This window comes from Collinsella sp. AF25-2LB, from assembly GCF_003458415.1.
Taxonomy (GTDB): domain Bacteria; phylum Actinomycetota; class Coriobacteriia; order Coriobacteriales; family Coriobacteriaceae; genus Collinsella.
In genome coordinates, this window is record NZ_QRUF01000003.1 from 1 (window position 1) to 170386 (window position 170386).

The following is a 170386-nucleotide window of genomic DNA, read 5'->3' on the forward strand; positions in this document are numbered from 1 at the left end:
GGGCCGCGCGGCAAGGAGATATATTGCCAGACCGGAGGGGCGCCGTGGGCGGGAATCGCGCACTCCATATTTTGTTCACAAATGAATAGGTCCCTCAGTCGCATCACTGAGGCTAAAACTGAAGCATTGGCTTCTGATATTGGCGATGACCAGCTGGTTTATAGGTGTTAAGGCATCGGTCATCTCTGGAGCGCCACTTTACTCCAAAAGCATCAGCTATTTGTTTCCCGTCGGAAAAAGGCAGGTTTTGTTCGCCAAGCGTTCTTATATATAGAGAAGTTCGGGTTCGAACCCGTGCACCGGCAACAAAAAAGCGACCAGCCGGAGCCGATCGCTTTCTATTCTATGCTGGATCATCCAGAGGGCGCTTCCGAACTCATTTTCTCGCTGCCATTCATGCTTTCGAGGCATCGTTCGACCTCCACAGCCTCATGTTTTGAGGATCTGCCGTGTTTATCACTGTTATTAATGAGTGTGTGGAAGTGATCCTCATACAGATACGTGCGATCCGCCAGAGAACTGAGAAGCATCTCTCTGCAACCCTCGTTGCCTATCCTCGCATCTCTCAGGTCTTCCGGAAATTCACAAGCAGTCTTAGAGTCAGTTTGTTTCCGTTTTCAGAGACTTGTTTGAGAGTTTTTAAAGACAGTTCAAAACAATAAGTGAGACACCATAAAGCAGAGCAAGATGTGCCGGATAGAAAATGTAGAAGAAATATTTGAGCTTCAGCCCTCGCTTACCATTATAAAGATTGATAAGCAGCAACGAAACGACCGCGGCAGCAACATCAGGATTAAATACATTAGCTGTAGCAAACTCAAATCCGCCGCCAACTATATGGCATGACGAAAGGAGCACTGCACATACTGCAGCAAAGAACATCTTGGCCTTGCTGTCGTGGAATAAATAGAATGCAGCCACAAGCATAATGCCATACACACCGCCATCTAGTTTAGTGTATTCAGCTGCCAGTGCTGTCAAAACAATCAGAGCAGTTTCTGCGATGTATCTTTTCCGTTTTGAAAGACTTTGTATCTTTTCCAGAACAATCAAAAAGACCAAGGAAAGCAGGAGCTCACACATAACATTTTGTTGCCGAAGGTCAAATAGTTGTCCGGTTTGGACGAAATCGTATATGGGCTCCGCAATGATTGCGAAGACAAGCATATTTCGCAGGTACTTCTTTAAGTCATGAGTATGCAAAAATCCCTCAACTATCAAAAAGCAAAATAAGGGAAATGCAATTCTGCCAAGAACATGAAGCATATCCGAAGCCTCGCTTAGAATCGCCCACTGTTCGTCTGATATCTGACTGTACGATGCGTGAGTCATGATTCCATTGGTCAGGACGATCCTGCTTACATGATCGAGAACCATCGAAATGGCTGCTATTATCTTTAATGTGCTGCCGCTAATTCCGTATCTATTTGTTTTCATTTCGTATTCCTTACTTTGGGTGGGCCGTCAGGGGTTCAGCCTGCTCCGCAGGCGGCCGCTGCGGCGCTTCGCGCCTTGCGCGCTGCGCTGGCAAACGCTCACGCGTTTACTCAGCTCCGCGCCCTTTCGGGTTCGAACCCGCGTCGCGGCAACAAAAAAGCGGCCGGCATCCGCCAGTCGCTTTTCCATTCTATGGTGGGCCGTCAGGGGTTCGAACCCTGGACCTTGGGATTAAAAGTCCCCTGCTCTGCCAGCTGAGCTAACGGCCCGCGGGTGGCATTGTACCACGGTCTGGGACTATTCCCAACTCCATTGGCCGTTCTGGAAAATCACAACTTCACGTCCATCAGGCGTAATGCCCGTAATATCGATGTCGTCCGTGCCAATCATAAAATCGACGTGCGTGCTCGAGACGTTAACGCCATGCTCCAGGAGCTCTTCCTTGGACATGTCATACCCACCCTCGATGCATTCGGGGAAACCGACACCTAGCGCGAGATGGCAGCTAGCGTTCTCGTCATAGAGCGTATCGTAGAACAGTACGCCACTTTCGCGGATCGGAGTGTTCTTGGAAATGAGCGCGGCCTCACCCAGATGAGCGGCACCTTCATCGGTGTCAATAATGCTCGCAAGCGTCGCCTTGCCCACACGGGCGTCGTAATCCACCACGCGACCGTTCTCGAACTTAATCCAAAAATCGTCAACCTTGTTACCGTGGTGAATGAGCGGCATAGCCGAATACACGATACCGTCGGCACGCATACGATCAGGCGAGGTGAAGACCTCCTCGGTGGGGATGTTGGGGAAGAAGGGATGTCCATCGGGCGTCTTACCCTTGCCGCCGGCCCACTCGTGACCCTTCGTCATGCCAATCGTCAGATCGGTTCCATTTGCCGCGGTGTAATGCAGCCGGTCAAAACGATTGTCGTTCAGGAAGCGCAAGTTCTTTTCGAACGCCGCGTCATGAAGCTCCCAGTCGCTCTCCGGGTCCTGGCCATCGGCGCGAGCGGTGTGCAGAATCGCATTCCACAGCTTATAGATTGCAACCTCATCGGCGTCTCCCGGGAACACCTCGCGCGCCCAAGCCACGACCGGAGCGCCGGCGATGCACCACGGATTGATGTTGTAATCCAGTCCACGGCGGAAAACTTTGCACTGCGTATTCCTCGCCTTGGATGCCGCGGCGGGCTTGGCGGGATCGATACCCTTGAGGGCTGCAGGATCGGCACCCTCGATAAAGATAAAGCAGGCACCGTCCTGGGCCAACGAATCCAACTGCATGCGCTTCCACTCGGGCGTCTGCTCAAAGTAACTTTTCTCGACATGCTCGTACGTAAGCCTCGTCACGGCGTCGTCGGCCCAGATGACCGTCACGTGACCGGCACCAGCGTCATAAGCCTCCGCAACCACCACGCGCGCAAATGACGCGCACTCGACGGGAGACTGAACGACGACCTCCTGGCCGGGCTTAACGTTTACGCCCTTGCGGACAACGAGACGTGCATAATTTTTGATCTTGGGCTCCAGGGCCTTCATGCCCTCCAGAGCCTCTTCGACCGTCAGGGCAGCTCGAATCATGTGCCACTCCATCTATCTATAGGACAGTAAAAAGGCGCGCCGCAAAAAACGACGCGCCTTATATCTTAGCGATATCTATAGGTTGTAACGCTACTACTTCTTCTTGGAGGCCTTCTTGTCCTCCTCGGCAGCCGCACGCTCAATAAGAGCGTTGAGCTTGTTCTCGGACATGCCCTCGGCCTGCGTGCGATACCTGTTGCGCAGAGGACGAATACGAACGAAGTCGTAGATAAAGTCACCCAGAATGATGACATAGGACAAAATGATGCCGACCATCTGGACGGGACTGGACACCGTGCCGCCGGGAGCGAAGTAGAGCGAGGCCCCAATTGCCACGACGAGCACCATGCCGATAGCGAGCACAGCCCACCAAATACGGCGGCGCTTGGTGTAGTCCTCATCCTGCTTGAGAAGAATATTCGACACCGTGTAGATACGATCCTCGCGAGCACGCTGCTTGGCCTTGCGGGCGCGCTTCTCCTCCTTGGAAAGGCCGTCCAGGTTTTCACCCTTCTCGAGCTCTTTGCGGCGTGCCTTGGATGATGCTGGCACGACGCGGACAGAGCTCGCTGCCTGACGGGCGGGCTTAGCAGATGCGGCGGACTTGCGCGCAACCCCGGTAACCTCGTGGGATTGCGTGCGCTTGTTCGTGGCGCTACGGGTACTCACTTATGCGTTCTCCTTCATGCTTGTGAACTGGGAGCCCGTGATGATCTGGAAGGCCTCGCGATAGCGCTCGGACGTGCCATCGATGACCTCGGCGGGCAGGTGCGGGGTCTCCCCCGTCATATCCCAGTTGGCCTTGAGCCAATTGCGGACGAATTGCTTATCGTAGCTAGGCTGGATCTTGCCCTCCTCGTAGCTGGCAGCAGGCCAGAAACGGCTGGAGTCGGGCGTGAGGCACTCGTCGATCAGCGTGACCTTGCCATCAATAACACCAAACTCGAACTTGGTGTCGGCAATGATGATGCCACGAGTCGCTGCATACTCGGCAGCAGCCTTGTAGATCTTGAGGGACAGATCGCGAATCTGCGTGGCGATGTCCTCGCCAACGATCTCGCAACAACGCTCAAACGAGATATTCTCGTCGTGATCACCGATCTCGGCCTTCGTGGACGGGGTGAACAGCGGCTCGGGAAGCTTGGAGGCCTCGGTCAGGCCCTCAGGCAGCTGGATGCCGCAGACGGTGCCGTTCTCGTCGTAGGTCTTCTTGCCCGAACCGGTCAGATAGCCGCGGACGATGCACTCGATAGGAATCGTCTGGGCCTTCTTAACCAGCATGGCGCGGCCGGCGAGGTAGTCACGATACTCAGCAAACTCCTCAGGGAAATCCGCCGGGTCGATGGAAACGAGGTGGTTGGGAACGATGTCGGCAAACTTATCGAACCAGAATGCCGAGATGCGGTTGAGCACCTCTCCCTTAAACGGAATCTCGTCGGGAAGAATGAAGTCGAACGCAGAAATGCGGTCGGTGGCGACCATCAGCAGGTTTTCACCGGCATCGTAGATATCACGAACCTTGCCACGGGAATCCGGACGACGCTCCATCGTTGTCACGTGAGTCACTCCTTACCAAAATACGACAGTAATGCGGGTTCTTTCCCGCGCGTTTTCGCAAACTCGGAGCGGCAGGGACGAAACCCCTCCTTCACCGAATAGCGAAAAGCTAGTGCTCCATTGTAGTAGATGCCGCGTCCGCCGTGTGCTCGCGAGGCAGATGAATTGTAAAAGTCGTACCCTTTCCAAGCTCCGACTCCACGGAAATGTAGCCATGATGGCGCTCGACGATTTGTTTAGTCACGGCGAGGCCCACGCCCAGGCCACCCGCCTCGCGGGCGCGACTGGCGTCGGCACGCCAAAAACGACCAAAGATGCGCGACAGATCGTCCTTGGCAATACCGATGCCGGTATCCGAAACGGCAATACTGACATGCTTGCGGTCACTGAGCACCGACACCACGACCCAACCGCCCTCGGGGGTGTAGCGCATGGCGTTGCTCATGAGATTGATGACACACTGCGTGATCATGTCGGGATCGGCCTCGACGACATCGTCGTGACCCTGGGTTTCATCTGCAAAGCGCAAGCGCAGATCGCGGTCAACAAACAGGCGCTCCTGAGCGTTGACGATGGAACGCACGAAGGGAACCATGTCCACCGGCTCAAGGTTGAGCGGCGCTGTGCTGTTTTCCATGCGCGATAGATCGAGCATCTGCTGCACCAGACGGGCCAGGCGACGTGTCTCGGATGCAACGGTTTCCAGATGCTCGTCGTCGGTGGGATACACCCCATCCTGCATGGCTTCGACTGTCGCGAGCATGGCCATAAGCGGAGTACGAAGTTCGTGAGCCACGTCTGAGGTCAGGCGCTTCTCGTGTTTCATATCCTTCTCGAGCGAAGTGGCCATCTCATCGAAGGTCTCACCCAGCTGATCAATCTCGTCATCGCCGCGCAAGCCCGTACGAGCAGACAGATCGCCATCGCGAATTTGCTTGGCCGTGCTGGTAATACGGTGAATCGGCTTGGTGAGCATGCGCGACACGAGTGATCCGATAACGACCGAAATGCAAACTGCAACAACCGCAGCAAGGGCCATGGCGTTAAAGGTCTTCTCCCTAAACGCAGAATCTGCCTTGGTGAGCAAGGCATCGGAGCCGATGGCCCACAGCTTTACCTGTCCGACATGCTCGCCGGAAGACGTTATGATTTCGACGTTTGCAACGCTATCGGAGCCGGTGGGAGCCGACGAGACCGGACTATGCGATGCTTTTTTCCCGCTCGAGCTGCTCGACGGCGATTCGTTCTCGCGCACATCGGCGGTCGCGCTTGCCGAAGGCCATGAGTCGTCATAAACGACAACGCCTTTCTTGTTGACGACCTGCATACCCAAATCGTCGGACACCAAACTCGATGTCGCGACCGTACGTAGCTCGCCCGCAGTCCAATTGCCGTTTTCCTCATACGACGTCGCAAGCTTTTCGGCAGCGGAATTTGCGATTTCGACGATATTAGAGCGCGTGTAATCCGAAAAGACCGTGCCCCACACAACAGAGACCACGCCCACCAGCACCAATACCGTCATGAGCGATGTCAGAGCAAAAGCAAGTGCCATGCGCGAGGGATAGCTCATCGTTGGCCGTGAATCGGAACGAGGCGTGTTCCAACTAGCCTTGGAACCCGCCTCGCTCTCCTGCTTGTGCTTTTGTCCGATTTCAAAGCGCGCAGGTGTCATATGTGATTTCCCTATTTCTCGTCCGACTTATCGGTCTTGGCCGGAGCCTCGAAACGATAGCCGACACCATGGACGGTGTAGAGCCACTTGGGCTTCTTGGGATCATCGCCCAGCTTGGCGCGAAGGTTCTTCACGTGGCTATCGATGGTGCGCTCATAGCCCTCAAAGTCGTACCCAAGCACCTTCTCGACCAGCTCCATACGGTTGTAAACACGGCCGGGATGACGAGCAAGCGTGGTGAGCAGCTTGAACTCGGAAGCCGTCAGATCGACTTCCTTGCCCTCGACCAAGATCTTGTGGCCCGAGATATCGATGACCAGATCGCCGAAGTCGAGTACCTCGACGGCGGGCTCGTCGGCCTGATGGGCACGGCGGAACAGAGCGCGAACGCGGGCGACGAGCTCGCGCGGCGAGAACGGCTTAATCAGATAGTCGTCGGCGCCGAGCTCAAGACCGATAATACGGTCCTCGATCTCGCCCTTAGCCGTCAGCATGATGATGGGGACATCCGAGGTATCGCGAATGGTGCGGCAAACACGCTCGCCGGGGATCTTGGGGAGCATAAGGTCGAGCACGACCAGGTCAAACTGATGCTTCTCGAACTCCTCGATCGCGGACTGGCCGTCGCCGACGCCCACAACCCAGTAGCCTTCGCGCTCGAGATAGGCAGCGACGGCGTCACGGATTGCCTTCTCATCCTCGACCAGCAGAATCTTTTTTGCATCTGAAGCCATAACACGGCCCCCCCTGTCTCAATTAGCTAAGAACAAGCCCATTTTAACGCACCTGAGCCCGCCGGATGCCGCTATGACGCGGCAGCTCGGCGGGCGGTACTCACAATTACAACGCGCTTATTCCCCTGTTGGCGCCTTTTTAACCCCTCTAAGCTTAAAGAGAGAATAGGCGTGCGGTGACCGTCTCTGGTATACCCTGGCTGTTGCGCACCGTGGCGTACGTAAGGAATGAGTCCGATTTTCCCGCCGTAGCTGGATAATCGCCATACTCCAGGGCTCGGTCGGGCGACAGAAGCGAGCCGTAGGTCTTAGCCGAAGTGTCAATCAAAAAATGCGACGCCTGGACTTTAACCAGGTATTTATTTTTCCTTCCCGCAACGCACGCGAGCGGCTCACGCGAAAGGAAGAGGTACGGCCCGCCCTCGTTACCGATATAGGTGCCCATATTGCCCAGGCTACCCACACCGTTATACGTCGCCTCAATGGAGAACACGAAGGTGTCGCCCATATACACGGCCTCGAAAGGCGAAACCGACGAAGGAAGCACCAGCTGAGCTCGCTTCGTGTTGTTGCCGTCAGTCAGGTCGATCGCCGTCATACCGTAATAGACGCCCTCATCATTGTGCACGCGGGGCGAGATGGTCAGGATGCCGTCGCTCACACGCGGGGCGGATGCGAAGCGCCCCGTCGACTTCCAAATAGTCTCAGGCTTGGACTCGCTGGGCGACTGACGGTAGCAGTACGAATCGTTACTCGTCTTGCTGCCGCCGGACGAGGGCATCTTATACCAGATGACCGACGACCCATACGCTGTGAAGAGCGGCGGATCATAGTCCTTGCCACCCCGATCGAGCTCAACCACGTCGCCAGAGAGCGAAGCGCCCGACAGATTTTGAGCGTAGAGCTTCCACGATGAATTGGCAAAGTTCATCTCAACCCACGCAAACACGCCATCGCCGGCACGGACATCGTAAAATGCATATCCCGTGCCCTCGATAGGATCCTCGATTAATGTGGTAAGCGAGCCGTCGCCCAAGTTGAGCACGCCAAGCGTGTTGGCATGTAACGCAGACGCCGGGGCCATCATCGCCGCGGCGTAATCGCCGTCGCAGTAGTACAGCAGCGTACCCAAGGGCAATGTCCATGTCGCCATGGGCTCAAGATCGATATCGACGGCCTCATACTCATCCGTGATCGAGACAATCTTTGAGTCGTCTTTGATAACCTGCGGCTCGCCGGCGGCGTCGTCGCTGGTACCCGTTTTCTTTGAGCATCCGGCAAGCACCGTGGCAGCGCCCGCGGCAGCCCCTCCGAGCACAAAGCCGCGGCGCGATATTCCGTTCTTGATCTGGTCGGCGATACTCATTAGGCGATCTCGGCGCGAGCGGCCTCGATAGCGCGCGTGAGCTGATCGGCGCAAGAAGTCTTCTTCATACCGCAGGTGTTACCAGCGAGAACCTCGATGACGCGATCGGCAGGAGCGCCCTCGACCAGCTTAGAGATAGCCTTGAGATTGCCGTTGCAGCCACCGGTAAACTCGACGCCCACCACCTTGTTGCCGTCATCAGAAAGATCAAGGTGGATATTGCGAGCGCATACGCCCTGAGGCTTGTAATCAAAACTAATCATTGCGTTCCCCTCTCGTAAAGCAATTTCAGACGTCTATTATCCCCGCCTGGGCCGACTTATTATCGCAAGCACCGATTCAACATCCTACGATGCATGGACTCGCGGGGGCAAGATTAGCAGTCCGCACCCTGTGCGTGGACCGTGCGCTTCTCCCGATACATATTGTGGTCGGCGACACGATATACATCGGCCAGCGTATTTCCAGCCGTCTCGACGGTCGCCACGCCAATCGATGCGCTGACCGTCAGGGCCTCATCGCTTACCGCGGCAAGACCGAGACGAAGATCCTGTTCCAGCCCGAGCGCAGACTCGTTGTCAGTATGGGGGCAAACCAGCAAAAACTCGTCGCCGCCAAGGCGCATCGGCAGATAATCCGCACCAGCCACCCGCCGCAGCACGGACGCCGTCCGTCGCAGCAGTTCATCCCCCATCTCGTGACCATAGATGTCGTTGGTCCGCTTGAGATAATTGCAGTCCAACATAATCACGCTCACGGGCAAGTCCTCGTTTACCAGGCTATCTCCGCGCGATTCAAGATAGTTGCGGTTGCGAAGCCCCGTCAGTTTGTCTTGATATGACAGCTCCTCGGCATGCTTGACCATCGATATGTTGTGCGTCGCCACGACGACCGACTCCAGCCGGCCTTGCTCATCGCGATGCTGGGGGACAACCTGTAGCGAGTACCAAGCGCCTCGACAATCTCGCACCTCGGCAGCCAAGTACGGTACGCCCTCCATACGTTCACGAAGCGAACTTACATCTACGAGGCCCACAACCGCTTCGCGGCTTTCGGGGCTCACGATATCCCGGCAGACCGTGTCCATAAAGTCATATGCCTCGCTGTGCTCGGCAAATATTTTCGCTATCGCCGGCGACATATTGATCCCCTCGATCTCGAGGGTGTCGAGATGCAAAAGGAAGGTCGAATCGTAGATGGCGCTTATGGCATTGATAATGCCGAGCTGTTTATCCTTTTCGACCAAATTGCGGTGGTCAACGATATTTCGAGCCAACAGCACCACGACCCAAAACGCAAGACACACCAAGACGCCGACGGCGACAAATGAAATCCTGTCAGACATGACCTCAGATTTGGGATATAGCGCAAACAGGCGGTAGTCCTTATATTCCGCACGCACGGCATACCATTCGTCTCCTCGATATTCGATGCGCGTCAGGCCGTCGTCTTTCCACTCAACTCCTACGCTGGTGAGGAGTCGGGCGAGCGACACGTCAGCATCGGCACTGTTGGATGAGACAATCTCCGCATCCTCCATAACAAGCACCGTGGGACCCTGGTGGAAGGTACTGTTCGAAAGCACGTCGGCTATGGCATATGAATAGTCGTCCGCCGTATCGGAAACAAGTGAGCGGTATGCCAGGGCAACGCCGTCGCCATACGGAACAGCACAGACGGCAAAAACGACACCACGGCGCTCATCGACAGTTGAGTAGGTCACTTTGGAACCTTGATACATCGATGCGACCGGCGAACAGGCCAACTCATCTCGCCACAACATGAGCGGATCGCGACCATCGATGTCGTAGTGGGCAGCCATATGGCCATCGGAGTCCATGACCATCAGCCCCGAAAGGTTCTCGGCATGGACAAATTGCTCGATAAGATCGTCGTTAACCTCAACGCGATCAGAGGACAGGAACGTCGCAAACGATTCGACCGCGGCGAGCAAATCGTGCGTCGCCTCGGTTTTTCTCCCCTGTTCGTAGCGGTCATATTTTTCGCAAGCGTTCTCCAAAAACACCATGGTTTCTTGGCCAAACCCAAGCGTTTTTTCGAGGCAGCGATGGGTTCCAACCGTATACAACAGGCCTAACAAGACGGCGCTGACAATAACGCTGGCAGCTATGACGTTCAGAGTCTTTCGACTCAAGCGGTGCTCATCAGTTGTCATGAATTTCCTCCTTGCCCGCCCGTCGTCGCTCCTGTCTTGTAATTGCCCACAATACGGTCAATCGTGCCATCTCGATCCATGTCGAACAGCGCGGTATTGAGATCCTTTACGACCGATCCTTCATAGCTGTCATCAAACGCGACGCCCAGGTCAACCGTCATAACATTGTCGGCAAACACACGGTAAACGCCGGGATACTGAGCAACGAGTCGGTCAAGCGACTGGACATCCGCCATCCAGCAGTCAACGTACCCTTTGACTAGAGCGGCTTTGCAGAGTTCGGCAGAGCCATATGATTTGATTTGAACGTCCGACGAGACCCCCAGATCCCCCGCAAGCAATCGGCGTTCACTCACCGAACCCGCAATCACCGCAATGGTCTTACTTCCATCGAGATGTGCCAAGGACTTGATGCCACTCGTTTTCTTGGCGGCAACCGAGACCGTCACGGTTAGATACGGCTCGGTCCAGTAATACTTATCCTCGCGATAACAGGGAGAATAGTCACACCACAGGCAATCGATATCACCGTTTTTGAGCAGCCGGTCGCGATCGTTCCAGTCAATATCGACAAACTGTGGCTTGAGCCCCGCACGCTTGCAGGCCTCGCGGGCGATGTCGATATCGATACCGGCGTAATCGCCCGTGGTATCGACATACACATAGGGGTCGTTATCCGTAACGCCGATTTTGAGCACCGGGAGATCTCTATCGGCTTCATTCGAGGAGGAAGAACTGCTTCGAACGGTATACGTCAGGGAGCCCGCACAGACGGCAACAAGGAGTATGAGCGTAAACGAGACGATGGTGGCCCGCTTGATGCGTCTGGGCACGTGCCCCCTTTCATCGAAACAGCAGTCGGAGTTCATTTTATTACCCGGGCGCATATGCGACAGTAAAAAAGCGCCTCGCCCAAGACGGGCAAGGCGCCAAAGGTTGAAATGCATCCGCAAGCGGTCGAATTAGGTTAACCCTACTCGAAGCTCAGCTGCTCCAGGCGATCGAAGACCGTATCGATGCGGGTGAGGAAGTCCCACGGATCAAAAATCTCGTCGAGCTTCTCCTGGCTGACGGTGCAGCGCGGATCGGCCTCGAGACGCTCCTTAAAGGTGGGGCCAGAGACACAATCCTGCACCTCGTGCCAGGTGGCCATGGCGTTCTCCTGCACAATGGCGTACGCATCCTCGCGGGTGATACCCGTATCGACGAGGGCAAGCAGGACCTTGGAGGAGAAGATGAGGCCGCGGGTCTTGTTGAGATTGGCCATCATGCGGGCCGGATACAGCTGCAGGCCGTCGATAACGCGAATGAGGCACTGGAACATATGGTCAAGCGCGATGAAGCTATCGGCCTGGGCGACACGCTCGGCGGAAGAGTGCGAAATGTCGCGCTCGTGCCACAGGGCGACGTTGTCGAAGGCGACCTGGGCGTTGGACTTCACGACGCGCGACAGACCGCAGACCTTCTCCATGGTGATGGGGTTGCGCTTGTGCGGCATGGCGGAGCTGCCCTTTTGGCCCTTGCGGAAGGGCTCCTCGGCCTCGAGTGTATCGGTCTTCTGCAGGTTGCGGACCTCGGTCGCGATGCGCTCGCAGGTGGCCGCTGTAGTGGCAAGCACGCCGGCAAGATAGGCGTGGTGATCGCGGCTGATGACCTGCGTGGACAGCGGGTCGTGAACCAGACCCAGGTGCTCACAGACGTACTCCTCGACGAACGGCTCGATGGAGCTGTAGGTGCCGACGGCACCGGAGATGGCACCGAAGGCAACGTTCTTGCGAGCATCCTCAAGACGATCAAGGTCGCGCTTGAGTTCCCATGCCCAAGAGCCAAACTTCATGCCGAAGGTCATCGGCTCAGCATGGATGCCATGGGTGCGTCCGGCGCAGAGCGTATTGCGCTCCTCGAAGGCGCGGCGCTTGCAGATCACGCCGAGCTTCTTGACGTCCTCGATAATCAGGTCACACGCCTGAGTAAGCTGATAGCACAGAGCAGTATCACCCAGGTCGGAGCTGGTCATACCGTAGTGAACCCAGCGACTAGGCTTGGGCTCGCCCTCGGGAACATCGGCGTCGATATATTCCTTCATGTTGGTCAGGAAGGCGATGACATCGTGGCGCGTGACTTCCTCGATCTCATCGACCTTCGCCTTCTCAAAGTTGGCATGGTCGCGGATCCACTGGGCTTCGTCTTTAGAAATGCCGATCTTGCCGAGCTCCGCCTGGGCCTCGCAGGCCAGAACCTCGATCTCCTGCCAAATGGCATACTTGTTCTCGAGGGAGAAGATATGTCCCATCTCCGGGCGGGTATAGCGATCGATCATAGCGGCTCCTTTTTGGTTATTGGCACGTTGGTCGTAACTTAACCATTGTACCGTGCGCGGGTGCGAGTATGGGCAGCAGGCATTAACCTAACATTTTGGAATTGGAGCGGGCATGGGGACATCCGCGCATTTGCTTCGCAAATCCGCACCGGCTGCGGTCGATCTCCTCGGATTCACGGAGACGATGGGGAAGACTTTGTTGAATTGGCCGTCCCAAGGTCTCCCGCGCTCGATGGAGCGGGCAACGGGACGTCCGCGTATTTGCTTCGCAAATCCGCACCGGCTGCGGTCGCCTATCGGCGACCTTGCCTGCTCGCTATAAACGCTTCGCGTTTATTTAACGCTCGCACCCTGTCGGGTTCGAGTCCCGGCACTTTATTGAAAAAGGCACAGTAACGAAACGTTACCGTGCCTGAAATTCGAATGGAGCGGGCAACGGGACTCGAACCCGCGAGTGTCAGCTTGGGAAGCTGATGCCTTACCACTTGGCGATGCCCGCTTGTGTGTTGGCTAGTATAACGCGGTTGTCTTGTTCGATACAAGGGTGGCGATACTTGTTTTAGCTGTGGAGATTCGTTTGAAAATCGCGTCAATTGTGGAGACGAGGACCTTTGACTTCCTGTTCACCTTATCTTCTACCTGCGCTTTTGCTTGATTGTTGTATTTGAGCTCAATTTGTCAGGAATTGGGCAAGCTTTTGGTCAGGCTCCGGTACTTACCCGCATGAACCTCGGGGGTAGCCTCATCCTACGCGTCGCAACGTCCCCATGCGGCGCACGAGGGATAAGGAGCAGCCATGTCCAACGCACCCACGCACTCTGTCCACAGCGCAATCGCAACAGGTCCGCTGCTCCTGCTCCTCTTCCTGCTGTTCGGCTACCTGGCACCGGGAGCCGCATTTGCCGTCGATGGCTACGACCAGCTCGGCTTCCGCACTATCAGCGATGATTGTGGGCCGTTCTTCATCGGCAAGTATGAAGCTCAAGACGCCTCGATTGCCTACTGCATGAACCAGGAACGCCCCGGGCCCACCAAGCCGGGCGGCCCATGGCTCAACTTTGATCAAGGCTGGGTGTGGCTCGACGACGAGTTCGCGGCAATCGTTTGTCACGGATATCCTACCGCCACGTCGTTTGGCGGTTACCATCTTTCACCCGATCGCGCCCGCGCCGCCACCCAACTCGCCGTATGGATGCTCAACGGCACTACCCATGTCGACGGCACCTACTCCTACACGACCGCTCAGGGCAAAACCAAGAGCGGGCACTTTACCGCCGACGATGAAGTCGTGGCGGCTGCGCGGTGGCTCCACGACAGCGCAAAATCAGGAAGCATCAAAGCCGCTCCGCACCGCGCGCGACGCTATCTAGGAACCGTATCGGGCGGCAGCAGACGTCAAGACATGCTCTATGTACTGCCGGCGGTCTCTGTTTCCTTCCAAAAGCAGTCTGCGAACACTGTTATTACCAGCGGAAACAATACCTATCAGTTTACCGGGGCAACATTCGATGTTTTTGAGAGCGCCGGCGACGCACATGTCGGCACCATCAAGATGGACGGCAACGGTCGAGCACAGGCAACACTTCTGCCCAATACGGCATACTACCTAGTTGAAACGAAGGCGCCGGCCGGCTATGTCCCCCGTCGTGATCGCATCGCCTTTACCACGGGGAATGACGGTGGACAGGTCGCCATTGATGAACAGCCCGGCACCATCAACCTGTGTATCGTAAAACTCGATGCCGCGACGAATGCCGGCCCCCAGGTGGGATCTTCACTCGCAGGAGCAGAGTTCACGTGTGTGTCGCAATCAACCCCTGGATGGGCGCAAATCCTCACGACCGACGAAAGCGGTCGAGCCACCCTCACCGATGTCCCCCTAGGAACCTTTACCATCTATGAACCAAAAGCCCCCGAGGGCTACCTGCCATCCAACGATAGCTGGTCCTATACCGTTAGAGCCGACCAGCTCGGTGATTCAGGCGTGGTCGAGATCGAATCGCGCGTTTCCGATATCCCCATTGCGTTTGACCTTGAGATTTCCAAATTCAAGGACTACGGCAATAGCGATCAATCCGGCCTGGAGCAGCCGGCAGGAGGTGTTGTCTTTGAGGTTGTCAGCAACAGCTCTCAGCAGGTTGTTGGCACACTGACCACAAACATCTATGGCTTTGCCTCCACCAAAGATCAGCCCGAAGCATGGTTTGGCGCAGGCAAGCGACCCGCCGGTGTCCACGGAGCCATCCCATACGACCGCGCCGGCTACACCGTTCGTGAGGTTCCGGAAACCGTCCCAGAGGGTTTTAAACGTGCAGGGGAATGGACCGTCGAGGCCAATCAGATTTCCGACGGCGCCGAGCTTCAATATATCGTGGACAACCACGCTCTGTCGACGCATCTCCAGATTGTAAAACGCGATGCCCAAACAGGCGCTTCTGTTCCCCTAGCCGGATTCGCCTTCCAACTCCTCGACAGCAATCACGAACCTGTCTCACAAACTTGCTGGTATCCAGCACATAACGTAATGGATACCTTTACGACTGACGCGACCGGGACCGTCACACTGCCCGAATCGCTCGTGCCGGGCACCTATTATGTACGCGAAACCTCGGCCAAAGAGCCCTATCTTGTCGGCAAAGAGATCGAGGTAAACATACCCGCCGACATGAACCTAACGCCCGTTGCAATCGCCTCGTATTATGACCACGCCGCGACCGGAAACATCAGGATCGTTAAAACCGATGTCGTAGACGGCAGCAGCCTCGCGGGCGCCATCTTTGAGATCCGTGCCTCGGGTGATATCGTGCGCCCCGACGGTAGCATTGCCGCGCTCGACGGTGAGACTGTCGCTACCGTCACAACGGATGAAACTGGAGAAGCACGCGCGGACGACCTCCCGCTGGGATCTGGCACCGCACGCTACGAGGTTGTCGAGACTCAAGCGCCGGCAGGCTTCTTACTCGACCGGACGCCCCATATCGTAGACCTCGCTTATGCCGACCAGAAAACACCCGTTGTAGAAGCACGGCTTAACGTATCCGACGATTACACCAAGGTTGATATCTCCAAGGTCGATGCAAGCGGAGAGCAGGAAGTGAAAGGCGCACAACTCACCTTATATGGTCCCGATAAAACCGAAATAGACTCCTGGACCTCATCCGACAAGCCGCACCGCGTCGAACATCTTGCACCCGGCACCTACTCGTTGCGCGAAATGATGTCTCCGCGGACCTATGACCTTGCCGAGGAGATAACGTTTGAAATAAAGGATACGGGAGAAGTCCAATCCGTCGCGATGAAGGATGCGCCCATCGAGATCAAAGGACAGGTCGACAAGCGTCAGGAGCTTGTCCAACCTATCGGGAAGGGTCTGCTGGCCAACGGCGATGGTAAAAATCGCGCCGCAACGCAAACCAATACGGACGGTCTTTTCTCCTATACCATCGACGCTCGAAACGATTCAGCTACCTGGGTTGATGAGTTCACAATTACCGATGATCTTGAGTGCGCCGAGGACGATACGGCGAGATTCGTCTCAATCGAAACCCCCGTCGCCATCGGCGACCTCAACGGTCTGTGCAACGTGTGGTATCGCACGACGCCGTTGGACTCGACAGACGTCGATGAGCCGGCAAACGCGACGCTTGACGATGGGCACGAAAATCCTTGGCTTGAGTCCGACGAAGTAAAAGAGAGTCTGGGTGAAGATTGCCGCCTCGTCGATTACGACGGCTGGCACCTCTGGAAGGCGGATGTCTCGACCACGGAATCCGCCACACTCGAGGCGAAAGAACTCGACCTTGCATCCAATACCGTCGTAACGGGCATTCGCATTGAATACGGTGCGGTAGCCGCCCACTTTACGACTCGAAGCGATACGGATTCTTGGACCCGCGATGATCTCAAAGATGAGCACGACGACCTTGACGATGCCAAAGCAATCCTTGGCACAGATGCTCGGAGCGCAGTCGTGCACATGCAGGCAACGTCGGCTTACACACCCCAAACTGCACTCACCAACAGCGCACGCGTCGATCTTTGCCGCAACGGCGGCGGCGATAAACTTGAGTCACATGACGAGGACCGTGTCATTCAACGCTGTACCCTACCGCAGGACCTACCGGCAACAGGATCAGCCCCCATCGCCGCTAGCATCACCGCGCTCCTGACCTCGGGTGCCGCAGCCCTATGGTTCGCTCGCCTTAGGTCAATCCCAAAGAAGCGCTAGCGCGATGAAAAAGCGGGCGAGCCAGTCCCCCGGCTCGCCCGCTTTCAATCATTTAAATCGCCGCATCTACTCTGCAGACGAAGATCCACCATCAACGATTGCCTGCTCGGACTCAGGAATCCCATCGGCGCCCGTGCTCTGTTCTTGCTCCACCTCTTCGCTGATTGCGGAGGCGGGGGTCGAGCCCTTCGCGCCCACGATGTAGGCAGCTCCAAACCCTAACGCAATGGCAATCAAGGTCAAAATCACGTAGACAGGCCAATGGCGCTTAATATACGAAAACACGTTGACTCCTTAGAGCTCCGTCTACGAACGGCGGATAACCTCGGTCACGACCTCGGATACCGTGGCAATGTTCGTCGGGTTGACATTGTGGGGCAGGTCGTCCTCGGTACGAGCACAAGCCAGGCGCGTGCCGTCCACGCCGGCGATGGTGAGGGCTCGGCGGCTCGCCTCGAGCGCGGCATAGGCATCGGTCTTGGCATAGGGCATCTCGAGCGCGCCACAATCGACATGGAACGACTTGCACACCTTGCTGACCAGGTTCATGATGCGGCGATCGCCCTTGAGCAGCTGCTGTTCGCCCTCAACATTCACCACCGAAAGCCTACCGGCGCCGACGGATTCAAGATTGATGAAGAATACGCCGCGGAGCTTATCGCGATGCGAAGCCAAGAAGGCCTTCATACCGGCGCCATCACAATCCGAGGCGCCCGTTGCCACAAACCAGATATCGTGACCGAGCAGCTCATCGTCACCCATAGAGGCGACAGCCGAGAGCATATCTTCGGAAGAAGCGCCGTCGGAAGACGTAGCGCCGCCCTTCCAGCCATCGTTATCGTCCTCGAAATTATCCCACGAACCGATGCCGCGACCGGACTTCTTGGCATCGTAATCGTCTTCGACGCCCAGCCAGTCACTCATGCTGTCCTGTTCGTTTTTCTTTTTACGACCGAACAGGCCGCCCAGGCCGCGCTTGCGAGACTTGGGTGCCGCAGGGGCGGGAGCCGAAATGGTCTCGATCGGCTGTGCGCCCGACGCAACGGGCATAGGAGGCGCAACGGGTGCCGATGTGGGTTCGGGACCCTGGGCGGTAGCAAAGGGGTCGTTGACCTGTGCGGAGGGATCGGGAAGGTCGAACAGCGACGTGCGAGACGCAACGTTTGTCTGCTTCATCGACGGCAGCGACGGATCGGGGACCGAAGCCAGCGGAGACGAGGAGGGTGCAGGCGACGGTGCCGACGCCGGATCGGGAACATTCATCTGCGGACGCGGCGATGCTTGGGAGGAAATCTGGGCCATAAGGGAATCGACCGTTTCGTCCTGAGTGGGAGCGACATTGGCAACCGTGGCACCGGAACCACTCGGGGTCGGCATGGTGAAAATCTGCGTGGAGTAAGGCCTCGACTCATCCGTCTCGGGAGTCTCGGAAACCGCAGGCACTTCCTCCTGCTCGACCTCGGTTGAATCACCTTGATCGGCTGCCGCGTATTGCTCTTCGTCAGAGTTGGCCTCGACGGACTCGTCCTTGGCAGCATCCTGAATTTCGGCAGCATCAATGGGCTCGTCATCGTCTGCCGCGTCGCCCTGCTCATCGGAAACAGGAAGGGGCTCGGCAATCGCGGTGCCTTGCTTTTCAAACGTTATCGTGGAATCGAACTGCGCGGCATCAAACGACATGGTGCTATCGACATGCTGCTGAGCCTCGAAAGACGTCGTCGCCTCAGCAACATCCGCGGACGCCGGTTGCTGGGACTCAAAGGACGTCGTAGCTTCGGCAGCGTCGACGGGCACGGACTGCATAGCCTCGTTCTGCTCGAACTCTTGCGCCGCGCGCTCACGTGCCGCCTCGGCTGCCTGCTGCTGAGCGATAGCCTCCTGCTCGGCAGCCTCGCGTGCGGCAGCGCGCTTCCCCTCGAAATCGTCGACAAATTTCCTGCCCTTTGCAAGCGCACCCTTAAAGAAGTTGGAAGCGCTGGCGCCAATCGAAGAGAACGTGGATGCAATATCGGCATGGGGCGTTGCCGCGGGAATCTCGGCCGAGAAATCAGTATCGCTCTCGTAAGACACGCGCCTCGGCTGTTCAGCGTAATCGTCGTCAGGCTCGTCCGTAACGTCTTGCGCCGGCGCGGCGGGAGCCAAAATGTCCAGTCCTGCCGCGGGATCGATCGCGGACACCGCCTCGGGCTCGGCAACGGCAGCGGCAACCGCGGCAGACTTATCATCCACGGCGACAACGGGCGCAGATGCAGTCACGACGGGGGCAGGCTCGGGCTCAAACGTCGGCTCCTCGCCTTCCTCGTAATCGAGCGTGCAGGACTCGGGAAGCATTCCGAGCGCACGGATGGCATCCGAACCAAAGCGGATGTTGCCGGCGGCATTGCGATAGAGCTTGGGCTCGGGCTCGGCCGCGACAGGCTCCTCCGCCGGCTCGGCAGCGGGAACCTCGTCATTGAACTCTTCGGCCTGGACAGCCTGATTCTGATCCTCGGGCACGATGGCGCCAATCAGCGTCTCGTCGGCAGACGCACCCTCAAAGCCCTCGATCTGCTCGTCGAAAGCCTCGCCCTGTTCGGGCTCGGTCTGAGCGTCGGAAGCAATCGGCTGGCCGAACTCGTCCTCGGCGTAGGTAGGCTCTTCATACTCGATGGTGTTGCCGTAGTCGTTTTGCTGTTGGGCCGCGGCATACTCCGCCGCTGCGCGCGCCATTTCCTCGGCACGACGCTTCTGCTCCCCAAAATAGGTATCGAACGGAACATCGTCGGGAAACTCGTTTTCGCCCTGGAAGGGAGCAACGTTGTCCATAACGCCGAGCATAGCGGCGACAGAAGACTTGTTGCACACTGCGCCGGACGTATAGGGAAGCACAAAACGGTTAGAAATGATGTTTGCCGCGTTGGCGAGCGCAACGAGGGAAGCGAGGATCGCGACAATCCACAGCAGAACCTTGAGCGCGCCGGGGAGCGGCAGGATACGCAAGATGGCAACGGCAGCAGGGGCAACCGTGGCAACGGGCAACAGCTTGGCGATGAGCGCACGATAAGAAGCATAGGGCTCGCGGGCGAGCAGCTCAGCACGGGGAGAGTCGTAGTGTGCGACAACGACCACCGGGCGGTTGCGCGGAGACGCGAGCGGGCCCGAGGCCTTGTGGTAGGCGATGACATTTTGGCTCACGCCCGTCTTGCCCAGGCGCGAAACCACGGGGTGGCCCGTGCGTTCGAGCACGTAAAGAACGGCGCCGGCAATGGCCAGCAAGGTGCCGACCAAGCCGATGCCGCCGCCGATGCCCATCAGTAGGGCGCCGGCAAACGCAAGAATACCGGTAACGGCAAATGCCAACCTACTGGGCGCCGGGGCATTGAACTCCTGAACCTCGGGATCAAAGCCGTGGTTGCGGAAGATCTGAGCGATATCCTCGGCAGCCAAGCACTCTTCTTCGCTGCATGCCGGCGTAATGCCGGTGTTCTGCAGCAGGTGGTTAATATAGTTCTGGGTGTTCGCCATGTGCGCTCCACATCCATAATCCGACAAATAGGCCCAATGCATGCACATTAGAACCGTATATAGTCGAAAGTATACCCCGAGCGAGCGCAAACGACCGAATTCGGGCCATCTTAACGCCCCGAGCGGACAAGGATATAGCCTAATCTCCATATCGGACTAAAATCATGGCAGCAAACCACCTTCTCATGCGAGGACTCTATGACGGCAAGCGACACGACCGCGACAATTAAAAAGGAAAATTCGGAGCCCAGTTTCGATAAAACGGCTCAGCGCATCCTCAATCTTTTCTTTGTGCTCAACAGCTCCCCCGAACCGCTGACGACCGAGCAGATCGTCTTGGATTCTGACCTGGGATATGGCTCGGGCAACATCGACTCTGATAAGCGCAAGTTTCGGCGCGATCGTGACAAACTGCTCGAACGCGGCATCCTAATCAAGGAGGTTCGCCCTGCCGGCGCGCAGGAGACCGAGGAAAGCTCGTGGACAATCGACCGCGAGCACACGTTTGCAGCAGGTGGCCTCATCACCGCAGACGACGCCGACATCCTACTCAACGCCATCGACCAAACGCTTGCAAGCGGCTCTTCCACCTTTGCCGCACCACTTGCCGATATTCGCTCCAAGATTGCCTACCTCACCGGCAGGACGACGGCGGACGAGGCGACGATCAGCCGCTCTCCCACCGTCGATGCGGTTTGGAGCGCCTTTGCCGAGCGATGCGCGCTGCGATTTTTATATCAGAACGGACGCGGTGAGCAAAAAGAGCGTACCGTCTGCGTCTACGGCATGTTCGAGCGCGAGGGCGTGGCGTACTTCTGCGGCCTCGACAATGCCACCGACGACATCAGGACATTCCGCTGCGACCGTATCGTTCGCGCTTGGCGTCCTTCGAAGGCCTACACCATCCCTGCGGACTTCAACCTCAACGACTACCTGTTCTTTGAATTCGATTTTGCCGACCGACCGCCCGTTGCAGCTACGTTCTCATTCGCCCCTCAGACGCAGATCGATATGATCAACGGTCTCACGCGCGGGCGAGGTAAGCTCGCACACACCGATGCGGGATGGATCTGGACCGTTGACGTGCGCGACCTTGAAGCCGCCGCCTCATTTTGCATGGCCCACGCCATGGACGGCATGAGGCCCATGGCCCCCAAATCGCTCAAACAGGCGTGGAACCACCTCATCGAAAGGACGGTGCACGAGCATGCCCGTGCGTAAACTCACCAGCGAGCAGAGGCTCTCGCGCGCCATCGACATCATGGAGGCCCTCTACGCCGCCGGCGAGAACGGCATGACTCGAAACGAGATTTGCAGTCGCTTTGACATCACGGGGGCGTCGCTCGACGAGATTCTCGAGATCGTCTCGACGCTCGCGGACCGAGAATCGGGCGCGCGCATCATCTGCGAATGCCACGGCGAGCGTGTGGTCCTCACCGGTGACGCCGGTCGTGTGCTACCGCTGCGCCTGAGTGCCGCCGAGGGCGCCGTGCTCAACCACGAGCTTGAATCGTTGGGGATCGAGCCGCAGACGGCGGCTCGGATTCGATTTGCTCTTCTACCCGAAGAGCTCGGCTATAACCAGCGCGTCTTTGACACCGTCAACCACGGGTCGCACTGGCAGCAGCTGAGCTGCGCCATTCAGGACGGCGTTCGCTGCCGTATCTCGTATCGCTCGATGGACGATGCACGGCCACGCGAGCGTCTGGTCGACCCCTTGCGCATTACGGCAAACGGCGACCAAACATACCTGATTGCCTGGGACATCGCAGTCGATGAGCAGCGCACCTATCGCATGGATAAAATCGAGGGACTCGCCTTGACGGAAGACTCCGTCGTGCCTCACGCACCGGACGTCGCATCCCTCCACGATTCCCTTGCCCGGACGCAGCGTAGCGCAAAGCTCTTGATGCCATTCGATATGGCGGAGCATCTGGACTGGGCCGGCATCACCCTCATCGAGCGCAGCGGGGCAGACATGGCAACGGTAACCGTGCATTACGGCTCCGAGCGTTGGCTACTGAGCCAGATAATCGCAGCGGGCGGAGCCATCCGCATCTTGGATGACCCCACCCTGTCAAAGCGTCTGTGCGATATGGCAAAAACTCTCGTCTGTCCGCTTTAGCGCCGCCGCTCGTGGCGTGCGCGCCACAGCTGTAGATAGTGCCCGATCTGCGCCGATTCGATGCGCTGGTAAGAGCTCGTGGGCAGCGACGTTAAGAACTTCTTGCCATAGCCCTTCGTCACCAGGCGAGGATCCGCCAAGATCAGCACGCCGCTATCGGTCGACGAGCGAATCAAACGCCCCGCGGCCTGCTTAACCTCGAGCACCGCCTCGGGCAGCGAATAGCGCGCCCATGCGCGGTCTTCGCGCAGGTTGCGCTCGCACGAGAGCGGGTCCGTGGGGCTCGAGAACGGCAACTTGGGAATGATGACGCAGCGCAGCGTCTCGCCGCTGGCATCAAACCCCTCCCAGAAGGCCTTGAGCGCAAAAAGCGACGAGGTCGGTTCGTTGATAAACCGGTCGCGCAGGCGACGAGGAGATGAGTTGCGCTGCTGGCAGTTGAGCTCCAGACCCGCACGGGCCATCTTGGGCTCAACGCGGGCGTATAGGTCCTCCATGTCGCGCCGATTGGTGAACAACGTGAGCACCGATCCGCCCATGGCAAGATGGGCGTCGACCAGTACGCGCTCGAGCGCCGTAAGATAGCTCTCACGATCGCGCGGATCGGGGATATCGCCCGCAACGACTACAGCCATGTTCGAATCGAAGTCGTAGCTCGAATCCAAGTGCAGCGATGACGACGTTGAAGCACCGATGCGATCAAGGCCGACCGCATGGTTAAAGTGCTCAAAGCTTTTGGACACCGTCATGGTCGCCGAGGCAAAGATAGCCGTGTGAACCTCGGGCAGCCACTCGGTTGCCAAGGCCTCGCCAATGTCGATGCGCTCTGCGGTCATTGACTCTCCGCCGGCACGCAGCCTGCGATTGACCTGCAGCGAATACACGTAGTGTTCATCGGTACCATCAATGATGAGTTTTAGGTTCTCGGCCAGCTCGTGCAGGCGGCGCGAGATATCACCCAGGTCGACAACAACCTCTGGCTTGTCGGCGGCGACGGCTTGCACCAGCGCGTCGACGCTCTTGTCAGCTTGTTCCAATGCGTCGATGCCAGTGTAGGCCGACTGTAAGAAATCATGCCAGTCGTCAGATTCGCGCAGCTCGGGGCCAATCCATAGATTGGCATTGTCATAACCCCCACGCGCACGGCGGCCGAGCTCGCGAACGCCATCGAACACGCCGGCGATCGCCATGCTCGCGCGCGCAACCGTCGACGTCGCCTTGGCAGTAAGGCCCAGATAGAGCGTAGAGCCCTCGGAGGTTGCCAAATCACGGGAAACCTGGCTTAGCGCGCCGGTGCTCGAGCCACCCAGACGCTCAAACAGAACGCGCGATTCGTCCGCCGACACCACACGCGCCCACTGACGGCGCGCCTCGCGCTCGATGGAATGGGCCTCGTCGATTACCCAATGACGAATCGGAGGCAAAATCCTGCCCTCGGCCGCGACGTTGCGGAACAGCAGGGAATGGTTGGTGACCACCACATCGGCATGCGCCGCACGACGGCGAGCGCCGTGGACCAAACATTTATCAGGGAAAAACGGGCAGAGGCGACGAGCACACTCGCGCGAGGCCGTCGTAAAGTCGGGACGGTTGACGCTGCGCCACCGAATGCCGAGCGAGTCGAGGTCGCCATCGGCTGATTGGCAGACGTACGCCATAATGACCGCGACCGCCGTGAGCGTGTCCGCCGGATCGCGCTTGGTGGTAATCTCGACCTGGCCGCGGCTCATGCGCTCGAGCTTGCGCAGGCACGGATAGTGGTCATACCCCTTGAGAGCGCAAAATGACAGACCACCGTCCAGTTGCTCGGCAAGTTTTGGCAGCTCATGGTACATGAGCTGGTCGGCAAGATTGTTCGATTTGGTCGCAATACCTACCGTGATGTTGTTACGGCGTGCTGCCTCGGCAAAAGGCACCAGATAGGCCATCGATTTGCCGACGCCTGTGCCTGCCTCAATTACTCGATGAGTGCCCGTGACCAGCGCATCGCGGACCTCGAGTGCCATCGCGATCTGCTCATCACGCGGCTCGTAGGTGGGATACATGCGATTGACCAGGCCACCTGGCGCATAGTCTGCCTCGATCTCCTCACGACTCGGCATCTTGAGAACCGGCAGCTCATCGGCGTCCACCCGATCGTCGGCGCGATCGGCCTTGAGAACGTCAGCACGAGCGGCGCTGAGAGAGAAGATAGAACCAGGGTTCTGCCTTGCCAAGAATGAGAAGATAGGACGATAGGACCAAGGCACGTCCGGATGCATGTCGGCTAGGCGCGCCATGAGGCCCTGGGGCAAGTCGGTGAGCGCCACGAGCAACACGCGCCATACGCCACACAGGGCGTCGACGTCGGCATTGGCACGGTGTGATACCGAGTCGCAGCCAAACAGATCGGCCATAAAAGACAGCTTGTGAGAGGCCAGGCGCGGAAGCGCGATGCGCGACAGCGCCAGCGAATCGATCCAAATATCGCTCACGTTGACGCCGCCTTTGACCGACTCGATAAACGAGCGGTCGAACGTGGCGTTATGTGCGATCACCGGGCAGCCACCGACAAAATCGGCGAGAGCGGCGACGGCCTCAACCGCCGACGGGGCATCTGCCACATCGGCATTTGTAATGCTCGTGAGCTCGGTAATCTCGGCGGGAATCAGCTGCCTGGGATGCACGAAGGTATCGAAGCGGTCGATGACCTCGCGGCCCGAAAGACGGGCCGCCGAGATCTCGATCAGCTCGTTGTCCTGCACCGAAAGACCCGTGGTCTCGGTATCGAGGACGATAACATCTTCCTCGATGAGACCAAACGCTTGGGTTTTGGCGCGCTCGGCAAGCGTGGCATAGGAATCGATGACAAACTGCGGCGTTCCTGACGAAACCGCGTCCTCGATTAGCATGCAATGCCCGCTCGACGAAGGCCCATACGGATCAGGCTGTCACAGACCTGCGGGAACGTCATGTCGTCGGTGTGGCGGATCTCATCCGGATACAGCGACGTATCGGTCATGCCGGGAATGGTATTGGTCTCGAGGATAACGGGGCCGTCCTCGCTCACAATAAAGTCGCTGCGCGAGATACCCAGGCAACCGAGGGCCTTGTGAGCGGCACAGGCAAGTTCCTGAGCGCGAGCGTAATTCTCGGGTGAAATCTGCGCCGGAATGCGATGGATATCCGTAGGGTCGACATACTTCACGTCCAGATCGTAGAACTCGCAGTCCTCGGGCTTACGAATCTCGACAATCGGCAGGGCGCGTACGTCATCTTCGCCGTATACGCCGACGGTGATCTCGGTACCCTCGATGCACTTCTCGACCAGCACTTTGTCGCCGTACTCAAACGCCTTGGCGATTGCCGCGGGCAGCTCGGAGGGCTCATGGACCAGGGAAATGCCATAGCTGGAACCGTTGACGGCCGGCTTCACAAAGCAGCGCTCGCCACAAACCTCGACGATATGATCGATATCGACTTCATCGCCCACCTCGAGCGCAAGGCCGGGGGCAATGGGAATGCCCGCCTTGGCGTATAGGAGCTTAGAGACCTCCTTGTCGGCACCGCAGGCGCTGGCAAGTACGCCCGAGGCCGTGTAGGGGATACCCAGGGTCTCCATGGCACCCTGCATGGCGCCATCCTCACCGCCGGCGCCGTGCATGGCGATAAATGCCACATCGAATCCGCCGGTCGCCATGGTTACCATAAAGTCATCAGCGGCCGTGTCAAGCAGCTCCACCGAGGTGTAGCCGGCTTCCTTCAGTGCCACCACAACGTTCTTTCCCGAATCGAGCGAGATCTCGCGCTCGGCGGAATGACCGCCCGCCAAGACCGCTACGTGCATGTTCTCTAGGCTTTTACCCGGCATGGGCAGACTCCTCCTCTATAATTTCTGCAGCTGATACCATATTGTAGCGATACCCTCTACGTTTCCCCAAAATCGAAAGGCTTCCATGAATCCCAGGACTAAATCTCAGGACATTCGCGACTTGAGCCAAAACGATATTCGCGAGCTCGTGGCCGAACTTGGCCAGCCCGCCTTCCGCGCGAAGCAGCTCATCGAATGGGTCTTTGAGAAGAACGTTTGTTCGTTTGACGATATGACCAACCTTCCCAAGGCTTTCCGTGAGCAGCTTAAAGAGGCTTTTGCCTTTGATACGCCGACTGAACTCACCAAGCAGGTTTCCAAAGATGGCTCGCGCAAGTATCTGCTCGAGTACCACGATGGCATTTCCGTCGAGACTGTCGGCATGCCCCGTCGTAACAAACTTTCCGTCTGCGTTTCCACCCAGGCAGGCTGCGGCATGGGCTGCGCCTTTTGCGCTACCGGTCTCAACGGCCTCAAGCGCTCTCTGACCGCTCAAGAGATCGTCGACCAGGTGCTTCATGTATCCAACGACTTTGGCGAGCGTGCCACGAGCGTTGTCTTCATGGGCCAGGGCGAGCCGTTTGCCAACTACGACGAGGTTCTCAAGGCACTGCGTATCCTCAACGACCCCGATGGTATCGGTATCGGCGCTCGTCACCTCACCGTCTCTACCAGCGGCGTTATTCCCGGTATTCGCAAATTTGCCGATATCCCCGAGCAGTTCACTCTTGCCGTGTCGCTGCATTCCGCCATCCAGTCGACGCGCAATAAGCTCATGCCCGGTGTTAAGAAATACACGCTGCTTCGCCTTCACGAAGCGCTTCAGCTCTACACCGAGAAGACTGGCCGCCGCCCGACCTATGAGTATGCCATGATCGAAGGCGTCAACGATACGAATCCCGAGATGCAGGCACTCTGCGACTTCTGCGAGGGAACGCTGTGCCACGTTAACCTGATTCAACTTAACGACATCGAGGGCAGCCCGCTCAAGCCGTCGCCGATTCATAAGGTTGAGGATCTTCAGCGTCGTCTTGAGTCCCGTGGCATCGAGACCACGATTCGTAACTCCCGTGGTAACGATATTGACGCCGCTTGCGGACAGCTGAAACAGCGTTTCAAAGTTCAGAAGAACGCATAGGGGAGTCACACTCCAAAACGTTTCATGTGAAACATCGAACGGCCCCTGTTGCAGGATATGCAACCGGGGTCGTTTCATTTATTGACCTTAATTTTGAATCAGCTGCTACCTGTCCCATTTTTACGGCCAAAATAAGGGGTCCTTGTCTCATGAATCAGACAAGGACCCCTCAAAATTTGCTGAGTAATTGTTAGGTACCTAATAGCCTACATTTTCCCATTGGTTGCTGACCCAACCTTGATTAATCTTGGGATTCTTCGTTACCTGAGCAGTACGCATGGCAACATCTTCTGTCATAACATCCATTTTCTTTTTGGAAGTATCGACGATATCTTGCGCGCTACGAAGCAAACGACCTCGAAGTTCATCGTCTGTCGCGATCCTATAGCCAGCAAAGGCACCAGCCGCGACAGTCGTCACCAATGCAATCGCTGTTAAAATCTTATTCCTCATCTTGGCCTCCTTGATCAAACTGAATCATTTCGCCAAGAATACGAGAGAGCTCTTCCTCGTCTTTAAACTCAATCTCAATCTTATTCTTTCCACGCGAGCTCTTCACACGCACGTTGGTATTAAAAACCTGACGAAGCACGCGGGCAGCCTTTTTAAAAGACTGAGGCGTTGCAGGCCTCGGCGTCTTAGGTGTCTCTCCGGCAGAAAACAACGGAGCAAGATTTTCTGTCGCTCTTACGGAAAGGCCCTCTGTAACAACTTTCTCTGCAAGTCGAATACGCGCGTCCTCATAGGGAACTGCAAGAATCGCACGTGCGTGACCAGCAGTAAGTTTACCCTCAAAAATCATCTGCTGAACTACTTCGGGGAGATCGAGAAGGCGCAGCGAGTTTGTAATTGCAGAGCGTGACTTGCTTACGGCCTTCGACAACGCCTCCTGGGTCATACCGCTAGCATCGATGAGCTGGCGATAGCCCTTAGCCTCTTCGACGGGATTCAGATCAGAACGCTGAAGATTTTCGATAAGAGCAAGAGCCAGCATCTCTTCATCATTAGCATCTTTAATGATGACAGGCAGTTCCTCAAGACCAGCAAGCTTTGACGCCTGATAACGACGCTCACCAGCGATGATCTCATAGCCGTTTCCATGCTTGCGAACCAAGAGCGGCTGCAAAACGCCATGTTCTTGGATTGACTCGCTCAACTCGCGAAGTTCAGTTTCATTAAAGTGAACTCGCGGTTGATTAGGGTTGGGAACGATATCCTCAATAGGTAGTTTTGTTTCAGATGCGGCATTTGAAGCCGATGCAGCAGAACCACCGGTCTCATACTCAGCCTCTGAGACCAAAGCATTGAGTCCGCGTCCCAATCCACCACGTTTCTTTGCACTAGGCACGCTTGATCACCTCTTTTGCAAGGTTCATATACGCTTTTGCACCCTTATTTTGAGGTGCATAGGTAATTACCGGTTCTCCAAAAGACGGAGCTTCAGAGATTTTAACCGTACGGGGAATCAGCGTCTTAAACGCCTTATCACCAAAGTACGATTGAACTTCCTCAACAACCTGATTCGACAAAGAAGTACGTGAGTCATACATGGTCATAAGCACGCCATAGGTGTCTAAGCCCTTGTTCAGACGTGATTTGACCATCTTCATTGACTCAAGCAGCTTCGTAACGCCCTCGAGTGCGTAATACTCACACTGGATCGGAATCAAAACGCTATCTGCTGCGGTCAAGGCATTGATAGTAAGCAGGCCGAGCGAAGGAGGACAGTCAATGAAAATAAAATCGAACTCGTCCTGAATCGGCTCAAGCAAATCTTTGAGGCGGGTTTCACGAGCAATTGCGCTTACGAGCTCAATTTCGGCACCTGCAAGCTGAATCGTAGCTGGAATTACGAATACCTTTTTGCAATTTGTATCAAGAACAAGCGATTCTGCCGGCACATCATTCAACAATGCATCATAGATGCAGTGATCAAGGTCTTCTTTTTCAATTCCAAATCCACTGGTACTGTTTCCCTGCGGATCAAAATCGACAATCAGTGTCTTACGACCCTGCTCACCCAGTGCTGCTGCAAGGTTTACAGCCGTCGTTGACTTACCGACGCCGCCTTTTTGATTGATGATTGCAATGATACGCGTGTCTTTTGCGTTCTTAGAACGCTTAACGTCGCGAAATCCCACGGTCCCTCCTGGTGTATATTAAAGCTGTCAAACGGAGGATGTTTCACGTGAAACATTCCGATTCGATATCAACCGCCATGCTTCACGTGAAACACTGCAAGTTGTTAGTATCCATTATGTTTCACGTGAAACATCTAGGCAAGCGGATTCTTCTTAGCCATGCCATTTGCACGAGGCAATGAAACGGATGCTGGATGACTCTTCTTGAGAACAATGAACTCCCTGTGGCCCAAGCCCTCAGGCAAATCGATTGCGTCATTAAGAAGCAAAGTGAAGCCGCAAATCTTAGCTGCCGACATGCCGGAAACTAGCTCCTCATCCGAAGGATTACCCTTGGTGATAACAAATAGACCTCCATCCTTGAGGAACGGAGCCGCATACTCAACAAGAATCGGTAGAGGGGCAAGTGCGCGGGCGGTTACGACAGAAAACTGCTTCTTATGGCTTCGAGCATATTCTTCAAGGCGATCATGAACCGCATGAGCATGTTTCAATCCAAGAACATCAACAAAAGAATTGACAGCATCAACCTTCTTACCAACAGAGTCAATATAAGTAGCTTTACGATGCATGGTTATGGTTAACGGAATACCAGGGAAGCCCGCACCTGTTCCCATATCGAGCAAAGCTCCCTCAGGAGCCTTATTGATATAGGGGAGCAAAACAAGTGAGTCGAGGATATGAAGTACCGCAGCATCTTCTATGTTAAGAATACGGGTGAGATTGGTTGTCTTATTTGTTTCCAGAACCAAATCCAAATGTTGAATACATTTCCTCAGCTCAGTATCAGTTACGCTCAAGGAATACTCTTTGCAATAGGAAGTTAGACGACTCAACATCTCGTCAGCCTGCTGATCAGTAAGTACTAACAACGAAAGCTCCTTTCTGACAAAAATCAGTGTATCGAGAACTTTTGACAAAAAAAGGGGACGTGGAAACCACGTCCCCTTAGCATAAGCTCGAGTAGATTATCGAGCAACAATCACCACATGGCGATCGGGGTCAGAACCCTCAGAATGAGTATCGACGGCGTCATTGCCACGAAGTGCAATGTGAACCAGTCGGCGCTCGTAGGCATTCATGGGCGGAAGCGAAACACTCTTATGAGTGCGGATGGCACGCTCGGCAGCAGACTGAGCCATGGAGGCAACCTTGTCCTGACGGCGGCTCTTGTATCCCTCGACGTCCACTACAACCGGATACCTAAAGCCGAGCTTGCGGCTCACCAGCAATGAGAACATAACCTGAAGGGCATCAAGGGTGCGACCATGACGGCCAATGAGAACAGCAAGGTCGGGAGCCGTTACATCCAGAATCAGCTCACCCTCGTCGCCCTCATACTCATCGATAGGAGAGTTGGCGGCATCGAAGTGCGAAAGGATGGAACGCAGGATGGAAATCGCGACATCGGCAATGGTGTCGAGCTCCTCGTCGGTCAGCTCTTCACCAGCCTTGTAGCGCTGTGCAATCTCGGGATAATCGCCCGCGACCTGCGGGGCAACCTCCTCAAGCATATCCTCGATGATCTCTTCAGACATAACGTACTCCAAAAGTTAGGTACCTAAATAAGATTGATGTCCCACTACTTCTTCTTGTGCGGGCGCGGCTTCTTCTCGCGACGAGTAACCTCAACCTGCAGCGGCGCGTTCTTAAGGCGCTCCTCCTCATCGGCCTTCGCCTTGTCGATGACCTTCTGCGTCACAAAAATCTGCTGGATAACCTGCCAAGCAGACGAGACGTCGTAGTACAGCAGAACACCAACGGGAAGGCTCCAGCCCATCCAAAGCATCATGACCGTCATGACAACGGCCATCATACGCATGCTCTGAGCCTGCTGGCCGGTCTGGTTGCGCGACATATAGAGCTGCGGAATCAGGGTCAGGACAGCGAACAGGATCAGGCAGACCAGCGCAGGCAGCGCGACCATAAAGCCATCGGCAAAGGAGGCACTCGGCGTGGTGGTCAGGTCGGGCAGAATATTAAAGAACGAGAACGTGCCGTCGTTAAAGTAGTCCGGCAGGTTACGCAGCAGCGTAAACAGGGCGAACAGGACAGGCATCTGGATCAACAGCGGCAGACAACCAGCCATGGGGTTGAACTTGTTCTCGCTGTAGAACTTCTGCATCTCCTCGGCCTGCCGCTGGGGATCGTCGGCATAGCGCTCCTGGATCTCGAGCATCTTAGGCTGCAGCACCTGCATGCGAGCCGTCGACTTGGTCGACTTGAGCATAAGCGGCGTCAGCAGCAGACGGATGATGACCACCAGGATGATGATGGACAGGCCCCAGTCGACCGCAAAGGTCTGGATGAGCTTGAGCAGCTCGAAAAGGATGTTAACGATCCAATCCCACATGTAAGTTTTCCTCCGATAGCGAGTGCCCGCTAGGGCACAGGGTCATAACCGCCGACGTGCAGGGGATTGCAGCGAGCGATGCGCCTCACGGCAAGCCAGCAGCCTCTCAAAACACCGTACTTCTCAATCGCCTGGACGGCGTATTGCGAGCACGTTGGGTAATAAATGCAGGCGTCAGGCAATAAGGGCGAAATAACCTGTTGATATATGCGAATAGGAGCGATGGCAACACGTCGCAAAACGTGATTGCTCATCGCTCCTCCCCGGCAACGCCGGCGCGTTTCATAAGCGAACGCAATGCATTGTCCATCTCCTGCGGCGAGGAAACCCTCGTCTTGGGAGTTGCGAACAAGATGATGTCATAACCCGCAACGGGAAATCCGCAGCTGCGGGCGGCCTCGCGCATCACACGCTTAGAACGGTTGCGCACGACAGCACAACCGAGCCGTTTAGCACCAACGAAGGCGACCCTTCCGGAGTCGCCTTCGCCAACCGATTCACATATGGTCATTCGAATCAGAGGGTGATTAAAACGACGCCCCTGACTGAACACATGCTCGAAATCTTGCCGAGACTTAATAGTCTTCATGCGAGATGTGTGTATCGCTGCTAGACAGTGAGACGCTTGCGGCCCTTGGCGCGACGACGGGCGAGCACGGCACGACCACCCTTAGTGGCCATACGGGCACGGAAGCCATGGGTCTTGGCACGCTTACGCTTATTAGGCTGATACGTACGCTTCATCTTAAGTTCCTCCTGCTGCATTTCGAGTGTCCGCGGGGGCGCGGACGCAGATATAGACACGTGAGCTTGAAGATTGTAGGGAAATCAATGTTCAAATGTCAAGAAATCAAAGGTAAAAGGTTGCGCAGTTCACACGGTTCCCCCATAAGCCGAGCTCGTTTTAGCGGTGCATGGCAACTTTTCACGATATTTCATCGAGTTTTCAACAGGTCATGTTGGCAATGTTGAGAACTTTTCGTCCGTTTTCCAAAGTTTTCAACAGGTTTTGAAAAGTTGTCAAAAGATGAGAAACATTGCACGGTGAGCTACTATTTGTTCGAAACCTTTTGAAAGATTGCGAGCGGCATGTCTGACGACTTTTACACCATGGTCGATTCCGGAGACCCGGCACCCGACAACGAGCACATCACCGGCGTGCGCGAAGAGCGTGACGAAGGCGAGCAGACGACCACGCAGACGCCAAAAGCCACGTACGCCGCACGTATCGCCGTCTATGACGACATGCTGTCGACACCGCGTGTGATCGTCATTGAGCCGCAAGATGTCCGCACGTATTTGGAAGAGACGACCAACACCGTCTACCAGTGCATGAAAGAACAAGGTGGCCGCATCTCGCTCATGGTCATCCGCGAGATTGTCGAAAACTTTATCCACGCGCACTTTGCCGAGCCCATCATCTCGATTCTGGACGGCGGAGACACCATCCGCTTTGCTGATCAAGGACCCGGCATCGACGACAAGGAACGCGCTTTCGACTTTGGCGTCACCAGCGCAAACAGCAAGATGAAGCGCTATATCCGTGGAACCGGAGCAGGGTTTCCCATGGTGCAGGAGTATTTGGAAAACGCCGGCGGGGCCGTGTCCATCGAGGACAACATGGGCAACGGCACCGTGGTTACGGTAAGCCTGGACCCTAAACGCGTGCAGGAAATCGAACGCGCCGGCGGACGCGGTGCTGCCGTGCGGCCCGAGACGGAGCAGCCCACATATCCCCTGCCGGGAGCTTTTGCGCAGCAGCCCATGGCAACGCAACAGATGCAGCCCCCCGTGGGACAGATGCAGCAGCCCGGAATGATTCCTACACAAGAGCCCCAGGCGGCATCGATGTCGATGCCGCCAAACGCGCCAGAGGCCATGCCGCTGGCGGATCAGGATGCAGCAGCAATGCAGCAGGCGACGGGGGCACCGGGTGGCCAGCAAATGGGCTATCAGCCGTACCAACAGGGATATCCATATCAGCAGATGCCGCCACTGGGGTATGGCCAGCAGTTCCCGCAGCAGTACCAGCAGGGATATCAGCAGCCGTACCAGCAGATGCCGCAGCAGCAGTACAACCCCTGGGCCCAGCAGATGCCTCCGCAGCCTTACCAACAGTGGCCTCAAAGTTTTCAACAGCAAATGGCGCCGATGCAGAGTTCTCAACAACCACCAGCTCAAATGATGTATCCTAATGCAGCAAATCAGTATGCGCAGCCACAACCGGACGTGTTCGTAAGCGATCGCGGCAACGCCGCGCTGGGCTATCTGGCGCAAAATCAAGCGTGCGGTGCAACCGATCTGGCGAGGGCGTTTGGAAACTCGGCCCCCACTTGGTCACGCACGCTCAATGACTTGGCGCAGGCCGGCTTGGTCATCAAGCATGGCCAGAAATACCATCTGACCGAACTCGGCGCCGCTCGCGTGCGAGCTCAGAGCTAAAGAACGGGAGAGACAGTGGACGAGGAAGCAAGCATCATCCTGGGGGATGCCATCGCCTTTTGCCAGCGCGACGGCCAAGATGCACGCCTCATCAACATGCTGGGGCAATCGCGCGCCATAAGCCTGACCGAAGATACGCTCACGATCGAGGCCCCCTCGCGCTTTGCCATCGCGCAGCTCAAAAAGCATCAGCCGACCATTGAGGCCTATCTGGAAGAAATCGCCTTTGCACCGATTGCGCTCGACATCGTGGCACCGCAAGGCGCCGCGACGGAATCCGCTGCCGCGACGGCGCCCGGCGCTGCTCCCGCTGCTTCCCCGGCGGCGCCGGCCTCCGCAGGCGACGTGCCGACAATCGAGCACCAGCACAGCGATGTTTCCCGTGAAACCATGGCACCGTTGCCGACCGCCGCTGCGACGTCAACGAACGTACCCGTCACGCACATGCCCATCGCTCACGACGCAGCGGCGGGCGCGGATTCGGGCATTGCAATCAAGAACACGCTCTCGGCCGATGATTTTCGTCGCATGATGAACCAGATGAAGGGCGGAGCGCCGACTAAGTCCACGCAAGCTGCGACCCCCGCTTCACCCATGCCAGCACCGACCGTACCGGCCGAGCAGAATACGGATGGAGCCCCGCTCGCCGCGAACTCAAAATTTACCTTTGAGAACTTTGTCTACGGCCCCGAGAACAGCCATGCCTATCGCTCGGCACTCAAGTTTGCCGCCCTCGCGGACGAGCGCGGCACGTGCACATCACTGTTCATCTACGGCAAATCGGGCCTGGGCAAGACGCACCTGCTGCTTGCCATCAAAAACGAGCTCGCCGAGAAGTCGCCCGAGATCAAGGTCAAGTATGCCAACTCCCAGGCATATCTGGACGACCTGATGACCGAGTTCGACCGCCAAAAGAAGAGCAACGCCCCTATCATGCAGGCATACCACGGCGTGGACGTGCTCATCATCGATGACATCCAAAACATCATCGGCAAGCGCGCGAGCGTGGACTATTTTTTCCAGCTCATGGACGAGTTCATCCGCAACAACAAGAAGGTCGTCATCGCGGCAGACCGTGCCCCCAAGGACCTGAGCATGGACGAGCGTCTGACCAGCCGCTTCAACGCCGGCATGCTCTGCCTGGTCGCAGAGCCCAGCTACGAGATGAAATACAAGATCTTGCAGCGCTATTACGAGAACACCATCGTCGCCGCTCCCGAGGCAGGCGACGACTCGCTGCTGGCGGCCTATGGGGGCGACGGCGGACACCTGACCGACGAGCACTTTAAACACATGGCCGAGGTCTCGGGCACCAACATCCGCGAACTCGAGAGCTTTTGCGAGCGCTGCGCCGGCGAGGCGGGCGACCGCGAGCGCGAGGGCGGGGAGCTCACCTTTGACGATATCGACGCCATCGCCAGCCAGTACTTCGACACATCGGCCAAAAAGATCAACGTCCAGACGGTTCAGTCCGTCATCGAAGAGCAGTACGGCGTGACGCACGAGGAGCTCATCGGCCCGCGTCGCAACGCCAATATCGCCAAAGCACGCCATATCGCTATCTACCTGGCCATCGAGATGTGCGAGATGACGACCACGGCGGTGGGCGCCGAATTTGGCAACCGCAACCACTCGACCGTCAGCACGAGCTACAAAAAGGTCCAGAAGATGATCCAGGAAGACCGTACCGTCACCGAAGACCTCAAATCGCTGCGCGATAAAATTACACTGCGCTCGTAGGGAAATAGAGACACCTGTTGAAAACTTGTCGAAACCATGGGCATAAGGTGTCTAAAACCCAACCCGCGGTGGTGAAAAGTTTTGCGCAGGTTTTGAACGTGGAAAACCACCCCCGTTGCACACAGGTTGCTGTCGATTCTCTTTCTGGGTCTGACCTGCGTCTTTGGGAGTAATCAACAGTTTCGTCAGTGCTATTACTATTATTAAGATATTTATATCTAAAGAAAGGTATTAAAAGATGAAGTTCACCGTCAGCCAGAGCTCGCTTACACAAGCCATCGGCGTCGTTATGAAGGGTGTCGCTTCGGCGTCCACCCTTCCCATCCTGTCGGGCGTGCTCGTCAAGGCGCAAGACGGCATCTTGGAATTCCAGACCTCTAACTACACCATCTCGATCCGTCATCGCATCGCGGCGCATGTCGAAGAAGAGGGTGAGATGGTTATCCCCTGTAAGATGCTCTCCAATATCACCAAGACCCTCCCCGATGCCCCGGTCACCTTTGAGCTGTCCGAGCGCCAGGTGCTGATTAGTTGCGAGAAGAGCTCTTTCCGCCTGAACACGCTCGACGCCAATGACTTCCCCGAGTTTCCGGCCTATGCCATCGAGAGTGCCGTGGAGCTGCCGACCGATATCTTGTCCGAAATGGTCGGCCGCGTGTGGCGCGTCACCTCGACCGACAAGGCCCGCCCCATCCTGGGTGGTGTGCACATGAAGGTCGAGAACAACACCGTGCGCCTGGTGGCGACCGATTCCTTCCGCTTGGCCGTGTGCGATACGCAGGTCGAGACCTCGACCCTCGAGGGCTCCTTTGAGCTCAACGTTCCGGCTGACGCCTTTAACGACGCACTGAGCATCATGGCCAGCCAGGCGACCATCATGATCGGGGCTACCGACACCCAGGTCGTCTTCGAGGCCGGCAACACCACCTACGTGTCGCGCCGCATCGAGGGCGTGTACCCCAACTACAAGCAGCTCATCCCCGATTCGTGCGTGACGAGCGTCAAGATCGACGTCGCCGCCTTTAACGCCGCCCTCAAGCGCGTGGCCGTTATCGCGAGCGCCAATCCCGCCGTCAAGTTCGAGATCGATGTCGAGAACGGACAGATGGGCCTGTCCTCCATTTCCAATGACCAGGACCTTGCGCAGGAGACGATCGATGTCGAGGCCGAGGGCGAGTCGGGTACTATCGCCTTCAACTACCACTACATCTTCGGCTGCCTCAATGCCCTGTCCAAGGAGAAGGAGATCACGCTGGAGCTCAAGAGCTACTCGCAGGCGGGCATCTTCAAGTCCTACGACAAGATCAACTACCTGTACCTGGTTATGCCGGTCCGCATCTAGCGCTGCGCTATGACCATGTTCGCCCGCGATCTTTCCGTCGCGCACTACCGCAGCTTCGATAGTTATCGCCTTGCCCTGGACGAGGGCGTGACGATACTTGCGGGACCCAACGCGGCGGGAAAGACCAATCTCATAGAGGCGCTGCAGCTGCTGACGAGCGGCGCCTCGTTTAGACATCCGACCGCAGCCGAGCTCGTCCATGATGGCGTGGGCTCGTGCAAGGTCGAGCTGAGGCTCGAGGGCGACGGCCGCGTGCTTGATATGGGATTGAGCGTGGAGGACGGTAAGCGCTCGTTTAGCCGCAACGGCAAGAGGTGCTCTGCCGCCGGTGTGCGCGGGGCTCTGCCGAGCGTGCTGTTTTGCCCCGACCATCTGGACATGGTTAAGCGAGGCGCCAGTGTGCGCCGCGCCGCCCTCGATGACTTTGGCATGCAGCTGAGCGCACGTTATGCCGATCTTGCGAGCACCTATGGACGCTGCGTGACCCAGCGTAACGCCCTGCTCAAGGAGACCTGGTGCTGTCGCGAGATGCTCGGCGCGTGGAACGATTCGATTGCCCGCGCGGGCTCGGCCCTGCTTGTGCACCGGTTGGCCCTGCTCGACCGGCTGGCGGGCCATGTGCGCGCTGCCTACGGGCAAGTGGCATCCGGTGAGGCCGCCAACGTGACCTATACGTCCACGCTGGGGGATTTGCCCCAGGTCGATGATCGCGAAGAGCTGAAGGGCTGGGCGTACGAGCGCATGCTGGCTGCCCTCGATGAGCATGCCGACGAGGAAATTCGCCGCGGCGTGACGTTGGTGGGACCGCATCGCGACGAGATTGAGTTTACCGTGGCGGGTCGCTCCGCCCGTTCATTTGCCAGCCAAGGACAGCAGCGCACGCTGGTGCTGTCCTGGAAGGTGGCCGAGGTTGCCGTGGCTCGCGATGTCCTGGGCACCGCCCCACTGCTGCTTTTGGACGACGTGATGAGCGAACTCGACGGCGAACGCCGCGGTGCTTTTCTGCGGCTGATCGGCGATGATATCCAGACGGTCATAACCACGACCAACCTGGGGTATTTTACCGATGACCTGCTTGATCGAGCCAAGGTGGTGAGCATGGGTGAGACGTGCTAATTACGAGCGCGAGAGCGAAACGGTTGCCTTCAGTGGATTTTTGAACGCAGAGCGTCAGCGCATCCTGGCGGCCGCGACACCTGAGCGCCGCGCGCAGATGGAGGCTGCCGAGGAGTCGCGCGCGGTCTATCGCGCGTGGAACGCGGTGTGCTCGGGCACGCGCGAGGGGCGGCATGTGACGGGCTTGCGCTACCTGCCCGAGTCCAATGAGCTGCTGGTATATCTCGATTCGCCCTCGTGGACGCAGGAAATGACGCTGTTGCGCGAGATCATCCGCGCGCGCATGGAGCGCGCCGGTGCGCATGTGGACGGCCTGGTGTTCAAAACCACCGCGCCCGGTCACACGCCGCCCGCCGCCAAGCAGCGCCTGCGCCCGGCGACGACCGAGCGCCCGCCGGCCCCGCACGCCGACCTAAGTGAGGCCGAGCGCACCGAGATTGAGCGCCAAGTGGCGCCCATCGAAGACCAAAAACTGCGCGAGGCCCTCGAGAATGCCATGAGAGCCAGTGCCGAGTGGGCCAAGGGCGTAGAAAGCAAAAAAGAGCCTTAAATCGCATCTGGTGGCCTTGTAGAGCCAAATACCCTCGTTCCCGAGGGTATTTTTTTACGATAAACTAGTAAGGCTGTACACATTTTCTTGACTGAAGGAGGACGTGTGGCAAACGAAAACGATTACGATGGCGGCGAGATTAAGATTCTCGAAGGTCTCGAGGCCGTTCGTAAGCGCCCGGGCATGTATATCGGCTCGACGAGCGCCAGCGGTCTGCATCACCTGGTGTGGGAGATCGTTGACAACTCCGTCGACGAGGCCATGGCCGGTTTCTGCACCGAGATCCAGGTGACGGTCCACGCCGACAACTCCATCACGGTCGTCGACAACGGGCGCGGCATCCCCGTCGACGAGCACCCTGTTAAAAAGATCCCGACGCTCGAGGTCGTCATGACGATCTTGCACGCCGGCGGTAAGTTCGATAACTCGGCCTATAAGGTTTCGGGCGGCCTGCACGGCGTTGGCATCTCCGTCGTCAACGCACTGTCCAAGCGCGTGGTCGTTCAGGTTCGTCGCGACGGCAACACCTACGAGATGGAGTTCTCGCGCGGCAAGACCGTTAAGAAGATGGAGGTCGTGGGCACCTCGGATTCGACGGGCACCACCGTCACCTTCTGGCCCGACGACGAGATCTTCGAGACCTGCATCTACGATTTCGATACGCTGCACAACCGTCTGCAGGAGACGGCGTTCCTCAATAAGAACCTCAAAATCGTGCTGACCGACGAGCGCGAGGCGACTCCCCACGTGGAGGAGTTTTGCTACGAGGGCGGCATCATCGACTTCGTCAAGTTCCTCAATGAGGGCAAGGACGTCCCCGAGGCCTTTAAGGAGCCTATCTACATCGAGGGCAAATCGGACCCGGACGCACCTGTGGCCAAGATGGGCGAGGTCGAGGTTTCCCTGCAGTGGAATAGCGGTTACGGCGAGAACGTCATGTCGTTTGCCAACGACATCTACACCCCCGAGGGCGGCATGCACCTTGAGGGCTTCCGCACCGCGCTCACCCGCGTGATCAACGACTACGCGCGCAAGCAGAACCTGCTCAAGGAAAAAGACGCCAACCTGACCGGCGACGATGTACGCGAGGGCCTTTCGGCCGTTATCTCGGTCAAGCTGCCCGACCCGCAGTTTGAGGGCCAGACCAAGGCCAAGCTCGGTAGCTCCTATATGCGCGCGCTCACGCTCAAGATCGTGACCGACGGCCTCGCCGATTACTTGGAGGAGCATCCCAAGCCCGCTCGCGAGATCGTCAAGAAGGCGCAACAGGCCTGCAAGGCGCGCAACGCCGCCCGCAAGGCGCGCGAGGCGACCCGCCGCAAGAGCCTGCTCGAGACGGCGTCCCTGCCCGGTAAGCTCGCCGACTGCTCGGTGCGCGATGCCGAGCTGACCGAGCTCTTCATTGTAGAGGGCGACTCGGCAGGCGGTTCGGCCAAGGACGGCCGCCGCCGAGACATCCAGGCGATTCTGCCCCTGCGCGGCAAGATTTTGAACGTCGAACGCGTTGGTGACCATCGCGCGTTCTCGAGTGACACCATCCAGTCGCTGATTACCGCGATCGGTTGCGGCGTCACGACGAGTGCCGGCGACGGCGGCGATTTCGATATCACCAAGGCGCGCTACCACAAGATCATCATCATGACCGATGCAGACGTCGACGGCGCGCATATCCGCATCCTGCTGCTGACGTTCTTCTACAAGTACATGCGTCCGCTGATCGATGCCGGCTACGTCTATGTTGCCTGCCCGCCCATCTTTGGCATTAAGGTGCGCAACAAGATCCACTACGTGTATCCCAACGGCCGCCAGCCCGAAGACGAGATCCTGCGCGACACCATCCAGAGCCTGGGCCTGAACCCCGACGATAACGACGAGGACGGCAAGGCCAAGGACGGCAAGATCACCAAAAAGCGCAAGGGCTATACCGTCCAGCGCTACAAGGGCCTGGGCGAGATGGACCCCAAGCAGCTTGCCTCGACGACGATGGACCCCAAGACCCGCATCCTGCAGCGCGTGTCGATCGAGGACGCCGTGGTGGCAGACCGCGCCGTGCGCGAGCTGATGGGTTCCGAGGTCGGCTATCGCCGCGAGTACATTGAAAAACATGCGCATGACGCGCGTTTCCTTGACGCTTAAGAGGAGGTAACGTGGCAGACGATATCAACAATAACGAGGGTATGGACGAGGCCGGCGATGCCGGTATGCCCGATGATCTGAAGCGCCTGCTTGCCCGTGCTGAGCAGGGCGAGGACGGCGATCCGGACGCCTATAACCCCGATGCCGATGATGATGAGGAAGAAGACGACGCCGAGCTCGAGGAGAGCTTTGGCGAAGTCGACCGTGGCGCCTCGGCCGGCGAGGATATCAACGGCGGTCAGCTCCAGATTTCGGAGTTCGGCCGCGAGATGAAGCAGTCGTTCATCGAGTACTCGATGTCGGTCATCACGGCGCGCGCCCTGCCGGACGTGCGCGACGGCTTAAAGCCGGTGCACCGCCGCATCCTGTACGCCATGAACGAGAGCGGCATCTACCCCAACCGTCCGCACAAGAAGTCGGCCTGGACGGTCGGCGAAGTTATCGGTAAGTACCATCCGCACGGCGACTACGCGGTCTATGAGGCCATGGTTCGCCTGGCGCAGTGGTTCTCCATGCGCACACCGCTCATCGATGGCCACGGTAACTTCGGCAACATCGATGGCGACGGCGCGGCGGCCATGCGTTATACCGAGAGCCGCCTGGCAAAGCCCGCCATGGAGCTGCTGCGCGACCTGCAAAAGGATACCGTCGACTGGCAGCCCAACTACGACGAGTCGCTCGCCGAGCCCGTGGCGCTGCCCGCGCGCTTCCCCAACCTGCTGGTCAACGGCAGCCAGGGCATCGCCGTCGGCATGGCCACCAATATCGCCCCGCATAACCTCACCGAGGCGATCGAGGCCACCTGCTACCTGATCGACAATCCCGATGCCACCGTCGACGAGCTTATGCAGATCATGCCCGGTCCGGACTTCCCCACCGGTGCCATCATCATGGGCAGCGCCGGCATTAAGCAGAGCTACGAGACCGGCCGCGGCTCCATTACCGTGCGCGCCAAGGCTCACGTGGAGTCCACCAAGACCGGCCGCAGCCGCCTGGTCTTTACCGAGATTCCCTACATGGTCAACAAAGGCACCCTGCAGGAGAAGATTGCCCAGCTCGTCAACGACAAACGCATCGAGGGCATCTCGGATATGCGCGATGAGTCCAACCAGAAGGGCATCCGTCTGGTCATCGAGCTCAAGAAGGGCGTCATTCCGCAGGTCGTGCTCAACAACCTGTATAAGTACACCTCGCTGCAGACGACCTTTGGCGCCAACAACCTGGCGCTCGTCAACGGCGTTCCCAAATGCCTGAGCCTGCGCGAGATGCTGCAGCACTACATCGACCACCAGGTCGACGTCGTCACCCGCCGCACCCGCTTCGACCTTAAGAAGGCCCAGGCCCGCGCGCATATCCTTGAGGGCTACTTGATGGCTCTCGACCATATCGACGAGGTCATTAGCATCATCCGCTCCTCGCAGACCGACTCCGAGGCCAGCAGCCGCTTGATCGAGCGCTTTGGCTTTACGCCCGAGCAGACCACGGCCATCCTCGAGATGAAGCTGCGCCGCCTGACCGGCCTGGAGCGCGACAAGATCCAGGAAGAGTTGGACGGCCTGCGCCGCGCCATCGCCTACTACGAGGACCTGCTGGCGCATGAGGAGAAGATCCTGGGCGTCATCAAGGAAGAGATGCGCGAGATCTCCAAGAAGTTTGGCGATAAGCGCCGCACCGAGATCAGCCAGGTTGAGAAGGACCTGGATGTCGAGGACCTCATCGCCGACGAGGATATGGTCGTGACCATTACCCACACCGGCTATGTCAAGCGCATTCCGGTGGCCGCCTACCGTGCCCAGAAGCGCGGTGGCAAGGGCGTGTCGGGCGTCAACCTCAAAGAGGACGATGTCATCGATGAGATGTTCATCGCGTCCACGCACGAGTACGTGCTGTTCTTCTCGAGCAAGGGCAAGGTCTATCGCCTGAAGGTGCACGAGCTGCCGGTGGGTACGCGCCAGGCACGCGGTACCGCGATCGTCAACTTGCTGCCTTTCGAGGAGGGCGAGAAGATCGCGAGCGTCATCAGCTGCCGCGAGTTCCCCGCTAACGAGTACCTGATGTTTGCCACCAAGAGCGGCATGGTCAAGAAGACCGTGATGAGCGCATATGACCGCAGCCGTCGCGACGGCCTGATCGCTATCAACCTGCGTGACGACGACGCGCTGCTGAACGTGCGCCGCGTGCGCGAGGGCGACAAGATTATCCTGGCCACCACCGCGGGCAAGGCGATCATGTTCTCCGAGGAGCAGGTGCGCGCCACCGGCCGCGATACCAGCGGTGTTCGCGGTATCGGCATGAAGGACGGCGTGAGCGTTCTGGGCATGGAAGTCACTAACGGCAACGGCGATCTGTTCGTCATCACCGAGCGCGGCTACGGCAAGCGCACGCCGGTTGCGGACTACCCGGAGCAGAATCGCGGCGGCCAGGGTGTCTACACCATCCAAATGACCGAGCGTAAGGGTAACCTCGCGGCCATGAAGACGGTGGGCCCGCAGCACGAGCTGTTCATCGTGACAGAGGGCGCGACGGTCATTCGCGTCAAGACCGACGAGATCAGCCAGACCGGCCGCGCCACCCAGGGCGTCAAGATGATGACCGTCGACGACAACGACCGCATCTGCGCCGTGGCCCGCATGACAGCCGCCAAAGAGAAGCCCGAAGGCGAAGGTGTCGAGGCCGCAGCCGATACCGAAGAGGCCCCAGTCGACCTAGGCGACGGCAACGACATGCCAGAGGATCTCCTCGACGAGTAAGAGGCCCTAGCTGGTAGAAAATATCAGACCCCATATATCGGCGGTCGGCGCACCTGCGCGCCGACCGCTTTTTTGAAAACCTTGGGATCCCATGGTCGCTGGGCCGGCGAGATGGTTTTGGTTTGTCGCGAGTTCCGCACGCAAAGAAGGCCACTTAATGTGGCCTTCGTCTTGCGCAGGACTGTCCGAGCAGCAAACCAAAACCATCTCGCCGGCCCAGCGACCATCCCTCCCAAAGATTTTCAAAAAAGTTGTTGACGCGCGCGTAACGACTCGTCTAATATATCCCTTGCGCGATGGACCTGTAGCTCAGTTGGTTAGAGCGTCCGGCTGATAACCGGGAGGTCACAAGTTCGAATCTTGTCAGGTCCACCACTTTCTTTCGCAATAAACACCCCAGCGAGAGCCGAGTCGCCGCTGGGGTGTTTATTACTGTCTCCGTGGGGGTTTAGCTCAGCTGGGAGAGCGCGGGCTTTGCAAGCCTGAGGTCAGGGGTTCGATCCCCCTAACCTCCACCATGATGGACCTGTAGCTCAGTTGGTTAGAGCGTCCGGCTGATAACCGGGAGGTCACAAGTTCGAATCTTGTCAGGTCCACCATCAAAACTGTGAAGAGCCCTGGGGCGTTGCCTCGGGGCTTTTTTCTTGTCTGTGATAAATCTCATTTTGGTTTTGTGTTCTGTGCGAAAGATTGGGTAGTATAGCTATTCAATGCGGCGACCCTGCCGCGTGTTAACCGCTACATACCGGAGGTGTTCCATGGTTCGCGTCGACATAGAGACCATCGTCATGGCCGCCGGTCCCGTGCCATCGCTTATTGTGCTTCGCGAGCGCTGCGGCAAGTCGGATTCGACGGCGCCCCTGCGTTCGCTTTCCATTCAGACCGGCTCGTTTGAGGCCGCGGCCATTAGCCGTGGCATCGATAGCGGTCGCGCCGAGCGCCCGATAACGCATGACCTGCTGCTTGACACCGTCGATGCCCTGGGCGCCAAGCTCGAGCGCATCGAGATCGTTCGTGCCGAGCCGCCGGTGTTCTATGCGACGATTGTTGTGCTGGTCGATGGTGACGAGCGCAAGATTGACGCCCGCCCCAGCGACGCCATTGCCCTTGCCGTGCGCAGCAATGCCCCCATGTTTGTGGAGGACGACATCATGAATCGCCTGGGTACCGTTTCTGCCCATGCCGAGGAAGTTGACGACGAGCAGGAGTTCGAGAAGTTCGACGAGTTCGTCCATACGCTCTCCCCCGATGATTTCTAAATGTCTGGCACGCGAGCGGAGAGGTCGCTGATGGGTACCCGCGTATCGGCTGAGGCGGCGGCCATTGCGCGCGAGGCCCAGATGCGCTCGGAGGCTTCTGAGGCGGCTCGCATTGCCTATGTGACGCAGGCCCGCACGCTTCGCGAGCGCCGCGGCTCGTTTATCAAGATGGTTGTCGTCTCCGCCCTTGTCGCGGTAATCTGCTCGCGCCTTCGTGGTACAGTTGGTGCGCTTGGGTTTTCGATTTCAACAGGCTTGGTAATCTGGGGTGTGGTCGATGCGGTCATGCTGACCAACCAGATCAAGGTACTCGACAAGCGCGCGATGGATATGATGCGCGCCCGCGACGCTGCCGCCAAGATCGCTGCCGAGGCACAGGAACTGTAACGACGCCAGACTCGATGGGAAGGTCTAAAGATGGCACAGGATATGCAGGACGCCGGTAACGTCTCCGCCGAGCTCGACGCCATGGTGTGCGATCTGATCGGCGCGTTCTTGGACGACCTTGCCGCCGGCGAGAATCCGGGCGTAGTTGTGGCGATCGAGGACGCTGCTTCCAACCGATATCTGGCGGCGCTCGACGAAGATGGCGAGGAGGCATGCCTCGAGGCTGCCACCAACTTTATCTCCGAGCACAAGATGGGTCTTAAGGACGAGGGGCTGGGCCGCATCGCCCGCTATGCCATCGGCTACACCGGTTGTGTCGAAATTGACGGCGGCTATCACGACGCCCTGCTCGTGAGCTTCTTCGAAACCACGCTCGAGAGCGGTTTTTCGGCATACGTGCTGTATGAGGGCATGGGTGCCGGCGATGGTTTTATGTGGAGCGACCCTGAACCTGCAGGTGAGGAAACCCCTCTCATCTAAAATCGCTAAAATAAACGAGTTTTCGGTAAAAGGCTCAATATTCCCGCTGAGCGTTGTGTCGCTGGGCGGGCCGCATACGCGTGCCGTTTGTATATGGATAGAAGATAGGGGAACTACATGCGCGTAGACAATCTGAGGAACATCGCCATCATCGCCCACGTCGACCACGGCAAGACGACGATGGTCGACAAGCTCCTGCGTGCCACGGACGCCTTCCGTGCCAACCAGCAGGTCGAGGACCGCGTCCTGGACTCTAACGACCAGGAGCGCGAGCGCGGCATCACGATTCTCGCCAAGAACATCTCTATCGAGTACAAGGACGTCAAGATCAACGTCATCGACACCCCGGGCCACGCCGACTTTGGCGGCGAGGTCGAGCGCGTGCTGCGTATGGCCGACGGCGCCCTGCTGCTGGTCGACGCTTTTGAGGGCCCCATGCCCCAGACCCGTTTCGTGCTGCGTCACGCTATCGACACCGGCCTCAAGATCATGATCGTCATCAACAAGATCGATCGTCCGGGCGCCAACCCCGAGAAGGCCTACAACGACTGCCTGGACCTCATGGCCGACTTGGGTGCCACCGACGACCAGCTCGAGTTCGCCATGGAGCACGTGGTCTACGCCAGCGCCATGAATGGCTTTGCCCGCCTTGACCCCAACGACGGCAACATGGACATATACCCGCTGCTCGACATGATCATCGACGACATGCCCGCACCCGAGGTTGACGAGAACGCCCCGCTCGCCATGCAGTGCGTGACCATCGACCACTCCAACTTCGTCGGCCGTATCGGCATCGGCCGCGTGTACTCCGGCACCATCCACCAGGGCGACCAGATTCTGGTTGTCAAGAACGACGGCTCCAGCGCCACCGCTACCGTCAAACAGCTCTTTACCTTCGACTACCTGGGCCGCACCGAGTGCCAGGAAGTCGGCGCCGGCGACATCGCTGCCGTCGTGGGCATCGACCGCACCGATATCGGCGATGTCTACACCGATCCCGAGAACCCCGTTGAGCTCGAGCCCATCGAGATCGACCCGCCGACCCTGTCCATCGTCTTTGAGGCTTCGACCTCCCCGCTCGTCGGTCGCGACGGCGACATCGTTGGTGCCCGTCAGCTCAAGGAACGCCTGTTCAACGAGGCCGAGAACAACGTGACCATGAAGATCGAGGAGCTCGAGGACAAGAGCGGCGTCGAGGTCTCGGGTCGCGGCATCCTGCACCTGTCCGTTCTGATGGAGTCCATGCGTCGCGAGGGCTTTGAGTTCCAGGTTGGCCGTCCCCGCGTTCTGTTTAAGAAGGACGAGAACGGCAACAAGATGGAGCCCGTCGAGCAGGCCGTCGTCGAGTGCCCGGACGAGTACTCGGGCAAGGTCGTTGAGGTCTTCGGTACCTCCGGCGGCATCATGACGAGCATGGATACCTCGGGCATCGTGACGCACCTCGAGTTTAAGATCCCGACCCGCGGCATCATGGGCCTTAAGAACCGCATCATGAACGTCACCCACGGCGAGGGCGTGTTCTACCACACCTTCTTGGAGTATGGCCCCTACGCCGGCGAGATCGGCAACCGTCAGAACGGCGCTATGATCTCCATGACCACCGAGAAGGCCGTTGCCTACGCCCTGGGCACGCTGCAGGAGCGCGGCCAGCTGTTTGTTGAGCCGGGCACCGAGTGCTACGAGGGCATGATCGTGGGCGAGCGCAGCAAGGCCGGCGACATGGTCGTCAACATCGCCCGCACCAAGAACCTGGGCAACCAGCGTTCTTCGACCTCCGATATCTCCGTCCAGCTGGTGCCGCCCCGCACCTTCTCGCTGGAGGAGGCGCTGGAGTACATCGCCGACGACGAGCTGGTCGAGATTACCCCCAAGAACATCCGCCTGCGCAAGCGTCTGCTCAACGCCACCGACCGCAAGAAGGCTGCCGTCCGCGCCGGTCAGGTCAACAAATAAGCGCTGGGGCTTATAACCGCCAATAAGAAAGGGCGTCGACCGCGATGGTCGGCGCCCTTTTTGGTGCAAGGGGGACGGGTCCGTTTGCACCACGGTGGAGGAGGTTATCCCCCCCCCGGCTGTTTTTCAGGCAAAGTTAAGTTGTTTAAACATATACACGAATCATTGAAATACAACCGCTTTGATACAAAACTGTCACAGGTAAATATCAACTGGTATTAAATTAAAAGACCTCTTTACCTGCGGTTTACATGACTGGTATCTATATTGTATTTTATGCATTGTGGCATAGACGAACCGTCTTAGAAGTTGCTCCCCAATGGGTTCTTGCAATGCGCTAGGTAGGTTCTCGTTGATGTTGGGGTTTGTGTTCGATCCGACGATTCGCCGTATTCCACAACGTGTTGTAGGAATTAGGGGACAACTATGGACACACACCGCTCACGGTCGCTGGGTATGGCGGCCCTGATCTTCATTTTAATTAGCCTCACCGTCGCAGTTTTCCACGGCGCAGCCCCCGTGCGCGCCGATGACGTGACGACGCCGACGCCGATTGAGATCAACGGTGATACGGCAACGGTTGAGGTCAAGCTGTATACCGATGAGAACCATACTCAAGAGCTCAATGGCGCCGTAACGTCTACTTCGAAGCTCTATGGAGCTTTTTCGGCACAATTCAAAAGCGGCGAGGCGCCTTCGCCCGAGAACTATATCGCTGTCTATGAGCTTCCCGGCACCATCGTCGTTGACGATAACGCCGGTGGCAACCTCATGGAGGGCCCGGAGGCGACCGCTGACAAGGCTGGCACGTGGAAAATCGAGGACAATAAGATCATCTTTACGTTTGATAAGAGCTGGCTTGACAAAAACCCTGCGGAAATTTTTGTCGGAGCCAATTTTTCATTTGAGTTAGCAAATAAGAACGCTGGCTCGGACAGCAGTACACCTATCAAGTTCCCCGGTGCGGGATCAATCAATATTCCAACTACGGATGGCGCCGTCAAAGGGGAGAAATCGGGAGCCTTCTCCCAGGGAGCCGACGGCGTGGCCAAGGTCACCTGGTCTGTTAAGCTCACCGTCGAGTCGTACGCTACGAACGTCAAGTTTACTGACAGCCTAGGCGACAACTTTGAGTTTGTGGACGGCAGCTTCACGCTCGATGGCAAGAAGCTCGGCCCGCAGCCAACGATCAACGGTCAGATTGCGACTCTCGACACCTTAGGCAACGTTTCCCAGGGGGAGCACACGATTGCCTATGAGACGAAACTGAAGAGAAGCGTTTCGGTTAACAATGGCGAGTTCATCGATGAGCAGGAAGCGTCTAAGAACACGGCAACGTGGGAGTGGGGCGGCTTGAGCAATCGCCAGAGCGGCTCCGTGACTGCTGCTCCCAGCAAGTTTCGTTACGACATGATCAACAAGTCCAACGGCTCGGGTACACCGTCCGACATCACGTGGACGGTCACGCTCAACCAAGGCGAGATCAAGGCCGACATGAGCGGCTACAAGTTCACCGATACGCTTGACGATAAGCAGGCCTATATGGGGAGCTACACGGTTTACAAGGGCAGCTCGGGGTCGGAGGTTCTTCCGGGCGGCGTGCTTGACTCGTCGCAGAGCTCGTTTACCTACACATTCCCGACCGATCTTGTCGACAAGTACGCCACCTACCGCATCGTCTATCACACAAAGATGAACGATACGAGCTCGTACGATACCGTGCATAACGACGCGGCCATCGAGCGCGAAGGCTCCGTTTCCGGTACCGATGAAGGCAGTTTCACGCCGCAGCTGACGGGTGTTGTGCCGATCACCAAGAGGCTCGTGAGATCCGATGAGGCGGCGACGACGGGCAGGGCGACATGGGAGACGAAGGTCGCGCTGAAGGCGATCGTCAATGCGGTCCATCCAGGCGAGGTGACGGTGAAGGACACGTTTCAGTCGGCATGGTCGCAGAAACTCGGTGTCGACGAAAGCTCCATTACCATTAAAATCGGCAATACCGAGCTGGTTCCGGGCACCGACTGGAGACCAACGACCAGCTATCCGGGTAATGAAACAAAGAAAAACTACGACCTCAAAATCATCGTTACCGACAAAGTGAAAGCCGCTCTCGAGAACGAGGACTACGCCGTTATCACCTACAACACCACATCAGAAGCGCTGTCGGGCTGGTACTCAAACTTTGCGTCGGTCAGCGCGCCGGGCCTGAAATTACAGCGGTCGTTCACCGAACCCGTCAAGTACGTTGTCAACCAAGAAACGAAGCCTGCGGTCGAGAAGCCGAAAGCGGAGTCGAAGGTGTCTTGGGTTGAGAACTTCGATTGGCATACCGTTAACGGCTCGGATGAGAAGGGCGCCTGGATCGTCGACTGGACGGTGTATGCAAACCGCCAAAAGGGTAATAAGGGCGCAAATGGCGAGTTCGAATGCTTTGGAGCTGGAAAGCTGGGCGGGAAACCGCTGAATATCGTTGATAGCCTTCCGGATGGTATGAGCTATGTCGCGAATTCCGCAAAGTTCACGCTCGTGCAGAATCCCTACGAAGAGCATACGGGGCTTGGTCGCGGAAGTGAGGCCAAGACGGTCGTTGATAATCAACAGCTTGCCACCGACAACGTCAGCAGCGCCGGCAATACGGTCACTTTCTCCATCCCCACAACTGGGCTTGGCGACTATGCCGGCTATGCGAAGCTCACATACAAAACAGCGGTCAAGCGCAGCGAGCTCGATGTCTCTAAGAATGAGGTGAAGTTCACCAACTCGGCAAGCGCCGAGTCGGGAGACAAGAAATTCGATACCGGTAGCGGCACCGTCACCATCAAGAACAACGTCATCAAAAAGACTGGTGAGCAAGTCAGTAATAGCAACCGTATTAAGTACACCATTCTTGTTAACGAGTCTGGCGTTGCCCTTAAGAATGGCACTGACTTCCTCGAGCTCGTGGACACCATGGATGCCGAGTGCACGCTGGTGCCGTCGACGCTTAAGGTCTATGAGTGCGTGAACGGTGCCTGGTCACCGCTGACTGATAAGGACTATTCGTCGAAGATGGAACAAGTCAAGGATGAATCTGGCTCGCGTACGAAGTTGACTCTTGAGGTGCCCGACGAGAAATACCTCAAGGTCGAGTACGAAGTTATCCCGACCGGAAACCCCGGTGAAGAGGTGTCTCTTTCCAATACCGCCGAGCTTACGGGTGTGACGGAAGGCTCGGCGATCGACGAGCAAAAATGGACCATCCAGAGCGCTTCTGCCAGTGCGGGCGGCAACGGCTACGATATCACGATGACCAAATACGATGCGCAGCAGGTCGGTGCTACGCTCAAAGGGGCGGAGTTCACGCTCTACAGCGTGAATATGGACCAGGTTGCGGATGACGGAAATGTAGAGAACGCCAGAACGCCGTTTTACGAGGCCGCGACCGACGACAACGGCAAAATCTCGTTCGGCACAAGCGACAAGAAGATGAGTAATTGCGTGCTCTACCAGCTCGTGGAGACCAAGGCGCCTGTTGGCTATGCCAAGGCCGATCCCACGTGGATCATGCTCAAGGGCAGCGCGAGCGAAGAGGATTATCAGGCTGCGCTAACTAAGGCAAAGGACATCGTCGACGGTGCGGAGATCATCGACGATACAAAGAAGGACGAGATCTGGGTCTACGACAACCGCATGACGGGCAAGGCGGTCATTAACGCAAAGAAGGTGCTCAAAGGTGGAACGTTCAAGGAGGGGCAGTTCTCGTTTGCGCTTAAGGATGGCGACGACAGGGTGCTCCAGACGGTGACCAATGATGCCGCGGGCAACGTCTCCTTCAACGTCGACTACAACAAGGCCGGCACCTATACTTACACCATCTCCGAGGTTGTTCCCGAGGGCGCCGACGAGAACAACGTCAAGGACCACATCACCTACGACACAGTCGGGCACAATGTCACGGTTAATGTGACTATCGACAATAAAAATGAGCAGCTCGACACCGTCGTCAAGTATGATGATGACTCCCAGGTGCCGCCGACTTTTATCAACAAGTATTCGACCACGCTTCCTGAGGCGGGCGGGGCTGGCTTGACTATGACGTATCTGGCTGGTGCATCGCTGCTGTGTTTTGCTGCGACATGGATGCATGCTCGTCGCCATCGCGATCGGGATCGAGGTGGTAGCCGTGAGTAGGCTTAACCGCCGCTTGTTAGCTGCCGCGACGATAATCATGGTCGCTATTCTGTCTTTCGCGATTGCCCCTGGGACGGTTCATGCTGCCGATACTGGTGCCATTACGGTGGACGGTACGGTTGCGACGCGGTATGACGCGTACCGGCTCTTTTTGGCGACCGTTGCCGACGATGACGATGCTGGCCAAAAAATTGCAACTGACGTAACGTGGGCGAATGACACGGTTCGTCAAACTGCTCTTTCGGTGCTACATGATGCGGGGCTCGATAGCTCGACATCGACGGCGCAAGAGGCTGCCGAATGGATGAATGCCGACGGGCACATGACGACCACGCTGACAGCAAAACTTGCCAGAGCAATTTGCAAAGTCGGCGTCCCTTCTGTGACCCTTAACGCGGGCACGACGGCCGAGCTGCCCTGCGGCTACTGGCTCATCGTCGCCGACGACGAGGCCATTTCCCAGAACGAGGCCGGCACCGCGCCGATCATGGCCCTGGTCGGCGGCGCCGCCGTCACCGTCAAGCCCAAGGCGGCGACGCCCAAGGTCCAAAAGCACGTGCTGGAGGACAGCACCGCCGCCTGGGGCAAGGCCGCCGACGCCACGGTCGGCGACGACCTGTACTGGCGCCTCTCGGCCACGGTCCCGGCGGGGCTCACCGCCTACGACACCTACACGGTGCAGTTCGTCGACACCATGGGCGCGGGGCTCGACCCCTCCAAGGTGGCCGCGAGCATGCGCGTGTACGCGGCGGCGGGCACGGACGGCGGCTTCGACGCCGTCTCGGCCGGTAAGGACGACCGTGTCGGCACCGAGCCCGCGAAGGGCTGGACCGATATCACGGCCCAGTGCGCCACCAAGGTAGCGGCGGACGGTAAGACCTTCACCGTGCGCACCGGCGACCTGATCGCCGCGCTCGGCGGGGCCGACGCCTTCACCGCGGGCGCCCGCGTGGTTGCTGTCTACAATGCGCCGTTGGGGGCCAACTGCAATCGAGGCGCCACCAAGGGCAACCCCAACGAGGTCTACCTGCGCTACCCGCGCTCTCCCCTCGCCGACCAGTCCGGCGACGTCGGATTCACCCGCACGCCGAGCGATGACGCGTGCGCCTACACCTGGGGTCTCAGTCTGATCAAGCGCTCAAGCTCGGACGATAAACCGATCGCGGGCGCCAAGCTGCGCATCATCGATGACCGCGGGCGCATCCTAACGACTGACGGCTCGTGGTCGACGGATGCCGACGCTTGTGTCACCACGGGCGCGGACGGCCATGTGGAATTGACCGGTGCGGACGCGGACGTCTACACCGTCGAGGAAATCGCGGCACCCAAGGGCTACACCGCCTTTGGGGGCAAGCGTACGGTGACGGTTACGGCCGAGGGTCTGGACGTTAAACAGGTGGCGGCCGCGAAGCCCAAGGTGACTGTATCGGTCGAAAGCCCTCTGCGGGTTGATGCAGCCGATGCCGGGACGGGTTCGATTGAACTGTCAGTGCTCAACACCCCAAGCAAAGAAGTAAGTCGAGGCTTTATGCCCTCGACGGGAGATAGAACGTTGGTGCTGGTGGCGGCTTTGGCTGCCATCGGAGTGGCGGCTATTGTCGCCGCGTTCGTCATCAAGCGAGGAGGAGGTCGCCGTTAAAAATAATTGCCCCCCTTGCTCAATGGCGTACTGCCTCCGTAACGAGTGACGCGCAGGCCTACCGACCCGATGATCATTGGTTTTGAAAAAGTTACTAGAGAACCCTCCATGAAAAAGCGGGGCACCCGGTCGATGCGATCGGGTGCCCCGCCTCGTTTGTTGGTGCAAAGTAACCTGACCCCTTTGCACCACCACAAAGGTGCCTGTCCCCTTTGTGGTGGTTGGCGGCTAAGCGGCGGGGAGTTCCGGCGTATTAGCCGGCTGTTGCGACTTGAGGTGGGCGTTGCGCCAGATGATTTGGATGATGTAGCCGAGTGTAAAGACGAAGGCCACGCCGCTGATGAAGTCGCCTACGAGGGGGATTGCCGTAAGCACGCCCGCGGCGATACCGCCCACGGCTGCCATGGCGTAGCGGTTCTGGTTGTGTCCGACCATGCGGGCGATTGCGCACCCAGCAAAGGCACTCGACACCAACGCGATGCCGATAACGCCGCACAAGAGGGCTCCGGCAAGCGACAGACCTGCGATAGAGATAATCAGCAGTAGGACGGCGGGGGCGATAGCGATCGCACCCAGAAGACCGCTCACCCACAGAGGCATGGGACGCTGGTGGAGCATGCCGGCGGCGCCGGCGGTCGCGCGCGGAAAGACGAGCTCGAGCAGCAGAGCGACAAAGCAGGTCGAGAGGGCAGCGGCGACGATACCGCCGATGACATCGTTGGCGGTGGAAGTATCTTCGTTTTCGGTGCGGTCGATCTTGAGCGCGCCGACCTCGGCTCCCGCGGCGCGCTCGGGGTCCTCGGAGACGTGTGCATTCACGGTGCCGGTGATGTGGGCGTTCTTGCCCAGGATGAGCTTGTCGGCCCAGACCTCGACATCGCCCTCGACGGTGCCATCGATGGTCACCGTATCGCCCGCAAGCGCTGCCGACTTGGTAGAGCCGCGCAGGGCAACCGTCTCGCCTATCGCATAGAAACAGTTGGCGGTGCTGTCGGAATTGAGCACGACATGCTGACCGACGACCGTGACGCTGCCATCAACCGTGGTCTTGGCAATGTCGATGGTGCGCCCCGCAAGACGAATGGCGCCGCCCACCGTGCAGTCGCGGATCGAGAGAGTATCGCCCGCGGCGATGATATCGCGGTCGATGGAGGTGTCGTCCAGGTTGAGGCTCTGACCTGCCCAGTACAGGTCACCTTCGACGCCGGACGGATTGGCGTCATTGTCGGTCGCAAGTACGTTGCCTGCGGTGTCCGTGCCGGCAAGGGCCGTAGCGGGAAGTGCGGTGAGCGCCAGAGCGATGAGCGCGAATAGGATGGTGATGCGGCCCCACGCTTTACTGCGTTGGGTCGACGGGAATTGATTGTGGGGCATAGTGAATCCTTCGTCAGATGCTCGATATGCACCTAACAGGGTACCCAACGCGTGGGCGCTCTAAAAGAACCTCTCGGTTGCATTTCGAAGGATGAGCCCGCGCAATCTACTTTTTGTGGTGCAAAAAGCGCGCTATGTCCTCTTCGGTGGGGCTTTTGATGTCAAAACGCAGCGACAGCCAGCGCAGCCCCATGGTTACCGCAACGCATACGATCAACGCGGTGATGTTGCTGACGACGCCGCTCATGACAAGGCATACATAGCTCGCCGAGCCGGCGATGGCTGCGATGGCATAGAAGTTGGTGCGCTGGAAAATTCCCGGTACCACGCCCATAAAACTGTCGCGCAGCATGCCGCCGCCCACCGCGGTGAAAAAGCCCATCATGATGCACACCGCCGGCGCAAAGCCGTAGACCAGCGCCTTGTCTGCTCCAGTGGCGGCATAGATGCCGACCGAGATGATGTCGAGCAGGGGAATGAGTTTTTCGGGTTTGTCGACGATTGCCGGGAAAATATAGATGATGGCTGCCGTGGCAATGGAAAGCGGGAGCGCCATCGGCTGGTTGAGGATGTAGACGTTGCCCACCTGCAGCGTCATATCGCGTAAAAGACCGCCGCCCAAGCCACAGACCACGGCGAGCGCGACCGCGCCCACCAAGTCGAGCTTGTGCTCGCGTGCGACCAACACGCCCGAGATCGATGCAGCGACAACAGCGAACATCTCGAGCCAAAATGGGATAGCGACCATGGCATCCGTGGCGTGTGAGGTAACAGTCATAGCGGCGACGACGGGCAAGATGGGATCCTTTTGGTTGCGGGTTTAGACAATGCCCGTACATAGTACATGGTTGGCGGGCGTGGTGACCCTATTGCTCGGTAAACGGTCGGGACTGGGAACGGTCATGGGTACCAAACATATACATCAGCCTTCAAAGATGTCGAAAAATGTCGGTTTTGGAGGGTGACGTACATGTTTGAGATTCAAGGCGAAATCGAAAGCAATGGGGGGCGTGGCTGAATAGGAGGGATGTCCAAATTTTGAGCGGAGCTCAAAATTTATGCGGTCGGCTTGCACCGACCGCACTGCGCTAAAAACGCGCCACTGGCGCGTTTTCTTTACGCTCCGCGTCCTGACGGGTTCGAATCCCTCCTCCTCCGCCGTATTTGCTTGTAAGGGACTCTAAACAAAAAAAGCCCCCGTTTTCGGGAGCTTTCTCAACCAAAATGGCGGAGGAGGAGGGATTCGAACCCTCGTGACCTTATACAGGCCAAACGGTTTTCGAGACCGCCGCATTCAACCACTCTGCCACCCCTCCGCGTGGGGTAAAAACAAAGCAGGCTCGAAGGCCTGCTTTGGAATTAACTGGCGGAGAGTCAGGGATTTGAACCCTGGAGACGCTTTTGACGCCTACACGATTTCCAATCGTGCTCCTTCGGCCACTCGGACAACTCTCCGTTAAATGCGAAAGTCAGTATACACGAGGAATCGCAAAGTGCAAACAGAAAAGTTGGCATTTTTTAAAACGCTTGGCCGTGCTTGGCGCTGCAGTGGGGCTTGAGGTGCCAAAAAACGGCTTCCGACCAGCGTGGTTGATCAACTCAATTGTTCAAAAAAGGGTATTCATAAGCGACTTGGCAATGAATTTAAAAATCTTTGGGTGGTGCTGTGGGCCACTGGTATGCATTTTGCGACCACAGCCTTGTGCCCGTTGACCTGCGGCTTGGCTCAGCTTGTCCCCACGGCACCGTATCTTGTCAACAGATCCGTCAAGCTTTTGGTCAGCATTTGGTTGGAATGCGCATGAAACGTCGTGTGAGTATGGGCATATGTGGAGGTCATGAGGTTGTAGCTGCATATTCTTGCAGCCTAGGAGGTTGAAAGATATTATTACCAAGTCTTTTCCTGCTTCAGGCGCACCTTCACGACCTGAAGCCACATTTGCCCAGAGGAGGTGACAATATGAAGGCTTATGAACTGCTGTTCTTTGTTGACCCGTCGCTCGACCCCGAGACTCGTCTCGCTGTTATGAAGCGTATCGATACCACGATCGCTGAGGGCGCTGGCAAGGTCGACTCAGTTGACGAGTGGGGCAAGCGCAAGCTCGCCTACGAGATCAACGACCTCACCGATGGTGACTACACCCTCATCAACTTCCACGCAGATCCTACCCAGATCGCCGAGCTTGATCGCGTCCTGCGCATCACCGACGCTGTGGTCCGCCACATGATCGTCCGTCGCGACGACCAGGAGTAAGACTGTCGTTTTGGACTGGGCTTGTGCCCCAAGAGGAAGTAGTGAGTTATGAGCATCAATCGAGTGAACATCACCGGTAACCTCACCCGCGATCCCGAGCTGCGCGCCACCGCCGGCGGAACCCAGGTTCTGTCCTTTGGCGTCGCCGTGAACGATCGTCGCCGTAACGCGCAGACTGGCGAGTGGGAGGACTATCCCAACTTTGTCGACTGCACTATGTTCGGCACCCGCGCCGAGGCCGTGAGCCGTTTCCTGGCAAAGGGAAACAAGGTCGCGATCGAGGGCAAGCTGCGCTACAGCTCTTGGGAGCGCGACGGTCAGCGCAGGAGCAAGCTTGAGGTCATCGTCGATGAGATCGAGTTTATGAGCTCCCGTGGTGGCCAGGGTGGCTACGATCAGGGCGGTTACGCCCCCGCAGCTCCCGCGCCCGCAGCACGTCCTGCCGCACCGGTGGCTACGCCGCCCGCGGTCGACGTCTACGATGAGGACATCCCGTTCTAAGGGTTGTTCACCTATTTTTGAGTGAGAGGCTGCTTCGGTTCGCCGAAGTTGCCAAATGAAAGGTATTTTGACATGGCTAATGATTTTTCTGCACGTCAGCCGCGTCGTAAGTACTGCCAGTTCTGCAAGGAGAACACTGAGTTCATCGACTATAAGGACACTCAGCTTCTCCGTAAGTACATGACCGATCGTGGCAAGATCAAGCCCCGTCGCGTCACTGGCGCTTGCACGCAGCATCAGCATGACATCGCCAACGCCATCAAGCGCGCCCGCGAGATGGCTCTCCTGCCGTACACCGTCCCCGTGGTTTCCTCTCGTGGCAACCGCGACCGCGGCTAAGAAGGGAGACGCATCATGAAGGTTATTCTTCTCGATGAGATCAAGGGCAAGGGCGGCGAGGGTGACGTCGTAGAGGTCGCTCAGGGTTACGCTGAGAACTTCCTGTTCCCCAAGAAGCTCGCTGTTGCCGCCACCAAGGGCAACCTCAAGCAGCTTGACGAGCGTCGCAACAACATCGCCAAGCGCGAGGCCGTCCGTCTGGCTACCGCCAACGAGACCAAGGCTGCCTTCGAGGGCAAGACGGTCACCGTTGACGTCAAGGTCGGCGACGAGGGCATCCTCTTTGGCTCCGTTACCGCCGCTATGATCGCTGACGCCATCAAGGCTCAGCTCGGTATGGACATCGACCGCAAGCGCGTCGAGCTCGGTAAGCCCATCAAGGTTGCCGGTGCCCACACCGTTGCCATCTCGCTGTACCGCGAGATCAAGGCCGAGGTTGTCGTTCTCGTCGGCGTTACCGCCGAGGAGCTCGCTGCCGAGGCTGAGGTCGAGGAGGCCGCTGAGGTCGCCGAGGCCGAGACCGCCGAGGTCGAGACTGAGGCTGCTGCCGAGTAGCATTTGCTGCAACGCAACAATCTTGTTCTAAGAAGGGCGCTCTGGGAAACCAGGGCGCCCTTTTGTTTTATTTGCGCTGAGTGAGTGTCATGGCGAACGTTGCGTCGAAGTCCTATACACAGGACCGTTCATCCGTTTGGTTCGGTGATGATTGGCGGCGCGCGGCGCGTTTTGGGACCGTGGCTGATACTATGGATGCTCGCAAGCGATATGAATGAGGATGCTCATGGCATACGACGATAGGGAGACCGGGCTGACGGTTGAGGACCGCGGCTCAAAGTTGGGTCTTCCCCAAAACCAAGATGCAGAGGCCAATGTACTGGCCGCTATGCTGCTATCGCCCGAGGTGGTCGAAGAAGCCCAGGTCGAGCTGCAGCCCGATGACTTCTACCGGCCCATTCACAAGACCATCTATACCGCGATGGTCGATATGTACAACAGCCGCATTCCCATCGACTCCATCTCGCTGATCGATTACCTGCGAAGCATCAATAAGCTCGATGCCGTGGGCGGCGAAGCGTACATTTTGGAGTTGATGGGTCAGACCCTGTCGCTCGTCAACTGGCAGCATCATGCCGCCATCGTTCGCCGCGATTCGATGCTGCGTGAGCTGATCGGCGCCACCAACGAGATCAACGCGCTGGCATATAACGCCCCCACCGATACCAAAGAGGTTGTCGAGCTGGCCGAGAGTAAGCTGCTCAAGGTCACGGCACGCGAGGTCAAGTCGAGCTACAAGACGCTGACCGAGTTTATGGTCGAGGCCTATAACGAGGCCGAGGAAGTGTGCCAGGCCGGTGGCCAGGCTGCGGGCGTGCCCACGGGCTTCCCGTCGCTCGACCGCATGCTCATGGGTTTTCGCGAGGGCCAGCTCATCATCATCGGCGCCCGCCCTGCTGTGGGTAAGACGTCGTTCGCTCTAAATCTGGCGCTCAACGCTGCCGCTGCCGGTTATACCGTCGGCTTCTTCTCGCTGGAGATGTCGGGCAAGGAAATTGCCCAGCGCCTGATTTGCGCCTACGCCATGATCTCGATCAGTGACTTCCGCATGGGCCGCATTAGCCCCGAGCAGTGGGCCAATATCAACGAGGCCACGCAGACCTTGTCCAAGCTCGATATTCTGATTGACGATACGCCTGGCACCACAGTGACCGAGATTCGCGCCAAGAGCCGCCGCATGCTCCACAACAAGGAGAAGGCCATCATCATCCTGGACTACCTGCAGCTGGTGAGTCCTCCGCCGGGACGCCGCTCCGAGAGCCGTACCGTCGAGGTCTCCGAGATGTCGCGTGGTCTGAAGATCATGGCCAAGGAGCTCAAGATCCCGCTCATTGCGCTGTCGCAGCTCTCGCGTCAGGTCGAATCCCGTACCGGCAAGCGCCCGCAGCTTTCCGACCTTCGTGAATCGGGCTCCATCGAGCAGGACGCCGATATCGTTATGTTCTTGGACCGCTCCGCCGACGAGGCCGAAGCCTCGCGCGACGATCGACCCGACGAGGGCGTTACGCGTATCGTCGTGGCCAAGAACCGTTCGGGCCCGATCGGCGACGTCGACCTGATGTTCCTGCCGGCATCCACCAAGTTCTATGAGCTTGATGGGGCACATGCCGAGGAGTAGGACAGGCGCCCGTTGCACGGGTATACTGGGAATGTTTTGTGCTTCTGCGTGCCGGCGTGGCGCGTAGACAGTCCATGAATGTAAGGAGTAAACATGCCGTCAACCGTTTTGGTCGGTGCCCAGTGGGGCGATGAGGGCAAGGGTAAGATCTGCGACCTGGTCGCCGGCGACTTCGATGCCGTCGTGCGCTACTCGGGCGGCAACAACGCCGGCCACACCATCGTCGTCAACGGCAAGAAGTACGGCCTGCACCAGGTGCCCTCCGGCATCATGTATTCCGACCATGTGTCGGTGATCGGTAACGGCTGCGTCGTCAACCCCAAGGTTGTCCTTGAGGAGATCGACATGTTTGAGGCCGACGGCATCACCACCAAGAACCTCAAGATTAGCGGCAACGCGCATGTCATCATGCCGTACCACATCGACCTGGATGGCGCCTTTGAGCAGAAGCTCGGCAAGAAGAACATCGGTACCACCAAGCGCGGTATCGGTCCGTGCTATCAGGACAAGATGGCCCGCATTGGCCTGCGCATGCAGGATATGCTGGACGAGGCGCTGTTCCGCGACAAGCTGGAGACCGCTCTCGCCCGCGTGAACCCCGAGCTTGAGCTCATCTACAACCTGCCCACCTACACCGTGGACCAGATTTGCGACGAGTACCTGCCCATGGCCGAGCACCTGCGTCCCTACATCACCGAGACGAGCCTGCTGCTCAACAACATGATCGATGAGGGCAAGGACCTGCTGTTTGAGGGCGCCCAGGCGACGTTGCTCGACATCGACCACGGCACCTATCCGTACGTGACGTCTTCCAACTGCACCGCCGGCGGCGCCATCACCGGCTCCGGCGTGGGCATGAAGAACGTCGACCGCGTGCTGGGCGTCATGAAGGCCTATATCACCCGCGTCGGTTCGGGCCCCATGCCCACCGAGCTTTCCTATGAGTCCGAGGCCGGTCACACGCTGACCGAGGAGGGCTATGAGTACGGTGTGACCACCGGTCGCCGTCGTCGCTGCGGCTGGTTCGACGGCCCCATCGCCAACTACGCCTCACGCGTCAACGGCCTCACCGATATCGCCCTGACTAAGCTCGACGTGCTTTCGGCCTTCGACACCATCAAGGTGTGCGTGGCCTACGACGTCGATGGCGAGCGCTACACCAGCGTGCCCGAGCATCAGGTGCGCTTTGAGCATGCCAAGCCCATCTACGAGGAGCTCCCCGGCTGGAAGTGCGACATCACCGGTTGCCGCAGCTTTGATGAGCTGCCGCAGGAGGCTCAGGACTACGTGGCGTTTATCGAGGATCTGGCACACACCCGCGTGACGTTCATTGGCGTTGGCGCCGGTCGCGAGCAGATTATCAACCGATTCTGGAAGTAATCGGGACTATTTGGTTATTGCGATATACCCCTTTGCAGCCCAAGCGGGCGGCCGAGGGGTATATTTGCTTGCAAAGGGCTCGCGCGGAGCGAGCCATTCATCCATAGAGGAGGCACCCTTGAAGGCGGACACTCAAACCATCGACATCCTGTTGTTGGGCAGCGGCGGCCGCGAGCATGCTTTGGCAGCTAAGCTCGCAGCATCACCGCGCGCCGGCAAGCTCTACATTGCGCCGGGTAACGGCGGCACCGCGAGCTGCGGCGAGAACGTTGTTCTCGACGACTGCGATCCTGCGGCCGTGGCGGCGTTTGCGCAGAGCCACGGATGCGGACTCGTGGTAATTGGCCCCGAGGCTCCGCTCGTGGCGGGCGTGGCCGACGCCGTGCGCGCGGCAGGTATTCCCTGCTTTGGCCCGGGTGCCGAGGGTGCCCAGATGGAGGGTTCCAAGCTGTTCTCCAAGCAGCTCATGGAGCGTGCGGGCATTCCGACGGCAGCCTATGGTTCGTTTACCGACGAGGCTTCGGCTCTCGCCTACGTGCGCGAGCAGGGCGCTCCGCTGGTCGTGAAGGCCGACGGCCTTGCCGCGGGCAAGGGCGTTATCGTGGCGACCGAACTTGAGCAGGCCGAGGAGGCCGTGCGCGAGTGCTTTGGCGGCACCTTTGGCGATGCCGGCAACACCGTGGTTATCGAGGAGATGCTCGTTGGTCCCGAGTGCTCGCTGCTCGCCTTTACCGACGGCAAGACCGTGCGCCCCATGGCCACCTCGCAGGACCACAAGCGCGCCCTCGAGGGCGACAAGGGCCCCAACACCGGCGGCATGGGCGTCTACAGCCCGGTGCCCATCGTGACCGACGAGGAGCACGCCACCATGGTGGCGGTCATGGAGCAGACCGTGGCCGAGCTCGCTGCCGAGGGCATCGACTACCGCGGCTGCCTGTATGGCGGCTTTATGCTCACGCCTGCCGGCCCCAAGGTGCTGGAGTTCAATGCCCGCTTTGGCGACCCCGAGACGCAGGTCGTGCTGCCGCGCCTTAAGAACGACCTGGTCGAGGTCATGCTCGCCTGCGCCAACTGCGAGCTCGATCAGATTGAGCTCGACTGGCGTGACGAGTGGGCTGTGGCCGTTGTCCTGACGAGCGCGGGCTATCCCGGCAGCTACGAGAAGGGCAAGGTCATCACCGGTATCGCCGACGCCGAGGCCATGGAGAACGTGACCGTGTACCACGCGGGCACCGCCGTGGTGGACGGCCAGCTCGTGACCAATGGTGGCCGCGTGCTTGCCGTGACCGCTCTGGGCGACACGTTCGAGAACGCTCGCAACCTTGCCTACGAGGCCTGCGAGAAGATTGATTTTGAAGGCAAGACCCTGCGCCACGACATCGGCCTGCGCGCGCTGCGCGGCCGCGACGCCTGGGATGCCTAAAATCCGAGAGGAATGAGACGGATGGACGAGAAGAACGAAGAGCTCGTGGATGCGCAGATCGTTGAAGAGGGCAGCCGCATGTATGGGCACGCTGAGGGCGAGCCTGGCGGCGAGGTCGCTGACGAGCCGGCGCTGGTGCTGGGCGACGACGACCCGCACGATGCCGAGCTGCACGAGAAGATTCTTTCGGAGGAGTGCGCCTGGAAGGGCAAGATCCTCGACGTCCACCGTCTTGAGGTTGAGCTGCCCAACGGTCGCCGCAGCGCCCGCGATATCGTTCGCCATCCGGGTGCGGCGGCCGTTGTGGCGCTGACCGAGAGTGGCAAGATCGTACTGGTGCGTCAGTACCGCACCGCCATCGACCGCGTGACGGTCGAGATTCCCGCCGGCAAGCTCGATCCAGGCGAGGACCCGCTCGATTGCGCCAAGCGCGAACTGCATGAGGAGACGGGCTTTAGGGCTGGTCGTATTCGCTTTTTGACGTCGATTGTCACGTCCTGTGGTTTTTGCGATGAGATCATCCACATCTACTTGGCTACCAAGCTCGAGTTTGATGCGCCCAACCCCGATGATGACGAGTTTGTCAACGTGGACCTGGTGCCGCTGCACGAGCTGATCGACGCCGTACTCGACGGCAAGATCGAAGACGCCAAGACCGTCGTGGGCGCCTTGGCCTGCGATAGCATCGCGCATCGCCTTGGGGGTGCGGAGCTCTAGGTTACGCGGTTTTACCAAACCGCGTAACGAGTCGACGCTGCAAACGCCCCTAAGCGGCAATCTGCCTTTCAATCGTCGCTCGCGTACCGAAGTACGCGTCGCTCCTCTTTCAAGGCACCTTGCTCGCTTAGGGACGTTTTCGCTGACGCTGCCAGAACATCGGCGTTATGCTTGTTGGGACGCTTTGTTTTCAGCCTGACCGGTTCAACCGGATTTCTCACGCTATTTATTTCTCTTCGAGGATTGCATGTTTAAAAGGTTTCTCTCGTATTACGAGCCCCAGATGGGGCTTTTTGTTGCCGATACTGTTTGTGCTCTGGTGCTTGCTGCCATTGACCTGGCGTTTCCTATTATCCTGCGCAATCTGACCGGCGGGTTGTTTACCCAGGGTCAGGCTGCCATTATGCAGGCGCTCGGTATGATCGCGGTGGGTTTGGTGCTGATGTATGTCATCCGCTGCGCCTGCCGCTATTTTGTGAGCTATTGGGGTCACGTGATGGGTGCGCGCATGGAGTCCAAGATGCGCGAGGACCTGTTCGACCAGTATGAGCGCTTTAGCTTTGCGTACTTCGACCGTAACAGCTCGGGCGACATGATGAGCCGCGTGGTCAACGACCTGTTCGATATCTGCGAGGCGGCGCACCACGTGCCCGAGTGGATCATCATCTGCGGCATCGAGATTATCGGCTCGTTTGTGATCCTCTTTACCATCGCCCCGGTGCTGGCGCTTGCCATGGCTGCGGTGACAGCAGCGTTTTCGGTCATCATGTTTTGGCAGAACATGCGCATGCGCGAGGTCTTTAGCGACAACCGCAAAAAGATCAGCGGCATCAATGCGCAGCTGCAGGATTCGCTGGCGGGCATGCGCGTGGTCAAGAGCTTTGCCAATGAGGAGACCGAGCGCTCTAGGTTCCGCGCCTCCAACAATCGCTATCTTTCGTCCAAGGAGAACATGTATCACGCCATGGGCGTCTATACTGCGACGTATGGCCTGCTCTCGGGTGTGCTCTATGTGATCGTGGTACTGCTGGGCGGCTGGCTGGTCGCCCAGGGACAGCTGCAGGCGGTCGATATGGCGACCTTTGCACTCTATATTTCGCTGTTCTGCACGCCGCTCGAGACACTCGTCAATTCGGCCGAAACGTATCAGAAGGCCATCGCCGGCTTTAAGCGCATGGACGAGGTGCTCTCGACCGCGCCGGATATCCAGGACAAGCCGGGCGCTACGGATCTGCAGGTGACTGCCGGCGCCGTGGAGTATCACGACGTGTGCTTTAACTACGAGGATGTTGAGCTGGGCGAGGGCGATGCCGACGAGCGTCCCGTTATCGACCATATGGACCTGTCCATCAAGCCCGGGCAGACCATCGCTTTGGTTGGCCCTTCGGGCGGTGGCAAGTCCACGACCTGTTCGCTGCTGCCGCGCTTTTATGACGTGGCCGCCGGATCCATTAGCATCGACGGCCAGGACGTGCGCGATGTGACGCAGCAGAGCCTGCGTCGCGCCATCGGCCTGGTGCAGCAGGATGTCTATCTGTTTGACGGCACGATTGGCGAGAACATCGCCTACGGCAAGCCGGGCGCTACGGCAGGAGAGATCGCCGAGGCCGCCCGTCGCGCCAACATCGATGCCTTTATCGAGTCGCTTCCACAGGGCTATGACACGGTCGTGGGCGAGCGCGGCAGCCGTCTTTCGGGCGGACAGAAACAGCGCGTTGCCATCGCGCGTGTGTTTCTCAAGAAACCCAAAATCTTGATCTTGGACGAGGCGACGAGTGCTTTGGATAACGAGAGCGAGGAGGCGGTCCAGGAGTCGCTCGAAGAGCTGGCACGCGGCCGTACCACAATCATCATCGCCCACCGTCTCTCGACCATTAAACACGCCGATGAGATTGCGACCGTTGAGCATGGTCGCGTTGTGGAACGTGGCACGCATGAACAGCTTCTCGCCCGTGGCGGCACCTATGCCCGTTACTATCGAATGCAGTTCGAAGGTGCGCGTGCGCACGAGCTCGACTGATTGATATGACAGGAAGTTTATGGCTGACAAGAACCCTTTGACTCCGGAAGAAGTGACGGAGTTATTCTCCGAAATCGATGCATCCGGTGTCTTGGATCCCACGCTTGCCAAAAAGCGAACCGAGCGCATGCGTGAGAAGGAGGCTGCGGCCAAGCGCGGTGACAAAGCGGCGCTAGCGCAGCTGCGCAGCGAGGACCGCGCGAGCCATGCAAAACATATCGACCCGCTGTCCGAGGATGATCCTTCGGGTTCGCAGGTGAGTCATACCATTACGAAGACCGCGATGGCCGTGGTCATTGGTATTTTGGTGCTGATCGTGGGCATGCAGATTGGCTACGGCGTGATGCGTCGCCTGAACACCGCCAACCTGTCCGAGAGCGTTTCGGTCGATACCGTTTCGACGGCGCTGAAGGGCGGCCTTGAGTGGGGCAACGGCTTTACGCAGTTCCCGCTCGACTTTACCGTCGATGAAGCCGATGAGCGTACGGGCACGGTCGAGGTGACGGTGTTGGACACATCGTCTGCCAACGAGCTCGAGCTGCTGTCCAACGGGCAGATCCAGGCCGCGGCGCTTGCGACCAACGCCCTGCTCAACGACAAGATCGACCGCGTGGTGTATAACGTTCACGCCTATATCGACGAGGATAGCAACATTCAGCACGATTCCTTCTTTGGCATGTTTCCCGCCCAGGGCCACCAGAGCGCCATCCTGACGTTCGTGTGGACCAAGAGCTCATCCAACGCTACGAGTATCGACTGGAAGATGCGCATCGTGAGTATGGATGACACCATCGCCGAGCGCATTCAGAAGCAGGTGAACTCGGTGTCGTCGTTGATTGAGGACCCGGTGGTGAGCCAGACCAAGATTGACGAGGAAAAGGCCGAACGTGACCTGGAGCATCGTCTGCATGGCCGCGAGATTTTCCGCGGCGGCAAGCCCGATCGCACACCGTCCGAACTGCTGGAGCAGGACAAGATAAAATAAGACGCCATCATCCCGCGTGAGCCACAAGCCCCGCGGGATGATTTTTCCGGGACGGGGATTAAAAAATCATTATGCATAGAAAGTCATAATTATCATTTCGTAAACATTTCGATGAAATTAACGCCATGAGGCATGCTTGCGGTTACAATACCGCGAGGCCTAACTGCACACCTTTAAGCCGGTCCTGTGAGACCGGGAAGGAGAACTATGGCGAACAACCATATTGCGGGCGCTGCCGCCCGCACCATCGCGCCCAGCGAGCTGTGCCAGCGTATGCTGGCCAAAACCAGCAAGGGCGCTTGCGGTCCCTGCACCCTGTATCTTGAGGATGGGACCATTTTTTATGGACGCGCATGCGGCGCCGAGGGCACCGCGACCGGCGAAGTCTGCTTCAACACCTCGCTCGAGGGCTACTTTGAGGTCATGACCGACCCGAGCTATGCCGGCCAAATCGTAACCATGACCTATCCGCAGATCGGCAACTACGGTATCGACGAGACCGATGTCCAGTCGGCCTTCCCCGGCGGCGCCGTGCGCCCTGCGAGCGCTCCGGCCATGCGTGGCATGATCGTTCGCGACATGTGCGCCACGCCTTCTAACTGGCGCTCGGCCGTCAGCGTGCCGGAGTACCTGCGCGCTCACGGCATCGTCGCTATCGAGGGCGTCGACACCCGCGCTCTGGTGCGTCACCTGCGCGACAACGGCTCCAAGATGGGCATTATCTCGACCGAGATCTTCGACGTCGACGAGCTTGCCGAGCGTCTGGCCGCAGCGCCCACGCTGGTAGGCGAGAACCTGGTCAAGACCGTAAGTTGCCCCGCGCCTCACGAGTTTGTGGCCGCCGACCTGCCTGCCACGCATGACTTTGCGCTGGCTCCTGCTGCTCCCGCCCGCCACAACGTGGTCGCGTACGACTGCGGTGTGAAGCGCGGTATTCTGGAGGGCCTCGTCCGCGCCGGCTGCGGCCTTACCGTCGTGCCGTGGGATATGCCCGCGAGTGAGGTGCTCGACATGAATTCCGACGGCGTCTTTTTGTCCAACGGCCCCGGCGACCCCGACGCCGTGGTGGAGACCTACGAGCAGGTGCAGCAGCTGATCGGCAAGGTGCCGGTCTTTGGCATTTGCCTTGGTCACCAGATGATCAGCCTGGCCTGCGGCGCCCAAATGGAAAAGCTTAAATTCGGTCACCGTGGCGGTAACCAGCCGGTTATGAATCTGGTGAGCCGTCGCGTGGAGATCACCGCGCAAAACCACGGCTTTGGCCTGCTGTTCCCCAGTCTGGGCAAACTGATTCCGGAGCTTTCCGGCGGCGAAACCGAGCATGCGGCCGATGGCGACCTGCGCGCCTGGGTGCGTCGCGGCATCGCGCCGGTCGTGATGAACGAGCGCTTTGGTCGCATTCGCCTGACACATGTGAACCTCAACGACGGCACCGCCGAGGGCATCCAGCTGCTCGACGCCCCGTGTTTCTCGGTCCAGTACCACCCCGAGGCCTCGCCCGGCCCCACCGATGCCCACTATCTCTTTACCGCCTTTACGCGACTCATGGACGGCGAGGAGAACTACCTGGACATCGACACCGCGAAGGACCGCCTCGCCGGCTGGAATTTCGCCGAGTCCGAGAACGCTGCGACCGAGGAGAACTAACATGCCGAAACGTACTGACATCAAGCGCATCCTCGTTATTGGTTCGGGCCCCATCGTTATCGGTCAGGCCTGCGAGTTCGACTACTCCGGCGCCCAGGCCTGCAAGGTGCTCAAGGAGGATGGCTTTGAGGTTATCTTGGTCAATTCCAACCCGGCGACCATCATGACCGACCCGGGCTTGGCCGACCGCACCTATGTTGAGCCTATCACCGCCGAGTTTATCGAGCGCGTGATCAAAAAGGAGCGCCCGGACGCGCTGCTGCCCACGCTGGGCGGCCAGACCGGTCTGAACGCCGCCGTCGAGCTGGCAAAGGACGGCACGCTCGACAAGTACGGCGTCGAGATGATCGGCTGCGACCTGGCCGCTATCGAGCGCGGCGAGGACCGCAAACTCTTTAACGAGGCCATGGCCGAGATCGGCCTGGAGGTCGCGCGCTCGGGCTATGCCTACAGCGTGGCCGACGCCGAGGCTATCGCCGAGCGCGTGGGATATCCCTGCGTACTGCGCCCGAGCTTTACCCTCGGTGGCGCCGGCGGCGGCATCGCGCATACCCACGAGGAGCTCGTCTCCATCGTGAGCCAGGGCCTTGAGCTCTCGCCTGCCCATGAGGTGCTGGTCGAGGAGTCCATCGAGGGTTGGAAAGAGTATGAGATGGAGGTCATGCGTGACCACGCCGGCAACGGCATCATCGTGTGCTCCATCGAGAATCTCGACCCCATGGGCGTGCACACCGGCGACTCCATCACCGTGGCGCCGGCGCAGACACTAAGTGACCTTGAGTACCAGCGCATGCGTGTCGCGTCGCTCGCCATTCTGGAGAAGATTGGCGTCGAGACCGGCGGCTCCAACGTGCAGTTTGCCGTGAACCCCCAGACCGGCCGCCTAATCGTCATCGAGATGAACCCGCGCGTGAGCCGTTCGTCCGCACTGGCCTCCAAGGCCACGGGCTTCCCCATCGCCAAGGCCGCCGCTCGCCTGGCCGTGGGCTACACGCTCGACGAGATCGTCAACGACATCACCAAGGCAACGCCCGCCTGCTTTGAGCCCACGATCGACTACTGCGTGGTCAAGGTGCCGCGCTTTGCCTTCGAGAAGTTTAAGGGTACCGACCCCACGCTCACCACGCGCATGAAGGCCGTGGGCGAGATTATGGCGATCGGCCGCACCTTTGAGGAGGCCTTCGGCAAGGCCATGCGCTCACTGGAGGACGGTCACCAGGGCATCTGCGCCGGTGGCAAGGAGGGTGCCGACAAGCTGAGCGACGATGAGCTCGCTCAGGCCGTGGCAACCCCGACCGAGCACCGCATCTTCTTTGTGGTCGAGGCCCTGCGCCGTGGCTGGGACATCGCCCACATCCATGCCATCTGCGGTATCGATCCGTGGTACCTCAACCGTATCAACGACATGGTGCAGGTCCAGGAGAGCATCCGCGGCCTGCGCGTGGAGGATATCGACGCCGACGCGATGCGCCTGCTCAAGCAGTACGGCACGAGCGACGCCGAGATTGCCGCGCTGACCGGCTCGGACGAGCGCTTTGTGCGCGCCTATCGCAAGGGTCTGGGCGTGGTTCCCAGCATGAAGACGGTCGATACCTGCGCGGCCGAGTTCTCGAGCGCCACGGAGTACCACTACAAGACGTACGAGAACATCTACCGCACGAGCCCGGATGCCAAGAAGTGCGTGGCTCCCGACGAGACCACGCCGGCGGACAAGCCCAAGGCGATGATCCTGGGCGCCGGCCCCAACCGCATTGGCCAGGGTATCGAGTTCGATTACTGCTGCGTGCACGCGAGCTACGCGCTGGCGGCCCGCGGCTTCGAGACCATCATGGTCAACTGCAATCCCGAGACCGTCTCGACCGACTATGACACGTCCGACCGTCTGTACTTTGAGCCGCTCACCTACGAGGACGTCATGGACGTTATCGATGTCGAGCGCCCCGACGGCGTCGTGGTGACGCTCGGCGGCCAGACTCCGCTTAAGCTGGCGCGCATGCTCGAGGAGAGCGGCGTGAACATTATGGGCACCAAGCCCGACGCCATCGATTTTGCCGAGGACCGCGAGCGCTTCGCCGCTCTGCTCGACAAGCTGGGCATCATGTACCCGCCGGCGGGCCAGGCCACCTCGTTTGAGGAGGCCGAGGCCGTGGCCGCGCACATCGGCTATCCGCTTCTGGTGCGTCCGAGCTATGTGTTGGGCGGCCGCGGCATGATGATCGCCTACGATGCCGAGCATCTGCGCGATTACATGGCCGAGGCCGCGCGCATTAGCCCCGACTACCCGGTGTACCTCGATCGCTTCCTGGAGGGTGCGATTGAGTCCGATGTCGATGTCCTGTGCGACGGCGAAGAGGTCTACATCGGCGGCATCCTGGAGCATATTGAGGAGGCCGGTATTCACTCCGGCGACTCTGCGACCTGCATCCCTCCGTTTAGCTTTAGCGAGAGCCTGCAGGCGAAGCTCCGCGAGACCACGCGCCGCATCGCGATGGCGCTGGGCGTACGCGGCCTGGTCAACGTGCAGTATGCCATCAAGGGCGAGACCGTCTACGTGATCGAGGCCAACCCGCGTGCCAGCCGTACCGTGCCGTTTATCTCCAAGGCCACCGGCGTGCCGCTGGCCAAGTGCGCGGCGCGTATCATGGCGGGCGATTCCATCGCGAGCTTGGGCCTGCCGAGCGATGAGCGTCAGCTGGACTGGTTCTGCATGAAGGAAGCCGTTATGCCCTGGGGCCGTTTCCCGGGCGCCGACGTTATCCTGGGGCCCGAGATGAAGTCGACGGGCGAGGTCATGGGTATCGCCAAGAGCTATCCCGAGGCATACGCCAAGACGCAGCTGGCGATCGACTACAAGCTGCCCGACCCGAGCGCCGGCAAGGTGTTCATTAGCGTGTGCGACCGCGACAAGCGTCATATCCTTTCGGTCGCGCGTATCCTGCGCTACCTGGGCTTTGATATCTGCTCCACCGAGGGCACGGCGCGCGTGCTGCGCGGCGGCAACGTGACGTGCGAGATCGTGGAGAAGATTAGCGGCCCGCACGACGGCGAGCGCCCCAACATCGGCGACCTCATCGCCGATGGCAAGATCGCGGTGATCATCAACACGCCGTACGGTCCGGGCTCGCGTGGCGACGGCTATCTGCTGCGCACCGAGGCGGTGCGCCGCGGTGTGACCTGCGTGACCGCGATGTCTGCCGCCAACACGTATGTGAGTGCCATCGAGGCGGTGCGCGAGGACCAGCAGGGTCACGGCAGCGCCAACGACATGGGCATGGACGTCATCGCCCTGCAGGACCTGCCGCAGCACACGGTGTAGCGTGACCTGTCCGGCCGGGGCGGGAGGGGCCGAGATTTCCCCCTTTCGCTCCGGCTGCAAGCAGAGTCGCTCAGGAGGAAACTCGGCCCCTCCCGCCCCGGCCTGCGGTGACTTGGCCGCACCGTGTGCTGCCGAAGGGGCTTTGCGCGATGACTAGGGCTGAAAAAGAAAGTGAGTGTGGGATCCGCCGTTCGTTCGAACGGCGGATCCCACGTTTTGGATTTATTGGGCTGTGGCGGTGAAGGTTGTTTTGTCGGCGGCGATGTGCACGCGCAGCTTTGCCTGACCGTCGCAGCTGATGAGCACGCCTACCTCGAACGGGGTCCCCGTCTTGTCGTAGGTCGAACGCACGATGCGCATCGCCGCCTTACCGGTGTTCTGTCCCAAAAGGCGCGCCTCATGCTTGTCGAGGTTGACCGTCTCGTAGACGGCATCGACGCTTGCGGGCAGGATGCCGGTCTTTTCCGCGATGTAGGCGTAGAGCGAGCCATCCACGTCTTTGCGTGTGAGCTCGGGGCAAAGTGACACGGGGATATAGACGTAGTTGAGCTCCATGGGTTTGTCGTTGGCGAGACGCAGGCGGCGAATCTCCCAGACGGGTGTCCCTTCGGACACTTTGAGCCCAGAGGCGATGCCGCGGACGGCCGGTATGCTTGAAAAGGCGAGAATCTGTGAGCTCGGAACCCGTCCCGCTTCGCGCATCCGCGCGCTGAAATTCAGGGCCAGGTCGATGCCGGGCGCTGAGGTTTGGGGCTTGATGAACGTGCCCTGCCCGCGTTTGCGCACCACGCGCCCCTCGATGACGAGATCTTGGAAGCAACGGCGCACGGTCGCGCGCGATAACTCCAGCCGCTCACAGATTTCGAGCTCGCGTGGCAGCGGCGTCTTGGTGTCGAACGCCTGGCTGGCGATAAGCAGGGCGATTCGATGTTTAAGTTGGACATAGAGCGGCGTATCACCGCTGCGATCGAAGGGTTCGGAGGCGAGAAACGAGATCATGTCCATGGGGTACCTCCATGTCGTGAGCATACGTGACATGGTCTGACACTGCGGGACAAACCGGTGATGTCAGGCCCGATTCTTGTCGGTATGTATGGTACATAAGGAACATAAAACATTTACCAGGCAATCTACCTGCTATTTTAAAAATAATTGGAAGAAAAAATAATTTAGGCACAAAAATAGTCGCTACCGTTAACCGATGAATAGTTGCCGTTCGCAACTATTTTCTTGTACCGAACATGCCCCGGCGCAACAATAATCTCGGCAAAAAGCAAAGCCGTGCGACACACGGCAGGTCGAGAGGAGACCGCATGCGGTATCTGGTAATGGTCAGTCACGGAACGCTCGCTCCCGGACTGCACAGTGTCCTCAAGATGCTCGGCAATGACGCCCCGAACATCTTGTCGACGAGTCTCGTGGACGGCATGGGCGCTGACGAATATGTCGAGAACGTCAAGGCGATGGTCGCTCCCGTTACCGCCGATGACGAGGTTGTCCTGCTCGGTGACATCCTGGGCGGATCGCCGCTCACCAATGCTATGAACACGATGGCCGAGAAGGGCTTGCTCGCCCACACCATTGCCTTCGGCGGTATGAATCTGCCCATGGCTATGACCGCCATGATGGGGCTTGCCACCATGGACCTGGATTCTCTCAAGCAGATGATGCTGCAGGAGGGCAAGAACGGTATGTCCGAGCTCGTTGTCCCGACCGATGACGCCGACGACGAGGACGACGACATCTAGGCAGCGCATCCGCCCAAATTTTCGTGATGGAGCGGGGGTTAAGAGGAAAGACCCCCGGTGATAAAGAAAGGGAGAACGCATGATTTCGTTCATCCGTATTGACGACCGTATGATCCATGGGCAGACCGTTACCCGTTGGGCCCTCGAGTATCCCTGCGACGGTCTTATCGCCGTCAACGACGCTGCAGCGTCCAACCCCGTGCTCAAGGAGGCCTACAAGAGTGCCTCGGGCAAGAAGACGTTCGTGTGGACCAAGGAGCACTTCAAGGAGGTCTCCGAGAAGGTTCTCAAGTCCGACACCAAGTACTTCCTGATCACCAAGAACCCGCTCGACATGAAGGAACTTCTCGTCGATTTTGGCTTTAAGCCCGGCATGGACCGCATCATCGTCGGTCCCTGCAACGATCGTCCCGGCACCACCAAGCTCGGCAACAACCAGTCGATCACGCAGGAAGAGGCCCAGGCGCTCGAGGATCTCACCAACGCCGGCTACACGGTCGAGTTCGCCCTTATCAAGGAGAAGTCCATCGGTGAGTGGCCCAAGTTCCGCGGTCAGTTTGGCTTCTAGTTAGGCGCCAGCCGCATTTTGGTGCCTACAGCCCTGGGGGAAAGGGCTGAGGAATAAAGAAAGGGGAAAGCATGGCAATCAATGCATTCCAAGCCGCGCTGTTCGGCCTGTTCGCCTGCCTGGCATCACTGCCTGGCATGGGTGGCACGACGATCGGCAACTACACTCTGGGTCGTCCTCTGGTCGCCGGCCTCATCGTCGGCATCATCATGGGCGATATGCAGACGGGCATCCTCGTCGGCGCTGCCATCCAGGTTGTCTACATCGCTCTCGTGACCCCCGGCGGAACCGTCTCCGCCGACGTCCGCGCCGTGTCCTATATCGGCATCCCGCTGGCGATCCTCGCCATCAAGAACTCGGGCATCGATCCCGCCTCCGCTGAGGCTGCCGGCATGGCCGCATCCCTCGGTGCCGCCGTCGGCACGCTCGGCACTGTGCTCTTCTATGGCACCGCCACCATTAACCTGGTATGGCAGGGCATGGGCTGGAAGTGGCTCGAGAAGGGCGACCTCCACAAGCTCTACCTGGTCAACAACGTTCTGCCTTGGATCGGTCACATCGTCTGCTCGTTCCTCCCGACGTTCATCATCACCATGGGCGGCACCGCCATGGTCGACCTCATGAAGACCTACATGCCCATGGACGGCATCGCGATGAAGACGCTGTTCACCGTCGGCTCGCTGCTGCCTACCGTCGGTATCGCCATCCTGCTCAAGCAGGTCATCTCCAAGCCGACGGACTTCCTCACGTTCTTCTTCGGCTTCACCCTGTCCGCTGTCATGGGATGCAACCTGATTGCCGCCGCCGGCATCGGCTGCTTCTTCGCCCTGATCAACTATGAGATCGCTTCGCTCAAGATCGACCTCGCAAACGCTCCCAAGGCAGCTATCGCCTCGGGCTCCGATGATGAGGAAGAGGAGGACATCTAATGGCAGAGAAGAAGAAACTCTCTAAGAAAACGCTTGCCAAGTCGTTCCGCAACTGGTCCTATGGCAACCTGACTTGCTTCTCGCAGGAGCACATGCAGACCTTCGGTTACCTGTGCGCCATGCTTCCGATCGTCGAGGAGCTCTACGACACGCCCGAGGAGCAGAAGCAGGCCCTCCAGACCTACTCCGCGTTCTTCAACACCGAGCCGCAGATCGGCACCATGATTGTCGGCGTCACCGCCGGCCTCGAGGAGGCTCGCGCAAACGGCGAGGCCATCGACGACGACGCCATCAACGGCATCCGCGCCGGCCTCATGGGCCCGCTCGCCGGCCTTGGCGACTCGCTGATCGTCGGTACCCTGATCCCGATCCTGCTCGGTATCGCCCTCGGTCTCTCGACCGGCGGCTCTCCGCTCGGTGCCATCTTCTATATTGTCGTGTGGAACCTGCTCATGTTCCTTGGCATGCGCTTTGCCTACAACCAGGGCTATGAGCTCGGCGGCAAGGCGGTCGAGGCCCTCGTCGGCCCCAAGGCCAAGGCTCTGCGTGATTCCATCGTGATGGTCGGTACCATGGTCATCGGTGCAGTCGGTGCTACCTGGGTCTCCATCACCTGCAGCCCCAATCTGGTGCTGCCCGGCGGCGGTAAGTTCCAGGACACGCTCGACGGAATCTATCCGCACCTGCTGCCCATGGTCTTCATCATCTTCTGCTGGTACATGATGACCAAGAAGAAGGTCAACCCCATCGTTATGATGCTGATCCTCGTTGTGATCGCATTTGTGGGCGTTCTCATTGGCTTCTTCGACCCGGCACTGAGCTACTAGTCATCATCCCCTGGCCCCCTGTAAGGCCGTGCGGCCTCAACCGCACGGCCTTCTGATTTTGCGCCGCCCTTCAAGGGCAATATGGCCAGCGACCTCCATCGCCTACACGACACCCGCTATATTGCTCTTGAAAGATGACGTATTCGACAAACGATGCACTTGCGCATGATGCACACTTTGCACGAGGAGGACCATATGCACGAGAAACATGGACACGACCTTTCGCGCGACGACTTGATTCGCGAGGCAAAGATGCAGACCGATGCTATTCAGCGGCTCAATGTTTGGCTGCGCCTGGGCTATTCGCTCGTGGCGATTGGCTTTTTGATGGGGATGTGGGGTATGCAGGGCGGCCCCGGCTGGGGTGTCCCCGTGGGCATCGTGTGCCTGGTGGTGGGCACTCCGCTTTCGATCGTGCTTAAGGTCGGCACGACCAACGCCAAAAAGAATGTCGAGCGCATGCTCGAGGCCGCTGGTGTCGACGTTGAGGAGCTTATGCGACGCAAGAAGGACGAGCAATAGACTTCCGCGTTGGGGTATCATAAATAATTGTTGCGAAGGTTAACTAATGTACGGCAAATGACGGTTTTATGGCCCTTCTAGAGTTGCAAAGGACAATATCCCCAGTGGATTACGATGACGTCGCTCGAAAACTGATTGTGTACTCACGTTCCCTTGCCAAGGGATCCTTGAGTGCTGCCGGCGGCGCCAGTGTGGGCGAGGCACCGGTTTTACAGTATCTATCGGGTATTGACGGTGATGTCATTCCCTCCGAGATTGCCAAGAAGCTGAAATTCTCCCGTGCGCGCATGTCGCATATCTTGGATTCACTCGAGAGTAAGGGTTACGTTCAGCGCAGGACTGATCCAAACGATCGTCGGCGTGTGCTGGTGAGCATTACCAAGGAAGGCCGTGATTTCGCGGCGAAAAAAAATGCCGAGAGTGTGGCATCGCTCTCGAAACAACTCTCAGCGCTCGGCGAGCACGATGCCCAGGAGCTCGTGCGCATCCTGAATAAAGCTTACAGCCTTACCTATGATGCCGACGACTACCTGGACAATCTATAAGGATAAAGACAGACATTTAGGTGCATCTTGAAATGCACCCGGGACAGTTGTGCCCATCAGCCACCGTCAACATCTCATTCCAAACCAAATCAGCCAACGTACGTCATGGCAATCCCCGGTAGGTTGCAGGATGGCGGCTGAGCCTTTCCCTCGGGAAACTTCGCGAAGCCCAGTTCCCGAGGGAAAGGTATGGTCTGTGTAATACCAGATAAACAGTACATTTTTGCTAGATTGGTATTTGACTGAAGAACCAATTGGTATGGCTTATTAAGCCCACCTTGCCGTTGACGCTTATTTTGCTGCCGCTGGGAGAATTCCGAACTTGGGTGCGCAAGTGCTCCCATATGTTGATATGACCTAGTAGGTGGCTATCTGGTTACTACCAGTTGGCCCCTTGGTAACGGGTGGCCCCCATTGTGCGGAATGTACCGAACATCTCCGTTTGATACGTTTTCCCATGCTGCCGGGGGGGGGGGCGTCCTCGGCACCTCAGCATGTCGGAAGAAAGGAGACCAGATGCGCAGGAATTCCATTTTTACGAAACGGTGGGTGAAGGGAAGCGCGGTCCTCGTTGCCACTGCAGCGACGCTCGTGTTTGCCAATCCCCAGCAGGCGATTGCCACGCCACTCAAGGGCGTCGACTCGGCGACCGTGTCCCAGTCTGCCTCGAATGTCGTCGACATCGATTTCGCTGACGGCATCAAGGGCCGTATTACGTTCCTCGAGGACGGTATTTTCCGTTATAACGTCGACCCCAAGGGTGAGTTTTCCGAGTACGCCACGCCGCGCAGTAAGTCCCACACGGCTAAGATCCAGGCTCAGCCCGATACCTCGGACACCTACAGCAAGCCGAGTGCGACGGTTGCCGACAAGGGCGACACTATCGAGATCACCGGCGGAAAGGCGACCGTGATCCTGGACAAGGCGACTGGCAAGATGAGTATCAAGTCAGGCGACCGTGTCGTGGTTTCCGAGTCCGCGTCCCTCGACCTTGATAAGAAGGGTACCGTCCAGACGCTCGCCAAGGAGAAGTCCGAGAACTTCTTTGGCGGCGGCACCCAGAACGGACGCTTCCTGCACACCAACCAGACCATCGCCATCTCCAACACGAACAACTGGACCGATGGCGGCGTTGCCTCGCCCAACCCGTTTTATTGGACGAGTGACGGCTACGGCGTGCTCCGAAACACGTTTGCAGAGGGTTCCTACGACTTCGGTTCCACGGACTCATCGACGGTCACGACTTTGCACAGCGAGAATGAGTTTGATGCCTACTACTTCGTGGCGACCAACGAGGGAGCTTCGAACGTGGCAACTGAGATGCTGCAGGACTACTACAAGGTGACCGGTAACCCGGTACTGCTGCCCGAGTACGGGTTCTACCTTGGTCATCTTAATGCCTATAACCGTGATGGCTGGTCAACGACCTCGGGTCAAAAGAAGTGGGAGACCAAGGGCAGCAAGTCCTCGAGCGAGAAGGGCGACGTTAAGTACGAGTCTGGCATGTCGACGGGCTACAAGCTCGACGGCACACTTGCGGCCGAGACGCTCAACGGTGAGGGCCCTACGGTTGATACCGAGAACATGAAAGCGACCGATTTCGACCGCCAGTTCTCTGCTCGGCAGGTTATCGATGACTACGAGGACAGCGACATGCCGCTCGGCTGGTTCCTGCCGAACGACGGCTACGGCGCCGGCTATGGCCAGAACGGTTACTACAAGACCGGCGGCGTCAACTCCGACGGAGCGAGCTCGGCCGACCGTCTTAACGCTGTGCGTGCCAACGTCGACAACCTTAAGAAGTTCACCGAGTATGCCAACTCAAAGGGTGTGAGCACGGGCTTGTGGACCCAGTCCAACCTTGAGCCCGACAGCAACCCTGAGACCCCGTGGCATCTGCTTCGCGACTTCGACGCCGAGGTCAAGACGGGAGGCATCACTACCCTTAAGACCGACGTTGCCTGGGTTGGATCTGGCTACTCCTTTGGTCTTAATGGCATCAAGACAGCTTATGACACGGTGACGACCGGCGCTAACAAGCGCCCCAACATCATCACGCTCGATGGTTGGGCCGGCACGCAGCGCTTTGGTGGCATTTGGACCGGCGACCAGTATGGCGGTAACTGGGAGTACATTCGCTTCCATATCCCCACGTATATCGGTCAGAGTCTTTCGGGCAACCCCAACATCGGCTCCGACATGGATGGCATTTTTGGCGGCGACCCCATCATCTCTGCGCGTGACTACCAGTGGAAGACGTTCACGCCCTCTATGCTCGACATGGACGGTTGGGGCACCTACCGTAAATCGCCCATGACGCACGGCGATCCCTACACAGGCATCTCGCGCTTCTACCTCAAGCTCAAGGCGCAGCTCATGCCCTATATCTACACGAGCGCGGCCTCGGCGGCCAACATCGACACGGGTAACGGCGATGCCGGCCTGCCCATGATCCGCGCCATGCTGCTTTCCGATAACTCCGAGTACGCCGCAAGCACCTCGACGCAGTACCAGTATATGTTCGGTGAGAACTTCCTAGTGGCACCGGTGTATCAGGATACCCAGGCAGACGAGAACGGCAACGACATTCGCAATGGGATTTACCTCCCCAACTACGGCACCGACGAGAATCCCACCATCTGGATCGATTACTTCTCGGGTAAGCAGTATCGCGGCGGCCAGGTTCTCAACAACTACGAGGCTCCGCTTTGGAAGCTGCCGCTGTTTGTGAAGGCCAACGCTATCGTGCCGATGTACGCCGAGAACAACAACCCCGAGGCCGTGAGCGACACCAACACCAAGGGTACCGACCGCAGCCAGCGTATCGTCGAGTTCTTCGCCACCGAGGGCGACGGCACCTTTACGCAGTACGAGGACGACGGCTCCTCCATCGAGAACAACACGACTGAGGACGATTCCTACGGTACGATCGACAATATCTCCTACGGTGAGCATGTGAGCACCGTCTACAGATCCAAGGCCGCAGGCGGCACCGCGACCTTTACCGCCGAAGCCTCGCAGGGTGGCTACAACGGCTACGACTCCAATCGCACCACGACCTTCGTGGCCAACGTGTCCGCCAAGCCCATGAGCGTCGTCGCCAAGAACGGCGGATCCGCGCTCAACGTGGTTGAGGTCGACTCGCAGGAGACCTTTGACACCGCGACCCCCGAGGCCGGCCAGGCGGTCTACTTCTACAGCGAGACCCCTAACCTCAACCACTACGGCAGCGATGTGGACGGCACCGAGGCCGAGCGGGGCGAGAGCTTTAACAACACCAAGATCACCACGAACCCCAAGGTCTACGTCAAGTTCGCGAAGACCGATGTTGCTGCGGCGGCGCAGACGCTCGAGCTGGGCGGTTTCGTGAACGCCGACGCCACGCTCACAGCCGATCGCCTCAACGAGAGCCTCTCCGCACCCACGAACCTTGCTGCCCCCGAGGACGTCACGACCCCAACGAGCATCAAGCTCACCTGGGGAAAGGTCGATGGTGCTACCTCCTACGACCTTAAGGTCGACGGCACCGTGTTCGCCGTGGGTGATGCGGCCGAGTTCACGCACACCGACCTCGCCTACAATAGCAAGCACACCTACCAGATTCGTTCGCGCAACGCCGAGGGCTACTCCGCCTGGAGCGATGTGCTCGAGGCGAACTCCGCACTCGATCCGTGGCGGAACGTCCCCGACGCCGAGCAAATCACCTGGGAGGGCTCACTTTACGGCAGCCATAAGGCCGAGCTCGCCTTCGACCATGAGTTCCAGTCGGGCGACGGCGGTTTCCACTCCGGTGGCAACGATCTGGGCAAGGCGCTTACCGTTGACTATGGACGCGCTTACAAGCTCGATAAGCTCGAGTACTATCCGCGCGATGACGCCGGCAACGGCACTGTGACCAAGATGCGTGTTGAGACGAGTCTCGATGGCGTCCACTGGACGAGCCAGGAGGTCGATTGGGCACGTTCCGCTGATTGTAAGACGGTAGCGTTTGACGGCACCGTGGCCGCCCGTTACGTGCGCATGACACCGCTCGCCTCGGTCGGCAATTTCTTCTCCGCGTCCGAGATTGCCATCTACAAGACCGACGGCACGGATGGCTTCGCCGTGGGCTCCAACCTCAACAAGGCCACGATCTCCGACGGAGACTACTCCAACATGAAGAACTATCTGGGCCTCGAGAATCGCGAGCCCGATACCCCGACGTTCGGTTCGCAGATCCGCGACCACTTCGCCGACCTCAACGATAACGGCGTTTACGACGTCTACGATTACTCGTTCACCATGGCGGGTCTTGACGGCGGCACTAAACAAAAGGGAAAGGTCGCAGGTTCGCTCGCGGTGATTCCGAGCAAGACCGAGGTCGAGGCCGGTGATGAGATCACCGTTGATGTCTATGCGGCCGACGCCAAGAACGTCAACGCCCTGGGCGCTCTCGTCAACTTCAAGAGCGACCAGTTCGAGTTTGTGTCCGAGAGCATCGCGCAGGACGGCTCGACTGCCGGCATGGAGAACCTGTCTCGCGAGAAGGTCCAGTTCGCGGACAGAACGCAGACTATCAATCTCGCCTTTGCCAACCGCGGCGATGGCAAGCTCTACAACGGTACCGGCGCGGTGGCGAGTTTCAAGCTCAAGGCCAAGACCGCCGGCAAGGTCGAACTGCCCTCGACATCTTGGCTCATCGGTCCGGCATGCGACGCACTTGAGTTTGCGAGCGACGGCACGGTGACGATGCCGGATGTTCCTCAGCCAACGGTCGCCGAGTACGGTCAGGACGCCTTCAACATCACGATGACCAACGATGAGCTCACGACCGACGACGGGACCAACGTCGAGAAACTTATCCAGCAGAAGAGCTATAACGCGCTGTTCGATAATAACGAGGGCGACAACGGCTTTGAGTTCCTATGGAACTGGAGCGGCAACTGGGACAGCGAGGGTAAGCTTCCGAGTTACGTGAAGCTTCCCACCACGATGACATTCGCATTTAAGACGCCGTCGAAACTCGATAGTGTCGAGGTCGTTAACCGCAACGGTGGCAACGGAACCGTGCAGAAGATCAAGGCTGTCGTGACGTTCGAGGATGGCTCGACCCAAGAGTTCGCGGGCGGGGAGTACGATTCCTTCCTTGCTCGCTACGCCTTTGACCTCTCTGCCGAGAACAAGGGCAAGAAGGCGACCAAGGTCGAGGTCACGCCGCTTGAGGCATCGGGTGACCAGATGCTCACACTGCGTGAGGTCAACTTCAACTACACGCAGGGTGTCGAGGCCATCGAGGGTGTCGAGCTAGGCAAGAACCAGACCGAGTTCTTTGAAGGCGACATTACGCCCGTCGACGCCAAGGCTACGCCTGAGAGCGCTGGCTACCCCTATGTGACGGTCGAGAGCTCCGACCCCTCTGTGGTAAGCGTCTCCGCTGTTCAGGCTGGCGATAGCGTGAGCTACTACCTGCGTGCCAACAAGGCCGGCAAGGCAAAGATCACGGTGGCGTCGGTACTCGACCCCTCCAAGACCGCATCCTATGAGGTCGAGGTCAAGGCTGGTGTCGATACCTCTGCGCTCGTAGCAGCGCTTTCCAAGGCCGCGGGCTACAGCGAGTCCGTCTACACCAAGGATTCCTATGCAGCTCTCACCACTGCGGTCGAGGCGGCTCAGAAGCTCCTCGACAGCGGCCAGGGCAGCTATAGCAAGAAGGATGTCGCAGACGCCACAGCCAAGATCGAGAAGGCAATCGACGGCCTCAAGATGCGCCCTGTTGATGAGAAGATTCTCATCAACACGCCCGAGAACCGCAAGAACGTCAAGGTGGCCGGCTTCTCGAGTGAGGCCGACTACGAGGGCAGCAACGCCGTCAACGCTCTCGACGGCGACGAGCGGACGCTTTGGCACAGCGACTGGGCCCATGGGACCGGTATGCCCCAGTATCTGAGTGTCGACCTGGGCCGCGACTACGATCTCACCGACGTTACATTCCTGCCGCGCCAGGACGGCGGCACTAACGGCGATATCTTCGAGGCCGAGATACTGGTCTCCGACACTGCCGACGGTTATGAGAAGGGCACCGCCGCGTCGATGGGTACGTTCGCCTTCGACAACGATGGCCGCGTGCTCACCGACCGTGGCGACTGGAAACAGATGAGCTTTGGCGCCGCGCGCGGTCGCTACGTGACCGTCAAGGTGATTCACGCCGGCGGGGGCGACGTTGATGCCTACTGCAGCATGGCGGAGCTCAAGTTCTACGGTACGGCCGTCCCCGATCCGGTGGCGAAGGATGATCTCACTGCCGCGATCGAAAAGGTTGATGCCGAGCTTGCCGCCGGCGACCTCAAGGCCGGCGACTACACCGAGGCCTCCTGGACGGCGCTCGAGAACGCCCTGGCGAGCGCCCGCGCCATCTTGAGCGACGAGGATGCCACGCAGGACGAGGTCGACCAGGCGCTCAGGGCGCTCGAGAGCGCCCGCGACGCGCTCGAGAAGACCCCGGTGGTCCCGGTCGAGAATCCGACTAAGAAGCAGCTCAAGGCCCTGGTCAAGCAGGCGAAGGAGACTGACACCAGGGGCAAGACGGCCGAGTCTGTCAAGGCCCTGACGGATGCCATTACCTACGCCGAGGACGTCTTGGGTGATGAGAATGCTTCCGACACCCAGATCCAGGCGGCCTATAGCCAGCTCAAGCTGGCCATTGAGAGCCTCAAGGATGCCGATTCCGGCAACCAGGGCGGCTCGGGCAACCAGGGTTCCGGCAATGGCTCGAACGGCGGCAACCAGGCGGGCAAGCCCGCAGGCGACAAGGCCCAGGGCAGCAAGAAGAACGGTTCGGCGATTCCCAATACCGGAGACCAGACGGCGGCGACCGTCGCGACCGTCGGTGGTCTTGGCGCCATCATCGCCGCGATCGGCGCTTTCTTCCATCGTCGCAGCAAGGCTAAGTAGCCCCAGCAACAGCTAAGCAAGCGTGCCCGCCGTCCCACCCAAGGACGGTGGGCACGCTTTTTGAATGTAGGCAGAAAGCTCCGACCCTTCGGCCTTAATCTCGCAAAGCGTTCCGTCTCCCGCCGAACACATCAGCATCGGCGGCTATACTTGAATTATTTGCAGTTAAGGGTCGCGGATTGGCCGCGTCACCGCTCTCAACAGGAGGTCTTTGTTTATGGCAGATCAAAAGCCGGTTGTCGGGATCATCATGGGCTCCAAGTCCGATCTGGGTGTTATGGAAGGCTGCACCGCCGAGCTCGAGGCGCTCGGTGTGCCCTATGAGCTCGTCATTGCGAGCGCACACCGCACACCGGCGAAGGTCCACGAGTGGGCTTCGACTGCTGCCGATCGCGGTATCAAAGTGATTATCGCCGCCGCCGGCAAGGCCGCTCACCTGGGTGGTGTCGTGGCCGCCTTTACGCCGCTGCCGGTTATCGGCGTACCTATGAAGACGAGTGACCTGGGCGGTATGGATTCGCTGCTGTCGATGGTGCAGATGCCTTCGGGCGTGCCCGTGGCCTGCGTTGCCATCAACGGTGCCAAGAACGCCGCCATCTATGCCACACAGATTCTGGGTGCTTGCGACCCCGAGTACCGCAAGGTTATCGAGAAGATGAAGCAGGAGATGGCTGACGCCTAAGCGTTCCGCCGTTTCACCGCAGTATAAGGAGAGCCATGTCCGATTATCAGGGAAAACGATTCAAGGCTTCTCAGATTCCCGATCCGTCGAAGCCGGGTGCTGCCCGTGCGGCACAGCAGGGTCGGACATCCTCTCCTCAGCAGCCGCGCGCGCCGCGTTCCGTAACGCCGACGTCCCATCGCCGCCAGGATACGCCGGCTGCGTATCGCCCTTCATCATATGGCACGGCAAAGAAGCAGGCTCAGACGACGAGGCAGCTGAGTGACGCGCCGTCCAACTATGCCGAGCAGCCGCGTAAGAAACGCCGATCCATCATTCCCATCTTGCTCATCATCGTGGGCATCGGCCTGATTGTCGCCGCCGCCGCTATCTTTATTAATGCCCAGATTGGCTATAAGCAGGCGAGCGATTCGTATCAGAAAATCGAGAAGCAATATGTAAGCGATAAGGACGCCAGTGGCGTGCCGATTATCGACTTTGATGCGCTTGCTCAGACGAACCCCGAGATTGTGGGTTGGATTTACGTGCCGGGAACCAACATCAACTATCCCGTGGTACAGACCAACAACAACTCCAAATACCTCAACACGCTGTTTGACGGTACATCTAACGCGTCCGGTGCCATCTTCTTGGATAGTGATGACACCGCGCCGGGAATGGTCGACCAGCAGACCACGATTTACGGCCACCATATGAACGACGGATCGATGTTCAATGTGATTTCGGACACCACCGACCAGGCGACGTTCGATAGCATCGAGTTTGTGTATTACATCACACGGGATGCTACGTATAAGCTGCGACCACTGGCGACCAAGGTGGTCGAGGACACGTATGCCAAGGCGCGCACGCCCAATTTTGAGGGCGATGACGGACTGAAGAATTACCTGTCCGAGATGCTCGACGGTGCCTCTGCCGTGGCGAGCGATGCCACCGATCGTGCTGCTTCGGCAACCAAGGTTGTAACGCTTGTGACCTGCCGTTCACTGTCGCTGAGCAACACGCGCGCTGTCATGGTGCTCACGCCCGTTGATGAATAAATTGCCCGAGAGTAGCTAATTTGGGACGGTAAGGGAGAAACGATGCTTGAGAGTGGCAAATTGATGCCTTCGATTGATGCTTGGCTGCGCGAGGCCAAGGCCGATGCTTCGGCGGCAGGCTGCGGGATGTATCTGACGCATAACGGTGTGGTGCGTGCGACGCCCAAGGCCGAGGTGCGCGGAGTCGAGACCGATGGCGTGGCACCAGGCCACAGGGTGGGCGGCATGGTCTTTGACTACGACGCCGAAAAGGTACGGTCTGCTATCGGGGCCACGCGCGCGATGCCGGGTATCGGCTATGTGCGCGTGTGGCTGGCAAGCGGCGAGCTTTCCGTAGGTGACGACATCATGCTCGTGCTTATCGGCGGGGACATTCGCCCACACGTGGTCGATGCACTGCAGGCGCTCGTTGGCACCATCAAGAACGAATGCGTGAGTGAGGTCGAGCGCGAGGCATAGAGGATTGCGTCGATAGAAGGATCGTTTATAAAAATGCCCACCGGTACGTGTGATACCGGCGGGCATTTTGCGTTTTGGGCGCGGTGAGCGCTATACGCGTGTCGCATCCTTGGGGCTCATGGTCATGCTCTGGAAGCGGTTTTCCATGTACTCGTTATCGAAGTGCTCTCCGTAGAACTGTGCGACGGGAATGTCCGGCTCCGTGCCGTTAACGCGCTGGTACCAGTAGTCGAGCGACTGCAGCGTCATGACGCCGTCGACCAGCATGATAACGGTAAAGATGACGGTGGCCGAGTAGCGGCTCTTCCAGGGGATCTTGTTGATAAGCTTAAGCAGCCTCGGCAGCAGCAGCTTGATCCAGATGAGGCCGCCCAGGCCCCACAGGCAGGCGAAGCCCGTGCAGGTGCGTCCGCCCGTGAGGACCACGAGCGGATCGGGCAAACCGAACAGCGTTATGTGCGAGTAGCTCCACGAGACCACGCCAAACGCGGTCTGCATAGACCAGCCCACGAACACCTCAAAGCTGGCGCCGAGCAGGGCGCTCACCAGGAAAATGATGATGGGGTTCTTTTTGTAGAAGCGGTTAAGCACCATGGTAATGAGCACGGCGCCAAATCCGTAGATGGGACTGAAGGGACCAAACAGCATGCCGGCGCGGTTCTGGTAGACGCCCGGGTCGTCGACCGTCATGTGCCAGATGTCCTCGGCGATCAGGCCGAGCACGCAGCAGACAAAGAATACCCAGAACAGGTTGAAGTAGTTGAGCTTGATGTAGCCTTCGCCGGTTTCATCGCGCCCGAGCATGCCCTCGGCGGCGGCGTCGCGGTCGAGCATCTCCTGCAGGCGGCGCTGCAGTTCGCGCTCCTGACGAAGCGTGGGGTCGACGGTTGCCGAAAGTGCGACGAGGATGCCGAGCTGGATCGCGGGACGCAGCAGGAAGGGCCCGATGCCCTGGAGCATCACGTCGACCAAAAGCTCGACGACGGTGAATGCAATAAGGATGTAGGACAGGCGGGCGGCGTTGCGGCGCTGGTTTTTGATAAGGTCCAGGCCAAAGATGATTAGGATGACGGCGCTTGCCGCAGAGAGCATGATGCCGGCGACGATAAGGCCGACTGCGACGAGCGTGTTGTCGCCGAGCTTTTCGGTGGCGTTGCCGTTAACAAGTGCCGTGATGACCTGCCACATAAAGGCAGCGACCGACGGGAGCGTGCCCACGCCGGAAAGGATGCACAGGACGGCGTACACCTTAATGATGAGGGGAATCTTCTTGACCTCCGTGGCGCTGGGGACGCTGGGGTCGAGTTCGTTTCGATCCATACAGAACCTTTCTCGCTTTGTTGTAGGTTATAAGGATACGCCGCCGACCTGCCAAAAGACAGGACGAACGTCCCAATTGCAACAATGTAAGCCCTAACGGCGGGCGAGACGCGCCGCAACGGAAGCGTGCGGGATCGTCGGTCCCGAGGCGATTGCCCAATAAAATGTTTGGCTGCAAAACGGATTATAAGCTCGGTGGGCTTTTAAAAAGCGCTGCTCATGCGCTGAGGAGCACGTCGCGCCGTGCGTATAATAAGGCGGGTAACGCCAAAAAAACGAGGCTCTGAGGGGATACCATGTCTCAAGAAACCATCCGCGCGGCCGAGCGTGCCGCGGGACAGGTGAACACCATGTCGACGTATGATCCGGACTCCGACCAGCTGCATGAGGAATGTGGCATTTTCGGCGTATGGGCGCCCGATCGCGACGTGGCTCGACTGACGTACTTTGGCCTGCGTGCACTGCAGCACCGTGGCCAGGAATCGGCGGGAATCGCCGTGGGTGACGGCGGCACGGTTATGGTCCGCAAGGATCTGGGCCTGCTCGACCGCGTGTTCTCCAATGCCGACCTGTCGACGCTCTCCGGCCAGCTGGCCGTGGGTCATGTGCGCTACGGCACCGCCGGCGCCAAGAGCTGGGAAGCCTCTCAGCCGCACCTCTCTACCATCAACAGCGTCATTATCGCGCTTGCTCACAACGGCACCCTCGTCAACACCGACGAGCTGCGCCGCCAGCTGATCGAGCTGGGCGTGCCATTCCTCTCCAATTCGGATTCCGAGGTCGCGACCAAACTCATCGGCTACTTTACCCAGCGTACGGGCCATCTGCGCGAGGGCATTCGCAAGACCATGGAGCTCGTGCGCGGCGGCTACGCCATGACGCTCATCAACGAGCAAGCGCTCTATGCATTCCGCGATCCGCACGGCATTCGCCCGCTCGTGCTGGGCAAGCTGGTGGACGAGGGTCTTGATCAGGCCGACGCCGCAGCCGTTTCGCAGCTGCCGTCGCAGGACGGCGCCGCGACGGTCGACTCCGCCGTCCGTGTCACGCGCGCCGGCGGCTGGGTCGTTGCTTCCGAGACCTGCGCACTCGACATCGTGGGTGCCGAGTACGTCCGTGACGTCCGTCCCGGCGAGATCTTGCGCATCAGCGCCGAGGGTCTGGTATCCGAGCAGGGCGTGCCTGCAGCCGAAGAGCCCGCCAACTGCATCTTTGAGCAGGTCTACTTTGCCCGCCCCGACTCCATCATGAACGGCAAGAGCGTCTATGCCTGCCGTTACGACATGGGTCGTCAGCTGGCACATGAGGAGCCTGTCGAGGCCGACCTGGTCATCGGCGTGCCCGACTCCGGCCTGCCGCCTGCGGAGGGGTATTCGCACGAGAGCGGTATTCCCTTTGGCGAGGGCCTTATCAAGAACCGCTACGTGGGCCGTACGTTTATCGAGCCTACGCAGGAGTTGCGCGCCATGGGCGTGCGTATGAAACTCAACCCGCTGCGCGACAACATCGAGGGCAAGCGCCTGGTCGTCATCGACGACTCCATCGTGCGCGGCACCACCATGGTGCAGCTCGTCAAGATGCTGCGCAACGCCGGCGCCAAGGAGATTCATATCCGCATCAACTCGCCCGAGGTCATCTGGCCGTGCTTCTACGGTATCGATACCGACGTGCAGTCGCAGCTTATCAGCGCCAACAAGACGGTCGACGAGATTTGCGAGTATATCGGCGCCGATTCGCTGGCCTTCCTTTCGGTCGAGGGCCTGCTTAAGGTCATGCCCAAGGGCGGTTACTGCGATGCGTGCTTTACCGGCCGCTACCCCGTGGCGATTCCCGAGAGCTTTGGCCGCGACAAGTTTATGGAGGGCTTTAAGCCCCGCAACCTGGACAAGCCGCTGCACTTTGACGACGACGCCGTGATCGAGAAATACGACGACCGCAGCTGGGAAGAGGAGCACGGCGAGGCATAAAACCTGCCATATGGGGACAGGTTTATTTTGGTAGGTTTTACCTGCTGTTTTGTTGATATGACGGCGCGTGCTGTTATGGCGCGCGCCGAAATGAACGCAACTATGAGCACCGTTTGGCGCCCGTGCGGCGCCACGGTAGTGGGAGAGGAAGGCTCAGATGGGCGACAGCAAGCATGTGACGTACGAGGACGCCGGCGTCGATACCGCCGAGGGCGGCCGCGCCGTCGACGCGATTAAGCAGATGGTCAAGGACACTAACCGTTCCGAGGTTATCGGTGGCATCGGCGGCTTTGGCGGCCTGTTCTCGGCCGCCGCGCTCAAGGATATGGAAGACCCGATCCTGATTAGCGGTACCGACGGCGTGGGCACCAAGCTCGTGCTCGCCCAGATCATGGACCGTCACGAGACGGTTGGCCAGGACCTGGTCGCTATGTGCGTCAACGATATTCTGGCTTCGGGCGCCGAGCCGCTGTTCTTCCTGGACTACGTTGCCATCGGTCACATCGAGGCCGAGCACATGGCAAAGATTATCAAGGGTGTGGCCGACGGCTGCAAGCTCGCGGGCTGCGCGCTCGTGGGCGGCGAGATGGCCGAGCACCCCGGCGTCATGGCTCCCGCCGACTACGACCTCGCCGGCTTTACCGTGGGTGTTGTCGATCGTCCCAAGATGCTTGACCCCGCGAACGTTCGCCCCGGCGATGTGATCCTGGGTCTGCCTTCCACCGGCGTGCACTCCAACGGCTACTCACTCGTGCGTAAGGTCATCGGTGTCGACGGCATCAAGCCGGGCACGCCCGAGGCCGCCGCTAAGGCCGAGGAACTGAGCCGTCCGCTCGAGGAGCTCGGCGGCGCTTCGCTGGCCGACGCTCTGCTGGCTCCCACGCGCATTTATGTGAAGCCGATTCTGGAGCTGCTCCGCGGTGGCGCCAACGTTCATGCCATTGCCCACATCACCGGTGGCGGTATTACCGAAAACCTCAACCGCGCGCTTGCCGACGACGTCGACGCTGTGGTCACCCGCAACGGCGCCGAGATGGGCTGGGATGTTCCGCCCGTCATCACCTACGTGTCGCGTCAGGCCGAGCTCGCGCCCAACGAGGCATGCAAGACCTTCAACATGGGCGTTGGCCTGTGCCTGATCGCCGCTCCCGAGGACGAAGCCGCGGTTACCGAGGCCCTGGTCGCGCTGGGCGAGAAGCCGTTCCGCGTGGGTGAGTGCGTCGAGGGTTCCGGTAAGGTCGTGTACTCCGATGAGCGCTAACGAGCAGACGGCTGCCGCCGAGGTCCTGGCTTGGGACCCGTATACCCGTCCGACCGGCACCGATACGGTCGAGCCGCTCAAGATTGGCGTGCTTATCAGCGGCTCGGGTACCAACCTGCAGGCGCTGATCGACCTGATCGCCGCCGGCAAGCTCAACGCCTCGATTGAACTTGTGGTGTCGAGCCGTCCTTCGGCCAAGGGCTTGCAGCGCGCCGAGCGTGCAGGTATCCAGACGCTTACGCTGTCCAAGGATGTCTATGCCGACCCCATCGCGGCTGACGAGATTATCGCGCACGAGCTGCTCGAGCGTGGCTGCGAGTATGTGGTCATGGCTGGCTACATGCGCATGGTGCACACGCCGCTGCTGGCGGCGTTCCCCAATCGTGTGGTCAACCTACACCCGGCGCTGCTGCCGAGCTTTACCGGCGCCCACGCGATTGACGATGCCTTTGCGCGCGGCGTCAAGGTGACCGGCGTGACCGTGCATTTTGCCAACGAGGTCTACGACAACGGTCCCATCATCGCCCAGCGTGCGCTGGCTGTCGAGGAGGGCTGGGATGTCGACACGCTCGAGGAGCACATCCACGCGATTGAGCACGTGCTGTATCCCGAGGTCGTGCAAATGCTCGCCGACGGCCGCGTCCACGTGCTGGAGAGCGGCAAGGTCGCAATTGACGCGCCTCGCGGCTAGCGGTGCACAGTACAATTTAGTTGAGTGGTCAGGGTGGTCATTGGCGCCAAGGCGCGCGTGGCCACCTTTTGTTTTGGGTAGTCACCTGCGACGTTCTTGAATGACTAGTCGTTTAAGAACGTCGCAGGTGACTAGGTGAGAGAGGTGAGCACATGGCGGATAACGAAGCGCTGTTTACGCCTGAGCTGGTGTTTTTTGATTGGGAGTGTGCGACGCCGGGTGAGGTGTTTGCGCAACTCGAGAGTGAGCTTGCTCCGCGCGGCTACATTGCCGACGGTTGGCTCGACGCCGTTCGCACGCGCGAGGATGCCTATCCCACGGGTCTTGCCATGCCGGCGGCAAACATTGCCATTCCGCATACCGATCCGGGGTTTGTGGCCAAGCCCTATATCGCGGTGGTAAAGCCCGCCACGTCCGTGACATTTAACGCTATGGCTGGCATGGGTGCTCCGGTGCCGGCGCAGATCGTCATCAATCTGGGCATCGCCGAGCCGGGCGGCCAGGTCGAGGCCCTGCAAGCGCTCATGAATATCTTTATGGACGCGGACGTCGCAGCCGATGTGCTCGGCCAGACCACGCCCCAAGGCATGGTCGACGCCATCCGCCGCCACTTTTAAAGCCGGCACTTGGGGACCGTCCCTAACTGCCGGCAGAAAAGGAACGTCCCCAAGTGCCAGGGTTGCCCCTTTGTCGCGGGGGCTGCGTTGTGACACAATGGCGTTTGTTCGATTCGTGATGCGAAAGGCCAACTATGGCAAACAAGAAAAAGAACTCCGAGGCCGCACCGACGCCCGAGCAGCAGGCCCGCGCCGCGTCGAGCTCTCGTAAGAAGCAGCGCAAGACGTACGTGTCTAAGACCGTCAAGATCGTTCTGGTGGTCATCGGCGTGCTGGCGATGCTGCTTTCCGTCTCGGCCATGGCGTGCTCCGGTCTCATGTCGCAGGCAGAGGATACCTCGGGCTACAAGCTTACCGGCGGTGTGGCTGCTACTATCAACGGCACCAACCTCACCGAGGACACCGTGACCAAGCAGATCATGAGCATGCGCACGTCCTACGGTTACACCAAGGACAAGGACTGGGCGCAGTATCTGGTCGACAACGACCTCACGCCCAAGAAGTACCGCAAGCAACTCATCGACTCCTACACGCAGCAGATTCTGCTTCAACAGGCACAGAAGGAGAACGGCATGACGGTGTCGGACGAGGAGGTCGAGAAGGCTTGGAAGGACGCGTGCAAGAGCGCGGGCGGTGCCAAGGCCTTTAAGAAGACCCTCAAGACCTACGGCTACACCGAGGACACCTATAAGAGCTCGCTCAAGGAGAGCCTGGCGCAGCAAAAGCTCAAAGATGCCGTGGCGCCCACCAGCAAGCCCAAGGACAGCGAGATCGTCGATTACATCAACGAGAGCCTGTCGAAGTATAACGATGCCCGCCGCTCGTCGAACATCCTGATCAAGGTTGATTCCGATGCGTCCGATGAGGACAAGGCTGCCGCCAAGGCTAAGGCGCAGGAGTGCCTGAACAAGATCAACTCCGGCGAGCTGAGCTTTGAAGACGCCGTGAAGCGGTATTCCGACGACACCGGCTCCAAGGAGAAGAAGGGTGACGTGGGCTGGGACAAGCTCACCACCTTTGTCGACAGCTACCAGACGGCACTCGAGGGGCTCAACAAGGGCGATGTGAGCGACGTGGTCGAGTCGACGTACGGCTATCACATCATCAAGTGCACCGACTACTTCCATGTCGATAATCAGGTTGATGACATCAACCAGGTGCCCAAGGCCATCAAAATGTACGTCTCCAACGTGGTGAAGACGCAGGCGGCCAGCACCGCGTACAGCGAGTGGCTGGAGCAGTACAAAAAGGACGCCGACATCACCGTCAACCCCATGCCCAAGGACGTACCCTATAACGTGAGCCTGAAGGGCGTCACCAAGAGTTCGACCGACGATTCGTCGACGACTGAGTAATCATGGGGCGGTGCTCGCGCGAGTGCCGCCCACGCTATTAGAGAGGATTTGCAGATGACCAATGAAGAGCTGCAGAAGGAAATGATCGCGGCCATGAAGGCCAAGGACAAGGTTCGCCTGTCCATCATTCGCCAGGTCAAGGCCGAGGTGAAGAACATCGAGGTCAATGAGCGCCGCGATGTGACCGAGGAAGACGTCAACAACATGATCAAGCGTCTGATCAAGCAGACGAGCGAGACGCTGGAGATGTCCATCAAGGCCGGCACCGACCAGGAGCGTACCGACAACCTGACCGAGCAGGTCAAGATTCTGGAGAGCCTTCTGCCCGCGCAGGTTTCGGGCGAGGAGCTCGAGGCCCTGATCGAGCAGGTCATCGCCGAGCTGGGCGCCACGTCCAAGAAGCAGATGGGCCAGGTCATGGGAGCACTCGGCAAGGCCACCGGCGGCAACTTCGACAAGCCGGCAGCGGCAAAGATCGTCGGCGCAAAATTGGCGTAATTTGTTACGCGGTTTTACCAAACCGCGTAACGGCTCGACGCTGCAAACCCGTACACACGGCAATCTGACGTTCAATTTCAAGGGCGCGACCATAAGGTCTGCGCCCTTTCATTTCACGTCACCTTGCTCGCGTGTACGGGTTTTCGCTGACTTATGCTCAACAAGGGCGGTTGTATTATTTTCGGTGCTCATTGGGGACAGACTTAAATGAGTACCCACGGGGGGTACTCATTTAAGTCTGTGCCCAATGAGTGGGCGGAAGGTTGCGGGTTCTTTACGGGGATGTAGCGTGGGCTGCGGAAACGTGGTTCTTTCCGTACAATAGTTCAACTCGTGTAAACGCAGGGAAGGGACATTCATGGCAGACATGATCGAGATCAAGCATCTCAACAAGTACTTTGGCGACCTGCATGTGCTCAAAGATATCAACCTCACCGTCAAGCGCGGCGAGAAGCTCGTAATGATCGGGCCTTCTGGTTCGGGTAAGTCGACGCTCATCCGTTGCGTCGATTATCTGGAGGAGCCTACGTCGGGCGAGGTCGTCATCGACGGTACGCCGCTCACCAAAAAGAATCACCTGGAGATGGCTCGCAAGTACAGCTCCATGGTGTTTCAGCAGTTCAACCTGTATCCCAACATGACGGTGCTCGGCAATCTGACGCTCGCGCCCATCAAGCTGCAAAAGAAGAGCAAGGAGGAGGCGACCGAGATCGCCATCGCCGCACTCAAGCGCGTCGGCATGGCGCATAAGGCCGGCGAGTATCCGCAGAATCTCTCGGGTGGTCAGCAGCAGCGCATCGCCATCGCCCGTGCCCTGTGTACCAAGCAGCCCATCATCCTGTTTGACGAGCCGACCTCGGCGCTCGACCCCGAGATGGTCCAGGAGGTTCTGGACGTTATGATTGAGCTTGCGCAGGAGGACATCACCATGATCTGCGTGACGCATGAGATGGGCTTTGCGCGCCAGGTGGCCGACCGCGTCATCTTTATGGAGGACGGCCGCATCCTGGAGGAGGGCACGCCCGAGCACTTCTTCGATAACCCCGAGAACCCGCGCTGCCGCGAGTTCCTGTCCAAGATTCTGCACTAGGCGCGGTGATGGACATGACGGATATGACGAGGGCGGCCGTGTCGCGCCGTCACTTTTTGCAGCTGGCGGGCGCCGGCATGCTCGCGCTGACGGGGACCGCGCTCACCGGTTGCGGCAACTCCACCAGCGGCGAGGGTTCCGACAAGGGATCCAAGCTTGCGGCCATCAAGTCGCGCGGCCATCTGAATGCCGGTGTCAAGAAAGATGTTCCCGGCTACGGCTATTACGACACCGCCAAAGGCCGCTTTGAGGGCATGGAAGTCGATTTGTGCTACCAGATCGCCGCCGCTGTCTTTGGCGTGAGCTACAAGGAAGCCCGTGCCCAGGAGCTTGTCGAGTTTACCGACGTAACGCCCAAGACACGCGGCCCGCTGATCGATAACGGCCAACTCGACGTGGTCGCGGCGACCTACACCATCACCGACGAGCGCAAGAAGAGCTGGGATTTCTCGACGCCGTACCGCACCGACTACGTGGGACTCATGGTCAAGAAGCGTTCGGGCTTTACCTCGATTGAGGACCTGGACGGCAAGGTCATCGGCGTGAGCCAGGGTGCCACCACGCAGGGCCTGATCGAGCAGATGATCAAGGACAACGGCTTTAGCTGTAAGCCCGAGTTTAGGGCTTTTAGTGGCTATCCCATCATCAAGAGTTCGCTCGACGCCGGCAATATCGACGTCTTTGCCATGGACCGCTCCACGCTGGCCGGTTACATGAACGAGACCGTTGAGCTGTTGCAGCCCGAGGTCAAGTTTGGCGAGCAGGGCTACGGCGTGGCGACCAAGAAGGGCTGCGACCTTTCGGCCGTGGTCGATCAGGTGATTTGCGATCGTCTGGCCGACGGCTGGCTCGACCAAGAGGTCAAGACCTGGGGTCTTGTATAGGCGCATCGTCCAAGGAAGGAATCAAATGCTCGAAGGATTATTTGACGCCGACCGTTGGTCGACGACATTTCAAAACATGGGGCCCTTCTGGGAGGGCTTTGGCGTGACGCTACAGGTGGTCGTTGCCGGTCTGCTGCTGTCGCTGGTGCTGGGCACGCTGCTGGGTGTGTTCTCTACCACCCGTTCGCGCGTGCTGCGCGCCATAAGCCGCGTGTACGTGGAGTTTTACCAGAACACCCCGTTGCCCGTGCAGGTGCTCTTTATGTACATGGCTGGTCCGCAGTTTTTGCAGGCCATAACCGGTGCCGACCAGCCGGTGCGCATCGCGCCGTTCGTGCTGGGCTTTTTGGGTGTGGGCCTGTATCACGCGGCCTACATCTCGGAGGTTATCCGCACCGGTATCGAGGCGGTTCCGCGCGGTCAGATGGAGGCGGCGCAGAGCCAGGGCTTCACCCGTGCGCAGGCGTATTGGTACATCGTGCTGCCCCAGACATTCAAGATCATTCTGCCGCCGCTGTGTAACCAGGCACTCAACCTAGTCAAGAACACGTCGGTGCTGGCGCTTGTGGCCGGCGGCGACCTTATGTACCGTTCAGACAACTTTGTGAGCCTGTACGGTTACCTGCAGGGATACATCGTCTGCTGCCTTATGTACTTCATCATCTGCTTTCCGCTCGCCATGCTGGTGCAGTGGCTCGAGCGCCGCTCCAAGGAGCGTCCGCGCGGCGTGAGCCTCGCCGAGCTGGGGCTCGACAACGTAGAGGAGGCCTAGCGCATGGAAATCTTCAACGCGACCAACCTGCTCTACATTTGGGGCGGCTTTGTTAAGACGATCGAGATCTCGGCGCTGTCGATTTTTTTCTCGCTCATCTTTGGCACGGTGCTGGCGCTCGTTAAAAGCTATGCGCCCCGCCCGTTTCGTATTTTGGTGAGTGCCTACATCGAGCTGTTCCGTTGCACGCCGAACCTGCTGTGGATCCTGTTTATCTACTTTACGGTGCAGGGTTTGGACATTGTGATTTCGACCATCGCCTTTACGCTGTTTACCAGCGCTGTTATGGCCGAGATTGTGCGCGGCGGCCTCAACTCGATTCCGCGCGGCCAGTTTGAGGCAGCGCAGAGCCAGGGCTTTGGCTTCTTTGCCACCATGCGCTACATCATTCTGCCGCAGACATTTAAGACGATCATTCCGGCGCTGTTTAGCCAGTGCACGACCGTCATCAAGGACAGCTCGTATCTTTCGGGCATTAACGTGGCCGAGCTCATGTACACGGCAAACGTCGTGATGGCCCACGCGATCGACCTGTCGCAGGTGCTTATGCTCTACGGTCTGGTGTTTGCGATGTACTTCGTGCTCAACTTTGGTATCTCGCTGCTGGTCCGAGCATATCAACGCCGTATTGTGGCAGCGTAGTCCTGCTTCCCCAAGCACGGCATCTTGCCCCTCAATCGTCGCTTGCGTACATTTAGTACGCGGCGCTCCTCTTTCGGGGCAATCTGCCGCACTTGGGAAACCAGGACGGTCGTAAGTGACAAAATGAGAATCAGGAATCGCCTATTTCTCATTTGTTAGAAAGGAATCGCGATGAGCGATCTGGAGAACAAAAAGAGCCCCGTGGTCATTACCATCGCGCGCGACTTTGGTGCCGAGGGCCACGAGATCGGACGCATCCTCGCCAACGAGTTGGGGATTCCGCTGTACGATAACGAGCTGCTGGTGCGTGCTTCGCTGCGCGCGGGCGAGTCGCTCGACAAGATGGCCGCTTACGACGAGCGCCTGGCCGTGGAGAACATGGCTTTTCTGCCCGACCGTTACGATGCGCGTTCGTACTCGGACAAGTTGTTCCAAAAGATGAGCCAGGTGATTTTGGATCTGGGTGAGACCGAGAGCTGCATTATCGAAGGCCGCCTGTCCGATTACCTGCTGCGTAACAACCCCAACCACATTGCCGTATTGGTGACCGCTCCCTTTGAGGACCGCGTCGAGATCGTGCGCAAAAAGCGCGGCCTCAACAAAAAGAAGGGCGCCAAGCTAGTTAAACAGCAGCAGAAGGCGCGCGAGGCATTCTACAAGCGCTACAGCGCCGGCAAGTGGAAGATGACGAGCGGCAAGGACATCGTCGTCAACCGCGCCAAGCTGGGCCGCGAGGGTTGTAAAGACGTCATCGCCGCCGCCTACCGCTACAAAGTGGCGCAGCTCGAAGGCTAATCGATCAAAAACCACCACAAAGGGGACAGGCACCTTTGTGGTGGTTTTTGTTTTAGGCGGAGAAAGTCAACTGGTTCTGCGGGGGCCGATCACTCAAAGAACTCAAAGATGCTCAAAAAACTCAAAGATGCTCAAAATACTTAAAGATTGTAGGGGCATAATTAAGTTGTATGAGTTCAAGGGAGGCTTTATGGCGGCACCGACGGCGTACAGGCAGGCAAATCCATTCACGCCGATGTTCGGACGTGTACCGGCGTATATGGCCGGCCGTGAGCAAATCATCGATGATATGGTGCTGGCGTTTGAAAATGACGACTCCGATCCCAATCTTTGCTCGGTTTTCTATGGTGCACGTGGTACAGGTAAAACGGCGCTTTTGGCATATCTGTCGTACCGCGCCCAGCAAGAGGGCTGGATTACAGCGAATGTGACGGCCTCGGAGGGGATGCTCGAAGACATTTTGCAGCGCCTCAACGAATCAGCCGCCCATCTGATCGAAAAGCCCGCTTCTAGGCGTGTGAACAGTGTCGGCATTGCCCACGTAGGAAGCATGAGCTGGGAAAACATCGATGTTGAATTTGAGGGCGCTAACTGGCGTACTAAGATGAACGCTTTGTTTGCTCAGCTTGAAGCGACTGACACCGGGGTGCTTATCGCCGTTGACGAAGTGGATGTATCGTTTGCGCAAATGACGGAGCTTGTTACTACCTACCAGCACTTTGTAAGCGAGAATAAAAAGGTAGCTTTGCTTATGGCGGGGCTGCCGTTTCGCGTGCTGGCGCTGCTGACGGGGAAATCGACATCGTTTCTTCGTCGCGCGGCTCAACATTCGCTGGGATCAATTTCACCGACTGAGGTAAAAGAAGCGTTTCGACTAACGATTGAGGACGGCGGCAAGACGATTTCTGATGAGGCGATTGACCTCGCTGCCAAGGCGATCGATGGCTTTCCATTTATGTTCCAGTTGGTGGGGTATCGGGCATGGAATGCTTCGCGCCAAGCCTCCGAGGTTTCTATTGAGGATGTCGAACGAGGCGCGAAACTTGCGCAAGAGGAGCTGGAATCGCGAGTTTTCGCTTCAACAGCGGCGGAACTTTCACGAGGGGACCTTGAATTTCTTCGTGCAATGAATCCGGTTGGGACGACGACCAGGCAAGAGCTGGCAGCGAGGCTTAAGAAGAGTTCCGGTTCGATTTCAACGTATAAAAAGCGTCTGGTAGAGGCTGGGGTAATTGAAGAGCCTCTACAAGGACGTTTTGAGTTTGCATTGCCAGGCTTTGGCCGATATGTCGCATCGCTTTACTAGAGGGTCGTTGCTGCGAAGGATCGCTTCGTGTCCCTTTACTGTCTCGATCTGTAACAATAAGCCTGCTTTTAGGGGCCTATCTGTTACAGACTGAGACAAACTGGCAGAGTGGCCTTCTGCTCCGCTCAAACCACCGCAAAGGGGGCCTTTGTGGTGGTTTTTGTTTTAGGCAGAGGGGAAGGCTTTGGCGAGACCGGCGCGCGTCTGCGTGTCGGTCTTTTGGTAGATAGAGCTCAGGTGGCGCTGTACCATGCGCATCGAGATGCCGAGTTCCTCGGCGACCTGCTTGAGCGGGCGTTCATCCTGGGTCACGGCTATGAGCACGTCGACTTCGCGCGGGGTGAGAGCGTGGTCGGCGATGAAGGCCTGGCGTTGCTCTTCGATGGTGGGGGCGGTGAGTGCTTCTTTTGCCAGTTGCTCGCGCTCGCGCTCCTGCTCGGTTTGGGGCAGGCGAAACAGGCCGGCTGCCACGAATGCCGCGCAGGCGGCGACGAGCAAAACGAGCGCGCCGATCATAATGAGGGCAACGTTGTCCGAGGTTACGAGCGCCAGCGAGAGGCCCGATGTAGTGAATGCGCATACATTGTTGGCGGCGCGTCCCATGCCGGCCCAGAGGGCGGGCGCATGCATGCGCGGTGCCAGCTGTGTAAAGGTGGCGGTAAAGAACGTGACAAAAAAGCCCGAACTCAGATAAAAGACGACAAGGCCCAGGTTGGGATCGGCGCCGGCCTCCACGGCCAGGATGGAAATGGTCGAGAGCACGGCGATGCCGAGCATGACAAGTCCCATGTAGCGGCGCTCGGCAAGGTCAAAGATAAGACCGGCGGCAAGGCCGCTTGCCGCCAAAAAGAGGCGCGGCCAGGTTTGCACGGCAATGGTGCCGTGGGCGTTGGAGAGTGTGACCACGTTGTCGAGGGTCGAGAACAAGCAGGCAAGAATCATGACGAGCGCGATGCTCCAGCATGACTGTTTGGCGAGGGCATGAGAGGGCTCAATAAAGGGATTGATGGCGGAGTTGGAGCTCTCGGCGGCCTTTTGGGGAACGACGCTGAGGGCGGAGATGGCGATAGTCGCTGCGCCAAGGACGATGAGCTCGACGATGCCACCGCAATTGAGCAGGTTGACGGCGAACTGCATCAGGATGCCCGCGGCATAGGCCGCTCCCGCACCGGTGGCGAGCTTGGGATCATCTTGGAATGCCAACGAAAAGGCGTGGTGCGCTGCGGCGCCTAACAGGCCGAGTCCGAGGAATGCGAGGCAGCCCAGAATCTCGAGGGCAAGCGGGGCCGTGGGGGACTGGATCTGAATCAGCCCCAAGATGGCGATAGGGACGGCGGCACTGACAACTGCCTGAGGCTGGCCTTTGCGCTGCGCATGATCAAGCAACGGAGCGTATCCGATAAAGCCGATCACGCTGGCGCCAAGGATAAGGCCCTGTGCGAGCACAACGCGCTCGGCGCCGGCGAGTAGCCCGATATTGATATCGAAGCGAAACTCGGCGGCAAGGAAGACGAAGGTAAAGAGCGCGAGTGCCAAAAGCGCGTTAATTTTAGGCTTGCTCAGGTTCAAGGACAGTCCTTTGGGTGGACGAATGATCGTGTCCTCGATTGTAGCGTTCCCGGGACGAGTGTGGCGATGGTGAAATCATATTGAATTAAACCGCAGGTAGAGGCCTAGGTTCACATCTACGAACCTAGGCATACGGAGTCATTTGACACATCTTGGTGGTACAGGACCACCACAAAGGGGACAGGCACCTTTGTGGTGGTGTCCCTACGACCAAGGAGGGCGTTATGTGCGGAAGCCACTTTGATAAGCAAACTCAGCGTGAGCGCACCTGCTCGCTGGTTCACGGTACCCGGTGTTGTGTGGGTGCCAAAATAGCTTGCGCCGGCGCGTGTGCGCTTATGGTCGGCCAGCTGCTGCTGCCGAGCGTGGCGCTGGCGACGGAATGCGCCGATCCCGCCGCTGGGACGGATGAAGTTGCCGCGGCTCCGGTGACGCCGACGGTTGCGGAGGATACGGCCGCAACGACCGCACCAGCCGCTTCGACCGTGCCTGCAGCCGATGCTGCTCCGGCGGCGCAAGCCACCGCTGAGCCTCAGCAGACGGCCCCGACTGGCGCCACCGATGAATCCAACGATGCGGCACCCGCTGAACAAAATACTCCCAGCGACAACGCCGCCACGCCGGCGAATGACGCCATCATGCCCTGCGGTGTGACCGATGTTGTTGGCGGCAGCGGCGTTAGGGTCAATATTACGGTGCGGAACAATTACACCGACATCAAGAAAGAAGAAACGATTGAGTATGTGAAGGGGATTGCCCTTGTAGATGGAGACCAGTCTGCTCTCGATGGTAGCGCTTTGACTTTTATCGGCCTGGGGGACTTGATCGTCCATGCGGCGTATGACAGTGCGAGCAATAAAACAACGCTTACCCTGGATATCAGCAAGATTCAGAGACAGAAGGAGGAGCAGAAGTACTTTACGGAGTACAAGGAGAATAAGTCCAAGATGACGACCACCTATGATGGATCCAAGCTTACGTATACGGGTACAGAGCCCGGGAATATCATCATCGGTGATCCGGACGACGCCTTTAAAGGAGATACCGAGGCGACCGGGAAACCCACTATTAACGAGATCCGGGATGACTACTACACCCGCACCCATGTCTACGAGAGGGCGTGCCTTGTTATCCCGGCAGCGGAATCAGAATCGGAATCCATCTCCTTTGCCAATGTTCAGAATACGAACTTCAATTGGCAGCTGGATACTGGTCCGCAGGCGACGGCAGGTGTCCCTAACTACGATGCAGATAAATACGAAATCGCTTATGAATGCTGGCAGGAATTTGAAAACAACGAACCCGTTGCTGCCTGGTATTCCGATAACGGCTCACATGGTTCCCTGCCGACTATTACAAAGTTTAAAAGCGGGAAAGAGTACGTGTATTCTCTTATGCTGAAGCCAAAAGACGGATATTCCTTCAGCGATGAAACCGTTGTTACCGTAAACGGGGAAACCGTAAAGTCGAGTCTAAGCGGAGAATTCCTGTATGTCCCTGCTATTAAAACAATTACGATGCCTGCTTCGTCGGAAAACGAAGCTCTTGAGAATCTAAACGTCAACGATGTGAAAACCGACTATGCGCCCGGCGAGGCGCCGCGTGCGACCGCGACGATTCCTGCCGCCGATGCCGATAAGTATGAGATCGCCTATGAGTGCTGGGAAGAGATGGATGGCAGCGACCCTGCGGAGCTCAAGCCCGTTGCCTTCTGGTATTCCGATCCCGCAATGTACACGCCGGGCATGAAGAAGATCGACCACTTCGAAGAGGGCAAGTTCTACATGTATTCCGTTGAGCTGAGGCTCAAGGGCGACAATACCGTGGCTGATGACTGCGAAATGAACGTCAACGGTCATTGGGCGCACCACATCAAGACCGCCAACGGCGTCTTCGCGCCACACACTGACAATATGCTGTGCGAGCAGCCGATTGATGAATGGCGGGCAATCGACGTTATCGAGATCAACGGCGCCACGACTATCTTTAAGGCGGGCGACAAGCCGGTCTTTACGGCGAATGTTCCGACGGCCTCCAACTCCCTTCCTCAGTGTGAGTTCTGGACGGGCAGCGATGGCAGCGAAGTGAACTCTCAGAAGTTCTGGGATCAGAACATTACGAATCACATCGACGCCTTTAAGCCTGGCGTGACCTATCGCTACGGCATCTACCTCAAGTCCGCGCGCGGCTTCTACTTCACGCCCGACACCAAGCTGATGATCAACGGCCAGGAGTGCGGCTACCAGGTCGCGGATAGCGTATCCGATGAGGACAGCGGCTGGATCTACACCCTGTGGCTCAACACCGATCTGACCTTTACGCCTGAAGCCACGCCGACTCCCGATCCGCAACCTACGCCGGATCCCAAGCCGACACCGCAGCCTGAGGTTAAGCCCGAGACCAAGCCCGAAGTGAAGCCCGAGACCAAACCCGCGGCCAAGCCGGCTACGACCACCACGGTGAGCAAGACGGTTGAGAAAGCCACGCCGGCCAAAAAGTCCGCCGCCGTCCTGGCCGCCACGGGCGACACCACCGCGATGACGGTCACCGCCCTGGGCATCGCCGGCGCAACCGTTGCCGCCGCAGGCATCGCCGCGACCAAGCGCCGCAAGCGCTAGGTTTTGGTGACGGCGCCTATCCTCGGCTTCAGCAAAATCTCGATCTGTAACACCAAACTGCCCAAAACGGCTCTAGATGTTACAGATTGAGATGAACCGAATGGCCGCCAATCTAATGTCTCGATCTGTAACACCAAGCGGGGAATTTGACCTCTAGCTGTTACAGATCGAGACAAACCGACCGGCCGAGTCCAGAACCACCGTAAAGGTGCCTGTCCCCTTTGTGGTGGTTTGCGCAGGTAGAACGGTAGGTTCGTATATATGAACCTACCGTTCGCTTTGTTTTTGGACAACGATTACGCTGGATGACTTTTGGTTTGCAGGAAAGGAACGACCATGAGGTGGACTACTGCTCGAGCGCTTTGCCGACGGCTGACGGTTGCCACGGTGACCCTCGCGATGGTGACGGGTTCGTTTCCCGCGGGCGCGTTTGCTGAGGCCCTCAACACCGACGGCACTTTTGTGCAGACGGATAACGGCCAAGCAGCCGACGCCGCTCCCGCCGATTCGGCTGACGCCCAAACGTCAGACTCTGCTTCCGCCGACCCCGCGCCCGATGCCGGCGCCGCCGACCCCACAGTGCTCGATAGCGGTGATACCCCTACGCCCCCGCCCTCCGAGATTGCATCGGCGGCGGGCCTAACGGGCGCCGGGCAGACCGAGAGCACACCTGCGGGTACGCTCGCCACTGATCTTGTCGAGGGCAAGGAACTCGCCGAGCAGCAGAAGCAGGAGGAGACCGCCGAAGCCGAAGCAACCTGGAATGAGGATCTTGGGCTCTGGATGACCTCGAAGGGCGCTACGGGCGTAAAAGGCGAATACGATGATGGCTACGTGGCCGGCGAGCAGACTCCCGCGCAGTACTACTTCTCGATCGATAGCCTCACCAACGAAATTTCTATCGAGTATGGCGACGCGGGCATTACCACGTTGGAGGTGCCCTCGACCATCGACGGCAAAAATGTCGTGAGTCTTAAGGGCATGGGAAACGTTGCGCTCACATCAATTACGTTTGCCCCCGATTCGCATATCCGCTCTGTGGGCGGTTTGGGCGGCAGCAGCATCAAGGAAATCGCACTGCCCGATTCGGTTGAGGAACTGGGCTGGAATGCGTTTACTGGAAGCAAGACACTTCACACGGTGACCTGGCCCAACAACGCGGCCTTTACCACGATTCCCGAGCAGGCCTTTGAGGGCTGCGAACAGCTTGACGACAATGTGGTGGCAACGCTGCCACCTTCGGTTAAGACTATCGACTATCGCGCCTTCGCCAATTGCGGCGTACCGCAGTTCTATGTCTCGGACACAACGGTACTCACCTTTACGCAGATCAACGTGCCGGGCACGGTGGAGCGGATTGAGCGCTATGCCTTTGACGGGTGCTCGCACGTGTCATCGGTGACGATCGGCGATGGTGTCAAATCTATCGGGGCGCTCGCGTTCGCCTCTCTTGATCCTGCGATTGCCGGCAAAGAGATTGTGCTACCCAAAAGCGTGGAAATGATAGAGTGGGGAGCTTTTGAGAACACGAGATACGGAAACGAGACGAACCATAATGCCGTTGCCCTGCGCGTGATGAACCCCGATCTTCAGTTTGGTGAGGCGGGCTATCCGGGCGACTATAATGAGCGCGTGACAATCGATGGCGTAACGTATACGATTCCCTTTGGTGAAGGCCAGACCATCTATGCCTATGCGACCGATTCGGCTGGCAACCCCTCGATGGTCAAAAAGCTTGCCGATGCCGTGGCCGATCGCAAGGACTCCGTCGATTCCTCGAAGCCTGCCTACACGTTTGAGTGGATGGGCGAGGCGGCCCAGGTGACGGGCAAACTTCCCCAGAGCGCGGCGGCCGTGCTCTTGCAGGCGGGGCAGTCCACGCCGTTGACGGTTGGCGACGACGGCTCCGTTGCTGCCAACGTCCTCTCCAAGACGGCAGCAACGCTGCGCATTTCGCTCAGCGGTTACTATGACATGGTGCTGGCGCGCCCGGGCGACCAGATGACGGGCACATGGAATATCGGAGAGATTAAGGCGGAGGACTTTACCAAGATTCCGGCTTCGCGCGCGATTGAGCTCAACGTGGGCTATCTTGAACCGATTATGGGCCAGGATAAGACCGAACGCATTGAGCTCGATAGTCTCGATAACATCGATCTGACGGTGAAGAACGGCGGCAAGACGCTTAAGCCTGCCAAGGGTGACAAGGAAAACGACTTCCGTATCCAGGGCACAGCGCTCGTGGTGTCGCAGGCCATTGCCGACGCGGACCAGGATCTGGAGATAACGCTCGAGCCCAAAGACAGCCTCAAGCTGGGTGGGACGACGGCGACGGTGAAGCCCTCGGCCGGCAAGGTCGATATCGACTTGAAGCCCTGGGGCACGGCGACGGTCGCGACCAAGGGCGACTACCAGGGCGCTAACCGCGTGCTGGTGTTCCGTACGTCCGACGGCAAGCTGGTCGCCGACGGCGTCACCTATCTGATGGGTTACGAAGACGATGGCACCACGCCTATCATGAAGGCCGAGACGCCGCGCCTTAAGGCCGGTTCGTACACCATCGTCGCCTTTAACAAGACGAGCTACGACATCCAAGCGACGAGCTATTCCACGTTTAGCCGCCTAGGGCTGACCGTGGGTAAGCATATCGCGCAAAAGCAGGTGAAGATTGAGGACGGCAAACAGCTCGACGTGACGCTCGACGTCCCCACGTTTGACGTGGAGACGTATCGTGCCGAGCGCGGGCTGACGGCGGGCTCGGTTATCGCTGATTCGTCCGCGGTCGTTGGCGTGGAGACCGAGCTGCGCATTCATTACGAGCTCAAGGACAGCCAGGCTGCCAAGATTGAGATTCCGCTGGCCAAGGATGCCGTCGGGGATGTGTCCGCAGGCTCTCGCGAAGCCGGCGCCAGCTCCGAGGCCATGTGGGCTGACACAACTTGGGAGGGCGACAACCTCGTTCTCAATATGAATAAGGGCATGGGCGCCGATGTGTTTGTGCGCTTTAAGCCTAAGGCCGCGGGCATCTATGCCATCTCGCCGCTTATTACGCTGGGCGAGGTGACGTTGCCGCTGGGAAGCACCACACTCGAGGTTAGCGGATCGCGCATCGAGGTCGACAGCACCGACGTTCACAGCCTACTGGGCAATGTGGCCTACGTATACGCAGCGCCCGGAAAAAGCGTGCAGCTTACCGTGGGCGTGGGCGCCTCGGCCGCAAAGTACACCGGCAAGACCAATAAACTCGGCCGTGCCAAGATTGAATACGACCTGCCGCAGGATACGCTTGCCGCCGAGCGTGTGACGCTCGAAGCGCGCGTGGGCTCGACCGCTGCTGCCGCCGCTGCTGCCGAGGTAACGGCTCGCAATTATGTGCGCTATGTTCCGGGCGCTTCGGTCTGGAACTTTGATGTGACGTATCGTGGCGGTACGCAAAGCCTGGTCAAGGACGGCAAGGACACCGGCAAGAGTCTGTGGACCTTCCACCATCTGCCGCAAAAGAAGAACGCCTACTGGACGTTCGATATCACGCTCGAGGTGGGAAACGAAGAGGCCGCCGACACGCTCGACCTGTACGTGGACTGCGTGGATGGCAAGACGGTGACGATTCCTCTGACTCAAAAGTCGCGCGAGGGCACCCATGTGCGCTATGTGGCGGAGTATGTGGACGAGGGTTACCTTAAGCTGCTCGACGAGTTTAACAAGGCGAATGACTCGACCTATGTGAACTGCGGCAACTTTGAGCAGATCTTTATGCCGCAGACCTACCGCATCTCCAATGCTCAGCTTATGACCATGCTGAGTTTTGACGCCAACGCTTCGGCCAAAAAGCATTCCGCCGCGGCCGAGGAGCGCCAGCAGGAGTTCTCGAATGCCGTGCAGCAGTGGCACGAGTATATGATGGATAACTCGTTTAATGATGTCGACGAGGCCTTTAACGACGCGATTGACCAGATGGTCGCTGATGCGTTTGCCGAGGAGGACGAGAACGGTAAAGAGGACGAAGCCCAAGGTGGAGCTGCCCGTAAGGCTCGTCGCGCCCCTGCCGCCAGCGACGGCGAGGGTGATGGTGCTGGCAACGACGAGGCCGCGCAGTTTGCGGCTGAGCTCAAGGCCGCGGTCGGCGGGTCGGCGGCGCTGCTGACCCAGCAGGGCGACAGCTATGGCGTCAATGTGGACAAGATGATCTTTGAGGATGCTTACGGCACCAGCGAGGATTGGTATCAGGAACTCGCGGCGGCCCAGGGCGCGAACGCTGCGGATGCGGCCGCCATCAAGGAGCTCGTCGACCATGCATCGCGAGCGGAGTTTATTGCCCAGCAGGCCGAGGATCTGGTGGGCCAGTCGATGGGTATCGGCCAGCTCAACCAATACGGAAGCTGGAATGACGCAACCGCTGCGGCGCTCAACAAGTGTGCGGGCATTAAGGCCAGCGAGTACAACGGCCAGTCGACGAGCGGGTTTAACGATTTGGGCCAGGCGCTCGGCAGCTCGCTGAGCTACAAGGCGGCTGACGACGATACCGTCAAGGGCTTTAAGGTCGCCGCGCCCGATGGCGAGCAGACGGCCTATATCGAGTCGGAATTTATCGAGAACTCCAATAACAACAAGAACCAGGCGCTTCTGTTTAACTCGATCGCCATGCAGTGCGACATTCTGGACGACCTGTACGACAACTGGAATGTGGTCCATAGCCTCAACAACTCCAAGGTGCGCGGATGGCTCATGGCCTGGAAGCTCAACGGCGACGTGAGCGCCCATATGAAGCTCATCCGCACGATCCGTTCGCTCAAGAGCTATAAGATCGAGTGCGAGATGTTCGGACAGGTCTTTAAGACCGATGCGTGGAAGGCGGCCGGCCAGGCGTTTCCCGCGGCGACCCAGGGTATCGGCATCTTTACCGGCATTTACGGCGTGAACGATGCCAGCAAGAACTGGGAGAACGTGAACGTCCGTATGCAGAAGGTGAAGGGCGAGCGCGAGGGCTATGAGCTTCAGCATACGCGCTTGCTTGCCAAGCCCGAGAAGACCGAGGACGACTGGAAGTGCATTTACGCGCTGCGTGACGCCATGGAGAAGGCGCGTGCGTTTGAGGATCTGCTGTATCGCCAGCTCTGCCACGACAGCACCGATGTGGCGGTGGGCTCCATTATGACAATCGCCGGCGTGCTGACGGCCGGTTCGGCGGGTACCGTGGTGGGCGCCGCCTATGATGCAGCTTCGACCAGCGTAGGTTCGGAGCGCGCGATTAAGCTGACCAATGCCGAATGCGCCTACGATGTTGCCTGCGAGCAGGTGGAGCGCGCGTGCCAGAATCGCATTACGGTCAACTGGGGCGAGCTGACCGATGCCGAGGTCTACAAGGCCAACAAGGACGGCTTGATCTCGGACGAGAAGATGCAGTCGATCTTCGAGGCGCGTTATCGCAATGTGCCTGCCAAGGCAGCACCCGACCCTGCGGGCGTGGTGTACGAGGGCCTGCTGTCCAATACGGTTGAAGGCGCGGCGGTTGAGCTGTGGAGCGCCGACGATGCGGCCGGTACCAATGCGGTGCGTTGGGATGCCGAGGGGTATGAGCAGGACAATCCGCTTGCAACGGGTGCGGACGGTGCGTACAACTGGAATACGCCGACCGGCTGGTATCAAGTGCGCGTGACCAAGGACGGGTATGAGGAGGCGCGTTCGGCTTGGCTGCGCGTGCCGCCGATTCAGACTGAGGTGAACATTGGCTTGGTGTCGACGGCGGCGCCCGAGGTAGCTTCGGCCCATGCCTATACCGATTGCATCGAGGTTGAGTTTGCGCAGTATATGGATGCGAGCGACGATGCCCTGGTCGCATTGTGCGCGCAGGGCTTGGGCGACGTGACGTATACGTGGCTCGACAAGCAGGACGATCCCAATGGCAAGCCGCTGTCACGCGTGCTGCGTATTCGCTATGCCGATGCGCGTGAGGCGGGCTCGACGGTGGCGTTTGAGCTCGACGGTGCTCGCAACTACGCCGGCACGGCCATGGCGCGCTGGGCAAGTGGCGAGCTTGTCGTGGGCGTTCGTGCCGACAAACTCAAACTCAACGTGGAGCAGGCCGTGACCATGCTTGATGGCAGTGACTTTGAGCTGGTGGCGCACGTGACCGATAAGGCGGGCAAGCCGTTTGCGGGCGCCAAGGTTAGTGTTGGGCTGGAGTCCTCGGCTATCTGCTCTGTCGATGCCACCCAGGCCGTGACGGGCGAGGACGGTGCGGCGACGTTTGTGCTGCATGGTGCTCTGCCCGGTTTGACGACGTTGACGGCGGCGGTGGGCGGCACGGCGCTGTCCAAGCAGGTCGACGTTCGCGTGTCTGCCGAGGCAGTGCGACCGGCGCGACCGGTGGCGACGATTGGTGCGACGACGTTTGGTGCATGGTCGCCCAAGGAGAACTACATTACGGTGCCCAAGGGCACGAAGCTGGAGCTTTCTGCCGAGGATGGCGCGACGATTTGGTACACCACCAACGACACCTGCCCCTGCCGTGACGAAGGCCGTGTAAAGTACACCGAGCCCATTGCGCTCGATAGCAACATGTATGTGCGCATTGCGGCACAGCGCCCTGGCATGTCGTACAGCGAGTATTCCGAGCGTCTGAACATTACGATTACGGTGACCGATGAGGCGGCGCCTGATCCGACGCCCGATCCGGACCCGACGCCTGGCGACGGCGAGCAGGGCGGCGGTGCGGATGGCTCTGGCGGCACCGGGGTACCTGCGGGCGGTTCGACTTCGACGACGACCACGGTGACGACGAACAAGTCCAAGGGTAAGGGCGAGAACGACAAGAAGTCCGGCGGCACGGAGCTCGCCAGCACGGGTGACTCCACCGCGATGACGGTCGCCGCCTTGGGCATCGCCGGCGCAACCGTTGCCGCGGCCGGCATCGCCGCGACCAAGCGTCGCAAGCGTTAGGTTTTGGCGACAACGCCCATTCTCGGCTTTTGCAAGATCTCAATCTGTAACACCAAGCCAGATATTTGGGTTCCAGGTGTTACAGATTGAGACAAACTGTTCGGCCGCCAACCTAACGTCTCGATCTGTAACACGTAGCGAGGAATTTGGCCTCCAACTGTTACAGATTGAGACAAAGCGGGGGGCGGCTGGAGAAATATCTCGATCTGTAACAACTACAAGGCTCAACAGGGCCTAACTGTTACAGATTGAGACAAAACGACCGGGCAAGTCCCCAACCACCACAAAGGTGCCTGTCCCCATCGTGGTGATCGGGCGGCCGGCATAAAAAAAGTCCCCGCCGGGCGTGTGCTCGACGGGGACTTTGCCGTTTGGTGGCTAGCGCCGCAGGTGATTACTCGCCCAGCAGGCTCTTGGTGATCGAAGCGGCGGCCTTCTTGCCGGCGCCCATCGCCAGAATGACCGTAGCGGCACCGGTGACGATGTCACCGCCGGCCCAGATGCGGGGATCGGTGGTCTGGCCGGTCTCCTCGTCGGCAACGATGTAGCCCCACTTGTTGAGCTCCATCTTGCCGCCGATCTTGGCAGCGAAGGGGTTGGCGTTGGTGCCGATAGCCGAGATCGCGACGTCGCAGGGGATCTCCTCGATGGCGCCCTCGATGGGCACCGGGCGACGACGGCCGGACTCGTCGGGCTCGCCGAGCTCCATCTTCTGGACCTTGACGGCGCACACGGAGCCGTCTTCGCCAGCGACAAACTCGAGCGGGGAGACAAGCGGCAGAACCTCGACGCCCTCGGCCTTGGCATGGTGCAGCTCGGCGCGACGGCAGGGCATCTCGTCCTCGGTACGGCGGTAAGCGATGATGGCGTGCTCGGCGCCCAGACGCTTGGCGGTACGGACGGCGTCCATAGCCACGTTGCCGCCGCCAAAGACAACGACGTTCTTGCCGTGCTTGGTGGGGGTGTCGTACTCGGGGAACTTGTTGGCCTTCATCAGGTTCACGCGGGTGAGGTACTCGTTTGCGAAGAAGACGTTGGGCAGGTTCTCGCCGGGGACGTTGAGGAACTTGGGCAGGCCAGCGCCGGTCGCCACGTAGATGGCGTCGAAGCCCTGCTCGAACAGCTCCTCGGCCGTGGCCATATTGCCCACGACGGAGTTGTACTCAAACTTGACGCCCATGTCCTCCAGGCCGTCAATCTCGCGCTTGACGACCGCCTTGGGCAGACGGAACTCGGGGATGCCGTAGACCAGCACGCCGCCGCCGGTGAAGAAGGCCTCGAAGACGGTAACGTCAAAGCCGTTACGGGCGAGCTCGCCGGCGCAGGTGATGCCGGACGGGCCGGAGCCGACGACGGCGACCTTCTTGCCGTTCTTGGGGGCCATCTTGGGCGTGGAGGCGAGCTCGGGGCGATCACCCAGGAAGCGCTCGAGCTGGCCGATGGCCACGGGCTCGGACTTCTTACCACGGATGCACTTGCCCTCGCACTGGTTCTCCTGCGGGCAGACGCGGCCGCAGATGGCGGGAAGCATGGAGTCCTCGCGGATGGTATCGAGAGCGCCGCCGAAGTCCTTCGCGCGGATCTGCTCGATAAAGCGGGGAATGTTGATGTTGACGGGGCAGCCCTCAACACAGAACGGCTTCTTGCAGTTGAGGCAGCGCTCGGCCTCGGCCAGCGCCATCTCCTCGGTGAAGCCCTTGTCGACGGGGCGGAAGTCGCAGGCGCGCTCGGCAGCCGGCTCCTCGTTATCGGGGGTGCGGGGCGACTTCATATCGGCAACGAAACGACCGTTAACTAGTGGCATGCGCAGCTCTTTTCCTCATAGGCCTTGAGGGACTCGCCCTCTTCGGAACGGTAAGCGGCCTGGCGGGCACGAAGGTCATCCCAGTCGACCAGGGTGGCATCGAAGTCGGGGCCGTCGACGCAAGCGAACTTGGTCACGCCGCCCACCTCGACGCGGCAGCAGCCGCACATACCGGTGCCGTCAACCATGATGGGGTTGAGGGACGCGGTGATGGGGGTGTCGTACTTCTGGGCGGTGAGGGTCGAGAACTTCATCATCGGAACGGGGCCGACACAGAAGACCTGGCTCACGGCCTTGTCCTGCAGTAGGCGCTCCAGCGGAGCGGTAACAACGCCCTGCTCGCCGTAGGAACCGTCGTCAGTGGTGATGTGGATGTGGTCCTCGTCGAGGAGCTCGCGGAACTGGTCCTCCATGAGCAGGAGGTCCTTGGTGCGGGCGCCCATGATGGCGTGCACCTCGTGACCGGTCTCGACCAGGTGCTTGGCGACCGGGAAGGCAATTGCCAGGCCGACGCCGCCGCCAATGACGGCGCAGGGGCCCTCGGCCATCTCGGTGGGAACGCCCAGCGGGCCCACGACGTCGCGCAGCGACTCGCCGGCCTCGTAGGTGGAAAGCAGTTCGGTGGTCTTGCCGATCACCATGAAGATGAACTCGACCCAGCCCTCGTCACCGTTCCAGCCGGCCAGGGTAAACGGGACGCGCTCGCCCGTCTCGTTGGCGCGAACCATGAGGAACTGTCCAGCGTGCGCATGCTTGGCGATTGCAGGCGCCTCGATGCGGAACTTGAACACCTTCTCCGAGAACTGCGTCTTCTCCAGGATCTTATACATAGAACCCCTCTCTTGTTAGGGCCGCCGAACCGTGCCTCCACGGAAATGGACGGTAGCCCGAATAAAACCGTACGCGCACAGGCGTTGTGCAGACATACGGTGCAAATTATACCCTCATGGACATGTCACTTACGTGTGTCTTCGGCTGTTGGGAGCAGGGTTTATCCACTTTGGCCTACCAAAGGGGAGAGGTTTATTTTGGTCAGTTTTATCAGGTAAAACGGCAAATGGGGCCGGCCTCGGGTTGTGATGAGGCCGGCCCCCTTTGGGGTGCTATGCATGTATGTCGGCGCGCGGTTGATTGCGATGCCGCAACTGGGGCGTTTCCGCAGGTAAAACCTGCCAAAATAAACCTGTTCCTAAATGATAGGTTTTAGTGCTTGCCGTTGGCGGAGGCGGCGCCGTTGACATGGTCGCGGGCATAGACCACGCCGTGCACGATCGCCAGGCCGGCGGCGTCGGCCGCGCGGGCGCAGGTGTCCTGGAAATCCTCGGCCTCGCGGGCGCGCAGCTGCTTAAGAACGTAGTCGGCGACGGCCATCTTGCCGGGAGGGTTGCCGATGCCGGTGCGGATGCGGCTGAAGTCGCGGCTGCCCATCTTGTCGATGATGGAGCGCAGGCCGTTGTGACCGGCGTGGCCGCCGCCCACCTTAACGCGGACGTCGCCGGCGGGAATATCGAGCTCGTCGTGGATTACGAGCAGCTCCTCGGCCTTGATCTTGTACTCGCGGCAGAGCTTGGAGATGGGGCCACCCGAGGTATTCATATACGACTGCGGCTTGACCAGTACAATCTGGCGCTTACCGCCCTCTTCCTCGGGATCGTTGATGTTGATGAGCGCGACCTCGGCGCCTGCTTGGTTTTTCCAGTACGTGACGCCGGCCTGACGGGCCAGCTCGTCGATTGCTTTGAAACCAGCGTTGTGACGGGTCTCGGCATATTCCTCGCCAGGGTTGCCAAGTCCGGCAACCATGCGAATCTTAAGCGGCTGTGCAGCTGCCATGTTTATCCTTTCGTTGATTTGTCGCCTGCTATGGTGAGCGACCCTGTTGCCGCTGTCAAATGGAGGGTAATTGAGGGCGTTTAGGGGCGTTTGGACGGCCGTCGAAATCAGAGGTGGACAGTTAGTTCAGATACGTATAAGTTCTGAGGACTCGAAGTGCTCAATTCAATGCCGATACGTTGTTTCGGAGCTTTAGTTAGTCCATATGGCGCTGTTTTGAAGTCTACCCTGCCTTCAAATAGGGCGAATGGTATAGAGATAGCTGCAAAACAGCCTAATTCAATGTGTCCATCTATACGTATCTGAACTAACTGTCCAGTCCTGTTCGGCGGCGCGCGGGTGATTCGCCGTTTAGACCGCCGCAAGGCCGATTCCAGCCCGCAGAGCGTTGAGCCAAGCGGCCTGACGCTTGCGATAGCCCTTGATACGGTATCGGAATCGGACTCCCGCGAGTCGATGCATCGTTTGGGCGAAGGCTTCGAGTGCAACAAGGTCTTTCATTTGGTCGCGATTGATAACCAGGACGTGGATGCCCATTGCCTTGAGGCCATTATTTCGATTGCCATCGTGGATGCGAGCGTTTTGAAGCTCATGCCCAATTCCGTTGTATTCGTTGTCGACTCCGGCTGCCGGGCAATATAGGTCGCAGATGGCATAGGGGATGCCCGAGGACATGTTGACCGCAAGAGTGTCGAAGTCGATTCGATAGTTGAGTAGCAGGCCTCCCATGGGCAGACTGCAACATCCGAATCCTCCAAAGCGCATGGGCGCTCCGAGAACGGCAAACATTAGGGATTCGGCTGGGGATGCAGATCCGGGTCGGGCAAGTTTGACTGCCGTGCGAAACGATGTGTATGAGCTACTTTTGGCAAGCTGTGCAACAGCCTCGAGATCTTCGATGGTCGTGGCGGGCTCGCATTTGTAGTGTGCCTGTTCGTAGCGGGTTTCGTTCTGCTGTTCGGTCGCCGACTGGTCGCCCCGGCAATCGAGGTCGTCCATCGCTTCGTAGTCATCGCCCTCGGGCCAGATGCCGTCATAGGCAATGGGGTATGTTGCCCCGGGAGGAAGGGAGTAGGTTCCGAGCAGTTCCATGAGAAGCATCAGGGTTTTGGCGACTGATTCATTTTTGGAACAAAGCATGGCTGTCATGGCGGGAGACGTTGCGTAGATGTCGGCCTCGACGTGCATAATTGCACCTTCAGGAAGAGGAGCGGAGAGAATATGCTGAAGAAGTCGCCTGTCGCGGCGTCTGTTGTCTTCGTTTGAAACGAGAAGATCGAGCAGTTCGGAATCATCTTCATTCCAGGCGTCGAGTATCGAAAGTGCACCAAAGTCTATCGCGTCATTGTTGGGAATACAGCTAGCCAAGGCATGTGCTTGCTGTTCGCTATCAACGAAGTCCCAGGGTAGGGCAGAGTACGCCCGTCGTGCGCGACGAATTGCGCGGAGGGCGGAGAGATGTGAAATCACGGTCGTCATAGCTATAACGTACTAAGTTGGCGGCAGAATGCGACCGCCATACCGTTCTTTTCGCTCAGCGGGGCGCTGCGCGCCATGAACGGCTGGGTGTTATGAATTCGGTGGAATCGGTTGAGGGGATTGCAGGAAATTGAGCTCTGCCGCGAAGGTTGACGATAGCTGCTGGACAGTTAGTTCAGATACGTATAAGGCAGCGGCGTTCGAGGCGTTTCTAAGGGCCTTTGAGGGCGATTTGAGGATAAATATGCAGCGGTTGTACTCGAAAACGATGAGCTTTGGACGGCATGGCATGCGCCGGGGAGGTCAGAAGGCTCCGAACGGTCCTTTGGAGCTTTAGAAAAATACGTATCTGAACTAATTGTCCAGGGCGGGTTGACGAGGGATAGAAAAAGGGTCGGAAGCGAGCTTCCGACCCTTTAAAAGCATCAAAGATGATGCGATGCGCGTTGGATTACAGCGCGAAGTCGCCGCCGACGAGCGTGGAGACGGGCTCCTCGTGGTAAACGGCGGAGATGGCCTGAGCGAACTCCTCGGCGACCGAGATGGTCTTGATCTTGCCGCCGACCTCGACGGGAATGGCGTCGGTGACGACGCACTCGACGATCGGGGCGTCGTTCAGACGCTCGATGGCCGGACCGGAGAAGATACCGTGGGTGGCGCAGACGTAGATATCGCCAGCGCCCATAGCCTTGAGCTCCTTGACGTTGGCGCACAGGGTGCCAGCGGTGTCGATCATGTCGTCGTTGATGATGCAGGTCTTGCCCTTGATGTCACCGATGATGCCCATGACCTCGGCGGCGTTGTGGCGCGGACGGCCCTTGTGGGCGATGGCCAGGTCGCAGCCGAGCATGTCGGACAGCTTCTTGGCGGCCTTGGCGCGGCCCACATCGGGGGAGACGACAACCAGGTTGTCGGTGTCGAAGTTCATGGCGTTGTAGTACTGGCCAAACAGCGGCAGTGCGGACAGGTGGTTGACCGGGATATCGAAGAAGCCCTGGATCTGACCCTGGTGCAGGTCGAGGGTGATGATGCGGTCGACGCCGGCGCGCTCGAGCAGGTTGGCGACGAGGCGGGCGGTGATGGGCTCGCGCGGGCCGGCCTTGCGGTCCTGGCGGGCATAGCCGTAGTGGGTGATGACGGCGGTGATGGAGCGGGCGGATGCGCGCTTGGCAGCGTCGGTGGCGATGAGCAGCTCCATGAGCATGTCGTTGACGTTGCCGCCGGCCACGGACTGAATCAGGAAGACGTCGGCGCCGCGGACGGTCTCGTCGTAGCGGGCGTAAATCTCACCGTTGGCGAACTGCTTTAGCGTAAGGCCCGAAAGCTCGACCCCAAGGTACTCAGCGATCTTCTGAGCGAGGGGACGGTTGGAGGAACCGGAATACACGCGGATGGACTTGCGCATATTCTCCGACTTCTCGGGATCATTAATCGGCATTACCCTTCTCCTTTATATCGAATGCCATATAGATGCCTTTTTGCATTGTAACCGTGCGGCGGGGTTAATCGGGTCTTGATAACGTCTTTACCGTCAACGGACACGAACCGACCACTCATCCGGTCGCGCAGGTCACGATAGAAAAAGGAGCCGTCCCCATGGAACAGCTCCTTTTGTGCTTGGCGAAACGTTATGCCTCGTCGTCCTCGTGCAGACGGCGGCGATAATCGGCGGCCCAGCCCTCAATATTTACCTGACGGGCGCGGCCCAGACCGAGTGCGTCGGCCGGGACCGGCTCGGTGATGACGGAGCCGGCGGCCACGAGTGCGCCGTCGCCAATCTGGGCGGGCGCGACCATCATGGTGTCGGAACCGATGAAGGCATCTTTGCCGATGACGGTCTTGTGCTTGTGGACGCCGTCGTAGTTGCAGGTGATAGAGCCCGCGCCCACGTTGACGCCGGAGCCCATGGTGGTGTCGCCGATGTAGGACAGGTGCGGCACCTTGGAGCCCTCGCCGATCGTGGACTTCTTAATCTCCACATGCGTGCCGGCCTTGGAGCCGTCGAGCATATGGGTGCCCGGGCGCAGGTAGGCGCGCGGACCGCAGTCGACGCCGTTCTCGATGACGGCCTCGATGGCGATGGTCTCATCGATGGTGCAGCCGCTGCCGACAGTGGTGTCGGTGAGGCGGCTGTTGGGGCCGAGCTGGCACTCCTCGCCCACGGTGACGTGGCCGATCAGGTGCGTCTGCGGCCACACGATGGTGTCGCGGCCGATGACGGCATCGGGGCCGATCCAAGCCTGCGTGGGGTCGATGAAGGTGACGCCCTCGGCCATCCAGTGCTCGTTGATGCGGTCGCGCGCGATGGCGGTGAGCTGCGCGAGCTGGATGCGGCTGTTGACGCCCAGGCCGTCGCGGTAGTCGTCGCAGTGGAAGATGGAGACTGCCTGGCCGTGACCCTTGAGGATTTCGAGCATGTCGGGCAGGTAGTACTCGGACTGCGCGTTGTCGTTGCCGATCTCGTTAATGTGGGCGGCAAGCTGCGCGCCGTCGAAGGCGTAGCAGCCGGCGTTGCACTCCAGCAGCGTGGCGGCCTGCTCGGGCGTGCAGTCCTTCTGCTCGATGATGCGCTCGATCTGGCCGTCGGCGCCCAGCTTGATGCGGCCGTAGCCGAAGGGGTCGGGCGGGGTCATGGTCATGACGGTGCAGGCGAGCTCGCCGGTGGCGACGGTCTGCGCGAACTTGGCGACGGTGTCGGCGGTGATGAGCGGCAGGTCGCCGTTAAGCACGACGACGGGGCCTTGCGTGATGCCGCAGGCCTCGAGCGCGACCTTTACGGCGTGGCCGGTGCCCAGGCGTTCGGTCTGCTCGACGCACTCGACCTTGGTGGCGCCGTTGGCGTAGGCGCCATCGATGAGGGCGCGCATCTCGTCGGCGTGGCTGCCGATGACGACCACGACGCGGCTGCAGCCGGCCTTGATGGTGGCGTCGACGATCCACTGGACCATGGGCTTACCCAGGATCTTGTGCGAAACCTTGCAGTGGTTCGACTTCATGCGGGTGCCCTCGCCGGCGGCGAGGATAATTGCGGTTGCGTCCATGTGATCTCCTGTTACGTTATAGAGACGTGTGTTTGGAAACGATACACGGCGCAATATGATACCGCAGGCATATGATGAGCGCGTAACGATTGGCGCGCGGCAGCTGAGGTTTGGGCCGGCGGTGTGGCGTTTGCGCTGGTTGCGGGTGGTGCCGGCAGTGCTTCGGCGTCGGTGATTTGGCGGGAGGGCGGGGATGCCTATGGACAACATGCGAGAGGGTTCGGGCGCCGAGTCCGTGGGGGCATTTTCGATGTCGCATCCGGCGGTGCCGGCGCTCTACATGGTGCTGACGTTGGGGCTCACCATGTTCTCGATGCAGCCGGTGCTGATCGCGCTGTCGCTTGCGGGCGGGCTGGCGTACGGGCTTGCGACGCGCGGTGCTGCGCGCACGTTGGGGGCGCTTCGCTGGCAGCTGCCGGTGATTTTGATTATCGCGGTGCTCAATCCGCTGTTTAGTGCATCGGGCTCGACGGAGCTGTTCCGTATTGGCATGCGCGCGGTGTATCTGGAGAGCATGGTTTACGGCCTGTGCATGGGCGGGCTGTTTGTGGCGAGCGTGCTGTGGTTTGAGGCCGCGGCGTCGATGCTCGAATACGACAAGGTACTTGCGCTTTTTGGCAACGCCGCGCCGGTGGTCGCGCTCATGATCTCGATGTGCATGCGGCTTATCCCACAGTTTTTGCGTCGCGGCCGCACGGTGCTGGCGGTGCAGGACGCGATCGATGTACCGGGGCGTGCGCCCACCGATCCCGTGCGATCGCGCCTGCGGGCATCGAGTGTGTTGATGGGCTGGGGCATGGAAGATTCGCTGGAGCGCGCGGACGCGATGCGCTCGCGCGGGTGGGGTGCCGCGACGCGTCGTACGACGTATGCGCGGTATCGGCTGGGGCGCGGCGATGTTGCCGCGCTGGTTGGGCTTGCACTGTTTGGCGTGGTCACGGTGACAGTGGCGTGGACCGCGACGACGCAGTATTCGTTTTATCCTCAGCTCTTGGTGCCGGCGCCGTGGCCGGGCTATGTTGTGTACGCTGCCTGGATGGTGCTGCCTTGCGCGTTGCACGCGAGTGATGAGAAGAGGTTTGGCTGATGGCTCGGTTGGATAGGGGCCCGGTGTCGGGCGCGGCGTGCGGCCCGGATATGCCGGCGATTGAGGTGCGGAGCCTGAGCTTTGCCTACCCCGATGCTGATGCTGCGGTGCTCGAGGGGCTCGACTGGTCTGTTTCCCAAGGTGCATTTGCGCTGCTTGTTGGCGGTACCGGATCGGGTAAGTCGACGCTGCTGTCTCTGCTCAAACCCGAGATCGCTCCGGCGGGCGAGCGCACTGGCGAACTGCGCGTGCTGGGCGAGAACGTCGCCGACATGGATGTGCGGGCATCGGCGGAGCGCGTGGGCTATGTGTTCCAGGATCCCGAGAACCAGATTGTGTGCGAGACCGTGTGGCATGAGATGGCGTTTGGCCTAGAGAATCTGGGTGTGTCGCGCGACGAGATGCGCCGCCGTGTTGCCGAGACCAGCTATTTCTTTGGTCTGGAGGACTGGCTTCATCGTGATACCGATACGCTTTCGGGTGGCCGCAAGCAGCTGCTGTCGCTTGCCGCCGTCCTGGCGCTGCGTCCGCGTGTGCTGCTACTCGACGAGCCCACGTCTCAGCTTGATCCGGTTGCGGAGAAGAATTTCCTGCACGCGCTGTTTCGTGTAAATCGCGAGCTGGGCTGCACGGTTGTTGTGGCGACGCATCAGCCGCGCCCAATGCTCGAATACGCGACGTGTGCGTACCGGATTGAGGATGGCCGCGTGCGCGAGGCGGCGGATATGGCATCTTTGGGACGCCGAGAATCGCTGTTTTCCGATGACACGTTGGGGTGGGGTGCCATCCGATGTGCAAAAAACGGAGTATTCAGCAGGCGTGAGGACAATTTGGGCTCTCTGGAGCCGCCCGGGGACGTATCGAGCGCGAAAAAAAGTTCAGAATTGGACAAATCGTCCGAATTTGTGGCGCAAACGTCGCTCGAGAACGGCTTGGAAGCCTTCTCGCGCACGGATGGAAGTAGAATACTCCAAAAAATGCACGCTGGGTCGGCTACCATCCTGTCGGAAGGTTGGTTTCGCTACGATCGAGCGTCCGGCTGGGTGTTGCGTGGGCTCGATGCGTCGTTTTCGGCCGGTGCGGTGCATGCGGTTGTTGGCGGTAACGGCTGCGGCAAGTCGACGATGCTCTCGGTGCTGGCGAAGACCGCCAAGCTGCAGCGCGGCCGCATGGTGCGCGGAGCGGCCTCGGCGGCGCTGCTGCCTCAGAATCCCAAAGCATTGCTGGTTGCCGAGACGGTTCGCGATGAGCTGATGGAATGGGCCTCGACCTGCGGATATGACGAGAACTTGGCGCGGGAGCGTGCGGCGAGCTTGGGGTTGTCGGGTCTGGATGGACGCCATCCGTACGATCTTTCGGGCGGGCAGCGTCAACTGCTTGCATTGGCAAAACTGCTGCTAATCGGCCCCGAACTGCTATTGCTCGATGAGCCCACCAAGGGTCTAGACCTGTTCAGCCGCCGCATCATCGCCCGCGCCCTGCGTGACCATGCGAAGGCTGGCGGCACCGTCATCATGGCTACGCACGATTTGGACTTTGCCGAGCAGGTAGCCGACGACGTCGCCATGATGTTTGACGGCGAGATTGCCTGCATGGAGCCGCCGGCCGACTTCTTTGCCGACAACGTGTTCTATAGGGCGTGATGGGATGACGGACTGTCGTTTCTCGCGTTTGCTTGCAAAACTGGAGATCCCGCTGTTGTTGGCGGTGCCGGCGGTGATGGCTGCCGCGTTGCTGGCGGGTGTTGAGCAGGCAGCGTTGGCCATGCTGGTTGTGGTGGCGTTGGTGCTTGCGCTGTTCTTTGCGGGTTACGAGGCATCTCGTCCGGGTTTGCGCCAGATTATGCCCACGCTGGTGCTGGCGGTGCTGGCGGCGGCGGGGCGCATCCTGTTTGGGCCCATTCCCGACTTTAAACCGGTGAGCGCCATCGCCATTATCGCGGGGGCGACGCTTGGTCGCCGCAATGGTTTTATGGTTGGCGCGCTGGCTGCGCTGACCAGCAATTTCTTTTTTGGACAGGGCATGTGGACGCCGTGGCAGATGTATGCTTGGGGGCTCGTGGGATACGTTGGCGGTGCGCTGACGTATGCGGGTGCGTTCGACCGCGCCGACGGCACCGTGCGCATGCCAGCACTGCTGGCGTACGGCTTTGCGTCGGGCCTGCTCTATGGCGTCGTGATCAACGCGTATGACATCATTGGTTTTGTGCAGCCGCTTACCTGGGCGGGTGCCGTGGCGCGTCTTGCCACGGCGGTGCCGTTCGATATCACACACGGCCTCGCGACCTGCGTGTTCTTGGTCGCCCTGTACAAGCCCTGGTGTCGCCGCATTAACCGTGTCGTCGTGAAATACGGGCTGTAAGGCTGGTTGCGTCGGAGCGGGAATCAATACTGCCGAAGTGCCATTTTAAAACTATGCCGGTTTACGGGGCTAGATTGGCGCAGGCCGACCATACCGGCTTTTTTCAAAATAGAGCAAGCCGTTTACCTGCGGTTTTATTATTACGGAATTGCGCATGGCTGGGGGTTCGCGATTCAGCCCCGTAAACCGGCATAGTTTTAAAATGGCCGGCTGATACGACGGGCATCGTGGCCCCCAGAGAGCCAAATTGATCCATTTTCTTCCGTCTCCAGATGTCCCCAGGAAATCAGTTGACGGCGCTTGCCACGAAACTGGCCCATCTACTACGTTTAGCTTGATACCCCCGACCATGACCGCGTTTTATGAAAAACCGCAGGCTTTCTACCTGCGGTTTTCTTTTTGCGTTGTTCGCTGTGGTTGAGGGTAGTGGCTTAAACGTAGTAGATGGGCTGGTTTCGTGGCGGACGGGGTCACGCGGGCGCCCCTTGCGCGGGCAAAAGTGATCTGTATTCCTTCGTCCCCGGGGGATCATTTGGGGGCTAGAGCTCTAGCGTGAGGGTGACGGGGCAGTGGTCGCTGCCGAAGATGTCGCCGCGGATGCCGGTGTCGCGTACGTTGTCGGTGATTGCGTCGCTTACCAGGAAGTAGTCGATGCGCCAGCCGGCGTTGTTCTTGCGGGCATTAAAGCGATAGCTCCACCAGCTGTAGACGCCCTCGACGTCGGGGTTTGCCGCGCGCCAGGTATCGGTAAAGCCGGCGTTGAGCAGCTCGGTAAACTTGCCGCGCTCCTCGTCCGAAAAGCCTGCGTTGCCGCGGTTGGACTTGGGGTTCTTAAGATCGATCTCCTCGTGTGCCACGTTAAAGTCGCCGCAGGTCACCACGGGCTTGCCGGTCTCGCGCTCTAGTGCGCTCAAAAAGCCACGATAGGCATCGTCCCAGGCCATGCGTACATCGATGCGCGCGAGCTCATTTTGGGCGTTGGGCGTATAGACGTCGACAAACCAAAACTTGTCGAACTCGAGCGCGCAGACGCGGCCCTCGGTTGCGGCCTGGGCGACGAGCTCGGCCTCATCGCCCTCGCTAGCGTAGGGTAGCAGTGCGTCGGCGCGCAGCACGCGCAGCGGTTCCTGGCGGCTAAAGACCGCAGTGCCCGAATAACCTTTACGCTCGGCGTAGCTCCAAGTTTGGTGATAGCCGGGCAGGTCGATATCGACCTGGCCCTCCTGCAGCTTGGTCTCCTGCAGCGCCAGGATATCGACGTCGAGTTCTTGCGCGATCTGGATAAAGCTTGGGTCCTTTTTGAGCACGGCGCGCAGGCCGTTGACGTTCCACGAGGCGAAAGTGTAAGTCTGAGGCATGGTGTCCTTTCGACGGGGTTTGCAGGCTTAAGATTAGCGCAACAGGGGCGGGGTGGGCTCCGCGCGTGCTGACTCAAAGGCCGCATGCCGGGATGTCGCCCGACGCTGCCCGACCAACAAGGACGGAGGACTCATATGACGCAGGCAATATCGGACCCCAAGCAGGCCTCCGCCGCACTGGCGGAGCTGTTCGGTACCCACAAGCGTGTGGTGTTCTTTGGCGGCGCCGGTGTTTCCACGGCGAGCGGCATCCCCGATTTCCGCAGTGTGGACGGCCTGTATCACCAGCAGTTTGCCTATCCGCCCGAGACCATGCTGTCGCATAGCTTTTACGAGGCGCATCCTGCCGAGTTCTTCGACTTTTACCGCACCAAGATGATCGCGCTTAACGCTAAGCCCAACCGCTGCCACACCAAGCTAGCCGAGCTGGAGCGCGCCGGCAAGCTCGACGCCGTAGTGACGCAAAATATCGACGGCCTGCATCAGATGGCCGGCTCACAGCGCGTGTTCGAGCTGCACGGATCGGTCCATCGCAACATTTGCCAGTCGTGCGGCGCGGTCTATAGCGCCGAGTGGATTTGCTCGCGCGAGCACGAGGATGCCGCGGGCGTGCCTGCGTGCCCCGCGTGCGGCGGCCGCATCAAGCCCGATGTAGTGCTCTACGAAGAGCCGCTCGACGAGCATGTGTTGACCGGTGCCGTTGCCGCCATCGCCGCGGCCGATGCCCTCATTGTAGGCGGGACCTCGCTCGTGGTGTATCCGGCGGCAGGCCTTACGCGATACTTTACCGGCGATACGCTGGCCATATGCAACCTTGCTCCCACCGATCAGGATGCAAATGCCGACCTGCTGATTTCTTGCGACATCGCGGCCACGTTTGCGTTCTAGCCCGCGCGCGCGGATACAATAGAAAGACTGAGTGCAAAGCGACCCCGCCGCCAGCTCCCCAAGCTCGGCGGCGTGGGCATTTTAGGAGGATGCTCATGGCGAACGACAGCAAGACATGGCGGTGCGGAAAGTACGAGCTCAGCTTTGACCGTCCGCGCATCATGGGCGTCCTCAACGTGACGCCCGATTCGTTTAGCGATGGCGGGGAGCACTTCGACCCCGATGCCGCCATCGAGTACGGCCTGGCGATGCTCGACGCCGGCGCCGACATCATCGACGTGGGCGGCGAGTCCACGCGCCCTGGTTTTACCCCGGTCAACCCCGACGAGGAGGCTCGCCGCGTGCTGCCCGTGGTGCGCGCGCTGGCCAAGGAGGGCGCCATCGTCTCGATCGACACGCGTCATGTGGCGGTTGCCAAGGCGGCCGTGCGCTGCGGCGCCTCGATCGTCAACGACGTGACGGGCTTCACTGATCCCAAGATGGTCGAGTTCGTTAAGACGAGCACCTGCGGCGTCATCGTGATGCATGCCGGCGAGGTCGCCGCGCCCGCCCGCACGCACGCAACGGTGCAGCTCGATACCTCGGCTGCGGCGTTTGTTGCCGAGAAGGCACGCGAAGCGGCTGCCGAGGCCGCGCGCGAGGCCGAGAAGCCGGCCCGTCGCCGTCGCGGCAAGTTGCTGGGCGAGCCCAAGGTTGAGGCCAAGCTTCCGGGCGGTGTGGTACAGCCCTCACTGCCGTTTGGCGAGCCGGAGCCCACGTCCGAGCCTGCAAGCGAGCAGGAGACGCCCGCCGCCGAGCGGGCTGCTGCCGCCGAGACCGTCGCGCCCGCACCCGAGGCCGCGCCCGCAGCCACCGAGGCCGAATCGGAGTCCAATGACCGCCTGGCCGCCATGATGCGCCGCAGCGCCCGCCGCGAGGAGGCCTACGTGCCCACCTCTCAGCTCCGCCGCTTTACCCTGCCCGATTCGGCGCCCATCATGCGCCGCGTCATGGGCTTTCTGTCCGACCAGGCCCGCACACTCATCCATGCCGGCGTGTCGCGCGACCGCATCTGCATCGATCCTGGCCCGGGCTTTGGTAAGTCGGCTAACGAGGACATCGTCATCCAGCGCGAGACTGCCAAGATGGCGTCACTGGGCTATCCGCTCATGTGCGCCGTGTCGCGCAAGCGTTTTGTGGGCGCTGTCTCGGGCGTGACCGAGGCCGCCGCGCGCGATGCCGCCACGTTTGGCGTGTGCCTGGGCGCCATCCAGGCCGGTGCCAACATCGTGCGCGTGCACGACGCCGCGGGTTTTGCGCAGTTCCTGAACGGTTACTGGGCCGTCGCCAAGCCGCAGCCGCGCCGTGCGTTTGTGGCCGTGGGCTCCAACCTGGGGCATCGTTGCGACAACATCCGCGCCGCGCGCGACATGATCGCCGAGATTCCGCTCACCTGCGTGTCCAACTCCTCCAAGATCTACGAGAGCGAGCCGGCCTACGAGACGCGCCAGGACGCGTTTGCCAACGCTGTCATCGAGATTAAGACCGAGCTGGCGCCGTTGGTGCTGCTCGACGAGCTCATGAAGATCGAGGTCGAGCTGGGGCGCGACCGCTCCAAAAAGGCCAAGGCCAACGGTCCGCGCACCATCGACCTGGACCTGCTGTGGATGGACGGCGAGACCCACGGCGGCAAAAAGCTGCGCCTGCCGCATCCGCTGATCGGCGAACGCGATTTTGTGCTGGTGCCGCTCGAGGACCTGATGCACGACCCGGCGCGGTTCTTCCGCTACAACGGCGTCGAGGTCAAGGAGCCCGAGGACCGCGTGGGCCATATCGTGGGCGAATTGGGGCGTATGTAGATGATCGAGATGAATGCTGTTGCCGCTGGCACCGAGCTCGACGCGGCGCGCGACGCGGGCCGCGAGGGCATGTCCGCGGGCTGGTGCGCGTGGAGCGCGGGCGATGCATCGCTGATGTTTTCGCTGGTCGTGCGCCCCGATGTGAACATGCATGCCTTCCACGGCCTGCCGTTTGTGGCGGCTATGGGCATGATGGACGCGCTTGTGGGCACGGCTTCGACGCCGGGGTTGGGCCTTGCCGGTAAGGTGGGTATCCAGTGGCCGAGCGATATCGTGTGCGGTGCGCCTGCGTTTGAGACGTCGCTCGCGCGTGTTGCCGTGAACGGCGGTGCCGGTGCTGCGGGCATGTTCGGTGCCGTGACGGTGGATATTGAGCGTTCGGCGCTGAGCGAGCTTGGTGTGGACGTGGCTGACGAAGCGCTGGTCGAGACGCTGGCCGCCGCCGTGCTGGCCCGCGTGGACGCCTGGGCGGTTGTTGCCAACACGCCGCAAGGCGCCGCAGGGCCGCTGGCTCCCGTGCTGGGCGAGTACTTCGACATGGTGCCGCTGCTGGGCCGCCAGGTTGCGGCGGTGTCTCCCAACGGCTTGCCGCTTGCGGTCGGTGTGTTTGCGGGCCTGGACATCTGGGGCCGCGCGACCATCAAGACCGATGCCGGCGAGCAGGAGTTTCCGCCCGAGGCTGTACGAATTCGCGGGCTGTAGCGTCTCGGCTTCGCCAGAGCCTACGCTAACTCCTGCATGCGGCGGTAGATTTCGCAGATGCCTTTGATGGTGAGTTGGCCGTCGACTATGTCGAAGGCATCGGTCGAATCGGCGACGATGCCGGCGAGACCGCCTGTGGCGATAACGGTGGCGTCCTCGCGGCCCAGCTCGCGCTTCATGCGCGCGACCAAGCCCTCGGCCATGGCGGCGGCGCCCACCACGGCGCCGACCTTGATGCACTCCTCGGTATCGCGGCCGATGGCGTGCTCGGGCGCCTCGAGCGGCACGCTGGCGAGCTTGGCGGCACGGGCGGCAAGCGCGTCCATGGAGATGCGGATGCCCGGCGCAATCGCCCCGCCAATGTAATAGCCGTCCTCGTCGATGACGTCGATATTGGTCGCGGTGCCAAAGTCCACCACGATTGCCGGCGCGCCGTAGAAAGTCTCGGCCGCAACGGCGTTGGCGACGCGGTCGGCACCCACGGCCTGGGGGCGCGCTGCACGCAGCTTGGTCACGGCGGCAGTCTGCGGCCCAATGACGATGGCGTCTGCCGCGATGCGCTTGGCCACGGCGTGCCACTCGCGCGAGAGCTGCGGCACCACGCCGGCAAAGGCAATCGCGTCGACCGCGCCGAGCGAGAGGTCGTACATCTTAAAGAAGCCCATCAGACGCACGTGGATCTCGTCGGCGGTGTAGGAACGGTCGGTGGGCATGCGCCACGACTGCACCAGCTCGTCTCCGTCAAACAGACCCATGGCCGTCTGCGTGTTACCCATATCGATAGCGAGCAGCATGTCTACTCCCGGTGTCGGCGTAAAAGGACGCGCACCATTGTATACGCGCCGCCGGCGGCGCTCGGCTGCGATTCGTTCACGGCGATATGGGCTGAGGGGTTTTAAATATGAAGGAATTATGCTCTATGAGATTTTCCTTGCCGTTTACCGAACTCCCACGTAATATTCTTTCTTGCGCACATGAGGCGCCCAGACATTGCGGGGTGGAGCAGTCTGGTAGCTCGCCGGGCTCATAACCCGGAGGTCGTAGGTTCAAATCCTGCCCCCGCGACCAAGAACTTGCAGCTCGTCGGCCTAGCCGACGAGCTTTTTTTGTTATTCCGGGACTGTTCTCTCAGCCCAATTCCCAACCTCTCAAACAAAAACTCGATTTGTAACATCTAGACCCGATTTGGACGGTCAGGTGTTACAGATCGAGATATACCGGTGGGTTGGGTCCCGTTTGTCTAAATCTGTAACACGAGGGACGGATTTTGCCGAATTGTTGTTACAGATTGAGATTTACTGGCAGGCGGGTTTGGTTTGTCTCAATCTGTAACAGGTAGGGGTCAAAAGTGGGCCTAGCTGTTACAGATCTAGATTGTTGAGGATGGGTTGAGAGGAATGTCTCGATTTGTAACAGGTAGACCCCGGTTTTGCCGTGTAACTGTTACAGATTGAAATAACCAACGGGCCGCCCTGCCCCATCCACCTGCCGCCACCTGATATTCGCCGATTTACGTTGCGTCGCCGTGCTCCCATGTCATATCCTCTAGACAACTACGCGGCAACATCGCCGCCGCGCCTACAAGAGAGGAATGTCCATGACCGCACCCGCATCCAAACTGCTCCAGCCCATTACGGTTGGCCCCCTTGAGCTTAAAAACCGCATTATGTTCCCGCCGCTGACCACCGGCTACGAGGAGCGCGACGGTTCCATTGGCGAGCGCAGCCTGGCTTTTTACGAGCGCCTGGCCCGTGGCGGCGTGAGCTACATCGTCATCGGCGACGTCGCTCCCGTTATGACCGCGAGCCCCACGCCCAAGCTGGCGACTGACGCCCAGATCCCCACGTTTAAGGCGCTGGCTGACGCCGTCCATAAGCACGGCGCCAAGGTCGCGCTGCAGCTGTTCCACCCCGAGTACGACGTCCCCGGCGTCGGCCGCATGGTCATGGGCTCCATGGCCGCCGCCAAGGCCGCGCAGGAGGCCAAGGCCGCCGGCGACGAGGAGACCTTTGCCGCCAAGATGGCCGAGTCCAACGAGATTCGCAAGCAGGCCTACGCCAAGCTGCACCACGACATGCAGCACTTTGTGAACGAGGCCACCGTGGAGCAACTCACCCAGATCAAGGAGGCCATCGCCGCCTCGGCCGCCCGCGCACAGCAGGCTGGGATCGATGCCATCGAGGTCCACGGCGACCGCCTGGTGGGCTCGCTGTGCTCCGCCATCCTCAACCAGCGCACCGACGAGTACGGTGGCTCGTTCGAGAACCGCGTTCGCTACGCGCTGGAGGTCGTCGCTGCCATTAAGGAAGTCGCGCCGCAGCTGATGGTGGAGTACAAGCTCCCCGTGATCATGGAGAACCCCGACGGCACGCCGCGCGGCAAGGGCGGTCTGCAGCCCGACGAGGCCTGCGAGTTTGCCAAGCTGCTCGAGGGCGCGGGCATCGACATGATCCAGGTCGCGCAGGCCAACCACACCGGTAACATGGGCGACACCATTCCGCCCATGGGCGCCATGCCCTACAACTGGACGCTGCCCGTGGCCGAGCGCGTCAAGGCCCTGGTCTCCGTGCCGGTGGCAACCGTCGGCCGCGTTGTCTCGGTCGAGGCCGGCGAGAAGATTCTTGAGGACGGCGCGGCCGACATTATCGCCTATGGCCGCTCGCTCATGTGCGACCCCGACATTGCGCTGAAGGCCGCCACGGGCGAGCCCATCCGCGAGTGCCTCAACTGCAACAAGGGCTGCGTCGACGCGATTCAAAACCGCAAGTACATCTCGTGCGTGCTCAATGCCGAGAACGGCGACGAGGCGACCATCGCCATTAAACCGGGTGAGGGCGACAAGAAGATCGCCGTGGTGGGCGGCGGCATCGCCGGCCTGGAGGCCGCGCGCGTGGCGGCCAAACGCGGCTACGACGTGACCGTCTACGAGGCGAGCGATCATCTGGGCGGCCAGATTGTGCTGGCAGCCGCGCCCCCGCGCAAGGACGAGATCATGCGCTCGGTGGAGTATTACGAGAAGATTCTGCCCGGCCTGGGCGTGAAGGTTGAGCTCAACCATGCCGCTAACCCCACGGATCTCAACGCCGCCGACGCCGCGATTGTGGCTGTGGGCGCGCACGACGTGGTCATCCCCGTTCCGGGTGCCGACTCGGACAAGGTCGTCTCGAGCTGGGACGTGCTGGCCGGCAAGGTGGAGCTCAGCGGGCGCGTCGCCGTCATTGGCGGTGGCCTGGTGGGCACCGAGACTGCCGAGTACCTGCTGCAGCACGGCTGCGAGGTGGCGATCGTCGAGATGCTCGACAAGATTGCCGCAGGCGAGTCCGAGACCATTCTGCCGCTGATTATGAGCGACTTTGCAGAGCACAACGTGGAGCAGCACGTTAAGACCCGCCTGACCGCCATTACCGACGAGGGCGTGGAGGCTGTTCGTACCACCGAGGACGGCGCCGAGGAGCCGGTGAAGATCGCCTGCGATTACGTGGTGATGGCCGTGGGCTCCAAGGCCAACGCGTTTGACCTGGACGGCGTGACGGTGCCCGTGACCTGCGTGGGCGACTGCTCGGGCGAGCGCACCGCCGATATTGCGAGCGCCATCCGCACGGCGTATCACGCGGCCAACGAGCTGTAGCTAACATCGCGGCGGGGCGGGGCGGGGCGGTAGCACGGATCCGCCTCGCCCGGCTGCGTCCCGTCGGGTGTCAACCGGTGCGGGGCCTGCAAGCGCAGCAGGCCCCGCCCTTTTTGTTTTGCTCCGGTGGATGGCAATGCGCGGTAATCATGAGGAGTAAGGACGTCTACTGCCTTGCCGATTGCTCAAAATTATTGGGGGAGGGGTTAATAACTATATCCTCTATGCCAAAGGACATAAAGAGATGTCAATTTTGTTGACAAGCGAATGACGATTAGCTGCGAGCCAGCTACCAGCGTAAATAATCGATAAAGAAATGTCGTAAATTGGTGCCAAATGCCCAGATAACACCGCGTCTATTTTAATTAACTGCTTTGAGCAAACAGTAAAATGCTACTATCTAACTTGCACGCAAGAAAGCAGATTAACGGTTAAGGCTAAGAAGTGGCAGGTATGTCGGAAGCAACTAGGACTCGCACGCATGCGCCCGAGGTTAGGCAGCGCGCCGTCGAGATCCTCCAAGAGGGGGTCGGTCATCGCGCCCTCGCCGCGGAGCTTGGCATTCCCCAGGCCACGGCTCGTCAGTGGGCCCGCGCGTATGCCGTAGGCGGTGCCGACGCCGTTCTCAACGCCGGTTCGCATCATCACACCTATTCGTACGAAGTTAAGCTCGCCGTGGTCAAGGACCGCTTGGAAAACGGCTTAACGGTTCGCGAGGCCATGATCAAGCACAAGATTCCCAGTGAGTCTTCGGTCAAGGCTTGGTGCCGCCAGTATCGCGAGAGCGGTGAGTCCGCGCTGGTTGATAAGCCGCGCGGTCGCAAGCCGCGCGTTAAAAAGGCGGAATAGCGAACGGGATGGTGCGCCCACAGGGGCGCATTTTTCTTGCCGCGCCAACTTTTTGGACCGTCGTGAGCCTACTGGAACATCCTCCAAAGTGGTTAATAAACCGCGCGCAGTGGCCCGTGCGCCTGCCGCCGCGATAGGGGGAGCGTCGCCTCTCTGCTCCAAAGCGGACAGACTCCTTACCCCGTACGCCTAAAACTCCCCAGTTGACCGAAAACCCGCCGCCGCTACTCCTCAACTGAGCTATAACGTTAAACAATTGCAGCGTTTTTGCATGGGGGAGTGATGGTATGACGCTACTGTATTTCCTTACCCTGTTTCCGCTGGTACCGGCGCTGGGCATGCTGCTCGCGCGCGGTGACCGCGCCCGCGATGCGGTGGGGCTCATAGGTTCCGGCATTATTATGGCGGTGACAGTTGTAGTCGCCGTCATGTTTTTTGGCACGGGTCCGCAGAGCTTTGAGGTTGCCCCCGGCACCTCGCATGTGCTCTCGATCATCAGCTCCGCCATCGACGTGATTCTGTGCGCCGTTATCCTGTACAACGCGTTCAAATATGGGAACGCGCTCACCACGGTGCTCGGCATAGTCCAGCTGGTGGGCTCGCTCGCCTTTGCAGCCATGACGCTGCCCGCGGCCGAAGCCGTCACGGCGACGCCGCTCTACCTAGACTACATGAGCGTGATCATGGTCCTCGCCGTCGGCATTGTCGGCAGCCTAATCTGCGTGTATGCCTTGGGCTACATGAAGGACTTCCAAGCGCACGATGAGCACGAGGCTGCGCTGCGCGGGCAGACCGCGCCCGACCGACGCCCGCAGTTCCTGGCGCTCATGTTCCTGTTCCTCTCAGCCATGTTCGTCATCGTGACGAGCGACAACCTTGAGTGGCTGTTCTGCGGCTGGGAAATCACTACCGTGTGCTCGTTCCTTATGATTGGCTACACGCGCACGCCCGAGGCCATCAAGAACGCCTTCATCCAGATCATCCTCAACATGCTGGGCGGTATCGCGTTTTTGGCCGGACTCATGTATCTGCACGTCAACGGCATGCCGCTGACCATCTCGGGCATGATCGAGCTTTCCGGCGCCGGAACCGCGCAATCCGCGCTGCTGGTGATGCCGGTCATCCTGTTGTCGCTCTCCGCACTCACCAAGGCCGCACAGATGCCGTTCCACACTTGGCTGTTGGGCGCCATGGTTGCCCCTACTCCCACGAGCGCCCTGCTGCACTCGTCAACCATGGTCAAGGCCGGCGTGTTCCTAATGGTCAAGCTGAGCCCGCTCTATGCCATCTATCCCGTAACCGGCTTTATGGTCACGAGTGTGGGTGCCATCACGTTTTTGCTCGCTGCCCTCATGGCCATCTCGCAGAGCAACGCCAAGCGCGTGCTCGCGTACTCCACCATTTCCAACTTGGGTCTCATCAGCGCCTGCTTGGGTGTCGGTGCGCCCGAGGCCGTATGGGCGGCCATCTTCCTGATCCTGTTCCACACGGTGGCCAAGTCGTTGCTGTTCCTGTGCGTGGGCACGGCCGAGCATCATATCGGCAGCCGCAATATCGAGGACATGGACGGCATGTTCAGCCGCATGCCTCACCTGACGCGCCTGATGATGCTGGGCATCATGGGCATGTTTGTGGCGCCGTTTGGCATGCTCGTGTCCAAGTGGGGCGCCCTGGTGGCGTTTGCACAGACCGGCAACGTACTCATGATCATGGTGCTTGCCTTTGGCTCGGCCACGACGTTCTTCTTCTGGGGCAAGTGGCTTGCCAAGCTTTCGGGCGTCGACCCCACGGCTCAAAACGTTGAGGTCAATGTCCATAAGACCGAGTGGATGGCGCTCAACACCATCGCCGCGCTGCTGATTCTGTGCTGCGTGGCGTTCCCGGTTATCTCGAGCGGTCTGGTGTCGCCTTACTTGGCCATGGTGTTTGGCCGTGTGCCGTACGTTATTGGCAAGGACGCCATGTATCTGATGGTGGTTATCGTGGCGTTTATCGCCGTGGTGCTGCTGACTTCATTCCGCGTGAGCAACAAACCGCACGTCAACGTATATCTTTCGGGCGTGGGAACCGACAAATATCGCCATTTCCGCGGCTCGATGGGACACGAGGTGAAGGCCGAAAAGCGCAATTGGTACTCGGAGGACGCCCTTGGCGAGAAGCGTATTAGCCCCGTGGGTAGCGTTGTGTGCTGCAGCATTATCTTGTTTGCGCTGCTGTGTTGCGCGTGGATTGGACCCGAGAGACTTGCCATGAGCGCGCCCTCGGTGCTGCGCGGCAAGTATTTCGAAGGTTCGGGCGTCGTGGGCATATTTATTGGTACCGTGGTGTTTGCCCTGCTGGCGCCTTTGGTTGGTGGCCTGATCGACGGCGTTGACCGCAAACTTTCGGCCCGTATGCAGGGCCGCGTGGGCCCGCGCCTGCTCCAGCCTTTCTACGACGTTGCCAAGTTGCTGCGCAAAGCCCCTGCCAGCGTAAACACCATGGACGATACCTATATGGCGTGCGCGCTCATCTTTACCGTCGTGGGCGGCGGCATCTTTGTGTCGGGCTCTAACACGCTACTGTGCGCTTTTATGGTGACGCTCGCCGCGATCTTTGTGGTGTTGGCGTCCGCCTCGACGCAAAGCCCGTTTGCCCAGGTTGGCGCCGATCGTGAGTTGCTGCAGGTTATGAGCTACGAGCCCGCCGTTCTGCTGATGAGCGTGGGCCTGTATCTCGCCACCGATAGCTTCGATTCCATCGCCGTGACCGGGCAGTCGGCGCCCATCATCGTGTACAGTGCGCCCATTTTCCTGGCGCTGCTTGCGGTGCTCACCATCAAGCTGCGCAAGTCGCCGTTTGACCTTTCGTACTCGCATCACGCGCATCAGGAGATTGTCCAGGGCGTCGCCACCGAGATGAGCGGCGGCACGCTGGCCAAGATGACCCTTATGCACTGGTGCGAGACCGTGCTGTTTTTGATGTGGGTGGGCATGTTCTTTGTTTGGGACAACCCGGTGAGCTGGGTCGTAGCCCTGGTCGTGATGGCCGCGACGTATTTTGTCGAGGTGCTGATCGACAACACCTTCGCACGCAGCACCTGGCGCAGCTGCTTTAAGCTCGGCTGGGGCGTGGCGCTGGTGTTTGGCCTGCTCAACCTTATGCCCATCCTCGTCGACGTGTTTATTTAGGAGGCGGCATCCATGGATCATAAAATGTCGCGCTCGCCGTGGGTTATTCATTACGACGGCTCGAGCTGCAACGGATGCGATATCGAGGTGCTGGCCTCGCTCACGCCGCTGTTCGATGCGGAGCGCTTTGGCGTGGTCAATACCGGCAACCCCAAGCATGCGGACATCTTTTTGGTGACGGGCTCGGTCAACGCTCAGAACTTGCCTGTCGTGCGCCAGATTTACAACCAGATGCTCGAGCCCAAGTGCGTGGTGGCCTGCGGCATCTGCGCGTGTTCGGGCGGCGTGTTCCGCGATGCCTATAACGTGATCGGCGGCGTGGACCGCGCGATTCCCGTGGACGTGTACGCGCCCGGGTGCGCCATTCGTCCCGAGACGGTGATCGATGCCATCGTGGAGGCGTGCGGCATCCTGGATCAGAAGGAAGCCGTGATGCGCGCCGGCGGCGACCCGCTCACCGTGGGCGGTGCCGCAACCTGGGACGGTGGCGTTGAGCTGGGCGAGGACGGGTTCGTGGCTGCTGCGGGGGCCGGGGTCGGTGTCGACGCAGGCGCGGCTGACGGTGCGCCCGTCGCTGCAAAGGAGGCCGAGTAATGCAAAAGGCAATCTATACCACCGTCGGAATCGACGAGCTGTTGCCGCATGTGCAGGCGCTCAAGGGCTTCGGTGCCCGCTTTGTGCAGATGCACGCCGAGCGCTGTGTGGACGACGGATCGTATCGCCTGGTCTATACGTTTATCAACGTTCGTGCTGCTCGGGAGCATATCGCGCAGGACGGCAACTATGCGATTGAGAATCTGATGGTCGAGGGTATCGACCAGTACCAGGAGATTCCGTCCATCAGCTCGTACTATCCGGCGATATTCCCGTTTGAAAACGAAGTGCACGACCTATTCGGTCTTGCCATCACCGATATGCAGATCGACTTTAAGGGCTTTTTCTACCAGGTCTCGACTGCCGAGCCCATGAGCGTTATCACGCCCGAGGTGAAGGCTGCGCGCGAGAAGGCCATGAAAGTCCGCGCGGCTGCCGAGGCCAAGGCGCGCAAGGCCGCGGCCGAGAAGGCCGCCGCTGCTGCGGCTGCTGCAGGGGAGGGCGCTGCCAGCGCCGGCGATGCCGCGGGCGCCGCTGCTCAGCCCGCTGCGGCTGCCGGCTCCGATGCTCAGCACGATGAAGCTGCCGCCAAGGCCGCGCTCAAGGCTGCCGAGATGGAGGCAAAGCTCGCCGCCATGGATCCCGAGAAAGCGGCCAAGGTCCGCGCGGCGCTTGCCGCCAAGGCCGCCCGCGACAAGCAGAAAAAGGAGGCGTAAAGTCCATGGCACATCGCTCCGTTATTCCGTTTGGCCCGCAGCACCCGGTGCTGCCCGAGCCGCTTCATCTGGACCTGGTGATCGAGGACGACCGCGTCATCGAGGCAATTCCGCAGATCGGCTTTGTGCACCGCGGACTCGAGAAGCTCACCGAAAAGCGCGACATGCACCAGTTTGGCTACATCGCCGAGCGCATCTGCGGCATCTGCGCCGTGGGCCACAGCTATGGCTATGCCAGCGCCTGCGAGCGTATGCTCGACATCGAGGTGCCCGGCCGCGTGCAGTATATCCGCACCATTCTGCATGAGCTTTCGCGTATTCACTCGCACCTGCTGTGGCTGGGCCTGCTCGCCGATGCCTTTGGCTTCGAGGCGTTGTTCTATCGTTCGTGGACGCTGCGCGAGCAGATTCTCAAGATCTTTGAGAGCACGTGCGGTGGTCGCGTGATTCTGTCGATCAACGAGATCGGCGGCCTTAAGCACGACATTGAGGACTCCGAGCTGGCCGGCATTGTCCAGACGCTCGACGCCATGCGCCCCGACTACGAGGCCCTGGTGCATACGTTTTTGGACGACGACAGCTGTGGCGAGCGTCTGCATGGCGTGGGCGTGATCAGCAAGAAAGACGCGCTGGAGCTTTCGATGGTCGGTCCGTTTGGGCGCGCCTCGGGCGTGGATTACGACGTGCGCATGTTTGGCGACGGCGCCTATGCGGATCTGGCCGCGTTTGAGCCCATCGTGGCGACCGACGGCGACTGCTATGCCCGCTGCCAGGTGCGTTGCGCCGAGGTCACGCAGGCCATGGATATCATCAAGGAGCTTGCCGGTAAGATTCCACACGACGGCATCGGCGGGCGCACCAAGCTTACGCCGGCCGACGGCGCGCGCGGCGAGGTTGTGATTGAACAGCCGCGCGGCGAGGCGTACTACTATGTACGCGGCAACGGCACCAAGAACCTGGACCGTTTCCGCGTGCGAACGCCGACGTCGCAAAACCTGGCGGGTCTGACACATGCGCTGCAGGGCGTGCTCCTTGCCAACGTGCCCATGATTATCCTGACCATCGACCCCTGCATTAGCTGCACGGAAAGGTAGGCGCGGCATGAGTTTGCTGACATTTGCCAAGACGGCCTTGGGCTCTATGGTCAAGCAGCCGGTTACGGTGTGCTATCCGCAGGAGGGGCTGACGGCACCAGAGCGCCTGCGCGGACATATCGTTAATGACATGGATGTGTGCATCTGCTGCGGCATGTGCGCGCGTCGCTGCCCGGCGGGCGCGCTCGCGGTCGATCGCAAGGGCGGTACCTGGTTGATTGACCCGTACGCCTGCGTGGTGTGCGGCGAGTGCATCGAAAGCTGCCCCAAGCACTGCCTGACTATGGACACCGCCCGTACTCCGGTTGCGGCGGATAAGACTCCCACGGTAGAAACCAAGCCGGAGTAGCGCTGGAATGGGGCTGGTATAGCGCTGGAATAGGGGCCGGCGGGGCAAAAATGCCCCGCCGGCCCCGCGCGTGAACGCGTGTGCGGGCCGCCACGCGACCCGTCCAGCCCGAAAATGACCCGTCTGCCATGAAATGGGCCCATCTACTACGTTTAAGCCGCTACCCTCAACCATGGCAAGTAATGCGAAATAAAAACCGCAGGTAGAACGCCTGCGATTTTTCATGAAAAGCGGGTATGGTCGGGGATATTGAGTCAAACGTAGTAGATGGGCCGATTTCGTGGCGGGCGCTGTCAGCCGGTTTCCGCGGGTGGAGGAAAATGGATCATTTTGGTCCCGCGAGGCTTGCGGAGGCACTCGTGCAGGGCCGCCCGAACAAAACTATGCCGGTTTACTACGATGAATTCGACATTCCCGACCATGACTGCATTTTTCTAAATAATGCAAGCGTTCTACCTGCGGTTTTGTAAGCGCGCAATTTGCCGTGGTCGAAGGCGGGCGATTCATCGTAGTAATCCGGCATAGTTTTGAAATGGCATTAAATCGGTGGCAGCCATTTTACTTTGCCGGGGTGGTCGGTTGTTGGGTAATTACCCTCGCAGGTAGGCGATGGCGATCTGCGTGCGGTTGCGCAGGCCCATTTTGGCTAGGATCGAGCTAATGTGGTTGCGCACGGTGCCTTCGCCCATATAGGCGGTGGCAGCGATCTCCTTGTTATCGAGGCCGCGGGCGATGAGCTCGGCGACTTCGAACTCGCGGTCGGTCAGGCTGGCAAAGGCTGCGGGCCGGCGGGGCGTGCCCGTCTTGTCGCCCATCCCGTCAAAGTCAACATCTTCGATCGCCTTGCCCTCGAGCACGCGTTTGCCATCCATGGCCTGCGCCAACGCCGGAGGAATGGCGGCGACATCGGTTTTAATCAGGTAGCCGCGGGCGCCCAGTTTGAGCGCCGACACAATGTACTCGTCATCCGAGAATGTCGTCAGGAACACCACGAGCGCCGCAGGATCGCGCTCGAGGATCTCGCGCGCCGCCGATAGGCCGTCTCGTCCCGGCATCTGAATGTCGAGCAGCGTGATGTCGGGCGAGTGCTCAGCGTAGAGCGCCACTGCGTCGTTGCCGTTGGCACCGGTGCCCACCACCTCGATCTGCGGCTGGGCGCCCAGGATAATCTTGAGCGAATCGACCACTAGGCGGTCGTCGTCGACAACGATGAGCCTCATCGGCCATCATCTCCTTGCTGTTTGGGAACGGTGGCAAACACGCGCCAGCCGCCGGCGCCGGCACGCGGGCCGGCGGTGAAGGTGCCGCCAAGCGCCTCGATGCGCTCGCGCATAGAGGCGAGCCCCATGCCCTCCGCGGCGCCTTGGCCGCTTGCTTGAACCCCGCCCGCGCCATCGTCGGTAACGATGAGCTGGTAAAACGACGGATGCTCCATGCAACGTACGGTGACAGCATGGGCGCAAGCGTGGCGCATGGTGTTGGAGAGCGCCTCGCGCAGGACCGCCGCAAAGCAGTTCGCGACGTTTGCGGGCGCATGTTCGGTCATAACTTCAAGCTCAATCCGCGGACCGCCGTCCGAGCGCGCGCCTTCAACAATGCGTTCGAGCTGCACGGAAAGGTCGACGGCGTTGTCGTTGAGCGCGTGGACGCTGGCGCGCACGAGCTGGAGCGCCTCGTCAACGGTGTATTTGACGTCGGCGAAATCGGCGGCAACGCCGGGCTCGTTGGCATGGACCACGCGCAGGGCTTCGGTTTGAAGCGAAGCGCGCGTGAGCTGGTGGCCCACGTTATCGTGGATCTCGCGCGCGATGCGGGCGCGTTCGGCGAGCGTCGCGAGCTCGACTTCGTAGTCCTGGCGGTCGGCGAGGTCGCGGTTGCGTGCCTCGAGTGCCAGGGCGCGTTCTTGCAGCTTGTCGCGGGTGCGACGCATGCGTTCCTGTTCGCGCTCCAGCTGCGCGGTGCGCAGTGACAGCAACGTGGCGGCGACCGAAAGGATGGCGGTTAGCAACAGCGTTCGGGTGGTGAGCGCGCCGCAGCGAAGGTCCGTGGCAAGTGCGCAGGCAAACACGGAGCCAATCGCCAGCGCGGGCCAGATGCGTTCACGGCGCACGCGTCGCGCGATGTCATAGAGGGCGAGAGGTGCGAACGGCACAAACGGCGGCACGAAGACAGCCGCGATGACGTAGGCGTAGCTGCCGGCCTCGCTGGCGCGACGGGCGCGTTCTCCCTGCGCGACCTCGGCCAGTGCGGCGATGACAACGCCAAGGCAAAACGCCGCGACCAGGCGAGCATCCACAGCAAGGCCCGTGGCGGCTGCGATGCAGCACGCCAGCACGATCGATTTGTCGAATAGCCTGTTCATACGGGTATTGTACGCGATGCCGCGCACGGGGGAGGCGCCACTCAGAGCAAGCGTGACATTCCTCCCACGCGGCGGGGCGGTCGCGTCAGCAGGCCGCACGACCAAGACCTCCGCACTCGTGACAAAGCTCACTGGTGCGCGCCGTCAGCTCCTGCGATGATGCAATCGTACCGGGCCGCAAGCAACAGAAGGGCCGCCTCATGACAGACATCGTCCACGTCGAAAACCTCGTTAAGCGCTACGACGACCTTATTGCGCTCGACCACTTTAACCTGAGTATCGCCCCCGGCGAGATCTTTGGCCTGCTGGGCCCCAACGGCTCGGGCAAGACCACGTCCATCAACTGCATCCTGCAGCTGCTCGCCTACGACAAGGGCACCATCGAGCTGTTCGGCGAGCGCATGACGCCCGCCCGCTACGACCTCAAGCGCCGCATCGGTGTGGTGCCGCAGCAGGTGGCGGTGTTCGACGAGCTCACCGTGCGCGAGAACATCGACTATTTCTGCAGTCTCTACGTCAACGACCGCAAGCGCCGCCGCGCGCTGGTGGACGAGGCGATCGACTTTGTCGGCCTGGGCGACTTTACCAAGTTCCGCCCCGGCAAGCTCTCGGGCGGCCTGGCGCGTCGTCTCAACATTGCCTGCGGCATCGCGCACAAGCCCGAGCTCATCTTTTTTGACGAACCCACGGTGGCGGTCGACCCGCAAAGCCGCAACGCCATCCTGGAGGGCATCTGCCGCCTGCGCGACGAGGGCGCCACGGTGGTGTATACCAGCCATTACATGGAGGAAGTCGAGCAGATCTGCAGCCGCATCATGATCATGGACGGTGGGCGCGTGCTGGCGCAGGGCACTAACGACGAGCTCAAGCGCATGATTCAGATGGGCGAGAAGATTGTAATCGAGGTCGGCGAGGTTCCGAGTGCGGCGCTCGGTGCCGTCGCAAGCCTGCCGCACGTTCTGGACCTTTCGGCAACGGCGGGACAGCTCACGTTTTCGTGCGAAGCGAGCCCGCACAACCTGACGGACATTCTCGATGCGCTGCGCTCGCATGACGTGCCACTCGGCCGCATCTATTCCGAACCGCCGACCCTCAACGACGTGTTCCTCGAGATCACCGGCCGCGAGCTGCGCGACTAGGGGGCGGCCATGTTCAATACCATCATCACCACGGTCAAGACGCTGCTGCGCCGGCCGAGCACGTGGGTCTGGGGCGCTCTCTTTCCTATTGCGCTTTCCACGATGTTTATGTTTATGTTTGCGAACCTCAGCTCCGACGGCACGGTCGACCCGGTGCCGGTTGCCGTCGTGGCGGACGAGGCCTGGGATGCCTCGACCTTTAAGGACGTGGCAGCTTCGCTTGCCAAGGCAGGCGACGATCAGCTGCTCGATGTGAGCGAGTACGAAGACTTGGCTGTCGCGCGCAAAGCGCTCAAGGCCGGCGAGGTCGCGGGCATCTATACGGTTGATGCCGCGGGCACGCCCAAGCTTACGTTGCTTTCGAGCTACGATAGCTCGCGCGCCAGTACGGTGCTCACCGACCGCAGCATCCTGGAGACGGTGGCGAGCTCGTATACGCAAAATGCCGAGCTCATGCGCCAGATTGCCCAGGACAACCCGGCGGCGCTCGCCGACCCGGAGGCGGTTGCGCGCGCCCTGTCGCTTAAGGGCGGCACTCGCCGCGTGAGCCTTACGCGCACCACGCCCGACGGTACGACCATCTACTATTACGCGCTCTTTGGCCTGGTCGCGATGATGTCTTCCGAGTTTGCGGCCCTGGCCGTCGTCGATCTGCAGCCCAATCTGTCCGGCCTCGGCGCGCGCCGCTGCGTGGGCGGTCTTTCCAAGACGGCGTCGCTGGCCGGCATTTTTGTCGGCTCGTGGCTGGTTTCCTTTGCATCGATGGCGGTTGCGATCGGCTACGTGCGCCTGGTCGTGGGCGTCGACTTTGGCGGGCGCGAGGGGTTGTGCCTGCTGGGCGGGGCTGCATCCGCGCTTGCCGCCACGGGCCTGGGGCTTTTTGTGGGCACGCTTCCCGTTAAGGGCGGCAAGGCATCCAAGTCGGGCATCCTCACGGGCTTTGCCACCACGTGCGCCCTGTTCGCCGGCCTCTACGGCGAGCCGGCGATGGCGCTTGCCGACGACGTCGCCCGCGCTTGTCCGGTCGAGTGCTGGCTCAACCCCGTCAAGCTCATCTGCGACATGTTCAATCGCCTGTATTTCTTTGAGGACCTGGGGCCCTTCGCTGTTCGCGCCGGCGCGCTCGTCCTGATGGCCCTGGTGTTTGTCGCCGTCGCTACGCTGATCTTTGGAAGGAGCCGCTATGAGCACCTTTAAGACCGCGCTTCGCATGGCGCTGGCGCACCCGTTCTACCTGCTCATCTATACGGTGTTCATCTCGCTCATGGGCGTATTCATCGCGGCTTCGGTGAGCTGGAACTCGTCGCAGCTTACCGAGTACAAGCCCTACGACACCAACGTGATCGTGGTCGACCGCGACAATAGCGACCTTTCGCGGGCGCTTACCAAGCACCTGGGCTCACGCTTTGACCTGGTCACGGGCGTCGGCGACGACACATACGACCTTGCCGACGCGCTCTCCAAGAGCAACAGCGCCAAGGGCAGTGCCGATTGCGTGTTCTTTATCCCGGAGGGGTTTGAGGACGATCTTGTTGCAGCCGCCCGTGCGGGGGAGGCCCTGCCCAAGCTCGACGTGACCTATGGTTCCGGCACCATGGCGGCGGCGCTTTCGTCCGCCGAGGCCTCGCGCTGGATCTCGCTCGCGGGCGCTGCGGCGGCGCTTGAACCCGCTGCCTCCAACGGTGACGTCGCAAGGGCCGCCGAGCACGCGGCCGCAAAGCGCGCGGAGGTCCAGATCGAGCAGGTCAAGGTCGACTCGACTGCTGCTACCACGCTCGAGTCGTACTTCAACTTTGGCGCGTACGCGATCACCTCGTCGGTCATCGTGTCGGTGGGGCTGGTGTTTTCGGGCATGAACGAGCCCGAGCGCGTGCGCCGCATGGATGCCAGCCCGGTCTCTGAGCGCCAGCGTTCGCTCGCTGTGTTCGCGGCCGCCGCCGTGCTCACCGTCTGCATCTGGCTCGTGTCGAGCATGATGGGCGTCGTGGGCTTTGCCAGCGCGGTTGCCGAGGTCGGCGTGGGTCGCGTGTGCCTGGCGCTGGCGGCAACGTTTGCCCTGGCGTGCACGCCGCTGGCCGTTGGCTTTACGCTGTCGAGCCTGGGCGCGCGCGAGGAGCTGCTCAACGGTGTGGGCAACCTGCTCGGCATGCTCATGACGTTTTTGGGCGGCGCCTGGATGCCGCTGTCGCTCATGGGCTCGGCCGTGCAGACGGTGGCGCACTTTGTGCCGACGTATTGGGTGAACGACGCGATCGGCAAGGCGCTTGCCTCGGACCTGACGTCTGCCGTGTTGGGCGACATCGTCTGTGACCTGGGCGTCACCGTGCTCTTCGCCGCCGCCATCGCCGCCGTAGGCCTAGCCCTCGCACACGCCAAATCCCACGCCTAGCCGTAACCCGTCACTTGGGGACGTTCCTTTCCTGCTGGCACTTGGGGACAGTCCCGGCACTCATTGGGGACAGACTTAAATGAGTGGTTTCAGTCATATAAGTCTGTCCCCAATGAGTGCCCAATGAGTGGTTTGAAAAAATCCGCGACCGTCGCCTACATTTAGTTCGCCTGGGTTTACTATTACCCTAGAAAAGTAGCGGAAGGCTAACAACGGGGGATAGCATGTCGACAAAGCAAGCCTACGTCCAGGTCAACGGGCTCAAGAAGCACTACGGCGACGGCGATGCGCGCCTGACGGTGCTCGACGGCATCGACACGTCCATCAACCGCGGCGAGATCTGCGTCATGCTGGGGCCCTCGGGCTCGGGCAAGTCGACCTTTCTCAACCTCATTGGCGGCCTGGAGGATGCCGACGGCGGCTCCATCATGGTGGACGGCTGCGACCTCACGGTGCTCAACCCTACCGACCTGGGCGAGTACCGCCGTCGCGAGCTGGGCTTTGTCTTCCAGTTCTACAACCTGGTGCCCGACCTCACCATCAAGGAAAACATCGAGGTCACGGCGCACCTGTCCAAAAACCCGCTCAATATCGACGACCTGCTGCGTTCGCTGGGCCTCTACGAGCACCGCAACAAGTTCCCGCGCCAGGTCTCGGGCGGCCAACAGCAGCGTTGCGCCATCGGCCGCGCGCTCGTCAAAAACCCGGGCCTGCTGCTGTGCGACGAGCCCACGGGCGCGCTTGACTACAAGACGTCCAAGGAAATCTTGCAGCTCATGGAGGATGTCAACCGCACCTACGGCTGCACCATCATCATTGTCACCCACAATGCCGCCATCGCGCGCATGGCAAATCGCGTGCTGCGCCTGCGCGACGGGTGCATCGTCGAGGACGAGCTCAACGAGTCGCCCGTCGCGGCCGCCGAGCTCGATTGGTAGGCGGCGTCATGACACCTCTCGCAAAACGTCTCCCGCGCGAGCTGCGCCGCAATATCGGCAAGTATCTGGGCATCTTTTTGCTTATGTGCGGGAGCATCGCCCTTACCTCGGGCTTTTTGCTCGCGGCGCATTCCATCGGCTGCCTTATCGACGACATGCGCGATGCGTACACGATTGAGGACGGCCGCGTGACCACCTCCTTCGAGGCTACCGACGACCAGCTCAAGGCAGCCGAGGATGCAGCCGACGACGTCGGCGGCGTCACGCTCTACAAGAATTTCTCCATCGACGCCATCATCAAAAAGACCGCCGGCGACGACGGCACCAAGCGCACGCTGCGCACCTATGCGCACCGCACCAAGGTCGATATCGCGTCCTACTGTGAGGGCAGGCAGCCCAAGACGGACGATGAGGTGGCTATCGACCGCGTTTTTGCCACCAACAACGACCTCGCCGTGGGCGATAAGGTTGAGCTTGAGGGCCGCACCTACACCATCTGCGGCATCATGACCCAGCCCGATAGCCAGGCGCTGTTCCTCGACAATTCGGACTTTACGGTGAACACCATCACGTACGGCGTGGCCGAGGTCACCGACGCCGGCTTTGCCGCGCTCGAGGATGCCGGTGGTGCACCTGCCTACACCTACTCCTTTGCCTTTACCGATCGCGACCTCCCCACCGCGGATCGCATCGATGCGGAGCAGGATATGGTCGAGGCGCTGACCGATGCCGATGCGCGCGTGGACGATCTGATCGACGCCGATTCCAACCAGGGTATTGGCTACGCGCGCGACGACGTAGACGGCGACTCCATGATGTGGATGACGCTGCTCGACATTATCATCGTGATCATGGCGTTTGTCTTTGTGGTCCTTACCGACGCCACCATCGAGGAGGAGAGCGCCATCATCGGCACGCTGCTCGCCAGCGGCTATCGTCGACGCGAGATCGTGCTGCACTACCTGGCACTTCCCGCCATCGTGGGCGTGCTCGCGGCGCTTTTGGGCACCGCGCTCGGCGTCGCGTTCTTTACCGAGCCCATGCGCGGCCTCTATTACGGTTCGTACAGCCTGCCTCCCTTCCAGGTGTACTGGAGCTGGGAGATTTTTGTGAAGTGCGCCGTGGTTCCCGCTGCCGCGCTCATCCTCATCACGCTGGTGGGCCTGCTTCGCAAGATGGGCAAGACGCCGTTGCAGTTCCTTCGTCACGAGGCGAGCGGCAAATCGGGCACCAAGCGCGGCTTGCAGCTGCCGGAGCGCATGGGCTTTGTCTCGCGCTTCCGCCTTCGTATCTTCCTGCGCAACCTAGGCAACTTCGCCACGCTCTTCGTGGGCATTGCGTTTGCCTCGCTGCTGCTGCTCTTTGGCCTGGCGATTCTGCCCACGATGACGCATTACGCCGACAACCTGGAGACAAGCCTGGTCGCCGAGCACCAGTACACGCTCAAAGCTCCGCTGGAGCTCGAGGGCACTGCCGAGGAGCGCGAGCAGTGGTCGGCACTCGAGCGCTTGCAGTCGGTTGACGGCGCGCTGCTCTCCGCCGCCCAAGATGCCAGTGACGAGCTCGATGACGCGGCCGATGCGGCGCAGACGGTAACCGATGCCGCGGCCAGCTCTCCGTCTGCCGAGAGCCTGGCCGCGGCGCAGGACGCGCTCGCCAGGGTCCAGGACAAGAAGGACGCGCTCTACGCGCGCCTCGATGACCTTGCCGCTGCCCTCGGCTGCAACCGCGACGAGGCCATCGGCCTGATCGACAAGGCCTCTAAGATCGACACTGACAACGACGATATCCACCCGGTCAATTCGACCGACAACGGCGCGGGCGCAATCGCGCAGGCCGAGAAATATGCCGTCTACCAGCTGCAATACGACCGCGGCGATGGTAATGGCGAGGAGACGATTTCCGTCTACGGCATCTCGCCCGATTCGCGCTACTGGAAGGGCCTCAACATCGGCGACGGACACGTCGTCTTTGGCGGCGGCCTGCTCGACAAGTTTGGCTGGAGCGAGGGCCAGAAGGTCGAGCTTTGCGACAAGTACGAGGCTCGGGATTATTCCCTTGAGTACGCGGGCAAGGGCTGCTCCTGGGGCTCAAAGTCGGACATGAATATCTATATGAGCATCGATGACTTTAACGAGCTGTTCGACAACGATGCCGCCTACTTCAACGGCTATGTGAGCAACGAGAAGCTCGACCTCGACGCGCGCTACTTTGCCGGCGACACCACGCCCGACGACATGCGCGCCGTGGGCGACCAGTTTATCGGCATGATGAGCAAAATGATCGGCATGATGGTCGGGCTCGCGGTGTTTATCTTCCTGCTGTTTATGTACCTGCTGACCAAGGCGGTGATCGACCACAGCGCCCGTTCGATCAGCTACATGAAAGTCTTTGGCTATCGCGATAGCGAGATCTCGCATCTGTACATCCGCTCGATCACGCTGTGCGTGGCGGTGTCACTCGTGCTGAGCCTGCCCGTGATCATTGGCTCGCTGACCGCGATTTTCCGCTCGATGCTGCTCGCCTACAACGGCAATATCGAGATCTACGTGCCCGCTTGGTCCATGGCTGCATGCGTCGGCATCGGCTTTGCGACCTACCTGGTCGTGGCGCTGCTACACACGCGCTCCATCAAGCGCGTCAGCCTGGCCGAAGCCCTCAAGGTGCAAGAGTAGCAATTGGGGACGTTCTTAAACGACTAGTCATCGGGGACAGTCTTTGTCGGATTGCCGGCTCGTCGGCCGGGCTGGCAGGGACTGTCCCTGACGGCACTCATTAAAGTCTGTCCCCAATGAGTGGCCGTGCTTGACTTCAACCCCACTTCAATGGGTACCATCCTCTATGTCTGTAACGCCATATAGACCGAGGGGATATAACTATGACCGCAACTGCACCCGCAGCACCCGCTAAGGTGTACTTCACCAACCTGCGCACGCATGCTCGCGAGAGCCAGCTTGACAAGCTTAAGCGCCTCATCCGTCGCGCCGGCATTGAGCAGATCGACTTTGAGAACAAGTTCGTCGCCATTAAGATTCACTTTGGCGAGCTGGGCAACCTGAGCTTTTTGCGCCCCAACTACGCCCGCGCCGTCGCGGATGTCGTGAAGGAGCTGGGCGGCAAGCCCTTCCTTACCGACTGCAACACGCTCTATGTGGGTAGCCGCAAAAATGCGCTCGAGCACATCGACACCGCCTACCAGAATGGCTTTACCCCGTATGCCACGGGTTGCCAGATCATCATCGCTGACGGCCTCAAGGGTACCGACGAGGCGCTCGTCCCGGTCGAGGGCGGTGAGTACGTGCGCGAGGCAAAGATCGGTCAGGCGCTCATGGATGCCGATATCGTGATCAGCCTCACGCACTTTAAGGGCCATGAGCAGGCCGGTTTTGGCGGCGCCATGAAGAACCTGGGCATGGGCGGCGGCAGCCGTGCCGGCAAGATGGAGCAGCACGCCGCTGGCAAGCCGAGCGTCGATACCACCAACTGCGTTGGCTGCCGTGCCTGCGAGAAGATATGCGCGCACAGCGCCATCACGTTTGACGGTACGCGTGAGCGCGAGCTTGCCAACGGCAGCACTCGCACGGTTCATGTGGCTGCCATCGACCACGATCGCTGCGTGGGCTGCGGACGCTGCATTGCGGCGTGCAACCAGGACTGCATCAAGCCCGACTATGATGCCGCGGCCGACGTACTCAACTACAAGATCGCTGAGTACACCAAGGCCATCGTCGACGGCCGCCCGAGCTTCCACATCTCGCTCGCCATGGACATCAGCCCCAACTGCGACTGCCATCCCGAGAATGACACGCCCATCGTCAACGACATCGGCATGTTCGCGAGCTTCGACCCGGTCGCCATCGACCAGGCCTGCGCCGACGCCGTCCTGGCGTCCGAGCCGCTGCCTAACACCGAGCTTACCGACAGCGCGGCCAAGATGGAGCATAATCACGAGCATCTGGAGGGCGAGCAGGCCAAGGATCCCTTCTGCATCACGCATCCCGACACCGACTGGCGCGCGTGCATCGCGCATGCCGAGAAGATCGGCCTGGGCACGAGCGAGTACGAGCTCATCGAGGTCAAATAGCGCCTAGCTATTGGACATATCAAGCGCTTTTGTAGCGCAACGTTAGTAAAAACCGCCCGTGAGCACAGCGCCCACGGGCGGCTTTTTGGAAGTGCTAGGGGCCAGATAGACCAGTAAACCGTACTATTTGCTTAAAAATTCTTGTCGAGGAACTCGTCGACCGTATTCCAGTAGAGCTCGGGGTCAACTTGCGCGCTCTTGGCGTGGGTGGCGCCATGGATGGTGAGCTTTTGCTTGACCTTGCTGGCGCACACGTCGTAGTTTTGGTCGAGCATGTCGTACGGCACAAAGGTGTCCTGGTCGCCGTGGATGAACAACATGGGAACCGTCGCGTGTTTGAGTTGCTCCACACTGCTCGCCTTATGAAAGTCGTAGCCCGCGCGCACGTTGCACACCAAGTTTGCTACATCGAGCAAGGGAAAACTGGGCAGGCCAAATACATCCTTGAGCTGCAGGGAAAACTCGTCCCAAACGCTTGTATAGCCGCAGTCCTCGATAATGCATTTCACATTTGCGGGCAGAGATTCCCCCGCTACGTTCATGGCAGTCGCCGCGCCCATCGACTCGCCAAAGACCAGGATGCGCGCCTTGGGATCGGCCGCAACAATCCGCCCGATCCACGCGACGACATCGAGTCGCTCGGGCCAGCCCATGCCGATGTAGTCACCGCCGGAACGCTCGTGGGCGCGGGCGGCGGGTGCGAGTACGTTCATGCCGCGGTCGTGGAATCGCTTGACGTATCGGGCCATACCGATGGGCTCGTTGGTATATCCATGCAGGCAGACGGCGTAGTCGTGCGTGCTCTCCGACGCAGCAAAATACCAGGCGGCAAGCTCGGTCCCGTCATCTGCGGTGAGGCTGCTGCTCTCGCGATTCTCTTTATACCACGCCCGCGCCTCGGTTCCCTCGGCATCCGGCTGCTCACTTTCTTTGCCGTCCTTGCCGTCCTGCATCATCTTCATGGTGTATGGCGCGCGGGGATTCAGCGCGAAGTCAAACAGAAAGTTGCCGGCAAATCCGAGCAGCGCAATGACAACCACCAGCGCAACGACGCCGGCTATCTTGAGCTTTCGATGGGAACGTGCGTTTTGAGACATAAGAAGCTTTCCTATAAGATGTTAATACATCAACATTTAATGCAAGCGCATTATGGACGTTCACCGTTGATGCGTCAACAGGCAAAGAATGGGTAAACAAAGGGTCACGTATGGTGCAAATTTCGCACGCACCCAGACGCTTTGATATAGTGTTGAGAACTCTTTACGTTGGAGGATGTAACCGGCATGTCCGATTCGAGCGACAGTTCCAAGCCGCGACCCAAGGCCGCGGCCGTTCCGCACTACACGGTGGGCGAGGAGATTATGAACTCCGTCACCCATGGTGTCGGCTGCTTGCTGGGTATTGCGGGTCTGGTGCTCCTGATCGTATTCGCTGCACTGCGCGGCGGTGGCCCGGCCCACATGGCCGCGGCAATTGTCTATGGCGTCAGCATCATCCTCGAATACCTAGCCTCCACGCTCTACCATGCGATTCAACCCGCGCGCGCCAAGCGCGTGTTTCGCATCATCGACCACACCTGCATCTACCTGCTCATAGCCGGCAGCTATACGCCGTTTTGCCTCATCACGCTCGCAAACGACGGCGGCGCTGCGCTGTTCTTCGCCGTATGGGCCATCGCCATTATCGGCATCGCCCTCGAGTGCTTTATGCGCGAGCGCCAGCCGCACTGGGTAAGCGGCCTGGTCTACCTGCTGATGGGCTGGCTCGTTGTCTTTAAGCTGCCCGAGCTCGTGTCGCTGCTCAACCCCGTGGCACTTGCCCTGCTCGCTGTCGGCGGCGTGTGCTATACCGTGGGCGTGCCGTTCTACATCGCCAAAAACGTGCGCTATCTGCATAGTGTGTTTCACCTGTGGGTGCTCGCCGGCAGCATCTTCCAGTTCATGGCGGTGATTCTCTTCGTAATTTAGCGACCACGCCTGCGCGCCCGCGTCCTCGTTTGGGCGCCGGTGCAATTGCCGTATCCGTCATCAACGTTTTGACCTGACGTCCCGAATCTTGGAGGTTCGAGAAACTCCCGATGGACATAACCATCTCCCTTATCACTACCCTCGTTTTGACCCTCATCAACGGCTACTTCTCTATGTCCGAGATGGCGCTCACCACGGCCAAGCGCGCCGTGCTGGAGCATGAGGCCGAGGAAGGCGACAAGCGCGCCGAGCGTGCCATTAAGCTGGCTGCCGACTCCGACCAGCTGCTCGCCACCATCCAGGTCGCCATCACGCTCGTGGGCTTCGCCTCGTCCGCCGTTGCCTCGACGAGCCTGTCCGACCCGCTCGCCACGTGGCTCATGAGCTTTGGCATCGCGCCGCTCTCCGCCATCGCGCGCGGCCTGGCGCCGGTCATCATCACCGTCGCCGTCGCCTTTGTGTCCATCGTGATCGGCGAGCTCGTGCCCAAGCGCATCGGCCTTGCTAACGCCGAGGGCGTATCCAAGCAGGTCGTGGGACCGCTCTCCGTATTCCAAAAGATCGCCCGTCCGCTCGTGTGGCTGACTGGCGCTTGCTCCGATGGCCTGGCCCGCATCTTGCGTATCAAGAGTGCCGACGACCGTCAGAACGTCTCGGAGGAAGAGATCAAGTACATGGTCTCGGAGCAGGACGACCTGCTCGACGAGGAAAAGCGCATGATCCACGAGATCTTCGACCTGGGCGACACCGTTGCCCGCGAGGTCATGGTGCCGCGCGTGGACACCACCATGTGCGAGGACGACGAGACGGTCGCCGACGTGTTGTCCACCATGCGCCAGACCGGCTTCAGCCGCATCCCCGTCTATCACGAGGACCCCGACAACGTCGCGGGCATCGCGCACATCAAGGACCTGATCCAGCCCGCGCTCGATGGCAAGGGCGACCAGCCCATCGCCGGCTTTTTGCGCGACGCCACCTTTGTGCCCGACACCAAGGACATCCTGCCGCTGCTGTCCGAGATGCAGACCTCGCACGACCAGATCGTGGTCGTCGTGGATGAGTACGGCGGCACGGCCGGCATCATCACCATCGAGGACATCGTCGAGGAGATCGTGGGCGAGATCGAGGACGAGTTCGACCCCGACAACAAGTACCTCACGCGCCTTTCGCGCCGCGAGTGGCTCGTCGATGGGCGTTTTTCGTGCGATGACGCGATTGAGCTTGGTTGGCCGCTCGAGGAAAGCGATGATTATGAGACCATCGCCGGCTGGATTTTGGAGCTTTGCGACTCGGTGCCCGACATCGGAGAGGTGTTTGAGGTCGCGGGGTACAAGTTTAAAGTGCAGTCGATGCGTGGCCAGCGCATCTCGCTCATTCGCGTGATCGCTCCGGCCGAAACCGATAAGAAGGATTCCGAGTCTTCGGCAGAGAAGCCGGCGGCGTCGGGTGCGGGCTCTGTGGATCCGCACGATGGCGACGAGTAGGACAAGGAAGAGTAGGGGAGAGTTATGGCAGGCCTGTTCAACATCCTTAAGGTCACCGTCAGCGAGGACAAGATCTGTGCGCATGTGCTGGTGAACCCCGGCATGCCGCTCATGACCTCGGAGGACATCGAGGCCACGGCGCGCGTGTACTACCTGGTACCGGCGATTGCCAAGCACCTGTGCCTGGGCGATTCCGGCCGCGAGTTCCAGGACTGCATGGGTCAGACCGAGCTCTGCCACCTGCTGGAGCACGTGACGGTCGAGCTCATGAACGAGACCGGTCTTGCCGGTAGCATCTCGTGCGGCCGCACGCGCGTAAGCGAGCATGACGAGCGTGTCTTTGAGGTCGAGCTTTCGTGTCCCGACGACGCACTGGCCATCGGTGCGCTGTCGTCGGCCACCTTTATGATGGACTGGGCGTACCTGCACGCCGACCAGCCTGCCCCCGACGTGGAAGGCACGGTCGCGGGCCTGCGCAACCTGGTGCTGGGCATGCGCGCCGAGGCCGAGGGCAAGGATCCTCACGAGGCCGTCGCTGCTGCGAACGGCGAAGATGCTGCCGAGGACGAGGGCGCTGACGAGGGCGATGTGCCGGTCGACGCCGAGCCCGTTGCCGATGCGACCGCCGAGCCCGTTCCCACCGAGCCCCAGGGCGTCCCCAACTTTGACGACGAGCCCCAGGTGGCGATTGATACCGAGGGCGCGGTTGCCGAGAACCACGAGGCCTCCGCTGCCGTCTTTGGCGGTGCGGCGACGGTTCCGGCAGGACCTGCGCATGAGGGCGGCCTGCCACTCGTGGACGGCGCCGGCGAGGACCCGGGTGCCACGGTGGCCATGCCGGCTATGCCTCAGGAGTAGGCCTACGCGTTTATCACCATCACGTACCTGCGCCTTTGCCGTACGCAGATGAGCGGAGCGGCAAGTGATGCGCTGCGGGTATAATGGACAGCATTCAAATGGCGGGCACCGACGTGCCCGCAGGAGAGGAATGATCATGGGTAAGACTTTCAGCTTTGTCTCCGGCGCACTTTTTGGTGCCGCTGCCGGCGCTATTGTCGGCGTTGCTCTGGCCCCGCGCTCGGGCGCCGAGACCCGCGCCATGGCTGCCGATATCGCCAATGACGCCTGGGACAATATGCGCGACACCTACGAGCACAGCGCCGAGGAGGCCCGTGCCGCGGTGAATGACTTTGGCCCGATGGTCGACGCCAAGACCGACGACCTGCGCGCCAAGGTCGACCTGGCCCGCGAGCGCATGGACCAGCTGCGCGAGCAGCTCAACGACGCCATTTCGGGCGGCAACGTGACGCCTGCCGCCGACGTCGTGGTCGAGAACGCCGTCGAGGCTGATACCGAGGCTGCGGAGCCCTCGACCGAGGCATAATGCGCGCTGGGGATTTTGTCGGCGCCAAGATCTATCGCAAGCCTACCGAGGACAAGCGCACCAAAAAGGACGGCACACCGCGCAGCCCTAAAAAGCTCGGAAAGATTCACTTTCCGGTCTTTACCCCGGGCGGTACGCGCGTGGTCGGCTTTATGGTCCGCCAGTCCGATATCGCGGGCATGATCGAGCGTCCCGACCGATTCGTAGCGCTCGACGCCATTGGTGTCTACGAGGGCGCCATTGCGGTCGATGACGTCAAGGACACGTACGATGCCGCCGCCGCCAAGCGCCTCGACATCAACCTGGACGATTGCATCATCTGGGTCGGTATGGACGTGCGCACGGAATCGGGCGACGTCGTGGGCTATTGCTCGGACGTTGAGTTCAAGCCACGTTCGGGCATCGTGCAGGCATTCTATGTGACCGCCGGTGCTGCTTCGAGTGTTTTGGTTGGTGACACGCAGGTGCCGCCGACGATGCTACGCGGCTACGAGAACGGCGCGATGGTCGTCTCGGACGAGGTCAAGTCGCTTGGGTATTCGGGCGGTGCGGCCGCCAAGGCCGCCGAGGCCAGCGTCGTGGTGGGCGACAAGGTCAAAAAGGGCGCCAAGGTGCTCGACGACAAGGGATCGGTCGCCGTGGACAAAGGCAGTCGCGCACTGGGCAAGCAGCTCGGCAAGACGCGCGGCATGTTCAAGGCCTTTAAGGACGAATACCAAAAGGCGAGCGGAGGCTCGTCAAAAGCTACAAAATAGCGACGTACCAAATGATGGGAGGCAAGCCGGAGACCTGTTGCTCCGGCTTGCTGTGTTTATGGGGGAGGGCACATGCGCCAAAACGGATCCAACTTAAACGGGCGTTCGGGTGCGCGTCCGACGGCGCGCCGCGACCTGGGGCAGCTGCCCAGCGGTCAGCGCCGTCGCCGCCGTAAGCCCGGCGCGATGTACCTCAACCATAGCCGCGGGTTTAGCGACCGCAGCGCGCGCATCGGCAACGGGCGCTCGCCGCGCCGACCGTCCCGTCTGCCCTATGCGCTCATTGCCGTGGGCTGTGCGCTCGTGCTGTTTATCGCTGCCGTCGTGGGCTACGTCAACCGCAGCGTGGACGTGGAACTCAACGGGCAAAAGACCGCGGTGCGCGTGGGCTCTACGCTGCAGAATCTCATCGACGACCAGGAGTTGACCGATACCTACGACGCAGGCGACCTGCTAGCCGTCGATGACAGCGTGCTGACCCGCCATGGCGGCGAAAAGCTGTCGGTTAAGGTGGACGGCAAGCGCATAAAACAGGGCAAATGGGATAGCCGCGAACTTGAGGGCGGCGAGAAGGTGACGGTCAAGGATGGCCGTAACACCTACGAGAAGCATGAGGTTCAGGCTACGGTTATCGAGCCCAAGCTCAAGGTCGAGGGCACGGGTGCTATCGAGTATGTGCAGACATGGGGTGTCCAGGGCCGCTCCGAGGTGTGGGTTGGTGAGCAGTCGGGCAAGACGCAGGACCGCGGCGAGGTTGTGCCCGCCACCGATTGCGTCGTTGCGTGCGCCAGCGTGGCGCCCAAGGGCAACAAAAAGTACGTGGCGCTGACGTTTGACGAGGGTCCGAGCGGCGCTACCAAGCAGATCTTGCAGGTACTCAAGGAAAAGGGCGTCACCGCGACGTTCTTCCTGTCGGGCGATGCGGTCGAGGCCTCGTCCGCCACGGCCAAGGCGATTGTCGATGCCGGGTGCGAAATCGGATCCAACAGCTACAGCGACGATTCGCTCAAGGGCCAGGACCGTGAGGCGGTACGCGAGCAGATCACGAAAGGCACCGATGCGATTAAGTCGGCGACCGGCGTGAAGACGATGCTGCTGCGTGCTCCCTATGCTTCCTTTGACGAGCAAAACTGGATTGATGCGATGGACCTGGTCTCCGCCGTGGTCTCGTGGAATATTGACTCGGGCGACTGGCTGCTCAACGGTGCCGACGAGCAGGTCTCAACGGTGCTCGATTCGGTGACGCCGGGCAATATCGTGCTGCTCACCGATAGAGACGAATGCGCCGAGCAGACGCTCGAGGCGCTGCCGCAGATTATCGACGGTCTTGTCGCCGACGGATACAAGATCGTGACGCTCAGCGACCTGGTCAAGACGGACACATCGCTCAGCAAAAAGCTCACCTCGCTGACGAAGGTCACCATGCCCAAGGACGCCGTGTTCCCCCAACTTGCCGAGGACGATGACACCACAGAGTAGTCATTGGGTAGTCGTTTAAGAACGTCCCCAAGGGCTATGTCACGGATACGTCAGCGTTTGGTATGCCTGCAATGTGCAGCGCATAAATTCGATGCCGCAGGGCGATGCTGATGCTATAGTTACTGCGGTTAATGAGGGTCAAGAGAAAGGTTACAGGTGAAATCCAAACCTCGACCATACAGTCGATGACCCCATGCAGGTGCTTTTTGCGCATGCACGGGGTGTAAGCGTCGAGCGGCGTGCCGCCCGCGCATGCGTATACATATCCAGAAGCCCCCGGACGCCGCACGCGCGGCCGCGTCCGGAGGAATAATGATGGGGAGCACCATTGAATTATCTGAGTGAGATGCTCAAATTGCCGGTCTTGGACGTCGACGGCGAAAAGCTCGGCGTGGTCAACGATTTTGGCATTGCTACCGGCGAAGTTTTTCCGCACGTGACGTCGCTCGCGTTCCGCGGCCCCGGCAAGACGCCGTTTATGATCAGCTGGCGCAAATGGGTCGACCGTATCGACGAGACGGGCGTGTATCTCAACACGTCTGCCACCAATATTCGCTTCTCGTACCTGCAGCCGACCGAGCTCCTGCTGGCGCGCGACGTGCTCAATAAGCAGATCGTCGACACGCAGGGCATGAAGGTCGTGCGCGTCAACGACATCAAGTTTTCCATGTCGGGCGAAAACCAGCTGCGCCTGTTGGGTGCCGAGGTCGGTGCCCGCGGTCTGCTGCGCGCGATCAGCCCCGCACTCGAGCACGTCGTCGAGGGCTTTATGAAGCACCTGGGCAAGCCGCTCAGCGAGGACATCATCGCTTGGTCCTACATGGACCTGCTCGACCGCTCGACTAAAAACATCCAACTCTCGGTGTCGCACAAGACGCTCGGCGAGCTGCACCCTGCCGACATCGCCGACATTATCGAGCAGCTCGACCCGCGCCTGCGTGCGCAGGTGTTTGCGCAGCTCGATACTGCCCAGGCCGCCGAGGCCATCTCGGAGTTCGATGACGACGAGCTTATGACCGAGATGCTCGAGGGCCTGTCCGACACCGACGCATCGTCGATGCTGGCCATGATGGACCCGGACGACGCTGCCGACCTGATCGACGAGCTTGATTACGAGAAGGCCGAGAAGCTCCTGCGCCTGATGGGCGTCAAGGAGGAGAAGGCGATTCGTAACCTGCTGGGGTATGAGGACAACACCGCCGGCCGCATTATGACCTCGGAGTTTGTCTCCCTGCCCGCTACGGCAACGGTCGGTGACGCCATCGAGGCGATTCGCGAGCTCGACGAGGACTTCGAGAGCGTCTATTACGTCTATACCGAGGATCCGAGTGGCATGCTGACCGGCGTGCTTTCGCTGCGCACGCTGATCGTAGCCGACCGCGACGCCACGCTGGGTCAGTTGGCCTATCGCGACCTGGTCTATGTGTCGCCCGACGAGGACCAGGAAGACGTGACGGACGAGATGACCAAGTACGACCTGGTCGCTATCCCCGTCTGCGACGAGAACCGCCACATCCTGGGCATCGTGACCTTCGACGACGCCATGGACGTTATCGCCGAGGAGCATCAGGAGGACCTGCAGATCGCCGGTGTCGGCTCGGGTGACAGCGCGTCCGACGACTCGACGAACGTGCTCAGCTGGTTCGTGCATCGCCAGTACTGGGTTGTTGTATGGGGCATCGCATCGTGCATCATGGCGACCGTGCTGGGAACGGCGCTCGGCTCCGCGCATCTGGTGGTGTTCCCCATGTGCGCCATGCCGCTCGTGCTGCTGGCGGCCTCGCGCATGGTGTCGTTCGTCAAGAACTACTTCCTGGAGTATGACGGTCACGACGACGAGCCCAAGCCGTATCTGGGGTTCTTCTTCCAGAGCACGGGCATGGGCCTGATTCTGTCGCTCGTGACCTACCTGTGCGCCCAGCTGGTGCGCACCGCTGCGTTCCCCGATGCGCCCATGTTTGAGGAGCAACTCTTTACCGGGTGCTTTAATATCGCTGCCATCATTTGCCTGGTTGGCAACATGAGTGCCGTGATTTACCTGATGGTGCTGTTCTGGCGTGACGAGCATGACCTCAACACGTCGGGCACCGCCATGAACGTCATTGCCGTCATGATCTCGTGTGTGGCGTATTGCATCGCCGCGGTGCTGCTCGCCATGTCGGTCATGGGTTAGGTGGTCGCGTGCAAAATACCAAGCAAAAGTCGGGCACCAAGCAAAAGCTGACCATCGCGGCCATCTTTGGCGCTATGGGTCCCGGTCTGCTGGCGGCGCTTTCGGGCAATGACGCCGGCGGCATTGCAACGTATTCCAGTGCGGGCGCCAGCTATGGCTACAAGATGCTCTGGATGCTTCCCGTCATGACTGTGCTGCTCATCGTGACGCAGGAGACCGCGGCGCGTTGCGGCTGCGTGACGGGCAAGGGCCTGGCATCGCTCATTCGCGAGCGCTTTGGCGTGCGCAAGAGTGTACTTGCTATGGCGGCGCTGTTGATCGCCAACACGGCTGTGACCATTTCGGAGTTTGCGGGCATCGCCAGCGGTCTTGCTCTCTTTGGCGTGCCGGCGAGCATCTCGGTGCCGTTGGTGGCGCTGCTGGTGTGGATGCTTACCATGTCGGGTAGTTTCCAGCGCATCGAGAAGATTCTGCTGTTGGTAAGCTGCGTCTTCGTGACCTATATTGTCGCCGCGTTTATGGCTGGCCCCAACTGGGGTGAGGTCGCGGTCGACCTGGTCGTGCCTAACATTCAAAATGACCCCAGCTACGTGTCGCTCGTGGTCGCAACGATCGGTACCACCATCGCGCCGTGGATGATTTTCTTGGCGCAGAACAACGTGGTCGATAAGAACGCGGGCGAGGACGACATCGTGCTGCAGCGCATTGATACCGTGAGCGGCTCGATCGCTGCTGATATCATTGCGGGCTTTATTATCATCACGACCGGTACGGTGCTGTTCCCGGCGGGTATTCAGATTAGCGATGCTGCCGATGCCGCCCGCGCGCTGGAGCCCATCGCGGGTCAGTGGTCCACGGTGCTGTTTGCCTCGGGCCTGGTTGCAGCGAGCTTTTTGGCTGCCTGCGTGCTGCCGGGCGTTACGTCGAGTGCCATCTGCGAGGCATTTGGTTGGGAGCGCGGCGCCGATCGCAGCTGGGATGAGGCCCCGGTTTACCGCGGCATCATTACGGCCATCATCGGTATTTCTGCCGTGTTGGTGCTCATGCCCGGTGTCGATCTGTTCCAGATTATGATGACCTCGCAGGTCATCAATGGCGTGCTACTGCCCGTGGTTCTGGTGTTCCAGGTGGTTATCGCCGCCGACCGTCACATTATGGGCACTAACCGCAACGGTCGCGTGTGGAACGTGCTCACTTGGGCGACTATCGGTGTGATTACGGTGCTCACGGTCGTCATGTTTGTCCTGCAGGCGATGGGTTACAGCGCTTAGCGCCCACTTTTGCTTCCGAACAGGCCGCAGCGATGGACTGCGGCCTGTTTTTTGCCCGCTATAGGGCATTAGTTATATGGCAGTGGACAAAAAATGCCAAATATGAGTACTGTTGCTAAGTGAATAGCATTTACATCCAAGAAGATAATGGACATAGCCGATAGTATGTTCATTAAAATTGGCTCCAATATGTCTTAAACCAGTCAGGTTGGCTGCTTTAGGGGGTTGTAGGGGTCGCTCGGACGTCATTTTGGGTGGTTTTGCCTGCTACTAAAATGGTAACAGTACTCATATTTGCCCCTTTTTGTCCACGACCCCTTGGAGCCGGCTCGAAAAGAGTGATTTTGGGTTGTTTGCTGCGGGTGTGGGCTTGGAAACAACGTTCGGGGTGGCGAGGCGCCCAGAATTTGGTCGCAAGGAGGGCGTTCCTCGGCTGTGTCAGGAGTGTCCCTGGGTGCCGGCACATAAGGAACGTCCCTAACTGTCGGAGGGGGTGCCTGCCGTGGCGGGCACCCCCTCCGGATGTGGGAAGTTTGCGCTGCAGGTTACTTGTCGGTGCCCAGCTTGTGCGGCTTGAGAGCGAGCGCATTGACGAGCGCGTCGGTGGCAGACTTGACGGCCGCCGGCTGCGGATCGTTGACGTGATCCTCGGGATGCACGGGCAGGTCCTTCTTGACTGCATCGTGGATCAAGTTGAGGTACTCAGTCACGCCAGTGGTCGACAGGTGCGTGCCATCGCCATCGAACAGGTCGTTGCGATTGGCACTGTATCCGTACCAGTCGATAACGCGCACGTTCTTGTAGCGCGTAGCAGCGTTGGCGATGGCCTGGTTGGTAGAGCCAACCCACGGCTGCGGGCTGCGCGTGTTCACAAACACCACAATACGCTTATCTCCTGCATCGGTCATGATGGCGTCGATCTGGTCGTCGGTTACCAAGCCGTTGGTGCCCAGTGCAAAGACCACGATCTTGCCGGCAAGGTTCTGTTGGAGATAGCCCTCAAATGTCGCGCGGCCCGCATCAAACTGGCGGCCCTTTTCGGCATCGATATGGCTGTGCGGGAACACGCCGTCAAAGGAATCAACGGCGCGCAGCGACACGGAGTCACCGATCATCAACAGGTCGTAGGAGCCATCGGGGAAGCCGTCGTTGTCCTTGTCGGTGTCGTCGGCCGCCTGTTGGTCTGTGGGCGCGGTGTTTTTGGCTTCCTTGTTGAGGACTTCGGCGCCCTCACCGCTCAGCGCAGACGTCTCGGGCACAAAGATCAGGCCGCCCAGTGCAACGACCAACACGACAGCGCAGGCTGCGCAGACAGGGACGTGCGCGCGCACCCAGTTGGCGGGCGCGGTGGTGCCGTCGCGGAACTCGGATACGGTGCGCCCAAAGGCGCCCTTTCTAAACGGCGTCTCGATAAAGCGATATGAACATTCGGCTACGGCGACCACCAACAACACCTGCAAAATGTACTGCCACCACGGCGTATCGTTGATGTTGGCGACCGGGTTCATGAGCAACAGTAGCGGATAGTGCCACAGGTAGATGCTGTACGAGCGCTTGCCAACCCACACGAGCGGCTCGGCGGACAGTGCGCGGGCAACCATTCCCTGGGGCTGCACGCAGGCCGCGATGACCATGAGCGTGAGGATGGAGCATAGCAGCGTGCCGCCGCGATACTGGAACGCGGTGTAGCCGTTGGTGAGCGCGACCATGGCGGCAAGGCCAACCAGACCCACGACGCCCAACACATCGATGGATGCGGGCGAGGACCAAAAGCGCACGAGGGCGCTCGGCTGTGCCGGGACGGTCTCGGCTGCGTTGTCGGCCTTCTCGCCAGGCTTGCCCTCGGCGTTCTTGCCGTGCTTGGCGGCGCCAGCCAGGCGATTGAGCCCCAAACGATGAGCGAGACGCACCGGCGCCAGGTCGCGATTGGGGATAAAGGCCATCCAGGCGCCCAGCAGCAGCGAGAAGACGCGGGTGTCGGTGCCGTAGTACACGCGGCTGGGGTCGGCGGCAGGGTTGTAGAGCACCATCATGGCAAGGGCGGATACCGCTGCGAGTCCCAGGACCACACGGCGCGTGTTGGGTTTGCTCACATGCATGGACACCATGGCAAACAGCAGCGGTGGCCAAACCAGGTAGAATTGTTCCTCGATGGCGAGCGACCAAAAGTGCGTAAGCGGCGAGGGGTCGCCCAGGGCGTTGAAGTACGAAACGTCCTGCATAATCTGCCACCAGTTGTTAAAGAACAGCAGCGACGGCAGAATGTCGGGACGCATCTTGGTGAGCATCACGTGGTTGAAGACGGTGCACAGCGCACAGGTTACAACCACAACGGTCACCACGGCGGGGACCAGGCGACGGATGCGGCGGATCCAGAAGCTCTTGAGGTCGATGCGGCCGGTCTTTGATACTTCGTTGATGAGCAGGCGCGTGATCAGGTAGCCCGAGAGCACAAAGAAAATCGTGACTCCAAGCAAGCCGCCCTGCGCCCAGGTGAGGTTGAGGTGATAGAGCACCACCGCGACGACGGCAAGCGTGCGCAGGCCGTCAAGGGCAGGGATGTAGCGGGACTTGGGGCGAGCAGGCGTCTGCTCCGCGGCGGGAGTGTTGGCGCGGCCCGCGTTGTTGGCAGAAGCGCGATGGAGGCTCGCGGTGCGTCGCGGCTCGTTGGCACGGCGTTCGCCCTTCACGCGTTCGTGCGGCGCCGGCTCGTTGCCCGTGCGGCGTCGACCGCGCGAGCCCGATTGCGAGAATTGTTCCATAAAACATCATCCAATGACGAGAATAATCAGCACGTATTCATTGTAGCTGCCTGCCCCTGTGAATGCTTGCTGCTGGCGCAAGCTCAAGCGCGCGTCCACATCAAAGTGAACTAAAGTTATAGAGGCGTGAGAGCGCACGATCGACGACCGGCAGCGGGTGCAGAGCCCGCGGACGAGGAGGTTTCCATGGCAGATTGCGGCATCGTCGCGGTGTTCGGCAGCATGAACATGGACCTTTCGGTGGCGTGCGAGCGCATGCCGCGTGCGGGCGAGACGGTCGATGGCAGCGGTTTTATCACCAACGCCGGCGGTAAGGGAGCCAATCAGGCCGTTGCCGCTGCGCGCATGGGTGCGCGCACGTGCATGATCGGCGCTGTTGGGCGCGATACCTTTGGCGATGCGCTCGTGGCAGGGCTCCAGGATGCCGGCGTGGGCGTTGAGTTCGTGGCGCGTCGCGATGACGTGGAGACCGGTACCGCGACTATCATTCGCTGCGAGAGCGACAACCGCATCGTGCTGTCGCCGGGCGCCAACCATGCGCTTGCGGGCGAGGACGTTGCCCGCGCACTGAGGCGCTTGGTGGCCGACGAGCTCGACGGCGATGCCAGCGAGATTGCCCCGGCTGCCGGAAGCGTCTTTATTGCCCAGGGCGAATGTGACCTTGCAGCGACGGCCGAGGCGCTTGCTTGCGCTCACGAGCTGGGGTTCTATACGATCTTTAACCCGGCGCCCGCCTGCGACCTGCCGGCAGGAGCGTGGCCTGCGGTCGACTTGGTCTGCCCCAACGAGACCGAGTGCCAGATGCTGACGGGCATTCTGCCCACAGATGATGCGAGTTGCGTCGCCGCGCTCAATGCGCTGCTCGACAAGGGCGCCGGGGCTGCGGTCATCACGTTGGGCGGCGCCGGCTCGGTTACGCTCGGCGATGGCGGTGAGCCGCTGCGCATGCCGGCGCTTTCGAGCGCGGTGGTCGATACGACGGCCGCGGGCGATACGTTTATCGGCGCGTTGGCGGCGGCTCGTCTGGAGGGCCTGCCGCTCTTTGAGTGCATGGCCGCGGGTACTCGCGCCTCGGCGGTGACGGTGTCGCGCCTGGGCGCTCAGCAATCAATTCCCACGCGTGCGGAAGTCGAGCACAAGTTTGATTTAGACGGTTTGAATGTAGACGGAGAAGCGGAGTAGAACAATGGCAACCAAGAAGCTGATCCTTGATCTGGATATGGGTGTGGACGATGCGATGGCGCTCGCCTATGCCATCGCGAGCCCCGAGGTGGAGCTCGTCGGCATCACCACGTGCTTTGGCAACGTGCGCGTCGAGCAGTCAGCGCACAACTGCTTGGCGGTGCTCGACCTGTTGGGTCGTCCCGAGGTGCCGGTGTACCTGGGCGCCGATCGTCCCATGAAGGCGACCGAACCCTACACGCCGCCGGCGTCCACCACGCTTATCCACGGCAAGAACGGTATTGGCGGCGCAAGCGTGCCCGCCTCGCCGTACGAGCCAGTGGGCGCGACGTCGGCCGATGGCAATGCGGCGGTCGATTACCTGATTGATGCCGCGCGTACCTATGGTCCCGATCTGGTCTACGTTGCGACCGGCCCGCTCACCAATCTGGCGCTTGCCCTGGAGCGCGATGCGGCGGCGATGATGTCCATCGGCCGCGTGGTCGTGATGGGCGGTGCGCTTACCGTGCCCGGCAACGTGAGCGCGGGCGCCGAGGCCAACATGGCGGGCGACCCCGAGGCTGCCGACGCCGTGTTGCGCTCGGGCCGCAAGCTCACCATGGTGGGACTGGACGTGACGCATCGCGTGGTGCTCACGCGCCGCGACGTTGCCGGCTGGACAGGCTCGGGCACCATGGCGGGCTGCGCATTTGCGAGCATGGTCGAGCACTACATTGGCTCGTACGAGATGAACGCGCCCTACCTGGGCGGCTGTGCGCTGCACGATCCTCTGGCCGTTGCCGTGGCGATCGATCCCACGCTCGTGGGCGCGCTCGGCTGCAATCTGCGCGTCGACCTGCTGGGCGAGTACCGCGGCCGCACCATCTGCGACGAGCACCGCCTGTCCGATCCGGATAAGAGCGCGCTCGTGGCGCTCACCGTGGACGCCCCACGTTTCCTCGCGGAGTTTAAGGCACGCATGGCTCGCATCCTTGGCTAAACGGTTTCTGTGCCCCGTTCCAGATTAGCTACCGAGTAAATACGCCCGTTGGGGGAATAGTCGCGTCGCTTCGCTTGACAACAGGCTAAACTAGCTATTAAACATTTACTATTCTGTTTAGATTGAATTTGCGGTCGTTTAGTTGTCGAGTCACGGGGCGGTCAGGCCACGATGCTCGACAGCGGCCGTTGCTAGGGGGAACAATGGCTAAAGCAAGTGTTCGCGAGATCAGCCGCATTACCGGTTTTTCGCCTGCGACCGTGTCCAACGCGCTCAACCGCAAGCGCAGCGTGAGCGAGGAGACCGCCAAGGTCATCCTGGAGTGCGCGCAGTCGCTCGGCTATCAGCAGTCGACGCAACTCGAGAGCATCCAGTTTGTGCTCGCGCGCAAGACGGGCGCCATCCTGGACGAGAGCACCTTCCATCCCGCGGTTATTGAGGGCGTGGAGCGCCAGGCGCGTCGCCACGGCATGAGCACGAGCTTTGTCTCGCTCGACTTTAGCGACCTGGACGCCGTGCGTCCGCAGGTCGAGGGCCTGATCGCCGATCCGTCCGCCGCCATCGTGCTGATGGGCACCGAGCTGGGCGAAGAAGACTACGCCCTGTTCGCTAACGCCGCTGCCCACCTGATCGTGCTCGATGGCTGGAGCGACCGCCAGTACTTCGATGCCGTAGTCATTGCCAATACCGATTCGGTGCTGCGCGCCGTGGACTACCTTATCGAGAAGGGTCACAGGCAAATCGGCTATCTGGCAGGCGATCTTCGTATCCGCAACTTTAAGGATCGCGAGCGCGGCTATCGCCAAGCACTTGAGGATGCGGGCCTCGAGGCAAACCCGGCATGGCGCGTCACGCTGGGCACCACGCTCGAAGGTGCCTATCGCGATATGGGTGCATGGCTCGACAGCGTCTCACGCGACGACCTGCCGACGGCTTTCTTTGCCGAGAACGACGTGCTCGCCGTGGGTGCCATGCGCGCGTTCAACGAGCACGGCATTCGCGTGCCCGAGGATGTCTCGATCATCGGCTTTGACGACCTATCTCTGGGCGCCTTCTCCAACCCGCCACTCACCACGGTGCATGTTCCCAAACACGAGGTGGGCGAGATCGCGGTGCGCCGTCTGGTGGGTAACATCCGCAATCCCAAGAGCTATACCTGCAAAACGGCCGTGTCGACCTATTTTGTCGAGCGCCAGAGCGTGCGCGAAATCTAGGCGGAGACGGCATTGCCTGCAGCGTGCCAAAGCTCGCTAGGGCAGTTAACATAGTGCCATTCAGAAGAGGGTCCTTCGGGGCCCTCTTTTTGTTGCCCTTGTATGTTCAGATTGTTTACATACCGTTTAGGCTGATTTCTCTACCGTTTACGAGACCTTCGCGCTAAACTTTTAAACAAAAGAGTAAAACATTTAGTAAACAGAACAAAACGAAACACACATCTGTTTACTGAACATGTGATAAGGGGAGGACGTACATGGATAAGATCAAGCTCGGCTTTGTACCCACGCGCCGCAGCATCTTTAGCGCGCCGGACGCGATCAAGTATCGCGGCCTGACGGCTGATCGTCTGCGCGAGATCGGCGTCGACATCGTGGATATCGACGACATCAACGACGAGGGCCTGCTGTTCGACGACAGCCATATCGCGCCTATCGTCGAGAAGTTCCGCGCCGAGGGCGTCGACGGCATCATGCTGTGCCACGCCAACTTTGGTACCGAGTATGTCTGCGCCCGCCTTGCGCGCGAGCTCGGCTTGCCCGTGCTGCTGTGGGGCCCGCGCGACGAGCGCCCCGAGCCCGACGGCACTCGTCTGCGCGACAGCCAGTGCGGTCTGTTCGCGACCGGCAAGGTCCTGCGTCGCTTCCAGGTTCCCTTCACCTACATGACCAACTGCCGTCTGACCGATCCCGAGTTCGAGCGCGGTGTCTGGGACTTTTTGGCCGTGTGCAACGTGGTCAAGACTTTCAAGCACACCCGCATCCTGCAGATGGCCACTCGCCCGTTCGACTTCTGGTCCACCATGTGCAACGAGGGCGAGCTGCTCGAGAAGTTCAACATTCAGCTTTCGCCCATCCCCATGACCGAGCTTGTCCAGGCCGTGCGCGACGCCCAGGCCGACGAGCAGGCCATGGCAGCCATGCTCGCCCACATTGGTGACAGCTTTGAGATCTGCATTCCCGAGGACAAGGTCCCCGCGGTCGCCGGTCTTGCTATCGCCATGAAGCGCTTGGTCGAGAAGTATGGCTGCAACGCCGGTGCCATTCAGTGCTGGAACGCTCTGCAGGACGAGCTGGGCATTATGCCCTGCGCTGCCAACGCCATCCTCAACGAGATGGGCATTCCTATCGTATGCGAGACCGATATCCACGGCGCCATCACCGCGCTGATGGTCGAGGCCGCCGACCTGGGCCGTCACCGCGGCATGTTTGCCGACTGGACCGTGCGTCATCCCGACAACGAGAACGGCGAGCTGCTGCAGCACTGCGGCCCCTGGCCCTGCAGCTGCGCGGCCGTCAAGCCCAAGCTCACTTACCCGCTGGCTTTCGATCACCCCGGCGCGCTGACGGCCGAGGCCAAGCACGGCGACCTCACCCTTGCCCGCTTTGACGGCGACAACGGCGAGTACTCGCTGCTGCTGGGCAACGCCCGCGGCATCGACGGCCCGGCCGGCATGGGCACCTACCTGTGGGTCGAGGTCGAAAACCTCAAGCGCCTCGAGGCCAAGATCGTCGAGGGTCCCTACATCCACCACTGTGTCGCCATCCACGCCAACGTGGTGCCGGTGCTCTACGAGGCGTGCAAGTACATCGGCATTGTCCCCGACCTGTACGATCCCATCGAAGAAGACGTCAAAGCCTACCTGCGAGGAGAGTAGAAATGGCAACTATCGAAGAGCTTGAGTCCCTGCGTTGGGACCTTCGCCGCGATTGCGTCGATATCATCATGGCTGGCGCCGGCGGCCATATCGGCGGCGACATGTCGGTGATCGATGCCCTCATGACCCTCTACGCCAACCATCTCAACATTTCGCCCGAGACCGTCGACGATCCCAACCGCGATCGCTTCGTGCTCTCCAAGGGCCACGCAATGGAGGCCTACTATGCGGTGCTCTGCCACGAGGGCTATCTGGACCTCGATGACGTCAAGGCCCGCTTCTCCAAGTTCGGCAGCCCCTACATCGGTCACCCCAACAACAAGCTCAAGGGCATCGAGATGAACTCGGGCTCGTTGGGTCACGGCCTGCCCGTGGCCGTGGGCATGGCGCTTGCCGGCAAGATGGACGGCCGCGACTACCGCGTCTACACCATCATGGGCGACGGCGAGCTTGCCGAGGGCTCGGTCTGGGAGGGCGCCATGAGCGGCGGCAACTACCAGCTCGATAACCTGTGCGCGCTCGTGGACCGCAACCGCCTGCAGATCAGCGGTAGCACCGAGGACGTCATGAAGCAGGATTCGCAGGAGGAGCGCTGGGCTGCCTTCGGTTGGAACGTGCTGTCCATTCCGGGCAACGACGTCCAGGCCATCGACGCCGCGCTGACGCTGGCCGCCGAGACCAAGGGTAAGCCCACGGTCATCATCCTCAACACGGTGAAGGGCTACGGCTCGCCGGTTATGGAGGACAAGGCCGCCTGGCATCATCACCTGCCCAACGATGAGGAATATGCCCAGATCATCGCCGATTTCGCTGCCCATAAGGAGGCTATCAATGGCTAACAAGATCGCCAACCGCAAGGCTATCTGCGACACGCTGCTCGAGGCCGCCGCAACCGATAAAGACATCGTCGTCCTGTGCTCCGACTCCCGCGGCTCTGCATCGCTCACGCCGTTCTTTGACCAGTATCCCCAGCAGTCCGTTGAGGTCGGCATTGCCGAGCAGGACCTGGTGAGCATCGCCGCCGGCATGGCCTCGTGCGGCAAGAAGGCCTGGGCCGCCTCGCCGGCGTCCTTTGTGACCACGCGCTCGTATGAGCAGTGCAAGGTCGACGTTTCGTACTCCAACACCAACGTCAAGCTCATCGGCATCTCGGGCGGCGTGTCCTACGGCGCCTTAGGCATGAGCCATCACTCCGCGCAGGATATCGCCGCCATGAGCGCGATTCCCAACATGCGCGTGTATCTGCCGAGCGATCGCTTCCAGACCGCCGAGCTCGTGCGTGCCCTGGTCGCCGACAACAAGCCGGCCTACATCCGCGTGGGCCGCAACCCGGTGGAGGACGTGTACACTGAGGACGAGTGCCCGTTCCAGATGGATCGCGCCACCTGGGTGCGCCGCGGCACCGATGTGACGATCGTCGCTACCGGTGAGATGGTCCGCCACGCCGTGGACGCCGCCGATCTGCTGGCCGAGCAGGGCATCTCGGCGACGGTGCTCGATATGTACTGCGTCAAACCGCTCGATGCCGAGGCCGTGATCGAGGCCGCCGGTGCCACGCGCGCCGTCGTGACCGTCGAGGAGCACAGTCCCTTCGGCGGCCTGGGTTCCATGGTCGCGCAGGTCGTGGGTGAGCACTGCCCGCGTCCGGTCAAGTGCCTCTCCCTGCCCGATGCGCCGGTCATCACCGGCACGAGCCCCGAGGTCTTCGCGCACTACGGCCTGACGGGCGAGGGAATCGCCAAGACGGTCGCCGAGGTCCTTCCCGCAGAGTAATTGGTGCATCGGGGACAGGTTTGCACCAATCCTTTTAGGTTGAATTCTGAGCAGGCCGGCTGCGCTCTCATGAGCCGGTCGGCCACTCGCTCCTTGTCCGTCGGGTTTTAGTTTTGAATCGACGGGGGAGACAGGAGAGTACATGAGCAAATACATCATCGGAATCGATCAGTCCACACAGGGTACTAAGGCGCTGCTGGTGGACGAGGGCGGCCATCTGATCCATCGCGCCGACCGCTCACATCGCCAGATTGTCAACGAGGCCGGCTGGGTGAGCCACGACCCGGCCGAGATCGCCGCCAACGTGCTGGCTGTGGCACGCACCGTGGTGGAGGAGACCGGGGTCGATCCGGCAGACATCGCCGGCGTTGGCATTTCCAACCAGCGCGAGACCACCGTTGCCTGGAGCCGCACGACGGGCGAGCCGCTGTGCGATGCCGTGGTGTGGCAGTGCGCCCGCGCCCGCGAGCTGTGCGACGAGCTGGCTGCGCGCGAAGGCGTGGCCGAGCTGGTGCGTGACACGACGGGTCTGGTGCTCTCGCCCTACTATCCGGCGGGCAAGATGGCCTGGATCCTCGCGAACGTTCCCGCGGCTGCCGAGGCCGCGGCGGCGGGCGAGCTGTGCCTGGGCACCATCGATGCCTGGGTGGTCTGGACGCTCACGGGCGGCGCGGAGTTCCGCTGCGACTGGTCCAATGCCAGCCGCACGCAGCTTTTTGACCTGCGCCGTGGCTGCTGGAGCGAGCCGGTGTGCGAGGCCTTTGGTGTCAATCCGGCGTGCCTGCCGCAGGTGACCGATTCCGATGGCCTGTTCGGTACAACGGACCTGGGCGGCTTTTTGCCGGCGCCCGTGCCCATCCACGGCGTGCTCGGCGACAGCCATGCCGCCTTGTTTGCCCAGGGCTGCCATAGCCGCGGCATGGCCAAGGCGACCTATGGCACCGGCAGCTCGGTCATGATGAACGTCGGCGACGAGTTTGTCGCCAGCTCGCACGGGCTTTCGAGCTCGCTTGCGTGGCGTATGGACGGTGTGACCGAGTATGTTCTCGAGGGCAACGTGAGCTACGCCGGCGCCGTCAAGACGTGGCTGCGCGACGACCTGGAGCTCATCAACAATCCCGAGGAAGTCACCGACCTGTGCTACGCCGCCAATCCGGCGAGCCGCGTCTACTTTGTGCCGGCGTTCACTGGCCTGGGCGCGCCGCACTGGGCGAGCGATGCCGAGGGCTGCGTCTTTGGCATGACGCGCACCACGGGCCGTGCGGAGTTCGTAAAGGCCGCCGACGAGTCGATCGCCTATCAGATCTTCGACGTGATCGATGCGATGGTCGAGGATTCGGGCGCGGCACTGGCCGAGCTTCGTGTTGACGGCGGTCCCACGCGCGACGCGTACCTGATGCAGTTTGAGAGCGACCTGGTCGGCTCGCCCATCCGCATTGCGAGCAACGACGAGATGAGCGGCCTGGGTGCGGCCTGGGCCTGCGGCATTGCGCTGGACATGTACACGCGCGATGTCGTCGACGTCTACGGCGCCCGCGGCATCGTGGAGCCGTCGATGCCCGCCGACGAGCGAGCCAAAAAGATCGCCGGCTGGCGCCATGCTGTCGACGCGACTATCGCCTACACTGCCTAGGCGGCTGCGCGGCGCCCAAGGATTTTTCTGGGACGGGGATTAAAAACTCATTGATCCCCGTCCTTGGCAGCTCATTGAACTGCCTCCCATTTCTTGGACACAAGAAATGGGAGG

General features: G+C 60.0%; 128 protein-coding genes and 8 tRNA genes. 91 read left to right on the plus strand and 45 right to left on the minus strand.

The annotated features are described in order from the left end of the window. Positions 1-639 precede the first annotated feature (639 nt). The 13 genes from DWY51_RS02110 to DWY51_RS02170 all read right to left on the minus strand — a co-directional run bounded on the left by DWY51_RS02110 (position 640) and on the right by DWY51_RS02170 (position 13342). Positions 640-1437, minus strand: coding sequence for a TraX family protein (locus DWY51_RS02110; RefSeq protein WP_117769708.1), 798 nt, complete (start codon positions 1435-1437; stop codon positions 640-642). A 193-nt stretch (positions 1438-1630) separates the two neighbouring features. Continuing rightward, positions 1631-1706: transfer RNA gene (locus DWY51_RS02115), tRNA-Lys, on the minus strand. Between the two features lie 28 nt (positions 1707-1734). Further along, on the minus strand, positions 1735-3015 hold the full coding sequence (locus DWY51_RS02120) for an aminopeptidase (protein WP_117769709.1): 1281 nt from the start codon (positions 3013-3015) through the stop codon (positions 1735-1737). Positions 3016-3108: 93 nt separating this feature from the next. After that, positions 3109-3684, minus strand: a complete 576-nt coding sequence (locus DWY51_RS02125) for a hypothetical protein (RefSeq protein ID WP_117769710.1) — start codon at positions 3682-3684, stop codon at positions 3109-3111. Beyond that, on the minus strand, positions 3685-4563 hold the full coding sequence (locus DWY51_RS02130; protein ID WP_035136481.1) for a phosphoribosylaminoimidazolesuccinocarboxamide synthase: 879 nt from the start codon (positions 4561-4563) through the stop codon (positions 3685-3687). It abuts the gene before it with no gap. A gap of 118 nt (positions 4564-4681) precedes the next feature. Beyond that, complete coding sequence (locus tag DWY51_RS02135) at positions 4682-6247, minus strand: cell wall metabolism sensor histidine kinase WalK (RefSeq protein ID WP_117634753.1); 1566 nt, start codon at positions 6245-6247, stop codon at positions 4682-4684. An 11-nt stretch (positions 6248-6258) separates the two neighbouring features. Continuing rightward, positions 6259-6981 carry a response regulator transcription factor gene (locus DWY51_RS02140; RefSeq protein WP_006236208.1) on the minus strand — a complete coding sequence of 241 codons (723 nt, stop codon included), beginning with the start codon at positions 6979-6981 and terminating at the stop codon, positions 6259-6261. Positions 6982-7135: 154 nt separating this feature from the next. Next, positions 7136-8347, minus strand: coding sequence for a twin-arginine translocation signal domain-containing protein (locus tag DWY51_RS02145; protein WP_117769711.1), 1212 nt, complete (start codon positions 8345-8347; stop codon positions 7136-7138). Next, positions 8347-8610 carry a TIGR03905 family TSCPD domain-containing protein gene (locus tag DWY51_RS02150; protein ID WP_117629999.1) on the minus strand — a complete coding sequence of 88 codons (264 nt, stop codon included), beginning with the start codon at positions 8608-8610 and terminating at the stop codon, positions 8347-8349. Before DWY51_RS02150 ends, DWY51_RS02145 begins: the two co-directional genes overlap by 1 nt. A gap of 113 nt (positions 8611-8723) precedes the next feature. Then, complete coding sequence (locus DWY51_RS02155) at positions 8724-10523, minus strand: GGDEF domain-containing protein (RefSeq protein WP_117769712.1); 1800 nt, start codon at positions 10521-10523, stop codon at positions 8724-8726. Continuing rightward, complete coding sequence (locus DWY51_RS02160; protein ID WP_158556891.1) at positions 10520-11356, minus strand: ABC transporter substrate-binding protein; 837 nt, start codon at positions 11354-11356, stop codon at positions 10520-10522. The genes DWY51_RS02155 and DWY51_RS02160 overlap by 4 nt, the downstream gene beginning before the upstream one ends. 140 nt (positions 11357-11496) lie before the next feature. After that, positions 11497-12843, minus strand: a complete 1347-nt coding sequence (purB, locus tag DWY51_RS02165; protein WP_117640633.1) for an adenylosuccinate lyase — start codon at positions 12841-12843, stop codon at positions 11497-11499. A gap of 424 nt (positions 12844-13267) precedes the next feature. Then, positions 13268-13342: transfer RNA gene (locus DWY51_RS02170), tRNA-Gly, on the minus strand. A 297-nt stretch (positions 13343-13639) separates the two neighbouring features. Here DWY51_RS02170 and DWY51_RS02175 point away from each other — a divergent pair. After that, a complete protein-coding gene (locus tag DWY51_RS02175; RefSeq protein WP_117769714.1) occupies positions 13640-17071 on the plus strand; it encodes a SpaA isopeptide-forming pilin-related protein in 3432 nt (1143 codons plus the stop codon). A 66-nt stretch (positions 17072-17137) separates the two neighbouring features. Here DWY51_RS02175 and DWY51_RS02180 read toward each other — a convergent pair whose 3' ends face one another. Further along, positions 17138-17356: a hypothetical protein gene (locus DWY51_RS02180; RefSeq protein ID WP_022094153.1), complete on the minus strand. Its 219-nt coding sequence runs from the start codon at positions 17354-17356 to the stop codon at positions 17138-17140. Between the two features lie 21 nt (positions 17357-17377). Beyond that, the gene (locus tag DWY51_RS02185) at positions 17378-20575 is read right to left on the minus strand and encodes a hypothetical protein (protein ID WP_117769715.1); all 3198 of its coding nucleotides are present in this window, start codon (positions 20573-20575) and stop codon (positions 17378-17380) included. Positions 20576-20773: 198 nt separating this feature from the next. Here DWY51_RS02185 and DWY51_RS02190 point away from each other — a divergent pair, with 198 nt between their 5' ends. Together DWY51_RS02190 and DWY51_RS02195 are read left to right on the plus strand one after the other, a co-directional pair. Further along, positions 20774-21796, plus strand: a complete 1023-nt coding sequence (locus tag DWY51_RS02190; RefSeq protein ID WP_117629996.1) for a YafY family protein — start codon at positions 20774-20776, stop codon at positions 21794-21796. Next, entirely contained in the window at positions 21783-22700 is a 918-nt protein-coding gene (locus DWY51_RS02195; RefSeq protein ID WP_117769716.1) for a YafY family protein, read from the plus strand. Before DWY51_RS02190 ends, DWY51_RS02195 begins: the two co-directional genes overlap by 14 nt. On the opposite strand, the gene DWY51_RS02200 is transcribed toward DWY51_RS02195, so the two are convergent. After that, positions 22697-25591, minus strand: a complete 2895-nt coding sequence (locus DWY51_RS02200) for a helicase C-terminal domain-containing protein (RefSeq protein ID WP_117769717.1) — start codon at positions 25589-25591, stop codon at positions 22697-22699. The two genes, DWY51_RS02195 and DWY51_RS02200, sit on opposite strands and share 4 nt — an antisense overlap. Beyond that, the gene (locus tag DWY51_RS02205; protein WP_117637917.1) at positions 25585-26550 is read right to left on the minus strand and encodes a D-alanine--D-alanine ligase; all 966 of its coding nucleotides are present in this window, start codon (positions 26548-26550) and stop codon (positions 25585-25587) included. The genes DWY51_RS02200 and DWY51_RS02205 overlap by 7 nt, the downstream gene beginning before the upstream one ends. Before the next feature lie 85 nt (positions 26551-26635). Between DWY51_RS02205 and rlmN the strand changes: the two genes are divergently transcribed. Then, entirely contained in the window at positions 26636-27688 is a 1053-nt protein-coding gene (rlmN, locus tag DWY51_RS02210) for a 23S rRNA (adenine(2503)-C(2))-methyltransferase RlmN (RefSeq protein WP_055251319.1), read from the plus strand. Positions 27689-27886: 198 nt separating this feature from the next. On the opposite strand, the gene DWY51_RS02215 is transcribed toward rlmN, so the two are convergent. The 9 genes from DWY51_RS02215 to rpmH all read right to left on the minus strand — a co-directional run bounded on the left by DWY51_RS02215 (position 27887) and on the right by rpmH (position 32926). Beyond that, entirely contained in the window at positions 27887-28141 is a 255-nt protein-coding gene (locus tag DWY51_RS02215; RefSeq protein ID WP_006236197.1) for a hypothetical protein, read from the minus strand. Beyond that, positions 28131-29036, minus strand: coding sequence for a ParB/RepB/Spo0J family partition protein (locus DWY51_RS02220; RefSeq protein WP_199411346.1), 906 nt, complete (start codon positions 29034-29036; stop codon positions 28131-28133). The genes DWY51_RS02215 and DWY51_RS02220 overlap by 11 nt, the downstream gene beginning before the upstream one ends. After that, entirely contained in the window at positions 29029-29829 is an 801-nt protein-coding gene (locus tag DWY51_RS02225) for a ParA family protein (protein WP_055251322.1), read from the minus strand. Before DWY51_RS02225 ends, DWY51_RS02220 begins: the two co-directional genes overlap by 8 nt. Before the next feature lie 134 nt (positions 29830-29963). Then, the gene (rsmG, locus tag DWY51_RS02230) at positions 29964-30629 is read right to left on the minus strand and encodes a 16S rRNA (guanine(527)-N(7))-methyltransferase RsmG (protein WP_233504598.1); all 666 of its coding nucleotides are present in this window, start codon (positions 30627-30629) and stop codon (positions 29964-29966) included. Positions 30630-30797: 168 nt separating this feature from the next. Further along, a complete protein-coding gene (locus DWY51_RS02235) occupies positions 30798-31367 on the minus strand; it encodes a R3H domain-containing nucleic acid-binding protein (RefSeq protein ID WP_022093802.1) in 570 nt (189 codons plus the stop codon). 44 nt (positions 31368-31411) lie between these two features. Then, complete coding sequence (locus tag DWY51_RS02240; RefSeq protein ID WP_055251326.1) at positions 31412-32182, minus strand: YidC/Oxa1 family membrane protein insertase; 771 nt, start codon at positions 32180-32182, stop codon at positions 31412-31414. Positions 32183-32211: 29 nt separating this feature from the next. Continuing rightward, complete coding sequence (yidD, locus tag DWY51_RS02245) at positions 32212-32436, minus strand: membrane protein insertion efficiency factor YidD (RefSeq protein WP_022093804.1); 225 nt, start codon at positions 32434-32436, stop codon at positions 32212-32214. After that, positions 32433-32771: a ribonuclease P protein component gene (rnpA, locus tag DWY51_RS02250; protein WP_082435526.1), complete on the minus strand. Its 339-nt coding sequence runs from the start codon at positions 32769-32771 to the stop codon at positions 32433-32435. The genes yidD and rnpA overlap by 4 nt, the downstream gene beginning before the upstream one ends. 20 nt (positions 32772-32791) lie before the next feature. Beyond that, the gene (gene rpmH, locus DWY51_RS02255) at positions 32792-32926 is read right to left on the minus strand and encodes a 50S ribosomal protein L34 (protein WP_019127408.1); all 135 of its coding nucleotides are present in this window, start codon (positions 32924-32926) and stop codon (positions 32792-32794) included. A 345-nt stretch (positions 32927-33271) separates the two neighbouring features. Here rpmH and DWY51_RS02260 point away from each other — a divergent pair, with 345 nt between their 5' ends. The 16 genes from DWY51_RS02260 (at position 33272) to DWY51_RS02335 (ending at position 54152) form a co-directional block, all read left to right on the plus strand. Then, the gene (locus tag DWY51_RS02260; RefSeq protein WP_117769719.1) at positions 33272-34624 is read left to right on the plus strand and encodes an ATP-binding protein; all 1353 of its coding nucleotides are present in this window, start codon (positions 33272-33274) and stop codon (positions 34622-34624) included. A 15-nt stretch (positions 34625-34639) separates the two neighbouring features. Beyond that, the gene (locus tag DWY51_RS02265) at positions 34640-36364 is read left to right on the plus strand and encodes a DnaA ATPase domain-containing protein (protein WP_117769720.1); all 1725 of its coding nucleotides are present in this window, start codon (positions 34640-34642) and stop codon (positions 36362-36364) included. 238 nt (positions 36365-36602) lie between these two features. Beyond that, positions 36603-37706 carry a DNA polymerase III subunit beta gene (gene dnaN, locus DWY51_RS02270; protein ID WP_117769721.1) on the plus strand — a complete coding sequence of 368 codons (1104 nt, stop codon included), beginning with the start codon at positions 36603-36605 and terminating at the stop codon, positions 37704-37706. Positions 37707-37715: 9 nt separating this feature from the next. Then, entirely contained in the window at positions 37716-38822 is a 1107-nt protein-coding gene (locus tag DWY51_RS02275; protein ID WP_117769722.1) for a DNA replication/repair protein RecF, read from the plus strand. Further along, on the plus strand, positions 38809-39372 hold the full coding sequence (locus tag DWY51_RS02280) for a DciA family protein (protein ID WP_117746866.1): 564 nt from the start codon (positions 38809-38811) through the stop codon (positions 39370-39372). The genes DWY51_RS02275 and DWY51_RS02280 overlap by 14 nt, the downstream gene beginning before the upstream one ends. Positions 39373-39477: 105 nt before the next feature. Continuing rightward, entirely contained in the window at positions 39478-41508 is a 2031-nt protein-coding gene (gyrB, locus tag DWY51_RS02285) for a DNA topoisomerase (ATP-hydrolyzing) subunit B (RefSeq protein ID WP_117769723.1), read from the plus strand. A gap of 41 nt (positions 41509-41549) precedes the next feature. Beyond that, positions 41550-44258 (plus strand): DNA gyrase subunit A, encoded by a 2709-nt coding sequence (gyrA, locus tag DWY51_RS02290; RefSeq protein WP_117769784.1) that lies wholly within the window; start codon positions 41550-41552, stop codon positions 44256-44258. A gap of 298 nt (positions 44259-44556) precedes the next feature. Beyond that, positions 44557-44633, plus strand: a tRNA-Ile gene (locus DWY51_RS02295). Between the two features lie 67 nt (positions 44634-44700). Beyond that, positions 44701-44776, plus strand: a tRNA-Ala gene (locus tag DWY51_RS02300). 4 nt (positions 44777-44780) lie between these two features. After that, positions 44781-44857 (plus strand) — tRNA-Ile (locus tag DWY51_RS02305). Positions 44858-45016: 159 nt separating this feature from the next. After that, positions 45017-45517, plus strand: a complete 501-nt coding sequence (locus DWY51_RS02310; protein ID WP_117769724.1) for a bifunctional nuclease family protein — start codon at positions 45017-45019, stop codon at positions 45515-45517. Positions 45518-45547: 30 nt separating this feature from the next. Continuing rightward, the gene (locus tag DWY51_RS02315) at positions 45548-45904 is read left to right on the plus strand and encodes a hypothetical protein (RefSeq protein ID WP_117769725.1); all 357 of its coding nucleotides are present in this window, start codon (positions 45548-45550) and stop codon (positions 45902-45904) included. A gap of 30 nt (positions 45905-45934) precedes the next feature. Next, positions 45935-46384, plus strand: coding sequence for a hypothetical protein (locus DWY51_RS02320; RefSeq protein ID WP_089572580.1), 450 nt, complete (start codon positions 45935-45937; stop codon positions 46382-46384). Positions 46385-46501: 117 nt separating this feature from the next. Then, positions 46502-48340, plus strand: coding sequence for a translational GTPase TypA (gene typA / locus DWY51_RS02325; RefSeq protein WP_117769726.1), 1839 nt, complete (start codon positions 46502-46504; stop codon positions 48338-48340). Positions 48341-48766: 426 nt separating this feature from the next. Continuing rightward, positions 48767-52513: a Spy0128 family protein gene (locus DWY51_RS02330; protein ID WP_117769727.1), complete on the plus strand. Its 3747-nt coding sequence runs from the start codon at positions 48767-48769 to the stop codon at positions 52511-52513. Next, positions 52506-54152, plus strand: a complete 1647-nt coding sequence (locus DWY51_RS02335; protein WP_158556892.1) for an isopeptide-forming domain-containing fimbrial protein — start codon at positions 52506-52508, stop codon at positions 54150-54152. Before DWY51_RS02330 ends, DWY51_RS02335 begins: the two co-directional genes overlap by 8 nt. 228 nt (positions 54153-54380) lie before the next feature. Here DWY51_RS02335 and DWY51_RS02340 read toward each other — a convergent pair whose 3' ends face one another. The 4 genes from DWY51_RS02340 to DWY51_RS02355 all read right to left on the minus strand — a co-directional run bounded on the left by DWY51_RS02340 (position 54381) and on the right by DWY51_RS02355 (position 56981). Next, on the minus strand, positions 54381-55526 hold the full coding sequence (locus DWY51_RS02340) for a polymer-forming cytoskeletal protein (RefSeq protein WP_117769729.1): 1146 nt from the start codon (positions 55524-55526) through the stop codon (positions 54381-54383). 106 nt (positions 55527-55632) lie between these two features. Continuing rightward, the gene (locus DWY51_RS02345) at positions 55633-56322 is read right to left on the minus strand and encodes a trimeric intracellular cation channel family protein (protein WP_233504599.1); all 690 of its coding nucleotides are present in this window, start codon (positions 56320-56322) and stop codon (positions 55633-55635) included. Positions 56323-56751: 429 nt separating this feature from the next. Then, positions 56752-56842: transfer RNA gene (locus DWY51_RS02350), tRNA-Ser, on the minus strand. A gap of 48 nt (positions 56843-56890) precedes the next feature. After that, positions 56891-56981 (minus strand) — tRNA-Ser (locus DWY51_RS02355). Positions 56982-57486: 505 nt separating this feature from the next. Between DWY51_RS02355 and rpsF the strand changes: the two genes are divergently transcribed. From rpsF to carB, 12 genes are all read left to right on the plus strand, one after another. After that, on the plus strand, positions 57487-57780 hold the full coding sequence (gene rpsF, locus DWY51_RS02360; protein WP_006235831.1) for a 30S ribosomal protein S6: 294 nt from the start codon (positions 57487-57489) through the stop codon (positions 57778-57780). A 48-nt stretch (positions 57781-57828) separates the two neighbouring features. Then, positions 57829-58281: a single-stranded DNA-binding protein gene (locus DWY51_RS02365; RefSeq protein ID WP_006235830.1), complete on the plus strand. Its 453-nt coding sequence runs from the start codon at positions 57829-57831 to the stop codon at positions 58279-58281. Between the two features lie 72 nt (positions 58282-58353). Beyond that, positions 58354-58620, plus strand: a complete 267-nt coding sequence (rpsR, locus tag DWY51_RS02370; protein WP_006235829.1) for a 30S ribosomal protein S18 — start codon at positions 58354-58356, stop codon at positions 58618-58620. 15 nt (positions 58621-58635) lie between these two features. Continuing rightward, positions 58636-59175 carry a 50S ribosomal protein L9 gene (gene rplI, locus DWY51_RS02375; protein WP_022094073.1) on the plus strand — a complete coding sequence of 180 codons (540 nt, stop codon included), beginning with the start codon at positions 58636-58638 and terminating at the stop codon, positions 59173-59175. Positions 59176-59395: 220 nt separating this feature from the next. Further along, positions 59396-60793 (plus strand): replicative DNA helicase, encoded by a 1398-nt coding sequence (gene dnaB / locus DWY51_RS02380; RefSeq protein WP_006235827.1) that lies wholly within the window; start codon positions 59396-59398, stop codon positions 60791-60793. 93 nt (positions 60794-60886) lie between these two features. Continuing rightward, positions 60887-62173: an adenylosuccinate synthase gene (locus DWY51_RS02385; protein WP_117769730.1), complete on the plus strand. Its 1287-nt coding sequence runs from the start codon at positions 60887-60889 to the stop codon at positions 62171-62173. Between the two features lie 118 nt (positions 62174-62291). Continuing rightward, on the plus strand, positions 62292-63596 hold the full coding sequence (gene purD, locus DWY51_RS02390; RefSeq protein WP_117716204.1) for a phosphoribosylamine--glycine ligase: 1305 nt from the start codon (positions 62292-62294) through the stop codon (positions 63594-63596). Positions 63597-63617: 21 nt separating this feature from the next. After that, positions 63618-64313: an NUDIX domain-containing protein gene (locus DWY51_RS02395; protein WP_199411347.1), complete on the plus strand. Its 696-nt coding sequence runs from the start codon at positions 63618-63620 to the stop codon at positions 64311-64313. A gap of 247 nt (positions 64314-64560) precedes the next feature. Next, positions 64561-66333 carry an ABC transporter ATP-binding protein gene (locus tag DWY51_RS02400; protein ID WP_117769731.1) on the plus strand — a complete coding sequence of 591 codons (1773 nt, stop codon included), beginning with the start codon at positions 64561-64563 and terminating at the stop codon, positions 66331-66333. Positions 66334-66352: 19 nt separating this feature from the next. Continuing rightward, entirely contained in the window at positions 66353-67318 is a 966-nt protein-coding gene (locus tag DWY51_RS02405) for a hypothetical protein (protein WP_117769732.1), read from the plus strand. A gap of 207 nt (positions 67319-67525) precedes the next feature. Next, entirely contained in the window at positions 67526-68965 is a 1440-nt protein-coding gene (gene carA, locus DWY51_RS02410) for a glutamine-hydrolyzing carbamoyl-phosphate synthase small subunit (protein WP_117769733.1), read from the plus strand. Between the two features lies 1 nt (position 68966). Beyond that, complete coding sequence (gene carB, locus DWY51_RS02415; RefSeq protein ID WP_117769734.1) at positions 68967-72281, plus strand: carbamoyl-phosphate synthase large subunit; 3315 nt, start codon at positions 68967-68969, stop codon at positions 72279-72281. A 222-nt stretch (positions 72282-72503) separates the two neighbouring features. Here the strand turns inward: carB and DWY51_RS02420 are convergent, their stop codons facing one another. Further along, complete coding sequence (locus DWY51_RS02420; protein WP_158556893.1) at positions 72504-73286, minus strand: GntR family transcriptional regulator; 783 nt, start codon at positions 73284-73286, stop codon at positions 72504-72506. Positions 73287-73594: 308 nt separating this feature from the next. On the opposite strand from DWY51_RS02420, the gene DWY51_RS02425 reads away from it, so the two are divergent. From DWY51_RS02425 to DWY51_RS02470, 10 genes are all read left to right on the plus strand, one after another. Beyond that, positions 73595-74029 (plus strand): PTS sugar transporter subunit IIA, encoded by a 435-nt coding sequence (locus tag DWY51_RS02425; protein WP_117769736.1) that lies wholly within the window; start codon positions 73595-73597, stop codon positions 74027-74029. A gap of 79 nt (positions 74030-74108) precedes the next feature. After that, a complete protein-coding gene (locus tag DWY51_RS02430; protein WP_089572604.1) occupies positions 74109-74597 on the plus strand; it encodes a PTS sugar transporter subunit IIB in 489 nt (162 codons plus the stop codon). A gap of 71 nt (positions 74598-74668) precedes the next feature. Beyond that, complete coding sequence (locus DWY51_RS02435; RefSeq protein ID WP_089572605.1) at positions 74669-75526, plus strand: PTS sugar transporter subunit IIC; 858 nt, start codon at positions 74669-74671, stop codon at positions 75524-75526. Then, on the plus strand, positions 75526-76353 hold the full coding sequence (locus tag DWY51_RS02440) for a PTS system mannose/fructose/sorbose family transporter subunit IID (protein WP_117716197.1): 828 nt from the start codon (positions 75526-75528) through the stop codon (positions 76351-76353). Before DWY51_RS02435 ends, DWY51_RS02440 begins: the two co-directional genes overlap by 1 nt. Positions 76354-76548: 195 nt before the next feature. Continuing rightward, on the plus strand, positions 76549-76875 hold the full coding sequence (locus tag DWY51_RS02445) for a hypothetical protein (protein WP_117646153.1): 327 nt from the start codon (positions 76549-76551) through the stop codon (positions 76873-76875). Between the two features lie 104 nt (positions 76876-76979). Next, positions 76980-77420, plus strand: a complete 441-nt coding sequence (locus DWY51_RS02450) for a MarR family winged helix-turn-helix transcriptional regulator (protein ID WP_158556894.1) — start codon at positions 76980-76982, stop codon at positions 77418-77420. Positions 77421-77936: 516 nt separating this feature from the next. After that, positions 77937-84350 carry a discoidin domain-containing protein gene (locus tag DWY51_RS02455; protein ID WP_117817453.1) on the plus strand — a complete coding sequence of 2138 codons (6414 nt, stop codon included), beginning with the start codon at positions 77937-77939 and terminating at the stop codon, positions 84348-84350. Positions 84351-84567: 217 nt separating this feature from the next. After that, positions 84568-85032, plus strand: coding sequence for a 5-(carboxyamino)imidazole ribonucleotide mutase (gene purE, locus DWY51_RS02460; RefSeq protein WP_006235810.1), 465 nt, complete (start codon positions 84568-84570; stop codon positions 85030-85032). 35 nt (positions 85033-85067) lie between these two features. Continuing rightward, positions 85068-86072: a class B sortase gene (locus DWY51_RS02465; protein ID WP_117769739.1), complete on the plus strand. Its 1005-nt coding sequence runs from the start codon at positions 85068-85070 to the stop codon at positions 86070-86072. A gap of 42 nt (positions 86073-86114) precedes the next feature. Then, positions 86115-86531, plus strand: a complete 417-nt coding sequence (locus DWY51_RS02470) for a molybdenum cofactor biosynthesis protein MoaE (RefSeq protein WP_117769740.1) — start codon at positions 86115-86117, stop codon at positions 86529-86531. Positions 86532-86621: 90 nt separating this feature from the next. Here DWY51_RS02470 and DWY51_RS02475 read toward each other — a convergent pair whose 3' ends face one another. Next, entirely contained in the window at positions 86622-87851 is a 1230-nt protein-coding gene (locus tag DWY51_RS02475) for a putative ABC transporter permease (RefSeq protein ID WP_117769741.1), read from the minus strand. A 296-nt stretch (positions 87852-88147) separates the two neighbouring features. Here DWY51_RS02475 and purF point away from each other — a divergent pair, with 296 nt between their 5' ends. The 12 genes from purF to DWY51_RS02535 all read left to right on the plus strand — a co-directional run bounded on the left by purF (position 88148) and on the right by DWY51_RS02535 (position 99729). Beyond that, positions 88148-89818 carry an amidophosphoribosyltransferase gene (purF, locus tag DWY51_RS02480; protein WP_117564038.1) on the plus strand — a complete coding sequence of 557 codons (1671 nt, stop codon included), beginning with the start codon at positions 88148-88150 and terminating at the stop codon, positions 89816-89818. A 157-nt stretch (positions 89819-89975) separates the two neighbouring features. Next, complete coding sequence (purM, locus tag DWY51_RS02485) at positions 89976-91079, plus strand: phosphoribosylformylglycinamidine cyclo-ligase (protein ID WP_117769742.1); 1104 nt, start codon at positions 89976-89978, stop codon at positions 91077-91079. After that, a complete protein-coding gene (gene purN / locus DWY51_RS02490; RefSeq protein WP_117769743.1) occupies positions 91069-91770 on the plus strand; it encodes a phosphoribosylglycinamide formyltransferase in 702 nt (233 codons plus the stop codon). Before purM ends, purN begins: the two co-directional genes overlap by 11 nt. A 152-nt stretch (positions 91771-91922) precedes the next feature. Then, the gene (locus DWY51_RS02495; protein ID WP_117769744.1) at positions 91923-92387 is read left to right on the plus strand and encodes a PTS sugar transporter subunit IIA; all 465 of its coding nucleotides are present in this window, start codon (positions 91923-91925) and stop codon (positions 92385-92387) included. Between the two features lie 134 nt (positions 92388-92521). Next, on the plus strand, positions 92522-93742 hold the full coding sequence (locus tag DWY51_RS02500) for a peptidylprolyl isomerase (RefSeq protein WP_117769745.1): 1221 nt from the start codon (positions 92522-92524) through the stop codon (positions 93740-93742). 54 nt (positions 93743-93796) lie between these two features. Next, the gene (locus DWY51_RS02505; protein ID WP_117769746.1) at positions 93797-94240 is read left to right on the plus strand and encodes a GatB/YqeY domain-containing protein; all 444 of its coding nucleotides are present in this window, start codon (positions 93797-93799) and stop codon (positions 94238-94240) included. Positions 94241-94598: 358 nt separating this feature from the next. Beyond that, complete coding sequence (locus DWY51_RS02510) at positions 94599-95330, plus strand: amino acid ABC transporter ATP-binding protein (RefSeq protein WP_022094215.1); 732 nt, start codon at positions 94599-94601, stop codon at positions 95328-95330. Between the two features lie 8 nt (positions 95331-95338). Next, on the plus strand, positions 95339-96214 hold the full coding sequence (locus DWY51_RS02515) for a transporter substrate-binding domain-containing protein (protein ID WP_082435536.1): 876 nt from the start codon (positions 95339-95341) through the stop codon (positions 96212-96214). 25 nt (positions 96215-96239) lie between these two features. After that, the gene (locus DWY51_RS02520) at positions 96240-96986 is read left to right on the plus strand and encodes an amino acid ABC transporter permease (RefSeq protein WP_035136546.1); all 747 of its coding nucleotides are present in this window, start codon (positions 96240-96242) and stop codon (positions 96984-96986) included. A 3-nt stretch (positions 96987-96989) separates the two neighbouring features. Beyond that, positions 96990-97628, plus strand: coding sequence for an amino acid ABC transporter permease (locus DWY51_RS02525; RefSeq protein ID WP_055285379.1), 639 nt, complete (start codon positions 96990-96992; stop codon positions 97626-97628). A gap of 171 nt (positions 97629-97799) precedes the next feature. Then, a complete protein-coding gene (locus tag DWY51_RS02530; protein WP_022094991.1) occupies positions 97800-98423 on the plus strand; it encodes an AAA family ATPase in 624 nt (207 codons plus the stop codon). Between the two features lie 190 nt (positions 98424-98613). After that, the gene (locus DWY51_RS02535; protein ID WP_117769786.1) at positions 98614-99729 is read left to right on the plus strand and encodes an AAA family ATPase; all 1116 of its coding nucleotides are present in this window, start codon (positions 98614-98616) and stop codon (positions 99727-99729) included. A 165-nt stretch (positions 99730-99894) separates the two neighbouring features. Here the strand turns inward: DWY51_RS02535 and DWY51_RS02540 are convergent, their stop codons facing one another. After that, a complete protein-coding gene (locus tag DWY51_RS02540) occupies positions 99895-101298 on the minus strand; it encodes a helix-turn-helix transcriptional regulator (protein ID WP_117769747.1) in 1404 nt (467 codons plus the stop codon). Between the two features lie 224 nt (positions 101299-101522). Here DWY51_RS02540 and DWY51_RS02545 point away from each other — a divergent pair, with 224 nt between their 5' ends. Together DWY51_RS02545 and DWY51_RS02550 are read left to right on the plus strand one after the other, a co-directional pair. Beyond that, positions 101523-103916, plus strand: coding sequence for an LPXTG cell wall anchor domain-containing protein (locus DWY51_RS02545; protein WP_117769748.1), 2394 nt, complete (start codon positions 101523-101525; stop codon positions 103914-103916). Between the two features lie 336 nt (positions 103917-104252). After that, positions 104253-110855 (plus strand): leucine-rich repeat protein, encoded by a 6603-nt coding sequence (locus DWY51_RS02550; protein ID WP_117769749.1) that lies wholly within the window; start codon positions 104253-104255, stop codon positions 110853-110855. A gap of 394 nt (positions 110856-111249) precedes the next feature. Here the strand turns inward: DWY51_RS02550 and gltA are convergent, their stop codons facing one another. The 6 genes from gltA to glmU all read right to left on the minus strand — a co-directional run bounded on the left by gltA (position 111250) and on the right by glmU (position 119012). After that, on the minus strand, positions 111250-112659 hold the full coding sequence (gene gltA, locus DWY51_RS02555; RefSeq protein ID WP_089572633.1) for an NADPH-dependent glutamate synthase: 1410 nt from the start codon (positions 112657-112659) through the stop codon (positions 111250-111252). After that, a complete protein-coding gene (locus tag DWY51_RS02560; RefSeq protein ID WP_117769750.1) occupies positions 112650-113489 on the minus strand; it encodes a sulfide/dihydroorotate dehydrogenase-like FAD/NAD-binding protein in 840 nt (279 codons plus the stop codon). The genes gltA and DWY51_RS02560 overlap by 10 nt, the downstream gene beginning before the upstream one ends. Before the next feature lie 373 nt (positions 113490-113862). Continuing rightward, on the minus strand, positions 113863-114492 hold the full coding sequence (gene pth, locus DWY51_RS02565; RefSeq protein WP_006235792.1) for an aminoacyl-tRNA hydrolase: 630 nt from the start codon (positions 114490-114492) through the stop codon (positions 113863-113865). 351 nt (positions 114493-114843) lie between these two features. Then, positions 114844-115971 carry a hypothetical protein gene (locus DWY51_RS02570; protein ID WP_117769751.1) on the minus strand — a complete coding sequence of 376 codons (1128 nt, stop codon included), beginning with the start codon at positions 115969-115971 and terminating at the stop codon, positions 114844-114846. Positions 115972-116422: 451 nt separating this feature from the next. After that, a complete protein-coding gene (locus DWY51_RS02575) occupies positions 116423-117409 on the minus strand; it encodes a ribose-phosphate pyrophosphokinase (RefSeq protein WP_117769752.1) in 987 nt (328 codons plus the stop codon). Positions 117410-117599: 190 nt separating this feature from the next. Then, positions 117600-119012 carry a bifunctional UDP-N-acetylglucosamine diphosphorylase/glucosamine-1-phosphate N-acetyltransferase GlmU gene (gene glmU / locus DWY51_RS02580; RefSeq protein WP_117769753.1) on the minus strand — a complete coding sequence of 471 codons (1413 nt, stop codon included), beginning with the start codon at positions 119010-119012 and terminating at the stop codon, positions 117600-117602. A gap of 199 nt (positions 119013-119211) precedes the next feature. Between glmU and DWY51_RS02585 the strand changes: the two genes are divergently transcribed. From DWY51_RS02585 to DWY51_RS02595, 3 genes are read left to right on the plus strand one after another with little or no spacing between them, the layout of a single operon-like run. Beyond that, on the plus strand, positions 119212-120099 hold the full coding sequence (locus DWY51_RS02585) for an energy-coupling factor transporter transmembrane component T (protein ID WP_233504600.1): 888 nt from the start codon (positions 119212-119214) through the stop codon (positions 120097-120099). Beyond that, positions 120099-121742: an ABC transporter ATP-binding protein gene (locus DWY51_RS02590; protein WP_117769754.1), complete on the plus strand. Its 1644-nt coding sequence runs from the start codon at positions 120099-120101 to the stop codon at positions 121740-121742. Before DWY51_RS02585 ends, DWY51_RS02590 begins: the two co-directional genes overlap by 1 nt. A 4-nt stretch (positions 121743-121746) precedes the next feature. Then, complete coding sequence (locus DWY51_RS02595) at positions 121747-122460, plus strand: DUF6580 family putative transport protein (RefSeq protein WP_117769755.1); 714 nt, start codon at positions 121747-121749, stop codon at positions 122458-122460. Positions 122461-122999: 539 nt separating this feature from the next. Here the strand turns inward: DWY51_RS02595 and DWY51_RS02600 are convergent. Beyond that, the gene (locus tag DWY51_RS02600) at positions 123000-123818 is read right to left on the minus strand and encodes an exodeoxyribonuclease III (protein ID WP_117769756.1); all 819 of its coding nucleotides are present in this window, start codon (positions 123816-123818) and stop codon (positions 123000-123002) included. 135 nt (positions 123819-123953) lie between these two features. Here DWY51_RS02600 and DWY51_RS02605 point away from each other — a divergent pair, with 135 nt between their 5' ends. From DWY51_RS02605 to DWY51_RS02615, 3 genes are all read left to right on the plus strand, one after another. Further along, positions 123954-124706, plus strand: a complete 753-nt coding sequence (locus DWY51_RS02605; protein ID WP_117769757.1) for an NAD-dependent protein deacylase — start codon at positions 123954-123956, stop codon at positions 124704-124706. Positions 124707-124801: 95 nt separating this feature from the next. Next, positions 124802-126544 (plus strand): dihydropteroate synthase, encoded by a 1743-nt coding sequence (folP, locus tag DWY51_RS02610; RefSeq protein WP_117769758.1) that lies wholly within the window; start codon positions 124802-124804, stop codon positions 126542-126544. Further along, positions 126545-127246, plus strand: a complete 702-nt coding sequence (locus DWY51_RS02615; RefSeq protein WP_117769759.1) for a hypothetical protein — start codon at positions 126545-126547, stop codon at positions 127244-127246. A 20-nt stretch (positions 127247-127266) separates the two neighbouring features. On the opposite strand, the gene DWY51_RS02620 is transcribed toward DWY51_RS02615, so the two are convergent. After that, positions 127267-128040, minus strand: a complete 774-nt coding sequence (locus DWY51_RS02620; RefSeq protein WP_117769760.1) for a type III pantothenate kinase — start codon at positions 128038-128040, stop codon at positions 127267-127269. A 197-nt stretch (positions 128041-128237) separates the two neighbouring features. Between DWY51_RS02620 and DWY51_RS02625 the strand changes: the two genes are divergently transcribed. The 8 genes from DWY51_RS02625 (at position 128238) to DWY51_RS02660 (ending at position 137646) form a co-directional block, all read left to right on the plus strand. After that, positions 128238-128314, plus strand: a tRNA-Met gene (locus DWY51_RS02625). Between the two features lie 529 nt (positions 128315-128843). Further along, on the plus strand, positions 128844-130874 hold the full coding sequence (gene bilR, locus DWY51_RS02630) for a bilirubin reductase, long form (protein ID WP_233504601.1): 2031 nt from the start codon (positions 128844-128846) through the stop codon (positions 130872-130874). 453 nt (positions 130875-131327) lie between these two features. Next, positions 131328-131723, plus strand: a complete 396-nt coding sequence (locus tag DWY51_RS02635; RefSeq protein ID WP_089573462.1) for a helix-turn-helix domain-containing protein — start codon at positions 131328-131330, stop codon at positions 131721-131723. A gap of 287 nt (positions 131724-132010) precedes the next feature. Further along, on the plus strand, positions 132011-134893 hold the full coding sequence (locus DWY51_RS02640) for a proton-conducting transporter membrane subunit (RefSeq protein ID WP_117769762.1): 2883 nt from the start codon (positions 132011-132013) through the stop codon (positions 134891-134893). Between the two features lie 12 nt (positions 134894-134905). After that, positions 134906-135487 (plus strand): NADH-quinone oxidoreductase subunit B family protein, encoded by a 582-nt coding sequence (locus tag DWY51_RS02645; RefSeq protein WP_117769763.1) that lies wholly within the window; start codon positions 134906-134908, stop codon positions 135485-135487. Beyond that, entirely contained in the window at positions 135487-136203 is a 717-nt protein-coding gene (locus tag DWY51_RS02650; protein ID WP_117769764.1) for an NADH-quinone oxidoreductase subunit C, read from the plus strand. The genes DWY51_RS02645 and DWY51_RS02650 overlap by 1 nt, the downstream gene beginning before the upstream one ends. Positions 136204-136208: 5 nt before the next feature. Continuing rightward, a complete protein-coding gene (locus DWY51_RS02655; RefSeq protein WP_117769765.1) occupies positions 136209-137297 on the plus strand; it encodes a nickel-dependent hydrogenase large subunit in 1089 nt (362 codons plus the stop codon). Between the two features lie 7 nt (positions 137298-137304). After that, the gene (locus tag DWY51_RS02660; RefSeq protein ID WP_117769766.1) at positions 137305-137646 is read left to right on the plus strand and encodes a 4Fe-4S dicluster domain-containing protein; all 342 of its coding nucleotides are present in this window, start codon (positions 137305-137307) and stop codon (positions 137644-137646) included. A 590-nt stretch (positions 137647-138236) separates the two neighbouring features. Here the strand turns inward: DWY51_RS02660 and DWY51_RS02670 are convergent. Together DWY51_RS02670 and DWY51_RS02675 are read right to left on the minus strand one after the other, a co-directional pair. After that, on the minus strand, positions 138237-138866 hold the full coding sequence (locus tag DWY51_RS02670; RefSeq protein WP_117769768.1) for a response regulator transcription factor: 630 nt from the start codon (positions 138864-138866) through the stop codon (positions 138237-138239). Beyond that, positions 138863-140008: a sensor histidine kinase gene (locus tag DWY51_RS02675; RefSeq protein WP_147333351.1), complete on the minus strand. Its 1146-nt coding sequence runs from the start codon at positions 140006-140008 to the stop codon at positions 138863-138865. The genes DWY51_RS02670 and DWY51_RS02675 overlap by 4 nt, the downstream gene beginning before the upstream one ends. Before the next feature lie 200 nt (positions 140009-140208). Here DWY51_RS02675 and DWY51_RS02680 point away from each other — a divergent pair, with 200 nt between their 5' ends. From DWY51_RS02680 to DWY51_RS02705, 6 genes are all read left to right on the plus strand, one after another. Continuing rightward, positions 140209-141147: an ABC transporter ATP-binding protein gene (locus DWY51_RS02680; protein ID WP_055251488.1), complete on the plus strand. Its 939-nt coding sequence runs from the start codon at positions 140209-140211 to the stop codon at positions 141145-141147. A gap of 9 nt (positions 141148-141156) precedes the next feature. Next, the gene (locus tag DWY51_RS02685; RefSeq protein ID WP_117769770.1) at positions 141157-142344 is read left to right on the plus strand and encodes an ABC transporter permease; all 1188 of its coding nucleotides are present in this window, start codon (positions 141157-141159) and stop codon (positions 142342-142344) included. Further along, positions 142331-143536, plus strand: coding sequence for an ABC transporter permease (locus tag DWY51_RS02690; RefSeq protein WP_117769771.1), 1206 nt, complete (start codon positions 142331-142333; stop codon positions 143534-143536). The genes DWY51_RS02685 and DWY51_RS02690 overlap by 14 nt, the downstream gene beginning before the upstream one ends. A 224-nt stretch (positions 143537-143760) precedes the next feature. Then, positions 143761-144474 (plus strand): ABC transporter ATP-binding protein, encoded by a 714-nt coding sequence (locus DWY51_RS02695; protein WP_117769772.1) that lies wholly within the window; start codon positions 143761-143763, stop codon positions 144472-144474. An 8-nt stretch (positions 144475-144482) separates the two neighbouring features. Next, complete coding sequence (locus DWY51_RS02700) at positions 144483-147149, plus strand: ABC transporter permease (protein WP_117769773.1); 2667 nt, start codon at positions 144483-144485, stop codon at positions 147147-147149. A gap of 203 nt (positions 147150-147352) precedes the next feature. Beyond that, on the plus strand, positions 147353-148558 hold the full coding sequence (locus DWY51_RS02705) for a DUF362 domain-containing protein (RefSeq protein WP_117769774.1): 1206 nt from the start codon (positions 147353-147355) through the stop codon (positions 148556-148558). Between the two features lie 131 nt (positions 148559-148689). Here DWY51_RS02705 and DWY51_RS02710 read toward each other — a convergent pair whose 3' ends face one another. Continuing rightward, a complete protein-coding gene (locus tag DWY51_RS02710; protein WP_117769775.1) occupies positions 148690-149655 on the minus strand; it encodes an alpha/beta hydrolase in 966 nt (321 codons plus the stop codon). 186 nt (positions 149656-149841) lie between these two features. Here DWY51_RS02710 and DWY51_RS02715 point away from each other — a divergent pair, with 186 nt between their 5' ends. From DWY51_RS02715 to DWY51_RS02750, 8 genes are all read left to right on the plus strand, one after another. Next, on the plus strand, positions 149842-150525 hold the full coding sequence (locus DWY51_RS02715; RefSeq protein ID WP_199411349.1) for a hemolysin III family protein: 684 nt from the start codon (positions 149842-149844) through the stop codon (positions 150523-150525). Positions 150526-150635: 110 nt separating this feature from the next. Further along, positions 150636-152009, plus strand: a complete 1374-nt coding sequence (locus DWY51_RS02720) for a hemolysin family protein (RefSeq protein WP_117716175.1) — start codon at positions 150636-150638, stop codon at positions 152007-152009. Between the two features lie 24 nt (positions 152010-152033). Further along, the gene (locus DWY51_RS09615; RefSeq protein WP_233504106.1) at positions 152034-152867 is read left to right on the plus strand and encodes a hypothetical protein; all 834 of its coding nucleotides are present in this window, start codon (positions 152034-152036) and stop codon (positions 152865-152867) included. Between the two features lie 136 nt (positions 152868-153003). Continuing rightward, positions 153004-153393: a YtxH domain-containing protein gene (locus tag DWY51_RS02730; RefSeq protein ID WP_035136593.1), complete on the plus strand. Its 390-nt coding sequence runs from the start codon at positions 153004-153006 to the stop codon at positions 153391-153393. Next, positions 153393-154148 carry a hypothetical protein gene (locus DWY51_RS02735; protein WP_055252569.1) on the plus strand — a complete coding sequence of 252 codons (756 nt, stop codon included), beginning with the start codon at positions 153393-153395 and terminating at the stop codon, positions 154146-154148. Before DWY51_RS02730 ends, DWY51_RS02735 begins: the two co-directional genes overlap by 1 nt. A gap of 72 nt (positions 154149-154220) precedes the next feature. Beyond that, positions 154221-155627 (plus strand): polysaccharide deacetylase family protein, encoded by a 1407-nt coding sequence (locus tag DWY51_RS02740; protein WP_233504602.1) that lies wholly within the window; start codon positions 154221-154223, stop codon positions 155625-155627. 328 nt (positions 155628-155955) lie between these two features. Further along, complete coding sequence (locus DWY51_RS02745; protein ID WP_117735884.1) at positions 155956-157800, plus strand: magnesium transporter; 1845 nt, start codon at positions 155956-155958, stop codon at positions 157798-157800. Between the two features lie 74 nt (positions 157801-157874). Further along, complete coding sequence (locus DWY51_RS02750; protein WP_117769790.1) at positions 157875-159071, plus strand: Nramp family divalent metal transporter; 1197 nt, start codon at positions 157875-157877, stop codon at positions 159069-159071. Positions 159072-159616: 545 nt separating this feature from the next. On the opposite strand, the gene DWY51_RS02755 is transcribed toward DWY51_RS02750, so the two are convergent. After that, positions 159617-161833, minus strand: coding sequence for an acyltransferase family protein (locus DWY51_RS02755; protein WP_117769776.1), 2217 nt, complete (start codon positions 161831-161833; stop codon positions 159617-159619). 186 nt (positions 161834-162019) lie between these two features. Here DWY51_RS02755 and DWY51_RS02760 point away from each other — a divergent pair, with 186 nt between their 5' ends. From DWY51_RS02760 to DWY51_RS02790, 7 genes are all read left to right on the plus strand, one after another. Next, the gene (locus DWY51_RS02760) at positions 162020-163015 is read left to right on the plus strand and encodes a ribokinase (RefSeq protein ID WP_117769777.1); all 996 of its coding nucleotides are present in this window, start codon (positions 162020-162022) and stop codon (positions 163013-163015) included. Between the two features lie 4 nt (positions 163016-163019). Next, entirely contained in the window at positions 163020-163994 is a 975-nt protein-coding gene (locus DWY51_RS02765) for a nucleoside hydrolase (protein ID WP_117769778.1), read from the plus strand. A gap of 203 nt (positions 163995-164197) precedes the next feature. Beyond that, positions 164198-165208 carry a LacI family DNA-binding transcriptional regulator gene (locus DWY51_RS02770; RefSeq protein WP_117769779.1) on the plus strand — a complete coding sequence of 337 codons (1011 nt, stop codon included), beginning with the start codon at positions 164198-164200 and terminating at the stop codon, positions 165206-165208. Between the two features lie 257 nt (positions 165209-165465). Further along, a complete protein-coding gene (locus tag DWY51_RS02775; RefSeq protein WP_117769780.1) occupies positions 165466-166866 on the plus strand; it encodes an L-fucose/L-arabinose isomerase family protein in 1401 nt (466 codons plus the stop codon). A gap of 2 nt (positions 166867-166868) precedes the next feature. Further along, positions 166869-167705, plus strand: a complete 837-nt coding sequence (locus tag DWY51_RS02780; RefSeq protein ID WP_197736868.1) for a transketolase — start codon at positions 166869-166871, stop codon at positions 167703-167705. Beyond that, on the plus strand, positions 167698-168639 hold the full coding sequence (locus DWY51_RS02785; RefSeq protein ID WP_117769781.1) for a transketolase family protein: 942 nt from the start codon (positions 167698-167700) through the stop codon (positions 168637-168639). The genes DWY51_RS02780 and DWY51_RS02785 overlap by 8 nt, the downstream gene beginning before the upstream one ends. A 142-nt stretch (positions 168640-168781) precedes the next feature. Continuing rightward, positions 168782-170272, plus strand: a complete 1491-nt coding sequence (locus DWY51_RS02790) for a glycerol kinase GlpK (RefSeq protein WP_117769782.1) — start codon at positions 168782-168784, stop codon at positions 170270-170272. Positions 170273-170386: the final 114 nt, after the last annotated feature.

Coding starts and splice junctions, on each gene's coding strand:
- gltA (WP_089572633.1), bottom strand. CDS start 112,659: ATGCCACTAGTTAACGGTCGTTTCGTTGCCGATATGAAGTCGCCCCGC.
- DWY51_RS02530 (WP_022094991.1), top strand. CDS start 97,800: ATGAGCGATCTGGAGAACAAAAAGAGCCCCGTGGTCATTACCATCGCG.
- DWY51_RS02130 (WP_035136481.1), bottom strand. CDS start 4,563: ATGGAGCGTCGTCCGGATTCCCGTGGCAAGGTTCGTGATATCTACGAT.
- DWY51_RS02715 (WP_199411349.1), top strand. CDS start 149,842: ATGTCCGATTCGAGCGACAGTTCCAAGCCGCGACCCAAGGCCGCGGCC.
- DWY51_RS02235 (WP_022093802.1), bottom strand. CDS start 31,367: ATGTCTGAAGAGATCATCGAGGATATGCTTGAGGAGGTTGCCCCGCAG.
- DWY51_RS02400 (WP_117769731.1), top strand. CDS start 64,561: ATGTTTAAAAGGTTTCTCTCGTATTACGAGCCCCAGATGGGGCTTTTT.
- DWY51_RS02365 (WP_006235830.1), top strand. CDS start 57,829: ATGAGCATCAATCGAGTGAACATCACCGGTAACCTCACCCGCGATCCC.
- DWY51_RS02605 (WP_117769757.1), top strand. CDS start 123,954: ATGACGCAGGCAATATCGGACCCCAAGCAGGCCTCCGCCGCACTGGCG.
- DWY51_RS02185 (WP_117769715.1), bottom strand. CDS start 20,575: ATGGCGAACACCCAGAACTATATTAACCACCTGCTGCAGAACACCGGC.
- dnaN (WP_117769721.1), top strand. CDS start 36,603: ATGAAGTTCACCGTCAGCCAGAGCTCGCTTACACAAGCCATCGGCGTC.
- DWY51_RS02330 (WP_117769727.1), top strand. CDS start 48,767: ATGGACACACACCGCTCACGGTCGCTGGGTATGGCGGCCCTGATCTTC.
- typA (WP_117769726.1), top strand. CDS start 46,502: ATGCGCGTAGACAATCTGAGGAACATCGCCATCATCGCCCACGTCGAC.
- DWY51_RS02720 (WP_117716175.1), top strand. CDS start 150,636: ATGGACATAACCATCTCCCTTATCACTACCCTCGTTTTGACCCTCATC.
- DWY51_RS02560 (WP_117769750.1), bottom strand. CDS start 113,489: ATGTATAAGATCCTGGAGAAGACGCAGTTCTCGGAGAAGGTGTTCAAG.
- carA (WP_117769733.1), top strand. CDS start 67,526: ATGGCGAACAACCATATTGCGGGCGCTGCCGCCCGCACCATCGCGCCC.
- yidD (WP_022093804.1), bottom strand. CDS start 32,436: ATGAGCAATCACGTTTTGCGACGTGTTGCCATCGCTCCTATTCGCATA.
- DWY51_RS02260 (WP_117769719.1), top strand. CDS start 33,272: ATGTCTGACGACTTTTACACCATGGTCGATTCCGGAGACCCGGCACCC.
- DWY51_RS02760 (WP_117769777.1), top strand. CDS start 162,020: ATGGCAGATTGCGGCATCGTCGCGGTGTTCGGCAGCATGAACATGGAC.
- glmU (WP_117769753.1), bottom strand. CDS start 119,012: ATGGACGCAACCGCAATTATCCTCGCCGCCGGCGAGGGCACCCGCATG.
- DWY51_RS02675 (WP_147333351.1), bottom strand. CDS start 140,008: ATGAACAGGCTATTCGACAAATCGATCGTGCTGGCGTGCTGCATCGCA.
- DWY51_RS02600 (WP_117769756.1), bottom strand. CDS start 123,818: ATGCCTCAGACTTACACTTTCGCCTCGTGGAACGTCAACGGCCTGCGC.
- DWY51_RS02660 (WP_117769766.1), top strand. CDS start 137,305: ATGAGTTTGCTGACATTTGCCAAGACGGCCTTGGGCTCTATGGTCAAG.
- DWY51_RS02120 (WP_117769709.1), bottom strand. CDS start 3,015: ATGATTCGAGCTGCCCTGACGGTCGAAGAGGCTCTGGAGGGCATGAAG.
- DWY51_RS02520 (WP_035136546.1), top strand. CDS start 96,240: ATGCTCGAAGGATTATTTGACGCCGACCGTTGGTCGACGACATTTCAA.
- rnpA (WP_082435526.1), bottom strand. CDS start 32,771: ATGAAGACTATTAAGTCTCGGCAAGATTTCGAGCATGTGTTCAGTCAG.
- DWY51_RS02405 (WP_117769732.1), top strand. CDS start 66,353: ATGGCTGACAAGAACCCTTTGACTCCGGAAGAAGTGACGGAGTTATTC.
- rplI (WP_022094073.1), top strand. CDS start 58,636: ATGAAGGTTATTCTTCTCGATGAGATCAAGGGCAAGGGCGGCGAGGGT.
- DWY51_RS02590 (WP_117769754.1), top strand. CDS start 120,099: ATGGCTCGGTTGGATAGGGGCCCGGTGTCGGGCGCGGCGTGCGGCCCG.
- DWY51_RS02475 (WP_117769741.1), bottom strand. CDS start 87,851: ATGGATCGAAACGAACTCGACCCCAGCGTCCCCAGCGCCACGGAGGTC.
- DWY51_RS02570 (WP_117769751.1), bottom strand. CDS start 115,971: ATGACGACCGTGATTTCACATCTCTCCGCCCTCCGCGCAATTCGTCGC.
- DWY51_RS02465 (WP_117769739.1), top strand. CDS start 85,068: ATGTCCGATTATCAGGGAAAACGATTCAAGGCTTCTCAGATTCCCGAT.
- DWY51_RS02735 (WP_055252569.1), top strand. CDS start 153,393: ATGCGCGCTGGGGATTTTGTCGGCGCCAAGATCTATCGCAAGCCTACC.
- folP (WP_117769758.1), top strand. CDS start 124,802: ATGGCGAACGACAGCAAGACATGGCGGTGCGGAAAGTACGAGCTCAGC.
- DWY51_RS02440 (WP_117716197.1), top strand. CDS start 75,526: ATGGCAGAGAAGAAGAAACTCTCTAAGAAAACGCTTGCCAAGTCGTTC.
- DWY51_RS02685 (WP_117769770.1), top strand. CDS start 141,157: ATGTTCAATACCATCATCACCACGGTCAAGACGCTGCTGCGCCGGCCG.
- rpsR (WP_006235829.1), top strand. CDS start 58,354: ATGGCTAATGATTTTTCTGCACGTCAGCCGCGTCGTAAGTACTGCCAG.
- gyrA (WP_117769784.1), top strand. CDS start 41,550: ATGGACGAGGCCGGCGATGCCGGTATGCCCGATGATCTGAAGCGCCTG.
- purB (WP_117640633.1), bottom strand. CDS start 12,843: ATGATCGATCGCTATACCCGCCCGGAGATGGGACATATCTTCTCCCTC.
- DWY51_RS09615 (WP_233504106.1), top strand. CDS start 152,034: ATGGCAGGCCTGTTCAACATCCTTAAGGTCACCGTCAGCGAGGACAAG.
- DWY51_RS02395 (WP_199411347.1), top strand. CDS start 63,618: ATGGACGAGAAGAACGAAGAGCTCGTGGATGCGCAGATCGTTGAAGAG.
- DWY51_RS02140 (WP_006236208.1), bottom strand. CDS start 6,981: ATGGCTTCAGATGCAAAAAAGATTCTGCTGGTCGAGGATGAGAAGGCA.
- dnaB (WP_006235827.1), top strand. CDS start 59,396: ATGCTCATGGCATACGACGATAGGGAGACCGGGCTGACGGTTGAGGAC.
- DWY51_RS02275 (WP_117769722.1), top strand. CDS start 37,716: ATGACCATGTTCGCCCGCGATCTTTCCGTCGCGCACTACCGCAGCTTC.
- DWY51_RS02780 (WP_197736868.1), top strand. CDS start 166,869: ATGGCAACTATCGAAGAGCTTGAGTCCCTGCGTTGGGACCTTCGCCGC.
- DWY51_RS02505 (WP_117769746.1), top strand. CDS start 93,797: ATGACCAATGAAGAGCTGCAGAAGGAAATGATCGCGGCCATGAAGGCC.
- DWY51_RS02680 (WP_055251488.1), top strand. CDS start 140,209: ATGACAGACATCGTCCACGTCGAAAACCTCGTTAAGCGCTACGACGAC.
- purM (WP_117769742.1), top strand. CDS start 89,976: ATGGGCGACAGCAAGCATGTGACGTACGAGGACGCCGGCGTCGATACC.
- purE (WP_006235810.1), top strand. CDS start 84,568: ATGGCAGATCAAAAGCCGGTTGTCGGGATCATCATGGGCTCCAAGTCC.
- DWY51_RS02535 (WP_117769786.1), top strand. CDS start 98,614: ATGGCGGCACCGACGGCGTACAGGCAGGCAAATCCATTCACGCCGATG.
- DWY51_RS02545 (WP_117769748.1), top strand. CDS start 101,523: ATGTGCGGAAGCCACTTTGATAAGCAAACTCAGCGTGAGCGCACCTGC.
- DWY51_RS02585 (WP_233504600.1), top strand. CDS start 119,212: ATGGACAACATGCGAGAGGGTTCGGGCGCCGAGTCCGTGGGGGCATTT.
- rpsF (WP_006235831.1), top strand. CDS start 57,487: ATGAAGGCTTATGAACTGCTGTTCTTTGTTGACCCGTCGCTCGACCCC.
- DWY51_RS02615 (WP_117769759.1), top strand. CDS start 126,545: ATGATCGAGATGAATGCTGTTGCCGCTGGCACCGAGCTCGACGCGGCG.
- DWY51_RS02150 (WP_117629999.1), bottom strand. CDS start 8,610: ATGATTAGTTTTGATTACAAGCCTCAGGGCGTATGCGCTCGCAATATC.
- DWY51_RS02320 (WP_089572580.1), top strand. CDS start 45,935: ATGGCACAGGATATGCAGGACGCCGGTAACGTCTCCGCCGAGCTCGAC.
- DWY51_RS02215 (WP_006236197.1), bottom strand. CDS start 28,141: ATGAGGAATAAGATTTTAACAGCGATTGCATTGGTGACGACTGTCGCG.
- DWY51_RS02730 (WP_035136593.1), top strand. CDS start 153,004: ATGGGTAAGACTTTCAGCTTTGTCTCCGGCGCACTTTTTGGTGCCGCT.
- DWY51_RS02310 (WP_117769724.1), top strand. CDS start 45,017: ATGGTTCGCGTCGACATAGAGACCATCGTCATGGCCGCCGGTCCCGTG.
- DWY51_RS02420 (WP_158556893.1), bottom strand. CDS start 73,286: ATGGACATGATCTCGTTTCTCGCCTCCGAACCCTTCGATCGCAGCGGT.
- DWY51_RS02430 (WP_089572604.1), top strand. CDS start 74,109: ATGATTTCGTTCATCCGTATTGACGACCGTATGATCCATGGGCAGACC.
- DWY51_RS02500 (WP_117769745.1), top strand. CDS start 92,522: ATGGCAAACAAGAAAAAGAACTCCGAGGCCGCACCGACGCCCGAGCAG.
- DWY51_RS02550 (WP_117769749.1), top strand. CDS start 104,253: ATGAGGTGGACTACTGCTCGAGCGCTTTGCCGACGGCTGACGGTTGCC.
- DWY51_RS02775 (WP_117769780.1), top strand. CDS start 165,466: ATGGATAAGATCAAGCTCGGCTTTGTACCCACGCGCCGCAGCATCTTT.
- DWY51_RS02510 (WP_022094215.1), top strand. CDS start 94,599: ATGGCAGACATGATCGAGATCAAGCATCTCAACAAGTACTTTGGCGAC.
- DWY51_RS02145 (WP_117769711.1), bottom strand. CDS start 8,347: ATGAGTATCGCCGACCAGATCAAGAACGGAATATCGCGCCGCGGCTTT.
- DWY51_RS02670 (WP_117769768.1), bottom strand. CDS start 138,866: ATGAGGCTCATCGTTGTCGACGACGACCGCCTAGTGGTCGATTCGCTC.
- DWY51_RS02425 (WP_117769736.1), top strand. CDS start 73,595: ATGCGGTATCTGGTAATGGTCAGTCACGGAACGCTCGCTCCCGGACTG.
- DWY51_RS02705 (WP_117769774.1), top strand. CDS start 147,353: ATGACCGCAACTGCACCCGCAGCACCCGCTAAGGTGTACTTCACCAAC.
- DWY51_RS02445 (WP_117646153.1), top strand. CDS start 76,549: ATGCACGAGAAACATGGACACGACCTTTCGCGCGACGACTTGATTCGC.
- DWY51_RS02175 (WP_117769714.1), top strand. CDS start 13,640: ATGTCCAACGCACCCACGCACTCTGTCCACAGCGCAATCGCAACAGGT.
- DWY51_RS02240 (WP_055251326.1), bottom strand. CDS start 32,182: ATGTGGGATTGGATCGTTAACATCCTTTTCGAGCTGCTCAAGCTCATC.
- DWY51_RS02700 (WP_117769773.1), top strand. CDS start 144,483: ATGACACCTCTCGCAAAACGTCTCCCGCGCGAGCTGCGCCGCAATATC.
- DWY51_RS02385 (WP_117769730.1), top strand. CDS start 60,887: ATGCCGTCAACCGTTTTGGTCGGTGCCCAGTGGGGCGATGAGGGCAAG.
- DWY51_RS02645 (WP_117769763.1), top strand. CDS start 134,906: ATGGATCATAAAATGTCGCGCTCGCCGTGGGTTATTCATTACGACGGC.
- DWY51_RS02195 (WP_117769716.1), top strand. CDS start 21,783: ATGCCCGTGCGTAAACTCACCAGCGAGCAGAGGCTCTCGCGCGCCATC.
- DWY51_RS02575 (WP_117769752.1), bottom strand. CDS start 117,409: ATGCCGATTAATGATCCCGAGAAGTCGGAGAATATGCGCAAGTCCATC.
- DWY51_RS02640 (WP_117769762.1), top strand. CDS start 132,011: ATGACGCTACTGTATTTCCTTACCCTGTTTCCGCTGGTACCGGCGCTG.
- DWY51_RS02495 (WP_117769744.1), top strand. CDS start 91,923: ATGGCGGATAACGAAGCGCTGTTTACGCCTGAGCTGGTGTTTTTTGAT.
- DWY51_RS02790 (WP_117769782.1), top strand. CDS start 168,782: ATGAGCAAATACATCATCGGAATCGATCAGTCCACACAGGGTACTAAG.
- DWY51_RS02155 (WP_117769712.1), bottom strand. CDS start 10,523: ATGACAACTGATGAGCACCGCTTGAGTCGAAAGACTCTGAACGTCATA.
- purN (WP_117769743.1), top strand. CDS start 91,069: ATGAGCGCTAACGAGCAGACGGCTGCCGCCGAGGTCCTGGCTTGGGAC.
- DWY51_RS02205 (WP_117637917.1), bottom strand. CDS start 26,550: ATGCCGGGTAAAAGCCTAGAGAACATGCACGTAGCGGTCTTGGCGGGC.
- rpmH (WP_019127408.1), bottom strand. CDS start 32,926: ATGAAGCGTACGTATCAGCCTAATAAGCGTAAGCGTGCCAAGACCCAT.
- DWY51_RS02315 (WP_117769725.1), top strand. CDS start 45,548: ATGGGTACCCGCGTATCGGCTGAGGCGGCGGCCATTGCGCGCGAGGCC.
- DWY51_RS02620 (WP_117769760.1), bottom strand. CDS start 128,040: ATGCTGCTCGCTATCGATATGGGTAACACGCAGACGGCCATGGGTCTG.
- DWY51_RS02525 (WP_055285379.1), top strand. CDS start 96,990: ATGGAAATCTTCAACGCGACCAACCTGCTCTACATTTGGGGCGGCTTT.
- DWY51_RS02740 (WP_233504602.1), top strand. CDS start 154,221: ATGCGCCAAAACGGATCCAACTTAAACGGGCGTTCGGGTGCGCGTCCG.
- pth (WP_006235792.1), bottom strand. CDS start 114,492: ATGGCAGCTGCACAGCCGCTTAAGATTCGCATGGTTGCCGGACTTGGC.
- DWY51_RS02340 (WP_117769729.1), bottom strand. CDS start 55,526: ATGCCCCACAATCAATTCCCGTCGACCCAACGCAGTAAAGCGTGGGGC.
- DWY51_RS02755 (WP_117769776.1), bottom strand. CDS start 161,833: ATGGAACAATTCTCGCAATCGGGCTCGCGCGGTCGACGCCGCACGGGC.
- DWY51_RS02190 (WP_117629996.1), top strand. CDS start 20,774: ATGACGGCAAGCGACACGACCGCGACAATTAAAAAGGAAAATTCGGAG.
- DWY51_RS02770 (WP_117769779.1), top strand. CDS start 164,198: ATGGCTAAAGCAAGTGTTCGCGAGATCAGCCGCATTACCGGTTTTTCG.
- carB (WP_117769734.1), top strand. CDS start 68,967: ATGCCGAAACGTACTGACATCAAGCGCATCCTCGTTATTGGTTCGGGC.
- bilR (WP_233504601.1), top strand. CDS start 128,844: ATGACCGCACCCGCATCCAAACTGCTCCAGCCCATTACGGTTGGCCCC.
- DWY51_RS02470 (WP_117769740.1), top strand. CDS start 86,115: ATGCTTGAGAGTGGCAAATTGATGCCTTCGATTGATGCTTGGCTGCGC.
- DWY51_RS02135 (WP_117634753.1), bottom strand. CDS start 6,247: ATGACACCTGCGCGCTTTGAAATCGGACAAAAGCACAAGCAGGAGAGC.
- DWY51_RS02435 (WP_089572605.1), top strand. CDS start 74,669: ATGGCAATCAATGCATTCCAAGCCGCGCTGTTCGGCCTGTTCGCCTGC.
- DWY51_RS02110 (WP_117769708.1), bottom strand. CDS start 1,437: ATGAAAACAAATAGATACGGAATTAGCGGCAGCACATTAAAGATAATA.
- DWY51_RS02455 (WP_117817453.1), top strand. CDS start 77,937: ATGCGCAGGAATTCCATTTTTACGAAACGGTGGGTGAAGGGAAGCGCG.
- DWY51_RS02595 (WP_117769755.1), top strand. CDS start 121,747: ATGACGGACTGTCGTTTCTCGCGTTTGCTTGCAAAACTGGAGATCCCG.
- DWY51_RS02750 (WP_117769790.1), top strand. CDS start 157,875: ATGGGTCCCGGTCTGCTGGCGGCGCTTTCGGGCAATGACGCCGGCGGC.
- DWY51_RS02710 (WP_117769775.1), bottom strand. CDS start 149,655: ATGTCTCAAAACGCACGTTCCCATCGAAAGCTCAAGATAGCCGGCGTC.
- DWY51_RS02765 (WP_117769778.1), top strand. CDS start 163,020: ATGGCAACCAAGAAGCTGATCCTTGATCTGGATATGGGTGTGGACGAT.
- DWY51_RS02650 (WP_117769764.1), top strand. CDS start 135,487: ATGCAAAAGGCAATCTATACCACCGTCGGAATCGACGAGCTGTTGCCG.
- DWY51_RS02690 (WP_117769771.1), top strand. CDS start 142,331: ATGAGCACCTTTAAGACCGCGCTTCGCATGGCGCTGGCGCACCCGTTC.
- DWY51_RS02635 (WP_089573462.1), top strand. CDS start 131,328: ATGTCGGAAGCAACTAGGACTCGCACGCATGCGCCCGAGGTTAGGCAG.
- DWY51_RS02515 (WP_082435536.1), top strand. CDS start 95,339: ATGGACATGACGGATATGACGAGGGCGGCCGTGTCGCGCCGTCACTTT.
- purF (WP_117564038.1), top strand. CDS start 88,148: ATGTCTCAAGAAACCATCCGCGCGGCCGAGCGTGCCGCGGGACAGGTG.
- DWY51_RS02695 (WP_117769772.1), top strand. CDS start 143,761: ATGTCGACAAAGCAAGCCTACGTCCAGGTCAACGGGCTCAAGAAGCAC.
- DWY51_RS02785 (WP_117769781.1), top strand. CDS start 167,698: ATGGCTAACAAGATCGCCAACCGCAAGGCTATCTGCGACACGCTGCTC.
- DWY51_RS02200 (WP_117769717.1), bottom strand. CDS start 25,591: ATGCTAATCGAGGACGCGGTTTCGTCAGGAACGCCGCAGTTTGTCATC.
- rlmN (WP_055251319.1), top strand. CDS start 26,636: ATGAATCCCAGGACTAAATCTCAGGACATTCGCGACTTGAGCCAAAAC.
- DWY51_RS02655 (WP_117769765.1), top strand. CDS start 136,209: ATGGCACATCGCTCCGTTATTCCGTTTGGCCCGCAGCACCCGGTGCTG.